Genomic DNA, 230,686 nt, shown 5'->3' on the forward strand with positions numbered 1-230,686 from the left:
GGAGAAAGGCGGGGCGTAGCCCAGGTCCAGGGCTGTCATCTGCTCGACCGTCATGCCTGCCGTCAGGGCCACGGCGGCGATGTCGACGCGCTTGCCCGCGCCCTCCCGGCCGACGATCTGGACGCCGAGGAGGCGGCCCGTGCGGCGTTCGGCGAGCATCTTGACCGTCATGGGGGCGGCACCCGGGTAGTAGCCGGCGCGGCTGGTGGACTCGATGGTGACGGCGACGTACTGGAGGCCCGCGCGGTGGGCGTCCTTCTCGCGCAGGCCGGTGCGGGCGATCTCCAGGTCGCAGACCTTGCTGACGGCGGTGCCGACGACGCCGGGGAAGGTGGCGTAGCCGCCGCCGACGTTCGCGCCGATGACCTGCCCGTGCTTGTTGGCGTGGGTGCCCAGCGGGATGTGGCGCTCACGGCCGGAGACCAGGTCGAGTACCTCCACGCAGTCGCCGCCCGCCCAGATGTCCTCGTGGCCGCGGACCCGCATCGACAGGTCGGTCAGCAGGCCGCCACGGTCACCCAGGGGAAGACCTGCCGCCCTCGCCAGCTCCGTCTCGGGGCGCACCCCGATACCGAGGACCACCACGTCCGCCGGGTACTCGGCGTCGTCCGTGGCGACCGCGCGGACCCTGCCGTCGTCGCCGGTGAGGAACTTGGTTACCTCGGCGTCGTCGACCATGGTGATGCCCATGCCCTCCATGGCCCGGTGCACCAGGCGGCCCATGTCCGGATCCAGCGTCGTCATCGGCTGCTTGCCGCGGTTGACGACCGTGACCTCGTACCCCCGGTTGATGAGGGCCTCGGCCATCTCCACGCCGATGTAGCCGGCCCCCACGACCACCGCGCGGCGGCCCTCGACGGCGGCCAGCGTGTCGAGGAGGGCCTGGCCGTCGTCCAGGTTCTGCACACCGTGCACCCCGGGGGCGTCGACGCCGGGCAGGCCGGGGCGGATCGGGCGGGCGCCGGTCGCGATCACGAGCTTGTCGTACGACGTCCAGTACTCCTCGCCGGTGTCGAGCCCACGCGCGCGCACGCGCCTGTCCTCGACATCGATCTCCACGACCTCCGTGCGCATCCGGAGCTCGATGTCCCGGGCCCGGTGCTCCTCGGGCGACCGGGCGATGAGCCGGTCCCGTTCGGGGACGTCGCCGCCGACCCAGTACGGGATGCCGCACGCCGAGTACGAGGTGAAGTGGCCCCGCTCGAACGCCACGATCTCCAACTCGCCGGGCCCTCGCAACCTGCGCGCCTGCGACGCGGCGGACATGCCCGCCGCGTCGCCCCCGACGACCACCAGGCGTTCCCTCGAACGTTCCGTACGGCTCATGTTCATGGGAACACGCTACGACCGCCCCGCATTTCAGCTCTCCTCGCCGCCTTCCGGCTCGGCGGCCGGGGCGGGGCGCCGCGAACGGCCGAAGAAGCGGAACCACAGCAGCAGGACGAGGGCCGTGGCCGCCGCGAACGGCAGGACCGCGGCGAGGGCCATGCCCAGCCAGCGGAACACCGCGACGAACGCGTTCCAGCCGCCCGCCAGCGCATCCACGAATCCCGCCTCGTCGTCCTTGTCGGCCTTCTTCACCGCGGTCTCAGACAGCGACAGCGTGATGGTGGCGAGGCTGGTGCGGTCCTTCAGGGACTTCTGCCGGGCGAGCAGCGACTCCAGGTCCGCCTGACGGGTGCTCAACTCGCCCTCCAGCGCGACCACATCGCTGATCTTGGTCGCCCGGTCCATCAACTCGCGGATACGGGCCACACTCGCCCGCTGCGTCATGATGCGGCTCTCCACATCCACGACCTGGTCGGTGACGTCCTCCGCCTTGGCCTTGCGCTCGACCAGCTTGCCGGTGCCCTCCAGCGTGGTGAGGACCTCCTCGTGCTTCTCGGTGGGCACCCGCAGCACGACCCGGGTGCGCTCGCGGCCCTCGCCGTCGCGGGTCGTGGACTCGTCGCCCACGAACCCGCCCGCGTTCTCGGTGGCCGTCCGGGCCTCCTCCAGTGCCTTCGGTACGTCCTTCACCCGCACGGTGAGGGTGGCGGTGCGGATGATGTGGCTGGGCCCGAGCTTCGGCGGCGTGTCGGCCGACTGGTTCCTCTTCGAGCCGCCGACCCTGTCGCCGTTCAGCGCCCCTTCCTGGTCGACCGACACGTCTGCCTTGCTGTCGGAGGCCGCCTCGCCGCCCGAGGCGTCGTCGCCGGCACCACAGCCGGTGAGCGCCAGGGCGGCGGCGAGGAACAGGGCGGCGAGGGCCCCTGCGGGCCGTCGGGACCGTCGTCCATGTGTGTGGGCCATTGCGGCTTACCCCCGAGAGTCGTGTCCGGCTTGTTCGGTGCCGCTCCTTCGACGCCGGAGCGGGCCGGAACGTTGGCGGGATCCGGTCCCGATGCGGTCACGGTCAGGACTCGGTGGGGCCACACGGCCCTAGCTGCACCCTCAACGCCATCTGAGAGGGTGGACGCATGAGCGGATCACGTCCGGACACCGGACATGTCGTCGTCATCGGGGCCGGTATCGCGGGGCTGGCCGCCGCGCACACCCTGCTGGACCGGGGTGCCGGTGTCACCGTCCTGGAGGCCTCGGACCGGGTCGGCGGCAAACTGCTGCCCGGCGAGATCGCGGGCGCGCGGGTCGACCTCGGCGCCGAGTCCCTGCTGGCGCGCCGCCCCGAGGCGGTCGACCTCGCGCGGCAGGTCGGACTCGCCGACCGGCTCCAGCCGCCCGCCACCGCCACGGCCTCGCTGTGGACCCGGGGTGCTCTGCGGCCCATGCCGAAGGGACATGTCATGGGCGTCCCCGGCACCGCGTCCGCCCTCCTGGGAGTGCTGTCCGACGAGGGCCTCGCCCGCATCGAGCGCGACGCCGACCTGCCCCGCACGGAGGTCGGCGACGACGTGGCGGTGGGGGAGTACGTGGCGGCCCGCCTCGGCAGGGAGGTCGTGGACCGCCTCGTGGAGCCGCTGCTCGGCGGCGTCTACGCGGGCGACGCGTACCGCATCTCGATGCGCTCGGCCGTCCCTCAGCTCTTCCAGGTCGCCCGCACGCACACCTCCCTCACCGAGGGCGTCCGGGAGATCCAGGCCCGCGCGGCCGCCGCCCAGCAGACCGGCCCCGTCTTCATGGGCATCGAGGGCGGAGTGGGCCGACTGCCGCTCGCGGTGGCCGAGTCGGTGCGGGCACGCGGCGCCGAGGTCCTCACCCGCACCCCCGTCACCGAGCTGCGCCGCGAGGCCACCGGAGGCTGGCGCGTCACCGCCGGGGACCGGGTGCTGCATGCCGACGCCGTCGTCGTCGCCGTCCCCGCCCCGGTCGCCGCCGACCTGCTGCGCGCCGAGGCCCCCGGGGCCGCCGCCGAACTCGCCGGGGTCGAGTACGCGTCCATGGCCCTCGTCACGCTCGCCTACCGCCGCGCCGACGTCAGCCTCCCCGAGGGCAGCGGTTTCCTGGTGCCGCCGGTCGACGGGCGCACCATCAAGGCGTCCACCTTCGCCTCCCAGAAGTGGGGCTGGATCGCCGACCAGAACCCCGGCCTGCTCGTCCTGCGCACCTCCGTCGGCCGCTACGGCGAGACGGAGATCCTGGAGCACGACGACACCCATCTCGTCGACGTCTCCCGCCACGACCTGCGTGAGGCCACCGGCCTGACCGCCACCCCCGTCGAGACCCGCGTCACCCGCTGGGACGACGGCCTGCCCCAGTACCCGGTCGGCCACCACGCGCGTGTGGCCCGCGTCCGTGAGCACCTCGGCAAGCTGCCCGGCCTCGCCGTCTGCGGGGCGGCGTACGACGGCGTCGGCATCCCCGCCTGCATCGCGAGCGCGGTCGCCGCCGTCGACCAGATCCACGGTGACCTGCGCGCTGTGCAGCACCTCACGGCCAACCCGGTGCAGAGCCTGCACGGCGGAGCGGGAGAATGAGTTCCATGAGCGACGACGCCCCCACCACCGAGCCCGGCCGTGTCCCGAACAAGGGCAAGCTGGCCAAGGACCTCAACGAGGTCATCCGCTACACGCTGTGGTCCGTCTTCAAGCTGAAGGACGTGCTCCCGGAGGACCGCACCGGTTACGCCGACGAGGTCCAGGAGCTGTTCGACCAGCTCGCCGCGAAGGACGTGACCGTGCGGGGCACGTACGACGTGTCGGGCCTGCGCGCCGACGCCGACCTCATGATCTGGTGGCACGCCGAGACCAGCGACCAGCTCCAGGAGGCGTACAACCTCTTCCGCCGCACCCGGCTGGGCCGCGCGCTCACACCGGTGTGGTCGAACATGGCGCTGCACCGCCCCGCCGAGTTCAACCGCTCGCACATCCCGGCGTTCCTCGCCGACGAGACGCCCCGCGACTACATCAGCGTCTACCCCTTCGTGCGCTCCTACGACTGGTACCTGCTGCCCGACGAGGACCGTCGCCGGATGCTCGCCGACCACGGCAAGATGGCCCGCGGCTTCCCCGACGTCCGCGCCAACACGGTCGCCTCGTTCTCGCTGGGCGACTACGAGTGGATCCTGGCGTTCGAGGCCAACGAGCTGTACCGCATCGTCGACCTCATGCGCCACCTGCGGGCCTCCGAGGCCCGGATGCACGTCCGGGAGGAGATCCCGTTCTACACCGGCCGCCGGAAGTCGGTCGCGGAACTGGTCGAGGGCCTGGCCTGAGGACCCCTAAGGGCGGTCCCGTAGTCCGCGGCGCCCGCCTGGGATTTCGGGAAAGCCCCCAGGGGCTGTTGTGAAAGTCCCGCACAGCACCCGCGGCGCCTGGCACGCACCCTCGGCGCACCGGACACCGCGGGCACCGCACAGGACTTTCACAACAGCCCCTAGCCGGGCTCCCCGCGCCCCGCGAGGGGCGCGGGGAACCGCACGGCCGGACCCGCCTCGGCCGGCCGGCCGGCCGACAGGGCGGTCGCGGATCGCGCGGAGCCGGGCTTCGGGTCCGCCCGCCCCGCACAGGCCGCCCGTCCCACGGGCACCCGGCCCCTCAGCAGGTACGCCTCCAGGTGCGCGTGGACGCACGTGTTGGGCCCGCCCGTGACGCCATGGCTCCCGGCGTCCCGCTCGGTCACCAGGGCCGATCCCCAGAGCCGCCGATGCAATGCGATCGCCCCCTCGTACGGGGCGGCCGCGTCCAGCTCGGCCGCGAGAATCAGCGTCGGAGGCAGCTCACCGGGCCCCGTGCGCACGTCCAGGGGACGCTGCCGAGGCCCCGGCCAGTACGCGCACGGCAGGTTCGTCCACACGTTGCCCCAGGTCTGGAAGGGCGCCGTCCGGGCGAGCCTGGTGTTGTCGCGGTCCCAGACGCGGAAGTCCGTCGGCCAGGACGCGTCGTTGCACGTGACGGCCGTGTGCACCGCCTTCGCGTTCTCCTCCTCGACGGCCGCCTCCGGGTACGGCCCGGCCAGCTGGATCAGTGGCTTCGCGTCCCCCCGCAGATAGGCGGAGAGGGCGAGCGCGCGTTGCGGCCAGTAGTCGTCGTAGTGGGCGGCCTGCAGGAACGTGCTCTGCAACTGCCCCGGTCCCACCTTGCCGCCGGCCGGCCGGGCGGCCAGACGCGCCGCCGCCCGCTCGTAGCTGTGCAGCACCTTCTCCGGGGTGTTCCCCAGCCGGTACACCTTGTGGTGCTTGGCGATCCACCTCCTCAGGTCCGCCCAGCGCGCCTCGAACGCCGCCGACTGGTCGAGGGTGTCGCGGTACCAGATCCGCTCGGGGGCCGGGTTCAGCGCCGAGTCGAAGACCATGCGGCGTACCCGTGAGGGGAACAGCGTCGCGTACAGCGCCCCGAAGTAGCTGCCGTACGACACCCCCATGAAGGTCAGCCGGGGCTCGCCCAGCGCAGCGCGCAGCACGTCGAGGTCGCGGGCGTTGTTGAGCGAGTGGTAGTGCCGCAGCGCGTACCCGGCCCGCTGCGCGCACTGGCGCGCGTATGCCTTCGCCCGCGCGATCCGCTGCTCCTTGTACGCCGCCGCGGGAGGCGTCGGCTCGGGGGAGGGGCCCTGGTGCAGTCGCTTCGGGTCCTGGCAGGACAGCGGCGCCGACCGCCCGACGCCGCGCGGGGCGTACCCGACGAGGTCGTACGCGGCCGCGATCCGCTTCCACTGCGGCAGGAATCCCATGAGCGGGAAGTACATGCCGGAGCCGCCGGGCCCGCCGGGGTTGAACACGAGCGCCCCCTGGCGGCGGACCTTGCCCTTGGCCGCGACCCGGCTGACCGTGAGGGAGATCTGCTTGCCGTAGGGCCGGGCATAGTCGAGCGGCACCTTGACCGTCCCGCACCGCATCCCGTCCGGCAGCCCCTCCTTCGCCGGACACCTTCCGAACCGGATGCCCTCCTCCGCCGCCCGCCTGGCCGCGACGCTCACCCCCAGGACCCCGGTCGTCTCGCCCCCCGCCGGCGCGGCGGCGACACCGCTCAGCAACACCGCCCCGACCGTCCCGTAGAGCACGGCAGCCCGCATCGCGTATCCCTCCGCTGTGCAAATAGCAATAAAAGGGATGTTTCGTTCGGGAGGGGTGAATGTAAAGCACCGGCCGCCGGTGTCGCCGTATCGCGGCGGCTCAGTCCTCAGCCGTCGCCGTCCGCGCGCGGCCCCGTCGCCGCCGGTGGGAGGGAGTAGCGCTGCGAGGGTGACGTCGTCGGGGAAGGGGTCACCGGGATGGGTGAGCCGGGGTCGTCCAGGGGGCCAGGCGGGGCGGGGGAGTTGGTGAGGGGCGGGGCGCTCGCGGAGGCCGCGTCCCGCGCGATCGCGTCGTAGTCGACGAGCCCGGTGGCCTCCAGGACCTTGATGTGGTCGAGGACGGTGGTGTTGGCGTCGTCGGCGAGATCGCGGACCAGCGAGTTGCGGGTGGTGGCGCGGACCTGGGCGACGACGGAGAACACCTTGCCGTGGGCCGTCCGCAGGATGTTCGCGAACTCCCGGTCGTACTGGTCGCCCTGTGCCGCGTCGAGCGTGCCGAGCCAGGCCTTCTGCTGGTCGTTCGGCTGGTTGGGCAGGGCCAGCCCGAGCCGGGCGGCGACATTGCGGACCCGGGCGTCGAGGAAGGTGTGCCCCTCGACGAGGTGCTCGCCGGCCGTCCGGACGGCCTTGGTGGTGCCCTTCGCCTGGGCCTGCTGTCCGGCGGGGAGTTCCCACAGGCCCGCCAGTCTGACCTTCGTGATGAACTCCCGGTCCAGCGCGGACAGCGCACCGTACTGCGTCGTCACCGTGGACGCGTTCAGTGTGTCGACGCCGGTGCCCGAGCGGTCCGTGTACGACCAGATCGGGAAGATCAGTGCCAGGAGCGTCGCCGTGAGTCCGGCGACGATGAGTCCTGTCCCATTGAGCAGTCCTCTGCTGCGTTTGTCGGATCGCATGGTGCCTCCTGCTTGCGGCACCGCACGCTAGTGCGCTTCGGGTGCGGGTTGGCCTTCGATCCGGCATGTTACTGCCCGGTCTACGCCAACTTCCGTACGAGGAGGAAGGGTTGCGGATGGTACAAATCGCTCCGGATGGGGTGTCCGGAGCGGTGGACAGGTCAGGTGAAAGCGGAGTGAACAGGGCGTGAAACCCGTGTGTGGGCACGGGTTTGTTAATCGCAGCACATCTCGGGCGCGCGGGAAGCCGCCGCGCCCACGGGCGGGCGGGACGGGGCGCGCCCGGCGCTCAGCGGCGCAGCAGCACCCTGCGGGTCGCGCGGGCCAGCCGCGCGGTCGGACGCCGGGAGAGAGGCGCCGGGCCGGAGCGCTCCAGCCACCACTCACGCAGCGCACGCCGGGTGCCCGCGTCCTCGACACGGTCGCCGAGCAGCACATGCTCGGCGAAGGACAGCGCGTCGCGCCGGTAGCCGTCGGTCATCGGGTGGCCCTGCGCGTAGGCCAGGAACGCCGGCCGGTACGACGTGCCCAGGATCTCCGGCAGCTCCGGTGCCACCTTGCCCACGACGTCCGCCCGCTTGGCCGCGAGCGCCCGGGCCTGCACGCTCAGCCGGACCCGGTCGAACCCCTCGGGCACCGGTGTCCCCGCGACCAGTGCCGACAACAGCGCGGCCTGGGCGAGCCCGAGCCGCTGCCGGGCCTCGGGCTCGCCATCGGCACCCGGCGCCTCTTCGGCGGACGCGGCCGGTTCGATCGTCGTGGCCGGTTCGATCGTCGTGGCCGGAGCCGTCGTCGCGGCCGGCGTGGTCGACCCGCGCGGCGCAGCGGTTTCGCCCTGCGCCCTGGCGGTCCTCAGCACGCCCCGGATCGCACCCAGCTCCCGCTCCAGCTCGGCCGGCTCGGGGAAGTTCTCGTCGCGCTCCAGGAGGACGCCGGGCGGGGTGACGCGGGAGGCGAGGTCGGCGAGGACGTCGAGGACCTGCCGGGGGACGGGGTGGGCGTGGCTGTCGTGCCAGACGCCGTCCCGCTCGAAACCACCCGCCACATGGACGTACGCGATGGCCTCGACCGGCAGTTCGTCCAGCGCCTTCGCCGGGTCCTCGCCCCGGTTGACGTGGTTGGTGTGGAGGTTCGCCACGTCGATGAGGAGCCGGACCCCGGTGCGGTCGACGAGGTCGTACAGGAACTGCCCCTCCGTCATCTCCTCGCCCGGCCAGTTGATCAGGGCCGCGATGTTCTCCAGGGCCAGCGGCACGGGCAGCGCGTCCTGGGCGACGCGCACGTTTTCGCACAGCACGTCCAGCGCGTCGCGGGTGCGCGGCACCGGCAGCAGATGCCCGGCCTCCAGCTGCGGCGACGCGGTGAGGGTGCCCCCCGCGCGCACGAACGCGATGTGCTCGGTGACGAGAGGCGCCCCGAGGGCCTCCGCGCGCTCCGCGAGGTTGCGCAGCCGCTGCTCGTCGGGGCGGTCGGCGCCGCCGAGGCCGAGCGAGACGCCGTGCGGCACGACCGTGACGCCCCGCTCGCGCAGCCGCAGCAGCGACTCGGGGATGTGGCCGGGGCAGACGTTCTCGGCGACGACCTCGACCCAGTCGACGCCGCCGGCCGACCCGGCCATGCGCTCGACGGCGTCCGCGATCTCCGGACGCCATCCGATCCCCGTACCCAGCTGCCTGATCCGCTCCATCGTCCCCTCCTCGGTCACGGCTGCACCCAGACCCTGTGTGCGTCTCCTTACGGCGGACCTGTGTTCCGGCGTGACGGAGTCATGGCCCCGCCGCCCGGAGCCGAACCCCGAGAAGGGGACCTTCAGAGCAACATTTGAGCTTTCGGCGGCTACTGGACCTGCGGTTCGCCCTGGTCCTTGTTCAGCTCCTCCGGGTCGGGGCGGCCGGTGGGGACGAGGCCGGGCGTGGTCGGCGACGGCTTCGACCGCACATCGGGGTTGGTCGACGGCTCCGCGGCGGGCGCGGGCTGCACGATCTGCCCCGGCACCGGCGGCGGCGGGCCGGTCGGGCTCGCCGTGCCGCTGACCGAGTTGTCGGCGATCTGGGCGAAGTCGATCTCCCCGGTCGCCTCCAGGATCGTGATGTGGTCTAGCACGGTCTGGTTGGCGTCGGAGGCCAGCTGGCGGACCAGGGTGTTGCGGGTCTGGTTCCGCACGGCGGCGATGGCCGGGAAGATCTTGCCGTGCGCGGCCCGCAGCAGGTTCGCCCAGGTCTTGTTGTACTCGGCCTCGGTCTTGGCGGCGGTCATCTCGTCCAGCCAGCCCTGCTGCTGGGCGTTGGGCTGGTTCGGCAGCTCGACGCCCAGCTTCGCCGCGATGATCCGGGACCGCTTGTCCAGGTCGGTGTGACCCTTGATCAGGTGGTCCGCGGCCTCCCTGACGGACTTGCTGCCGCTGCGCTCCAGGGCCTGCTGGCCGGCCGGCAGCTCCCACAGGCCGGCGAGCCGCACCCGGATGATGAGGTCGCGGTCGGTGGGGGTGAGCGGACCCCACTGCGTGGTCACCGTGTCACCGGTGGGCACGGCCGCGGCGGCGGCCGCGTTGCGGTTGGGGTACGAGTAGAACACGGGGTAGGCGACCGCACTGACTGTGCCGACGATCGCCACGGCGACGAGGACAGAGCCCTTGGAGCGTCGCAAAGGTGCCTCCCGGAGGAAACCAACTGGTCGTTGGGGACTGAAGTGTTGCTGGGCGTGGAATGGGGGTGCGGGCCGTCCGGACCCCGCCGCTCGGGCGGCGGGCCGACGGCCACGTACGTACCGCGGGCGTCAGATCGTGCCGTTGGCGATGGCGTCGAAGTCGACCTGGCCGGTCTTCTCCAGCATCGTGATGTGGTCGAGCACGGTCTGGTTGGTGTCCGAGGCCAGCTGGCGCACCAGCGTGTTCTCGGTCATGTTCCGCACCGTGCCGATGGCCGGGAAGATCTTGCCGTGGGCCGAGCGCAGCAGATTCGCCCAGACGCGGTCGTACTGGTCGTCGGTGGCGTTGGACATCTGCTGGAGGAAGCCCTGCTGCTGGGCGTTCGGCTGGTTCGGCAGTTCGACGTTCAGCTGCTCCGCCACGGCCCGCACCCGCTGGTCGAGGTCCTTGTGACCCACGATCAGATGGTCCGCGGCCTCCTTGACGGCCGGGCTCTTCGACCGCTGCATCGCCTGCTCGGCGGCCGGCAGCTCCCACAGCCCCGCCAGCCGCACCCTGATGATCAGGTCACGGTCGGCGGCCGTCAGCGGCCCCCACTGGGTGTTGACCGTGCCGGCCGCCATGTTGGCCTGAGCAGTGCCCGAGCGGTCGGCGTAGGACCAGACGGGGAACGCAAGCGCTCCGACGGTGACGACGAGCGCCAGGCTGGCGATGACCGAGCCATTGATACGCCGCAAAATGAGCCTCCCGGGTAATGCCAACTGGTCGTTGGGGCAGTTGCTTGGCCAGTGCCGGGAGATACGTACGCGATCGTCAGGCTGTTCAACGACGCCGCACAGTCACCGAAAAGCACCTCCGGCCGCTTCTTCGGATGTCTGTCCGAGGACGGGGGCTGATCGGTCGGTGCGGGGAACGCCGGCCGGTCGGCCGGAGGGCGGGGAAGGGCTCCGGCTGGTCGTCCGGGGCGTCCGGTATGCGGGGGTCAGCCGCGCAGGGCCGGGTGGTCCGCGACCACCGTGCAGGAGCCCGGTGCGATCTCCGTGAAGCCCGCGTCACGGACGAGGGGGAGGCCGGAGGTGGTCAGGGCGTGCCATCGGGCGGGGTCCGCGGTGCGGACGGCGAAGGGGAACCCGGCGTCACGCCAGGCGGTGCGGTCCTCCTCGGAGAGGTCCCACCAGGCGAGTTGTGCGCCGTGCCCCGCCTGAGCCATGGCCTTGCCCGCCGACATCTGGACCTCGGGGTTCAGCCACAGCACCGGGGCGGCGGGACCGGCGTCGACCGGCGGCTCCGGGTCGTCGAGGTCCGTGCCGGACACCTGCAGACGGGCCAGCTCCTTGGGCCAGCCGTCCAGCGGGACGGGCGGGAAGACGCGCACCTCGGCCGCCTTGCCCGTCACCGTGATCCCGGGCAGCGCCTCCGCCCGCCGCCACTCCGCGCCGCGCGCCCGCCGCACCACCTTGCGGATACGGGCGTCCTGCCAGCTACGCATCGCCTCGGCCCACTCTCCCTCGCCGGCCGACCGCTCGTCGCTCAGCATGACCAGCACGGCGCGCGCCGCCGTCTCCAGCGCGTCCGTGCGCGCCGGGGGCTCGGCCCGCTCGATCCGCACGACCAGCGGCAGCACGAACTGCGGTGCCTCGTCACGAGCGGTCCGCTCGTGCCGGAAGGGGCTGTCCTGCGCCGGGGCGTACGACTGAGGGGCTGCCGGGTCCGTGCTCAGGCCCCCGGCGGGGACGGACGCCGGGGCCGGGGGCGAGGCGGGGGCCGGAGCCGGGACGGAAGCCGGGTCAGGGGTGGAGGACGGGTCACTGGTGGTCACGTCCCCAGTCTGCCAGCGGCTGCGCAGCGCCGGCCGCCCGCATCGGAGCAGGCGGATCGGGGCACGCCGGCTGAGGCTCGCGCACCGAGACGTGCGGGGCGTCCGTGGCCGCTCGTGCAGTCACCCGTCCCCTTACGGCACGGCCCCTGCTCGCCGACGCCGCCTCGGTCAACTACCGCTTCTCTTCGGCCGGATCGCAGACCGGCCCTTCCTCCCATGAGCTCGGAGGCATGTATGAGGATGGTCCGCATGGAACGTGAGTCACCGCTGAGCCCGGAGGGTGCGGGCCCCCTGCTGAGCCTGGAGGGCGTCGGGCGCCGTTACGGGTTCCGTGGCCAGTGGGTCCTGCGCGGCGTCGATCTGACGGTCACCCGGGGCACACTGATCCGGGTGCAGGGCGCGAACGGCACCGGCAAGTCGACGCTGCTCCGCGTGCTCGCCGGGATCGACACCCCCACCGAGGGCCGGATCACGGGACGCCCGCGTACGGCCTACGTCCCGGAGCGCTTCCCGGCGGCGATGCCGTTCACGGCCGCCGAGTACCTCACCCACCTCGGTGCCGTGCACGGCCTGGACCGCCCGGCCGCCGCTCGCGCCGCCGACGAGTGGCTGGAGCGCTTCGGTGCCGCCGAGTACGCCCGTACGCCGATGGCCCAGCTCTCCAAGGGCAGCAGCCAGAAGGTCGCGGTCGCCCAGGCCCTCCTCGCGGACCCGGAGCTGCTCGTTCTGGACGAGGCGTGGACCGGCCTCGACGCCGATGCCCGCGACGAGTTGGAGCGCGTGGTCGTGGAGCACACGACCGCCGGGTCCGCCGTGGTGTTCGTCGACCACGACCCGCGGCGCCTGGCGGGAGTGCCGGACGCGACGTACGCGGTGGCCGGGGGCGCCCTGGAACTCCGTACGGGGCGGGGAGCCGGGGCGGAGGTCGCTGCCGGCCCTTGCGTACTCATCGAGGCGCGCGGGCGTGTCGGTGTCCAAGTGCCGCAGGAGGTACTGAAGTTGACGGTCTCCGTCGAGGAAACCGTGTCGGGCGCACACCGGTTCACCGTTCCCGGGCCCCGGTCGGACGCGCTGTTGCGGGCGTTGCTGGGGGCGCGGCCGCCCTGGCACGTGATCGGCGTGGGGCACGCGGACGAACCGGCGGGGACGCGGCGACCGGAGGTGGGCGCCGGCCGGGAGACAGCGCCGGACGCGGACGACGTACGGGGCGAGCTGGAAGTGGAGAGTTCCTGATGACCGCGCTTGTCCGTTACCAGGCCGCGCTCCTCCTCCGCTCCCAGCGCTGGCTGCCGCCGGTCATCCTGTACGCGGCGTTCCTGGCCGTCGGCGTGCAGAGCGGACAACCGGTGCTCGACTCGCTCGGCTACACGGCGGCCGCGCTCCTGCCCGTCGCCGCCTGGCTGGTGCGGATCTGCGTGACCAACGAGCCCCCTGCCGCCCGCAGTTGTACGGGCGCGGCGGTCGGGCCCGGGCGCGCGCACCTGGCCTGCGTCCTGGTCGCGCTCGCGGCGGCCGGTCTCCTCGGCACGGCGGCCACGGTGATCGTCACGATCATCAGCGCCCCCACCAGCACGTCTCACGACACACGCGTCGAACCGCTTCCCGCAGGCGCCGCCGGTCTCCTCGCGATCCTCGCCTGCGCTCTCCTCGGCACGGCCGTCGGCGCCCTCACGAACTGGCCCCTGCTCCGCTCACCGGGCCGAGCCGTACCCGCCCTGCTCCTCGCCGCGCTCCTGTCCCTGGTGGTCGCGGGGTCCCCGGCGCGAGCGGCGATCACGGCTCTGGTGGACGGCTCCCGACGCGGCGCGATCCCGGTCCCCGCCCTGCCGGTCCTCGCGGCGGCCCTGTGCGCGGCGGCAGCGACGGCGGTGGCGTGCGCGTTGACGACACGGCGCACGCCGTGAGCGGGAGGGGCGGGCGCCCCTCAGCCCGAGCAAGCCGTGCGCTCGGCCTCCCGCCACTCGCACACGGGGCACAGGGTGATCCCCTTGTACGACTCGGGATACTCGGTCGGTTCCTGGCACAGGACGCAGGCGGCGAAGGGCGGACCGGCGGCGACAGGGGTCTGCCCCGCCGTCCCGGTGGCCGACCTGGGCGCGGGAGTCGAAGCCGGACCCGCGGTCGTCGTCTCGGTGCCGCAGTAGTCGCTCATATGTCCAGCGTAGGACGACGGAGGGCGCAGGGGCGGAGGGGAAAGCCCTGGGCAGCCGCCGTGCGGAGGACTCACGGCGTGGTGGCGGCCGTCGCCGCGACCAGCTCCGACACCCGCACGAGCCGGAAACCCCGCTCCCGCAGCGCGGGCACGATCATCCGCACCGCCCGCTCCGTGACGGGCGCGGCACTCCTCACGCAGTGCATCACGACGACGGACCCGGGCCGGACACGGTCCAGCACGCGCCGTGCGACCGCCGCCGGATCCGTGGCCTCGGCGTCCCCGCCCGCCACGTCCCACTGCACGGCCGTCACCCCGGACGAGCTGAGTTCCCGCAGGGCGCGGCGGTCGTAGCACCCGCCCGGGAACCGGAAGTACGGCATCGGGTTCATCACCCCCGCTTCGCGGAAGGCGGTGTAGGCCCGCTCGACGTCCGCCGCGACGCGGCCCGCCTCGAGGGAGGGCAGGCCGTGGCAGTCGGCGGTGAAGGCGTGGTGACCGTACGAGTGGTTCGCCACTTCGAAGAGGGGGTCCCGGCCGATCGACCGGGCCTGGATCGGGTACTCCTCGGCCCACCGCCCCGTCATGAACACGGTCGCCGGTACCTTCAGCCGCCGTAGCGTCGCGATGAGCCGCGGATTGTCGAACCGCTCGCCCGCGGCGGCCCGGGCCCCTTGCTCCGCGGTCATGTCCGCGTCGAAGGTGAGCGCGACCGTCCTGTCGCCCCGGCTGCGCGGCCCGTGCTCGAACACGGGCGCCAAGCCGGCCGGCCCCGGAGCGAGCGTGGGCGGCCGGGACGCCACGACCGCGTGATGAGCCGCCCCCGTGGCCGTGGCGGTGACCACTCGGGACGACGGCCGCAGCCCCCCACAGGCGGTCAGGGCGACCCCGAGCGCCCCGACCGCACAGAGCACCCTGACACCTCGCACAGGAACGATCACGCCATGAACGTAAACGGCCGACCCTCCCGACTCGTCCGATCACCTGCTCATCCACCCGGAATCCGCCCCGAAGTCACCCGCCCGGCCGACCGGGGCGGAACCATGAGCGGAGGGACGCACGCTGTCGCTGTGCGTCGGGTCGGCCGCGGGAGAGGACTGTCGTGGCCATGCGAGAGAGGGCGGACGCCCGCGGGTGTCCGCCCTCTCTTCCGTCCGTCGCAGCGGCCTGTCACGTCACGTACGGCGCCACGGCCCCGTCACCGCGAAGGTCGTTCCCGGTGTGTAGCAGTTGACGTACATCGTGCGGCCGTCGGGGGAGAACGTGACGCCCGCGAACTCGCCCCACTCGGGTTCCGTGGGCGTGCCGATGTTCTGGGCGTTGCGGGCCATGGCATAGACCTCGCCGCGGCGGGTGACGCCGTAGACGTGCTGGGCGCCGTTGCCGTCCTCGCAGACCATGAGGCCGCCGCTCGGGGCGAGGCAGATGTTGTCGGGGGACTCGCCGGGGAGCTGGATGTCGGTGTCAGGGCCGAAGACGATCACCAGGGTGAGGGTGCGGTGGTCGGGGTCGTAGCGCCAGATCTGGCCGTAGTGGTCGGCGGCGGAGCCGTCCGCGCTGCGGGCGAAGGACGAGACGAAGTAGACGCAGCGGCCGCCCCAGTAGCAGCCCTCCAGCTTCTGGGCGTGGGTGATGCCCTGGGGGCCGAAGTCCTGGTGGCGGATGGCCGTCGTGGTGGCCAGGGGGTCCGGGACGTCCACCCATTCGATCTTCTCGAAGCAGGCGCCCGTCTCCTGGATGGAGGACAGGTCGGGGACGCCGGGCACCCGCATCGCCTGCAGACGGCCGCCCGCGCGCAGGGAACCCGGGCCGCCCTTCGGCCGGTCGGGGAGGAAGCGGTAGAACAGGCCGAAGGGCCGCTCGAAGGCGTCCTCCGTCTCGTAGACGACGCCGCGCCCCGGGTCGACCGCGATCGCCTCGTGCTGGAAACGGCCCATCGCGGTGAGCGGCACGGCGCCGGAGCGGTGCGGGTCGGCCGGGTCGACCTCGAAGATGAAGCCGTGGTCCTTGGTGTAGCCGTTGGTGCCGGCCTTGTTCTCGGTCTCCTCGCAGGTCAGCCAGGTGCCCCACGGGGTCGGACCCCCCGCGCAGTTGACGGCGGTGCCGGCGATGGCGACGCGTTCGGCGAGGACGTTGCCGCGGGCGTCCAGCGTCAGGGCCGTACAGCCGCCCTTGCCGGCCGGGTCGTAGGTGAGACCCTCGATGGTGGGGACCGGGATACGGCCGGTGTGGCGGTTCTCGTGGTTGCGGACCAGATGGACGCGGCCGTGTCTGCCGGCGAAGGCGGACATGCCGTCGTGGTTGCTGGGGACGAGGCCCTCGCCGGAACGGAGCGGGTCGCCCTCGCGGGAGAGCACCCGATAGCGGAAACCTTTCGGCAGGTCGAGCAGGCCGTTCGGGTCGGGAATCAGCGGGCCGTAGCCGGTGTGGCCGAGGTCGCTCTGCGCGGCCGCAGTGCCCGCGAAGAGTTCGGACAGGGCTCCGGAGAACGCGATGCCTGCTCCCAGCGCACCGGTACGGGCCAGGGCCTGACGTCGAGTCACTGACACGGGACAACCTTCCTGTTGGCGGACAGGATGTGACCCGCCTGTGTGTATCACGGGGGTACGGCTGCGTGAACCACGCGCGTAGAAGGTGTTCCGCACGTATCACCCTGGCGGCGTGGGGTTGTCGGGTGTGACGGGTGGGAGATCGGGGGCGACCGGTGGGGTGTCCGGGGTCCGGTGGGGCGGGAGAGCGGCGGTGGACCCGGGCGGGCCCTGGAGTTCGGCAGGGGTTGCTGATCCTGGTGGCCCCTGGAGTTCCGTGGGGGTGGCCGATTCTGGTGGGCTCTGGGCAGGGGCGGCTGACTCCGATGGGCGCCGGGCCTCGGGACCCTCCTGTTCGGGGTGGCCGCGCTCCAGGAAGCGCAGGAGCTCCACCGGGATGGGGAGGACCAGGGTCGAGTTCTTCTCCGCGGCCACCGCCATCACCGTCTGGAGCAGGCGCAGCTGGAGGGCGGAGGGCGCCTCGGCCATCTGGTGGGCCGCTTCCGCCAGCTTCTTCGACGCCTGCAGCTCGGCGTCCGCGTTGATGATGCGGGCCCGGCGTTCCCGGTCGGCCTCGGCCTGGCGGGCCATCGACCGCTTCATCGTGTCGGGGAGGGAGACGTCCTTGATCTCGACGCGGTCGATGGTGACGCCCCACTCCACGGCGGGGCTGTCGATCATCAGCTCCAGGCCCTGGTTGAGCTTCTCGCGGTTGGACAGCAGATCGTCGAGGTCGCTCTTGCCGATGATCGAGCGCAGGGAGGTCTGCGCCATCTGGGAGACGGCGAAGCGGTAGTCCTCGACCCGGACGACCGCGCCGGCCGGGTCGACGACCTTGAAGTACACGACCGCGTCCACGCGGACCGTCACGTTGTCGCGGGTGATGCCCTCCTGGGCCGGCACGGGCATCGTCACGATCTGCATGTTCACCTTGCGGATGCGGTCGATGCCGGGGACGACCATGGTGAACCCGGGCGGCCTGGGGGTGCCGAGGAGACGGCCGAGGCGGAAGACGACGCCGCGTTCGTACTGCTTGATGACGCGGGCCGCCGCCGCGACGTAGACGGCAGCGCCGGCCGCGAGGGCCGCGGCTGCCGCGATGAGTGCTTCGCCCATGACGACCGCCCCTTCGAGTCGACCGTGACGACCGCCCCCCGGCCCCGCTCAGCCGTCGTCCATCTGAAGTCGGCGCATATCCACGCGAATACCACGATATGCCTTCGGGTGAGGGCTTGGGCGACTGTCGTTCGCCGGGGGCCGGACACGGGTGGCGCCCCGGTCGCGGGGACCGGGGCCCCGGGACGGGGACGGCCTGCGAGGACCGCCGCCCGCCTGGTGGGACCGGAGGGTCAGGGCGCCGCCGAGGCGACCTTCTGCGGCTCCGGGCCCGTCATCCTCACCGGTTCGGTGCCGGTCGCGCTGTGCCGTTCCGCCCAGTTCTCCAGGGCGGTGCGGCAGGCGTGGTCGAGGTGGTGCAGACCGGAGAGGTGGAGCTCGACGGGGCGGTCCTGGGGCAGCGACTCCAGGCTGTCGAGGATCTTCGGCAGGCGCAGGAAGGTGGCGTTGCCGGACAGGTAGGCCTGGACGGGGCCGGCGCCCTTGTCGATGACCTCCAGCTTGATGTGCGAGGCCTCCCACGCCGTCTTGACGACCGCGAGGGCCAGACCGATCAGGACGCCCTCGAACATGTTCACCGCGACGATCGACACGGCCGTCGTCACCAGGATCAGCGCCTCGCCCCGGTGGCCCCGCCACAGCGAGACCACCGCGCGGAACGGGATCAGTTTCCAGCCCGCGTGGACGAGGATGCCGGCCAGGGCCGGCAGCGGGATCAGCGCGAGGGCCCCCGGCAGCAGCGCGGCGAAGAGCAGCAGCCAGACGCCGTGCAGGACCCGGGACGCCTTGGTCCTGGCACCGGCGTGCACATTGGCGGAGCTGCGCACGATGACCGCGGTCATCGGCAGCGCGCCCAGCAGACCGCACACCGTGTTGCCGGCGCCCTGGGCCATCAGCTCCTTGTCGTACTCGGTGCGTGGCCCGTCGTGCAGCCGGTCCACCGCCGCCGCGCTGAACAGGCTCTCGGCGGAGGCGATGAGCGTGAAGGCGAGGATCGTGCCGATCAGCGCCACATCGGCCAGCCCGCCGAAGGCGTCGAGTCCGGGCGGCTGGACGGAGTCCAGCAGACCCTTCACCTCGACCTTGGCGACCGGCAGGCCGAAGGCCAGGGTCACGACGGTGGCGAGGACGACCGCCGCCAGCGCGCCGGGCACGACCTGGACCTTCTTGGGCAGCCGCTGCCACAGCACCATCACGGCGATGGTGCCCGCGCCGAGCGCGAGGGAGGCGAGGGCGGTGGTGCTGCCCACGGCCTCGACGAAGGCCCCGGGCAGGCCCGTGATCTTGTCGAGGCCGGAGGCCGGGGCCTTGAGACCCGCCGCCGCGTACAGCTGGCCGGCGATGATCACGAGACCGATACCGGCCAGCATGCCCTCGACCACGGACACGGATATCGCGCGGAACCAGCGGCCCAGCTTCAGCGCGCCCATGGCGAGCTGGAGCAGGCCGGCGGCGAGCACGATCACGCCGAGCGCGGGGAGGCCGAACTGGCGCACCGCCTCGAAGACCAGCACGGTCAGGCCGGCCGCCGGGCCGGAGACCTGCAGACTGCTGCCGGGCATCAGACCGGCGACGATGCCGCCCACGATGCCGGTGATCAGGCCGAGCTCGGCCGGCACCCCGGAGGCGACGGCCACGCCCACGCACAGCGGCAGGGCGACCAGGAAGACGACCAGCGAGGCACCGAAGTCCTGGCGTATGTAGGGGAACTTGGAGGTGGGGGAGGTCGAGGAGTTCATCGAAGACACCGGCCCGCCGCTCACAGCGTCTCGAACGTGTCGGTGTCCGCGCGGTGTTCGCGCACGGCTCCGGTGTGGACCTCGTAGTACCAGCCGCGCAGCCGCAGCCGGCCGTCGGCGAGGCGCTTTTCCACGCAAGGGTAGGAGCGCAGCCGCAGCAGCTGGCTCAGGACGTGGTTCTGCACGCCGTCGGCGACGGTGGGGTCCTCGACCGCGCCCTCGGGGCGCGGGGTGGCGTGGGTGAGCCAGTCGCGTACGGCGGGGACGGCGTCGAGGTCGTCCCCGCGCACCAGCGCGCCGACGGCGCCGCAGTGCGAGTGGCCGCAGACCACGATGTCGCTGACGCCGAGCACCTCCACGGCGTACTCGATGGTGGCCGTCTCACCGCTGGGGCGGTCCGACGTGTACGGGGGGACGATGTTGCCGGCGGTCCGCAGTTCGAAGAGCTCGCCGGGGCGGGCGCCCGTGATCAGGGCCGGGACGACCCGCGAGTCGGAGCAGGTGATGAACAGGACCTCGGGGGACTGGCCCTCGGCCAGCCTGGCGAACTCCTCAGGGCGCTGTCCGAAGGTACGGGCGTTGTCGATGAGGGGCTGCATGATGTGGTGACTCCTCCTGGCGCGCCACGGCGGCGCGTCGGGCTTGCACGACAGATGTGGGGGGAAGCGGGCTCCGTGCACTCAGCAGCGGAAGACCTGGAGGGCGGCCGGGGTGTGGGCCGTGCGGGATCTCGACTGTCGGTGGTGCCGGGCCGAGGGCTGTCCGGGTTCGCCGGCGGCCGTCGGGTTCTCCCCCGACAGCGGGCGTATGGGCGCTCCGGGAGCGGCGTGGGCGGTGGCGCGGTGCCGGTCACGGGTGCGGAAGGGACCGGTCGGGTCCTCGGGGTGACCGCACGCGCGGTGGGTGACGGCCGGGTCACGTACGGGTTCGGCCTTGAGGGCCTTTCCGGGCACGGTTTTGGCCTTGACGTGACCGAATGTGTGCGCGGATGCGAAGGAAGCGGTGGGAGTGAAGAACTGCAGGGCGAGCAGGACGGCGGCTAGGGCCGTGATGACGGTCCGGGGCGTCGTACCTCGCAACATGAGCCTCCCCACTGCCAGTTCGTCATGTCTCCCGTGCGCCAGCAGTTGTACGACTTGGTCAACCAATGGTCAACCGCTGGTCAAGAAACACGTTAACCCTGCAAAGTTGTTTGCAGGGTTAACTTAACGTTTCGAGCTGAAGAGAGCCTGAAAAGCGTGGGCAGGATGGCCGGAAAAGCCCCTTGACCTGGGGGAGTTCCTCCCGGTGAGGGGTGGGGGCGTGCTGCTGGGGCTCAGTGCCCGGCGAGTCGTCCCGCGTCGCGGGCGAGGGCGGTGAGCCGGGAGATGGCTCGGAAGTACTTCTTCCGGTAGCCGCCCTTCAGCATCTCCTCGCTGAACAGCCGGTCGAAGGGCTGCCCCGAGGCGAGCACGGGGACCTCGCGGTCGTACAGCCGGTCGGCCAGCACCACGAGCCGCAGGGCGGTCGACTGGTCCGGGACGGGCTGAACGTCTGTCAGGCACACCGCCGTCAGGCCGTCCGTGAGAGCGCCGTACCGGCTGGGGTGCACACGCGCGAGGTGCTCCAGCAGATGCGGGAAGTCGTCGAGCGAGGCGCCCTCGGTGGCGTACGCCGTCTTCGTGACCTGCTCGTCGGAGAACGGAGGCGGCGCCTCGGGCAGACCGCGGTGGCGGTAGTCCTCGCCGTCGATGCGCAGGGCGCGGAAGTGGGCGGACAGGCCCTGGATCTCCCGGAGGAAGTCGGCCGCCGCGAACCGGCCCTCACCGAGCTTGCCCGGAAGGGTGTTCGACGTGGCGGCCAGGGCGACGCCCGCGTCCACCAGCTTGCCGAGCAGGGTCGACACGAGGACGGTGTCGCCCGGATCGTCCAGTTCGAACTCGTCGATGCACAGCAGGCGGTGCCCGGAGAGGGTCTGGACCGTCTTCTGGAAGCCGAGCGCGCCGACCAGGTTGGTCAGCTCCACGAACGTGCCGAACGCCTTGAGCGCGGGTTCGGCCGGGGTCGCGTGCCACAGGGAGGCCAGCAGATGGGTCTTGCCGACGCCGTAGCCGCCGTCCAGGTAGACACCGCGCGGGCCCGAGGGGGCCTTCGGGGCCTTCGCCCTGCCGAGGCCGAAGAGGCCCCGCTTGCCGGCGCCGGTCGCGTGGGCGCCGCCGAGACCGGCCGCGAAGCCGCTGAGGACCTGGACGGCCTCGGTCTGGCTGGGCTGGTTCGGGTCGGGGATGTACGTGTCGAAGCGCACCGAGTCGAAGCGCGGCGGCGGCACCATCTCGGCGACGAGCCGGTCGGCGGGGACATGGGGCTCGCGGGCGCACAGGGACAGCGGAGCCGTATCGGCTATGGGGCCGGGGGCGGACACGGCGGCGGAGGACGACGACACGGTTACCGAGTCTAAAGGCCGTGCCACACTGCACGACATGCGACGCCTGTTCCCTGTGACCGAAGAGACAGCGGCCCCGACCCCGGACGAGGCCGGTGAGAGCGCGGCGGCGGCCGCAGGCCGGGCGCCGGGCGGCGGCTCCGTCGACCGGGAGTGGAGCCTGGAGGAGCTGGCGGCGGCGTACGCCTATCCCGCGCCGGGGCCGGCCGGCCCCGAGCCGTGGCTGCGGGCCAACATGGTCTCGACGCTGGACGGGGCCGCCCAGCACGGCGGGCGTTCGCAGCCGATCTCCAGCGACGCCGACATGCGGATCTTCGGCACTTTGCGGGGGCTCGCGGACGTGGTGATCGTCGGCGCCGAAACGGTACGCCTGGAGGGCTACCGTCCGGCACGCGCGCGCGAGGCGTTCGCCGAGGCCCGGCGGGCGGCCGGACAGACCCCGGCCCCGGCCGTCGCGGTGGTCAGCGCCGGACTGGACCTCGACTTCTCGCTCCCCCTGTTCACCTCGCCGCTCACCCCCACCCTCCTGCTGACCGGGGCCGCCGCCCCGCCCGACCGGGTGGCCGCCGCCGAGAAGGCGGGCGTACGGGTGGTGATCGCCGGGGACGGCATGGGCGTCGACCCCGCGCGCGCCGTCCGGGCCCTCGCCGACCTGGGGCTGACCCGGCTGCTCACCGAGGGCGGACCGCGCGTCCTCGGGCAGCTGATCGCGGCCGGCGTCCTCGACGAGCTGTGCCTCACCGTGTCGCCGATGCTCACCGCGGGGGACGCCCAGCGGATCGCCGGCGGCCCCTCGGTGGCGGTGCCCAAGCGGTTCGAGCTGGTGTCGTTGCTGGAAGAGGCCGGGTTCCTGTTCGGTCGTTACCGTCGTACGTGAGAGCGGGCGGAACCACCCGTTCCGTTTAGTTCTCGCCGGGCACACTAGATCCCTGAGGAGCGAGGGCCGCCAGGTCCTCCCGGAAGAAGGGCGCCTGTGGTGTCGTTCACGAGCGTTTTGATGATTGAGAAGGCTCTGACGTCCGCGGACGTGGAGTTCGTCACGACCCTCCACGGCGACGAGCCGGCCTCTTTCCACGTGCTGCTCCAGCCGCGGGGCAACCAGGCCGACCGGTTGCTGCGGGCCATCGACGACCTCGCCCTCGGCGAGCTGGACGAGGCGGCACGCGAGGGGGAGACCCCGGAGGGGGAACAGGCCCTCGACGAGGGGGAACGGGCTCTGGAGGTGTCCCTGCAGGCGCTGCGGGGGGCGGGGAGCGAGGCGCAGGGGCGGCTGATCGAGGACCACCCGCTGGACGCGCTGAAGTCCCTGGTGGAGGAGGTCGAGGCCGATGAGGTGCTGGTACTGACCGACCCGCACTACGTGGAGGAGTTCTTCCACCGCGACTGGGCGTCCCGGGCGCGGCACAAGGTGGGGGTGCCGGTGCTGAAGCTGTTCTCCCACAGCCGGGCGTAGGGGCGTGTCCGGTGGTCCCTGGCGTTCGCGGGGGCGTATGGGCATAGGGTTGCCCTGGACCTTTGCCGTACCAGTACTGGGAGAACACACATGGCACCCGGCCTTCCTACCGCCATGGACCGACCGCACTTCATCGGGATCGGCGGGGCCGGGATGTCGGGGATCGCGAAGATCCTGGCCCAGCGCGGCGCCAAGGTGGCGGGGAGCGACGCCAAGGAGTCGGAGACGGCGCAGGCGCTGCGGGCGCTGGGCGCGACCGTGCACATCGGCCACGCGGCTGAGCACCTCGCCGACGACGCGACGTGCGTGGTCGTGTCCTCGGCGATCCGCGCGGACAACCCGGAGCTGGCCCGCGCGGCCGAGCTGGGCATCCCGGTCGTCCACCGGTCGGACGCGCTCGCCCGGCTGATGGACGGGCTGCGCCCGATCGCGGTGGCCGGCACCCATGGCAAGACCACCACCACCTCCATGCTCGCCGTGTCGCTGACCGAGCTGGGCCTGAACCCGTCGTACGCCATCGGCGGCGACCTCGACGCGCCCGGCTCCAACGCCCTGCACGGCGACGGCGACATCTTCGTGGCCGAGGCGGACGAAAGCGACCGCAGCTTCCACAAGTACGCCCCCGAGGTCGCGATCGTCCTCAACGTGGAGCTGGACCACCACGCCAACTACGCGTCCATGGACGAGATCTACGAGTCCTTCGAGACGTTCGCCGGCCGTATCGTGCCGGGCGGCACGCTGGTGATCTCGGCGGACCACGAGGGCGCGCGGGAGCTGACCCGCCGGGTCGAGGGCGTCCGTGTCGTCACGTACGGCGAGAGCGAGGACGCCGACGTCCGTGTCCTCGCCGTCGTGCCCCAGGGACTCAAGAGCGAGGTCACCGTCCTGCTGGACGGGCAGGAGCTCACCTTCACGGTGTCGGTGCCCGGACGGCACTACGCGCACAACGCGGTCGCCGCCCTGGCCGCGGGCGTAGCGCTGGGTGTCCCGGCGGACGGGCTGGCGCCCGCGCTGGCGGCGTACACCGGCGTGAAGCGGCGGTTGCAGCTGAAGGGCGAGGCAGCCGGGGTGCAGGTCATCGACTCCTACGCGCACCACCCGACGGAGATGACGGCGGACCTGGAGGCGATGCGGGCCGCCGCCGGCGACGCGCGCATCCTCGTCCTCTTCCAGCCCCATCTGTTCTCCCGGACGCAGGAGCTGGGCACCGAGATGGGGCAGTCGCTCGCCCTCGCGGACGCGTCCGTCGTGCTCGACATCTACCCGGCCCGTGAGGACCCGATCCCGGGCGTCACCAGCGAGCTGATCATCGCCGCGGCGCGGGCGGCGGGCGCGGAGGTCACGGCCGTCCACGACAAGGCGCAGGCGCCCGCGGTGATCGCGGGAATGGCGAAGCCCGGTGATCTCGTTCTCACCATGGGCGCGGGTGACGTGACCGACCTGGGCCCGAGGATCCTGGACCGTCTTTCGCAGTGAGGGGCTGAGACTCATGCCGTACGACGTCGACAAGCCGGACGAGCAGTGGCGCGCGGAGCTGACCCCGGCGGAGTACGCGGTGCTGCGTCAGGCCGGTACGGAGCCGGCGTTCACCGGGGAGTACACCGACACGAAGACGAAGGGGGTGTACTCGTGCCGGGCCTGCGGCGCGGAGCTGTTCACCTCCGACACCAAGTTCGCGTCGCACTGCGGATGGCCGTCCTTCTACGACCCGAAGGACAGCGACGCGGTGGAACTGATCGAGGACCGCTCGTACGGGATGGTGCGGACCGAGGTCCGCTGCGCCCGATGCGGATCGCACCTCGGGCACGTGTTCGAGGGGGAGGGGTATCCCACCCCCACGGATCAGCGGTACTGCATCAACAGCATCTCGCTGCGGCTGGCGCCCGAGGACGAGTGACGGCCTGAGCCCGGTGGCACGTGTGCCCCGCGCCCCTGACAGGGGTGCGGGGCACACGTCGTTCAGCTGGTGAGGTGTACCGCGTCGCGGATGACCGCCGCCACGTCCTTCGGGCGGGAGACCGCCACCGCGTGGGAGGCCCCCTCCAGTTCGGTGACGGTGGAGCCCGCGCGCTTCGCCGCGAAGCGCTGGACCTCGGGGTTGATCGCCTCGTCGGCCGCCGCGACCACGGCCCAGGACGGCCGGGTCTTCCAGGCGGCGACCGGCGGGATCTCGGTGAACGCGGCGGTCGCCAGCGGACGCTGCGACACCGCGAGGATCCGGGTCGCCTCGGCGGGGACGTCCGCGGCGAAGATGCCGGGGAAGGCGTCCGGCGCGATGGTGACCTCGACGCCGGGCTCCCCGCCCTCGACGGGGTAGGTCCGCTCGACCAGGTTGGCGACGAGCGGGGCCAGCGGGAAGCGCCCCTGCAACTCGCCGAGGCTCTCGCCCTCCTCCGGGATGTACGCCGCCACGTAGACCAGGCCGACGACGTTCTCGGCCGCGCCCGCCACGGTGATGAGCGCGCCGCCGTAGGAGTGGCCGACGAGGACGACGGGGCCGTCGATCTGGGCGGCCGCGGAGGCGATGTACGCGGCGTCGGAGGCCAGACCCCGCAGCGGGTTCGGTACGGCGACGACGGGGATGTCGTGGCTCTGGAGGTCCTCGACGACGCCGGCCCAACTGGACGCGTCGGCGAAGGCCCCGTGCACGAGGAGGGCGGTGGGTGTGGTGGACATGAGGGTCCTCTCTCTGGGTGCGGGTCGGTCAGCCGGCGTGCAGCGCGGTGCGCAGGGTGCCGGTGGCCAGCGTGATCGCGGCCTCGGCGGCATGGGTGCCGCGCAGCGCGTTGAGCATCACGAAGTCGTGGATGATGCCCTGGAAACGGACGGCGGTGACCGGGACGCCGGCCTCGCGGAGCTTGGCCGCGTACGCCTCGCCCTCGTCACGCAGGACGTCGGCCTCACCGGTGATGACCAGCGCCGGAGGGAGCCCGGCCAGCTGCTCGGTGGTGGCGCGCAGCGGGGACGCGGTGATCCGGGCGCGCTCGGCCTCGTCGGTCGTGTACTGGTCCCAGAACCACCGCATGCCGTCGCGGCGCAGGAAGTAGCCCTCGGCGAACCGGCGGTAGGAGCCGGTGTCGAAGTTCGCGTCGGTCACCGGGTAGAAGAGGACCTGCTGGACCAGGGGCACATCCCCGCGCTCCTTGGCCATCAGGGTCAGGGCGGCGGTCATGTTGCCGCCGACCGAGTCACCGGCCACGGCCAGCCGGGTGCCGTCCAGGTCCTTCGACGCGCCCTGTTCCACGACCCACTTGGCGACGGCGTAGTTCTGCTCGATGGCGACGGGGTAGCGGGCCTCGGGGGAGAGGTCGTACTCCGGGAAGACCACGGCGGCGCCCGCGCCGACGGCCAGTTCGCGGACCAGGCGGTCGTGGGTGTGGGCGTTGCCGAACACCCAGCCGGCGCCGTGGATGTAGAGGATCACCGGCAGGGTGCCCCCGGCGCCGGCGGGCTTCACGATCCGTGCCCTGACGCTGCCCGTCGGGCCGCCCGAGACGGTGATCCACTCCTCGTCGATCTCCGGCTTCTCGATCTCGCCGGACTGCACCTCGTCGACCGCCTTGCGGCCCTCCGCGGGCGGCAGTTCGAAGAGGAAGGGGCGATTGGCCGTCGCCTCGGCGAAGGCGGCGGCCGCCGGTTCCAGGACCGGCCGTACCGGTTCGACGGTGTCGGACATGCATGTCTCCCGATGGTGTTGTGCGCGTGGTGCGGGTACGTCGCCCTGCACGCTAGGACCGGGAATGGGGCGGGAATTGCCCATGAGCGCACCGGGACCTATCCCACAGCGCACGGGAAGGGGAAGCGGGCAACGGACAGTGCGCTGTGAGTACGAATTCCGTGCACTGCCGGGTCACCTGGGGGCGGTGGGGCGAAATAGCTTGAGAGCGGACGCCGTTCATGCGCTCCCGCCCCATTTCCCCAGGAGGTCGAACCCGTTGTCCACGATGCCGGTCGGTGGGCTGGTGCCCCGTGCCGTCGACGACGCGGCGGACCTCGTCGTCCGCAACGCGAGGATCCACACCGGAGACCGGAGCCGCCCGGTGGCCGAGGCGCTCGCCGTGCGCGCCGGGGTCGTCACGGCCGTCGGCGACGACCGCGACGTGGCGCCCCACATCGGCCCGGGGACCCGGGTCGTCGACGCCCTCGGTCGCCGCGCCGTCCCCGGCCTCAACGACTCCCATCTGCATGTCATCCGGGGCGGCCTCAGCTATGTCCTGGAGCTGCGCTGGGACGGCGTCCCCACCCTGCGCCAGGGCCTCGCCATGCTGCGCGAACAGGCGGCCCGCACCCCCAAGGGCCAGTGGGTACGGGTGGTGGGCGGCTGGTCGGCCGAGCAGTTCGCCGAGCGCAGGCTGCCCACCGTCGCCGAACTGAACGATGCCGCGCCCGACACCCCGGTGTTCGTCCTGCACCTGTACCAGTCGGCGATCCTCAACCGCGCGGCGCTGAAGGCCGCCGGATACACCCGCGACACTCCCGACCCCAGGGGCGGCCAGATCGTCCGCGGCCGGGACGGCGCGCCCACGGGCATGCTGCTCGCCGCGCCCAGCGCCCTGATCCTCTACTCGACGCTCGCCAGGGCACCTGCCCTGGAGGATGAGGACAGGAAGACCTCCACCCGGCACTTCCTCAAGGAACTCAACCGGTTCGGACTCACCTCCGCCATCGACGCCGCCGGCGGATTCCAGAACTTCCCCGACGACTACCGGACCGTCGTAGAACTCGCCGAGGCCGGACAACTGTCCCTGCGTATCGCCTATCACCTCTTTCCGCAGACCCCCGGCCAGGAAACGGCCGATCTGGCCCGCTGGACCGAGACGGTCCGCCCCGAGGACGGCGACGCCTGGCTCCGCCTCAACGGGGCCGGCGAGAATCTCACCTGGGCCGCCGCCGATTTCGAGAACTTCACCCAGCCGCGCCCGGAACTCACCGCGGACTACGAGACGGAATTCGAGCAGGCCGTACGTCTCCTGATGGAGAACGGCTGGGGATTCAGGCTCCACGCCACCTATGACGAGACCATTCGACGGGATCTCGCCGTGTTCGAGAAACTCGCCGCCGAAGGGCTCTTCCCCGCCGGAAACAGATGGTTGTTCGACCACGCGGAGACCGTCTCCGGCCGCAGCCTGGACCGGATCGCCGCCCTCGGCGGAGCCCTGTCCGTGCAGAACCGGCTGTCCTTCCAGGGTGAGGCGTTCCTGCGCCGCTACGGCCCCGAGGCCGCCGCGACCGCCCCGCCGGTCCGCGCCATGCTGGATCGCGGCCTCACCGTCGGCGCCGGCACCGACGCCACCCGGGTGTCCACCTACAACCCGTGGGTCGCCCTGCACTGGCTGGTCAGCGGCCGCACCGTCGGCGACCTGGCCCTGCGCCCGCCCGCCAACCGGGTCGACCGCGCCACCGCGCTCGCGATGTTCACGACGGCGGGCGCCGCGCTCACCGGTGAGGAGCACCTCAAGGGGGTGCTGCGCACCGGGTACTTCGGCGACCTCGCGCTGCTGACCGAGGACTACTTCACCGTGCCCGAGAAGGACATCGCGCACATCGAGTCCGTCCTGACCGTCGTCGGCGGGCGGATCGTGCACGCCGCCGCCGAGTACGAGGGCCTCGACGAGGAACTCCCGCCGGTCAGCCCCGCCTGGAGCCCGGTGGCCCACCACGGTGGCTACCAGGCCACCGGCGGCACCGGCCGGTCGGGCGCCCGCCAGGCCGAACTGCTGGGCGAGGCCGCCGCCGAGTCCGCACTGCACCGGCAGTGGCGCGCCGCGCGAGGACTCGCGCCCGGGACCGGCGACGGCCCGGCTCTCGACCCCTGTTTCTCCCTCTGACAGAAAGGCACCCCCCATGGTCGACATCGACGAGGTCACCGCGGCTCCCGGCCCGGACCTCCTCACGCCCGACAACTGCGCGGTCCTCTTCGTGGACCACCAGCCGCAGATGTTCTTCGGCACCGGCAGCGGCGACCGCACCGCGATCATCAACGCGACCGTCGGTCTGGCCAAGGCGGCCAGGGTCTTCGACGTACCTGTGGTACTGAGCACGGTGGCCGCCGAGTCCTTCTCGGGTCCCCTCCTGCCGCAGCTCGCCGACGTCTTCCCCGACCACAAGATCGTCGACCGTACGACGATGAACGCCTGGGAGGACGTCGCCTTCGTCGAGGCGGTCAAGGCCACCGGCCGCAAGAAGCTCGTCATCGCCGGTCTGTGGACCGAGGTGTGCGTCGTCCTGCCCGCGCTGTCCGCGCTCGCCCAGGGCTACGAGGTCTACGTCGTCACCGACGCCTCGGGCGGGGTCAGCCCGCAGGCCCACGAGCACGCCGTCCAGCGCATGATCCAGGCCGGCGCCGTACCCGTGACCTGGGTGCAGGTGCTGCTGGAGCTCCAGCGGGACTGGGCACGCGAGGAGACGTACGGGCCCACCACGGAGGTCGTGAAGGAGCACGCCGGCGCGTACGGCCTCGGCATCGTCTACGCGCAGGCCGTCATCGGCGCCCACGCGGCCGGCTGAGAAGCACGAGGGACGTCGGGAACGGGCGGGAACGTGATGGACACCGGACTGTTGCTCCTGCGTCTGGTGGTCGGGCTCCTCATCGCCGGCCACGGGGTGCAGAAGGTCAGTTTCCTGCTGGGCGGGAGCGGGCTGGCCGGCGGAGCCGAGGAGTTCCGCCGCGACGGCTTCCGCGGCGGCCGGCTCACCGCGCTCGCCGCGGGCGGCGGCCAGCTCGGCGCCGGTCTGTTCCTGGCGGCCGGACTGCTCACCCCCCTGGCGGCGACGACCGTGATGGGGGTCATGACGGTCGCGAGCACCGTCAAGTGGCGCAACGGGCTGTGGGTGCAGAACGACGGGTACGAGTACCCGCTCGTCCTCGTGCTCATGGGCGCCGTGTCGGCGCTCACCGGCCCCGGCCGCTGGGCGGCCGACCACCTGCTCGGGCTCGGCCCGTGGCCGCTGTGGGTCTCCGTTGCCGCGGTCCTGCTCGGCCCGGCCGCCGGGCTCGCCACCCGGGCGGCGCTGCACCGCCCGGTCCCCTCGGCGGAGCCGGAGGGGGTGCGGGGCCGTGCGTGAGCTGTTGACCGACGCGGCCCGCACGCTCGTCCCGCCGCGGGGGGACCGGCACGGGCCGCTGCCGCCGCTCCTGCTGGCCCTCACGGTGGTGACCGGCGTGGTCGACGCGGTCAGCTATCTGGCGCTCGGCCATGTCTTCGTCGCCAACATGACCGGCAACGTGGTCTTCCTGGGGTTCGCCCTGGCGGGCGCCGAGGGGCTGTCCGCGCTCGCGTCCGTCGTCGCCATGGCCGCGTTCCTCGTCGGCGCGCTGGCCGGGGGCCAGGTCGCCGCCCGGTTCGCGGCCCACCGCGGGAGGGTGACGGCCGTCGCCGTGGCGGCGCAGACGGTCCTCGCCGCCGCGTCCGTCCTCGCATCCGCCCTCTCCGACGGTGACCGGGCCGGCGGCCCGCCGCGCTACACCCTGATCGTGCTGCTCGGGCTCGCGATGGGGCTTCAGAACGCGGTCGTACGGCGCCTCGCCGTCCCCGACCTCACCACGACCGTGCTGACCCTCACCCTGACGGGACTGGCGGCCGACTCCACCTCCGCCGGAGGGGTGGCGCCCCGGCCCGGGCGGCGGATCCTGTCCGTCCTCGCGATGTTCCTCGGCGCCCTCGCCGGAGCCCTGCTGCTGCGGTGCACCGGACTCACCCCCACCCTGGGCGTGATCCTGCTCCTGCTCGTGCCGACCTGCGCCGCCGCCCTCCGCCTGGCGGCCTCCGACGCCGGGTGGACCCGCCCGCCGTCCTGACGGCCGTGCCCGCAGGCGGTGGTTCCCGACCCTGGGCCGCCGCCCACCGCCGCTACCGGGAGAGGGGCCGCTACCGGGAGAGGGCCCGCCCGCCCCGGCCTGTGCCGTCCCGCCACTCGCTCGGGGACATCCCGTACGCCGCCCGGAACACCCGGCTGAAGTGCGTGGCGCTGAGAAAGCCCCAACGGCCCGCCACCGAGGCGATCGTGCGGCGCCCGCGGACCCCGAGCTCCAGTTCGCGCCGGCACTCCTCCAGCCGGCGGCGCTGGATCCACCGGCCCACCGTCGTGCCCTCGTCCTGGAACAGCTTGTGCAGATAGCGCACCGAGATGTGATGCGCCCCGGCGATCATCTCGGGTGACAGATCCGCGTCGGCCAGATGCTCGTCGATGAACCGCAGGATCCGTGTCACCAGCGGCGACCGCCCGCCGGGCCGCCCGCCCGCCTCCCGGCCCAACTGCTCCGTGGCCAGGGTGGCCAGCAGGTTCACCGCGTTCCGGGTGAGCATCTCGGTGACCAGCGGCCGGGCGGAGACCGCCGAGTCGGCCAGCTCGGACAGGAACGGCGACAGCAGCGAACCCAGCCGGGAGGCGCGGGCCACCGGTGCCGCCGTAACCCGCCGCACATCGCGCTCCTCCAGCCCCATCGCCTCGCGCGGTAGGAGGAACACCTTCAGCCGGAAGCGGTCCGGGAACTCCAGTGACGGCGGATCGTCGGCGTCGTAGAAGCAGATGTCGCCGGGCCCCAGGGCGAGGTCCGGCAGGCGCTTGGCGGGGCGGGCGCCGGTCCCGCACACCCCCACGAACAGATACTCGCCACCGGTCCGCGCGGTCAGCCTGTAGGGCTCCGCGCGGGGCGGTTCCTGACCCGGCAGCCGGGCCGGCGCCTCGTCGAGGACGGCGATACGCAGGGCCGGGGCCCCGAGAGCGCTGGTGTCGGAGATCATCTGTGGCTGCCTCCCGGGCCGCTCGAACACACCGTCGGTCACTGCCCCCGGAGCGTAGGAAGGAGGAGGTGCAAAAAAAGTGACGGCGAAGTGACGGCGCCCGCAGGGGGCTTGCCGAGGGTGCCGCCAACCGGTGCCGAGTGACCGGTGGCCGGTCGCCGACGGCTGGTCACCTGGCTGGTGACCAAGGGCTGTCCCGTAATCCCCGGCGTCGTGCGCCCGCCGGGGATCATGGGAAAGCCCCTCAGGGACGGTCGCCCTGCGACATGTGGGGGCCGAGGCGGTGGAGGGCGGCGCGGCGTTCCGTGGGGGAGTCGTACCTCTCGGTCAGCTCGGCGGCGAAGAGACGCAGCAGGTCGTGCTGGACGTAGCGGCCGGGCGCGTGTTCCGTGACGAGGTGGGCGTCGGCGAGTTCGTCGAGCAGCAGCCGGGTGCGGCGGGGCGGGAGGCCGGCCAGCGCGGCGGCGGTGCCGGGGGTGAGGTCAGGGCCGGGGCGCAGCGACAGCAGCCGGAACAGTCGGGCGTTCTCCGGGGGCAGCCGGCGGTAGGAGGAGTCGAAGGCGCCGCGGATGCCGGGCGCCCCTCCCGTGCCGGCGAAGGCGTCGAGCCGGTCCCCCGGGTGCCGGAGTTCGGCGGCGATCGCCGAGAGCGGGAAGTCCGGACGGCCGACGGCGCGGGCGGCGACCACGGCCAGCGCCAACGGCAGCCGTCCGCACCGCGCGACGATCTCGGCGGCGGCCCCCGGTTCGGCGGCCACCCGTCCCCGGCCCACGCGGCGTGCGAGGGCGGCACGCGCGTCCGCCGCCGACGGCAGGTCCAGGGGCAGCGGACGGGCGCCCGACGCGGTCAGTCCGGACAGGGCGAGACGGCTGGTGACCAGGGTGAGGCTGCCCGGGCAGGCGGGCAGCAGCGGCCGTACCTGCTCGGTGTCCGCAGCGTCGTCGAGCAGCACGAGCACCCGCCGCCCGACCAGCGTGCTGCGGTAGAGCCCGGCCAGCGAGTCCGGCCCGTCCGGCATCCGCGCGACGGGCACCCCGAGCGCGGCGAGCATCCCGCGCAGCGCCACCGCGGGCTCCAGCGGGGGCCGCGTCCTGTCGAACCCCCGTAGCGCCACGTGGAGTTGACCGTCCGGGAACCGGTGGGAGACCCGGTGCGCCCAGTGCACCGCGAGGGTGGTCTTGCCGATGCCGGGCATCCCACTGACCAGGACGGTCGTGGGCGCCCCGGCGGCGGCCGAGTCGGTGACCCGCAGCAGCGTGTCGAGTTCCGCCCGTCGGCCGACGAAGGCCGTCAGGTCGGGCGGCAGTTGGGCGGGGCGGACGGGGACGGACGGCGATTCCGGGACGGCCCCGGGGACGGTGTCCGACGTGGGTGTGCGGTCACCGGAGGGCGGGGCGGCGACGGGGGCGTCGCGGAGGGGAACGGGCGGCCGGAGCGGCTGTCCTGGTGCGGTCGGCCGGAGTGTCTGTCCTGGTGCGGTCGGCCGGAGTGGCCCCCACTCCTGGCGGAGCACCCGGGTGTGGGCGGCAGTCAGCTCCGGGCCGGGGGCGATGCCCAACTCCCCGGCGAGCAGCCGCCGTACGTGCTCGTACGCCGTCAGCGCCTCCGCCTGGAGACCGGACGCGGCCAGGGCCATGATGAGACCCGCCTGGGACGACTCGTCCAGGGGGTCGAGTTCGACGGCCCGCCGCAGATGCGGCAGGACCAGCTCGGAGCCGCCGCACAGCAGCGCGGCATCGGCGGCCATCCGCGCCGTGCGGGCCAACTCTCGTTCCAACGAGGCGAATTCGGTGTGCTCGCGGACCGGCGTGGGGATACCCATCGCCACCGGGCCGTGCCAGTCGCCCAGGGCGTCCACGAAGTGCCGTAGCGCCGCCTCGGACCGCCCGGTGGCCGCCGCCCGCTTGCCGCGCTTGGTGAGCGCGCGGAACCGCAGCAGGTCCACCTCGTCCTCGGTGGCCTCCAGCAGGTAACCGCCGGCGCGGCGCAGCACGCGGCGCCCGGGTGCGCGGGGCGGCAGATCCGGTTCGAGGAGCCGCCGCAGCGCTCCGGCGTACCGCCGTACGACGTTCATCGCGCTGGCCGGCGGTCGCCCGGGCCAGAGCACGTCGACGATCTCGCCCGCGGGCACCGGGCGGCCCGCCCGCACCACCAGCAGGGCGAGCAGGGCACGCTGCTGGGGGAAACCGAGGTCCAGCTCCTCGTCGCCCCGGCACACCCGCAGGGGCCCCAACACCTCGAACCGCATCGCTTCCCGCACCCCGACACCCCCCGACCGCCCACACCCCGCCCCATGGACCGGCGACCCCGTCGGGCCGTCCCACCCGTCCCCGAGTTCAGGGAACCGAGCCGCCGCGCCCCCGGTCAACGGGCCCTCCTCGGCCACACGCACGGCCACTCGGCGCACACCGGCGGACGGTGACGCGGCCGGTGCGGTGGACGTCTCGGGTGTCCCGCCGGTCACACACATCGGTCACCGACCGCGAGCAGGGCCCTGACCGCGTCGGCGTCGGGGTGGCCGAGGGTGATGAGGATGGTGAGCGCCTGCTGCCAGACCTCCTGGGCGTCGTCGTGGTTGCTCATCGCGCGATGGGTGTCGCCGATGTGGACGAGGGTGCTCGCCTCCAGATAGGGCACGCCCAGCTCCTGGTAGAAGGCGAGCGCGTTGCCGTAGCCGAGGAGGGCCTGACGGTGGCGGCCGAGATGGTGGTAGGCGTAGGCGATGCTGTGCCAGGTCGCCGCCTGGCCGTAGCGGTCACCGAGATCCTGGAGCAGGGGCAGGGCCTGGAAGCAGTGGCTCAGCGCCTCCCGGTACTCGCCGAGCAGCGCGTGGTACCAGCCGACCGAGTTGAGGACGCTGGCGTGCGCGGCCGGGCGGCCGCTGTCCCGGAAGAGTTCCAGGGCGATCCGGTTGTGGCGCAGCGCGCCGGGCAGATCGCCCTCCTGGTCGCAGGTCCAGCCGAGGCTGCGGTGGGTGTCGGCCCGCCCGATGTCGTCGCCCAGCCCGGTGAAGAGCTCCAGGGCGCGGTCGAGCCGGGGCCGGGCCAGGTCGTGCAGGCACAGGCGCCCCTCGGCGCGGGCCAGCGCACGCAGCCCCCTGGCCTCCCACTCGGGGGCGCCCAGCCGGAGGGCGGCGTCGAGTGCCGTCCGCTGGGTGGCCGCCCAGTCGTGCCAGTGGCCCCGCCGGTCGAAGTACGGCTCCAGTGACCAGGCCAGCAGACAGGCGAGCCGGTCCCGACCGGAGCGGACCGCCGCCTCGGTCACGGCCAGGAGCACCGGGTACTCGGTGGTCAGCCATTCCAGGGCCTGCTCGTGATCGCCGAACGACTCGACCCGCACCCCCTCCGGGACCGGCCCCGGCGCCAACGGATCCTCCTGCGGGGCGAGCAGCCGCTGGCCGGCGTGGGCGGCATGCAGGTGGTACGCGTACAGCCGCCCGACGGCCGCCTCGTGCCCCGCGGCCGCCTCGTGCCCCGCGGTCGTGTCGCTCCCGGTGGGCGTGCCGCCGTCCGGCTCGGGTCCGGCTTCCCGAAGCAGTCCGGTCGCGTGGGCACGCAGGAGGTCGTGGAGGGTGTAGCGGCCGGGGGCCTGCTCGTGGATGAGCTGGACGTCGGCGAGCTCGGTCAGCAGCGACCGGGCCCGGCGCACCGGGAGCCCGGCCAACGCGGCCGTCGCCGGCGCGGAGAAGTGAGGGCCGGGGTGCAGTGCGAGGAGCGGGAAGAGGCGTGCCGCGTCGGGGGAGACGGCACTGAGGGACCACGAGAACACGGCGCCGACGTTCGCGGAGGAGTCGCTCCGGCTGAACGCGTCGAGGCTGCCGTGCGCCTCCCGCAGTTCGGCCGCGATCGCCGACAGCGGGAAACGCGGATGCGCGGCGGCACGGGCCGCCACGCACGCCAGGGCCAGCGGCAGCCCCGCGCACAGCGCGGTGATCTCGGCCACCGCCCGCGACTCGCCCACGAGCCGGTCCGCACCCAGCCGCCGTTCGAGGAACGCCCGCGCCTGTTCGGTGTCCAGTGGCCGCAGGGTCAGCGCGTGGGCGCCGTGCGCGGACACCAGCCCGGTCAGTTGGTTGCGGCTGGTGACGATGGCCAGGCATCCGGGCGCCCCCGGCAGCAGCGGCCGTACCTGTTCGGTGTCGCGCGCGTTGTCCAGCAGTACCAGGAACCGTCGTCCGGCCAGCAGGCTGCGGTAGAGCGCGGCGCGGGCGTCCACGCCGTGCGGAACCCGCTCCGGCGGCACGCCCAGCGCGTCGAGGAACACCCGTACCGCCTCGTCCGCGCCCATCACCGCGCCCGAGGAGGCGAAGCCCCGCAGATCGACGTACAGCTGCCCGTCCGGGAACCGGTCGGCGACCCGGTGCGCCCAGTGCACGGCGAGCGTGGTCTTGCCGATGCCGGCCATACCACCGATGGCGCTGATGACGACGGTGCCGGGGGCGGCGGTGTCCAGGAGAGCCAGTACCCGCTCCAGCTCCGCCCCGCGGCCGGTGAACGTCCGCAGATCGTGCGGGAGTTGGGCTGGGATGGGTGTGGGTGTGGGTGTGGGTGTGGGGGATGGTGTGGTTGCGGTCGTTGAGCGGCTCGGGGCGGGGGAAGGAGTCGCGGCCCCCGGCGACGCGTCGGCGCTGCGGGGTGCCGCATCGCGCAGTACCGCCCGGTGCGCTTCCCGCAGCTCCCGCCCCGGATCGATCCCCAGCTCGTCGGCGAGTCGTGTGCGGGCCGCCCGGTAGGTGCTCAGTGCCTCGGCCGCTCGTCCGGTGGCCGCCAGGGTGAGGATGAGCCTGGACAGCAGGGGTTCGTCCAACGGGTCGCCGAGCGCGGCCTCGTGGAGTACCGGCAGCACCGCGTCGGGTATGCCGGCGCGCAGGGCCTGGTCGGCCGCGTCCCGTACGGCCGCCAGGCGCTCTCGGTCGAGCTGGCCGAACCCCGCCCGCTCCCGGAGCTCGGCGGGGAGGCCGGTGCCGACCGGGCCGCGCCACAGCTCCAGGGCCTCGGTGAGGATGTCCACGGCCCGCGCGGACGGTGCGTCCGGGTCGGCGGCGGTCCGCCGCGCCTCGTCCCGCAGCCGACGGAAGCGGAGCAGATCCAGACAGTCGTCGTCGGCCAGGAGCCGGTACCCGCCCGCATCGCGGACGAGCCACCGCCCGACGGCACGGTTGGGCAGTCCTGGCTCCAACCATCGCCGCAGGGAACCGACATGACGCCGTATCACATTGATGGCACTGTCCGGTGGGCGTCGCCCCCACAGCACGTCGACGATCTCGCCCACCGCGACCGGCCGCCCCGCCCGTGCCAGGAGCAGCGCCAGCAGCGCCTGTTCCTGGGGACGCCCCGGGGGCAGTTCCACCCCCGCCCGCCGCACCCGGACCGACCCCAGAACCGCGAACCACACCGGCTCCAGTGCCAATGAGGCCCCCTTGTATCTCGTATCTCGTATCTTCTGTGACCCCATGACGATACGTGGCATCGCGAGTTACCTAGAGTTACGTGCGGGAGGGTGGCGATGGACGGCGGCAGGCGTCGGTGCGCCGCCGGGTGGTCCGCCGGGGCGCGGTGATACTGGTGTCCGTCGGCAGGGAATCTCCGGAAGAGGGGGCACGTTCGGTGAACTCGGTTCGCGCAGAGGGTGGTTGGGGATCGACGGAATCGGGCGGCTCGGCCGGTCGGCACGCGGTCGTGGTCGGGGGCAGTCTCGCGGGGCTGCTCGCCGCACACGTCCTCGCCGGGCACGCGGAGCGGGTGACGATCGTGGAACGGGACCGCTTCCCCGCCGACGACGCCGGGAGCACCCCGGCAGGTACGGCGCCCCGGCCCGGCGTACCGCAGAGCCGGCATCCGCACGTCCTGCTGGAGGGCGGTCAACTCGCCCTGGAGGCGCTGCTGCCGGGGTTCATGGAGGAGCTGCGGGCGGCGGGCGCGCCGCGCGTCGGGATGCCGGAGGACATCGTGCAGTGGCAGAGCGGCCGTTGGCTCCGGCGGGTTCCTGCCTCGACCCACATCCACACCGGCTCGCGGGCGCAGATCGAGCGGCTGATCCGGCGCCGGGTGCTGGCCGATCCCTCCGTCACGCTCGTCGAGGGGACAGAGACCGTGGGACTCCTCGGCGACGCCTCCCGTGTACGCGGTGTACTGCTCCGCGAGCGCGGCGACGGCCCCCGGGGCGAGCAGCGGGAACTCGCGGCCGACCTGGTCGTCGACGCCTCGGGGCGCGGGACCAGGGCCCCGCGCTGGCTGACGGCCGTCGGGGCCGAGGCGCCGCACGAGGAGACCATCGACACCGGCCTGGCGTACGCGTCCCGCGTCTACCGCGACACGACCGGAACGCTCGGCGCCGATCCGACCGCCGCGGCACTCGGGTTCTATGTCGTCCCCAACCCCGCCCAGCCGTACGGCGTCGTCGTGCTGCCCCTGGAGGACGGTACGCATCTGGCCACCTTCTCCGGGCTGCGCGGCGACGAACCGCCCACGGACGAGGAGGAGTTCGAAACGTATGCCAAGCGACTCCCGCATCCGGTGGTGCATCGCTGGATGCGGGATGCCGAGCCGCTCTCGCCGGTGTCCGGCTTCCGGCGGACCGCCAACGTCCGGCGCCGCTACGATCTGCCCGGCCGCCGTCCCGCGGGGTTCCTCGCGACCGGCGACGCGCTGTGCACGTTCAACCCGATCTACGGGCAGGGCATGGCCGTCGCCGCGCTGAGCGCCGTGGCGCTGCGTGACGCTCTCGCCGACCCGCGCCGTACGCCCAGCACCCGCCGCGTGCAGAAGGCGCTGCTCGCCGCGTCCCGGCAGGCCTGGGACATCTCGGCCGGGGCGGACAAGAAGATGCCCGGAGCGATCGGCAACGCCGCGGCGGCGCGGCCCGCCGACCGGGTCGCCGGCTGGTATCTGCGCCGGGTCCAGGAGCGCACGCCGGGCGACCCCGTCGTGGGCCGCGCCTTCCGCTCCGCCCTCACCCTCAAGGAGCCGCTGACAGCACTCTTCGCCCCGAAGGTGGCCCGGGCGGTCCTCTTCGGCCCGGCCCACCCGACCCCCGAGGAGCCGCCGATGACGCGAGAGGACGCGGACGCCTGAGGGGGCGCCGAGCGGAGGGCGCGGCGAGGGGGGTGTGCCGCCGGCTCAGTTCAGTGATCACTCAGGCATGCTGCTCGGCCGAGTGCCGGCCGAAGGCCCGTCGGCACAGGTCATCGTCGTCGTCGGATGGAAGAAAGCCCCTGCACGTGCAGAGATTGCGGTACCGAAGGCCGCCGGGATCGTAGTCCGCGTCACGCAGTCGACCAGTGCCCTTCAGGAAGAGGGGATAAATCACCTCAAAGGTGTGTGAACAACAACAAAAAAGTCACTCGCCTACACAACGCGCTCAAAGTTACGTGACCGTGTGAGGAGGAGTGGCTGATGAGCGAGGCAGAACAGGGCAACTCGACGAGGTTGCGGCAGACCGGTGAGACGGCCAAGGCCGAGGCGTCGGCCACCGCCGATCGCGCCAAGCAGGCCGCGGGGCAGGTCGGGGGCACCGCCGTGGAGCAGGCCCAGGCCGTGGTGGGGGAGGCGCGTCAGCAGGCCGGCGCGGTCGTCCGCGATCTGCGGAGCCGGGCGATGAACGAGGTGGAGGAACAGGCCAGGCGGGCCGCCGACTCGATGCGCCACTGGGCGGACGACCTGGCGGGGCTGGCGGAGAACGCGCCGAGCGACTCCCCCGCCCGCGGCCTCGCCGCTCAGGCGGCCGACGGCGGGCACAAGGCGGCCGACTATCTCGACCGGGCGGGGGTGGACGGCGTCCTCACCGATGTGCAGGACTTCGCCCGTCGACGCCCCGGCATGTTCCTGGGTGGCGCGCTGCTGGCGGGGCTGGCCGTCGGGCGGCTGGTGAAGGTGGCGGCGAAGGCCGACGGGTCCGACGGGCAGGGACAGCGGTCCACGGCCCCGGCCGAGGGTCGCCCCACTGCGCTGCCCTCCGCGCCGCGGCCGGAACTGCAGCCGGAACTGCAGCCGGAGCTGCAGCCGGAGCTGCAGCCGTCCGTCGGCATGCCCCCGGGCGGTGCGGCGGCCCGTGCCCATCCGGAGGTGTGAGCGATGTCCTCGATCCCGTCCCGTCACCTGGAGACCCGGGCTGAGGACACCTCGGTGGGCGAACTGCTGTCCGCCGTGACCTCCGACGTCCAGACCTTGTTCCGGCAGGAGGTCCAACTGGCCAGGACCGAGGTCAAGCAGGAGGCGACCAAGGCGGGCAAGGCGGCCGGCATGTACGGCGGCGCCGGATTCGCCGGCTACATGGTCCTGCTGTTCCTGTCCGTGGCCGCGCTGCTGGGCCTGGCCAACGTGATGGACGGCGGCTGGGCCGCCCTCATCGTCACCGCGGTGTGGGCCGTGGTCGCGGCGGTGCTGTACCAACGGGGCCGCACCCGGATGCGCACCGTGTCGCCGAAGCCCGAGCACACAGTCGAGACACTGAAGGAGGACGCGCAATGGGCACGTCACCCGACCAGATGAGGGCCGAGATCACCGCCACCCGGGACCGGTTGTCCGCCGACGTGAACCGGCTCGCGGACCGTGCAAGCCCTCGGAAGATGGCCCGTCGTCGCACGCGCAGGATGCGCGGTGCCGTCTCGGGCATGCGGGAACGGGTCATGGGATCCGCCTCCCAGGCCGCCCACGAGGTCGGCGGCGGAGCGCAGTCGATGGCCGGATCGCTGCAGGAGGGCGGTCGGCAGGCGGTCGACACCGCCCGCCAGGCGGCCGACCAGGCCGGCGAAGCCGTACGGCAGGCTCCGGACCAGGCGATGCGCCAGACGCAGGGGAACCCGCTGGCCGCCGGTCTGATCGCCTTCGGCGTCGGCATGCTGGCCGCCTCGATGGTGCCCGCCTCCCAGGTGGAGCGGGAGAAGGCCGGCGATCTGATGCAGCGCGGCGGCGAAGCGCTGGAACCGGTGAAGCAGGCCGCCCTCGACTCCGCGCAGACCCTGAAGGAGGAGGCCAAGGAGAGCGTCCAGAGCGCGGCGCAGGAGGTCAAGGACACCGCCGCGGAGGCCGCACGCACCACGCAGGGCGAGGCCCGGGACCAGGCCACCCAGGTGGCCGATCAGGCTCGCGACTCCGGACAGCAGGTCACCGACGAGGCCCGGCGGCAGTCCGGCCCCGGCTGAGCACCGCACAGCCGACGGGATCCGCCGCAGCCCGCGCCCCCGCCGACGGGCAGGACCGGCCGCACGCCGTCCGTGTCCTTGCCCGTCGGCACACCCATGCGCGGTCCGAAACCGGGTCGCGGTCGGCCACCCGACTCCGGTGCTCGGGTGAACGGCGTCTTGACGGGCACAATGTTACCGGTAACACTGCGAGGGTCCCCGCCGCGACGAGGTGGAGCCCGCGTGCCCGACATACCGACCGCACAAGACGTGAACCACCCCCAAGTGATCAAGGAAGCAAGGGTTTTCAGCCCTGCCGCCGTGGTCGCCTCCTGTGCGGGGTTCGTGCTCATCGGCGCCCTCCAGGCGCTGTACGGGCCCGCCATCCCCGCCTTCCGTGACGAGTTCGGGCTGTCCCCGTCGGCCGCCGGGCTCGGCCTGAGCGCCCACTTCGTCGGCGGCGTCGCCGGTGTCCTGCTCTTCGACCGGCTCTACGGACGGATGGGCAACCGGACCATCCTCGGCGCCTCGTACCTGCTGATGGCCCTCGGCGCGGCGGGCTTCGCGCTCGCCCCGAACTGGCCCCTCGGCCTTGCCGCCGCCCTGCTCGCCGGTCTCGGCTTCGGCGGTATCGACTACGGCCTCAACCAGCTCTTCGCCGTCGGCTTCGGCCGGCGCTCGACGGCCATGCTGAACATCCTCAACGCCCACTTCGGCATCGGCGCGATCCTCGGCCCCGCCCTGATCGGCGCGGTCGGCGCCGAGCACTACCCGGCGGTCTTCCTCGCCTTCGCCGCCGCCAACCTGCCGCTGCTGCTGTGCCTGCGCGGCGTACGCGACCGAGCGCCCCTGACAGCCGCCCCGGAGAAGGACGCCGAGGGGGCCGGCGGGTCCGCCCTCAGCCGCGGTCTGGCCTCGGTGCTCGGTGTGTTCGTCGCCCTCTACGTCCTGCACGTGGGCATCGAGGCCGGCGTAGGCGGCTGGGAGCCCACCCACCTGGAGACCGTCGGCTACGGCGCCGGGGCCGCCGCCACCGCGACCTCCGTGTACTGGCTGATGCTGACCGTCGGCCGCTTTCTGGTGGTCCCCATCGCCCTGCGGTACTCCCCTCAGACGATCATCGCCGTCTCCTGCGCGGGCATGACCGTCTGTCTGCTGCTCGCCGTCGTCCCGTGGCTCGCCCCGTTCGCGTACGCCGGCGTCGGCCTCTTCATGGCACCGATCTTCCCCACCGGCCTGCCCTGGCTGAACGCCGCAGCGCCGCGTGCCCGCAGCGCCGGAGCGCTGGTCATCGCCGCCTCCATGGTCGGGGGAGTGGCCGCCGGGCCCGTGCTCGGCAAGGCCATCGAATGGTCCGGCGTCCGCGCGGTGCCGCTCCTGCTGTGCGGGGTCTCCGCCCTGTGCCTGCTGGCCACGGTGTGGCTGATCCGCGCCACCCGCGCCGACGCCCCGTCCGTCTGAGCCGAGTCCGTCCTCCGAGTCACCCGCACATCCCAGCCGAAGGGAAACAGCCTTGCGCCCGCCCGCCCTCACCACCTCCTCCGACGGTTTCCTCCTCCACGGCGAGCCGTTCCGGATCATCTCCGGCGCGATGCACTACTTCCGCGTCCACCCCGACCTGTGGGCAGACCGGCTGCGCAAGGCCCGGCTGATGGGCCTGAACACGGTGGAGACCTACGTCCCCTGGAACCTCCACCAGCCCGACCCCGACAGCCCCCTGGTCCTCGACGGCCTGCTCGACCTGCCCCGCTATCTCAGCCTGGCCCGCGCCGAGGGCCTGCACGTGCTGCTGCGCCCCGGCCCGTACATCTGCGCCGAGTGGGACGGCGGCGGTCTGCCCTCCTGGCTCACCACGGACCCCGACATCCGGCTGCGCACCAGCGACCCCCGGTTCACGGACGCCCTCGACCGCTACCTCGACATCCTGCTGCCCCCGCTGCTGCCGCACATGGCGGCCCATGGCGGACCCGTCATCGCCGTCCAGGTCGAGAACGAGTACGGGGCCTACGGCGACGACACCGCGTACCTCAAGCACGTGCACAACGCGCTGCGCTCACGGGGCGTCGAGGAGCTGCTGTTCACCTGTGACCAGGCGGGCTCCACCCACCACCTGGCCGCCGGAAGCCTGCCCGGCGTGCTGTCCACCGGCACCTTCGGCGGCAGGATCGAGGAGTCGCTGCGCAAACTCCGCGAGCACCAGCCCGAAGGGCCGCTGATGTGCTCGGAGTTCTGGATCGGCTGGTTCGACCACTGGGGCGAGGAGCACCACGTCCGGGACGGCGCCGACGCCGCCGCCGACCTCGACCGGCTGCTCGCCGCGGGCGCCTCCGTCAACATCTACATGTTCCACGGCGGCACCAACTTCGGCTTCACCAACGGCGCCAACCACGACCAGTGCTACGCCCCGATCGTCACCTCCTACGACTACGACGCCGCCCTCACCGAGTCCGGCGACCCCGGCCCCAAGTACCACGCCTTCCGCGAGGTGATCGCCCGCCACGCCCCGGTCCCGGCCGAGCCCGCCCCGGCCCCGTCCCCCAAACTCTCCGGCATCGCCGTCGAGCTGGACCGCACAGCGCCCCTCCTGCCGTGGGCCACCGCCCAGAGCACGCCCGTCACATGCACCGACGACCCGGCCACCATGGAGGAGCTGGGCCAGCGCTCCGGCTACGTCCTCTACCGCAGCGCCTTCCCCGAGCCGGGCGACGGCCTGCTGCACTTCACCGGCGGGGTCGGCGACCGCGCCCAGGTCTTCGTGGACGGCGCCCCCGTCGGCGTACTGGAGCGCGAACGCCACGACGAGACCCTCCCGCTGCGTGTGCCCCGCGCCGGCGCCAGGCTGGAGGTGCTGGTCGAGAACATGGGCGGGGTGAACTACGGGCCCCGCATCGGCGCCCCCAAGGGCCTGCTCGGCCCCGTCACCTTCAACGGCACACCCCTGCACGGCTGGGACGTCCACCGGCTGCCCCTGACCGACCTGTCCACGGTCCCCTTCGTCCCGGCCGACGCGACGATGCCCGCCACCGTCCCCGCCTTCCACCACGGCACCTTCGACGTCGACACCCCCGCCGACACCTTCCTCTCCCTGCCCGGCTGGACCAAGGGCCAGGCCTGGGTCAACGGCTTCCACCTCGGCCGCTACTGGAACCGGGGCCCGCAGCGCACCCTCTACGTCCCCGCCCCCGTCCTGCGCGCCGGCACCAACGACCTGGTCCTGCTGGAGCTCAACGCGACCACCGCCGCCCGAGCGCACTTCACCGACACGCCCGACCTGGGACCGGTGAAGCCCTGATGACGGCCCCCCACCAGCTGCGCCTCCCGGCCCACCCCCCGCCCCCGCTGCGTGGGCATCTGCCCTTCGCGGACGTCCCCGGCGCGAGCGACCCCATCGAGGTCAACAGCCGCTGGCTCACCCGCGGCGGCCGCCCCTGGTTCCCCGTCTCCGGCGAGTTCCACTTCACCCGCTGTCCCGCGGGGGAGTGGGAGGAGGAGCTGCTGAAGATGAAGGCGGGCGGGGTGACGGTCGTCGCCGCGTACGTCATCTGGATCCACCACGAGGAGACCGAGGGCGACCTCCGCTTCGACGGCGACCGCGACCTGCGGCGCTTCGCCGAGCTCTGCGCCCGGCACGGTCTGGACTTCATCCCCCGGATCGGCCCCTGGGTGCACGCGGAGGTACGGGGCGGGGGCCTGCCCGACTGGGTCCTCGCCCGCACCGACGCGCCCCGCACCGACGACCCGGCCTATCTCGCCCCCGTCCGCCGCTGGTACGCGGCCGTCGCCGAGCAGCTCCGCGGCCTCGACCGGGGCAACGCCGGCCCCGTCGTGGCCATCCAGATCGAGAACGAGCTGTACGACCAGCCGGGCCATCTGCTGACCCTGAAGCGGACGGCACAGGAAGCCGGACTCGCCGCCCCGCTGTGGACGTCGACCGCCTGGGGCGGCGTCCAGCTGCCCCCGGACGAACTCCTGCCCCTCTACGGCGGCTACACCGAGACCTTCTGGACCGAGGCGGACGCCGGCTGGCCCGACACCTGCCGCACACACTTCTTCTTCACCCACCAGCGCGACGACGAGGGCATCGGCGCCGACCTGCGCCCCACGACGGTCCGCGGCGGCGATCCGGACGCGCCGGCGGACCGCTTCCCCTGGGCGACCTGCGAGCTGGGCGGCGGCATGGCCGTGGCCTACCACCGCAGGCCGCGCGTCGACGCCGCCGACATCGGCGCCCTCGGCCTCACCAAGATCGGGTGCGGATCGGTGTGGCAGGGCTACTACATGTTCCACGGCGGCACGAACCCCCGGGGGAGCACCGCCTCCCTCCAGGAGTCCCACGCCACCGGCAGCCCCAACGACCTGCCCCTGCTCACCTACGACTTCCAGGCCCCGCTCGGCGAGTACGGCCAGTACCGCCCCTCCTACGACGAACTCCGCCTCCAGCACCTGCTGCTGGCCGACTTCGGGCAGCTCATCGCCCCCATGACGTCGGTCCTGCCCGACCGGCGGCCGACAGGGCAGGACGACCGGGAGACCCTGCGCTGGGCGGTGCGCGGGGACGGGCGGTCCGGCTTCCTCTTCGTCAACAACCACCAGCCGCACGAGCCGCTGCCGGACCACACGGACGTCTCCTTCACGGTCGACTTCCCCGACGCGCCGCCCCTCACCCTGCCGTCCGCGCCGGTCACGGTCCGCCGGGGCGCGTACTTCTGCTGGCCGCTGCGGCTCGACCTGGGCGCACTGCGGCTGGAGTGGGCCACGGCGCAGGCGGTGTGCGTGGTGGGCGGCGCGGGCGAGGGCGCCGGAGGAAGCGGCCACCCGGTGCTGGTGCTGGCCGCCATCGACGGCATCACCCCCGAACTCGCCCTGGACGCACGGTCGGTGAAGGCGGTGCGGGCGCCCTCCGGTGACCTGACGACCGTCGGGGGCCGCCTTCTCGTCACCGGACTGCGGCCCGGCACGGACGCGCTGGTCGAGGTGGACACCGCCGACGGCGGCCGCGTCGACCTCCTGGTCCTGGACGCGGCGACGGCCCGTACCGCCTACCGGGGCCGCGCCTGGGGCGCCGAGCGGCTGCTCCTCGGCGACGGCGGCGTCGTCTTCGACACCCACCGGGACGAGGTACGGGTGCACGGCCCGTCCCCGGAGCCGTCGCTCGCGGTGCTGCCCGCGCCACGGGCGGCACCCGTGATCGCCGGGGGCACGGTCAAGGAGACGGCGGACGGGGTCTTCGCCCGCTACACGGTGGTCACGGCGGCGGCCGAGGCACGGGGCGGCGCGGACGGCAGGAGCGGGGCGGACGGCAGGAGCGGGGCGGGCCGGACCCTGCCCGTCGTCCTCGTGCGGCCGGCGGGCGAGGCACCGCCCACCGCGTTCGGCGTGCTCGGGCGGGCCAGTGCGCCCGCGGACGAGCACTACGACGCCGTCGCCGCCGAGTACCACGTGCCGGTGCCGGACGATCTGCCGCCCGGCACCCTGCTCCGTGTGCACTGGACCGGCGACGTCGGCCGCGCCTACGTCGGGGACCGGCTCGTCGCCGACCAGTACTACTCCGGGCGCGTCTGGGACCTCGCCGTGGACCGGCTGCGGACGCAAGGGGAGCTGCGTACGGCGGGCCTGCGGCTGAAGATCCTGCCGCTGCCCGCCGGGGCGCCGGTGTACATTCCGGGCCGGACCAGCGACTCCCCGCTGCCGGCGGAGATCGACCGGGTGGAGTGGCTCACCGTCCACACCCTGCCGTTCCGCGCGGGCTGACCGCGAGGCCGGGGCAGAGGCCCGCGCCCCTGCTTCTCATCGGCTCCCCGGCACCCCGGGAGCCGCACCTATTCTGTGAACCCCGGCGGGACGCCGTCCCGCCACCGGTCGAAGAAGGAAGCGCCGCATGCCCCGAAGCACCACGGACGGCACCGCGGCCGGGGGCGCCGGTGCGGCCGGCGGCCCCAGACCCACCGGCAGCCGCAGCAGACGGAACTTCGCCGGCGCCCGGCCGGTGATGGAGGACGTGGCCCGGCTCGCCGGCGTCTCCAAGCAGACCGTCTCCCGCGTCCTCAACGACAACCCGGCGGTACGCCCGGAGACCCGCGAGGCCGTGCGCGCCGCGATGCGCACCCTCGGATACCGTCCGAGCCGCAGCGCGCGATCCCTGGCCAGCGGCCGTACCCGCATGCTCGGAGTGATCTCGTTCGACGCGGCGCGCTACGGCCCCGCCTCCACGCTCACCGCCATCAACACGGCGGCCCAGCAGGCCGGCTACCTGGTCAGTTCCATCGCGCTGGACACGGCGGACCGCGACACGGTCGTCCAGGCGGTGGACCGGCTGTCGGCCGAGGGCGCGGACGGGATCATCGCCATCGCCCCCCAGCGTCCGGTGGCGACGGCGTTGGCCGGGGCCCGCCCCGACACCCCGCTGGTGATGCTCGACAACGGCCTCGGCGACGGCACGCCCGTGGTGTCGTCCGACTTCCGGTCCGGCGCGCGGCTGGCCACCGAGCATCTGCTGGGCCTCGGCCACGCCACGGTCTGGCACATCGCGGGGCCCACCGGCTGGACGTCCGCCGACCGGCGTGCCGCGAGCTGGCGCGAGACCCTCACCGGGGCCGGCGTCCCCGTGCACGAACCGCTCGTCGGTGACTGGAGCGCCGACTCCGGCTACGCACTGGGGCGGCGGCTCGCGGACAGCCCGGACGTCACCGCCGTCTTCGTCTCCAACGACCAGATGGCCCTCGGTCTGCTGCGGGCCCTGCACGAGGCGGGCCGCCGCGTCCCGGACGACGTGAGCGTGGTCGGCTACGACGACATCCCGGAGGCCGCGCATCTGCTGCCTCCGCTGACGACCGTCCGCACCGACTTCTCCGAGATCGGCACCCGGTCACTGCGGCTGCTCCTGACCCAGCTGGACGAGCCCGACGACGCCGAGGAGCCCTCGGAGACCGAACAGGTCGTCCCGGTCGAGCTCATCGTCCGCCGCAGCACCGGCCCGGCACCGCGCTGACCCGGCCGCCGCGAGGGCCACCCGGGCTCCGCGGCGGCCGGACGGCGCGGTACCGGCGGGACGGCGCCGGGAGAGCGCCGCCCACGATTACGGCTTGCGGGCTATCGCCCCGTACATCGCGATGTCCTCGTCGCGGATGTTCTGCTCGCCGGTGCCGTCCGGGTGCCACTTGTGGACCTGGACGATGCCGGGCTCCACGAGCTCCAGGCCCTCGAAGAACTCATGAGCCTCGTCGATGGTGCGCAGCCGCATCGGCATGTCGCGGGCCGCGTACTCGCGGGCGACCCGGCCCACCTCCTCCGGCGCGAACTCGGCGGTGCCGATGGTCATCGCGAGGTAGCTGCCGGAGGGGAGGGGTTCGAGGAGCCGGCGGACGATGCCCACCGCGTCGTCCTCGTCCAGGACGAAGTGGACGATCGCGATCACGGTGAGCGCGACCGGCTCGGTGAGGTCGAGGGTCTCCCGGAACTCGTCGGAGCCGAGGACGGCGTCCGGGTCCTGGAAGTCGGCCTCGATGTACGCGGTCCTGCCCTCCGGGGTACTGGACAGCAGACCCTGGGACAGGGTGAGGACGATGGGGTCGTTGTCCACGTAGACCACCCGCGACTCGGGGGCCACCGACTGGGCGATCTCGTGGAGGTTGGGGGAGGTGGGGATGCCGGTTCCGATGTCGAGGAACTGGCGCATGCCGGCCTCCTCGGCGAGCCAGCGCACCGCCCGGTTCATCCAGTCGCGGTTGGCGCGCATATGGACCGGCAGGGCCGGCCACTCGCGCGCCATCGCGTCACCGGCCTCCTTGTCGGCCGGGTAGTAGTCCTTCCCGCCGAGGATGTAGTCGTAGATGCGCGCGGAATGCGCGTGCTCGGTGTCGATCCGGTCGGCCGGCCATCCGTTTTCGGGCAACGCCGCCCCTCCCATCAGGTCGTTCGGTCCAGGTGCACGGTCGGGCAAAGCCCGGGGTCCGGCGTGCGCCGAACCCCGGTTCAGCAAGTGGTGCGTCAACACAGCGTGGCAGCAAGGGGGTTCACAGCAGGAAGTCGGCCTCGCCCGCCTTCACCGCGGCCAGGAACGTGGTCATCTCCCGAGGGGTGAAGACCAGCGCCGGGCCGTCCGGATCGGTCGACTGGCGGACGGCGACCCGCCCGTCGGCCAGCTTCTTCACCTCCACGCAGGCGCCGCCCGCGTCGTCGCTCCAGGGCCGGCGCCAGTCGTGGGCGCCGAGCTCGCGGGCCGGCATGCCGTTGCGTACATCGCGAATGTCACGTATCGAGTGGCGCACTTCCTGGGATATGTCGTGGTGCACGTCAGAGCTCCTTGCGTAGGGCGCCGAGGAGGGCCTCGGTCTTGCGGGGAGGCGCGGACTGCGCGCCCAACCGGTCCATGGCCTCGCGGTAGACGACCACGTCGCCCCCCTTGTCGAGGTACACCGCACCCACCAGACCGTTGAGATAGACGATGTCCGGCAGTTCGGGTGCCCTGAACCGGAAGAGATGGAACGCACCGGCCCGCATCGCCGGATGCGGGCCGTTCCGGAACGGCATCAGCTGCACCGTCACATGCGGCAGCCGACTGAGCTCGATCAGATGGTCGATCTGGGCGCGCATCACGTCCGGTCCGCCCACCGGCCATCTGAGCACCGTCTCATCCATCACCACCCACAGCCGAGGCGGCTGCTCCCGGGTGAGCAGTTCCTGGCGGCGCATCCGCAGCGCCACCCGGCGCTCGGTCGCCTCGGTCGCCGCGTGCGGATTGCCGGCGCCCAGCAGGGCCCGCGCGTACGCCTCGGTCTGCAGCAGCCCGTGCACGAACTGCGCCTCGTACGCGCGGATCTGGAGCGCCGCCTGTTCCAGGCTCAGATAGGCGGCGAACCAGTCGGGCAGGACATCCCGGTAGGTGTGCCACCAGCCGCGCTTGTTGGCCTCGCGGACCGATTTGAGGAAGGTCTCGATCTCCTGCTGGTCGCTCACCCCGTAGACCCGGAGCAGTTTCTCGACATCCGCGAGACGCAGCCGGGCGACCTTGGCGGCCTCCATCCGGCGGATCGTCGAGTGACTCACCCCGATCGCCTCACCGGCCTGCTCGAACGTGAGCCCGGCGCGGGTGCGCAGCTCCTCCAGCTGTCGGCCGAGGATCATGCGCAGTACGGAGGGGGCCCCGCCCCAGTCGGTCTCCGCAGTCACACCCACCTCCCGGCCTCGCTGACGCAGTCTGGCACGATCTTGGCTCGAACGGCGGCAACCTGCGATCGGCGAATTGCAAATTTCAACTTGCTGGTTGCGAGGTGTTGTTCACGGATGCCAGAGTGGGACCACCGTCACGGCTTCGGTGAACGCTGGGGCTGAGCGGCCAGGTTGGGGGAGATGTGGCCGCAACTCAGCGCAGTGCGCCGCGAGTTGCACGACCCTTGCGGCGGATGGCGAGGCCGGCCGTGGCACCGGCACCACTGACGGTGCGAAGAGCCCACGAAAGGCATACGGCGATGGCTCCGCCCCTCCTCCCCCAGTCGTCGGACCGGTTACCGCCGACCATGTGTCCACCCACCCACAGAGCCACCTATGAACCCCACCGAGCGGGCGTGTTCGGACTGCCTGCGGTGCCCGCCTCGGTGGGTGAGGCACGCAGAACCGTCCGCGAACTGCTCGAAGAGTGGGGAGTGACTCCGGACACCCGCGAGGACGCCCTCCTCATCACCTCCGAACTTGTCACCAACGCGCTGACCCACACCACGAGCGAGTGGATCGCGTGTCGGCTGCACCTCACCGGGCAGCGGCTCCGCATCGAGGTCGAGGACCAGAACAGCGGCCACGCCCTGCCCGCCCGACGCCGACCGGGACCCGACGACCAGAACGGACGCGGGCTCATGCTGGTCGGCATGCTCAGCAGCGACTGGGGGGTCAACGAAACCCCACAACGGTCCGGTCGCGTCGTCTGGGCAGAACTGCCGTCGGAGGGCCGGGAAACCGCCGAGCCCGCCCCTCCGACGGCGTGACCTTCCACCGGGACGGCACGGCCCGGTCTACGCTTCCCTCTCCGTACGGCGAGTGGGAAGCATGGTGGGTAGCCAGTGCGAGATCGATGTCCTGGTGCTGGACGGGTAAGGGGCGCCAGAGGCCGCGCCGTCGGCCCCGCCCCGGGATCCGGGCCGTCAGAGCTGTCCGCTCGCCGCCAGTCGGGCCTCCGCCTGCGCGCGGGCCGCTTCGAGCACCGCAAGCAGGACCGTCTTGCTGGACTGGCGCTCCCGTACGTCGCACAGGACGACCGGCGTCGACGGGTCGAGGTCGAGGGCCTGTCGGACCTGCTCGGCGGTCGCATCGCGGCGGCCGTCGAAGCAGTTGACACCCACGGCGAACGGGATGTCGCGGGACTCGAAGAAGTCGATCGAGGCGAACGACGCGTCCAGACGGCGGGTGTCGGCGAGGACCACGGCGCCCAGCGCCCCTGTCGACAGGTCGTCCCACATGAACCAGAAGCGGTCCTGGCCCGGCGTACCGAAGAGGTAGAGCACCAGCTCGGGCGAGATGGTGATACGGCCGAAGTCCATGGCGACCGTGGTCGAGGTCTTCTTCTCGACGCCTGCCAGGTCGTCCACGCCCACGCTCGCCGTGGTGATGCGCTCCTCGGTCTCCAGCGGGTCGACCTCACTCACCGAGCCCACCATGGTGGTCTTGCCGACGCCGAAACCTCCCGCGATGAGGATCTTCAAGGCGGTGGGGAGGATCGGCTCAGAGCTGACGGATACCATCCATCACCCTTTCGATGAGATCCACGCTCGGCTGCTCGGTCAGCGCGGGCGGGGCCTGGACAATGATCAGCTCGGCGTTGAGGAGGTCGCCACAGAGCACCTTCACCACACTCACCGGCAGATCCAGGGTCCCCGCGATCTCGGCCACGGCGACGGCACGTTCGCGGCACAGCGCGAGGATCGCCATGGCCTCCGGCTCTAAGTGGTCCTGCTCCGACTCATGGGTGAACCGGGAGACCACCAGCGTGATCAGCGTGAAGTGATGTCTGCTGTGGCGGGTACGGCCACCGGTGATGGCGTACGGCCGGACATGGCGTCCGGCCTGCTCATCGTCGAGCCATCGCGGTTCACGCATCCTGGACGTAACCGGACGGGGCCTCCACGCGTGGTGCCGCACTCAGGTACTTGCCGACCTGCTTGACCAGAGTGCCCATCTCGAACGCCATCATGCCGACGTCCACCTCCTCCGAGGCGATCGCGGCCAGCCGCGCACCCCGGCCGGCGGCCGTGACGAAGAGGAACGCCCGCTCCATCTGGATGACGGTCTGCTGCACCTCGCCGCCGTGGAAGTGGCGTGCCACACCCCGCGCGAGGCTGTGCATGCCGGAACCGACGGCGGACAGGTGCTCGGCGTCGTCCCGCCGGATGTCCCTCGACTTTCCGATGAGAAGGCCGTCCCCGGACAGCACGACGGCGCAACGGATCTCCGGAATCCGCTCGACGAGTCCGTCCAGGAGCCAGTCCAGCTGGGGACCGGGTTGTACCTGCTCAGTCATTGCTGAATGTTCCTCACAGTTAGTCGGCGCCAGGGGAAGCGCCGGTCAGGTGGCGCCATTGGGGGGTGCGCCGAGTGGTGGGGCGCCAGGGGAAGCGCCCGTCAGGTGGCGCCGGGGCCGCGCGGTGGTGACTGCCGGTCGTGGGTGCCGTCCGGCTCGCCCGGCTCGGAGAGCCGGGCCCGCTTCAACCCCTGCTGTATCGCGATCATGGCGCGGGCCGAGGCGTCGGGGGAGAGCCCCGCCTCGGTGTCGCCCTCCCGCAGCCCGTCCGCGGCTTCCTTGCGGAGCTGCTGTGCGAGGCTCGCTCCCCGGGTCCGCTGGGGCAGGACCTGGGGGGTGGTCAGGGGTCCGGAGGAGGTGTCCCGGCCGGAGGCGGCGGGGGAGGGGCGCCCGGTCAAGGCACCCGACCCCGTGGCGGTGGGCCCGAGCCCGGCACCGCCTCCGCTTCCGTACCGGGGTCCGCCTCCGGTCCCGTACTCCGTTCCGGCGCTCATCCGGGTGCCGGAACCGTACTCGGATCCGCCGCCGTACCCGGCGCCCGGACCCTGGTGCGCCGCCCCGGCCGTGCCGACACCACTGGTCATGGTGGTGTGCGGCGCTGTGGTCTGCCCGGCGGGCGGCGTGTGGTGCGTGGCGGGCTCCTGCGGGGGAGCCCAGTCGGTCGTTCCCGCGGACCGGGCCGTCGGGGGTGCCGATTCGGGTGGCAGCAGACCGGCACCTCCGTAGTCGGGGAACCCGCTGTGGTCCGGCATCCGGGTGTCCGTCAGCAGGTTCCCGGGAGCAGCCAGGGGGCCGGGGCCGCCGGAGGCGGCACCGGCGCCCACACCCGCGAGCACTCCCGCGGTCAGTGGCTCGGACACGTCGGAGGCGGGGCGCCCACCCCCGCCGAGCCCGGTCCGCTCACTGCCACCGGAGGAGACCGCCGCCATGTTCGACGCGGCGGCGGCCGACGTGAGCTGGTCGAGGACCGGCGAGTCCACCTCCTCCAGGAGGTCCGCCGGCAGCAGCACGACGACGAGCGTGCCGCCGTACACCGACTCGCGCAGCTCCACCTTGATGTTGTTGCGTGCGGCGAGCCGCGCCACCACGAAGTGCCCGAGGCGGGGGTCCTCGCCGAGGGCGGTCATGTCGAGCTTGGGCGGGTGGGCGAGGAGGTGGTTCGCCTTGTGCCGCAGCTCCTCCGGCACACCCAGGCCGTGGTCCTCGACATGGATGGCCAGGCCCTTGGCGACCTTGGTGGCGCTGACGAACACCTGGGTGTCCGGCGGCGAGAAGCTGGTGCCGTTCTCGATGAGTTCCGCGAGCAGATGCGTCACGTCCGACACGGCCCGCCCGGTCAGGGCCAGCCGCCGGTCAGCCGGCTGGTTCTTGATCTTGACGCGGGTGTACGCCTCGGTCTCCGCGACCGCGCTGCGCATCACGTCGGTGATGGAGACGGGCGCGGTCATCCGGCGGGTGGGCGGCGAACCGGAGAGGATCACCAGGTTCTCCGCGTGCCGGCGGACACGCGTGGCGAGGTGGTCGACCTTGAAGATGTCCTTCAGCAGGTCGGAGTCCTCGTGCTTGCGCTCCAGGTCGTCCAGGAGCGAGATGAGGCGGTGGATCAGGATCTGCGTCCGGCGGATCAGCTGGGCGAAGACCTTCTCGGAGCCCTCCCGGCCGAGGTTCTGGCGTACCGCGCTCTCCGCGGCGACCCGCCCCAGGTGGTCGATGGCGCCGGCGAGCCGCTCCATCTCGTTCGCCGAGGGGTGCCGCCCGGTGGCCAGGGACTCGGGCTCTATTCGCTCGCCCCGCTCGATCCTGGCCAGCAACTGAGGCAGCCAGACGTCCGACAACTCCTCGGTCCTGCGCTGGAGATCGGTGATCCGGCGCAGCGTGGAGCGCCTGCCGCGGGAGGCCAGCAGCGCCCCGGCCGTCAGCGCGGCCAGGGTGGCGGCGGAACCCAGCAGGGTGGCCAGGAGCAGATCGTCGGCGCGGTCCGCACCGGCGTCGGCGACGCCCCGCACGGACTCCGCGCCCAGCGACTGGAGATCACGGATGACCACGTCCCCGGCCCCGGGCCAGGTCGGTGCCTGCCGGGGCAGGGCGGTGCCCTCGCCGTTGGCCATGGCGTCCTCGACGACGCCGATGGTGGTCCACTGCGCGCTGTCGGTGATCTCCCCGTAGGAGGCGGCGCCCCCGGCGGGCAGATCACGGGCGTTGAGGGCCGCGCGGATCTCCTGCTGAATCGCCAGGTACTGGGAGAACCGGGTGCGCGCCTGCGCGGTCAGCTTGCGCGAGGGCAGCGCACCGGAGATCAGCGCGTCCTCGCGGGAGAGCATCTCGGTGAGCCGTACGACCGCCGTGGTGGCCTCGGCGGAGTGTGCGTGGCCTCCGTCGTCGCTGCTCATGGCCGCGCCGAACAGGTTCACCCCGGCCTGCACGGCGCCGGTGAAGTACTGGAAGGCGCCGTCGCCGTCGAGTTCCCGGTCGTCGATCGCCGAACGCCGGTCCGACAGGTCGTCCAGCGCCTCGTCGAGTTCTTCCGCCAGGTCCCGCAGCCGTGGCGTGTCGAGCGTGGACATGGACGCCTTGCGGTACGAGGTGACCGCGGCGTCCGTCTTCTCGCGGGCCACGTCCAGCTTCGAGCGGTCCGACCCGGCGCGGCTCGTCTGCCACACGGCCGTGAGCCGGCGCTCCTCCTGGAGCCGGGACAGCACGGTCTGCGTGGGCGCGGCGACGGAGGTGGCACGGTCCGACTCGGCCCACAACCGGATCTGTTCGTCGACCAGCCCGGCCGCCGTGTAGCCCCAGATTCCCGTGGCGAGGACCGCGGGCACGACGAACGGCACGACGAACGAGTACCGGAGGGATGTGCGAGAGGCGGACCGATGACGTGTTCGCCGGTCGCGGTTGCCTGGCATCTGATTCCTCGTACGACAGCGAAAATCCGATGGCGGTCAGGGATGGCGCGCGTTGCCCGACATCCCCCCTGTGCGCCGACTTGACACGCTGTCGGCAAATGTCAGCGGCCGTGTGGAACCGTATCAGGCCCCGTGCCTGACCGTCAGCATCCACTTGACAGCAACCACACGCCCAGGGGTGGGAGTTGACGAAGATCACAAGAGGGCCAGCAGCTTGGGGGTGTACAGTGCGCTCGCCGTGCCGATGCCGGCCACCGTGTCGAAGTAGATGGACGTCAGTTCGGGGTCCTGCCGGACGGCCCGCAACAGGGACAACCGTTGCTCGTGGGGCTCCAGTCGGGCAACCCCCAAGGTCGCCTCGTACCCCGGAGTGAGAGCGGCGTCACGTTCCTCGCCGTAGGCGTCGAGGGCCGCGTCGAGGGCCGCCGGATCGCCGCCGAGGCGGGGACCCGCGTGCTTCGCCAGGGATTCCGCTTGTTGAAACGCGTCAGTGATTCCACGCGCGGTGATCGAGTCCTTGTGGTGCCCGGAGTCCCCGACCAGCGCCCAACCGGGCCCCGCTGCCTGCCGGAAGAAGTTCTGCTGGTCGCCGGTCCCGCGCAGCCGCTCCAGCGGCTCGCGGCCCGCGATACGTTCGTGGAGGGCGGGCGCGGTGGTGCGGACCTGCTCCAGGTACGCCGCGGAGGCGTCGGAGCGGATCTCGTCGAAGCGGGCCTGGGGGAAGTAGGCGAGGACGAGGGTGGCCCCGTCGTTGGTCGCGACGGCCGCCACCCAGGACCCGGGGCTCTCGTAGAGCTCCAACGTGGCCGGGACGTCCGTGTAGTAGGCGTAGTACGCGCAGGTCAGCCGTTCGTCCTCGACGGTGAACGGCGCCTTCGCGAGATCGGCGACGGTGGAGCGCATGCCGTCGGCGCCGACGACGAGGTGGGCGCGTTCGCTGAAGGGCCGTCCGTCGTGTCTGCCCTCCACCCCGACGACCCGGCCCGAGGTGTCGTGCAGCAGAGCGGTGACCACGCACTTCTCGCGGTACTCCACTCCGGCGGCGACCGCCGCCTCCACCAGGACCGGGTCGAGGACCCGGCGCCGGGGCGCGTACGCGGCGCGCTGCCCCTCCACCCCGCGGGCGCAGCCCTCCAGCCGTATGTCCGCCACCTCGTACGTCACCTGGTCGAGCGGCGGGCAGCCGGTGGCGCGCACGGCGTCGAGGAGGCCCCAGCGGGCGAGGGCGGCGACCCCCGGCTGATGGATGAGGTGGGTGGACAGGGTGTCCGAGCCGAAGACCCCCTTGTCGAGCAGGAGGACGCGGTGGCCGGCGCGGGCCAGCAGCATGGCGGTCGGGGCTCCGGCGCAGCGCGCCCCTACCACGATGGCGTCGAACATGTGGGCCTCACTACATAGGTGAATGTCGGAAGGGGAGCGGACGCGCCGGCGGGAGAGGTGGGGGCACCGGCGAGGGGTGCGGGGACCGGCACGCCGGGCGCGGCCGGTCCCTCCGGGGACGCGAGAACCCCCGAGAAGCGCGTGCGGACGCCCCCGGGCTGCGCGCGTACACCCCGGAGGAGGAGGCGGTTCGCGGCGGGTGGAGGAATCGAGCGTCTTCGGGGGTTCATGGGTGACGGGATCGGAGAATCGGGGGGCCAGGGGGCGCGCCGGCCGGGGGTCGGGTGCTCGGCTTCGAGCAGTCGTGGTGGGCGGGGGGCGAGTGGGCGGGGACGGGGCTTGGTCGGGGCGGGACGGGGAGCGTCCTCTTCATCGCTCCCCATGGTCGTGGGCGGTCGCTCTGGGTGGAGGTGAGGATTCCGGGGAGGGCGGGGAGATGTCGGCGGGGCGGGGGAAAGGTCAGCGGGGACGGGTGAGTTCGGTGAGGAGGGCCCGGCGGTCGATCTTGCCGTTGGGATTGAGCGGCAGTTCGTCGAGGACGGTGATCCGGCGCGGCAGCATATAAGGGGGCAGCCGGGAGCCGAGCCCGGCGAACAGCCGGCCGGAGTCGCAGCCGGTGCCGCTGACGGCGGCTTCCAGCTCCGGCTCGCCGTCGGCGGCCGGCACCGCGAGCACGACCGCCTCGCGCACACCGTGCTGCTCCCGCAGCATCGCCTCGATCTCCCCGAGCTCGATGCGATGGCCCCGGATCTTCACCTGGTGGTCGGTGCGCCCGAGGTGGATCAACTGCCCGTCCCGCAGGGCGACCCGGTCGCCGGTGCGGTACCAGTCGGTCTCGTTGACCGTGCCGGGGCCGCCGTCGGCGCGGACGAAACGGCCCGCGTCGTTCGCCGGGTCCAGATAGCCGGGGAAGCGCTGCGGGCCGCGCACGCACAGCTCACCGGTGTCGGCGGGCTCACCGTCCTCGTCCAGGAGCAGGAAGTCCAGGGTGGGGAAGAATCTGCCGATGGGTGCCGTGCCGTTCGGTGTCTGCGGCCAGTCGGCCAGGTTCGCCGGGAAGCGGTAGCGGGTGCAGGAGATGGTCAGCTCCGTCGGCCCGTACAGCACTTCGAGCTCGCTGTTCGGCGCGGCCTCCCGCCACTCGCGGGCGGCGCCGAGCGGCAGGGGTTCACCGCCGAAGATCGTCCACCGCAGGGTGGGCATGCTGCCCGGCTTCAAGGTGCCGAGACGGGAGGCGAAGGCGATGAGCGAGGGCACCGAGAACCAGTGGGTCAGCCGCAGCCTGTTGACGGTCTTCACCGGCGACAGCAACTGGCTGCGGGCCGGCACCACCAGGGTCGCCCCGCCCGCCCAGGCCACGAACAGATCGTGCACCGAGCCGTCGAAGGTCAGCTCGAACGTCTGCGACATCCGGCTGCCGGGCCCCACTCCGTAGCGGGGCGCCACATGTCCGAGGTTGGCGGAGATGTTCCGGTGGGTGATCGGCACGCCCTTGGGTGCCCCGGTCGAACCGGAGGTGAAGATGATGTACGCCAGATCGTCCGGGCCCACCCGGGGCCACTCGGCGTCCGGGCGGGGCTCCGAGGCCATCTCCGCCAGCCCCGGCTCGTCCAGGACGAGCCGGGGCGCCTCCGTGGTGGTGTCCGCGGTGTCCGTGAGGACCAGGTCCAGCTCGGCCGACCGGACGATCTCGGCGGTACGGCCGGCCGGGTGCTCCGGGTTGAGGGTGACGACGGTGGCCCCCGCCCGCTGGATCGCGAGGTACCCCGCGTACGCCGCGACCGACCTGCTCGCCAGCAGTCCGATCCGCCGGGGCCGGTCACCTCCCGCGGCGGTGAGCAACCGGGCGGCGATCCCCTCGGCGAGCCGTCGCAGCTCGGCGTACGTCAGCCGCTGGTCCCCGACCTCCAGTGCGACCTCGTCCGCGAACTCCTCGGCGGAGCGGGCGAACCAGCCGTACAGGGTCTGCGGGTCGGTGCCCTGGCCGGGCGTCACCGGGCCGGGTCTGTTCGGATCGGGCGTGCCGACCCCGGGGCGGGAGCTCATCGGGCCGCGGCCTCCAACTCACGGGTCCACTCGCGCAGTTCGCCGACCGTGCGCAGACGGCCGAACTCCTCCGGATCGACTTCCTGGCCCGACCGCCTGGTCAGCTCCACCACGATACGGAGCCGGGCGAGCGAGTCGATGCCGATCTCGGTGAGGGTGGAGCCGTCGTCGAAGCCGGTGCGGGCGTGCTCCCGCAGCAGCCAGGAGGACAGGTCGCCCTCCAGGTCCCCGCCGCCGCAGGCGCTCTCACCGGGCCAGTACCGCTTGGTCTGCCACGGGTAGTGGGGGAGCGGTACGAAGCGGGCGCCCTTCTTGAACTCCTTGAACTCCTTCTCCCAGTCCACCTCCTCGCCCGCGCGATAGCGGTCGGCGACCTCGGAGGTGCCGGGCGCGCCCGATGTCCCGGTGAGCGCGGCCACCAGTTCCGCGTGCGTGGCGCCGGACACCGCCATCCGGTGCTCGTGGTGGCTGCGGCGCAGCGCGGCGCTGAAGCAGATGTCCCGCACCGGGTACCCGGCACCCGCTCCTGCGTCGCCGAGGTACTCCGCGTACGACCGGGCCAGCGCGTCCAGCGCGGCGGGCGTCCGGGCGGAGAGCGGAAGCACATACGTGGTGATCGACAGCACCGCCCTGAGCCTCTCCGTGAAGGTCTCCTTGGCGGGCTCGGCCTGACGCAGAACCACATGGGCGTTGAGGGCGGAAGAACCTTGACCGGATATGCCCATGACAGCCGGACGCCCGTGGTCGCCCAGGGGACGCGACGAGCGGGGTATCTCCAGGGGCAGTTCGTCCCAGGCGACCGCGGGGTTGGGGGTCTCCACATGGAGGCTGGCCGGGATCTCGCCGTGCTCCAGGCAGAGCACCGCCTTGATCAGCCCGGCCAGTCCGCCCGCCGCCTCCGCGTGACCGATGTTCGACTTCACCGAGCCGACCAGCAGCGGCCGCTCCGCCGGGCGCCCCTCGCCCAGCACCTTGCCGAGCGCGGTCAGCTCCAGCGGGTCGAACACGGGGGAGCCGGAGCCGTGCGCCTCGACGTAGTCGACGTCGGCGGGGTCGATCCCGGCGTCCTCGTACGCCCAGCGCAGCACGTCGAGCTGGCCGGTGAGGGAGGGGATGAGCACCGAGTCGCTGGTGCCGCCGTCGTTGCCGACGGCGCTGCCCTGGATGACGGCGCGGATCCGGTCCCCGTCGGTGACCGCGTCGGCGAGGGGCTTCAGCACGACGACGGCGACGGCGTCGCTGGGCGCGTGCCCGTCGGCGCTCGCGTCACCGAACCTGCTGCGCCCGTCCGCGGACATGCCCCCGGCCGCGGTCATCACCTGGCCCTCGTCGGGGCGGAGTTTGAGGTTCACGCCGGCGACCACGGCCAGCGGGATCTCCTTGGCACGCAGGCTCTGCACGGCGCTGTGCACGGCGGTGAGCGAGGACGAGCACGCCGTGTCCACGACCATGCTGGGGCCGCGGAGGTCGAAGAAGTGGGAGAGCCGGGCCGGCAGCAGCGAGCGGAAGTTGTGCAGCTGGGCGGCGGTCGCCCCGTCGGGGCCGAGCCGCAGGGCGCGCTCCAGGTAGTCGGCGCGGGCGTTGCCCACGAAGACCCCGGTACGGCTGCCCGCCAGGGCGTCCGGCCGCTGGCCCGCGTCCTCCAGCGCCTCCCAGGTGGTCATCAGCAACAGGCGCTGCTGCGGGTCGAGTTCCACCGCCTCGGTGGCGGACAGTCCGAAGAACTCGGCGTCGAACTCCGCCGCCTCCACATATCCGGCCCGCCTGCTGGCCAACTTGCCGGGGCCCGGCCGGGGTTCGTGCAGGGCGTCCACGTCGTAACGTTCCGGTGGGGTCTCGCTGGTGGCGTCCACGCCGTCGCGCAGCAGCTTCCACAGTTCGTCGGTCCCGGCGGCCCCCGGGAGTCGGCAGGCCATGCCGATCACTGCCACGGACCGTGCGTCCACGTCCGACTTCTTCAACGGACCTCTCCTTCGCAGTTGCGTCGATGTGCCTGTGTGATGGCGCGCTCGACCTCCACGTGTCCCCGGGGGCGCCGAGTCCGGCGGATGGTGAGCATGTTTCAGGTTCACGAGTCTGAAGTGGCCACCCGGACGTCCTCGTACCGGGTCCCCCGTGGAACAGCGGGGCAGGGCGCCCTCACTCAGGCCTGTCGACGACAGGCCCCGGGACCTGTCGTCGACAGGTCCCTAACCGGAACGGTGGCCGACCGTCCCGGATGCTGTACTGCGGCGCTGTGCGCTCAGTGGATCTTGGCGCGAAAACGTCTTGGGCGGAAGCGTGTTCCAGCCCACATGTGAGACCGGGGGTCCGCAGCCCGAACCGCACTCGCCCCACCGCTCGACACCCTCTCGTTCAGCCGGAAGCGCACGCACGACCGTCGAAAACCGGACCATCGCACGATTGTCGTACGCAAAATCGTTTCCGCTTGATTGTCGTTCAAGGTTTGGCGGGAAGTGATCGCCGAAGGTTGAAACTCGGAGAAATTTGGACAGGCTCCCGGGTTGGCCGGCAGGGCGGGGCCCGTGAGGCAGGGGGTCCGTCAGGGCCGTCCGTGGCACTGTCCATCAGGTCAGCCTAGAGGGACCACCGTTGTCTGTGAGGCATCCGGGACAGAAATTAACGGCCGTGGTGAACCGCGGAGTCCTGGATTCTGCTTTCATCTGCGGTATGGATCCCCTGACCTCATCCGACCAGGCACTCCGCGCGAGCGAACAGCGCAGGCTACGGCTGCAGGTGCTCGGCCTCAACAGCGTGGAAGCGGAAGCCACCTTCGACCGGGTGGCCCGGCTCGCCGCGAGCTTCACCCGCTCGCCCCTGGCCATGGTGAACTTCATCAACGACGAGCGGCAGATGTTCCGCGGCATGTACATCCCGCCCTCGTCCCCCGGTGAGAAGGTCGGCCCGGACAGCCCGGCCATCCCCTTCGACCTGAGCGAACTGTCCCGTGAGGCGCCCGGCGACTACGGCTTCTGCCCCCATGTGGTCGCCCAGGGGTCCCAGCTCGCCCTGGACGACGTCTTCGACTACCCCAGGTTCAAGGGCAACCCCCTCGTCAACGACCTGGGCGTCCGTTCGTACCTCGGCACCCCCCTGCGCGACAACACCGGCATGATCCTCGGCACCCTCTGTGTCGCCGACTTCGAGCCCCGCCAGTGGGACCGCCGGATACGCGAGGCCATGCAGGAGCTCTCCGAGACCCTGCTCGCCGACTTCAAACTGCGCGACAGCCTGCTCGCCCAGCAGCAGGAACTGTTCGCGGTCTTCGACGGGGCCCCCTTCCCCATCATGCTCACCGAGGGCCCCAACCACCTGCTGCGCTACGCCAACGGCAAGCAGGGGCAGGCCTTCGGCATGGTCCCGCAGTTCAGCCCGGGCCGCCTCGCCCTGCCTCATCTGGACGCGGTCGGCGTCTTCAACGCCATGGACGACGCCTTCCACAGCGGCCGTGCCGCAACCCTCTCCCGCGCGCACCTCGGCACGTACGACTACCCTCAGCCCCAGGAGTTCGACTTCCTGTGCACCCCCGTGCGTACCTCGCCCGGCGCGCCCATCAGCGGTGTGCTGACGGTCGCCATGAACGTCACCGGGCAGGCCTTCGCCGGCCCCGAGCAGCAGGCCTTCGCCGCCAACGTCCAGGAGCGCTTCGAGCGGCTCGGCGCGGGCGCGTTCCCGGGGCAGCCGCAGTAGATGACGGGCCGGGCGCCGCTCGGGCCGGGCACCCGCCGACGGACCGGGCGCGTGATGAGACGTAAATCACGTGACCCGGTCCGGCCTCAATCGGGACAACCCTCTGATGTGGCAACCACTTGCGGATAATCTCGGCCAAGTTCCGCATCCTAGGAATCGAGACATCTGACGGGAGACGTCCGACATCCGGCGCATTCCGTGCCCCCGCCGTGTGGCTTGTGAGCGACGTGTCGACGGATGGCCGGAAAACCTCCAAAGGGAAGAGCTGCAAGGGGTCGCCGCACGGTCCTCTCGCCGGGTGCCTGCGTGCCGGCCGGTCAGCGCGGACTCTGCCGCATCTCCCTCGGGCTCACCCCGTAGCGCCGCCGGAAGGCCGTGCTGAGAGCACTCGCCGAGGAGAACCCCGCGGCATAGGCCAGGTCGGTGATCGAGACGTGCTCGCACTCGCCGCACAGCAGCCGGTCCCGCACCAGCCGCAGCCGCTCCTCGCGGATCAGCTCGCGGGGCGTGGTGCCCGCCTGCTGCAACGCGAGCTGTATCTGCCGCAGCGACCAGCCGAGGGCACGCGCCACCGTCGTCCCCGTGAGGTTCGGGTCGGCCACATGCTCGCGCACATAGCGGCGGACCATCGCCTCCACCTCGCCCAGCTGCCCCGGCACATCGGGGCGGTCGTCCCCGGCGGCCAGCATGCACACCAGCTCCACGACCCGGTCGGAAACGGCGTCGAACTCAGGGTCGGTGAGATGCTCCCGCTCCTCGTGCAGACCGGTAAGCATCGAACCCACGATCCGGCCGAGGCCCCTGCTCAGGTCCAGCCCGGCCGCCACCGGCGACCGGCAGCCCAGCCGGCCGTTCACCTCGCGGGCCGGAATGGTGAGGATGAACGCGTCGACGGCGTCGCTCTGCACGCACTGGAACGGCGAGGCGAAGGAGACCAGCGCCCCCGTCCCCGGCGTCAGCCGCGCCTCCTCACCGTCCTGCCGCAACACGATCTCCCCGCCCAGGGGCAGCAGCAGTCGGTAGTCCTCGTCCGGGTCCTGCCGCACCTGGTGCCGGGTCCGGCTGTACTCGATCTCGTCCGAGCGGTACTTCACCAGTTGATACGTGTCGGTGCGCTGCCGGACCGTCCACCCCAGGAAGTTCTCCGCGCGGGCGTATCTGAAGCCCATCCGGGAGTGGTAAGAGCCGATGTGCTCGGTCCAGAAGTCGGCCCGCTCCCGCGGATCGAGCTCCTCGGTGTTCAGCGCGTCGACGGCATAGCTACCCGCGGGCAACGCCACTCCTCCCGGTCATCGGTCCCGACGGCTTCCTTGCGGTCTCATACGATCCCTGACGGAAAAAGCTTCAACTGGTGCATGATCAAGCACGATTGGAGTCCGATCGGCCGTGGGGGCACCCTAGCGCGGCAAGCGACTGCCGTGCCGGGCGGTCGGTCCGGCTTTCCCGGAGGGAAGATCGACCGGTCCGTCCCGGCCCCTTGCGCCACTCATGCGCCCTGTGACAACTTCCCTGCGCGTCAAGGGAAGACCCGCCGGAGCCGCCTCACTATCGTCGGGCGCTCCGTCAACCCGCGTTCACCGTCCGGGACCTGAGAACGTTCCGGGACTTGAGGACGTAAGGACACGTGGACTTTCATGACCGATCAGATACCGCAGGCGGTGACCTGGGGCCTGGCCGCGGCCCTGCTCGCCACCGCCGTGCTCCTGCTGCGCCAGCACGGGATCACCGCGCGGCACCGCAGACGCCACGCCGACCTGGTCCGCGAGGTCCGGGCGCGTGAGGAGGAGCTGCGCCACCTGGTCTCGGTCCGGCTGCCGGCCCTCGCCGACCACCCCGGCCAGGACGTCTCCGGCATCGGACCGCGCGACGCGCGGATCGCCGCCACCGAGTTCGGCAAGCATGTGGAGCAGGTCCTCGCCCTCTTCTCCCTCGCCGTCGACCACGCCCGGTCCCGCGCCGACCGGTCCGCGAAGGCCGCCCTGCAGGCGTCGATGCGCTCCCTCCAGGCCCTCGCCAACGAACAGCAGGTCTCCATCGCCGAGATGCAGGACCGGCACGACGACCCCGATGTCCTGCGCGACCTGCTGGAGGTCGACCACACCAACGCCCAGTTCGGCCGCCGCGCCCAGGCCGTCGCCGTCCTGTGCGGATCCTGGCCGGGCCGCCAGCACGCCACCTCCCCGCTGATCGACGTCGTCCGCGGCGCCACCTCCCGCATCCGCGACTACCGGCGCATCCGGGTCAACGGCCAGGTCGACATCGCTGTCGAGAGCCGCGCCGTGGAACCGGTCGTCCTCGCGATCGCCGAACTGCTCGACAACGCCGCCCGCCACTCGCAGCCCGACACCACCGTCGAGGTCACCGTGCAGTCCGTGCACAACGGCGCCTGCGTCATCATCGACGACGCCGGCGTCGGCATGGACGCACAGGCCGTCGAGAGCGCCGGCCGGCTGCTCGGCGGACGCCGGGCCCTGGACGTCACCCGCCTCGGCGACCCGCCCCGGTTCGGCTTCGCCGTCATCGGAGTGCTCGCCCAGCGGTACGGGTTCAGCGTCTCCGTCGACACCCGCTCCCCCTACGGCGGCGTCCGCGCCGTGGCGCTCCTGCCGGCCGCGCTGCTCACCCACCTGGAGCCCGCCGCCCCCGAGGCCCCGCCCCGCCCGGCGCCCACGCCCGAGGCCCCGCCCCGCCCGGCGGTCACCGAGGGCACCACCGAGGGCGGTCTCCCCAAACGCCGCCGCCGCACCCCCAGCCGCCGGATGGCCCTGGAGCCGGAACCCTTCGAGTCCGAGGAGCCGCCCGGCCGTTCACCCGAGGAGAACGCCCGCATCATGGGCGCCTTCGCCCGCGGCACCCGCTTCGGCCGGGCCGCCGGGCGCATCCTCGACGACGACCTCGTCGCCCCCGGACCGTCCACCCCCCACGACAACGAAGGGACCCCCCACGCATGAGCGAGCCCACGACCAACGAGCTGGGCTGGATGCTCGACGACGTACTGAAGGTGCCCGAGGCGCGGCACGCGATCCTGCTCTCTGCCGACGGCATGCTCCGCGCCCACTCCGCCGGTATCGACCGCGACGACGCCGAACGCCTCGCCGCCGGCCTCTCCGGCCTCCAGTCGATCAGCCGCAGCACCGCCGAGTTCTGCGGCCCGTCCACCAGCCCCTGGCGGCAGACCCTCATCGAGTTCGGGCACGGCTACGTCTTCCTCGTCGCGGCCGGCGAGGGCGCCCACCTCGCCGTCTCCACCGGCGTCGAGGTGGACATGGAGTCCGTGACCTACCGCATGCACAAACTCGTCGACCGGCTCGGCAAGGAGCTGTCCACCCCGGCCAGGCCGACCACGGGCAGCCGGACATGACGCCCCGCCCCCGGCCCGGCGGGCGTCTGGTGCGGTCCTACGTCGTCACCGACGGCCGCGCCCGCCCCACCCGCAACACCCTGGATCTGATCACGCTGCTGTCCGCCGCCGCCGATCTGCCGCTCACCGGGCTGAACCCGGAGAAACGCCGGGTGATGGAGCTGTGCCGGCCCGGCGCGCTCTCCCTGGGCGAGGTCGCGGGGCACCTCGGGCTGCCGGTCAGCGTCACCAAGGTGCTGGTCGCCGACCTCATGGACAGCGGCCACATCGTCACCCGCGCGCCGTCCCCCGGTTTCCAGAACCCCTTCGAGCAGGGTGAACGCCCCTCGGCCGTCCGGCGGTTCGATGCCGGCATCCTCCAGGAGGTCCTCGATGGGCTTCGTGCCCGCCTCTGACGACGTGTATCTGCGGCCGACCGTGCAGCGCGCGCTCAAACTGCTCGTCGTCGGGCACTTCGCGGTCGGCAAGACCACGTTCGTCGGCACGCTCTCCGAGATACGGCCGCTGCGCACCGAGGAGGTCCTGACCCGGGCCGGCGCCCTCGTCGACGATCTCGCCGGCACCCGCGACAAGACCACCACCACCGTCGCGCTGGACTTCGGCCGCCTCACCCTCAACCCGTCCCTGGTCCTCTACCTGTTCGGCACCCCGGGACAGCAGCGCTTCGCCCGGCTCTGGGAGGAGACGACCCGCGGCGCCCTCGGCGCGCTGGTCCTCGCCGACACCCGCCGGCTGTCCCACTCCTTCGACGTGATGGGCACCCTGGAGGATCTGGGCCTGCCGTACGCAGTCGCCGTCAACGACTTCGACGGCGCCCCCGTGCACGACCTCACCGAGGTGCGCGAGGCCCTCGACCTGCTGCCCGAGACCCCGCTCGTCCGCTGCGACGCCCGCGATCCCGACTCCTCCACCCGGGCGCTGATCGCGCTCGTGGAGTACCTGCTGAGCCGAGACGCCGAACTGGAGCACGCGTGACCCCCGAGACGCCGTCCGGCCCGCCCCCGGGCTGCCCGGCCCACGAACCCCTCTACGGCCCCGCCTTCGCCGCCGACCCGGCCGCCGTCTACCGGCGACTGCGCGCACACGGGCCCACCGCACCCGTCGAGCTCGCCCCCGGGGTCCGCGCCACCCTCGTCACCTCGTACGACGCCGCACTGCACGTGCTGCGCAGCACCGAGACCTTCTCCAAGGACCCACGCCGCTGGAACGACCTCGCCGACGGCACCGTCCCCATGGAAAGCCCCGTCGTGCCGATGATGATGTACCGGCCCAACGCCCTGTTCACCGACGGCGAGGAGCACCGGCGGCTGCGGGGTGCCATCACGGACAGCCTCGCCCGCGTCGAGCCCCACACCCTGCGCGGCTACGTCGAGAGCAGCGCCGACACCCTCGTCGACCGGTTCGCGCCCACCGGCAAGGCCGATCTGCTCGGCGAGTACGCGCAGGTCATCCCCCTGCTCGTCTTCAACCACCTCTTCGGCTGCCCCACCGGCCACGGGCTGAAGCTGGTCGAGGGCATGTCCGGGATCTTCGACGGCGTGGACGCCGAGCGGGCCAACGAACTGCTCACCACCACCCTGTTCGACCTGGTCCGGCTCAAGCGGCGCACACCCGGCCCCGATGTCACCTCCTGGCTGGCGGCGCACCCGGCGGCGCTCACCGACGAGGAGATGGTCCACAGCATGGTCGTCCTGATGGGCGGCGGCACCGAGCCGCAGCAGAACCTGATCGCCGGCGCTCTGCGGCTGCTGCTGTCCGACGACCGCTTCGCGGGCGAGTTGTCCGTCGGCAGCCTGCCCGTCGAGGACGCGCTCGACGAGGTGCTGTGGACCGACCCGCCGATGGCCAACTACGCGGTGCACTACCCGGTCAGGGACGTGGTGTACGAGGGTGCGCCGCTGCGGGCCGGCGACCCCGTCGTGGTCTCGCTGGCCGCCGCCAACACCGACCCGGCACTGACGAGCGAGCGTCGGGCGGGCAACCGGGCCCATCTGGCGTGGAGTGCGGGCCCGCACAACTGCCCCGCCCAGAGCGAGGCCCGACTGATCGCCTCGGTGGCGGTGGAGAAGCTCCTCGACCGCCTGCCCGACATAGAACTGGCGGTCCCCGTCGACCAGTTGGAGTGGCGTCCCGGGCCGTTCCACCGTGCGCTCACCGCCCTGCCGGTGACGTTCCCGCCGGCGGCTGCGCCGGGGCCGGAGCCGCGCCCCGCCGCGCCCGCCGTGCAGCCGGAGGCGGCGGCGACGGAGGGCGAGCGTGCGGGGCGGCCGAGGAACGGGTGGGCGCGGCTGTTGTCCTGGTGGCGGGGGGAGTAGGGGGCGCATGGTGGCTCGGCGGCGCGGGGTGCGGTGGCGGCTGCGGGTCCGTCGCGGTTTCTCGCGCAGTTCCCGCGCCCCCGAAAGGCGACCGGGGCTGCGCCCGTGCCTTTCGGCGGAAGGGGCGGGCCGCAGGCCCAGCCCTTCCGGGGGAGGACTGGCCGCAGGCCCGTTCCCTCAGGGGCGCGGGGAACTGTGCGACCAGCCCCCACTCACCCGCAGACGCCCACGCACCCCCACCCGCACACACGAACCGCGGCGGCCCTCACCCCAGCCGCACCGGCAACCGCCGATGTCCATTGGAGATGAACGACTCCACATACCCCAGTTCGTCCCCCGCCGCCCCCAACCGCAGCGAGGGGAACCGCTCGAACAGCGCCGGAAGCGCGATACGGGCCTCCATCCGCCCCAGCGGAGCGCCCAGGCAGAGGTGCGCACCGTGCCCGAACGCGAGGTGCTCCTTGTCGACGCGGGTGACGTCGAAGACGTCCGCGTCCTTCCCGTGCCGCTCGGGATCGCGTCCGGCGGCGGCGTACGCGGCGAGGATCGCCTCGCCCTTGCCGATCACCACACCCTCCGGTCCGCCGAACGCGGCGAGGTCCAGGTCCTCCACCGCGTACCGCAGCGGCAGGCTCGCCACCGGCGCCTCGAACCGCAGGGTCTCCTCCACCACGTCGTCCCAGGTCGCCCGGCCCTGACGGACATGGGCGAGCTGCTCGGCGTGGGTGAGCAGCGAGTACACGGCCTGGTCGAGGAGGTTCACCGTGGTCTCGTGTCCGGCGCTGATCATCAGCACCAGGGTGTCCAGCAGCTCCTGCTCGCTCAGCCGGGCGTCGTCCTCGTCGCGGGCCGAGATCAGCCCGGTGGTCAGGTCGTCGCCGGGCGTGGCCCGCTTCGCGGCGACGAGTTCGCCGAGGACGCCGTAGAGCCGCTCGTAGGCCGCGGTCATCTCACCGGGGTCGGCGGAGGTGTCGAAGATCCGGTCCACCAGCTCCCGCAGCTCCGGCGCCCGTTCCTCGGGCAGCCCGAACAGCTCGCTGATCACGCGGATCGGCAGGGGATAGCAGTACTCCTCCCGCAGATCGACCGTCTCGCCGCGCCGGAAGCCCTCCTCGACGCGGTCGAGCAGCTCCTTGGTGATCTCCTCGATACGCGGCCGCATCGCGGCGGTACGGCGCGCGGTGAACGCCTTGGCGACAAGGGTCCGCAGCCGTTTGTGGTCGCCGCCGTACGCGGTGAACATGTTCTGCACGGCGACCCAGGTGAACAGCGGCCACTCCGGGGTGATCTCGCCGGCCGCGAACCTGGGCCAGTGGCGCCGCGCGTCCTTCGACACCCGGGGATCGGTGAGCAGCCGCTTGAGCAGTTCGGGGCTGCTGACCGCCCACGCCTCGACGGTGGGCGGCCCCGGAAGCACCACGCGGGTGGCCGGACCGTGCGCGCGGATCCGGGCGGCCTCACCGTGGATGTCACGGCCGGACGCGTCAATCACTAACGGGCTGGGGTTGCCCATCGGGCCCTCCTGCGGTCGGGAACACTGCCACGGCACACCGTGGAAACCCGGTCACGCTACGGCTCCACGGCGTCGCGGGGCGAGTTCGCGGGAGGCGCGCTGCGTACCCGGGCAACTTCCCTGCGCGTACTCGCAAGTCGGGTGCGGGACCGGCTCCTAGGATCGGGCCCACCCCCCCATGAAGAGCCGGTGAGAGCCATGACTGTCAGCTGGGCCCCGCGCTGGATGTGCTCGTACAGCCCCGAGGTGCGTACCGTGCCCGCCGGGCGCTGGTGGAACGCCGTGCGGGTGCCGGTCGCCCTCGGCGCGCCGGCGCTGAAGGCCCTCGGGGACGCCACGGGAGCCGTCATCAAGGACGGCTTCGGCGGGATCATGTACTGGCTCGTGCCGCCCGGCGACGCGACCGACTGGCGGATGACGGGCGTCCAGGTCCTCGGACCTGGCTGCCATGTGGCGGTCCCGCCCCTGCGTCGTACGTCGGGCCCCGGCCTCTACTGGCGCGTCCCGCTCTCCCCCGACCGCTACTGGACCGACACGGAACGGCTGCGCTCGGCGCTGGCCGCCGTCGCGCCGTTCCCCGCGCCCCTCTAAGGGGTCCTTTCCCTATGAGCGACCCGGGCGGGCATAGGGAAAGGACCCCTCATGGCCGGGCGGGCAACGTGCGCCCCGTCGCACAAGACGTCGCCTGCCGGGCACCCGGGAGCGCGGGGCCGTCGTACCACGCGTACTAGGGGTGTTGGAAAGTCCCGCACAGCACCCGCGGTGTCCGGCACGCACCCTCGCCGCACCGGCCAAAGACCCACGTAGCGCCGCTACGAGGGCCTTCGTCCGGCACGCCGAGGCCACGCACCGGACACCGCGGGCACCGCACTGGACTTTCACAACACCCCCTACGCCTCGGCGGGCTGCTCCTGCTGGTGCAGCTTCGCGGCCCGCTCACGGGCGCGGTCCCCGCGGGTGCGCCGGGGCTCCTGGTCCGGCAGCCACCCGAAGGCGAGCGTGCTGCCGACCGCGCCCATCAGCAGGCCCACGATGAACCCGCCCATGTTGGACGTGAGCCAGCTGCCCAGGGAGAGCAGGATCCCGAGGATGGAGTAGAACAGGCGCTGGGACGGGTTGAAAACGATCAGCAGCCCGCACACGATCATCAGCGAGGGCAGCAGATAACCCGCCAGGCCCTGCATTCCGATCTTCAGGATGACGGGGAGCGGTGCCTTCATGGTCACCAGGATCTCCGCGCCGCCCAGGAACAGCAGCAGCCCGCCCGCGAAGGGCCGGCGTCCTCTCCACTCCCGGAACTCGTTCACTTCGGGCAGCCCTCGCTCTGGAATCGCATGTGCAGGTCGGGCAGCTTGAAGACGGCCGCGGTGGCGGCGTAGTTGTGCTGGTACAGGTCGGTGATGGTGACCTTGTCGGCCTGCTGGCCGTAGACACCGGGAGGACCCTGCTGTCCGACCTTGTCGAACGTGCTGGAGTCACGGCCGATCTCGATGTTGTTGAACGAGGCGTCGCCGCTGATGTCGTCGGAGTCGATCGCCAGGTTCTTCACGCTCACCGGTGTGGACTTGTCGCCCGCGGTGAGGACGAGCTGGATGCCGCCGAGGTCGACGCTCTGGCAGAGGTTGGTCAGCTTGCCGTTCTTGACGACCGAGGTCACGACGAGCACCTGGCCGCCTGTGTCGCCCTCGTTGGGGCTGCCCTCGATCATGTGGTCCAGCGCGCCGAACTGGGCGAAGCCCTCACCTTCGAGCTTGTCGGCGGTGACGACGAACGGCATGCCGGAGATGGCGAACTGGACACCCAGGGCGCCCTGCGCGGTGAGGATCATCAGACCGGCGGCGACCGCGGTGGCCGGCACCGCCATCACGGCGGCGCGCTTGAGGCGGACCCGCCCGTGTCTGCCGGATGTTTCGGAACCCTCGGGTCTTTCGTTGGTGGACGCCGTGGCGTCCGAGGACGAGGCCATGTGTGCTCCCTGGACCTTTAAGTCATTGCAGATGGGGCTTCGACGGCACGTTGTCCTGGCGCGGACAGCGGTTGCGGCGCATGCCTGAGCACACCTCCCGAGGGTGCAAGGGCTTACTTGCTACGCCGCAGTAGCCAATCCGGAAGTTACCGGTGGTTACATTCAAGGGTCAAGGTGCTTGTGGCAAAAGGATGTTGGTTGTGCCGCCCCTGTGAAAGATGAACATCTCTCACCTTTGGTTTTGTCCTTCCCCGATCCTCCGCGCCGCATGTCACGCGGCGTTTCACCGCACCCAACTTCCTTACGATCCCTTGACGTTGACTCTCGCTCAGGTCTACAACTCTCCCGGGTTTCCCCCAACGGATCCGTGGCGCCGGATCCGACGCGCAGCGCCCGTCACCGTCCCGAGCTCCCGTCGCCGACGGGCGCGGGTGACACAGAAAGCGCTGCGCGGCCCGACGCGGTACCACCCCTCGCCGGTGCCGGGCACGGTCGCCTTCCCCTCCACTGGGCCGTGCCCGGATCCCCGGACCCGTCGCTGTCGATCCGTCACGTACGGAGAAGGCGTGTCACGGATCGGCAGCGACCGAACGGCGCCGAGCGGCATCGCCGCGTTCCCCCGCGCGAACGGTGTCCACCCGCGCGCACCCACCCGCAGTTCTCATCTTCCTGAGAAGAGGCACTCCCCATGCGTACGCGATCCCTCCTTGCCCTCGTCGGAAGCACCGCCGCCCTGATGGTCGCGGCCGTCAGCCCCGCCTCCGCCGCCGACACCGTGCTGACCACCGGCGGTCTCGCCGGTGACGCGGTCGCGGTCGGCGACGTCCTCAACGCCACCCTCGCCTCCGGCACGGCCGCCACGTTCCGCTCCAGCGCCACCGGCACGAGCGGTATCTCCTGTTCCCAGTCGGCCTTCAACGCCACTGTCGCCGACAACCCGGCGGCGCCCGGCACGGCCACCGAGTCCGTCACCGCGCACACCTTCGGCGGATGCACCAGCAACGTCTTCGGTGTGACCGGCGTCAACGGCATCACGGTCAACAACCTGCCCTACACGACGACCGTGACCTCGGACGGTGTCGTCACCGTCAGCCCGCAGGCCGGCTCGGTCATCCAGACCACCGTCGTCCTGCGCACCCTGCTGGGCACCATCAACTGCGTGTACCAGGCGCCCAGCATCAGCGGCACGGCCAGCAACGACGACAACAGCATCAACTTCACCGCCCAGCCGTTCACCCGGACCTCCGGCTCGTCGCTGTGCTTCAGCACCGGCTACTTCACCGCGAAGTACTCGCCCGTCACCGACGGCAACCAGGGCGGCGCCACGGTCTTCGTCAACTGACGCCGACCGGCGAGCACGCACCCCTGACCGGACCGGCCCGCTGAGTACTCACTGATCCGGCCGGCCAACCGAGTACTCATCGGCCGACACCGTCACCGTCAGCGGCGCCTGCGTCCGCGGAGGAAGAGGGTGGCGCCCGCGGCGAGCACCATCGCCGCGGCGCCCCCCGCCACCAGCGGAACCCAGGCGCCGCTGTCGTCCGTCGTGGACGCCACGGGGCTGCCGGGAACCTCCGCGCCGCCGGCCGCGGGCTCCTCGGGCGTCGAGGACGGCTCCCGGGAGGGTGTGGGCGTGGGGGTGCGATCCCCGGTCTTCGGCTTCCTGCTCGGCGTGGGCTTCCCCGCCGCGGCCGGCGTCCGCTCCGTACTCTTCCCACCGGCGTCCTGGTCGGCCTTCGCCGCCGCCGGGAACACCACGTCCGAACACGAGTAGTACGTGTCCACCGTGCTCGTGTTCTGCCAGATCGTGTACAGCACATGGTGCCCGGAGCGGTCGGCCGGCAGCTTCGCCGAGAAGCGGTAGGAGCCCTCCCGCAACGGCGGGTCGGTGACCGAGGCGAACGGCCGCTCCGGCAGGTCGGACCACTTCAGCGGCTTCGTCGGGTCGTACCCCGGCTTGGTCAGGAACAGCTTGAACGTCCCGGTGTGCGGGATCGTCGACCGGTACGTCAGATTGAGCGTGCCGCCGGGGGTGAGGCTCGTCGAGGGCCAGTCCGCGCGGGCCAGATCCAGCCCCCGGTAGGCGGCGAGCCCCCCGCTGCACAGCTTCCCGTCCGGGACGACCTGCCGGTCACGGCCGTTCACCCCGGCGATCCGGAGGTTGTCCCACGCCGTGAAGGGCGCCCCGTTGGCCGCGATCGCCGCCCGGCACGCCGCCGACCCGGCCCGGCCGCCGCCCTCGGGCGAGCACGCCGACACCCGGCTCACCGGATCGGTCGGCGCGCCGTGGGCGGACGCGGGGGTGACGGCCGTCGCCGTCACGAGCAGTGGGGCCGCCACGAGCAGCGCGGCGGTGCGGCGGCCGGCGGTGCGGAGGGCGGGGGTGCCGTGGCCGGCGGAACGAGGGCCGGCGGTGCGGTGGGCGGACAAGCGGTACATCCGGTACGTCCGATCCATGGGGTTCGAGGGTGGGCGGTCCACCGTGTCGTACGGGACCCGGCGAGACCGCGTTCAACGGAACCCGACGCTGTTCGACCGGCCGGATCCAGCCACCCGCCGGTCGTCGGACGGTGCGTCGGCAAACCTGACGAAGCGGCACATCCGGGCCGACTCCCTTGCGCGATAGGGGAGTTCCTCAGGGGGGTCGAGGGTTTTCCCCGTATCCCCATGACCAGCGCTTTGCCTAATGTGCTCGCACAGCTGAACCGCAGGTAACCCCTGATGAACAGCTTGCGCCTGGCCGGCCTCAGCGCCACACCCCTTTCTGGACCCCCTGCCGCTTCGACGACGAAGCGGCTCACCGCCGCTCCTCCCCTGACATGAGCAGGCCACGAAAGGCGAAGCCCTTGCGTACCTCCACCCCACGTACCGCCGGACGGAAACTCATCTCCGTCGCCGCGGTATCGGTCGCCCTGGTGGCCGGCACGACCACCTCGGTGGCCGTCGCCCAGGCCCCCTCCGGCAAGGCCGACCCCGCCCCCGCCGCCGCCACCGAGGCCGCCCCCGGCACCGTCGCCGAGCGCCTCATCGTCGGCTACAAGTCCGGTGCGGCCGAGGCCAAGTCGAACAAGGCCGCCTCCGCCGACGCCGAGGCCAAGGGCAAGGAAGCCGGCGAGAACCTCGACTTCCAGCGCCGCCTCGGAACCGGTGCCGCCCTCGTCGACCTGGGCGAGGACCTCACCCGGACGGACGTCGCCGACGTCATCGCCGAGTACCGGTCCGACCCGCAGGTCGCGTATGTCGTCCCGGACCGCCTGAACAAGCCCAAGGCCGACCCGAACGACACCGAGTACAGCAAGCAGTGGGACCTCTTCGAGTCCACCGCGGGCATGCGCGTGCCGGGCGCCTGGGACGTCACCACCGGATCCGGCGTGACCGTCGCCGTCATCGACACCGGCTACGTCGCCCACTCCGACCTCGCCGCGAACATCGTCGGCGGCTACGACTTCATCGCCGACACGGCCGTGTCCGTCGACGGCAACGGCCGCGACAGCAACCCGGCCGACCCGGGCGACTGGTACAACGCGGGCGACTGCGGCACCGGCATCCCGGCCGGCGACTCCTCCTGGCACGGCACGCACGTCGCGGGCACCATCGCCGCGGTCACCAACAACAGCAAGGGCATCGCCGGCATCGCCCACGGGGCGAAGATCTCGCCGGTGCGCGTCCTCGGCAAGTGCGGTGGCTACGACTCGGACATCATCGACGCCATCACCTGGGCCTCCGGCGGCACCGTCTCCGGCGTCCCGGCCAACACCAACGTCGCCAAGGTCATCAACATGAGCCTCGGTGGCGACGGCGCCTGCTCCACGGCGACCCAGAGCGCCATCACCGCCGCCGTGAACCGCGGTACCACCGTCGTTGTGGCCGCCGGCAACGAGAACGACAACGTGGCGAACCACTCGCCGGGCAACTGCAACAACGTCATCTCGGTCGCCGCGACCAACCGTTCGGGCGCCAAGGCCTCGTACTCCAACTACGGCTCCCTCGTGGACATCTCGGCGCCCGGCGGCCAGACCAGCACCGGCACCGCCAACGGCATCCTGTCCACGCTGAACGCGGGCGCCAAGACCCCCACCTCGGAGTCGTACGAGTACTACCAGGGCACCAGCATGGCCACCCCGCACATCGCGGGCCTCGCCGCGCTGATGAAGTCGGCGAACTCCTCGCTGACCCCGGCCCAGATCGAGTCCGCGATCAAGGCCAACGCCCGTGCGCTGCCCGGCTCCTGCTCCGGCGGCTGCGGTGCGGGTCTGGCCGACGCGGCCAAGACGGTGCAGGCGGTGTCCGGCGGCTCCGGCGGGGGCTCCACGGGGGGCACCACCTTCACCAACACCACGGCCGTCTCCATCCCGGACAACGGTGCGGCGATCGAGTCCTCGATCTCCGTCACCGGCCGCACCGGCAACGCGCCCTCGACCCTCCAGGTCGGCGTGGACATCACCCACACCTACCGCGGTGACCTGGTCCTGGACCTGGTGGCTCCGGACGGCTCGACCTACCGTCTGAAGTCCTCCAGCTCCTCCGACTCCGCCGACAACGTGAACACCACCTACACGGTGGACGCGTCCAGCGAGGTCGCCAACGGCACCTGGAAGCTGCGTGTCCAGGACGTGGCTTCCGCGGACACCGGCCGGCTGAACAGCTGGAAGCTGACCTTCTGAGCCGGCCCCACTGACCGCCACCCCCCACTGCCGGCGGCCGACCGATGCGAGCGGGCATCGGCCGGCCGCCGGCCCCTTTCGCGGGCCGTTAGCGTAGGCGCATGTCGACGAAGAAGACCGAGAAGACCGAGAAGACCGACGGGGCCCCGTCACCGGTCACGGCGGTGTGCCCCGGCTGCGGCGGTTCGGGCCCGACCGTCCGCACGGTCGCCGAGGCGTGCGCCGATCCGGAGTCCCGGAGCGGGGGACTGACCGACCGTCTGGCACGGTCCCCGGGCGTCCCGTCCCGCTCCGACACCGTCCTGCACTTCATCGAGGGCATGATCCTCGTCGCCATGGGCGCCTATCTCGCCCGCAGCGGCATCCAGAACGACCGGCCCGTCCACACGATCGGCGGCTGTCTGCTCGCCGCGGCGCTGTTCGTCGGCACCCTCGTCGTGGTCCGGGGCGAGCTGCGCGAGCGGAGGACGGTGATGGCGGGCGAACCCCGCGCCGGACTCCTGTGGCGGCCGGCCCACCACTGCTCCGGCTGCGACGCGGTGTTCTACCCGTCCGGTACGCCGTGGCGGGGCGTCCTGACCCCCGAGCAGTTCCAGAAGTACGTGTGGACCGAGGCCGGTTACGGCGGGCAGCTCGACCGGAAGGTCAAGGACGTCGCCCTGCCGCCCACGGCACCCACCGGCACCGGAGGGACTCCCGACCGTGCCTGACGCCCCCCTGATCCACGGCACGGACCCGGCCTCCTTCCCGCACGCCGTCCTCGCCGAACGACACCCCGCCCTCATCCGCAAGGTCCTCGACGCCACCCCGTACGGCCCCGGACAGCGCCGAGCGCTGGAAGCGCTGCTGCACGACGCGACCGAGGGCGTCCTCGCACCCCCGGAAGACGACCCCTGGTGGGACACCTGGGACGTACGCCGCCACGCCGGCCGCTCCTGGTTCGACCTGCCCTTCCTCGTCGCCGAGAGCTGCTTCTACCGCCAACTGCTGCACGCGGTGGGCTACTTCGGGCCCGGCCCCTGGCAGGGCGTCGACCCGTTCCGCCCCTTCAAGCTCGCCGAACTCGACACCCCCGAGGCGGCGGCCGAACTCACCGCCGCCGACACCCTCGCCGAGCGCCCCCCGCACGAACGGCTGTCGGCCCTGCTGCACGGCTCGCTCTGGGGCAACCGGGCCGACCTCGGCTTCCGCATCCAGGCCGCCACCGAGTCCGCGGCGGACTCCCGGCTTGTCGCGGACGACAGCGAGGCGCTGCTGTCCCTGCTCTCCGGCAGAGGAACGCTCTGCCTGGTCGCCGACAACGCGGGCCGCGAACTCATCCCCGACCTCCTCCTCGTCGACCATCTCCTCGCCCACGGTCACATCGAGCGCGCCCTTCTGCATCTGAAGCCGTACCCGTACTTCGTCTCCGACGCCACCACCGCCGACGCCCTCGACGCGGTACGCCACCTCGTCGCCGCGAAGAGCGCCGCCGGTCAGCGGCTGTGGTCCGCCCTCGCCGACGGCCGTCTCGTGCTGCGGGCCCACCCCTTCTCCTGCGCCCCGCTGCCGTACGCGGACATGCCGGACGACCTGCGCGAGGAATTCGCCTCCGCCGACCTGACCCTCCTCAAGGGCGATCTCAACTACCGCCGCCTGGTGGGTGACCGGCTCTGGCCGCCGACCACGCCCTTCGCCTCGGTCACCGCGTACTTCCCCGGCCCGGTGGCCGCCCTGCGCACGCTGAAGTCCGATGTGATCGTGGGACTGGACGCCCCGACCGAGGCCGCGCTCGTGGCCGCGGAGGGTCAGCGGTGGCGCACCGGCGGAGCCCACGCGGTGATCCAGGTGAACGCCGGCAGGAGGTGACAAGTCCGGGCGGCCGCGACGAAAGCGCCCGGATTCACGCGATGGTGTGATCATGTTCCGCCGCCCGGATGCCGGGCGGAGGCCACGGGTAGTGCCCGGCCATGACGCAGCCGTTCCAACTCCCGCACTTCTATCTGCCGTATCCCGCACGGCTGAACCCCCACCTCGAGGAGGCCCGTGCCCACTCCACCGCGTGGGCACGGGAGATGGGCATGCTGGAGGGCTCCGGCGTCTGGGAACAGGCGGATCTGGACGCGCACGACTACGGGTTGCTGTGCGCGTACACCCACCCCGACTGCGACGGCCCGGCACTCTCGCTCATCACCGACTGGTACGTGTGGGTGTTCTTCTTCGACGACCACTTCCTGGAGCTCTTCAAGCGCTCCCAGGACCGTCCGGGCGGCAAGGCCCACCTCGACCGGCTCCCGCTGTTCATGCCGCTGGACCTGGCGACGCCCGTCCCCGAGCCGCGGAACCCGGTGGAGGCCGGTCTCGCCGACCTCTGGGCGCGCACGGTGCCTTCGATGTCCCTGGACTGGCGCCGCCGCTTCGCCGTGGCGACCGAGCATCTGCTCAACGAGTCCCTGTGGGAGCTGTCCAACATCAACGAGGGCCGGATCGCCAACCCCGTCGAGTACATCGAGATGCGCCGCAAGGTCGGCGGCGCCCCCTGGTCGGCCGGCCTCGTCGAGTACGCCACCGCGGAGGTTCCCGCGTCCGTCGCCGATTCGCGCCCCCTACGGGTGCTGATGGAGACCTTCTCGGACGCCGTCCACCTGCGCAACGACCTGTTCTCCTACCAGCGGGAGGTCGAGGACGAGGGGGAGAACAGCAACGGCGTGCTCGTCCTGGAGACGTTCTTCGGCTGCGACACGCAACAGGCCGCGGACACCGTCAACGACATCCTCACCTCACGGCTCCACCAGTTCGAGGACACCGCACTCACCGAAGTGCCCGCACTGGCCCTGGAGAAGGGGCTCACCCCGCCCGAGGCCGCCGCCGTCGCCGCGTACACCAAGGGCCTCCAGGACTGGCAGGCCGGCGGTCACGAGTGGCACATGCGGTCCAGCCGCTACATGAACGACGGGGCGACCTCCTCGCGCGGCCCGCTCGACCTCGGCGGCGCCATCCTCTCCGGCCCGGCCCTGGTGACCGGGACAGGGTTCGGCACGTCCGCCGCCGACGTGGGGGCGCTGTTCGCCTCCGCCGCCGCGGAACGGCTGCGCACCCGCGCACACCTGCCGTACCAGAAGGTCGGCCCGTCCCTGATCCCCGACTTCCACATGCCGTTCCAGGTGGAACTCTGCCCGCACCTGGACGCCGCCCGCCCCCGTCTCACCGCCTGGTCGCACGCCATGGGCATCCTCAGCGAGGGCGTCTGGGACGAGGAGCGGCTCGCCGCCGCCGACCTGCCCCTGTGCGCGGCCGGCCTCGACCCGGACGCCACCCCCGAGGAACTGGACCTGAGCTCGCAGTGGCTCGCCTGGGGCACCTACGGCGACGACTACTACCCCCTGGTCTTCGGCCACCGCCGTGATGTGGCCGCCGCACGCCTCACGACGGCCCGGCTCTCCGACTGCATGCCCGTCGAGGGTGAGGCGGTCCCCGTCCCGGCGAACGGGATGGAACGGGGCCTGATCGACCTGTGGTCGCGGACCACTGCGGGGATGACCCCCGACCAGCGGCGCACCCTGAAGGCGTCCGTCGACAGGATGACCGAGAGCTGGGTGTGGGAGGTCTTCAACCAGCTCCAGAACCGGGTCCCCGACCCGGTCGACTACCTGGAGATGCGGCGCGCCACCTTCGGCTCCGACCTCACCCTGAGCCTGTGCCGGATGGGCCACGGACCGCGGATCCCGCCCGAGGTCTACCTCAGCGGCCCCGTCCGCTCCCTGGAGAACGCGGCCATCGACTACGCGTGCCTCGTCAACGACGTGTTCTCGTACCAGAAGGAGATCGAGTACGAGGGCGAGGTCCACAACGCGATCCTGGTCGTGCAGAACTTCTTCGGCTGCGACTACCCGACCGGGCTCGGTGTGGTCCACGACCTGATGACCCAGCGCATGCGGCAGTTCGAGCATGTCGTCGCCCACGAACTCCCCGTCGTCTACGACGACTTCGAGCTGTCGACCGAGGCGCGCGACATCATGGACCGTTACGTGGACGACCTGCGGAACTGGCTCGCCGGCATCCTGAACTGGCACCGGCAGGTCGACCGCTACAAGCCCGCGTTCCTGGCCCGCCGCGCCCACGGCTTCGTCCCGGGCCGGGCGCCGACCCCGCTGTTCACCGTGGGCCGGGCCGGCTGACGCGCCACACGGCCCACCCGGGGAGGTGTGCCGCCCGGGTCGCGTGCTCGACCGCGGCCGGGGCCGGCCGCGCACCAACGGGTGCGGTGGGCGGGGGAGGGCGGCCGGGGCACGCAGTGACGTACCGGGCGCACGACGGCGCTGACACGGCACGCGAACGGCAGCCGCCGGCAGCTGGTGGCCGTACCGGGTGTGGTCACCTGACACCCGGTCGGCTCCCCTGTCCGCTACGGGGCCACACGGAAGTGGCTCGTCAGCCGGCCCTCGTCGTCCAGCAGGTGGAACGCCAGCCCGGGCGGTGCCTCCCGGTCGGCGCTCCGGTCGCCCTCCCAGGGCAGCCGGAGCGTCCACGTCACCCCCGGCCCGACGGCCAGCGGCCGCCCCGCGAACGTCGTCGCGGCGGGCGTGTGGGCGTGTCCGGTGATGATCCCCGCGATCTCCGTCCGGCGCTCCAGCAGCCGGGCCAGTGCGGCGGGCCGGCCCAGCCGGTACTTGTCCGGCAGGGGGTGGTGCAGCGTGACCGGCGGATGGTGGAAGGCGAGCAGCGCCGGCCGGTCCCCGTCGAGATCGTCGAGGGTCTCCTCGATCCAGGCGTACGTCTGCGCGTCCAGTTCGCCCTCGTCCCGCCCCGGAACACTGGAGTCGCACATCAGCACCGCCGCGTCGTCGAAGAGGTGCACGCTGTTGACCGGGCCCTCGGCGGGCTGCTCGCCGAGCAGCGCCTTGCGGTAGGGCGCCCGGCTGTCGTGATTGCCCGGGCAGGTGAGCACCGGGAACGGCGCGTCCCCGTCCCGCAGGCCGAGCAGGCGCGCCGCCTCCTCGTACTCGGCCTCCGTGCCGTGGTCCGCGATGTCCCCGGTCACCAGCAGCGCGTCCACCCGGCCCGGCAGGCCCCACAACAGGTCCCGCACCCGCTCGACCCGGTGGGTGGCCCGGTCCGTCCCGTCCAGATGCAGATCACTGATGTGCGCGAGTACGAGCATCGCCGTACGCCTCCCTGGGGCCCACTGCTCTTAATGGAACGAGGGAATCTAAGCATTAGTGCTAACGGATGGGCAATGAGCAACCATTAAGGGAGGTCTCCGTCGGCCGCCCACCGAAACGGGCTGGCCGGATGTCCGGCGCGAGGGGCACGATGGCGGGATGCTGAGCACCCTCCTCGCCTTCCTCGGGGCGTGCACCCTGATCGCCGCCTCGCCGGGCCCCAGCACCGTGCTGATCATCAAGGAGTCGCTGCGGAGCCGGCGCGCCGGCTTCCTGACCGTGCTCGGCAACGAGACCGGCGTCTTCGTCTGGGGCGTCGTCGCCGCGCTCGGCCTGACCGCGCTGCTGGCCGCGTCGGAGCGGGCCTACGACGCCATGCGGATCGCCGGCGCGGTGGTCCTCGTCGTCTTCGGCGTACAGACCCTGTGGCAGGCGCGCCGGGCGAAGGGCGCGTCCGCACCGAGTCTGGGGGAGGCGGCCGGGAAGAGCGGCTGGGCCTCGTACCGGGGCGGGCTGCTGCTCAACCTCGCCAACCCCAAGGCGGCGATCTTCGCGATGTCGTTCCTGCCGCAGTTCGTGCCCGAGGGCGCGCCCCAACTGCCCGCCGTGATCGGCCTCGCCGCGCTGTGGGCGGTCTACGAGATCGGCTACTACGGCGTCTATGTGTGGTGCGTCGGCCGGATGCGGACCGTCCTGTCCCGCGCGGGCGTACGACGGCGCTTGGAGCAGGTCTCCGGCGGCGTCCTGCTGCTCCTCGGAGCCCGGCTCGCCCTGGAGAGCTGACGGCGGGACCCGGCTTCGCGCGCGCCGCGGCGCACGAGCACCGACACCCTGCGGCAATGGGCTCGCGTGCGCTGCCGCGGACGGGCAGGATGCTGCCCGTGGGGCGCGTCGCGCCCTGACCCAGGGAACTCCGAGCACACGGAGGCATGGATGACCGGCACGTCTGGCCAAGGGGCCGCGCCCCTGACCGCCGGCGACTCGCCCGCCCCCTTGGCGCCCTTCACCGTCGACGACTACCGCGACCGGATGCGGCGGGCGGCGCACGCCGCGGCCGACGCGGGCCTGGACGGGCTGCTTGTGGCGCCCGGCCCCGACCTGATGTGGCTGACCGGGTACCGGCCGCCGGAGACCGAGCGGCTCACCATGCTCGTGCTGCGGGCCGGCGAGGACCCGGTGCTGATCGTGCCCGCCCTGGAGGCCCCGGACGCCGAGGAGGCCCCCGGCGGCCCCGCGCTGGGCCTGCGTGACTGGGTGGACGGCAAGGACCCCTACGACGCGGCCGTGCCCCTTCTCGGCCCGCGCGGTCGTTTCGCCGTCAGCGACAACACCTGGGCGCTGCACCTGCTGGGCCTGCAGGGACGGCTGCCGGACACGGCGTACGTCGGACTGTCCGAGGCCCTGCCCATGCTGCGGGCCGTCAAGGACGCGGCGGAGCTTGAGCGGATGGCGGCGGCGGGCGCGGCCGCCGACCGGGCGTACGAGGAGATCAGGCAGGTCCGGTTCGCCGGGCGCCGGGAGAGCGAGGTCGCCGCCGACCTCGCCGATCTGCTGCGGCGGTTCGGGCACTCCCAGGTCGACTTCACGATCGTCGCCTCCGGACCGAACGGCGCCAACCCGCACCACGAGGCCGGCGACCGCGTCATCGCGGACGGCGACATGGTCGTCCTCGACTTCGGCGGACTCAAGGACGGCTACGGCTCCGACACCTCCCGCACGGTCCACGTCGGCGAGCCCGACGCCGAGGAACGCGAGGTGCACGACCTCGTGCGCGCCGCCCAGGAGGCCGGATTCCGCGCGGTCCGGCCCGGCGTCGCCTGCCAGGAGGTCGACCGCGCGGCCCGCGCCGTCATCGCCGGCGCCGGGTACGGCGACCGCTTCATCCACCGCACCGGGCACGGCATCGGCGTCACCACCCACGAGCCGCCGTACATGGTCGAGGGCGAGGAACGCCCCCTCGTGCCCGGCATGTGCTTCTCCGTCGAACCCGGCGTGTATCTACCGGGCCGCTTCGGGGTGCGGATCGAGGACATCGTGACGGTGACCGAGCACGGCGGGCGACGCCTCAACGTCACCCCCCGCGACATGGCGATAGTCGGCTGACACGTTAGGAGCCCGACCCCCTTCCCCTCCGGATGACAACGGCGCGACCATGACCAAGGCACCGACACCCACCGCGGACACCGTCCGCCGACTGGTCCGTTCCCTGATGAAGAACGGCGACGGGAAGACCGGCGGCAAGGGCGACCACGGCCCCGACGTACGGCCCGTCAACGAGGAGAGCGGGCTGTGCGCCTGGTGGGTCGGGACCCGCCATGTGCTGCGCCTCGCCCCGGACCGGCACGCCGTCGTACGGCAGCGCCGCGAGCTGCGGCTGCGGGACCTGGTCCGTCCGCACGTCGGCGTCGCCGTCCCGGTGAGCGTCGCGCAGGGCGAGTGGTCCGGCGCCCTCACCTACACGCTCGACACGCGGATCGCCGGCTCCACCGCCCCGGTGCACGACGTGTCCGCCATGGGCGAGGACGACCTGGCCGGGCTTCTCACCGGGCTGCGCGAGGTGCCCTTGCGGCAGGCGGACGCGCTCGGGGTGCCCCGGCTGCCGGCGCGCTCCCTGGAGACCCTGCGGACCGCGGCCGGGCGGGCCGCCCGCCAGCTCGCCCAGGCCGAGGAGTTCGATCCGGCCCGGCTGGGGCAGCTCACCGCCCCCAACGCCGCGCAGCTCACCGCCCCCGCGGCTGTCCTCGTCCACCACGCGCTGACGGGCGAGCACCTCCTCGTCAGCGCCGACGGGCGGGTGCGCGGGGTTCTGGACTGGAGTGACGCGGCGGTCGGCGACCCCGCCGAGGACATCGCCTCCCTCGCGACGGCGGTCGGCGCGCCCGCCGCGGTCCGCGCGGCGACCCTCGCGGGGTACGGCGCCCGGCCCTGTCTTCGTGGGCTCTGGCTGGCCCGCTGCGACACGGTGGTCGCTCTGGCGGCGGCCGCCCAGGAGCGGGGCGCCGCCGCGCCGCTCCCGGTGCTGCGTGAACGGCTGCGGCGGGCGTGGGAGCCGATTCTGCTGGAGAGGGTGACCGATCTGAGGGTGGAGGAATGAGGCTCGCCTGCCGTGACGTGCTCGCCTTCGGCGCGGGGCCCGTGCGGCAGGGCGGGGATCGCCTCACAGCTCGGGGGCGGGCGTAGTTCGGCGACTGCGGCGGGGTTCGTGGTCGCTCGCGCGGTTCCCCGCGCCCCCGCCGCAGCCCCCCGGCCGTGCCCGCCGTCAGCCGTCCCCACCGCCGGCCGCCCGCGGCCGGCGGCCGGGTCACGGCACCGTCAGCACCACACACGACTCGCCGGGCAGGTTCAGCAGTCCGTCCGTCCCCGGGGCCTCCACCGGGTCCCACGCGGCCAGGACGCGGGCGTTCGCCACGCCCAGGGGGATCGCGGCCGGCTCCTTGCCCAGGTTGAGGGCCACCCGGACATCGCCCCGGCGGAAGCCGAACCACCGGGCGGTCTCGTCGTAGGCGACCTTGACGTCGGAGAGGTCCGGGTCGGAGAGGTCGGCGTGGGTGTGGCGCAGGGTGATCAGGTCGCGATACCAGGCCAGCATCCGCGCGTGCGGCTCGACCGACGGCTCGGACCAGTCCAGGCACGAGCGGTCGCGGGTCGCCGGGTCCTGCGGGTCCGGCACGTCCTCCTCCGCCCAGCCGTGCTCCGCGAACTCCCGCCGCCGCCCCCGCCGCACCGCCTCGGCCAGCTCCGGATCGGTGTGGTCGGTGAAGAACTGCCAGGGCGTTGCCGCGGCCCACTCCTCGCCCATGAAGAGCATCGGAGTGAACGGCCCCGTGAGCATCAGCGCCGCCGCGCAGGCCAGCAGCCCGGGGGAGAGCGTGGCGGACAGCCGGTCTCCCTGGGCGCGGTTGCCGACCTGGTCGTGGGTCTGGGTGTAGCCGAGCAGTCGGTGCGCCGAGACCCGCGTACGGTCCAGGGGGCGGCCGTGGGACCGGCCGCGGAACGACGAGTACGTACCGTCGTGGAAGTACCCGCCGGTGAGGGTCTTCGCCAGCCCGGCCAGCCCCGCCCGCGCGAAGTCCGCGTAGTAGCCCTGCGATTCACCGGTCAGGGTCGTGTGCAGCGTGTGGTGGAAGTCGTCGTTCCACTGCGCGTGCAGCCCGATCCCGCCCTCCGGACGCGGGGTGACGAGCCGGGGGTCGTTCAGATCCGACTCGGCGATCAGGAACAGCGGCCGCCCCACCTCGGCGCCGAGCGCGTCCACGGCGGTCGACAGCTCCTCCAGGAAGTGGCACGCGCGCGTGTCCCGCAACGCGTGCACAGCGTCCAGACGCAGCCCGTCGAGGCGGTAGTCCCGCAGCCACGCCAGCGCGCTGCCGAGGAAGTACGCCCGCACCTCGTCCGAGCCGGGCGCATCCAGGTTGACCGCTGCGCCCCACGGCGTGTGATGCCGCTCGGTGAAGTAGGGGCCGAAGACCGGCAGGTAGTTGCCGGACGGTCCCAGGTGGTTGTGCACCACGTCGAGCACGACCCCGAGGCCCAGCCCGTGCGCCGCGTCCACGAACCGCTTGAGGGCCTCAGGACCGCCGTACGGCTCGTGCACGGCCCACAGCGAGACCCCCTCGTACCCCCACCCGTGCGTCCCCGGGAACGGGCACAGCGGCATCAACTCGACGTGTGTGACACCCAGTTCGGCGAGATGCCCGAGCCGCTCGGCGGCCGCGTCGAGCGTGCCCTCCGTGGTGTACGTGCCCACGTGCAGCTCGTACAGCACGGCGCCCGGCAGTCCGCGCCCCGCCCACGGCGCCCGCCACGCGTACCGCCCGTGGTCGACGACCGCGCTCAGCCCGTCCGGGCCGTCCGGCTGACGGCGCGAGCGCGGGTCGGGCCGGACGGGTCCGTCGTCCACGGCGAACCCGTAGCGCGTGCCGTCCGCCGCCTCCGCGTCCGCCCTCCACCAGCCCGGCCGCTCCGGATCACGCTCCATCGTGTGCGTGGCGCCCGCGCAGTGGAGCGTCATCCGGTCGGCTTGCGGTGCCCACACCTCGAACTGCACGGAACGGTTCTCCCTCGGCTGCCGGTCGTGATGGTCGGGGGACGGTCGGAGTCGTCCTGGAGCCTTCCCGTCCATCGTGCGACAAACGAGATCAAGGCGCCCCCGGATCCGTGCGTTTGCCGTGCGCGTCGTACTCTCCCCCGCCATGTCCGAGGATCGTCACCGTTCACGCGTTTTCTGGACACCCCGGCTTCACTGACCGACAATCACACGCGTGACGTCGTCTTTCGAGTTCCACACGTACCCCGCGCGGCTGTCGGACGCCGAGCGCGACCGCGCGCTGAGGGTGCTCCGTGACGGCGTCGCCCTGGGCCGTCTCTCCCACGACACGTTCATCCGGCGCATGGAGCTGGCGCTCACCGCCCGCCGCTCCGACGAGCTGGCCGCGCTCACCGCCGACCTGCCCGTCGAGAGCCGCTGGTCCCGGCTGGTCCTCGGCACCGTCGGGGCGGTCTCCGGCTTCGGGGTGAAGCTGCGCCGGGCCTGGCAGGCCGAGCGGCTGCCCAAGCTCCAGCTGCCGCACCCGGCGAGCGGCCACGGCCTGCGCATCGGCCGCGACCCCGCCAACGGGCTCCGGCTCAGCCATGAGACGGTCTCCCGGGTGCACGCCGAGCTGACCCGGCAGGGCGGTATGTGGATCCTGCGTGACCTCGGCTCCACCAACGGCACCACCGTCAACGGGCGGCGGGTCATCGGCGCGGCCGTCGTCCGCGACGGCGACCAGGTCGGTTTCGGCCGCATGACGTTCCGCCTCTCCTCCGAATGAGCCCCCGCCTCCACAGCCCCGCAAAGCTCTGGCCTGGGATTTACGCAGTGAGTTTCCCAACGTGCCTTCCACTCCGAGGTGTTGACGTACGTTCTCGGCCATGACTCACTGTGCGTACACCATGCACACCAGGTGATCCGACGGCACCACACTCCGGGGAGGTGTGCCCTGCCGCCACTCCTCCGCTACCCGACCGTGGACGAACTGGCCGCCCGCGCCGCGACCCTCGTGACCCGGTATCCGCACCGCGCCCGGCTGCGCCGGGTGGGCACCTCACGGGCGGGCACGCCGATGTGGCTGCTGTCCGTCGGACTTGGCAACCGCCAGGCACTCGTCGTCGCCGGCCCGCACTCCAACGAACCCGTCGGCGGTGCCACGGTCCTCCGGCTCGCCGAACGGGCCCTGACGGACCCCCGGTTCACCGAGGAAGCCGACACCTGCTGGAACATGCTGCTCTGCCTCGACCCCGACGGCTCCCGGCGCAACGAGGGCTGGCTGTCCGGCCCTTACACCCTCGGGCACTACTTCCGCCACTTCTTCCGCCCCGGGTTCCTCGAACAACCCGAGTGGCTGCCCGACGGCGCGGCCGCCGCCGTCCTGCCGGAGACCCGCGCCCTGCTCGACCTCCAGGACGAGCTGCGCCCCTTCTTCCAGTGCTCGCTGCACGGCGTCGACGTCGGCGGCGGCTTCGTCGAGCTGACCCGGGACCTGCCCGGCCTCGGCGAGCGGGTCGCCCGGATCGCCGGCCGTCTCGGCGTACCCCGCGAGCTGAGCCCGTACGACACCCTGTACTGGCCGCGCCTCGGCCCCGCCGTGTACCGCATCCCGCCGCCGCGCCGCGGCGACCTGGCCGCCGCCATCACCGAGGCCGCCGTCGAGTCCACCTGGTACCACCCGCACCGCTACGGCACCTTCACCGCCGTCGTCGAGGCGCCCATGTGGGGTGTGGCCGCCGTCGAGGACGGCTCGCCCTCTCCCGACGCCCACGCGGTCCTGCGCACCGTCAGCCGGGCGCTGCGCCGCGACACCCGGCTGCTGGAGGGCATCCTCGCCCGCGTCCGCCCCTCGGTGAGCCGCGCCCCGGACGCCGCCCCGCTCCTCGCCCCCGTCGACGACTACTTACTGGTCGGTCCCGGCCTGGCCGACGCCTGGGACCCCGACGTCCACGACGGCACCGGCCGTCCGCTGCCCCCGCTCGACACCGCCCGGCTCACCACCCTCGCGCTCTCCGGCCGCCGGGTCGCCCTGCGCACCGCCGGGCTGCTGCACCAGCTGGTGGTACGCGCCGGACACGACCCGGGGGACGCCGCGCCGGAGCTGAACCGGCTCCTCGACGAGGGGTGCGCCGACTACCGCTACGGCCACGGTGCCCGCTGGATCCCGGTGGCCCGCCAGACGGAGTACCAGACGCGTGTCGTCCTCGCCGCGTTCGAGCTGGCCGTCCGGCGGGCGGGCGGCGCACCCGCCCCGGTGGAGCCGCACACCGACTCCCTTTCGGGTGAGTCGCAATGGAGTTCCGAGCCCGCCGTGCCGATGCACCGGGAATGACGAACACCACACTCCACACCGTGCGAGGCGGTCTGCTGGCGGCCCTCGCCCTCCTCACCCTCGGCGCCTCCACCCCCGCCCAGGCCGCCTCCCCGGGCAACTGGCTCTACCTCACCGTCACCAAGGGCAACGCCCGTTCCGGCGACATCCACGCCACCCTGCTCTTCTGCGACCCGCCCCAGGGCCACGCCCGGGCCGCCGAGGCCTGCGCGGAACTGACCGGGGCGGGCGGCGACATCGCCCGCCTCCCCCTCGTGAACGGCATGTGCACGCAGGTCTACGCGCCCGTCCGCGCCACCGCGATCGGCGAGTGGGACGGCCGGCCGATCGAGTACGACCACACCTTCGCGAACGGCTGTGTGATGGCGGCCCGCACGGGATCGGTGTTCGCCCTGTCCGGCTGACGGCGCCCGAAGGGGGCGGGAGGTGCCGACCTGCGGGCTCCGCCGCGTGCGCGCGATCAGCCACATCGCCGCCGCGGCCGCCCGACGGCGTCGAGCGACACCCGCCGGGGCGCTCAGGACCCCCCGTCCCCTCGTGCGTGGGAGGCCGCCGCCAGCACCGTCCGCACCTGGTGCTCCACCTGGTCCCGCACCGGCACCCACCGCGCGCGGAACCGGTCGGCGAACGAGTCGCACCACTCGCCGACGAGCTGTTCCAGCAACGCCGCCCCCGGGTCGCCGGCGTCCACGAGGACGCGCCGCAGCATCGCCGCCGCCCGCAGCGGGAGCCGTCGCCCGAAGGCGTCCACACTGCCCACATACGCCCTCGACCCATCCGGCGGTGGCCCCGCCACCCAGTCCCGGGCCAGCCCCGGCACCAGCGCCAGCGCCCACCGGGCGGCCCGCAGCAGCGGCCCCTCGGGGCCCGGCAGCCGCGGCAGCGCCTCGTCGAGGATCCGCTCCACCTCCCCCGCCTCGTCGAGCAGCCGCCGGGCCAGCCCTTGCAGGGCCTGGGCCGGAGCCGGGTGCGGCGCGGTGTCGTCCACCAGGTCGCTCGCCCACATCGGCACCTCGACGACCGCGGTGAGCCCGCCGTACCGGTGGGCGTGGTACCAGGTGCTGTGGCGCGCGTCGTCCGGCAGACTCGGGAACGCCGCGGGACCGGCGCCCGGCATCACGAAGACCCCCGGTCCGGAGGCGGGCCAGCCCGCCGCATCGGACGCGCCCCTCTCCACCGGTATGCCGAGCTCCGCCGCCGACTTGGCGAACGGCTCGGCCAGCCCCGGCACGTCCTTCGTCAGCTGCACCCAGCTGCCCCCGAGATCCGTGCCGTGCAGGGTCACCTGGAGGTACGGCCGCAGCTCGTCCAGCACCGTCAGCAGCGCCCGTGTCTCGGGCGGCAGCCGGTGCGGGGGCAGCACCGACGGCGACCACTCGGGCTGCTCGGGCCCGGCCGGCCGGAAGAACCCCAGGTGGTAGTCGAGCAGGGTGCGCGGCGCCGGCGTCGTGTGCAGGCTCGCCCCGTCCGGGTCCGCGCACAGCACGAAGTGCCAGGAGACCCCCGTCCGCAGCTCCCGGTCCCGCGCCACGCGCTCGGCGAGCGCCAGCACCGTCGAGCCGCCCGTCGGCTCGTTCGCGTGGGCGCCCGCCACGACGAGGACGGCGCGTCTCGCATGGCCGACGGACAGCAGCCGCAGCGGCCGGCCCGCCCGCGAGACACCGATTCTCCTGAGGGCGCACACGTTCGGCCGGCGAACCACCAACTCCCTGGCGCGTGCGTCCAGTTCCGCCACCGTGTGATAACCGGGCTCCAACAGCGGACCCACCCCCCGTCCAGTCCACCAGCACAGGCATCCCCGTACCCGAAGGATCGAGTGCGGGGATGCCTGCAGTGTCCGTCGGCGCGCGGGGCGCCTCCCAGGGGCGCCCAGGGGCATTCACGGCGACCCGGTCCGGGATCCGCCGCTACCCTGCGCCGACCCGCTCCAGCAGCGCCACCGGCAGCCCCTCGAACAGCTCGGCCACCGGCACCTCACCCGTGAACTCCCGCTCCCCGTTGAGGACGTCGGCCCACCGCCCGTCCGGCAGGGCCAGCCGCGTGCCGGCCCAGCCCCCGGCCTGCGCGAGCCGCATCGACAGCCGCGTGACGGCCGTGAGCACCGCGCCGGACCGCGCGAACGCCACGCAGTGCCCGGCCGCCGGCCCGTCCGCCGTCAGGCGCGCGTACGTCGCCGCGTCCCCGAACACCTCCGGCCGCCGCTGCCGCAGCCGCAGCGCGGCCACGGTGACCCGGAACTTGTCCGAGCCCCCGTCCCGCTGGGCGAACGGCGCCCGGTTGTCCGGGTCCACCAGCGCCCGGTACTCGCCCTCCGTGCCCTGGTAGACGTCCGGCACGCCCGGCATGGTCAGCTGCACCAGGGCCGCACCGAGAGCGTTCGCGCGGATGTACGGCTCCAGCTCGGACCGCAGCCCCTCGGTGACCCGCGTGTCCACCGCCGGGCCCCGTGCCACGAATGCGGCCACCGTCCGCTCGTACTCCGGGTTCTGCTCGGTCCAGGAGGTGTGCAGCCCCGCCTCCCGCACATGCTTGAGCAGCGCCCCCTCCAGTCGTGACGCCTCGGCGGGCCCGAGCCCGAACGCCGTCTGCCACGCGGCCCACGCCAGCTGCGCGTCCGGCACTCCCGCGCCGTCCCCTGCCACCTCCGCCAGCGCGTCGGCCCACCGCTCAGGGCACTCGCCGAGCACCGCGATCGCCGCCCGGACGTCCGCGCTGCGCTTGGTGTCGTGCGTCGACAGCACCGTCCCGGTGACCGGCCAGTCCCGCTGCACCCGCGCGCAGTAGGCGTGGAAGTCCTCCGGGCAGACGGCGGGGCTCCCGGGATTCCCGCCCACCTCGTTCGCGGACAGCAGCGGCACATAGCGGTAGAACGCCGTGTCCTCCACCGACTTGGCCCGCAACGCCGACGAGGTCTGCGCGAACCGCGTCCGGAACTCCACCTGCTCCGGCCCGTCCCCGAACCGTCCCAGCACCAGATCCCGTACGACATCCACCGCCCGCGCCTCCTCGGGCACCACGAACGCCGCCCGCGCCTCGGCGGCGGCCTCCTCCGTGACGGCCAGGGACGCGTCCTGGGAGGCGTACGGCCGATAGACCTCCATCCGGACGAGCAGCTCGCACAGCGCGGTGCGCAGCGCCCACGGCGCGCGGTCGCGCAGCACCAGCTCGGGGGAGCGTTCACACAGCCCGTGCGCCACCCGGGTGAGCCGGTCAACCTCCGCGGCCAGCTCGTGCGTGAGCACCTGGTACGCGGCCCGCCGCGCGGTCGCCGCCCAGTCGCCTCCGCGGTCCGGCTGGGCCGCCGTGAACCGGCGGTACCGGTCAAGCAGCTCGCCCGCCCCCGCCGGGTCCGTGAACAGCCCGTCGACGTGCCGCAGCGCGTCGTACCCCGTGGTCCCCGCGACCGGCCACGCCGTCGGCAGCGCCTCGCCGTCCGCCAGGATCTTCTCGACGACGGTCCACCGGCCGCCGGTGGCCTCGTGCAACCGCCGCAGATAGGCGTCGGGATCGGCGAGCCCGTCGGGATGGTCCACCCGCAGCCCGTCGACGACGCCCTCGTGGAGCAGTTGCAGGATCTTCGCGTGGGTCGCCGTGAACACCTCCGGCTCCTCCACGCGCACCCCGATCAGCTCCGAGATGCTGAAGAACCGCCGGTAGTTCAGCTCCGTGCGGGCCAGCCGCCACCACACCGGCCGGTACCACTGCGCGTCCAGCAGCTGCGGCAGCGGCAGCTTCTCGGTGCCCTCCCGCAGCGGCAGGACATGGTCGTAGTACCGCAGCTCCTGTCCGTCGACGACGAACTGCTCGATCTCGTCACCCAGCGGCCCCCCGAGCACCGGCAGCAGCACCTGCCCGCCCCGCGCCTCCCAGTCGATGTCGAACCACCGCGCGTACGCCGAGCCCGGCCCCTCCCGCAGCACCTCCCACAGCGGCCGGTTGTACCGGGGGGCCATCGCCATGTGGTTCGGCACGATGTCCACGACCAGCCCCAGCCCGTGTTCCCGGGCGACCCGGGCCAGCTCCCGCAGCCCCTCCTCACCTCCCAGTTCCCCCCGCACCCGCCCGTGATCGACCACGTCGTACCCGTGCCCCGACCCCGGCACCGCCTCCAGCACCGGAGACAGATGCAGATGCGACACCCCGAGCGAGGCGACGTACGGCACGGTGGCCGCCGCGGCCGCGAAAGGGAAGGAGGGCTGCAGCTGAAGCCGGTAAGTGGCGGAAGGCACGACAGACGTCATAGAGACCTACGTACCCGCCCCTGAAGGATTGGAGCGCCCTGACACGCGAGGGGGTGCGTTTTTCCCGCGCCTACGCCGGCCGCCGCAGCACCGCCAGGCTCCGGTCCACCAACGTCACCCGCTCCCCGGCCCCCAGCTTCGGACCGTCCTCGGGGACCGCGTCGTCCCGCCCCGTGTCCACCACCACCTGCCACTGCCACCCGTGGTTGACCGGCACCACGAACTCCAACGGCTGCGCCGAGGCGTTGACCATCAGCAGGAACGAGTCGTCGGTGATCCGCTCCCCGCGCGCACCCGGCTCGGAGATCGCGTTCCCGTTGAGGAACACGGTGAGCGCACCGGCCTGGGCCGAGTCCCAGTCCCGCTGGGTCATCTCCCGGCCCTCCGGTGTGAACCAGGCGATGTCCGAGAGCTCGTCGTGCGTGCCTTCCACGGGCCGCCCGTGGAAGAACCGCCGCCGCCGGAAGACGGGATGGTCCTTGCGCAGCCAGACCATCGCGCGGGTGAAGGCGGGCAGATCCCGGAACACATCGGTGCCGTCGCCGCCGCCCTCCCCGTCGCCGTCGGACGGCCACGGCACCCACGACAACTCGTTGTCCTGGCAGTAGGCGTTGTTGTTGCCCCGCTGCGTGCGGGCGAACTCGTCGCCGTGGCTGAGCATTGGTACGCCCTGCGACAGCATCAGCGTGGCGATGAAGTTCCGCATCTGCCGGACCCGCAGCCCGAGCACCTCGGGATCGTCGGTCTCGCCCTCGGCCCCGCAGTTCCATGACCGGTTGTGGCTCTCGCCGTCCCGGTTGTCCTCGCCGTTCGCGTCGTTGTGCTTGTGGTTGTAGGACACGAGGTCCCGCATCGTGAAGCCGTCGTGGCACGTCACGAAGTTGATGGAGGCCAGCGGCCGCCGCCCGTCGTCCTGGTACAGGTCGGACGAGCCGGTGAGCCGCGACGCGAACTCGGCGAGGGTGCGCGGCTCGCCCCGCCACAGGTCCCGCACGGTGTCCCGGTACTTGCCGTTCCACTCCGTCCACAGCGGCGGGAAGTTCCCGACCTGGTAGCCGCCCTCGCCCACGTCCCAGGGCTCGGCGATCAGCTTCACCTGGGAGACCACGGGGTCCTGCTGGACGAGGTCGAAGAACGACGACAGCCGGTCCACCTCGTGGAACTGCCGGGCCAGCGTGGCGGCCAGGTCGAAGCGGAACCCGTCCACATGCATCTCGGTGACCCAGTACCGCAGCGAGTCCATGATCAGCTGAAGGACGTGCGGCGACCGCATCAGCAGCGAGTTCCCGGTCCCCGTCGTGTCCATGTAGTAGCGGGGGTCGTCCGTCAGCCGGTAGTACGACGGATTGTCGAGGCCCCGGAACGACAGGGTCGGACCCAGGTGGTTGCCCTCGGCCGTGTGGTTGTAGACCACGTCCAGGATCACCTCGATCCCGGCCTCGTGCAGCGCCCGCACCGCCGACTTGAACTCCAGCACCTGCTGCCCCCGGTCGCCCCAGGAGGCGTACGCGTTGTGCGGGGCGAAGAAGCCGATCGTGTTGTAGCCCCAGTAGTTGCTGAGGCCCATGTCGACCAACCGGTGGTCGTTCACGAACTGGTGGACGGGCATCAGTTCCAGCGCCGTCACCCCCAGCTCCGTCAGGTGCTCGATGACCGCCGGGTGGGCCAGCGCCGCGTACGTACCGCGCAGCTCCTCGGGGAGCCCCGGGTGCCGCATGGTGAGGCCCTTGACGTGGGCCTCGTAGATCACCGTGTGGTGGTACTCGGTGCGGGGACGCCGGTCGTCGCCCCAGTCGAAGTAGGGGTTGACCACGACCGACGTCATCATGTGCGGGGCCGAGTCGAGGTCGTTGCGCCGGTCGGGCGCCCCGAAGTGGTAGCCGTACACCTCCTCCCCCCAGCTGACGGAGCCGCTGATCGCACGCGCGTACGGGTCGAGGAGCAGCTTCGCGGAGTTGCAGCGCAGCCCGCGCTCCGGTGCGTACGGGCCGTGCACACGGAACCCGTACCGCTGCCCGGGCATGACGCCCGGCAGATACGCGTGCCGTACGAACGCGTCCGTCTCGCGCAGTTCCACCGCCGTTTCGGAGCCGTCGTCGTGCAGCAGACACAGCTCGACTCGGTCCGCGGCCTCCGAGAAGACCGCGAAGTTGGTGCCGGCGCCGTCGTATGTGGCACCGAGCGGATACGCCTGTCCAGGCCAGACCTGCATGGATACCACTCTTCCCGTTGTCGCGCGCCGCCGTGGCGACTGTCGAAGGGAGTCTCCCCCAAACCGGGGAACCATCGACGGCATATGTCTTTCTTGCCGCGACACCGGACTTCACCCCCCGCCGGGGCGAGGATATGAATCGGCTCACTCCCCGCCCGCCCCGGAAGCGGAACCCCAGTACGACATGCGGTGGTTGAGAAACGACCTGTCCATCCGGCTGCACCGCCGCCCGCTCCCGGAGTACCCTTCCTTGATCGTTGAGTAGGGGTGAGCTCGGGGGAGCGGAAGGCGGTGCGTGGGTGGGCTCGGGAGGGCTGGAGTTGCCTCCTGGTGACGAGGGTCACGAGGGGAACTCCACAGATGTCCCACCCGGCGCGGTGTCCCTGGCACGGCCGATGGAGACGGGATCCATCGGCCCGGAACTGGACTGGAACGCCGACGCCTGGCTCGAAGTGCGTACGCGCGCCCAGCGGGCCGGCCGCGCCTACATCTGGCTGAACCTCGTCGAACAGCGGCTGCGCGCCGTCGTGGCCGCCGTGCTGCGCCCCGTCTACGAACCGGTCCACGGCGACGACTGGGTGGTGGCGGCCGCCGGACCCGCCGGACAGGAATGGGTGCAGCGTGCGGTCGCCGTGCGCGAGGTGAGCCGCCGCAAGGGCTATCTGCTGGACCCGGCCGACGACAACGTCCTCAGCTTCCTCACGCTGCCCCAGCTGCGCGAGCTGATGGTCCAGCACTGGCCCTGCTTCGAGCCGTACCTCGACGAGCGGCGCGATGTGGAACTGGCCCTCGACGAGCTGGAGGTCACCCGGAACGTGGTCTCCCGCAACCGGGCCCTGTCCGAGGCCGTCCTCGCCCAGGCCGAACGGGCCTCGGCGAAGCTGCTGGAGATACTGGGCGCGGGCAGCGACGTCCCCTCGGCGCGCCGGCTGCCCGTCGACGCGGTGGAGGACCTGATCGGGGACCGGTACGCGGACGTCGTCGCCGTCCACCCCGACCGGGTGCGGCTGCTGCGGCAGTTCCCCGCCGAGGACCTCTTCGGCGGTGCCCGCCGCCTCGATGCCATCGGCATAGGGCTCAATCTGCTGGTGCAGAACTTCTCCGGGCGCCGGCTGGTCCGGCTCGCCGAGTCCGGATGCCGTGTGCGGCTGCTGTTCCTCAACCCGGCCTCGAGCGCGGTCAAGCGCCGGGAGCGCGAACTCGGCATCAAACGGGGCGAACTCAGCCGGGCAGTCGAGATGAACATCCTGCACATGCGCCGGGTCCGCTCCCGGCTGCGTGACCCCGGGGCCTTCGAGATCCAGGTCTTCGACGAGACGCCCCGCTTCACCGCCTATCTCGTGGACGGCGACGGATCGGACGGCGTCGCCGTCGTCCAGACGTATCTGCGCCGCACCCGCGGCATGGAGGCGCCGGTGCTGGTACTGCGCGGCGGCAACCGGGTGCTCAAGGCGGATGAGAACGGCGAAGCCGGGCTTTTCGATACGTACCGCGAGGAGTTCGAAGTGGCCTGGGCCGACTCGCGCCCGGTGTCATGACCCGCGCCGCGCCCCCGGACCGGCCCCCGGAGCGTCGGCCGGGCGGCGGCAAGCGGAACGCGGTCCTCGGATTGTCAGTGGCGCATGCGATGGTGGTGGCCACTGGGGGAAAGCACCACCAAGAAGGGGGGCCAGCATGGGTTGGCACCGGCAGCTGCTGATCGGCTTCGACCTGGAGACGACCGGGACGGACCCGCGCGAGGCGCGCATCGTCACCGGGGCGGTGATCGAGGTCACGGACGGGGAGCCGGTCGGCCACCGGGAGTGGCTCGCCGACCCGGGCATGGAGATCCCGGAGGAGGCGGTGGCGGTGCACGGCATCACCAACGCCCGCGCGACGGCCGAGGGCAGACCCGCCGACCAGGTCGCCGACGCCATCGCCGACGTCCTCGTCTCCTACTGGAAGACCGGCGTCCCGGTCGTGGCGTACAACGCGGCCTTCGACCTCACCCTGCTCTCCGCGGAGCTGCGCCGCCACGGCCTGCCGTCCCTGCGGGACCGCCTGGGCGGCCTGGACCCCGCCCCGGTCATCGACCCGTACACCATCGACCGCTCGGTGGACCGCTACCGCCGGGGCAAACGCAACCTCGAAGCGGTCTGCGCCGAGTACGGCGTCCCCCTCGACGCCGCGCACGACGCCTCCGCCGACGCCCTGGCCGCCGCCCGGCTCGCCCGGGCGATAGCCGACCGCCACCCCAAGGTGGCCGCCCTCGGCCCCGCCGAGCTGCACCGCCGCCAGATCGAGTGGTACGCCGAATGGGCGGCCGACTTCCAGGACTTCCTCCGCCGCAAGGGCAACGCGGACGCGGTGGTGGACGCGACATGGCCGCTGCGTGAGCCGGCGGACGAAACGGTCCGATAGACCGACCACCCTGACCGGCCCGCCCCGCACCGACCGAGGGAGTGAGCAGCCCGGATGATTGCTCTGCGTGAGACACAGGACAGCGACCTGCCCCACTTCTGGGCACACCAGTCCGACCCGGTCGCACAGCACGCCGCCGCCTTCACCGGCAAGTACCACTACGACCGGGCGGAGTTCGACGCCCACTGGGCGAGGATCAGCGCCGACCCCGGCATCGTGCAGCGCACGATCCTGGCCGACGACGAGGTGGTCGGCCTCATCGCGGTCTTCGGCCCGCCGGACGAACGCGAGGTCACCTACTGGATCGACCGCGCCCACTGGGGCCGGGGCATCGCCACCGCGGCCCTGACCGCCTTCCTGGACCTCGTCCCGGACCGGCCGCTGTACGCCCACGCCGCCGCCGACAACAACGGCTCGGTCCGCGTCCTTCGCAAGTGCGGGTTCGTCGTCACCGGCCATGACCGCGGCTTCGCCCTGGCCAGGGCGGCCGAGATCGACGAAGTGGCCCTCACCCTGACCTGACCCCCGCGGTCAGAAGGGATACCAGCGCACGGTCTCGTCCCCGTCCCGCAGCGAGGCGACCCGGCGTTCGAACTCGGCCAGTGCCCCGGGGTTGCTCGGCGCGTGCTGGGCGACCCAGGCACAGCTGGCCGTCTCGCGGGCACCGCGCAGCACGGAGCAGCCCTCCCAGGCGCGGACGTCCCAGCCGTAGGCGGCGGTGAAGGCGTCGTACTCCTCGGCCGGCAGCCCGTAGCGGTCGTGGGAGAGCGCCATGACGACGAGGTCGTGCTCGCGCAGATCGCCGGAGAAGGTCTCCAGGTCGACCAGGAGCGGCCCGTCGGGCCCGACATGGACGTTGCGGGGCAGGGCGTCACCATGGATGGGCCCCGGCGGCAGATGGGGCACGAGCGCTGCCGCGGCCGCCGTGAAGCCGTCCCGGCGTTCCCGTAGATATGCCGCGTCGGCCGGGTCGATGGCGTCGCCCGCGAGACGCAGCCAGCGCTCGACACCACCCAGCAGCTCCCGGCGCGGGAGGTCGACCTCGGGGGAGGGCAGTGCGTGGACCAGCCGCAGCAGTTCGGCCAAATCGCGGGCGCCCGCGGGCCGTACGGAGTCGGGCAGCCGGTGCCACACCGTCACCGGGTGACCGTCCACGAGCAGCGCCTCGGCCTCGGCGGCCCGCACCGCGGGTACGCCCGCTTCGGCGAGCCAGGCCGCGATCCGAAGCTCACGCCGGGCCCGGTCGAGGAGCTCGGCGTCGCGGCCCACCTTGACCACCAGGTCACCGGCGGCGAACACCGCGTTCTCACCCAGCGCGAGCAGCCGCGCGTCCCCGGCCGTGCCGGGCAGCACGCCCGACGCCACCAGGACGTCCCGCGCCCGTGCCTCGTCCATCCGTCCGCCTCCGTCTCCGGCCCTGTCCGTGGGGCGACGCTCCCTCGCGGGCGTCAGGTTCACGCCATTCCGGGGTCAGTCTCGCATTCGCACAGGTCGGACCGTGTGCGCGGTGCCTTGACGGCCTGTCATGCCCTCAGCACCATGACGGGCATGACCGTGGCGACCGCGACGCCGAAGCGTCCGCGACCGGCGAGGCGGCGCACATCGGCGGCGGACCGGGAGCGGCGCCCCCTGGACCACGGCGCCTGGTTCCTGGTGCTGCCCGCCCTGATCCCGATCCTGGTGCTGAGCGTCGGACCGCTGCTGTACGGGATCGCGCTGGCGTTCACCGACGCCCAGTCGGGCCGCACGGAGCCCACCGAGTGGATCGGCACCCTGAACTTCCAGGACCTGCTGCACGACGCGCTGTTCTGGGAGTCGTTCCGGATCGGGCTGCTGTGGGCGGTCGGGGTGACCGTGCCGCAGTTCCTGCTCGCCCTGGGGCTGGCCCTGCTGCTCAACGAGCGGTTACGGCTGCGCCGGCTGGCACGTGCCCTCGCGATCATCCCCTGGGCGATGCCCGAGGTGGTCGTCGGCATCATGTGGCGGCTGGTCTACAACCCCGACGCGGGCATCCTCAACGAGACGCTCCGCGACCTCGGTCTCGGCGACGGCCGCGACTGGCTGAGCGGACTGGCCACCGCCCTGCCCGCCGTCATCGTGGTCGGCGTCTGGGCGGGCATGCCCCAGACGACGGTCGCCCTGCTCGCCGGCCTGCAGAACACGCCCCGGGAACTCCATGAGGCCGCCGCGATGGACGGCGCGGGCGCCTGGCGCCGCTTCCGTGCGGTCACCTGGCCCGCCATCAGACCCGTCGCCCTCGCGATCACCGCCCTCAATCTCATCTGGAACTTCAACTCCTTCGCCCTGGTGTACGTCCTCACCAGTGGCGGGCCCGGCGGTCGGACCCGGCTGCCGATGCTCTTCGCCTACGAGGAGGCATTCCGCTACGGGCAGTTCGGGTACGCGGCGGCCATGGGCTGTGTGATGGTCGCGCTGATCTCGATCGTCCTCGCGTTCCATCTGGTGGGCCGGCTGCGGCGGGGTGGTGAGGCATGAGGACCGGCAGGGCGGCCCGCACGGGCCAGTACGCGGCGCTCCTCGCCTATCTCGTCTTCCTCGCGTTCCCCTTCCTCTGGCTGGTCTCCACCGCCTTCAAACCGGCCCGGGAACTGGGCAGCCTCCACCCGACGTGGATCCCCGACGACCCGACCCTCGGCAACTTCCGGCAGGCCTTCGACGAACAGCCGCTGCTGGACGCCGCGCTCAACTCGCTGGTCGCGGCGCTCGGCGCGGCCGTCGTCGCCGTCCTGGTCGCGACTCCCATGGCATACGTCATGGCCCGGCACCGCACCACGCTGGCGCGGATGGCGACCGGCTGGGTGGTGGTCAGCCAGGCGTTCCCGTTCGTGCTGGTGATCATTCCGCTGTTCCTGGTGCTGAAGAACCTCCGGCTGATCAACTCCGTGCCGGGACTGATCATGGTGTACGTGGTGTGGGCGCTGCCGTTCGCGCTGTGGATGCTCGTCGGCCACGTCAGGGCCGTGCCCGTCGAGCTGGAGGAGGCGGCGGCGGTCGACGGGGCCGGGAGGCTGCGGACCCTGGTGTCGGTGACGGCTCCGCTGCTGGCGCCCGGCATCGCGGCGACGGCGCTGTTCGCGTTCATCACCGCGTGGAACGAGTTCTTCTTCGCGCTGGTGCTGCTCAAGACCCCGGAGAAGCAGACCCTCCCGGTGGTCCTCACCCATTTCATCGGCGCCGAGGGCGTCGCCGATCTCGGCCCGCTGGCCGCCGCCGCGTTCCTCGCGACGCTGCCCTCGCTGGTCGTGTTCGCGCTCATCCAGCGACGGATCACGGGCGGCATGCTCGCAGGGGCGGTGAAGAGCTGATGCGCGGTCCCCGATGGCTCACGGCGGTGCTGCTGCTGTGTCTGCTCGCCGCCGGCTGCACGGCGGACGGCGGCGACGGCTCCGACGACGGCCGGGTCACCCTCCGCTTCCAGTCCCTGGCGTGGCAGGAGGAGTCCGTCGCCGTCAACAAGGAGCTGGTCCGGGAATGGAACGCCACGCATCCCGATGTCCGGATCGAGTACGTGCAGGGCAGTTGGGACAGCGTCCACGACCAGCTGCTCACCTCCTTCGAGGGCGGTGAGGCGCCGGACATCATCCACGACGCCTCCGACGACCTCGCGGACTTCGCCCACGGCGGCCATCTGGCCGATCTGCGGGGGCTGTTGTCCGAGCGGCTCAGTGCGGACATCCCGCGGCACAGCTGGGAGACGACGACCTTCGGGGACGGGATCTACGGGGTGCCGTTCCTCCAGGAGCCGAGGGTCCTGATCGCCAACGCGACCTGGCTCCGTGAGTCCGGCGTGCGCGTTCCGACCCCCGAGGACCCGTGGAGCTGGTCGGAGTTCCGGTCGGTCGCCGATGAGTTGAGCGGCGACGGGAAGTACGGCGTCGCCTGGCCGCTGAAGGACCCGGTGTCGGCCACGCTCAATCTGTCGCTGTCGGCGGGCGGACAGCTGTTCCATCGGGGTGCCGACGGGAAGGTCGAGGTCCGTTTCGAGGCGGCCGACGCGGTCATGCCGAGGACCGTGCACTACGGGGTGAACACTGACCGGAGCGCGTCGGCCACCACGCTCGGCATGGGCGGCTCCGACACCCTGCCCGGCTTCTTCGCGGGCAGGTACGCGATGGTCCCGCTCGGCTTCTCCTACCGTCAGCAGATCGTCCAGCAGGCGCCCGAGGGGTTCGACTGGCAGGTGCTGCCCGCCCCCGCCGGCGCCGCGGGCCTCGCCCAGGGCGTCAGTCCGCAGACCCTCTCCGTCGCCGAGGACAGCCCCCACAAGAAGGAGGCCGCCGCCTTCGTCGACTTCCTCCTCCGGCCGCCGAACATGGTCCGCCTCGCCCTCGGTGACTGGATGCTGCCGACCGGCACCGAGGCCCTGAAGGACCCGGCCCTGCACACCACCGAGCACGACTGGGCCACCGGCACGGCCCTCGCCGCGCACCTCCGTTCCGCGCCCGCCCAGTCCGTGCGCGGCTACCCGGAGTGGAAGGACAAGGTGGCCACGCCCGCCTTCCAGGAGTACTACAGCGGCGCCATCGACCTCGGCGAACTGCGCTCCCGCCTGGAGGAGGACGGAAACCTGGTCCTGGCCCGCTACCAGCGCTGAGCGCCGAAAATAAAGTTGCACGAGACGTATCGTCTCGCCTAGGGTCCTCGTATGACCTCCCACATCGCCATGTTCTCCATCGCCGCCCACGGCCACGTGAACCCGAGCCTCGACGTGATCCGGGAGCTGGTCGCACGCGGGCACCGCGTCACGTACGCGATCCCGCCGGCGTTCGCCGAGAAGGTGACCGCCACCGGCGCCGAACCCAAGCTGTGGCACTCGACGCTGCCCGGCCCCGACGCCGACCCCTCGGCCTGGGGGAGCGAACTGCTCGACAACGTGGAGCCCTTCCTCGACGACGCGATCCAGGCCCTGCCGCAGCTCGCCGCGGCGTACGAGGGCGACGAACCCGACCTCGTGCTGCACGACATCACCGCCTACCCGGCGCCCGTCCTCGCCCACCGCTGGGGCGTCGAGGCGATCTCGCTCTCCCCGAACCTGGTCGCCTGGGACGGCTACGAGGAGGAGGTCGCCGAGCCGATGTGGGCCGAGCCGAAGAAGACCGAGCGCGGCAAGGCGTACTACGCCCGCTTCCGGGCCTGGCTGGACGAGAACGGGATCACCGCACACCCGGACGACTTCGTCGGCCGCCCCGCCCGCTCCCTGGTCCTCATCCCGAAGGCGCTCCAGCCACACGCGGACCGGGTCGACGAGAGCCGGTACACCTTCGTCGGCGCCTGTCAGGGCGACCGCTCCGCGCAGGGCGACTGGCAGCGGCCCCCCGGTGCCGAGAAGGTGCTCCTCGTGTCACTCGGTTCGGCCTTCACCAAGCAGCCCGACTTCTACCGCGAGTGCGTCGGGGCCTTCGGCGACCTGCCGGGCTGGCACCTGGTGCTCCAGGTCGGACGCCATGTCGACCCGGCCGAACTGGGCGAGATCCCGGCCAACGTCGAGGTCCGGGACTGGGTGCCGCAACTGGCGGTCCTGGAGCAGGCCGACGCCTTCATCACCCACGCGGGCGCGGGCGGCAGTCAGGAGGGGCTCGCCACCGCCACGCCCATGGTCGCCGTACCGCAGGCCGTCGACCAGTTCGGCAACGCCGACATGCTCCAGTCCCTCGGTGTCGCCCGCCACCTCCCCATGGAGGAGGTGACGGCCGCGACCCTGCGTGAGGCGGTGCTCGCCCTCGTCGACGACCCCGACGTGGCGCGCAGGCTCAAGGAGGTGCGGGAGGAGATGGCGCGGGAGGGCGGCACCCGGCGGGCCGCCGATCTCATCGAGGCCGCGCTCAGGGCCCGGCCATAGTGAGACGATGCAGGAAAAAGCAGGACGGTTGCGTCTCTACCGTGAAGTCTCGGCGCAATTCAGGTAACGATCCGGTCGCTTCATAACGCTCGGGTAACGCCCGTCCTGCGGGGTGAGCGCACTGACCCTGTTGCCGAGTACGACCGTTACCCCTTCCGAAAGGTTGCACTCGGCACATCTTGTACCTCGGGTGAACGGCTTCCAAGCTGGCCTTGAACTCACTTCGAACGCCAGGGAAGTTGACCCATGCGCCGAGACATACCCGACCTCGCAGAGGTGCGCCGCGTCACGCAGAAGAAGCGTGACGCCTGGTGGACCGTGCTTCTCGTCGACCCGGTCGCCACACCGCTGGTACGGCTCACGGCGAAATACACGAGGATCACGCCCAACCAGCTGACCTGGGGCGCCTTCCTGCTCGGCCTGGTGTCCGCGGCCTTCTTCGCCCTCGGCGACTGGCGCTGGCTGATCGCCGGCGCCGTCGTCTACCACCTGAGCTTCATCCTCGACTGCATGGACGGCAAGGTCGCCCGGCTCACCGGCCAGGGCTCCGTGTTCGGCGCCTGGCTCGACTTCGTCTTCGACCGCATCCGGGTGGCGGCGTGTGCGGTGGCCCTGATGGCCGGGCAGTACCACCGCACGGGCGACACCCTCTACATCTGGCTCGCCGCCGCCATCATCGGCTGCGACGCGCTGCGCTACATCAACTCCCTGGAGACCTTCAAGGTCCGCCACACCATGCGCAAGCAGATCAAGGCCCGGCTCCGCGAGGCCCGCCGCGCCGAGAACGAGCGCGAACTCGCCTTCATGGAGGACCTGCTCCGCGAGAACCCCGAGGCCGACATCGAGCAGGACCTGCGCACGGTGACCGCCGAGGCCGTCCAGACCGCGCCCCAGGCCCAGGTCGTCGACCTCCACCAGGAGTTCCGCCGCCGCTTCCCGGCCTATCTGCGCGTACGGTCCTTCCTGCTGCGCCACCGCGTCCGTCCCCATCTGATCAGCGGTATCGAGTTCCAGATGGGGGTCTTCATGGTCGGCCCGCTGGTCGACTCGGTGCTGTCGGCGACCATCGTCTCCGGCGTCCTGCTCCTCGTCTTCGAGCTGGCCATCATCTACAAACTGCTGCTCTCGACCCGGGACTTCACCCGCACGATCGACTCCTTCGACCGCGAGAACGTCACCGAGACGATCACCAGGGCGGCCTGACCGCCGAACGGCGCGGAACGGGCCGGGGTGCGCACCGCACCCCGGCCCCCGTGCACGGGACGGCCCGTCAGACCCGTACCGTGTCGTCCTCCCGGGACACCGGGACCGGCTCCGGCGACTCGTCGTGGGTGAGGTCCGGGAGGCGGTGCAGCCACTTCGGCAGGTACCAGTTGCGTTCGCCGAGCAGGGCCATCACCGCCGGGAGGAGCACACCCCGGATGATGGTCGCGTCGATGAGCACGGCGGCCGCGAGGCCCACGCCCATCTGCTTCATGGACTGCATGGACAGCGTCCCGAAGATCGCGAAGACGGCGACCATGATGACGGCGGCGCTGGTCACGACCCCCGCCGTGGTCACCACACCGTGCTGGATCGCGTCCTTCGTCGTACGGCCCCTCAGCCGCGCCTCCCGGATCCGCGAAACAACGAACACGTGGTAGTCCATCGACAGACCGAAAAGGATCACGAAGAGGAACAGCGGCAGCCAGGTGATGATGGCGCCCACACCCTCCGCGCCCACCAGCGAGGCGCCCCAGCCGTGCTGGAAGACCGCGACGAGGATGCCGTACGCGGCACCCACCGACAGCAGGTTCAGCACGATCGACGTGACCGCGACGGTCAGCGAGCGGAACGACAGCAGCATCAGGCCGAAGGCGAAGACCACCACGAACCCGAAGACCGGAACGACCGCCCCGCCCAGCTGGTCGTTGAAGTCCTTCGAACCGGCGACCTGCCCGGTGATCGGCGCCTCGACGCCGTCCACCTTCCCGAGCGTGGCCGGCCGCACCTCGTCCCGCAGCTTGTCCAGGCTCTCGCCCGCCTTGTCGAGGTCGGAGCCGCCGACCAGCGGGACGTACACGAAGGCGACGTTCTGCTCGTCGTGCAGTTTGATGTCGACCGGGCCGCGCGAGGCACCCGAACTGACCGCACGCTCACGGAAGTCGGCCAGCGCCGCCTTCACCTCGGCGGAGTTGATGTCGTTCGCCTTGACGACCACCTCGGCCGGCTCGGAGCCGCCCGGGAACGCCTCGTTGACCCGGTTGTACGTCTGCACGATGGGCAGCGAGTCGCCGAACTCCTGGTCCAGCGTGAGGTTCTGCGTCTTCATGCCGACGGCGGGAGCCGCGACGGCGAGCAGGGCGCCGGCCGCGACGACGGTCGATATGACCGGCCGCGCCAGCACTCCCTTGAGGACGGCCGTCCAGAACCGGCTCTCGCGGTTCACGCCGCCCCGGTTGCGGCGGAGCTTGCTCTGCGGGTGCAGGAAGGGGATCTTGCCCTTCTCGACCCGCTCGCCCAGCAGCGACAGCAGCGCGGGCAGCACGGTCACCGACCCGACCATGGCGACCGCCACCACCATCAGCGAGGCCAGGCCCATCGCCTCGAACTCGGCGAGACCGGTGAACAGCATGCCCGCCATCGCCACACACACCGTGACACCGGAGACGATGATCGCGCGACCACTGGTGGCGGCGGCGACCCTGAGGGCGGTCTGCGCGTCGCGGCCGGCCTCGCGCTCCTCGCGCTCGCGCCGCAGATAGAACAGGCAGTAGTCGACGCCGACGGCCAGACCCACCAGCAGCATCACCGAGTTGGCGGTGTCGCTCATCGGCATCGCATGGCTGACGATGGCCATCAGGCCCATCGTCGCCATGATCGCGGTGATCGCCAGCGCGACCGGCAGCAGGGCCGCCACGACCGCGCCGAAGGCGATCAGCAGGATGCCGAGGGCGACGGGCACGGCGGAGTACTCGGCCTTCTGGAAGTCGTCCCCGAACGCGTCGTCGAACGTCTTCATCATGCTGGCGCCGCCGATCTCCTCGACCCGCACCTGCCCGTGCTCCTTCTGCACCCCCTCGACGGCCTTCAGCACCGGCTCGATGCGCTCACCGGCGGTCTCCGAGTCGCCCTTCACATCGAACTGCACGAGCGCGCTGCGCCCGTCCTTCGAAATGGTCCCCGTGTCGTAGGGCGAGGTGATGCCGCCGGCCTGACCGGTACCGTCGACGGCCTTGATCACCGCGTCCACGGCGGCCCGGAACTCCGCGTCCGTGGCCTTGAGCCCCTTGTCCTTCGCCTGGATCAGGACCGACTCGCTCGCCGGTTCCTCGATCCCCGCCTCCTCGACGATGTGGGCGGCCGTACTGGTCTCGCCCTTGAGCTGGTCGCTGTCCCGGACGTCGACCCGGCCCGCCGCCGAGCCGATCCCCATCGCCAGGACGACGAACAGCAGCCAGATCCCCACGGCCGCCCATCGGTGCCGGGCGCTCCAGCCACCGGCCCGGGCGGCGATTCCCCGCACCCGTATGTCTCCGTTCCCCATGACGGGCAAGCCCCCTCGTGAGCGGTGGCGACCCCCTGCCGCCACCTTCCGTCTCGAAGGTATGGGCCACATAAACCCATCTCGTCGTGCTGTTCGGTGAACCCGGGCCCCGGAGCCTCCACCCCTCGGACCCCGTCGCCTCCCCACCAGGGAGGACGGTGACCCCTTACACCTATCCCGCGCTCTCGGGGCCTCGCATCAGGGGCGCACCCACCTCGGCAGGGCGTACGACCGGCGTCGACGTGCCTATCGTGAGTCCATGACGACGTACGCCGCGCTGCTGCGCGGAATCAACGTGGGCGGCAGCAAGAAGGTCCCGATGGCCGACCTCCGCACGCTGCTGACGGGCCTCGGGCACGACGCGGTGGCCACCTATCTCCAGAGCGGCAACGCGGTCTTCACCAGCGACCACGGCGACGAGGACTCCCTCGCCGCCGAGATCGCCGCCGCCATCGAGAAGCACTTCGGCTTCACCGTGGACGTCCTGGTGCGCGACCACGCCTATCTGGAGGCGGTACGGGCCGCCTGCCCGTTCCCGGCGGCCGAGCTGGAGGGCAAGCAGCTGCACGTGACCTACTTCTCCGAGCAGGTGGGGGAGGACCGCTTCGCCGGACTCGACCGGTCCGCCTTTCTGCCCGAGGAGTTCAGGCTCGGCGACCGGTCGCTGTACCTGTACACCCCCGAGGGCCTCGGCCGCTCCAAGCTGGCGGAAGCGCTGTCGAAGCCGCGCCTGCTGAAGGGTCTGATCGCGACCACGCGCAACTGGAACACCGTCGTGAAGATGGCCGAGCTGACCTCGACCGGGAGCTGACCATGCGTTACCTCGTCATCGGAGCCGGCGCGGTGGGCGGCGCGATAGGCGGGCGCCTGGCCCAGGCCGGCCATGAGGTCGTGCTCGTCGCCCGCGGCGTCCAGTACACGGCCCTGCGCGAACGCGGCCTCCGTCTCAGGACCCCGGACGGCGACCACACCTATCCCCTCCCCACGGTGGACGGGCCCGCCGCACTCGGCGAGCTCCGTCCCGACGACGTCCTCCTCCTCGCCGTGAAGACCCAGGACACCGAGGCGGCCCTCGCGGCCTGGGGGCCCGCGCCAGTGGCCGACGGCGGCACGGCGGCCGAGCGTCTTCCCCTGGTCTGCGCCCAGAACGGCGTGGAGAGCGGACGGCTCGCCCTGCGCCGCTTCCGGCGCGTGTACGGCGTCTGCGTATGGCTGCCCGCCACCTTCGTGGAGCCGGGCGTCGTGTCGGCAGCAGGCACCCCGCTCACCGGCATGCTCCACCTGGGCCGCCACCCCCACGGCACCGACGAGACCGCCCACCTCATCGCCGCCGACCTGGAGACGTCCCGGTTCGAGGCCCCCGTCGTACCGGACGTCCAGCGTTGGCAGTACGCCAAACTGCTGGGGAACCTGGGCAACGCCCTCGAGGCCCTGAGCGGCCCCGTCGAGGGCGAGGAGGCCAGGGCACTGTTCACCCGGGTGCGCGCCGAGGGCGAACGAGTGCTCGACGCCGCGGGGATCGTGTACACGAGCGTCGAGGAACAGCGGAGGGTCAGGGGCGACAAGATCACCCTGGTGCCGCTGGACGGCGCCCCGCGTGGCGGCGGCTCCTCCTGGCAGTCCCTCACCCGGGGCACCGGCACCATCGAGGCCGACCACCTCAACGGCGAGATCGTCCTGCTCGGCCGGCTGCACGGCGTACCGACCCCGCTGAACGAACTGCTGCAGCGCCTCGCGAACACCTTCGCCCGCGAGCGCAGGGCCGCCGGTTCGATGCCGGTGGCGGAACTGGTGCGGTTGGCGGACGAGGCGGAGCGGACGGTCCGGGCGGAGGGGACGGTTCGCGCGGAGGGGACGGAGAAGGCCGACCGGGACGGCCGCGTGTCGCGCGACGGGGGCAGGGAAGGGACGTAGAGCGGGAGGCGGGTCCCCGCCGTCGTGCCATCACGGTGGGGCGCCGGGCGCGTCGAAACGGTGTCAGCGCATCGGCCTCCGCTGCCGGCGGGAGGGACCGAGGCTGTGGGCTACCTGGTCTTGAACCGGTTCGGACGCATGAACTCCAGGCCTTCCATGGTCTGTTTGCCCAGTGCCTCGTGTGCGGCGATGTGGCCATAGGCGGTGGCCATTTTGAAGCCCTTTCCGGAGAATCCGGTGGCGCAGTAGATCCTGCTGTTCTCGTCCGCCCGGCCGAGGAGGGGGTGCCTGTCCTCGGTGAAGAGGTCGGGGAAGGCGTCGGAGCGCACGATGGTGGGGATCAGGCCGGGGAAGAACTCCGTGACGATGTCGGTGACCTTTTCGATTTCTTCCCGGGTGAGTTCTCGGGGCACGGAGTCCGGGTCGGGGGTTGCCCTTGCGCGCCCGGCCAGCGGTCCGTCCACCGATGCCTTGACCGTCACACCGTCGACGGCGGGTGCGCCGTACAGGGAGCGATCGTCGTACAGCCGGCTGAAGACGGGGAAGTTCTCCGGCGAGAACTGTGTGCCGTCCTGGGCGATGAACCAGGTCAGGACGAGCCGGTGGGTTTCCGTGACGGCCTTGAGGTGGTCGGGCATGAGCCGTCGGGACCAGCCGCCCGAGGCGACGATGACCTTCTCGAAGGTCCAGGTTCTGTCGCCGGAGGTGACGACCACGCCGTGGTCGGTTTCGGTGATGCTGTCCACGGGTGTGTTCTGCAGGACGGTGGCGCCGCCTGCCTGGGCCGCCGCGACGGCGGCGCTGACGGCGCGGTCGGTGCGCAGGACGCCGGCACGAGGGTCATGGACGGCGCAGTCGTCGGGGCGGAGGTTGTGCTGGGGGTAGCGTTCCGCCATCTCCTCCCGGCTGAGGACGCGGTGCTCGGCTCCGGTGGTACGCGTTGCTTCGAGGAGGCTGTTGATGAAGCTGCCGTTCGCCGTCCCGATGGACAGCCCTCCGGTAGGTATGAGGATGTCCTGCCCGGTTTCCGCTTCGAGCTCGGCCCACAGGCCGCGGGAGCGTTCGATGATGGGGTAGTAGTCGGGTCTGCCGAGGTAGACCATGCGGAACAGGCGGGTGTCCCCGCCCACGGCACTGCGGCCGTGGGCCGGGGTGGCAGCGTCGAAGCCCACTACCGAGTCGGAGAGCCGGGAGGCCTGCCACAGCGCCATGCTTCCGATGCTGCCCAGGCCGATGACAGCGAGTTGTGCGTCCATGTGAGCAGTTCCTTTGCGTTTACTCGTGAAGTCCGGCGAGCCGGCTGCCGAATCTGGCCAGCAGTGAGGTCTTGCTGGAACCCCTGCGCTCTTCCCACTGGTCGGCAATACCGAAGAGCCGGTACATGGCGTGAACGCCCAGCCAGCGGATGGGTTCCGGTTCCCACTTCCGTGCCCGGTAGCCGACCCAGGGCAGGATGGTCCGTTCGGTTTCCTTCTCGAAGGCGAGCTCCACGAGAGTCCTGCCGCCGACATAGGCTGCCGTGACACCGTGTCCCGCGTAGCCGGAGGACGACCCGATCCCCGCCGCCGGGTCCCAGAGCACGCCGCCGTTCCAGTCCCGCGTGACGCCCAGGACTCCCGACCAGGCGTGGTCCACCTCGAAGGGGATGCCCGGGAAGAAGGAACCGAGCTTGTGCGAGATCAGGTCGATGGTGGACTGGGCGGTCGCACCGGCTCCTCCCGTGCCGGACCGGAAGCGGTAGGGGACACCACGGCCCCCCATGGCGATACGGCCGTCCGACGTCCGCTGGGCGTAGATGAACGTGTGCGCGGAGTCGTTGAGGCACTGGGGCCCGTCCCAGCCGATCTGCTGCCACGCCTCCTCCGGCAGGGGCTTGGTCACGATCATCGAGGAATTGACCGGGATCAGGGTCCGGCTGCCGAGCAACTGTCCCGAATAGCCTTCGGTGCAGATGAACGTCTTCGCCGCGGTGACGCGTCCGTTCCCCAGGGTGAGCGTCTTGCTCTCGACACTGTCCACGCGGCTGCCCTCGTAGATGCTGACCCCCATGGAGGTCAGGGTGTCGGCGAGGCCGTGGACGAGTTTCGCTGGGTGGATCCGCGCGCAGTGCTTGTAGAAGAGCCCGCCGTGGACGGTGGAGATGTTGATCCGGCTACGGAACTCGTCCCGGTCGAGCAGGTGGACCTCGTCGTCGGTCAACCCGTACTTCAGGTCGGCATCACGCCTGGTGACAAGCCGGCCCAGCCCCGCCCTGGTGTGGGCGGCGACGAGCGCGCCGCCCTTGTGCTGATCGGCATCGATGCCCTCGTCCTGGAGGATGTCCAGGACGGAGTCGACACCGGCGACGAACTCCTGCTGCAGCGCCCGGCTCGCCTCCAGCCCTCCGCCGGCGCGGGCGAAGGTGGCACGGTTTCCCGGCGGCATGGCCGAGAGCCAGCCACCGTTGCGTCCTGACGCGCCGTAGCCGACCTGCTCGGCCTCGAAGACGGCGACCGAGAGCGACGGTTCGAGCTTCTTGGCGAAGTACGCCGCCCACAGACCGGTGTAGCCGCCGCCGACGATGGCCACGTCAACGAAGTCCTGGCCGGTGAAGCGGGGGAACGACGGCCTCCTCTCAGCCAGTTGGGCCACCCAGAAGCCGAGCTCTCCGTTTCGGGGTGGTGCCGCAAGCGCGTTCATGTGCGTCCTTCTCATGTGTCTGGGAACCGTGTGACCGGTGCTGGAAGGCGGTGCAGCCGCCGTTGCCGGGGCGAGTGCCCCCCCGTGAAGTACGAGGACTCAGACGATGCGAGGAAGAGCACGGCGTCGGCGATCTCCTCGGGGCCGGACCTGCAGCTCGAAGGGGGTTCCGAGGAGCGGAGTCGCGATGAGGCCCGGAGCGACGACGTGGACCTGGATGTTCCAGGGAGCCCATGCGATCGCCGCTCCCTTGCGAGCATGCGTCAGGGACGCGGGAGGCCGAAGAGAACCGGGAGGTCGGCGATGTCGGTGATCCGCTCGTAGCCGAGCCAGTGCTCGTCGTACTCGAATCCGCGGTCGACGTACACCTTGTTCTCGATGCCCATGACGGCTGCGGAGCGATGGTCGTACATCGGGCTCGCGGAGACGTGCACGATCTCGTCGGGTGTCACGCCGAGCTTGTCAAACATGTACTCGAACGCGCGAAGCCGTGGCTTGTAGACGCCCATCTCCTCGGCGCTGATGACGACCTCGAAGGGTGCCTTGAGGTTCTCCGCGAGGCGCACGGCGTGCTCGGTGTCGCTGTTCGTGATGATGACCAGCGGGACAGCCTCGGCCAGGCGGTTCAGCGCCTCGGTGACACCGGGGTACGGGCCCCAGGTGGGGATGCGCTCGTACACCGCCCGCGCCTCGTCCTCGCGGTACTCGAGACCGACGCTGCGCGAGGCGCGTTCCATGGAACGCGCGACGACCTGGTGGAACGGCTGGTACGCGCCCGTGCACTCGTCGATCCGGTACGCCTTGCAGATCCGCAGGTAATCATCGGCGACCTCGGCCGGCAGCCGGTCGCCCAGGACCTCACGCATCGTGTCGTTGATGCTGAACTTGATCAGCGTTCCATTCATGTCGAACGTCACGAACTTGGGCTTGAGATCGAATCCCACTGGTCCTCCTAGGGCTTCAGCGTGGCCGCTCTGTCGATTGTCGACCATTCGGTTGGTCGATTGTCGACCAAATGGGATGGGCTGTCAACGGCTTCAGGGGGACGCGGACGCCGCGACCTGTGAGCCGGAAGGTGCTGAGGGTCAGAGGATCTCCGTGCTGGACAACCGACTTCAGGTGTGGACGCAAAACCGGCGGAGGTATAGTCGACAAACGACCAAGTGGTCGGTAAGTACCGAGGGAGGCGGCGGGTGGGCCACAAGTTCGAGTGGCAGGAGCAGCGGACGACGACGCCGGAGGGCGTCTACCGGACACTGCGTGCCGCCATCCTCGACGGGACCGTACCTCCTGGTGGCCAGCTGCGCGAGGCGCACATCGCCGGGGATCTCGGCATCAGCCGGTCTCCGCTGCGCGAGGCGCTGACCAAGCTGGAGGAGGAAGGGCTCGTCGTCAAGATCCCCTACCGGGGGGCGTTCGTCGTAGAGGTGAGTGCTCGGGAGGTCGCCGAGATCGACTCGGTCCGGCTACGTGTCGAACCGTACGCCGCCGAGCTCTCGGCCGAAGCGCTGCGCGGCCCTGAGCGGCCCCAGCTGCTGCAAACCGTCGAGGATCTCCGCCGGGCAATGGAGAAGGACGACATCCCGGCCAGCATCGACGCGCACCTTCGCTTCCACCGGCTCTTCTACGACCTCTCGGGGCACGGCGTCCTGCAGAGTCTCTGGAACGGCTGGGAGACCAAGCTGCGCCTCCACCTCAGCGTCGATCACCGCACCTACAGCGACAACCCGCATCAACTGGTCGTCGAGCACGAGAGGTTGGCGACGGTCGCCCTGGAAGGCGACATCGACGCCTTCCGCCAGGAACTGGCTGCCCATTTCCCCATGGGGCTCCGAGCCCAGCCGGGAGATGCGGGGGAACGCCCGCCCAGGCATGGGTGAGGCCGTGCCGTCTGCGTGAGGTGTCCGAGCCGCTCGGCACCGTGACGGCGTAGACGAATGCGGAAGGTCAGGATCAAGCCGCCCGCACGGTCATCGCGGTTGTAGCCGATCTTGAGTGCCGGGTGCCGGGTGCCGGGTGCCGGGTGCCGGGTGCCGGGTGCCGGGCGCCGTGGGACGGGTAGGGGCGGCGAGGCGTTTACGACGGGGGGCTGTGCGGGCTGATCCGCTCTTCCGGCAGAGGGCGGCGCGGTCGGCTGGGGCCTCGCCCTGAGAACCCCCGCCAACCGGGTGTCATCGGCAGGCGAGGGTCTCCGGCTGCATGCCGTACGTGCGGCGTGAGTGCAGGAGCCGGCCCGCATGGCGCTGCCTGGCGGCCATGTCGCGCCGGGGCCCCTCCCTCGAGCAATCTCCCCACCCCCGCGCATACCGGACCGCCGTCTCCCGGGCGGCAGAGGCCCTCATCCGGCGAGCCGGAGCGCGGCGTCGGCCGTCGCTTCCAGCGGCGGCGAGTCGGGCCGCACGTGGTGTTCTGAGGTCGACCTCGAGGTTGAAGTCTGTATTGACAGTGCTCGACGGGCCCCCATATGGTCGACAAACGACAATGAGATGGCGGTTTTAAGCCGCAATACGCTGCTTTGTCGCCCCTGCTGCTCGAGGGAATGACCGAGTGCAGATGATCAAGATTCGTACCAAGTGGGTTCCCATGGCGAACTGCGTGGGTTTGTGCCCTGTTCCGTTCCAGGAGGTGGCCGAATGAGCCAGTCCGTGGCTCCGACGGCGAACACCGGCTCGGCTTCCGGTCGGCTTCAGGCCCTGGGTCTGGCCCTTCCCGAGCTCCGTGACAACCCGTACTACGTGCACCACCGGACGGTGGGCTCCAGCATTTACATCTCGGGCCAACTGCCTTACAAGGACGGCTGGTTGCTGGGTCAGGGGGTCGTCGGCCGGGACGTCGAGCTGGAGACGGCGCGGTCACTCGCCCGTCATGCCGTGCTCAACTGTCTGGCCGCCGCTGTGCTGGCAGTAGGAGATCTGGACCGGGTTCGGATCGTGCAGATGCTGGTCTTCGTGGCCAGTACGCCGGACTTCGGTGAGCAGTCGAACGTCGCCAGTGCGGCCAGTGAACTGCTCATCGAGGTGCTGGGCGAGAACGGACGACACGCTCGCACCGCGATCGGTGTCGCCGGGTTGCCGCTCAACAGTCCGGTCGAGATCCAGATGGTCTGCACCGCTGAGTAGACCGGGCCACACGGGGGGGCGTACGCAAGCGCGCGATGTCGCGGGCCGCGCGCGTTCGGCATCCAGGGGGAGACAGCACCCACGCCCCCGACCGTTCCAGGCAGAACCACAAGGAGGGCACCGTGAACCGGCTGCAACGAGCACTCGACGCTCTGATCGAGCGGATCGACACCCCCGCACCGATCGTGCTGGTCGACGTCATGCAGGGCAACATCGACCGCATACAGGGCTTCGCCGACCAGCACAACCTCATGGTCAGACCGCATGTCAAGACACACAAGTGCGTGGAGATCGGGCGACGCCAGATCGAGGCCGGCGCGGTCGGGATCACCGCGGGAAACGTCGGTGAGGCCGAGGTCTTCGCCGCGGCCGGATTCGACGACATCTTCCTCGCCTACCCGGTCTGGGCCGCGGGAACGAAGGGGCCCCGGATCCGCCGGCTCGCCGAGTCCGCCCGGCTGCGGGTCGGTGTCGACAACGTCGCGGCGATCGAGGCCCTCGCCGACGCGATGGGAGACGAACCGGACCGGCTGCAGGTCGTGGTCGAGGTCGACTGTGGCGCCCGTCGTTCCGGGGCGCCGCCCGAGGCCGCGGGCGATCTCGCGCTAGCGGCCCGCAAGCGCGGTCTGGTGCCGGTGGGAGTCTTCACCTATCCCGGTCACGGTGGCGTGGGTCGGGACGCTCGCCGACGCGCAGCCGAGGACCAGGAGGCCGCGCTCACCACCGCGGTACGCAGCCTCGACGGCGTCGGGGTCAGCGCTGAGGTGGTCAGCGCCGGCTCCACTCCCACCCTGGAGTTCTCCACCAGCAGCGTGATCACCGAGATCCGTCCCGGCGAGTATGTCTTCGGCGATCTGAACAACGCCCGGCTGGGCTCCTGCACCGAGGACCAGATCGCACTGTTCGTCGCCGGCACCGTGGTCAGCGACTGGGTCCCCGGCCAGGTCATCGTCGATGTGGGCAACAAGGCCCTCAGCAAAGAAGGCAGCCCCGAGATCGGCTACGGCGGCATCGCCGGCACGAAGGCGGTCCTGTCCAAGGTCAACGAGTATCACGGGTTCCTCCCGCTGCCGGACGGTGAGTTCCGCCCCAGCGTCGGCAGCGTCGTACCGGTCGTGCCGAACCACGTATGCCCGGTCGTCCTCGGTTTCGAGGAGCTGATCGTCACCGACAGCGCGGGCACGTCGCTGCAGCGGTGGCCGGTCGACGCCCGCGGATTCCTCAACTGACCGGCCCCGGGGACAAGACCCCGTGGCCGAACCCGCAACCCGACCGACCTCCCCCGCAATGGAGTGCCTGACATGAGACTCAACAACGTCACAGCCCTGGTGACCGGCGCCAGCAGTGGCATAGGGCAGGCGGTGAGTTCCCACTTCCGCCGCGAGGGAGCGCGGCTGCTGCTCACCGGCCGCAGGGAGCGACTCGACAGCGCTCAGCCCGACGACCTGTACGTTCCCGGAGACCTCAACGACGAGGCGTTCGTCGAGAGCCTGGCCAAGCAGGCCGCGGAGTCCTTCGGCAGCGTCGATGTCGTCGTCCTCAACCACGGCCTGCAGGCCGACGGTCCGCTCACCGAGATGACCTGCGACGATGCGAAGAGCGTGCTGGAGGGCAACCTGCTCAGCGCGTTCCTGGTGATGAAGCACTTCGCGCCGCTGATGCCCGAGGCAGGGGGTTCTTTCGTCTGCGTCAGTTCACGGCTGGGCATGGTCGGCATGGCTGGGCAGGTCTTGTATTCCGCCGCCAAGGGGGGCCTCATCATGCTCGCCAAGGGCGCGGCGATCGAATGGGCCCCGCGCAACATCCGTGTCAACGTCGTCGCTCCGGGCCTGACCGCCACCCCGATCATCGAAGCGGCGTTCCAGCGCAGGCCCGACCCCGAGGCCTACCGCCGCCAGCGCGAGAGCACGATCCCGCTCCGACGCCTCGCCACCCCCGAAGAAGTCGCTGACGCGGTGCTCTTCTTCGCATCGTCGGAGTCGTCATACGTGACCGGATCGGTCCTGACCGTTGACGGCGGGTACACCGCCTTCTGAACGCCTTGCTGGGCATCATGCGCAGCAACGGGCCGAACGACCTGCCGTCCATCTCGCCTTCCGACTTGGGCGATCGCCGATAGCAGCGTGATCGATCGACCACGAGTCGAGCGCTTGCCCCGATCGCCGCATTCGCATCGCGCCACCCACAGTGCACCCGGGCCGAGCACCGCATCCGTGCTCGCCGGCGTCTGCCCCGCGACACGCGCCCAAAGCGGCGCCGGCAACCAAAGCGGAACAACGCTTCCGTCCGCGTTCGCCACTCTGCACGCCCCCCGCACCTGCGAGGTAAAGCCCCGCACAGCTGGTCCCACGCGTCCCCAGATGAGGAGTATTGCCATGAGTGATGCCCACGGGCCGGGCCACTATGCCGCCCCGACCGTGCTGGACCACGTCCCCGCCGACGCCGCGATCATGCACGAGGAGGTCTTCGGACCCGTCGCCGCCATCCACCGGTTCTCCACCGAAGCCGAGGCGGTAGCGGTGGCCAACACCACCGAACACGGCCTCGCGTCGTACCTGATGACGTCCCACATCGACCGCGCCCGCCGGGTCGCCTCCCGTCTGCAGGCCGGCATGGTCGGCATCAACCGCGGCCTGGTCTCCGAGGTCGCGGCACCCTTCGGCGGGATCAAGCAGTCGGGCCTGGGCCGCGAAGGGGGGCCGGAGGGTCTCCACGAGTACCAGCAGCTCAAGTACCTGTCGCTGCCCGGCTTTCACACCTGAGCAAGCCGACATGAGTGCAGGGCTCACCACGTCCTGGCCGGGGCCGGATGATCGAGAAACGGGTGAACGGCGTCAATAGCTCGCGCACATGCGCAAGCCGAGACATTCGCGGGCTGATGGCATGCGGGTTCAAGTGGGTCGCGCCGGCCCGTGCCACTCACGCGTCGGGCGGTGTCGCGTTTGTTCAAGAGCGGTGAGCGCGCCGTCCCTAGCGTGGGGCGCATGAAGAGCCACGACTCGTATCCGTACATGGTCGAATGCGCCGCCGAGGCGGCCCGTGTCGCACGGGGCGTCACGGCGGCGCAACTCGCCCTGCCCACGCACTGCCCCGACTGGGACGCCCGCACCCTGGTGAACCACTGGGTCCTCTACACCTCGCACGGCCTGGAACACCGCGCCCGGCGCACCCCGCTCCCCGAGGAACTGACGCAGCGCGACTTCACCGCGGACGGGGACTGGGCCGACGCGTACGCCGCCCAGCTGGACCGGGCGGTCGCGGCCTGGGCCGACCCGGCGCTCTGGGACGGCGACATCGACCTCGGCATGGGCCCGGTGCCGGCAGCCGACCTCGCCGGCATGATCATCAAGGAAATGGCCGTCCACGGCTGGGACGTCGCCACCGTCACCGGCCAGGAGTTCCACATCTCGCAGGAGGCGGCCCGCTTCGTCCTCGACGTCGTCGAGGCCCACGGCGAGCTCTACCGCCGGTACGACGGCTTCGCGGCCCCGGTGCCCGTACCGTCCGGCGCCCCGGCGTTCCACAGGGCGCTGGCTTCGAGCGGCCGTGACCCGAGGGGTGGCGCACCGGTCAGCACCGTCGCGGGACTCGACGGAAAACCGATGGACGGCCCGACCGGAGACGACGTACTGTCAGGTTCCACGCCCTGAGACGGACGGAAGGAGGCGAGTGCCGTGCGGTTCACACCTTTCCAGCGCTCCCTGCCTCGCTGTCCCGGCGTGCTCGACGAGGTCTGACCGGGAGCGCTCCAAGCAGCCTGCATCCCGGAGGAAACCCCATGACCGATACGGTCATCCGCGCGCTCACCGCGAGCGACGCCTCTCTCTTCGACGCACACCCCGACCCGCTGGGCGCCCGTGAGGGTCACCGGCGTACCCGGTTCCGCCCCGACTGGCAGCGCGTCGCCCTGCGCGACGGCGAGGTCGTCGCTCGCGGCGCCTGGTGGGGCGGGCCCGACGACGCGGAACCCGTCAACATCAACTGGTTCGACGTCGCCGAGGGCGAGGAGGAGGCAGGCGCCGAACTCCTGCGCTCCGCCCCCTGGCAGGTCGAACTGGAGATGAACCTGCCCGGCGGCTGGCGGGACGACCCCGCCCTGAGCGCCGCCGCCGAGGCCCGTTTCGCCGCGGCACGAGCCGCCGGGTACGAACTCCTGGTGGAACGTTTCCTGTACCGCTGGACCCCCGAACGGGGTCTGCCCGAGCGGCCCGGACGTCTGCGGTTCAGCCCCGAACCCGACGACGAGGTGTTCCGCGACGCGTTGCGCCGTATCCACTCCGTCACCCTGGACGTCCACGCGCTCCGGGCCATCGAGGAGGGCGGCCTCGACCGGGCCGCGCAGGAGGAACTCGACTTCTTCCACTGGTGCCCCTCCCCGCGTGAGTGGTGGCAGGTCGCGCACACCCCGGACGGTGACCTCGCCGGCATCCACATTCCGGCGCACAACCCCTCCGGCCCGACCATCGGCTTCATCGGGGTCCTCCCGGACCACCGGGGTCACGGCTACGCCTACGACCTCCTCGCGGAGTGCACGCACTTCCTCGTCGAGCAGGGCGCGGAGAGCGTCAGCGGAGCGACGGACCAGGGCAACTTCCCCATGGCCGCGAACTTCGAGAAGGCCGGCTTCCCCGTGGTGCGGGAACGCATCAACTTCCATCCGGCGGGCGGCCGTACGGCCTGACCGGCGCGGGCGCGGGGCGAGCGGTCCGAGCCGGGAACGGGCCGGACCGCTCGCCCTTCCCGGCCGCCCTGATGACATCGGCCGTTCGGCGCCCTCCACCGAGGCCCGCCCGGTCCCGGCTCAGGCCGGCTCACCCCGCCGTCCCCCGTCCCGTCCCTTCATCGACGGCACCCTGCCACCGGTACCGCACCACCTCGCTCGCAGTCGTGCCACCATAGCCGGGAACCCGGCCCCGGCACGGCCGTTCCCCACGCCCGGGTACGCCTCCTCGGCCGACCGCGGGCCCGGTTGCTCCTGCTGCTTGCCGCACCGTCCGCCACCACGGAACTCGCCCACCGCCCAGACGTCACCCCGGGCACGGGCAGCCGGCACCTCGCCGTTCTCCATGACGCCGGCCGGTTGTCCCGCCCCCGCAGCGGCCGCGTGATCCGCTACGCGCGGACGCGGCTCGGGGACGGGCTGTGCCGACGGGGAGACGCCTGCGCGGGCACCTCATCCGTCCCCGGCGTCCCCGGCCTCCCACCGCAGCAGGTCGCCCGGCTGGCAGTCGAGCGCTTCGCAGAGCGCGGCGAGCGTCGCGAAGCGCACCGCCTTGGCGCGGCCGTTCTTGAGGACGGCAAGGTTGGCGGGTGTGATCCCCACCCGGTCGGCGAGTTCGCCCACGGACATCTTCCGCCGGGCCAGCATCACGTCGATGTCAACGGCGATCGGCATCAGATCACCTCGTCCAGCTCGGCCCGCATCCGCGTCGCCTCGACGTCGCGTGCGACGGCCTGGGCGAGCAGCATCCGCAGGACGAGCACGATGAGCGCGACGCCCAGGATCGCCACGCCGATGCCGCCCATGATGACGGTGACGCCCGGGTCCTCCCGCTGGCCGGGCGCGTTGATGGCGGTGACCGCGAACCACACGAGGGCGGCCGCCGTGATCGCGCCGATCACGCCGTCCACGTAGCGGAAGGCGGCGTGGGAGAAGACGGTCCCGCGCCGCACCATCGTCACCAGCCGCCCCACGCAGACCAGGGCGACCTGGACCGCCACCATGCCCAGGATCGTGATCAGGCGCAGCGGGGTCAGCGGGAGCGATCCGTCCTCGGGGTCGGTCCCGGATGTCAGCGCCCACACCATCGACGCCTGCACGAACACGGTGCCGGCGACCATCACCACGAGCACGACACGCAACGCAAGCACGGTCAGCTTTCCCATGACCGATCCTCCCATCGAATCGCGATGGGAATCTATCGAATCTCGATAGATGGGGCAAGGGCTTCTGCTCTGGTCGCTGGGTGATGAACGCCTTGACGACCTCGACGGACGACACCCGCTTGACCATCGGCCGAGGCGCGGGGGCTCGCCAGGACCGCGGCAGGGGAAGGCGGCACGGGCCGTACCGGCCGCCGCGGTGGTCTGGAAAGCGCGGTGCTCCGATCGCCGGGGGTCAGGCCGCGACGAGCCGCCCCTCGCGCACGGCTGCGGTGTAGCGGCGCAGCAGCAGTTCGGCCAGCTCGGGGGAGGGCCCGAGGACCTCGGCGAGGACGTCGGCCCCCGCCTCGCGGGCACCTCCGGCGATGCGGTCCGGCAGTCGGCCGGGCGCGATGACGTACGGCGCCACGGCCACCCGCCGGACCGCAACGCCGGGGGTCAGGCCGCGACGAGCCGTCCCTCGCGCACGGCTGCGGTGTAGCGGCGCAGCAGCAGTTCGGCCAGCTCGGGGGAGGGGCCGAGGACCTCGGCGAGGACGTCGGCCCCCGCCTCGCGGGCACCCCCGGCGATGCGGTCCGGCAGCCGGCCGGGCGCGATGACGTACGGCGCCACGGCCACCCGCCGGCAGCCGAGCGCCCGCAGCTCCCGTACGGCGTCCTCCGTACGGGGCAGCGACGCGGAGGCGAACGCGGGTCGCACGGCGCACCAACCGGTGTGCCGCCACTCCCGCGCGATTGCTGCGATCACCGCGATCGCCTCCGGGTCCGTGGACCCCGCCGAGGCCAGCACGACCCCGGTCGAGGACTTGTCGGCGGGGCTCAGGCCCGCCTCGTACAGACGGCGTTCGAGGCCCGCCAGCAGCAGCGGCGACGGGCCGAGCACCTCCGCCTGGCGGACCCGCAGCCGGGGCGGCGCGTCGCGCAGCACCGCCGGGATGTCCGCCTTGGCGTGGAACGCCCGGGTCAGCAGGAGCGGCAGCGCCACCACGTCCTGGACGCCCTCCGCCGCCAGTGACTCCAGAACCCCCTGCACCGAAGGGATGTTGAAGTCGAGGAAGCCCGTCTCCACACGCAGCCCGGGCCGCATCGCCCGCACCCGCCGAACGAGGGCGTGCACGGTCGCGGCGTGCCGCGGGTCGCGGCTGCCGTGGGCGACGATCAGGAGGACGGGACTGCGGCTCATCGGGGGCGGCTCCCTCAGCTTCTCTCTAGCGGCTCGTTGGTCGGTGTCAGCGGCGCTCGGGCCGGTGTCAGCGGCTCACGAGCAGACCACGGCTGCGCAGCACCCACCGCTCCAGCGGGCTGAAGATCAGCAGGTCGATGGCGATACCGACGATCAGGATGAGGAAGATGGCGAGGAAGACCTGCGACATGCTGCTGTTGGTGCGGCCCGCCTCCAGCAGCTGGCCGAGCCCCGAGCCGATGTCGGGCGCCTGCGCGATGATCTCGGCGGCCATCAGCGAGCGCCACGAGAACGCCCAGCCCTGCTTGAGACCGGCCACGAAACCGGGCAGCGCGGCGGGCATCACGATGTGCCAGGTGCCCTTCATCCCGGTCGCGCCCAGCGTGCGGCCGGCTCGCAGGAACAGCGGGGGCACCTGGTCGATGCCGGACACCAGGCCGTTGGCGATCGACGGCACCGCACCCAGCAGGATCACCGTGTACATCACCGACGGTTGGAGGCCCAGCCACACCACCGCGGGCGGCACCCAGGCCACGGACGGAAGGGACTGCAGACCGGAGAGGATCGGGCCGATCGCCGCGCGGACGATCCGGACCCTGGCCACCAGCAGACCCAGCGGGGTCCCGATGGCCAGGGCCGCGAGGAAGCCGAGCAGACCACGGGAGACGCTCGTCCAGATGTAGTCGAGGAGCGTCCCCTGCAGCCAGGCGTTCTCCACCTCAGCCCACACCGCCCCCGGAGAGGGCAGCTTGTACGGCGGAGCGACCTCGGCCCACACCAGCAGCTGCCAGACCGCAAGGGTCAGGGCGATCGCGATGACCGGGGGCAGCACCTTGTGGACAAGGACCTGGCTGAGCGGCGGACGCCCGGTCTGCACCGAGTCCAGAGCGTCGAGACCCGCCTCCAGTCCGGCGAGGTCGTCGGTGTCCTTGACGCCCTTGACGCCCTTGACGTCCTTGCCGGAGGCGTCGCTCGTGGTCTCAGTGCTGGCCATGGCGGCGGATCTCCCTACGCAGTTCTTCGGTGATCTCGACGGACAGCTCCGCCACGGCGGTGTCCTCGATACGGCGCGGCTGCGCGATGCCCACCGTCCACTCCCGGGCCACCCGGCCGGGACGCGAGGACAGCAGCACGACTCGCTCGGCGAGCCGCACCGCCTCGCGCACGTTGTGCGTCACGAACAGCACCGACAGCCCGGTCTCGCTCCAGATGCGGGTCAGCTCGTCGTGCAGCACATCCCGGGTGATGGCGTCGAGCGCGGCGAACGGCTCGTCCATCAGCAGCAGCTTGCTCTCCTGCGCCAGCGCGCGTGCCAGAGCCACCCGCTGACGCATACCGCCGGACAGCTCGTGCACACGCTTGCCGTGCGCGCCCTTCAGCCGGACCAGGCCGAGGAGGTCCTCGGCCCGCTCGCGACGCTCGGTCTTGGGGACGCCCCTGAGCTTCAGGGCGAGTTCGATGTTCTTGCCCGCGGTCAGCCACGGGAACAGCGCGTGCTCCTGGAACATCAGGGCCGGTCGCCCGTCCGTCGTGATGCTGCCCGCGGTCGGGGCGTCCAGCCCGGCGACCAGGTTGAGCAGCGTCGACTTGCCGCAGCCGGAGGCCCCCAGGAGGGTGACGAACTCACCCGGCGCGACATCGAGCGTGATGTCGTCGAGGACGAGCTGCTGCCCTCCCGGCCCGGGGAAGGACTTCGAGACGTGCTCGATGCGGGCGGCGTACTCGACCGTCTGGACGCCGTCGGCGGCCTTGGCGAGTGCAGTGGCCATGGTCGTCACCTCCTGGGAACTCTTCGGACTACGGGGTTACTCGGCGCCGAGCCCGGCGTCGTCGACCTCGGGTTCGCCCGCGGCCTTGAGGACCTTGTTCAGCAACGTCAGGTCGTAGATGCCGTCCAGCTTCGGCTTCTCCAGCAGGCCCGCCTTGACCGCGTGCTGCGCCTCGGTGTTGAGGGTGGACGCCAGCGGGTCGTCGATGAACTGGATGGACTTCCACGCCGGGTCGAGGACGCTCTCCGGCAGCTCCTTGCCGGAGTCCGCCTTGAGCTGGGCGTTCGCCGCGGCCTTCGCCTCGTCCGGGTTGGCGCGGATGTACGCGTTGGACTTGACCGAGCCGCGCAGCACGGCCTCGACCACGTCCGGGTGCTCCTTCAGGAACTCCTGCCGCACGATGATGTTCGTGATGACGAACTGCTTGTCCGGCCACAGGTCGGCCTCGTCCAGCAGCACCTTCGCGCCCTCGGCGACCAGCTTGGACGCGGTCGGCTCCGGCACCCAGGCACCGTCGATGGCCCCGGACTTGTAGGCGTCCGGCGCGACGGTGTTGTCCGTGCGGACGACGGACACATCGCCCTTGCCGCTCTGCGCTTCGACCTTCCAGCCCTGCTCGGCGATCCAGTTGAGGAACGCCACGTCCTGGGTGTTGCCGAGCTGCGGGGTGGCGATCTTCTTGCCCTTGACGTCCTTCAGGGACTTGATCTTGTCCGGGTTGACGACGAGCTTCACACCGCCGGAGGCGGAGCCGCCGATGATGCGCAGGTTGGCGCCGTCGGCCTTGGTGTAGCCGTTGATGGCGGGGGAGGGGCCGATCCAGCCGATGTCGATGGAGCCGCCGTTGAGGGCCTCGATCTCGGAGGGGCCGGCGTTGAACGTCGTGTACTTCGCCTGGGTTCCGCCGAGTTCCTTCTGGAAGAGACCCTTCTGGATGCCGACGAGGGCGGTGCCGTGGGTGAGGTTGCCGAAGTAGCCGATGTTGACGGTGTCGAGTCCGCCGATCTTCTTGGCTCCGGCGGCCGCCTGAGCGGCGTCGTCCTCGGTCGCCTGGGAGCCGTAGCCGCAGGCGGCGAGGGTGAGGAGCGGGAGCGTTGCGATGGCCGCGAAAGCGCGCCGAACGGCGGTCGATCGGGAGGCAGGCACGGGAGGTGTTCCTCTCGTCGGCCCGGCGGTCACGGCCTTACGGGCGTTGCCGGGGGTCAGGAAAAGGGTCTTCGTCGCAGCGGGGACGTCCGGTGGGGGGCCGGGGCGCGCAAGCGGTGCGCGTACGTCAGCACACACATCGGGCGACTCCGCCCTGCCCGCTGCCGAGGGCGCCGCTGCCGACGCGGCCGCCCTCCTTCGCGAACGTCGCGTAGTAGTCCACGGCGGTCATGTCAGAAGTCCCACCCGTCGTCCTCGGCCTCGTCCTTGACGGGCTCCGGTGAGGCGAACGACTCGCCGACCATGCCGGCGGTCAGCGTCGTGCCGTCGGACGGGTCGATCAGGATGAACGAACCGGTGCGGCGGGAGTCGGCGTAGGAGTCGACCGGCAGCGCCTCCGCCGTACGGACCTTCACCCGGCCGATGTCGTTGGCGACGAGCTGTCCCGGGTGCGGGTGCAGGGACAGGTCGTCGAGCGTGAGCCGGGACGGGATGTCCTTGACGATCGCCTTCACCGTGCGGGTGCCGTGCTTGAGCAGCACCCGGTGGCCGACCGTCAGGGGCTGGTCGGCGACATGGCAGACGGTCGCCTCGATGTCCTGCGTCGTCGCGGGCGCGTCCTTGCTCGGCACGATCAGGTCGCCGCGCGAGATGTCGATGTCGTCCTCCAGCAGGAGCGTCACCGACTGCGGGGTGTAGGCGACGTCGACCGGCTTGCCCAGCAGGTCGATGCCGGCGACCTTCGTCGCACGCCCGGACGGCAGCACCGTCACCGGGTCGCCGACCCGGAACGTACCGGCGGCGATCTGACCGGCGTACCCCCGGTAGTCGGGGTGCTCGGCGGTCTGCGGGCGGATCACGTACTGCACGGGCAGCCGGGCGTGGCAGTGCGCCAGGTCGTGGCTGACCGGCACCGTCTCCAGGTGCTCCAGGACCGTCGGGCCGCCGTACCAGTCCATGTGCGCGGACGGCTCCACCACGTTGTCCCCGGCCAGCGCCGAGATCGGGATCGCGGTGACGTCGGGGACGCCCAGCTCGGTCGCGTACGCCGTGAACTCCTCGGCGATGGCGGCGAAGACCTTCTCCTCGTACGCGACGAGGTCCATCTTGTTGACGGCGAGCACCACGTGCGGGACGCGCAGCAGCGCGGCGATCGCGGCGTGCCGGCGGGTCTGCTCGACGACACCGTTGCGGGCGTCGACCAGGATCACCGTCAGCTCGGCGGTGGAGGCACCCGTCACCATGTTGCGGGTGTACTGCACATGGCCGGGCGTGTCGGCGAGGATGAACCGGCGCTTGGCCGTGGCGAAGTAGCGGTACGCCACGTCGATGGTGATGCCCTGCTCCCGTTCGGCCCGCAGACCGTCGGTGAGCAGCGCGAGGTCCGGGCCCTCCTGGCCGCGGCTCGCCGAGGCGCGCTCCACGGCCTCCAACTGGTCGGTGAGGACCGACTTGGAGTCGTGCAGCAGCCGGCCGACGAGGGTGGACTTGCCGTCGTCGACGGAGCCCGCGGTGGCGAACCTGAGGAGTGTGGTGGCGGAGAGTTCCGCGGTCGTCGTCATGCTTAGAAGTACCCCTCGCGCTTGCGGTCTTCCATCGCGGCCTCGGACAGCTTGTCGTCGGCGCGGGTGGCGCCCCGCTCGGTGAGCCGGGACGCGGCGATCTCGGTGATGACCTGCTCCAGCGTCACGGCGTCGGAGTCGACGGCGCCGGTGCAGGACATGTCACCCACGGTCCGGTAGCGGATGAGCCGCTTCTCGACGGTCTCGCCCTCCTTCGGGCCGCCCCACTCGCCGGCGGTCAGCCACATGCCGGCCCGCTGGAACACCTCACGCTCGTGCGCGAAGTAGATCTCGGGCAGTTCGATGCCCTCGCGGGCGATGTACTGCCAGACGTCCAGCTCGGTCCAGTTGGACAGCGGGAAGACCCGGACGTGCTCGCCGGGCGCGTGGCGGCCGTTGTAGAGCTGCCACAGCTCGGGGCGCTGGCGGCGCGGGTCCCACTGGGAGAACTCGTCGCGCAGTGAGAACACCCGCTCCTTCGCGCGCGCCTTCTCCTCGTCGCGACGGCCGCCGCCGAAGACCGCGTCGAACTTCTCCGACTGGATCTTCTCGGTCAGCGGCACCGTCTGCAGCGGGTTGCGGGTGCCGTCGGGGCGCTCCTTGAGTACCCCGCGGTCGATGTAGTCCTGCACCGACGCCACGTGCAGCCGCAGGTTGTGCTTCGCCACCGTGCGGTCCCGGTACTCGATGACCTCGGGGAAGTTGTGCCCGGTGTCGACGTGCAGCAGGGAGAAGGGGATCGTCGCGGGGGCGAACGCCTTCAGCGCCAGGTGCAGCATGACGATGGAGTCCTTGCCGCCGGAGAACAGGATCACCGGCCGCTCGAACTCGCCCGCCACCTCGCGGAAGATGTGGACGGCCTCGGACTCCAGCGCGTCCAGATGGGAGAGGGTGTAGGGCGTGCCGGTGCCCTCGGACACGGCCTTGACGGTCGTCGTCATGCCAGACCCCTCTCGATGAGCAGCTTGTGGACCAGCGCCGCGGACTCCTGGACCGTCTGGTCCTGCGACTCGATGCGCAGGTCCGGGTTCGCGGGCGCCTCGTACGGGTCGTCGACACCGGTCAGCCCGGAGATCTCGCCCGCCGCCTGCTTGGCGTACAGCCCCTTCACATCGCGTTCGGAGCACACCTCGACCGGGGTGGCCACATGCACCTCCACGTACGCGGCCCCGCTCGCCGCGTGGCGCTCGCGCACCGCCGCGCGGCTGTCGGCGTACGGCGCGATGACCGGGACCAGGGCCTTGACGCCGTTACGGGCGAGCAGGTCGGCGAGGAAGCCGATGCGCTGCACGTTGGTGTGCCGGTCGGCGCGGCTGAAGCCGAGGTCGGCGGTGAGGAACTCGCGGATCTCGTCGCCGTCGAGCACCTCGACGAGGTGGCCCTCCTCGCGCAGCCGGTTCGCCAGCTCGTACGCGATGGTGGTCTTGCCGGCGCTCGGCAGACCCGTGAGCCAGACGGTGGCTCCGGTCGTCACTTGGTTCTCCTGGTTCGTCACGGGCACGGTCGCGGTCACAGGTGCAGCCCGCACTCGGTCTTGGCGCTGCCGGCCCAGCGGCCGGCGCGCGCGTCCTCGCCCGGGGCGACGCGGCGGGTGCAGGGGGCACAGCCCACGGAGGCGTAACCGTCCATGAGCAGGGGGTTGGTGAGCACCCCGTGCTCGGCGACGTAGGCGTCCACGTCGTCCTGTGTCCAGCGGGCGATCGGGGCGATCTTGACCTTGCCCCGCTTCTCGTCCCAGGCGACGACCGGGGTGTTCGCCCGGGTCGGGGACTCGTCGCGGCGCAGGCCCGTCGCCCACGCGTCGAAGCCGGCGAGGCCCTCTTCGAGCGGCTTGACCTTGCGCAGGAAGCAGCACAGGTCCGGGTCGCGGTCGTGGAGCTTCGGGCCGTACTCGGCGTCCTGTTCGGCGACCGACTGGCGCGGGGTGATCGTGATGACGTTGACGTCCATCACGGCCTCCACCGCGTCCCGGGTGCCGATGGTCTCCGGGAAGTGGTAGCCGGTGTCGAGGAACACCACGTCCACACCGGGCCGGGCCCGGGAGGCGAGATGCGCGACCACGGCGTCCTCCATGGAGGAGGTCACGCAGAAACGCTTGCCGAAGGTGTCCACGGCCCACTGGAGGATCTCCAGGGCCGAGGCGTCCTCCAGGTCACGGCCGGCCTGCTCGGCGAGCGCCTTGAGTTCGGCGCGCCGGGCGTCCTCGGGGCCGGCCGGGGTGTCGTCGTCGCTCAGCGACGCGGATGTGTCGCCATCCGCCTGAACGGTCGTCATATGTGATCCCCTCCGCTGTCGGCTCGCTGCAGCCCCCGGGCCAGCAGCCCGAGGAACTTCAACTGGAAGGCTCGGTTGCAGGCCCCGCATTCCCACGCGCCGTGGCCCTCTTCGTTCGGGCGCAGGTCCTCGTCACCGCAGTAGGGGCAGTAGAACGGCGCGGCTCGCTCGCTCATGACAGGGACTCCTCGCCGGCCCGGGCCACCCAGGTGGCGAACCGCTCGCCGTCCTCGCGCTCCTCCTGGAAGCGCCGCAGGACCCGCTCGACGTAGTCGGGCAGTTCCTCGGAGGTGACCTTCAGACCGCGCACCTTGCGGCCGAATCCGGCCTCCAGGCCGAGCGCGCCGCCCAGGTGCACCTGGAAGCCCTCGACCTGCTCGCCCTGCTCGTTGAGGACGAGTTGTCCCTTGAGACCGATGTCCGCCACCTGGATACGCGCGCAGGCGTTCGGGCAGCCGTTGATGTTGATGGTGAGCGGCTCGTCGAAGTCCGGGAGGCGGCGCTCCAGTTCGTCGATCAGGGAGGACCCGCGGGCCTTGGTCTCGACGATGGCGAGCTTGCAGTACTCGATGCCGGTGCAGGCCATCGTGCCGCGGCGGAACGGCGACGGGTTCACCGTGAGGTCCAGCGCCTCCAGCCCCGCGACGAGTGAGTCGACCTGGTCCTCGGTGACGTCGAGCACGATCATCTTCTGCTCGACGGTGGTGCTGACCCGGCCGGAGCCATGGGCCTCGGCGAGGTCGGCGATCTTCGTCAGGGTGGTGCCGTCGACCCGGCCGACGCGCGGGGCGAACCCGACGTAGTAGCGGCCGTCGTTCTGCGGGTGCACCCCTACGTGGTCGCGCCAGCGCTCCACGGGCTGGTCGGGGGCGGGCCCGTCGATCAGCTTCCGCTTGAGGTACTCGTCCTCCAGGACCTGGCGGAACTTCTCGGTGCCCCAGTCCGCGAGCAGGAACTTCAGCCGGGCGCGGGTGCGCAGCCGGCGGTAGCCGTAGTCGCGGAAGATCGAGATGACGCCCTCGTACACGTCCGGGACCTCGTCCAGCGGCACCCACGTGCCGAGCCGCTGCCCGATCTTGGGGTTGGTGGACAGACCGCCGCCGACCCACAGGTCGAAACCGGGGCCGTGCTCCGGGTGGCGGACGCCGACGAAGGCGATGTCGTTGATCTCGTGCGCCACGTCCAGCAGCGGCGAACCGGAGATCGCGGACTTGAACTTGCGCGGCAGGTTGGAGAAGGCCTTGTTGCCGATGATCCGCCGCTGGATCTCCTCCATGGCGGGCGTGCCGTCGATGATCTCGTCCGCGGCGATACCTGCGACGGGCGAGCCGATGATCACACGCGGGGTGTCACCGCACGCCTCGGTCGTGGACAGCCCGACGGCCTCCAGCCGCTCCCAGATCTCGGGCACGTCCTCCACCCGGATCCAGTGGTACTGCACGTTCTGCCGGTCGGTGATGTCCGCGGTGCCCCGCGCGAACTCCTGCGAGATCTCACCGATCACCCGCAGCTGCTGCGTGGTGAGACGGCCGCCGTCGATGCGGACCCGCAGCATGAAGTACTTGTCGTCCAGCTCCTCCGGCTCCAGGATCGCGGTCTTGCCGCCGTCGATCCCGGGCTTGCGCTGGGTGTAGAGACCCCACCAGCGCATCCGGCCGCGCAGGTCGTTCGGGTCGATCGAGTCGAAGCCGCGCTTGGAGTAGATCGTCTCAATGCGTGTCCGCACATTGAGACCGTCGTCGTCCTTCTTGAACTGCTCGTTGCCGTTGAGAGGGGTGAAATGTCCGGCGGCCCACTGTCCTTCGCCACGGTGACGGCTCACCTTGCGGCGGGGCGTGGCGGAGTTCTGCGGGGTGGCGGCCATGGTTTTTACGTCCTTCGGCAGGCAATGTGAAGGGGTCGGCGCGTGCGCCGTCGGTGAGGGGTGGCGATCGTGTGGCGGGTGGGAGGCTCTGACCTGCGCGTACGCGCACATGCGGGCACACCGGCAGGGGTGTGCGGCGCCTGCGCGTCCTTGCGCCGGCTCAAGCAGGGGAGGGTGTGCGGCGCTGTCGCCCGGGGTCGTCTCGACCCCTCGCGGTCGGGGCGTCAGCTCACCGGACAGATGGCGCTGGACATGCGGCCGAGGTCGACGTGCCGCCGACTCACCAAGGCAATTCCAGTTCCAGACATGACGGAAGCGTGTCACGCTTCTTTAGACCGAGTCCACCTTCATCCATATGTCGGACAGGGATGTCTCGCATGGCGAGACGATGTGATGTGGGTCATGGTGTGCGGGTCAGGGCTCCCGGCCAGGGGCCCGGCGCCGGTACGTCCGCCTCCTCCGTCACCTCGGTGCCGAACAGCTTGAACCCGCGCCGCTGGTAGTTCGCCATCGCGTGCTCACCGTCCCGGCTGCACGTGTGCAGCCACACCCGCTTGGTCGGCGGCAGCGTCGGCCACCGCTCGGCGAGGTCCCAGGCGCGGGCCGCGCCGTACGACAGGAGGTGCCCGCCGATGCGCCGGCCCCGGAAGGCCGGGATCAGCCCGAAGTACACGATCTCCACGGCCCCGCCGTCCTGCGGCTCCAGCTCGACGTACCCCGCGGGCGTGCCGCGGTCGTAGGCGACCCAGGTCTCCACCCCGGGCCGCTGAAGGTGCTCCTGCCACTGGGCGTACGACCATGACAGCCGGTCGATCCACAGGATGTCGCCGCCGACGGACGCGTACAGGAAGCGGCTGAACTCGGGGGAGGGCACCTCAGCGCGGACGACGCGGACGTCGTCGCCCTCCGGGGCGGCGGCGGGCAGGAGGTCGCTCGGGGACGTCTGCTCCAGGGACCAGGTGGTGACGGTGCTGCGGCTGCTCATACGGTCAGAGAATCACGGGGGTCGGTCCGCGGCCAAGGCCGGTCTCGACCACCGGGCGGCGAGGACCGGCCGGCCGCGCGGGTCATGACGCCGTCGACTGTGGGTCCGGTGCGGTCGGTGGCGCGGGATCGGCGGTGGACGGCCCGGCGCGGACGACGGCCTGGTCCCCTCGTGGACCGAACAGGTGCAGGATCTCCACGGTGTTCGAGTCCGCGGGCCCGAACCAGTGGGGCTCGGTGGTGTCGAACTCGGCCACCTCGCCGGGCCGCAGCGTGAACTCCCGTTCGCCGAGGATGACATGGAGCCGACCGGCGAGGACGTAGAGCCATTCGTAGCCCTCGTGGGTGACCAGTTCCGGCCGGCGGGGTGCCAGCACCTGCTTGAAGACCTGCACACGGCCCGGGTACTGCGTCAGCGGCACGAGGACGCTTCCGCGTCCCTTCTGCAGGGGCCGGAGGTGCACCCGGGGGTCACCGCTGGCCGGCGCCGCCACCAACTGGTCGAGAGTGACGTGGTGGGCCTGCGCCAGCGGGATGAGCAGGTCCAGTGTCGGGCGCCTCCTGCCTGATTCCACCCGGGACAGGGTGCTGACGGAGATCCCGGTCGTGGCCGCGAGTGCCTCAAGTGTCAGCCCACGGTCCCGGCGCAGTCTGCGCAGCCGTGGCCCGATGCCGTCGAGGATCTGCTCCACCCGTGTCTCACCGGGGCCTGTGCTGTTCATGGACCCGAGTTTTGCAGTGTTCGCAAAAACGCTGGGCCGTGGCCGCTGCTCGGGCCGAGCCTTGCCGGGCACTGTTCCCGGACCTCGGAGGTAGCCCGTGACCGCGACGACCCAACCCGTTCCACCCGCGCTCAGTGCGCGCAGACGCTGGACGGTACTCGCCGTCTGCTGTCTGAGCATGTTCCTGGTCGGCCTCGACACCACCATCGTCAATGTGGGTCTGCCGGCCATCGGGCGCGGCCTGGACGCCGACACCCGCGGTCTCGAGTGGATCGTGGACGCCTACACCCTCGTCCTGGCCAGTCTCCTGATCTCCTCCGGCGCAATGGCGGACCGCTTCGGACGCCGCCGGGTGTTCCAGAGCGGACTGGCCGTGTTCGGCGCGGCCTCCCTGGTCTGCGCGCTCGCCCCGTCGGCCGGCGTACTCATCGCGGCCCGCGCCCTCCAGGGCGTCGGCGCCTCCATGCTCAGCCCCGTGGCGCTCGCGATCGTGGTGAACGCGATGCCCGACCCGAAGGAACGGGCGCAGGCGATCGGAGTCTGGGCGTCGGTGTTCGGGTTGAGCATGGCCGCCGGACCCGTGACGGGCGGCGCGCTGCTCGCCTGGCTCGACTGGCGAGCGCTGTTCTGGGTCAACGCCCCCGTCATCGCGGCCGCCCTGCTGCTCAGCGCCGTGTTCGTGCCGGAGTCCCGGGCATCACGGGCGCGTCGGCTCGACCTGCCCGGCCAGGTCCTGCTGACCGTGGTCCTCGCCGTGGTCGTCGGCGTCCTGATCGAAGGGCCGCGCATCGGCTGGACGTCGCCGGCGGCGGTGGCGGGCTACGCGTGCGGTGCCGTGGCCACAGCCGCCTTCGTGTGGGTCGAGGCCCGCCGACGTGAGCCGCTCATGGACCTGCGGCTCTTCCGTCGCCCGGTGTTCAGCGGTGCCGTCGTCGGCGCGGTCGCGGTCTTCGTCGCGCTGAGCACGACGCTGCTGCTGAACACCCTCTACCTGCAGCACACCCGTGGGTGGACGCCGCTGGCCGCCGGTATCGCGACCTTGCCCCTGGCCGTCGGAGCGACCGTCTGCGCCCCTTGGGCCGGCCGCATGGTCGGCCGCACGGGACCCCGGCCGCCGCTGCTGTTGGCCGGCGGATTCATCACGGCCGGCGGGCTCTGCCTGGTCCGGCTCACCCCGCACACGAGTGTGCTCCTGCTGCTGACCGCATACGCGCTCATCGGCATCGGGTTCGGCTTCGCCAACGCTCCGATCACCAACACCGCGGTCAACGGACTGCCACCCGCTCGTGCCGGTGTGGCCGGGGCGATCACCTCCACCGCACGGCAACTCGGCTCCGCCCTTGGCATCGCCCTCGCCGGCGGCCTGGTCACCGGCGCCGGCCCGGCGGGACTCGCACACGCCGCCCGCCCGGGCTGGATCCTGGTCGCCACCTGCGGAGTACTGCTCCTCCTCGTCGCCCACACGTCACGGCCGAAGGAGGCGGCCGAGGGCCCGGCCTCCCGTCCCGCTAGTCCAGGGCGCGGTCGACGTCCGACAGCTTCACCGCGTACAGCACACGTTCGGGGACGGGATCGGTGAGCGTCCACAGCTCGCCGGTCTCGGGGGAGTAGGAGAGGGACCCGCCGTGCAGCCCCCAGCAGGCGTGCGACCGGTGCTCCGAGGTGCCGTCCGTGCAGGTGGCGGCACGCGCCTGCTCCTCGTCCTGCCGCCACACCGTGCCGCGCTGCCCCCGCTTCGCGGCGGTCTGGCCGATGTACCAGCTCCCGTCGTGGGAGAGGACGCCCCGGACACCGGTGGCCTTCGTCTCGTACGCCTCGTCGGCTTCGACCTCGCCCTGCCGTCCGGTGGCGCCGAGCAGCCCTGTCCGGTCGGAGACGGTGTCGAGGTCGTACCGCCACACGCGGGCCGCTGTCCCGCTGCCCGTGCCGAACGATTCGTGCGCGACGATGCTGGGCGGCGACGACGTCCGGTCGAGCGAGACGGAGGCGAGACAGGGCACCCCGTCGTTGCGGCTTGCGTCGCAGGCGTCGCCCGAGGCCGGGCTGTAGGAGGCGACCGCGGGCAGCACATACCGGTAGTGGTGGGCGGAGAAGCCCTGGTCGACCTTGCCGATCGCGTCGCTGTCGGTGACGTCGGCGCGGAGGAAGCGGTCGAGGTCGAAGACGTAGAGGGAGTCGTCGCGGTATCCGCTGTTCTGCGGGTTCCGGGCGGTCACGATCAGCTTGTTCTCGTACCAGGCCATGCCGCCGAGCCGGGAGCGCACCGCCTTCAGCCCCTTGCCGTCGGCCTGCGGCACGACGAGCAGCACCCAGCGGTACTTCAGGTCCGCCGGGTCGCTCGCGTCGACGAAGGCGACCCGGGCGAGCCCCTCCTCGCCGGCCGTCGTGCCGGCGTGGGTCCAGCCGGACACGATGACCTCGTTGTCGCGGGACGTGGTGACCGACTGGGGCCGCCATCTGTCGTCGACCGCGTCCCCGGGCTCCCAGCAGTACGCCCGCGCCGCCGTCGGCGCGACCGGCAGGACGCCCTTCTCGGTGACGAAGCAGTCGCCCTCGTTCCGCATGGTGTGGTTGGCGCTGCGCAGCACCTCGTCGACGCCGACCCGGCCCCCCATCTCACCGGTGAGGGTCTCCAGGGCGGTCCGGGCGGTCAGGTTCTCCTGCAGCCGCAGGCCGCGCAGTTCAGCCGCCGAACCGGCCGACGACAACCCGCCCGGCGTCTTCCCGCCCGCCGCCTGGGATGTGCTGATCAGCGTCGCCGCCGCCGTGAGCGCCAGCGCGGTGCCTGCGAGGGACGCGCGCAGCGCACGCCCCCTTCTGCGCCGTCGGTGCCTACCGCGATGCTTCATCACAACCTCCCGGGCGGCCAACTGCTCCCTGTGATCAGGACCTTGACGGAGGGACAGGTGGGGTGGCCTGGAAGCGATGCTACGGCAGTGGGACACGTGTCACGCCGAGGACGCCGGAATTACAGGGAGATCCCTCACTCGGGGCCCATGATCCGTTCATCGGAGAGGTGTTGCGGGGGAGACGGGGCCCGGTGGACGAGCAGCCCGAGGCTGTCGGTGAACACCAACTCGCCCGAACCGGGACCCTGCCCCCTCCGCAACACCCCCTAGAAGGCTCATGAAGATCTTGGGTTCTGGCCCTGCCGCGTCAGCGGCAGGGCCAGACTCGTCTTGTGGCGATGGGTGAGTGGGTCGGCGAGACCGTCGGGCCGGACGTGCGGGAGACCTGCCCGGGAACTGATCCCGGCCGGGAGTGTGTTCGTGTTCCTGGCCGAGCACCGCGGCGAGCTGTTCCCGGCGGCGATGCCACACCCGTGGCACCTGGCACCTCACACCGGCCGGTACATGACCACAGGGGCGGTCCGGCCTGACGGCCGAACAGCCCCTCACCAAGATCTTCATCGACCTTCTAGGCGTGTCCCCCGTGCTCCAGCGGCCCTTCCTCCCGTACCTGCCCGACCGGCGCCGCCGCCGCTCTCGCCCGCACCACCCCCGGCGCCACCGAATGCGGCAGCAGGTCGAGGGGGCTGTCCGGGAGGACCACCTCGACGTCGGCCCGTTCGGTGAAGCGGTACGGCCGGTGGTCGAGGTAGGCGCCCAGGTAGCGGCGCACGCGGGACATCTCGGCGCGGACGGTGACCGTGCGGGCGGGATCGCCGAACATGTCGTCGGCGAGGGCGGAGGCGCTGCGGCCGCCGCGGTGGAGGGCGAGGAGGTACAGGAGTTCGGCGTGGCGGGGGCTGAGCTCGTGGGTCCAGGAGCCGGCGCCGCCGGAGACGGTGACGGTCCAGCGGCGCGGGTGGGAGACGTCGACGCTGATGCGGGTGGCCGTCGGGGCGGGCCCGGGGTCCGCGGTGGGCCGTATCAGCCAGCCCGCGGAGAGCGGCTCGACCGTGCACAGTCCCAGGGCGGGCAGCCGGCAGCGGCCGGGGGAGAGGGACTTGGGCAGGGCGAGGCGATTGGAGTACGGCATGCCCGTGACCGCGGCCGTCCAGCCGTCCCGGTCCACGGCGACCGCCGGGCCGTCGATCCGGGCCAGCACCGGAGCCGCCACCGCCCGCAACTGCTCCAGCGAGGCGAGGTGGAGGTCGCGCAGCCGGGCCTGAGCCAGTTTGGCGACCGAGTCCACCAGCGCCAGCGTGGCGGGATGCAGCGTCTCCAGGGGGCCGCTGATGTCGACCGAGCCGAGAAGCCGGCCGTCGCGCGGGTCGGTGATCGGGGCGCCGGTGCAGGTCCATGAGTGCAGGACCCGCACGAAGTGCTCGGAGGAGAACACCTGGACAGGCCGGCGGACCACCAGGGGCGTGCCCACCCCGTTGGTGCCGACGGTCTCCTCCCGCAGGTCCGCGCCGAGCCCGAGACCCTGTCCGTCGGCCTTGCGGAGCACCGCCGTACTGCCCTCCCGCCACAGCACCCGGGCGTCCGCGTCGGCGACCATCATGATGTGCTGCGCGGTGTCCGCCAGGGACAGCAACCCCTCGCGCAGCACCGGCAGTACATGCCGCAGGGGTGAGGTCTGGCGGCGGCGCTCCACCTCGTCCCGGCTCAGCAGGTCGGCCCGGAGGTCGTGGTCGGGATCCATCCCGCTGCGCAGCATGCGGCTCCAGGACTCCCGGATCACCGGGCGGGGGGCGGGGTTCGGACGCCGCCCGGCGAGCGCGGAGGCACGGACCTCGCCGAGCACCCGTGCCGCCCGGGCGGCGTCCGTGGCGGTGAGCCGCGTGACTTCCATCGGCGAGTGCGCCACTCGTTCCTCCCCGGCAGGCCGCCTCCCCGCCCGGGAGGGCCGAGGGAGTCCGGGCCTGCGCGACCGGCGTTGACTACGGGGTTCATAGTCTGCCGTTCCTCGGCCACGGAAGGACTCACTCCGGCCCCAGAGCGCGGACGAGTTGCAACCCCTTGCAACTCTGGCGGACGGCCGGGGCCTGCCTGAAACTTGTTCGACGCCGCCCGGTGCGGCGCGTGTGCTCCGCTCACAGGGGCTCGGCTGCGGAGGTGGTGCCGTGTCGGCGCAGCACCACCTCCGCGCCACTCGAAAGGGGTGGCACCCGCCGGCGGGGCTCAGCTCACCGGCCGGGCCCGCTCCACCACCGAGGCCAGGTCCAGGGTGTGCGGCAGGGTTCCGAAGGCCGTGCCCCAGTCGCCGCCCAGACGGGACGCGCAGAACGCGTCCGCGACCGCCGGGGGAGCGTAGCGGACCAGGAGGGCGCCCTGGAGGACGAGGGCGAGGCGCTCCACGAGCCGGCGGCCGCGGGCCTCGACGCCGTCGAGGTCGGCGAGTTCGGTCAGCAGGTTCTTGATCGCCCCGTCGAGACGGTGGTCGGCGCCACGGGCCCGGCCCACCTCCCGCAGGTACGCGTCGAGCGCCCGGGGTTCCCGCTGCAGGGCGCGCAGCACGTCCAGCGCCTGGACGTTCCCGGCGCCCTCCCAGATCGAGTTGAGCGGCGACTCCCGCAGCAGCCGGGGCATCCCCGACTCCTCGACATAGCCGTTGCCGCCGAGGCATTCCGAGGCCTCCGCCACAAGGGCCGTACAGCGCTTGGTCACCCAGTACTTGGCGGCCGGCACCGCCAGCCGCAGGAACGCGCGCTCGTTCTCGTCGCCGTCCGCTCCCTCCGCCGCGTCGTACGCCGCGGCCAGCCGCAGCGCCAGCGTCGTCGCCGCCTCCGACTCCAGCGCCAGATCGGCGAGAACGTTCCGCATCAGCGGCTTGTCGACGAGCTTCCCGCCGAACGCCTCCCGGTACGTGCAGTGGTGCACCGCCTGCGCCACCGCCTGCCGCATCAGCGAGGCCGCGCCCAGCGCGCAGTCCAGCCGGGTGACGGCCACCATCTCGATGATCGTGCGCACGCCCCGGCCCTCGTCCCCGACCCGGCGGGCCCACGTCCCGTCGAACTCGACCTCGCCGGAGGCGTTCGACCGGTTGCCCAGCTTGTCCTTCAGACGCTGGATGCGGAACACGTTCCGGGTGCCGTCCGGCAGTACCCGCGGCACCAGGAAGCAGGTCAGCCCGCCCGGAGCCTGGGCCAGCACCAGGAACCCGTCCGACATCGGCGCCGAGCAGAACCACTTGTGGCCCCGCAGCTCGTACGTCCCGTCCTCGGCCAGGGGCCGGGCCTCGGTCGTGTTGGCGCGTACGTCGCTGCCGCCCTGTTTCTCGGTCATGCCCATCCCGAAGAGCACACCGGCCTTCCGGTCGGCGGGCCGCAGGTCCCAGTCGTAGATCGTGGACGTCAGCCGGGGCTCCCACTCGGCGGCCAGCTCCGGGTCCGTGCGCAGGGCCGGCACCGCGGCGTGCGTCATCGACAGGGGACAGCCCGTGCCGGCCTCGACCTGCGTCCAGACGACGAAGCCGGCGGCCCGCCGGACATGGCCGGCGGGCCGCGTCCAGGCGGCCGTCAGCCCCGCCGAGACGCCCTTGCCGAGCAGCCGGTGCCAGGACGGGTGGAACTCGACCTCGTCGATCCGGTTGCCGTAGCGGTCGTGCGTGCGCAGCTTCGGCGGGTGCTCGTTGGCGAGCCTGCCCCACTCCTGGACCTGCTCCGACCCCGCCGTGCGGCCGAGCCCCGACAGTTCGCCGCGGACCTCGTCGAGCGCGTCCGGGGCCACATGCCGTTCGACGGCCTCCGTCAGGACCCGGTCGGCGGCGAAGACGTCATAGCCCACCAGGGGCGGAACCTGATTGGTCACTGCGTGCGTGGCTGCCATGCCAGGAAACCTACCCCCCGGTACGGCGACGGTCACCCGCATCCGGGGGACGGCTCCCCGAGGCCGCCCCGGCTCGGACCACCGGGGCCGCTAGTTCCCCCCCGTGCCCGGTTCGTCGGTGGTTCAGCCACTCGCCGGCGCCACTGACGACCGCGCCGGTGGAGCCCCCGAACCCGGATTTTCCGCCACCCGGCCTGCCGGACCTTGCCCGGCCGCAGGCTTCGGCATCCGTCCCGTGACGGGGCCGGAGGGAAGCGGGCGGCCCACGCGGAACCGGACGCGGCCCGCCGCCCCGTGAGGTGAGGCCGGCACGCGCAGACGGATACCTTTAGGGCGTGCAGCCAGCAAGTCAGTCACCCCCCCGATCCGAGAGCCCGCACGGGCGTCTCCACCGCGCGCGTGCCCTCTACCGGAACGTCTCCAAGCGCAGGACCGCCTGGCTGCTCCTCAAGGACACCGTCAACTCCTGCATCGAGTACCGCATCCTCGGCCTCGCCGCGGAGGCGGCGTTCTTCACCCTGCTCTCGGTGCCGCCGCTGCTGCTCAGCATGATCGGCCTCCTCGGCTACGTCGACGACTGGACCGGCGCCGACACCATCGCCAGCCTGGAACTCAACCTCCTGGAGGCCTCCCGCACCGTCCTGTCCGACAAGGGCGTCCGGGAGATCGCGCAGCCCATCCTGGACGACGTGATGAAGGGCGGCCGCCCCGACGTCATCTCCATCGGCTTCCTGATCGCCCTGTGGTCCGGCTCCCGCGCGGTGAACGTCTTCATCGACACCATCACCGTCATGTACGGCCTCGACGGCGTCCGCGGCATCGTCAAGACCCGTCTGATGGCGTTCCTGCTGTTCATCGTGGCCCTGCTCATCGGCTCCGTCGCGCTGCCGCTGATGGTCGCGGGTCCCGACGCGGTGGTCCGGATCGTGCCGTGGTCGACCACCGTCGTCCAGGTCCTCTACTGGCCGGTCGTGATCGTCCTGTCCATCGTCTTCCTCACGACGCTCTACCACGTGTCGGTGCCGGTGCGCTCACCGTGGGTGGAGGACGTGCCGGGCTCGCTCGTCGCCCTGGGCATGTGGGTCCTCGGCAGTTTCCTGCTGCGCATCTACCTCGCCAACACGGTCGAGGGAGCGACGATCTACGGCTCCCTCGCCGCCGCGGTCGCCGTCCTGCTCTGGATCGGTGTGAGCGCCTTCGCGGTCCTGGTCGGCGCGGCCGTCAACGCCGCCATCGACCGCGTCTGGCCGGCCGCCGCCACCGCAGCCGCCCGCGCCGCCAACGAGCGCCTGCGTGAGGAGCAGGCCGCCGAGTACGTCGCCCGCGCCGCCGCCGCCCGCTCCCACGACCCCGAGGACCCCGACATGCCCTCCGAGTTCCCGGAGCGCTGGTCCCGCTTCCTGCCCCCGGAGGACGTGACCTCGCGCCTGCGGTCACCCGCGAAGAAGGGCGACGAGTAGGGGGCGCCCCCGGCCGGGGCGGGCGAACCCCGGCCGCCCGGTCACCCCTTCCAGGCGCCCGCGGCGGCGGCCTCCCGGACGAACTCCGAGAACCCTCGCGGCTCTCGGCCCAGCACACCGCGCACCCCGTCGGCCGTGCTCGCGTTGCGTCCGTCCAGCAGTGCCTCGAACGTCTCCACCAGGGCCCCACCTCCCCGGCGGGCACCCCGAACCCCAGCAGCGCCTCCCCGTAGTCCCGAGCGGACACCGGCACATAGACGAACTCCCGGCCCACGACCCGCGCGATCTCCGCGACCGCCGCCCGGAAACTCAGCAGCCGCGCCCCGGTCACCTCCACGGTCCGCCCGGCATACGCCGCCGCCCCGCCGGAGCCGAGCACCGCGACGACCACGTCCGCGATGTCCCGCACATCCACGAACGGCTCCGCCACCTCACCACCGGGGAACACCAGCTCCCCCTGGCGCAGCCCCTCCACCAGCGGCCCCTCGCTGAAGTTCTGCATGAACCACGCAGCCCGCACGATCGTCCAGTCCGCCCCCGACGCCCGCACGGCCTCCTCCGCCGGCAGGGCGAGGTCCTGCCCCCGCGCCGACAGCAGCACGAGCCGGCGGACACCCCGCGCGACCGCCTCCCGGGCGAACCCGCCGAGTGCCTCGGCGGCGCCCGGCGCACCGATGTCCGAGGGGTGCACCAGATACGCCGCGTCCACCCCTTTGAGCGCCGGAGCCCACGTGGACCGGTCCATCCAGTCGAAGCCGCTCGCGCGGGACGCCGCCCGCACCGTGAGACCGGCGGCCCGCGCCGCCGCCCGTCGGGGTAGCCGCACTCGGCGCCCGGCAGGATGACCGCCTGGGGCGGGGTCGCCCTGGACCGTGACGGCACTCGCCGCGAAGGCGGGCGCGTCCAGGGCGGCACTCGCCCGGCGGTTCCACGAACTGGTCGGGGAGCCGCCGATGACCTACCTCACGCGGTGGCGGCTCGCCCTGGCCGCGGACCGGCTCCGGGACACCGACGACACCCTGGAGGCGATCGCCCGGCGGGTCGGCTGCGGGAGCGCGTTCTCCCTGTCGAACGCGTTCAAGAGGGTGTACGGGGTGAGCCCGCAGGAGCATCGGGGGCGCGTGGCCCAGGGGCGTTGATCAGGTGTGTCGCCGACACCGGCCGGGGCGCGAGCGGGGTCGCCCGACGTGCCGCCGGTCGGCCGTGGCCGCTCGCCGGTCCCACGTCCCCGACCGGCGCGGCAGGCCCGCCCGTGCCCGCGGGCGTAGCCTTGCCCCCGTGTACACGGAGCGGGCGTCTCGGCTGGACGGGGCCGTCGTGTGGACGAGGAGTCCCGGCGGTCCGGGCGAGCCCGGCTCGGGCCGGGTTCTGCCCGACGGCTGTATGGATCTGCTCTGGAACGACGGACGGCTGCTGGTCGCCGGGCCCGACACCCACGCGTACGTCACCGAAGGCGCCCGCGGCACCTGGGCCGGGGTCCGGTTCCACCCCGGCACCGCGCCCACCTTCCTGGGCGTGCCCGCGCATGAACTGCGCGACCGGCGCGTGGAGTTGGACGACATCTGGCCAACCGCCCTGGTACGCAGGCTCACCGCCCGGGTGAATGCGGCCGGCGATCCGGCGAGCGGTCTCGAAGAGGTGGCCCTGGAGCGGGCTGCCGAGGCCGAGCGGCCGGATCCGCTGCTGCGGCGGGTGGTCGTCGCACTGGAGGCGGGGCGGCCGGTGTCTGCCACCGCCGACGAACTCGGGCTCGGTGCACGGCAGTTGCACCGCCGATCCCTCGTCGCGTTCGGATACGGGCCCAAGACGCTGGCCCGGGTGCTGCGGTTGCAGCGGGCGCTCGCCCTGGCCCGTGACGGGGTGTCGTACGCCGAGACCGCGGCCCGGACCGGTTACGCCGACCAGGCCCATCTGGCACGTGAGGTGAGGGAGTTGGCCGGGCTTCCGCTCGGTGAACTGCTGGGCGGACGGTGACGTGCCCGCCCGGCGTCGTGCCCTGCTGATCCCTGGCCGGGAAGCCGCCGCGACGCCCGCTACCCGGCTGACGCCAGCGGTGCGAACAGGTCGACGCCGTTGCCGTCCGGGTCGAGGACCACGGCGTACCGCTGGCCCCACACCGCGTCCCACGGCTTGAGTTCGCCCTGATGGCCGGCGGCGACCAACTCCTCGTACACCGCGTCGACTTCGGCCGGACTGTCGCACAGCAGGGCCAGTCCGGCGCCGCCGCCCCGGCCCCGCCGCCACTCGGGGTGGAACGACCGCACGGTCTCCTCGGTGTCGAGCATCAGCCGCAGCCCACCGGGCAGCGTGGCCTCGGCGTGCGGCTGCTCCTCGGAGCCCTCGGGGAAGTCGAAGCCGAGACGGCGGTAGAAGGTGACGGAGGCGGCCATGTCCGAGGCCACCATCCCGATCGCGTCGAGTCGTGGAGTCATACGGCCACCGTAGGTGGGCCACGGGGGGCCGGTCTTGAAGGAATCGGACACGAGGCGGCGACCGTCGGGGGACCGTGACGGCGGGGAGCAAGCGCTTCCACCCAACCGGCCCTTTGACCCGCCTGTGGAACAACTGTGCGGCAGGATGGGAGACATGTTCCGTACCGCGCGCACTCTGCTGCCCCTGGCGTTGCTGCCGCTGCTGCTCGCGAGCTGCGGGAGCGAGAAGATCGTGGCGGTGCCCCGCGAACCCCTGACGCCGACCCCCGACCGGGCCCAGCTCCACGCCCGCGCCGAGGCACTCGGTCTTGCCCCGGAACTCGTCTACGTCACCGAGTCCCCCGGGTTCGAGCTCGCCCGGCAGTCGGTCGGTGTGTACGGCGACGACGGTTTCTCCGCCGCCTACTGGTCCCGGCGGAACAGCGCCCAGCTCCTGCTCCTTGTCGACCGCGGCGCGATGACCGCCGAGAGCTGCCCCGAGCAGCCCCTCGGACAGGGCACCGGCGCGGCCGTCAGCTGTGCGCGCGACGGCGACGCCTGGTACCGCACATCGGCGGGACAGCATGAGTACGCCCTCCAACGCGCGGACCACGTCGTCCGGATCAGCGCCGCCACGGCCGCGGTCGACCGCGACGTCCTGCGCGCCGCCGCCCGGGCCGCGCACCGCCCGAGCGACGCCGAACTGGCCTGCCTCCTCCCGCCCCCGCGGCACACGACGGTGCCCTCCGGAGAGAAGACGCCACCCCCGACCGACGGGACGCCGGTCGAACGGGGCGACCTCCCCCCGGTCGGCGACGGAGCACCGGACAACGAGGTGGGCACGTCCGGCTGAGCCCTCGGACACGACCCGGGCGCCCTTAGGACGTACCGCCCGACTGCGGGCCGAACGCCGTCATGAACTGGTCGCGGAACTTGTCCATGCGCCAGACCGGGGTGTCCGAGGCGGGCTTGAGGCCGTCCGCCCAGCCCCAGTCGGCGATCTTCTCCAGCACCTTCGGGTCCTGGGCGACGACCGAGACCGGCACGTCGTGGCTCGGATTGTCGCCGGTGACCGTCTTGTTGGGCTGGTGGTCGCCGAGGAAGATCAGGACGGTGTCCTTCGAGCCGTACTTCGCGACGAAGTCGACGATGCTGCTCACCGAGTACTGGATGGTCTTGCGGTACTCGTCACGGACGGCGAGGGGGTCCTTCCAGACCTCCTTGGGGTCCTTGCCCTCGGCCTTCTGCAGGGCGTGGTAGACCGAGCCGTCGCCGATCTCCTCCTCCGGGATCGTCCGGGGGATGGGCGCCCACGGGTTGTGGCTGGAGGTCAGGATGATCTCCGCCATCATCGGCTTGCGGCCCTCCTTGCCGTACTCCAGCTCCCTGAACGCCTTCAGCGTGTACTGGTCCGGCATGGTCGACCAGCTGAACTTCGGCCCCTGGTAGCCCAGTTGGTCGGAGTCGTAGATGTGGTCGAGACCGAAGTACTTGCCCTCCGGCCAGGCCTTCTGCGTGCCCGGCACGATACCGACCGTGCGCCAGGCGCCGGTGCGGCGGAACGCCTCGGTGAGGGTGAGGCGGTCGCTCGCGACGAGGTGGTTGTAGCGTGACTGGTTCTTGATCCACAATCCGGACAGGAACGTGGAGTGGCCCAGCCAGCTGCCGGCGCCCGTGATGGGCGAGCGCAGCCAGCCGCTGCGCGACGCGTACCCTGCGTCCTTCAGCTCCTGCGTCTTCTGCGCGAGCGTCTCGCTCAGCGGCTCGCCCATCTGCGGGTTGTCGATCGCGGAGCGGCCGTAGCTCTCGATGAACGTGATCAGCACGTCCTTGCCGCGCAGCCCGGTCAGCAACTGGTCCGGCGGTACGTCGGCGAAGGCGTCGACCGCCGCCGCCTTCTCGAACGCCTCGCCGTCCTTCAGCCCGTCGCGCACCGCCTCGATCCGGTTCTCCACGAGCGTGGCCGCACTGTGCGAGGCCAGCGGTACGTCCGCGACCTCCAGAGTCAGCGTCGAGCAGGTGATCCAGACGGTGCCGAGGACGAGGAGGGTACGGCTCGCGGTGTGCCGGTCGCGCTCCATCAGCCGGCTGATCCGCCTGACCGCCAGCGTCATCAGGACCGGGAGGGCGAGCACCAGCGCGATCACACCGAACGTCGCGGCCTGCACCGCCGTGTCACCGAGCGAGTCCTTCATGAACGACCGGGCGTTGTCCAGCAGCATCCAGTCCAGCACCAGGTCGAACGGCCGGTCGAGGGTCCAGTACGACCCCATGTCCAGCACCTTGACGATCATCAGCAGGCCGAGCACCGCCCCGATGACCACCACCGCCACGCGCCGTGCCTTCGGCGGCACCACCAGCAGCAGCGCCGCCCCGAGGATGCCTTCCGCCGGGATCCGCAGCAGCCGGCCCACCTCGAACTTCGTCATGTCGTTCGGCACGAGCAACGCGAACATGACGAGGGCCATGGCCAACCCGGTCCCGGCCCACGCCAGGATGCGGGCCTGCCGGGGGTACCGGGCACGCCAGCCCCGGCGTGCGGGAGTCCGCCCGGACGCGGAGTCGGGTTCCGGCCGGGCCTCGGCCGCCCGCGCAGTCCCGGCCGCCGGTTCGGTCTCGGACGTGGCCTTGCCACCGGCGTCGGGAGCAGGCGTGGAGTCGGCAGCGGGGTCTGACTCGGCATCGGTCTCGGCCATGGGCTCGATCGCGCGCTCGGCCTCGGCTGCGGGCTCCTGATCGGCCTGGACCTCGTCCGCGGGCTCCGGCTTCGCATCGGTCTCGGCCGCGGGCTCCGACGCGGGCGAGGACTCCTGCTCGGTCTCCGCCGCGAGCTCCGACTCCGAACCACCCTCGGGCTGCGGCTCGGGCGTGCGGGCCGGCCGCGACCCGCCCTCCGGCTCCGACCGCTCGTCCGGCTCGGACCGCCCTTCCGGCTCCGACCCCGCCCTGGGCCCGGACACGGCCTCGGCCCCGGACGCGGCCTCCGGCATGTGTTCGGTCTCCGCCGCGGCGGCGGACACCACCCCGGGCTTTCGTTTCGCCTCTGCGGCCTCTGCGGCCTCTGCGGTGTTCTCGGGAGCGGTGTCGTCGTCCGGTGCTGGTGCCGGGCCCGGAAGCTGCGGAGAGCGTGTGTGCGACAACCCGAAGGTCCTTCCCTGTGGAACATGCTGGAGCTCTGTGCTGGTGGACGGAGAGAGCCGAGGAGCGGGACCCGCCTTCGCACCCGTACGCCCATCACTATGCGTACGGTGCGGCGACGCCCACCGTTCACCCGCTTTCAGGCCGTCCGCAACCCCTTCACGTGAACTCCGACACCCTCCCACCCCGCGGTCAGGCCGAGCGCGGCGCCCCCGTGCTCGCCCGCTCCACCAGCCGGGTCGACAACTCCGTGCGCGTGCCCTCCGGTCGGTCGCCCTCCATCATCCGGACGAGCAGCCGCAGCGCCGTGGAGGCCATCTCGGACAGGGGCTGGCGGACGGTCGTCAGGCCCGGAGTCGCCCAGCGCGCCTCCGGCAGATCGTCGAAACCCACCACACTGATGTCGTCGGGGATCCGCAACCCCCGCTCGGACAGCGCCTGGTAGACACCGAGCGCCATCTTGTCCGAGCAGACGAACACCGCGGTCGGCGGTTCGGGAAGGTCCAGCAGCTGGAGCATACGGTGGTGGGCGGTGGTCTCCATGAAGTTGCCGTAGCGGACGTACTCCGACCGGTAGGGAACGCCCGCGGCCATCAGTGCCGAGCGGTAGCCGGCGACCCGCGCGCTGCTGCACATCTTGCGCCGGAACCCGGCGATCACGGCGACCCGCTCGTGCCCGAGGCTCAGCAGATGCTCGGTGGCGGTCATACCGCCCTGCCAGTTGGCCGCGCCCACCGACACCACGCCGGGCGGCGGTTCGAGGACCGGGTCGATCAGAACGAACGGAACCCGGTGCTGGGCGAGCCAGGAGTACTGGGCGGGGGACAGCTCGGCCAGATTGAACAGCACCCCCGCCGAGCCCCGGGCTGTCAGCTTGTCGAACCAGCCGCGCTCGGGGCGCTCGCCCCGGGTCCGGGTGAGGCCCGCCGAAACGACCACCTCCAGGCCCGCGTCGTGCGCCGCCTGCTCCACGCCGTGCAGCACCGCTCCCGACCAGGAACTCTCCAGCGAGTGCACCACCAGGTCGACCATGCGCGGCGGCTTCGACGCCTCGAACCTGGGTCTGCGGACATAACCGAGCCGGTCCAGCGCCTCGGTGACCCGGCGTCGGGTCTCGGGGGCCACGTCCTCCCGGCCGTTGACCACCTTCGAGGCCGTCGGCACGGACACCCCGGCCTCACGCGCCACCACCGCCAGCGTCGGCCCGGCCGTCGCGCTCCCGCCACGCACCATCGCGACTCCACCTCTCAGGCCCCGTCCCGAGGGCCGGTGAACTTTTCGAGTAGCAAGCGCTCTCTACCGTAAGGCCAACTCAACACGGCGGGAAGGAGAGGAGATTCGGAGTGCCACCCATGGCGTACCGCGGGAACCGGGCTCGGGACAGTTGGGCTCGCATGTTGGGGTGCCGCGTATTCAGGACGGGATGCGGGACTCCGTCACTCTGCGTCGACCACCCATGCGGTTTCCCTGGGTCCGCGTTGAAGGCGACGGTGGCATGATCCGGGCCATGGATCGTAGCGGCGTAATCCTCGGTCATGGCCCACTTCAGCACTTCCCAACGCGTGGGTTCGTCGGTGCCGTACGTGCTGCGGCTACACCGGCTCGCCGTTGCCCCTACTGGGAGTAAGTGACCAGGATGCCGTCACTGTTATCGGCATGTGACCGGATAGGTGGTTGGTTGGCTTGGCTCGGTCGGCTCTGTGGCGGCTGCCGGGACCCTGTACCGCCCCTGAGGGCCTGGTGATCGTCAATCTGGGCTCAGCGCAAGGCGCCGGCGAGGTAAGCGTTGCGGGTTCTGATGAGGCGGGGCATGTACCAGCTCAGGACAGTGCGGTCGGCGACACGTCCGAGGAATCCGAACGGCGAGGCAAAGTCGATGACGTCCCTCATAACGGTGCCGCCAGTGCCGTCCGGCTCGAAGTGATGACTGTGATGCCATCGCTTGAAGGGGCCGGCATCCTGCTCGTCCACGAAGCGCTGGGGCGGGTCATACGCCGTAATGCGGGCGGTGAGTCGCCAGGTCAGGCCGAAGTGGCGGGCCTGGAAGGTCACCGTGTCGCCGAGTGAGAGTCCGCCTCGGGTCCTGCCGCCGACCGCCCGCTCCGACGAATCGGCCATCGACCGCGTGTGTGCTTCCACGTCGAGGCATGCCTCGAACACCCGGTCCGGGGGTGCGGCGACGGCTGTCACGATCTCGAAGTGCGGCACCGCGCCATCCTAGAAGGGCGTGCTTGATCGCCGGTCGGTGGGGTCGGCGTGGTCAAGTGGTGGCGGGCATCCAGGGGCTGCCTCGCGTGGCCTGCACGAGGACGTCGAGCATGGGCTGGTCCTGGCGGGCCGCGGTGGCGAGGTGGATGCGGATCGCGGCGAAGTCCGCGCCTTGCAGGGTCCGCAGACATCCGGGGACTCGATCCGCGCTTTTCCTATCCTGATCGTCTGTTCGGCGGGGTTGTTGTCGAACGGCAGCCGCAGGTCGTGGACCCAGCGCAGGTAGTCCTCCCGGCGCCGGTGCAGGCGCTTGAACAGGGCGTGGTGCTTGGCCTCGGTCTTCGACGCTCGGGCGGCGGTGGCTGCCAGCCCGTCGTCGGCCGCGGTGCGCAGGGCCTTGAGTTCCCCCGTCCTGACCGCGTCGGCGATCTGCCCGACCTCGGCTGTCCGGGCCGCATCCGCGGCCTTCTTCACCCACCGAACCCGGCACCAAGATCAACCCACCGCGGTGAACCACCTATCCAGTTACATCGGCATGACTGTGACACTGCGGGAGCGACTCGGCCCGTGCGAGCGGGCAGTGAAGATGCGTCAGCCTCCGTTGGTGAGCGGACAGCGGTAGACGAGGGGACGGGGGCCCGGAGGTGCCTCCGGGCCCCCGTCCCCTACTTGGGGAGTTGAGTCGGTCGGCCGGCTGGACCGCGCCGACGCGGACCATGCCGGTCCGGACGGCGCCGGTGCGGGTGTCCTCGACGCCCCAGCCGCTGCGGAGCTTGATGATGCGGTAACGAGTGGACACCGGGTCCTCCTGAAGGGGTGGGGCGGGTCGTCCTGACGGGCCTTGGTCCGAGCACGGGTTCTCGGAGATGTCCAAGACTCGCCGTAGGCGATCGCGTAGCGGCTCGGCCTTGGACAACCCCCCGGGGTTCCGTGCTTGCCTCCGGCGGCAGTTCCCGGGGACGAGGGGAACCGCCTGAACGGGCCCCACCACCGTGCCTGTTGGTGCCACGGAGATCACAACGTCGTACGCTCAGCTGCGATGCTGGGCAGATGAGCAAGCTGTGGCAAGGACACGTCATCGAGGGCACGCGCTTCGTGGTCCCGGCGTCCGGTGTGACGCCGAGGCATGTGCTGTGCGCGGTCGGCGTGGGCCTGGATCCCGATGTCATCAGCCGGGTGGTCGAGGAGGCGGGCGCGGGGGACTTCACGCTCGACGAGTTCCAGCGGGAGCCTGACCCCCGGATGCGTGAGGCGTTCGACTCCGCGCTCGACTCCCGCCGGGTCACCGGCGACGGCGAGTTCGGCGACGACGACTGGGCCGCGGTGGACGCACACGACTCGGTCGTCTATGTCCTGTCGCCGCCGATCTCCCAGGCCACCGGTCTCGACGTGTCCCGCCGGGCGCTGGCCGTGACCGCGGCCCTGCTGGCCAACGGGGCCACCGCGGTGAAGAACGAGTCCAGCGGGTTGACCTGCGGTCGGGAGCGGTGGCTGGCCCTGGCGGGCGAGGCGGCGGCCGCCGAGACCGCGGACGACCTGGTCGGCGCCCTCGTCCGGGCGTGGGTCGTGCCGGTGATCCACGACGGGGAGGTCTACTACAGCTGCGGCATGCACCTGCTGGGCGAGGCCGACGTGGAGCTGGCCCCCGGAACCACCGGGGTGCCCGAACCGGGGCTGCTGCTCGACTGGATGACCACCATGGAGATCGCGTCGTACTACCTGCTGACGGAACAGCCGGAGCACGGAGTCCAGAACGGCGAGGGCTTCCGCATCGCCCAGGACGCCCCGCGCTGGATCATGAACCGTGTGGAGTGCGAACGGTTCGAGGACGACGACTTCTTCCACAACCCGTACGGATACTGGCGCCTGACCCCGGCTGCCCGCGACCCACGCAGGCGGGCGAGGCTCAAGAGGCGCAACCCCCGCACGACCCTTGGAACGCGACGGAAGAGGTGAGAGCGGGGAAGGCGTGGAGATCTCCGGACCACGGGCCGAACGCCGCGCCCTTCTCCGGCGTCTCCGTCACCGATCGCGGTCCCGCCCACCCGGGCGACCGCACATGGGGCGAAGAACCGGAGGGACGCATGGCCGAGCGAACACCCGCCAGACCCGGCGCGATCTGTGCGACACCGAGAAACCCGCCCCGCTGCGGCCCGCCGTCCCCGGCGGCTTCACCCTCGACGACTTCGCCATCGACACCCGGGCCGCCGTCGTGACCTGCCCGGCCGGACACGCCGTGGCCCTGTCCGACCCCGGCGGGCAGCACCACCAGCGCAAAGCCTTCTTCGGGGACTTATGCGCCGGATGCCATCTGCGCGAACGGTGCACCAAAGCCAGGGCCGGACGCATCCTGACCATCCGGCCTCACCACGATCTCCAGACCGCCGCCCGCCCCCAGGCCGCGACCGACCCCGGCTGGCAGGCCGACTACCGCCGCTGGAGCCACCCGTCGAACGTGCCGTCGCCTGGCTCGTCCACCACGGCAACCGGCGCCTGCGCTACCGCGGCACCATCACGAACGACACATGGCTCCACACCCGAGCCGCCGCCCTCAACCTCCGCCGACTGATCAACCTCGGACTCACCCACACCGGTGGCACCTGGCACCTCACACCGGCCGGTACATGACCACAGGGGCGGTCCGGCCCGACGGCCGAACAGCCCCTCACCAAGATCTTCATCGACCTTCCAGGCCTGTGGTGGTGCGGCCGCAGAGGCCCTCGGCCGGCCAAGACAGTCCGGACTGCCTATGCGTGTGAGGTGCTGAGCCAGCTGTACTCCAGTTCAGGCAGCTCAAAGCCCTGATCGAACCGGCAGATACGCTCATCGGTACGGACGGCCCCATGCCGCTCGTAGAACGCGACCGCACGGGTATTGGCGCGGAGCACTTCCAGGTAGACCGCCTTGCTCGGGTGCTCATCAGCTGCCCATGCCAGCGCATGTGCCAGCAACCGGCCACCGATCCCTGCCCCCGTGCGCCCCGGTCTGGCATGCAGGTTGTCCAGCAGCACACGGCCATCTGATTTCGGCACCAAATAGGCGAAACCGTCGATTCCAGTCGCCGTCTCCGCCACGAACAGAGCCGCCCCCGGCACAGGATTGTCCAGGCGGTCGAGCCAGAGCATCAAACGATCTTCCAGGAGAGGGCCGCCCAAGAAGTCATCGGGCATGATGCCCGCGTATGCCGTGCGCCAACTCGCTGCATGCAGCGCCGCAACATCGCCAGCGTCATACCGGCAGCCCAGTCTGATCTCCATGAGGGCCAGCCTCACCTACGACCAGGCGAAAACACCACATCCGGGCAGGTGAAACGGCTGACAACGAGCTCTTTGAAGACGGGCTCAGACCGCCCCGGACCATGCAACGACACGCACGCTTCAGAAGCGGTTTCTCATCGCAGACGCGGCATCGACATCAACCAGCTACGCCACGGCGATCCGTCGGCGCCGTGACTCACCCACGATCAATCTCAGCGCCAACGGCTGTACCCACGTTCCCCAAGGCCGTGGGGGCCCGCGAGTTCGCGAAAACTGAAGGCACTTCGGTGGGAACTCAAGGGTCTGTCGCCCTGATGTCAGGGGTGGGCCCGTGGGTTCTCGGTGAAGTCGCGGGGTCGGGCTTGGTGAATGCTTGTCGGCTGTGCACGAGCAGTTCCCGCATCCCCGGGCTGTACGTGTTCTTCCAGATCAGGGCGAGCAATGCGGGTGTATCGACATCATCGATGGTGCGGGCGGTGAGCCGGTCGCGATAGCTCGCGGCCATGGAGTCGCTGAGGACGGCGACGGCGAGCCCGCGGGCGGCGAGGTCGGCAATGGCGTCCGCGGCGCTGGCCTGCAGATTGATCGCGGGTTGGAGGCTCTGCGCGGCGCAGGCCTGGTCGAATACCGTGCGCAGGCCGGTGCCGGGCGGCATGCACACGATCGGGTAGGCGGTCAGGTCGCGCAGGGTGACCCGCCGCTGTTCCGCCAAAGGGTGCCCGGCCGGGACTGCCGCGACGAGCCGCTCGCTGATGATGGTCAGCGCGTCCAGTCCGTCGGGTGTGGCGGTTGCTGCCCCGATGAGTGCCAGGTCGACGGTGCCGGTGCGCACCCCCTCGATGAGCCGGTCGGAGCTGTCCTCCAGCAGCGAGATCTCCACACCGGGATGTGCCTGGTGGAACGCGGCGAGGGCGTCGAACAGCGGGGTGAGGGTGCAGCCGATGACCATCCCGACGGTGAGGTGCCCCCGGATCAGGTCGGTCACCTCGCCCACTGCCTGGCCGACTGCCCCAGCGGCGGCTAGTGCGGCGCGGGCGTGTTCGAGGGCGGCCTTTCCCGCGACGGTGAGGGTGATGGTGCGGGCCGACCGGTCGAACAGCTCGGCTCCGAGTTCCCGTTCCAGCTGGCGGATCTGGGCGCTGACGCCGGACTGGCTGATGTGCACCCGCTCGGCTGCCCGGGTGAAGTTCTGCTCCTCGGCGACCGCGATGAAGTACTCCAGCTGCCTCAGCTCCATGACTGCAGATTCTAGTTTCCAGAAGATTCATCTGTTGGATTTCTGGCCAGTCGGCGGCCACGCTGGGAAGCGTCTCGAAGCCCGACGCCAGGAGGAATTCATGCCGGAGTACGAGAAGGCCATGCGGCCCGAGGACATCACCCGCTTGTTCGTCGAACGATCCAATGCCGGTGACGCGGCCGGGGTCGCCGCCCTTTACGAAGAGGGTGCGGTGATGGCCTACCCACCCGGCGACCAGACGGTGGGCCGGGAGGCGATTCGTGCGCTGTGGGAGAAGGTGCTGGCCAACCGTCCCCGTTTCGAGCAGGAACAACCGCTGCCGACGCTGATCAGTGGCGACATCGCCCTCACCTCGACTCCTCCGAAGGACGGGGCCGGTGCCCGGGCGCAGGTCGTCCGGCGCCAGCCTGATGGAAGCTGGCTGCGCCTGCTCGACCAGCCCGAGTTCGTCCCACCCACCCGCTGATCCCTCGCCTCCGTGAGTTCGCGGAACCGAAGGCTGTTGGGTGTGGCCCCGGGAGGTCGGTGCCCCCAGTGTCAAGGAGTTGACCAGTGGGTTCGTGGTGAAGTTGCGGGGTCGGATTCCAGGGGCCGTTCCATGAGAGCGCGAGCGGAGCTCGCGTGGCGGATCGCAGTCCTCTCGTCGAGGCCGAAGACCTCCGCGAGGTGGAGAGGGCCGGGGCCTTTGACCATGGCCTCTTCGAGTTGGCGGTCGACGCGGAGCTGCTCCGGGGTCGCGTCCTGTCCGCGCATCGGAGCGCTGATCCAGTGGTTGCTGGCGCGGCCGGTCGTGTTGGCGGTCTGGTTGTTACCTCCTGGATCGCGATCAAGTCCAGCCCGTTTCCGTAGAGTTGGGACGCGCAGAAATGCCGCAGGACGTGCGGTGCCAACCTGTCCGTCCAGCTCGGCAGATGAGCCTGGACCGCGTTGCCGAGCCCGTTGCGCAGGGCGTCGTCGCCGACCCGGCGCCCGGAGCCGTCGGTGTTCCTGCGCTCGGAGGGGAACAGCGGGGCTCCAGGGCGAGTGTGATCGTCGTCGAACCGGCCCCACACGTCCGAGGAGTGCCGACGGGCTACTCCCCGACGCCCGGCAGATCCCAGCGGGCCAGGTCCCGCAGCCAGGCCGCCGCCGAACTGTCCGACGGCGCCCGCCAGTCACCGCGCGGCGACAGCGAACCGCCGGCCAGGACCTTCGGCCCGTTCGGCATGGCCGAGCGCTTGAACTGGGCGAACGCGAAGAAACGTCGGCAGAAGTACTCCAGCCAGTGCCAGATCTCCGGCAGCTCGTACGCCACCCGCTCGCCCTCCGGGAACCCGGGCGGCCAGGCGCCCGCCTCCGCGTCCCGCCAGGCGTGCCATGCCAGGAAACCGATCTTCGACGGCCGGTAGCCGTAGCGCAGCACGTGGAACAGCGTGAAGTCGTGCAGCGCGTACGGGCCGATCTTGGACTCCGTGGACTGGAGCTCCTCCCCGGGCACCAGCTCCGGGCTGATCTCCGTGTCCAGGATCGCCGCCAGCGTGTCGTTGGTGTCCTCGTCGAACTGGCCGCTGCTGATGACCCAGCGGATCAGATGCTGGATCAGCGTCTTCGGCACACCGGAGTTGACGTTGTAGTGGCTCATCTGGTCGCCGACGCCGTACGTGCACCAGCCGAGCGCCAGCTCCGACAGGTCGCCGGTGCCGAGGACGATGCCGCCGCGTTGGTTGGCCAGCCGGAACAGATAGTCGGTGCGCAGCCCGGCCTGCACGTTCTCGAAGGTGATGTCGTAGACGGGCTCGCCCGACGAGAACGGGTGGCCCATCTCCTTCAGCATCAGCCGGGCCGTGGGCGTGATGTCCAGCTCCGCGGCGGTGACCCCGAGGGAACGCATCAGTTTGTGCGCGTTGCCCTTGGTGTGCTCGCCGGTCGCGAACCCGGGCAGCGTGAAAGCGAGGATGTCGCTGCGCGGGCGGCCCGCCCGGTCCATCGCCCGCGCGGCGACGATCAGCGCGTGCGTGGAGTCCAGACCGCCCGACACCCCGATCACGATCTTGGGGCCGCCGATCGAGGCCATGCGCTGCTGGAGGCCCGCGACCTGGATGTTGTAGGCCTCGTAGCAGTCCTGGGCGAGCCGGGCGGGGTCCGACGGCACGAACGGGAACCGCTCGACCCGGCGCCGCAGCCCGAGGTCGGTGGTCGGCGGGTCGAGCCGGAACACCACCTCACGGAACGCGCCGGTGCGCCCGGACAGCGCGCGGCGGTTGTCGTCGAACGTGCCCATCCGGTGCCGGGACTGCCGCAGCTGGTCGAGGTCGACGTCGGCCACCGCGTACTGGTCGCCCGCGGGGAACCGGTCGGTCTCGGCCAGCAGGGTGCCGCTCTCGTAGATCATGGTCTGGCCGTCCCAGGACAGGTCGGTGGTCGACTCGCCCTGCCCGGCCGCCGCGTACACGTACGCGGCGAGGCAGCGCGCCGACGCCGAACGGCACAGCAGCCGCCGGTCCTCGGCCCGGCCGACCGTGATGGGGCTGCCCGACAGGTTGACCAGGACGGTCGCGCCGGCCAGCGCCGCCTCCGCGCTCGGCGGCACCGGCACCCACATGTCCTCGCACACCTCGGCGTGCACCACCAGGCCGGGGACGTCCTCGGCCGCGAACAGCAGGTCGGGGCCGAACGGCACCTCCGTGCCGGCGACCCGGATCGTCCCGCCCCGCTCGTCGTCGCCCGCGGCGATCTGGCGCTTCTCGTAGAACTCACGGTAGTTCGGCAGATACGACTTCGGTGCGATCCCGAGGATCCGCCCGCGGTGCACGACCACCGCGCAGTTGTAGATCCGGTGCCGGTGCCGCAGCGGGGCGCCGAGGACGAGCACCGGCAGCAGTTCCGCCGAACCGGCGACCACCGTCCCGAGCGCCGCCTCGACCTCGTCGAGCAGCGCGTCCTGGAGCAGCAGGTCCTCGATCGAGTAGCCCGACAGGCACAGTTCGGGGAAGACGGCGACGGCGACCCCGTCCTCCGCGCAGCGGCGCGCCTGCCGCAGCACCGCCTCCGCGTTGGCGGGCGGGTCGGCGATCGCCGCGTGACCGGTGCACGCGGCGACCCGCGCGAAGCCGTGCTGATAGAGCGACCAGAAGTTCACGATGTGCAGACCGGCCTTTCGAAGAACGTCTCCAGCACCACGGTCGTCCGTGCGCCGCTCACACCCTCGATGGCGTAGAGCCGCCGCAGGACGTCCCGCAGCTGCTCCGTGGTGTCCGTGCGCACCTTGACGAGGACGGAGGCGGTGCCCGCGACGACGTGGGCCTCCTGAATCTCGGGGATGGCGGCGAAGGCCTCGGTCGCTCCGCCCATCCAGACCGACGAGTCGACCATGACGAACGCGAGCACCCCCCGCCCGAGGGCGGCCGGGTCGACGTCCACGGTGGTGTGGCGGATGACCCCGCGCTCCCGCAGTTTCCGCACCCGGTCGTGCGCGGCCCCGGCCGACAGTCCCACCGCCCTGCCGAGGGCCGCGTACGCCTGCGTGGCGTCGCGCTGCAACTCCGCGATCAACGCCCGGTCGATGTCGTCGACGATCCCGTTGCCCGTCCCCATACGTTCACCATATCGGGTTCGGTCAGGGCGCGATCATCGCGAATGGCGTTCGGTGTCAACTGGCCTGGAGTGGAGGGCATTTGGTTTGGCCAGGTGTCCTCGCTGCGGACCACGCTGCGGCGCCTTCGGTCTCGGCGTTCCTTGTTCTTTCTGAGTGAAGGGACCGTGCTCTTTCTGAGTGAAGGAACCGTATCCCGCCCTTCCCGGCGTGCTTCCGCCGGCGGCGCGGCCCTCGCGACCGGGATCCTGTGCGACGACGGCGCCAAGTCCAGCCAGGCGGTCACCTACTTCAAGAACGGCGCGGGCAACAGCGCGCGCGCTCCGCAACGCCGTCCCGCTCCTGTACGACAGCCAGGGCCTCGCCCCAGTGGCAGGGGTCCGGACGCGACCAGGCCCACGGTGTCATGGGCATCGGCTGCACGGCTACGACGGCAACCGGTTTCATGAAGGCCTCCGGGACATCCTCCGCTACCACCACGCAGGGCGACGTGGCCTGTCCGTTCCGTACATCACTCGCATGGCCGAGATGGGCCGTCCGGAAGGCGGCGGTCGGTGACCACGGCGCCACCAGCGGCGGGTACGACCACCTCGGCTTCGGCGCCCTCCTGTACGCCACACAGCCGTCAAGGAACCGGCAGGACCGGAATACGGAGAGGGGGATGTGGTGCTCTGATGTGAACGACGGTCCACGAGCGAGCGGGCGTGAGGAGCGGGTGAGCACATGACGGCAGACCGGCAGGCCCCCGTGGTCACCACACCGTACGGGGACGTACGCGGCAGGTACGTGTACGGGGAGGGGTACGAGCAGGGGATCGCGGTCTTCCGCGGCATCCCCTACGCGGCCCCGCCCTTCGGTCCTCGCCGGTTCCGCCCGCCCGTCCCGCCCGAGCCCTGGGACGGCGTCCGTGACGCGGGCGCCTTCGGGCCGACCTCGCCGAAACCGGCGTACTCGGAGGCGTTCGCCCGCTATCTGTCCGACCCCGTCGTCGCGGGCGACGACTGCCTCAACCTGAACGTGTGGACGCCGGAGCCGGGCCCCGGGGCACGGCTCCCCGTCATGGTCTGGATCCACGGCGGCGCGCTGACCCGGGGCTCGTCGGCGATCCCGGTCTACGACGGCAGCGCCTTCGCCCGCGACGGCGTGGTCCTCGTGTCCCTCAACTACCGTCTCGGCGTCGAGGGGTACGGCCTCTTCCCGGACGCCCCGCCCAATGCCGGACTCCGTGACCAGATCGCCGCCCTGGAATGGGTCCGGGACTCGATCACCGAGTTCGGCGGCGATCCGGACCGGGTGACCGTCTTCGGCCAGTCGGCGGGCGCCATCAGTATCGGCGCTCTGCTCACGGCCCCTCGCGCCCGGGGGCTGTTCCGCCGGGCCGTGCTGCAGAGCGGGCCGCCCGAGGCCGCGAACCGGGACAAGGTGCGCCGCATGGTGCGCCGGATGGCCGCCCGGCTGAAGGTCCCCGCCACCGCCGCGGCCTTCGCCGGCGTGGACCGTTCCACGCTCGCCGAGGCACAGGCCGAGGTCGGCCGCCTCAGCAGCCCCGTCCTGGGCGGACCCGCCTTCGGCATCGTCGTCGACGGCGAGCTGGTGCCGCGCGACCCGCTCAAGGCACTCGTGGAGGACGGTGCCGCCCAGGATGTCGGCCTCCTCATGGGCTGGACCCGCGACGAGCACCGCCTGTGGCTGGTCCCCGGCGGCCTCAAGGAGCGCGTCGACCGTCTCGGCGCGGTCGCGCTGGCCGGTGCCCGCGCCCGCTGCCACTGCGGACCCGAGGTCCCGCGCGGCTACCGTGAGCTCCACCCCGACATGGGCCCCGCCGACCTGGCCGGCCAACTCGTCACCGACCATCTCCTGCGCGTCCCTCTGCACCGTGTGGCGGACGCCCGCCCCGCTCACGCGCCGGCCTACGTCTACGAGTTCGCCTGGCCGTCGAACCTCCCGGGCCTCGGTTCCTGCCACGCCCTGGAGCTCGGCTTCGTCTTCGACACCGGTGACACCCCCGCCTCCGCGAAACTCGCCGGCGAGCACACGCCGCGCGCCCTGGCCACCACCCTGCACGACGCCTGGGTCCGTTTCGCGACCCACGGCGACCCCGGCTGGACACCGTGGGACGCCGACCACCCCGTGCGGGTCTTCGAGGACCCGGACGAGCGACGGATCGTCCTCGGCCCCTACGACCGTGAGCTGGCCCTCTGGGAAGCGGACGCGCAACGCCCCCGCAGGGCCCAGGACACCGGTACGTTCACCTCCTCCGGCGGAGCCCCGCTACCGGCCCTCCGGCGCTTCCGCCGGGCTCCTTGAACCGGCCCGCGGGCCACCTTTCGGCCGACGTGGCAGCCCGGGCCGAGCCTTCGGCGGGCTGGCGACGCGACCGGGGGTGGCGCCCTGGCCTCCGGCGCCCGGCGGCCATTGACCGGCGCGTCCGCCGGGACCGCCCGGTAGCTTGGGCCCCGCCCACGTGGGCCGGTGGGGGCCGGCGCGGTCGGCGAACGGGATGACCGGCGTCGACGCGGCCGCCGGGGCCCCGAGGGACGTAACGGGTGACGGAAAGGGCGGGGCACCGGGATGCCTGACGCATGGCAGTGGGACAGCACCCTGTTCCAGGGCAGCGCGGCCCACTACGAGCGAGGGCGGCTTCCCTACGCCCCGGGCTTCGCCGAAGCCCTGGCCGAGGCCCTCGGGCTGGACGGCACCGGCCGGCTCCTCGACGTCGGCTGCGGTCCGGGCATCGTGCTGCTTCCCCTTGCCCGGTACGTCGCCGAGGCGGTCGGCGTCGACCCGGACGCGGACATGCTCGCCGAGGCGGAGCGGCAGGCCGGGCGCCGGGGCGTGACCAACGCCCGCTGGCTGGCCGCCCGCGCCGAGGACCTGCCCGCCGGGCTGGGTGAGTTCCGGGTGGTGGTGTTCGCCCAGTCCTTCCACTGGACGGAGCGCGACCGCGTCGCCGCCGCCGTGCGGGAGATGCTGGGGCCGGGCGGAGTGTTCGTCCACGTGAGCGAACTCAAGAACCCGCCCCCGGCTCCGCCGCCGCCCCCGGCGGTCCCGCCCCCGTACGACCGGATCGTCGGCCTCGTGCGCGGCCACCTCGGCCCGGTGCGCCGCGCGGGACAAGGGCTCCTCGTCGACGGCACCCCGGGCGGCGAGGACGTCATCCTGGAGCGGGCCGGTCTCACGCAGGTCCGGCGCCTCGTCGTCCCCGCCGGGCAGGTGGTCGAGCGCACCACCGACGACCTCGTCGCCTGGGCCTTCTCCCGCTCCGACTCCGCGCCCCACCTCTTCGGCGACGGACTGGCCGACTTCGAACGGGACCTGCGCGCGCTGCTGCACGAGGCATCCCCCGACGACCGCTTCGCGGAGCGCCTCCCCGCCACCGAGATCATGATCTGGGGCGCATCTCGGGACGGCTCGGGGCGATGACGCGGAAGGTGCCCGAGCCACCCCTGCGCCGCGACGACGACGTGCCCGGACGGGGGCCGCTGGGGCCGGTACCCACTCGCCTCCGGCGGGCCTGAGCGAGGTCGGTCGGCTCGTCGGGGACCAGGTGACGCGTCATGCTTCACCTCCCCTCGTGCCGGCCGGAGCGGTGGGGGCGGGCGGACGGGGAAGAGGGGACCGCCGACCGGGCCGCTCGGTGTTCCCCCTCGCGTCGTCGCGCACCGGGGCGACAGCCGGTCGCCGCTCGGTCATGGTCTCCTCTGCCTCGGGCACGGACGGCAGGGTAGGCAGGGGCACCGGGCCACGGGCTCGTTCCGTGGCGGTGACCGGGACCGCGGTCAGCACCAGGTTCCGCTGGTAGCCGCCTCGTGCGTCGTCGGAAGGAGGCGCGCCGGTGATCATCGTGAGGGCCGGTGCGCCGGTCCTGGTGAAGGCCGAGCCGGGCAACCGGTCCTTCTCCACCCGGGTGCGGGCGACGACCCGGTAGACGACCGGAGGTGCGGCGGCCCGCCACACGGTCACCTCGTCGCCCGCGTGGACGTCGAAGAGTGCGGCGAAGGCCCCGAGGCCACCCGTGCGGGAGTCCACGTGTCCCACCATGACGGCGGAGCCGGAGGGGTCACCCGGAGCGGGGCCGAAACGGTACCAGCCGATCTTCTCCGGGTCCTCGGGAATCCAGACGCTGCCGTCCGGGGCGACCCCACCGGGCTCGATCGCGGCGCTCAGACCGACGCGCTCGATGTCGAGCCGCCTCGGGGCGGCGGCGGGGGGCGAGCGCGCACACCCCGAGGGAAGCCGCTGCGGCGACAGGGGTCCGGGAGATCATCGCTGGCTGTCCCTTCGATCGGCCCACTCCCTGTGAGTGAGTGCACCAGGTTTTCGGCGCGCGCCGCGGCGGAGGATGCAGATTCCTTCGCGGGCGGTCGGGACATGTGCCTGGGCGCGCACCCCGGGCCATTTCGATGCGCTAACGCTGCACGTTGCGGTGCTGCATCGTTCCGACGGACGGTCGTCGCCTCGTAGTCCTTCGACCTCGGAGCTCCCGATGGCCACCGCACGGCCCGACGCCCACCTGAGCGCCGACGCGGAGCGCACATGTCCGCGCCACCCCGATCCCTGCCGGACGACCGTTCCGCTACCGCCGCGCGAGGAGACCGATGACGACACCGAACTCGCCCGGCGGTTCCACGCCGGGGACGAGCAGGCGATCGCCCTCGCGTACCGGCGGTGGGGCGCCCTCGTCCACACGCTCGCCCGGCGCTCCCTGAACGATCCTAGGGACGCCGAGGACGTCACCCAGCAGGTCTTCCTGGCCGCCTGGCGGGGACGTGAGCGGTATCGGCCGGAGCGCGGGGCACTGGGCGGCTGGCTCGTCGGGATCACTCGCCACGCGATCGCCGACGCCCATGCGGCGCGGGCCCGCCGGGCCGACATCGAGAGCGCGTCCGCGGCGCAGCAGGAGGAGGCGGTACGGCACTGGGGCGTCGACGAGAGCCAGGCCGCCGTCGACCGCGTCCTCGTCCTGCAGAAGCTCCAGCGCCTGACGCCGGTGCAACGGCGTCTGCTGGGCATGGCCGTCTACGGCGACATGACCCAGGCGCAGATCGCCGAGCGGACGGGACTGCCCCTGGGCACGGTGAAGAGCCACATCCGCCGGGCCCTGCACTCGCTGCGCCGGGTCTTGGAAGCCTCCGTCTGACACGTTCGCGGCGTTCTCCGGGGTTCTCCGGGTCCTCGTGGCGCGCGGGCGGAGGAGCGGCGAAGGCGCACGGTGCCGGCGTCGGCGCATCGCCGCGTCATCGCAGCGCATCGGTACGCCCGCCGGACGGCGCATACCTCTGACGCCCGAGGCCCGGGACATCGGCTACGGCGGTGGAGGCACAGCATGGACGCGCACGGGGAACCCGGCGCCGGGGCCGGTGTGACGACCGGGGCGCTCGCGCGCAGGCTCGGCATCTCGCCCACCACACTGCGTTCGTGGGGCCGCCCTTACGGCCTGGGCACCGGCTGCCAGGCTCCAGGGACGCCACCGGCGACGGACGGCCGAGGACGTGGCGATGGTGCGCGAGGTGTGCCGCCTGACCGCGGAGGGCCTCCCCCGGCGGAGGCCGCCAGGACCGCCAGGGCCCTGGCGGCCCGGAGCGGTACCGCACGAGCCCTGGGCGCCGACACGCCCCGGCCGGTCCGCCTCCCCGCCTCCTCGCACCGGCCGGCGAACCGCGGTCCCCGGTCGAGAACGCCGCCCGGGCGGACCCCTGCCTGCCGCGGACTCCCGCCGGCTGTGCCGGGGACTCGCCCGGGCGGAGGTCCGCATGGACGCCGAGGCCGTGCAGAAGCAGATAACGGCGTGGAAGTTCGTCGCGAAGCCTCATGGCACGTCCTCTCTCCCGTGCCCGGACGCGCCCGGCCCCGTGAGAGGGCCGACACCCTGTCTGCTTTCATCACCTTTTCCGGCGATGTGGGGCACACGGTTGCACCGTCTTCTCGGACGCGTCCGGGCCACCGGGGCCCCGTGGGGCGTCGATCGGCAGGAGGACGGCCGCCCCGTCGTCGTGGGAAACACGGTCGCCCGGCCGTCGGAGAACGGGGCCCCTCGGCCCTTGAGGTAGGGGCGCAGGAGCTGTCGCTTCGCCCGCGGCTCACGTCCGTGGTGCGATGGAACCGGGGGCGGAAAGGAGAGCGATCATGCCCGCAGCGAAGCGTACGAGTGTCGCCGCCCCGGTGTCGGTCCGCCCACTGGCTGAACCGGACCTGGATCGGGCCGACGAGATCTTCAGGGTGGCCTTCGGGACCTTCCTCGGGATCCCTGAGCCGGAGACGTTCTTCGGGACCGCCGACTACGTCCGCACCCGCTGGGCGGCGGATCCACACGCGGCCTTCGCAGCGACCGTCGAGGGCGAGGTCGTCGGGTCGAACTTCGCCGCCAACTGGGGCAGCGTCGGGTTCTTCGGCCCGCTGAGCGTGCGGCCGGACCTGTGGGACCAGGGCATCGGCAGGCGGCTCATGGAACCGGTCTTGGCCTGCTTCGACACCTGGGAGAACCGCCACCTCGGCCTGTTCACCTTCTCGCACAGTCCCAAGCACCTGGAGCTCTACCGCCGGTACGGTTTCTGGCCCCGATTCCTTACCGCCATCATGAGGAAACAGGTCGCCGTCAGTGCCGCGGTCCCCGGCCGACTCCTGTACGGCGAGCTGACCGCCGCTGAGCGGCCCCACGCACTGAGCCTCACTCGCGCACTGACGGGGGCCGTGTACGAGGGACTGAGCCTGGAGCGCGAGATCATGACCGCACAGGCGCAGGGGCTCGGTGACACCGTCCTCCTCGAGGGCGCCGACTCCGGCCTCGACGGTCTGGCTGTCTGCCACTGCGGAGCGGGGTCGGAGGCCGGTGACGACGTGTGCTTCATCAAGTTCGGCGCCGTACGCCCTGGCCCGGACGCCGCCGACCGCTTCGAACGACTGCTGAATGCGTGCGAGCAGCTGGCCGCCGAGAAGGGACTGGGGCAACTGGACGCCGGAATGAACCTGGCCCGCCATGACGCCTACCGGCGCATGGTCGACCGCGGTTTCCGTACCTGGCTGCAAGGCGTGACCATGCACAAGCCCAACGAACCCGGTTACAGCCACCCGCACGCCTACGTGATCGACGACTGGCGCTGAGTCCACCGCCGTACGCGGCTCCGGGGAAGACCCGTTGCCGTCAGGAGACGACTGACACCAGGACTCCCGCCGAATGTTCCCAAGAGCCCAAGAGCCCAAGAGCCCAAGAGCCCAAGAGCCCAAGAGCCCAAGAGCCCAAGAGCCCAAGAGCCGGGCCTGCCGGGCCGCCGAACTCCTCGGCGCGCTGAGCAGCAGTCGGCCGCCCGGGCGCAGCACGCGCCGCATCTGTGTCAGGGCCGTACGGACATCCTGCTCGGGCGCAGGGGGCGCGGGGAAACGCCCTGCCGAAGTCAGCCCAGCACCTCAGCGATCGCCGCGATCGCGCCAGGACCCACCCGGCAGCACCCCCCGATGAGCCGGGCCCCGCCGGCCCGCCAGCCCTCGACCTCCGCCGCGGTGAACCGGGAGCGTCCGGTCCACTCCCGCGCGGACGCGTCCCACGCCTCGCCGCTGTTCGGATACACCACCACCGGCTTGCCGGTGACCCGCGCCGCCGTCTCCACTGCCGCGTCGACGTCCTCAGGGGCGCAGCAGTTCACGCCCACCGCGACGACCTCCTCGGCCTCGGCGGCCAGGGCGAACGCCTCCGTCAGCGGCTGCCCGGCCCGCGTCCGCTCCCCGGCCACGGTGTACGACAGCCACGCCGGCACCCCGAGCCCGCGCACGGCCCGCAGCAGCGCCTCGGCCTCGTCGGCGTCGGGCACCGTCTCCAGGGCGAGAACGTCGGGCGCGGCGGCGGCCAGCACCTCCAGCCGCGGCCGGTGGAACCGCTCCAGCTCGGCGACGCTCAGCCCGTACCGCCCCCGGTACTCGGAGCCGTCCGCGAGCATCGCCCCGTACGGGCCGACCGAGGCCGCCACCCACAGGGGTCGCCCGACGTCCTTCGCCCGGGCCTGCCGGGTCGCCTCACGGGCCAACTCCACGCTGAGGCCGAGGAGTTCGGTGGCCCGGGCGGAGTCGATGCCGCGCTTGGCGAAGCCCTCGAAGGTGGCCTGGTAGCTGGAGGTGATCGCCACGTCGGCGCCCGCCTCGAAGTAGGCGAGGTGGGCCTCGGTGATCGCCTCCGGCCGCTCGGCGAGCAGCCGGGCCGACCACAGCTCGTCGCTCAGATCGTGTCCGGCTGATTCGAGCTGGTTGGACATGCCGCCGTCGAGGACGAGCGGGCCGGCGGCGAGCGCCTCGACGAGCGCGGGGGAGGCGGCGGGGGAGGGGGAGGTGGTCCCCGAGGCATTGCTGGTCATGCGACGACGGTAATCGAGCCAGGGCCGTGGACCCGAACCGATTGTGTCCACCTTATGAACAGATTGACCACCATGTGGAACGCCGGGATACGATCACGCTCCTCCCCGTCCCGCCCTCCCCTTCCCCGGAACCGCCATGACCACCACCAGCACTCCCGAATCCGCCGAGCCCGAGCCGTCCCCGGCCGCCGTGTCCGACAGCTCCCGGACGGCCGAGCGCGGCTCCGCACCTGCCGCCGAGTCCGGCTCCGCACCTGCCGCCGCCGTACCCCCCGGCCGTAAGTTCGGTCTCGCCGCGGCCACCGCCCTCGTCATGGGCAACATCATCGGCGGCGGCATCTTCACGCTCCCCGCCGCCGTCGCCCCGTACGGCACGGTGAGCCTGGTCGCGTTCGTCGTTCTCTCCGTGGCCGCCGTCCTGTTGGCGCTGCTCTTCGGGAAGCTGGCGAGGCGCAGCCCGGTCACCGGCGGTCTCTATGTCTATCCGCGCGACGCCTTCGGCCCCTTCGCGGGCTTCCTGTCGGCGTGGTCGTACTGGACGATGTGCTGGGTCAGCATCGCCGCCCTCGCCGTGGGCGTAGTCGGCTACGTCGACGTGCTGATACCCCTGGGTGACGGCAAGGTCGTCCTCGCGGTGGTGGCCCTGGCCGCCCTGTGGCTGCCGGCCGCCGCGAACTTCGCGGGCACCCGCTACGTCGGCGCGGTGCAGATCGTCTCGACGGTCCTGAAGTTCGTGCCGCTGCTGCTGGTCGCCACCGTCGGCCTGTTCTTCGTCGACTTCGACAACTACGGCCCGTTCAACGCCTCCGGGGAGAGCGTCCCCGGCGCGATCGCCGCCTCCGCCGCCCTCCTCCTCTACAGCTTTCTCGGCGTCGAGTCGGCCGCCGTGAGCGCCGGCGAGGTCCGCGATCCGGAGCGCACCGTGGGCCGCGCCGGCATCCTCGGCACGGTCGCCTCGGCACTGGTCTACATCCTCGGCACGGTCGCCGTCTTCGGCCTCGTCCCGCACAAGGAACTCGTCGAGTCGGGAGCGCCGTTCGCCGACGCGGTGAACTCGATCGCCGGGGGCGGCTGGGGCGGCACGGTGATCGCGCTGGTCGCCGTCGCCTCGATCGTCGGCTGCCTCAACGGCTGGATCCTGCTGAGCGCCCAGATGCCGTACGCGGCCGCCCGCGACGGCCTCTTCCCGAAGCCGTTCGCCCGTCTCGGCAAGGGCGGCGTCCCCGGTTTCGGTGTCCTCGCCACTGCGGTCCTCGGCACGATCCTCATCGTCGTGAACTACGCGGACGACCCGGACACGGCGTTCCGCGTCCTCGTCCTCATCACCACGTTCACCGGCTGCGTCCCGTACCTGCTCTCGGCGGCCGCCCAGCTGTACTGGCTGGCCCGCGGCACCCGCGAGCTCCCCCACTCTCGGCTTCGCTCGAGCGGGAGGGGCCCCCATCGCCCCGCCGGCCTGGTCCGTGATCTGATCGTCGCCGGCCTCTCCTTCGCCTTCTCCTTCTGGCTGATCGCCGGCGCCGGCTACGCGGCCGTCTACCAGGGCGCCCTGTTCCTCTTCGCGGGCATCCCGGTCTACGTGTGGCTGCGCGGCCGGCAGGAGCGGCCCGAGGACACGGACGTCCAGAGCGGGAACACGTCCGGGACCGGCATCGAGACGGCGCCCTGAGCCGCTCGCGGGGCCAGGTGCGCAGCGGACTCCACACGGGTGCCGACGGCCGCCGCACGGCGATGTGCCCGGTGTGACGCAAGGCATACGTGTTCTGCGGCATACGCCCTCATCATCCGTTATGGGTAGCTTGGGGTGCTTGCCCCGTCCGCAGTGCCGCGTCATCGGGTGCACCGCCTGTCGATCCCTCGCTCTCCGGGAGACCCATGCGCCTCCGAATAGCCTCCGTGCCGCCTCTTGCCCTGACGGGTGGTGTGCTGACTGTCGGTGTCGGCGGTCTGTATCTGGCCGCGCTGCTCGTCGCGGGTGGTGAGATCGAGACGGGTACGACGGTGCGGGGGGTGGACATCGGCGGCCTCAGCCGTGCGGAGGCCATCCGCAAGCTGGACGATCACCTGGCGGCGGCCGGTTCGCGGGAGCTGGCCGTGAAGGTCGGTGACCGTACCGGCAGCGTCGACCCGCGGCAGGCCGGGCTCGGCTTCGACGCCGAGGAGACAGTCGACCGGGCGGTGCGCACGGGGTCCGATCCGATCAGCCTGCTCGGGGGGTTCTTCCGCTCCGGGGGTGACATCGAGCCGGTCGTACGCCTCGACGAGGGCAGGGCCCGCACCGCCCTCGGAACGCTGGCGAAGGCGCTCGACCAGAAGGTCCGCGACGGCTCCGTCACGTTCGAGGACGGCCGGGTCGAGCAGGTCGCCGCGCGCACTGGTCACGCCCTGGACGTGGACGCCGCGGTCAGCACCCTGCGGGCGGCCTTCCTGCGCGGCGCGGCGCACACCGTCACGGCCCTTCCGACGAAGGAGACCAAGCCGCGGGTGGCGACGGACGAGGTACGGCGGGCCGTGCGTGACTTCGCGCAGCCGGCCATGTCGGCGCCCGTCACGCTCACCGCGGGCGGCAGACGGTTCACGGTAGGCCAGGCCGTCCTGGGCGAGTACCTGACGCTGCGGCCGGACGCATCCGGCCGGCTGGTGCCGAGGCTGGACGTGAAGGGCCTGCGCTCCGCCCCGGCGGTCTCCGGCCCGCTGGCCGCCGTCACCGCCACGCCCGAGAACGCCGTACTGCGGCTGGACGGCGACCAGGTGGTGGTGGCGGACGACGCCCGGACCGGCGTACAGGTCACCGACAAGGCGCTCGGCCAGGCGGTGCTGCCGCTGCTCACCAAAGCGGGCGCCGCCCGGACCGGGGACGTGGCCACGCGACGGATCGAGCCGGAGGTGACCCGCGAGAACGCGGCGCGGCTCGGGCTGACGCAGAAGATGTCCTCCTTCACCGTGCACTTCGAACCGGCTCCCTACCGCACGAAGAACATCGGGCGGGCCGCGCAGCTCATCAACGGCTCGGTCGTCTCGCCGGGCGAGACCTGGAGCTTCAACCGGACCGTGGGCCAGCGCACCGAGGCCAACGGTTTCGCCGAGGGCATCATGATCCTCGACGACCAGTTCACCAAGGCGTCCGGCGGTGGTGTCTCCGCCGTGGCCACGACCGTGTTCAACGCGTTGTACTTCGCCGGCGTCAAGCCCGTGGAACACGGTGCGCACTCGTTCTACATCGAGCGTTATCCGGAAGGCCGTGAGGCGACCGTCGCCTGGGGAAGCCTCGATCTCAGGTTCACCAACGACTCCGGCCACGCCCTCTACATCCAGGCCGAGTCCACCGACACCTCGGTGACCGTCTCCTTCATCGGCACCAAGGCCTACGACGACATCAGGTCGGTGAAGGGGCCCCGCACCCATGTGACGCCGCCGGAGCGGAAGGTGAGCGTCGACGAGAAGTGCGTACCGCAGACCCCGCTGGAGGGCTTCGACGTCACCGTCGAACGCGTCTTCTACGACGACGGCAGGGTGGTGAAGCGGGAGCCGTACCGTACGCACTACACCCCGCGTGACGAGATCATCTGCGAAGCCCCTGAAGGATCGGACGGCGGCGGGCCCGACGCCGGCTAGGGTCTTTCGCCCGGATCATGCCGACTTCGGGCCACGGTGCCCCGACCCTGCCGGTTGAGCGGGGCGTGGTGCGTGCGGCGCAAGGCGGAGGAGGGGGTCAACGCGCCGGGGGTCCCCACGCCGGGTTCTCGTGCTCCGGGTTCACCCCGTGGCCGTGTGTCGGCCGCCTCCTCGCCGCTTGCCCTTGCCGCGGCGTCTGCTCATCGGTACGGCGAGGCCGCAGAGCAGGCCGAGGGTCAGGGCGTACGGCCACCAGCCGAGGCCGGTGTCGGCCGAGGCATGGGTGTTCAGGGTGTCGGGGCCCCGGACGTCGCTGTCGGCGCCCGCGGCGGCACCGGCCTTCGGTGACGCGCTCGCCTTCCCGGCCGTCAGGACGACGTCGTTGCCGTCGCCGCCCCGGTAGCTGATCCGGTACGTGTTGTCGGCCAGTTTCACCGTCGCGCCCTCGCGCAGACCGGTGAACGTGCCGGTGGTGGTGCCCCTGCCGGTGTGGTCGATCACGGTGACCTCGTCGCCGGGGCCGCCGACGGCGCCGAGGGCCGCGAAGTCCAGCCCGCCGGCCAGCCGTACCGCCCCGGAAACCTTCAACGGCTTCTCGCGCAGCACCAGTTGGCCCCGCCCTGTCTGGGTGTAGGCGCCGGTCACCGTGAGGCCGGCCACGACCACACCGGCGTTGGTCACCGAGCCCCGCACCGTGCCCTTGCCGGACAGGGAGCGGCTCACCCGCAGCCCGGCCGTGCCGACGTCGAGCTTCGCCCCGGCGGTGGTCAGCCGGATCCCCTTGCTGTGCGCCAGGGTCGCGCCCGAGCGGAGCGCGAGCGTCCCCTTGGTGACGGTCGTCCGTCCGGTGTAGGTGATCCCGCTGCCCGTCAGCGTCGTCGTCGCGGCGCCGGACTGGGTGAGGGAGCCGCTGCCGCCGATCCTGGACAGCGACACGGGCTTGGCGACGTTGCGGACGACCAGCGCACCGTTGTTGACGACCTTGTAGAGGTCGCCCTTGGTGTACAGCCCGCCGTCACCGCCCCGCTTGCCGCTGCCCAGCCGCAGCACCGCGTTCTTCTGGATCGTCGTCGAGCCGTTGTAGTACTGGACGGCCGCGAAGGTGACGTCATTGCCCTTCGTACCCTTGATGACGATGTCCCCGGCGCCGGGCGCGGACAGCGTGTCGTGGAACCTGCCGCCGCCGATGGGGGCGCCCAGGGTGACCGGGCCGTTGTAGTCGAAGGTGAGCCGTGAACGGGACCGTGCGGCGAGGAGGTTGATGTAGACCGTCTCGGCGGTGCCCGGCATGAAGATCTTGTTCGTGGTGCCGTCGCCCCACTGGACGTTCGCGCCCTTGATGTTGGTGCCGCGCTTGTTGACGTTCTTCCGGGCGGGCGTCCAGTTGAGGGCGGGGTCGCTGAGCGAGGGGTCGGTGTCGCCGCCCCGGTCCGACCAGCTGTACTGGCCGGTGAGGATCACCTTGCTGCCGGGCCGGGACTGGACGTTGATGTCGCTGCCGTACTCGCGCTGGTAGAAGTCCATGCCCTGGGTGACGGTCTGCCCCAGGGGTGTGTCCACGGTCCAGGTGCCCTGGTTGAGGATCTTGCGCACCCCGGGCAGCGAGGTCGCGTACTCCGGCGCGCCCGCGTTGAGCTGCGTCCCGTTATCGATGACACCGGTGAACGGGTGGGTGCCCGACAGGTCCCAGGTGGCCCAGAGGAACCTCGGCTGGCTGACCAGTCCCGAGCCGCTGATGGTGCCCAGGTTGTACTGGACGTCCTTCAGCGCCAGCCGCAGGGTGCCGTCGACCCTGATGTTGTCCTGGTTGAGCCGGAACGCCGGGGTGTCGTAAGGGAAGTGGCCGATCAGTCCGGTCCCGCCGCCGTTCCCGTACTGGAGGGTCGCGCCCTTCGCGACGGTCACGGCCGGCGGGTCCGGGTTCGTCACGGTGACGTACGGGTGGTTGCCGCCGAGCGTCCTCACGACCTGCCGCTGCCGGGACGTGGGCAGGGTGAAGTCGCTGTTCCTGGTGAGGATCAGCGTGCCGGTGCCCCGCACGGTGAGTGTCCCGGTGCCGCTGAAGGTGCCGTCGTACGTCGTCGTCCCGGGCGGCACGGTCACCACCGTGTCGCCGTCGAGCCGGATGTTCCGGCCCGCCAGCACCTCGGCGGTCACATCGCGGGGGCCGGCGGCGGTCGCGGTCGGGGCACCGAGCATCAGGGCGGTGACCGCCAGGGCTCCGGCGGCCGCCGCTGTCTTGTGGATATGGCTGCGCACGACCTCGGAGACGGCCGGGACGTCACCCGATAACAGAAAATCGGCGACGGTCCCGCTGCCGACCGCTTCGCGGCGAGGTCAGCCGCTGAGCGGGAAGACGCGGAAGGGGGTGTCCCCGGTCCACGCGAACTCGCCCGCGGGCAGGCAGTTCTCCTCACGGTCGCGCCCGAGACCGTCGCAGTGCTCGGCGCTCAGCCTGAGGAAGGTGGCGACGGTGTGCCCGCCGACGCTGAGCGGGGCGAACGGGGGAGAGGCCGGGACGGAGAAGGGCCGGCCGTCCGGTCCGGTGAACCCGCTCCGCAGCACCTCGCGGCCGAAGACGAAGTGCCTCTCCTGGGCCGTGCCCCGGTCCAGGACATAGCGGGCCCCGAGGACCTTCGCGTCGAAGTCGTCGATCGGGTCCGCCTCCTGGGGGCGGTAGCCCCGGGGGTAGACGGGGCGCTCGTCGTCGGCCGCCGTGACCCAGCTCGGCCCGACCCGCACCCACCGCTCTCCGGCGAACGCCTCGCGGCACGGCGGAGGCCCGATGATCCGCTCGTCGATCCCGAGCAGCTCGTTCTGGTTCGTCCCCTCCCACAGGCAGACGTGCTCCAGAGGCGGAACGGCGGCCTCGGCGGCCGTCGCTCCGGCCAGGGTCGCCGCCAACGCGGCGGACACCACGGCCGCAAGGAACCGGGCTGGTCTCATGGGCTGTCACCTCTCGGCTTTCCAGGTACGGGACTTGGTCCCAGCCGACCATGCACGGCCCCCTCGCGCCCCCGCACACGGTCGTTCGAGTGAGTGAACGATGGAAAGCGCTCTCTTCCATCGCGTCAGACCCGTTGACCTCCCGAGAGCGCGCCCTTACCTTTTCGCCGTTCGGAGTGACTGATCTTGTGCGAAATGCCGAACGATTCTGTTCCTTTTTGTGTCGCCTCGCACGCTCCGACGCCCCCACGACCCCCACACGCAGAACCTTCAGAGAGGCAGACCGCATGAGCCGCGACCACGCCTTGCCCCTACCCCCCGACCGCAGGCTGCTGCTGAAGGGCGCCCTGGCCGCCGGCACCCTCACCGCGCTGCCCGGCGTCGCCCACGCGGCGACCGGCGGACCGGCCGCTTCCCCGGCGGAACCGGGTGCAGCCGCCCCTTACGTCAACCCCCTGGTCCGCAACCGTGCCGACCCGCACATCCACCGCCACCGCGACGGCTTCTACTACTTCACGGCCACCGCACCCGAGTACGACCGGATCATCCTGCGCAGATCCCGCACCCTGCGCGGGCTGTCGACCGCGTCCGAGTCCGTGATCTGGCGCAAGCACGCCACCGGTGTCATGGGCGCCCACATCTGGGCGCCGGAGATCCACCACATCGACGGCAAGTGGTACATCTACTTCGCCTCCGCGCCCGCCGAGGACATCTGGGCCATCCGGATCTGGGTCCTGGAGAACGCGCACCCCAACCCGTTCAAGGGCGCCTGGGTCGAGCGCGGCCAGCTGAAGACCGCCTGGGAGACCTTCTCCCTCGACGCCACCACCTTCACCCACCGCGGCACCCGCTACCTGGCCTGGGCGCAGCACGAGCCCGGAATGGACAACAACACCGCGCTCTGGCTGTCGAGGATGGCCGACCCACTGACCCTGACCGGGCCGCAGGTCCGGCTCTCCACCCCGGAGCTGCCCTGGGAGGTCATCGGCTTCAAGGTCAACGAGGGCCCGTCCGTCATCCGGCGCAACGGCCGCCTGTTCATGTCGTACTCGGCGAGCGCCACCGACTTCCACTACTGCATGGGTCTGCTGACGGTCGACGAGGACGCCGACCTGATGAACCCCGCGAACTGGTCGAAGTCCCCGACACCGGTCTTCACCAGCAACGACACCACCAAGCAGTACGGGCCCGGCCACAACAGCTTCACCGTCGCCGAGGACGGCCGCACGGATGTCCTCGTCTACCACGCCCGCCAGTACAAGGACATCGTCGGCGACCCCCTGAACGACCCCAACCGCCACACCCGCGTCCAGCGCCTCGGCTGGAAGCCCGACGGAACCCCCGACTTCGGCGTCCCCGTCGCCGACACCCCCACCTCGGGCGCCCGGAAGGAGAGCTGAGATGAGACGTGCCTACGCGGTACTCCTCGCGCTCTGTCTGGCGCTGGCCGGTGCCCTCGTCACCGCGGGCCCGGCCCAGGCGGCACCCCGGACGGTCCCCAACGGCATCCGGTTCACCGACAGCGGCGGCAACCCCGTGCACGCGCACGGCGGCGGGGTCATCAAGGTCGGCTCGTACTACTACTGGTTCGGCGAGCACCGGAACCCCGACAACACCTTCAAGTACGTGTCCGCGTACCGGTCGGCGGACCTGAAGAACTGGGAGTTCCGTAACAACGTCCTGACCCAGGCCACCGACCCGGAGCTCGCGACCGCCAACATCGAGCGACCGAAGGTCATGTACAACGCGTCCACCGGCAAGTTCGTGATGTGGATGCACAAGGAGAACGGCGTCGACTACAGCGAGGCCCGCGCCGCCGTCGCCGTCTCCGACACCGTCGACGGCAACTACACCTGGCGGGGCAGCTTCCGTCCGCTCGGCCAGCACATGTCCCGTGACATCACCACCTTCGTGGACACCGACGGCACCGGCTACATGATCTCGGCGGCCCGCGAGAACTACGACCTCCAGATCTACCGGCTCACGGCCGACTACACGCAGATCGCCGCCCTCGTCGCCGACCCCTGGCACGGCGGCCACCGCGAGGCCCCGGCCCTGTTCAAGCGGGGCGGCGTCTACTTCATGCTCACATCGGGCGCCACCGGCTGGAACCCCAACCAGCAGCAGTACGCCACCGCCACCAGCATCGCCGGCCCCTGGACGGCCATGGCGAACATCGCAGACTCCACGACGTTCGGGTCGCAGACCGCGTACGTCCTGCCCGTGCAGGGCACGTCGACCACCTCGTACCTGTACATGGGCGACCGCTGGGGCAACTCCTTCGGCGGCACGGTCAACGACTCCCGCTACGTGTGGCTGCCGCTGACCTTCCCGACCTCGACCACGATGTCCCTGTCCTGGTCGCCGGAGATCACGATCGACACCTCCACCGGCACCGTCAGCGGCACCAGCGCCACGTACAACACGCTGGTCGCGCGCCACTCCTCCCGGTGCGCGGATGTCACGAGTCAGTCGCTGTGGGCGGGCGCCCAGATCAAGCAGTACGCCTGCAACGGCGGCAACAACCAGAGGTACTGGTTCAAGTCCGTCGGCGGTGGCTACTACCAGCTGGTGACCCGCCACAGCTCCCTGTGCCTGCGGGAGAACGCGAACACGGTGACCCAGGAGAACTGCGACTCCTCGGCGACGAACCAGCAGTGGTCCCTGACCACCACCGGCTCCTACGTGAACGTCACGTCCCGGGCGACCGGTGAGTGCCTGGACGTGAACGGCGCGTCCACCGCCGACTCGGCCGCGATCATCACGTACACGTGCAACGGCGGAACCAACCAGCAGTGGACGCGCGGAACATGACTGGACGTCAGTTTAGCAGGTCGATCGCGTCGATCGCCGTCCCGGCACTCAGATAGGAGGTCGTCCCCGACCCGCTCACCACGTTGATCCTCAGCACGTTGTACTGACTCGGGTCCGTCAGCCAGGCGGACGCCGGGACGCTGTAGGTGAACGTGTGGTTGTTGCCCCGGTAGGACCCGTTGGTCAGGGACCGCGTGTTCGGCTGGGTGGGCGGGGAGGGGATCGCCGACGTCCATCTGTCGTTGACGACGACCTGCGGACGGCCGTTGGCATAGGCCGTCGTCACCCCGATGCGCAGGGTGTGGGCGGCGGCGGCCTGCGCGGCGGTCAGCCTGAAGTACACGAGGATGCCGCTGTTGACGTCCTTCCACAGGTAGCAGGGGAAGGCGGACGTCTCGGTGCCGCTGCCGATGACGACGTTGCCCGTCCAGGCGGCCGCCCGGACGTCCGACGGATGCGCGTACGTCATCAGGTCGGCGTTCTTGAAGCCGCTGGGCGTGCCGTTCCAGTCGTTGATCCGCCAGACCGCGCTCGCCCTGGACGGGTCGTTCGACGACGGGATCGCGATCGAGTTGAGCGTCGTCGTACCGCCCGCCGTGACCGACACCGAGGTGGTGTACACCGCCAGCTCGCCCTTGAAGACGGTCAGGGTGTACGTCCCCGGGAGCACCCCCGAGAGGGAGAACCAGCCGTCCGACGACCGAGCCGAACCCCAGTACTGGGCCGAGGAGTTGGCGAGCCCCACGGTGTACGCGTACGCCGTGTCGCGCCCGGTGATGCCGACGCCCGCGACCCGGCCCCGGCCGCCCGCGCCGACGTACCCGGCGATGCCGAGCGAATCCGCCCACGGGGTGGTCAGCGTGCCGGGGAACAGCGACGAGGAGGGCGCCCCGCCGTCCGTGAACGCGATGACATACGGGCCCTGGAGGCCGAACCGCTGCTCCTCGGTCTGGTTCTGCCCGTAGTACAGGATCTCGTACAGCCCGCCGCCGTCCGCGCTCTGGTGGCGCAGCAGCGAGCGGTAGAACGGGCCGCCGGAGGCCTTCTCGTGGTTGGAGCGCACGATCCACAGGCCGACGCCGTTCGCGGACCAGCCGACGTAGTCGTAGTCGATCACCCGCAGCCTGGAGAAGTGCTTCGAGCGGGTCTGGCCGTCGGCCTTCCTGAACACGTCCGAGGCCTCGATGGTGGTGGGCGCGTACGTGTAGGAGTCGGGCTCGTCGTTGCGGAACAGGCCCGCCCTCACGCGCAGGATGAAGCGGGTCGCCGAGACCGAGGTGTCGGCCTTGTTGGTCCACATGTAGATGTTGTTCTCGCCGCTGCGGGCCGCGTAGTAGTGCCGGAGCGTGCCGTGGGTGACGGAGACCAGGATCGTCGAGCCCGACTGCCGGATCGTCACCGTGGAGCTGCCGAGGCCGGATTCGATGTGCGAGTTCATGCCGCCGTAGCCCTGGTACTCCGTGCCCCGGTGGACGAGCGACGCCAGGTCGCCGTTGCTCTTCCTGACCTTGAACACGAGGTTCGCGCCGGTGTCGACGACATAGTGGGTGCCGTCGTCGCTCCAGCCGAACGCGGCGGCGCGGGCGGTGCCGGCGAGCGGCCCGGCGAGTGCCGCGCCGGCCGCGGTGGCGGCCGTGCCGAGGACGAAGCCGCGGCGGCCGAGCGCCGGTCTGTCGGTGGCCTGGGGCATGGGGGTGCCTCCTCGGGAGGTGGGGGAGTGCGGGTGCTTCGGAGGGTGACAGTTGAATCGATTTCGCGAAAGGGCTTTCGCATCAGTGGAGTTGGCAACCCTGTGAATATTCCCAGTCGTCTAGAAAGCGCTTGTCGAACGGGGTACGGTCCAGCCGCCGGGTCTTGTCATCCTCCCGAGGAGCCGCAATGAGACGTTTCACCGTCGCCGCGCTGACAGCGGCGGCCCTGGGTATCGTCCTGTCGGCCGTACCGGCCCGGGCACACCACGGCCGACCCGCCCTGGGTCCGGTGAACTGCGCCGGGACCGCCTGCCACTTCGACATCCCCGCCGGTACGTACGACGTGACCGTCCGCCTCGGCGGCGAGAGCGCCGCGAGCACGCGGATCACCGGCGAGACGCGCCGCGCCCTCCTGCCCGAGACGGCGACGGCGGCCGGCGAGCCCGTGTTCCGCAGCTTCACCGTGAACGTCCGCACCCCCGAGGGCGAACCCACCGGCGCCGACGGCACCCCCGGTCTCGACCTCGTCATCGGCGGCTCCGCGCCCGCGCTGGCCGACATCCGGGTGACCCCCGCCGAGCGGGCCCGGCAGATCCTCCTCGTCGGTGACTCCACGGTCTGCGACCAGCCCGGTGACCCGTACTCCGGCTGGGGCCAGCAGCTCCCGCAGTACCTGCGCAAGGGCCTCTCCGTCGCCAACCACGCCGACTCCGGCGAGAGCACGGTGTCCTACCTCGCCGACACGCGGCTGTGGGCGACCGTCCAGCCGCGGATCCGCCACGGCGACCTGGTGCTGATCCAGCTCGCCCACAACGACAAGCAGACCGACGAGGCCACCTACCGCGCAAACCTGGAGACCCTGGTCGCGGGCGTCCGCGAGAAGGGAGGCAAGCCGGTCCTGGTCACCCCGATCGTGCGCCGCTGGTTCAACGCGGACGGCACCCTCAACAACAACACGGCCCTCCTCGTCAACGGCCTCGGTGTCGACCACCCGGCAGTCGCCCGCTCCGTCGCGGCCGCTCACGACGTGCCCCTGATCGACCTCACCGCGAAGACGAAGGCCCTGGTGGAGTCCCTGGGCACCGAAGCCTCGAAGGCGCTCTACCTCTCCGACGAGAAGCGCGACAACACCCACACCTCCGTCCACGGCGCCACCGTGTACGCCGGCCTCGTCCGCGACGAACTCGTCGCCCGGGGGCTGGTGCCCGCCGGGCGGACCAGGGTGGGATGAGCCCCTGGGGCGCCCCGACCGGAACCGGGGCGCCCCAGGTTCCAACCGACGGCGACGACCCAGGAAAGCGTGCCCACATGCCCTCCCAGCCCGACGAGGACCGCAGCCTCAGCCCGTACACCGGCTACACCCGAGCCCACTGGGAGGCCGCCGCCGACGCGCTGCTGGCCGCCGTGGAGCCGTACGCGACCGCCGACGGCGCCCTGTACGACCTGCCCGGCGACCGCACGAGCTGGTCGGGCCGCCTCTCGGACGGGCTGGAGGGTTACGCCCGTACGCTGCTCCTCGCCGCGTTCCGCAAGGACGACAAGGCCCTCGCGCGCTACGGTGACGGACTCGCGGCCGGTGTCTCCGGGGTGTGGCCGCGTATCGAGGACCGTGGTCAGCCGCTCGTGGAGGCGGCGTCGATCGCCCTCGCGCTCCGTCTGACCCGGCCGCTGCTGTGGGACCGCCTCGACGACGGTGTGCGCCAGCGCGCGGCGGCCTGGCTCGGCGACGCGCTCACCGCCGAACCCTGGCCGTGCAACTGGGAGTTGTTCCCGGTGGCCGTCGGCGGGTTCCTTGCGGAGATCGGCCACGAGCCGGAACGGTCCCGCCGGGTGATCGAGGAGCGGCTCGACCGCATCGAGCAGTGGTACCTCGGCGACGGCTGGTACACCGACGGCGACGGCCGCAAGTTCGACTACTACAACGGCTGGGCGATGCATCTCTACCCGGTTCTGCACGCCTGGCTCGCCGGCGACGAGCGCCTGCTGGACCTGTACGGCGGCCGCCTGTCGACCCATCTCGCCGACTACTCCCGCCTGTTCGGGGGCGACGGCGCCCCGATGCACCAGGGCCGCTCCCTCACGTACCGCTTCGCCACCACCGTCCCGCTCTGGCTCGGCGCGCTGACGGGCCGTACGCCGCTGGGCCCGGGTGAGACACGACGGCTGGCGTCCGGCGCCCTGAAGTACTTCCTCGACCGGGGCGCGGTCGACGACCGGGGCCTGCTGTCGCTGGGCTGGCACGGCCCCGACCCGGCCGTCCTCCAGGGCTACTCGGGCCCCGCCTCCCCGTACTGGGCGAGCAAGGGTTTCCTCGGTCTGCTGCTGCCGCCCGACCACCCGGTGTGGACGGCGCCCGAGGAGCCGGCGCCCGTGGAACGGGCCGACGAACTGCGACCGCTCGGCCCGCCCAACTGGCTGCTCCAGTCGACCCGTTCGGACGGCCTGGTCCGCCTCCACAACCACGGCAGCGAGGACGTCCGCTACGACCCGTACTACACCCGTCTGGCGTACTCCACCGTGACGGCGCCCGTGCCCCTCGCGGAGCCCCCGGCGTCGTACGACAACAGCGTGATCGTCGACGGCGACGCGAGCCGGACGGACATCGAACCGCTCGGTGTCGGCGAGGGGTGGGCGGCGTCCCGCCACACGGCCGGCGGGGGAGCGCGGGTGACGAGCCTCGTTCTCGTCCGTGGGGCGGTGGAGGTGCGGGCCCACCTCGTGGCGGGGGCGGCGCCCGGAACGCCGGTGCGCCTGACCGGCTGGGCGGCGGCCGACGGCGTCCGCGCCGAGCTCCGGCCGGCCGTCGGCCTCACCCGTGCCGCCGGTGAACACGACGGCGGGACGGGTCCGGGCTCCCTCACCGGAGCGACGGCCGACGGCGCCACGCTCTTCGTCGCCCTGGCCCGGCTGACGGCCGAGCCGGATCCGGCGCCGCTGGTGGACACGGTGTCCGTGCGGCTCGGTGAGGCGGGGGACCTGCGCGTCCGCTGGGCCGACGGGCCGGAGGTCCGGGCCCGTGTGGCGGACGGATCGGTCGTCCCCGTGGACCTGGTGCCGGTCAGGGCGCACCGCGCGGAGGCGGCCGGGTGACCGCGACGAACGCCGCGGGGCCCACCACGCACACGCGGTGCGGCCTCCAGGGCGCGGTAGGACGGGCCGACCGAGCCGCACCGCGTCCACAGCCCGACGAGCGACGCGCCCCGTTGTCGGAGGAGCACCTGGGCATCGAGGGCGTGGAACTGATCCTCATGGACGCCGATGTCGCCGGCCCGGTGCGGAGGGCGCTGACGGCGGCGGGCTCGACGACGATGACATCGGCGAGCGCTGAAGTGCCGTCCTTCGTCGGCCGGCGCAGTGACGGTGGCCTGCCGGCGCCCCGTCAGGGCGGTGGCGGAGCCGAGCCGTTCGGGCGGCAGTTCGTCGCGCACGATGCTGATGCCGAGCGCGACGACACCGGCCGCGAGGCCTTGGGGTGCGCGGCCTGTGATCAGCGGGGCCAGGCAGTCGCTGAGGGCGGCGACCATGGAGTCGGCCGCCGGCATGGTCAGGCTGAGCAGGAGCATGCGGCGCTTGGCGATCATGTCGCTGAGGCGGCCCGGGCAGCGGCGACGGCGTCCCCAGCGGTGTGGCGGTGACCGCCCAGGAGGGGTTTAGGGCGGAGGCGTCCAGGATGTGGGGCAGCTCCGGGACCTACAGGCTCCGGCGGAACAGGTCCAGCGGCGCGGTCCAGTGTCGTTCGGCGGCCCCGGCGTCGTACGCCTCGGTGTCGGCCGTGAGCGCCGGTCCGGACCCAGGGGCAGGGGGTGTTGTGAAAGTCCAGTGCGGTGCCCGCGGTGTCCGGTGCGTGGCCTCGGCGTGCCGGACGAAGGCCCTCGTTGCGGCGCTACGTGGGTCTTTGGCCGGTGCGGCGGGGGTGCGTGCCGGGCGCCGCGGGTGCTGTGCGGGACCTTCACAACACCCTAGGACATCAAGGGTAATCTGCCTACTTCAAACGCCCTCTCAGAGGGCGCCCACCTGGAAGGCATAGGACACGGCGTGTACCCGGTTGCGAAGGCCGTGTCGCTGGACGATCCGGCGTAGAACGTTCTTGACGGTGCGTTCGGAGCATTGGAGGCGGATGGCGGCTTCGGCGGTGTCCAGTCCCTCGGCCAGCAGTCGCAGGACCTCCACCTCGCGCTCCTCCAGCTGCTCGCCCTTGGCCCTGCTCAGCTCGGAGCGGTTACCGAGTGAGCGCCGTAGCTGCTCGATCAGCAGCGGGGAGACGGAACCGGGGAAACCCGCGTCCCCGTCGGCGAGGATGAACGCGGTCTCCACGATCTTCGTCAGGGTTGCCTGCGAACGGGAGAGAACACCGGCCAGGCCGTAACGGACGGCACGAGCCAACTGCGCCTGGGTGAGGTGGTCGGTCACCAGGAGGATGCGTGGGGCGGACGACTCCGCGTCCTGCGTGGCCCGCTTCATCCAGCGGATCGTGTCGTCGGTGACGGTGTGCACCAGGACGATGAGCAGTCCGGCCACACCCGGCGTGTCCGGGGAGACGCAGCCGATACCGTCCACGGACCTCAGGTAGGCGGTCAGTGCTTCCTCGAGCAGGGGGTCGTCGGTGACGACGGAAATACTGACCGGACGCACTCCAAAACTCCTGCACTCGAGCGGAATCGGGTTCACTGGTCGCCGACGTGATGGTCACGCCGGCAACGTCCCGGCGTAGGGGTCCTGCCTACGCCCCGCCAAGGCCGTACAGCCGAGGTTGCCGTGGATGTCCAGGACGGCGGCGGGCCGGTTGAGGGTGATGTAGTGGAGGCCGGGCGCACCTTCGGCGAGCAGTTTCGCGGCCATCTCCGTGGCGTGATCGACACCGATACGGTGGCCGGCCGCCGCGTTTCCCCTGGCCGCCTCCAGCCGAGCGGCCAGGTCCTCGGGAAACGTCGCGTTGCTCAACTCGGCGAAGCGGCGGATCTGGTCGGCGCTGGTGGCCGGCATGATCTCGGGGATGATCGGAGTGGTGCACCCGCAGGCTTCGACCCTGTCGCGGAACCGCAGGTAGTCCTCGACCCGGAAGAACATCTGGGTGACGGCGTAGTCGGCGCCGGCTCGGCACTTGCTGACGAAGTGCCGGATGTCGCTCTCCTCGTCGGGTGAGCGCGGATGGCGCTCGGGGAACGCGGCCACGCCGATGCTGAAGTCACCCAAGTCCTGGACCAGGGACACCAGTTCGGAGGCGTGGGTGAGGCCCTGCGGATGTGCCCGCCACGGCCCTCGCGGATCGCCGGGAGGATCGCCGCGCAGCGCGAGGACGTCCCGGACGCCCGCGTCCGCGTACTGGCCGATGATGCGGCGCAGTTCCGCGACCGAGTGGCCGACCGCGGTGAGGTGGGCGACCGGACGCAACGTGGTCTCGGTCAGGATGCGTCCGGTCAGCGCGACCGTGCGGTCCCGGGACGACCCACCGGCGCCGTAGGTGACCGAGACGAACGTCGGCGACACCGCCTCGATCCGGCGCAGCGCCTGCCACAGCAGGCGCTCACCCCTGTCGGTCCTCGGCGGGAAGAACTCGAAGGAGAAGGAGGGGCGACCCGTGGCGAGGGCCGTGCGCAGGGTGTCTCTGCGGTGCCGGCGATTCCGGCGCCCGGATCGGTCGTTCCTCAGCACACGCGATCCAGGTGCGGCGCCAGAAGATCGAAGGACGCGGCGGGGTACGCCCGCTCCAGCCGGGCCAGCAGGGCCGTGGACGTCACGTCGTACCCTTGCGGGCCGGTTGTCGTCAGTGCCGTGGAAGCGAGGACGCATCCGAGTCGGGCCGCTGTCTCCAGCGGCACACCCCAGCCGACCGCCGCGAGATACCCGGCCCGGAAGGCGTCCCCGGCGCCGGTGGGCTCCGTCACGGTCTCGACCGGAACCGCGGACACCTTGATCGTTTCCTGGCCGGAGCGCTCGATCGACACCCCGTCCTTGCCCAGCGTGACAACCCACGTCCCCACCCGGCCCAGTACGTCCTCGACCGACCAACCGGTCCTGCGCAGGAGCAGGGCGCGTTCGTAGGCGTTGGTGAACAGATGGTCCGCCCCGGTGACCAGTTCCCTGATCTCATCGCCCTCCAGACGGGCGAGCTGCTGGGAGGGGTCGGCCGCGAAGGGGTAGCCGCGGTCACGGCACTCGCGGGTGTGGACGAGCATCGCCTTCGGATCGTTGGCCCCGATCAGGACCAGGTCCAGCCCTCCGATCCGGTGGGCGATCGGCGCGAGTCCGATGGTGTGCGCCTCGCTCATGGCGCCGGGGTAGAACGAGGCGAGCTGGTTGTCGGCCTTGTCGGTGGTGCAGACGAAACGAGCGGTGTGCTGGTCGCCGCTGACATGGACGGAGTCGATGTCCACCCCCCGTTCGCGCAGTCGTTCGCCGTACGACGACGTGAAGTCCGCGCCGACCGCGCCGACGAGGACGGGCCGTTCACCGAGAGTGGCCAGGCCGTAGGCGATGTTGGCGGCGACACCGCCCTCCCGGACGTCGAGGGTGTCGACCAGAAAGGAGAGCGAGACCGTGGAGAGCTGGTCGGCGATCAACTGATCCGTGATCAGGCCGGGGAAGGACATCAGGTGGTCGGTGGCGATGGAGCCGGTGACGGCCATGCGCATCGTCAGGCCCCCGCAGCCTTGCGCAGGGCGTCCACGCGGTCCGTGCGCTCCCAGGTGAAGTCGGGGAGCTCGCGGCCGAAGTGGCCGTACGCGGCGGTCTGGCCGTAGATCGGGCGGAGCAGGTCGAGGTCGCGGATGATCGCGGCGGGGCGGAGGTCGAAGACCTCGTCGATGGCCTTCTCGATCCTGTCCGTGCCGATCTTGGCGGTGCCGAAGGTCTCGACGAAGAGACCGACGGGCTCGGCCTTGCCGATGGCGTAGGCGACCTGGACCTCGCAGCGGGAGGCGAGGCCCGCGGCGACCACGTTCTTGGCGACCCAGCGCATCGCGTATGCGGCGGAACGGTCGACCTTGGACGGGTCCTTGCCGGAGAAGGCGCCGCCGCCGTGGCGGGCCATGCCGCCGTAGGTGTCGATGATGATCTTGCGGCCGGTGAGGCCGGCGTCGCCCATCGGGCCACCGATCTCGAAGCGGCCGGTCGGGTTGACCAGGAGGCGGTAGCCCTCGGTGTCCAGCTTGATGCCGTCGTCGAGGAGGGCCTTCAGCTCCGGCTCGACCACGAACTCGCGGATGTCGGGGGCGAGCAGGGACTCCAGGTCGATGTCGCCGGCGTGCTGGGAGGAGACGACGACCGTGTCGAGGCGGACCGCCTTGTCGCCGTCGTACTCGATGGTGACCTGGGTCTTGCCGTCGGGACGCAGGTAGGGGATGGTGCCGTTCTTGCGGACCTCGGACAGGCGCTTGGACAGACGGTGCGCCAGGAAGATCGGCAGCGGCATCAGCGTCGGCGTCTCGTCCGTCGCGTAGCCGAACATCAGGCCCTGGTCACCGGCGCCCTGGCGGTCCAGCTCGTCTCCCTCGCCCCTCCGGGAGGACCCCTCGATCCTGGACTCGTAGGCCGTGTCGACGCCCTGCGCGATGTCCGGGGACTGCGAGCCGATCGACACCGACACACCACAGGACGCTCCGTCGAAGCCCTTCGTCGACGAGTCGTAGCCGATGGCCAGGATCGTGTCCCGTACGAGCTGAGGTATCGGCGCGTAGGCCTTGGTCGTGACCTCGCCGGCCACGTGCACCAGGCCGGTCGTGATCAGGGTCTCGACGGCGACACGGGAGTTCGGGTCCTCGCGCAGCAGCGCGTCGAGGACGGCGTCGCTGATCTGGTCAGCGATCTTGTCGGGGTGACCTTCCGTCACGGACTCGGAAGTGAACAGGCGGCGGGCCATCGTGTAGTGCTTTCTCCAGTGAGTTCGGCATGGAAGCGGTGCGCGTGGTACGGAACGACCGCCGGACCGGCCCGGTCCCGGGAGATCCGGAGCGTGCGGGTGCGCGTGGTGGCGGAGGGAGGCTGGGCCGGGTTCCGGTGGTGGTCCGCTGGGCGACGACTCAGACGGGCAGGCCGGTGGGCGCCCCCTGCCCCTGCGCCAGCCATTGCTTGCGGATGAGCGGCTTGTCCGCCTTGCCGACGACCGTGCGGGGTATGGACGAGACGGTACGGACGACGGCGGTGAGGCCGTGCCGCTCGGCGAGCTCCTCGACGGCCGCCGTCGCGGCCGCGGCCGCGACTCCCGTCGTCGGCTCCACCACCACAAGGACGTCGGGGGCGTATGCGTCGGGCTGTGCGGGAAGGCTGACCGAGCCCGCCACCTCGGCACACATGTCGGCGATCAGGGCGTCGAAAGCGGGTGCGGGCAACGGCCCGGCCGACGACGCCAGGACGTCGGTGACACGGCCCAGGATGCGGTACGAGCCGTCGGCGCAGCGCTGGGCGACGTCTCCGGTCCAGAACTCCCCGCCCCGGAAGGTGACGGCGTTGGCCTCGTCGTCGTCGAGGTACCCCTCGCTGGTGCAGTCCGAGATCAGCACCAGGATGCCCAGGTCGGAAGGGGCGTCCTCGTTCAGGGGGGCGAGCCGGGCCTTCACTCCCCGCACCGGGATCATGCCGGCTTCGCTCTGCACGATGTCGGACATGTTGCCCAGGCCGAGACCGAATTCGGTCGATCCGTAGACCTGCCGGATATGGATGCCCAGGGTCTCGGCGGCTGCCCGCATCAGCGCCGGGCTGACGTACGAACCGCCGCACAAGGGCCGCCTCATGGCGGACAGGTCGGCGCCGCCCGACGAAGCGGCCGCCGCCACCAGGTCCTCGTAGTGGTTGGGCAGCATGCTCGACAGGGTGACCCGGTGCTCCTCCAACTGACGCAGCAGTACGGAGGCGGGGGCGTGCGGGTCCGCCAGTACCAGGCGCGCGCCGGCCAGCAGGGAGGCGAAGACGTGGAGATCGGTGGCGTGGGCCACGTCCAGAGTGTGCCGGCAGAAGACCACGTCACGATCGGTGATGTCGAGGTCGGCCACCCAGCGAAGCCGCTCCCGTACGAAGGGCCCCTGGAGCCACTGCACCAGCTTGGGCAGTTTGGTCGACCCCGAGGTCCACAGCCTGCGCCAGATCCGGTCCTGGTGTCCGAGTCCGGCGGGAGGCGTGTCCGTCGCGGTGGCTTCCAGGTCGTCGAGTTCCCACCGGGGGACCGGCGGTTCGCCGACGCAGTTCGGATGGGCGGAACCCACCCAGAGAACCGGCTTGGTGAGGTCAAACGCGCGATCGACGGCCGCCTGGTCGAAGTCCTGAAGAAGCGGCGTGTAACTGGCCCGGATCGAGGCGACGGCCAGGATGAAGGCCACATAGCCAGGAGAGTTGGGCAGCCCGCAGCAGATCACGGTGTCGCCGGCCCGTACGCCCTGCGCAGTGAGCCCCGCAGCCAGTCGGCGCGCCCGCTCCAGCAACTCCTCGTAGGTGCACCGCTCTCCGAGAGTGGTCTCCACGGCGATGGCGTCCGCCCGGTCGGCTGCGATGCCGCGTATGGTCTCGAACAACATGGCGTGCGTCTCCAATGAGTCGGTCACGGAGTTCAGGAGGCGACCCAGGCCGCGTAGGTCGCGAAACGCCAGTCCTTCGCCAGGCAGTCGACCTCCGCGAAACCGGCCTCACGCAGCCATCCGAGCTGTGCGTCGAGGTTGATGGGGATGTCGTACTTCATGCGCTCACGGCCCGCCGCCCACTCGTGCTCCGGGGTGCCGGACTCGGTCACGTGGAGCTCATGCTGAATGTCGTACATCTCTTCGAGTCGCTGCGTGCTGCCGAGCAGCTGCTCGACGTTGACGAACACGCCCCCGGGGTTCAGCGCGGCGTGGATTCGGGAGAACAGGTCCTGCTTCTGCTCGTGCGTGAGGTGGTGGATGGCGAGGCCGGAGACCACCGCGTCGAATCGGCCCTCCGGGAGGGGGTCGAGCAGGTCACCGGTTCGCACACTGATGCGCTCCTGGTCCGCGAACCGGGACCTGGCCTGCGAGAGCATGAGCTCCGAGCGGTCGACCAGGGTCAGGTCCGCGCCGGGAACAGCCTTCAGCACCGCCGCACTGAGCAGTCCGGTGCCGGCACCGAGGTCGAGGACGCGGGGAGCGTCGCCGACCGTCAGCGCCACCGCTCGTACCGCGCTCCCGTAGAGCAGGTCGAAGGACGGAATGAGCTGACGGCGCAGAGCGTCGAACGTGGTCGGGTCCCAGAGGTCGTTTCCCTGGATCTCGAAAGTGCTGCTCATTTACATTACCGTTTCGTTCTGGGGTGCCATGAGAAGGCATCCTGGCGGTGTCTCGGCATATCCCGTCGTGCCGCGCGGGAGTATCGGCAGCCATGGGCAAGTCCGAGAAGTGTTTCGGTGGGATCCCCTGAGGGGAGCCGGCCGGCCGGAGTGGCGGCGTGACGCTACCGAACGGCGATCACAGGTAAACCGTGCGGCAGAACTGGATGAAGTGTCAAGCATCCCAAGTTGAATGGCGTGATCTTGACCGTGAGAACTCATTCCATGACGAAGCCTTCTCGTGCCGAGTCACCATGAAGCGCTCTTGACCAGGTCAGATGCCCGATCGGGCACATCGTCTCCGCCTTTTCTCCGGTGATTGACTGCCCTCGGCGGCGCCGTCTCGCGTGATTCTGATATTGGCGGTCGTTCGCATCGATCCATCGGGTAAGTGCTATCGATTAAACAAGGAAGGGTAATCTGCCCATTTAGGGCGAACCCACGGTGTGGGTGTATGGGGAATCAAGTCAAACTCGCCGGGAGCTATTGATGCTCTTCGAGGCGGGCCTCAATCTGATGGCTGCAGGCGGCGCGTCACATCCCTCGAAGCGTTTGCCTCCCCTTTCGCGACCTGCGAGGCGATCCCGGGCCAAGTCGCGAAAGGAACCTCGGGGCCGTCCGTGGACCCTTCGGCCACCATCTCCTGTTCTCTTTCTCGCGGAGTTCCGTAACCGCTTCCCGCCGTCATGGCTCCGAGAACACATGCCACATGACCCGTGGCCCGGCGGGGGCCGGTGTGCGGGACTCCGACTGCCTCACCGCCCGCCGGGGCCGGCCCGGGGACCACGGCGCGTACGGCCCCGGCGCGTGTGCGGCCCGGACGTCCGCCGCATCGGTCCTCCGGGTTGTTCGCGACGGTGTCGACGTGCGCCGCGCGTCCCCGGAACCAGGGTTCCGATGGTCGGCCGGCCCGTGAGTGACCCGGTTCAGAATCCAAACTTCGAAAGGTGGTCCGCACATGAAAGGAAGCCGGGAGGCTCTCGCGTCCGGTGAGTCCCGTGTCACGCCCCCCGGATGGGGCGTGTGGAACACACAGCGTCCCAGCGGCATGCCTGTCCATCGCTACAGGCCCTACGCCGACGAGGTCGAGCGGATCAGTCTGCCGGACCGGACCTGGCCCGACACGGCCATCACGACGGCCCCGATGTGGTGTGCGGTGGATCTGCGGGACGGCAACCAGGCCTTGCCCCATCCGATGTCGCCGGCCCAGAAGCGGCGCATGTTCGATCTGCTGGTGCGGATGGGCTACAAGGAGATCGAGGTGGGGTTTCCCGCTGCGAGCGCCACCGACCTCGCGTTCGTCCGGTCGATCATCGAGGAGGACGCCATACCGGACGACGTCCGCATCCAGGTGCTCGCCCCGTGCAGGGAGGAGCTCATCGACCGCACCGTCGACGCGGTGGCCGGCGCGGCCAAGGTCACTCTCCACATCTACAACTCGACCTCCGTTCTGCAACGCCGGGTGGTGTTCGGGCAGGATCGTGCGGCCATCAAGGCGCTGGCGGTGACGGGCGCCAGGCGCGTGGCCGAGCGAGCCGCGCTCCTGACGGACACGGATGTCCGGTTCGAGTACTCGCCCGAGTCCTACACCGGGACCGAGCTCTCCTACGCCGCAGAGGTCTGCAACGCGGTCATCAGCGTCTGGGAGCCCACGGTCGACCGGCCCGTCGTGGTAAACCTGCCTGCCACGGTCGAGATGACCACGCCCGACGTCTACGCCGACTCCGTCGAATGGATGAGCCGCAACCTCGACCGCCGCGAGTCCGTGATCCTCTCGTTGCACCCCCACAACGACCGGGGAACCGGGGTGGCCGCTGCGGAGCTCGGGTACCAGGCAGGCGCGGACCGCATCGAGGGCTGCCTCTTCGGCAACGGTGAACGGACCGGAAACGTCTGCCTGGTGACGCTGGGCATGAACCTCCTGAGCCGCGGCGTGGATCCGCAGATCGACTTCTCCGACATGGACGGCATCCGCCGCACGGCTGAATCGTGTACCGGGCTGGAGGTGCACGAACGGCACCCCTATTCGGGGGACTTGGTGTTCACCGCCTTCTCCGGCAGCCACCAGGACGCGGTCAACAAGGGTTTGAAGGCCATGACCGCCGAGTCCGAGCGATCCGGTGTCCCGGTCGGCGACCTCCTCTGGCAGGTGCCCTATCTGCCGATCGACCCGAAAGACGTGGGCCGTGACTACCGGGCCGTGGTCAGGATCAACTCGCAGTCGGGCAAGGGCGGCATGGAGTACGTCATGCGCAGTGTGCATTCCCTGCAGCTGCCGCGCGGCCTGCAACAGGAGTTCGCCAAGCACGTCCAGCGGGTCACCGACGAGGAGGGAACCGAGGTCGCTCCGGACCGGCTGTGGCAGTTGTTCGTCGACGAGTACCTGTCGTCGACACAACCACTGGAGGTGGTGCGGTGCCCCTTCGGTGAGGCGTCCGAGAACGCGCGCGCCTTCACCATAGGCATCGACGGCGTGGTGAAGGAGCTGGTCGGGACGGGTGACACCTTGCCGGATTCCTTCGCCGACTCCCTGAACGACATCGGCATCCACCTGAATCCGGTCACTGTCACCCATCACCAGATGCGTCGGCCGGCCGGACGGTACGCGGCGTACGTGGAAGCACACGTGGCCTCGGACCGGTTGCGTGGTGGGGGGCCGGCACGGGTGTGGGGCGCGGGCGTGTCCAGCGATGTCGGGGCCGCGACGGTGGAGGCGATGGCCTCCGCCGTCAACCGGGCGCACCGGCGTTCCTGAACGCACGGGCGAACCGCGGACCCCGCGGACGCGGGCGCGCGACGCCCCGCGCGTGCCGGTGACAGGCGGCGCCGCTGCGGCGGGAACCCACGCCGGTCACCCCCGCGCGGGTCCCGTCCCGACCTCCCTCAGAGGGGTACCTGCGGGGTGTGTCCGGTCCGGTGCCGCCCCGACGGGGGCTGGTCGTCCCCCCGCAGGCAGGCCGCTATCACCTCCGCGATCTCCTTCACATGGTCGTCGAGATAGAAGTGCCCGCCGGGAAAGACCCGCAGCCGGGAACCGCCTGTCGTGTGGTCGCTCCAGCGGCCGGCTTCCGAGAGGGAGACATGAGGGTCGCGGTCGCCGGTGAGGATGGTGAGAGGGCAGGTCAGACGAAGGGTGGGGTCGGGACGGTGCGTTGCGACGGCCGTGTAGTCGCTGCGGAGCACGGGCAGGATCAGCTCCAGCATCTCCTCGTTCTCCAGGAGCGCGGGCGCGGTGCCGCCGAGTTGGCGGATCCTGGCCTTGAGACCCTCCTCGTCCAACAGGTGTGCGTCCTCGGTCCGATGGCAGGAGGGTGCTCGGCGGCCCGACACGAAGAGGTGAGCGACGGAGCCGGGACCCGCCGTCCGCTCCAGACGCGCGGCCACCTCCCAGGCGAGCAGCGCGCCCATGCTGTGCCCGAAGAGGGCTACCGGAAGGTCCAGTTGGCCTCGGATGACGGTGAAGAGGTCGTCGGCGAGCCGGGCGAGGTCCTCCACGCACGGCTCGTGGCGGCGGTCCTGGTGGCCGGGGAGTTGGACGGCCAGGGTGTCGACGGCCGGTGCCAGGGCCTGGGACAGCGGAAAGTACTGGGTGGCCGAACCGCCGGCGTGCGGAATGCACACGAGCGGGGGGCCGTCCGGGCCCGCCGGGTTGTACCGCCGGAGCCAGAGCTCCTCCGCGCGCGGGCCGGGGCGAACTGCCATGGTCTGTTCGTTCCCTTCTCGGGAGTCTCTCGGGAGGTTCTCGGTCTGCTTCGCCGGTAGCCCCGGCGCCGGGCCACGGTGGTCCAGTGCCCTCGCGGCCTCCGGGCCCCCTCAACGGGCTTGGAGGGTGTGCAGCAGAACACGGAACGCCTCCCGTGCGTGGTCTTCCGGAAGCCGGGCCCGTTCCCAGACCAGACGGATCAGCAGATCCTCGCCGTGCGACGCGGCGATCCCGATGGGCGCCGCGTAGCGCAACGGCACCGCCAGGTGGGTCTCCCGGCCGGTCACGCCGGCCAGGGACAGGGACGGCCGGCGGCCGAGGTCTTCGAAGGTGAGGATGGCGTGCAGGGCTCCCGACCATGTACTGCCGGCCAGCCGGGCGGCCCGCACCACTTCGTCGTAAGGGGTCCCGGCGTGGTCCAGGTCGTCCCACCACGCGGCGGTGACGTCGTCGAGGTGGGCGGAGCCGGCGGCGGGGTGGACGAGCGTATTGATGAAGCAGCCCATGACCTCCGGTGTGCCGGCCGGCCGGCCGCCCCAGGGATAGCCGACCGCCATCGGTCCGCGGCCGAGCCTGTCGTGCAGGGCGGCCGAGACGGCGCCCAGGAGGGCAGGGAACAGGGTTCCGCGACTGCGCGGGGGGACCGCGGGCAGTCGGTGGGTGAGCATGCCCTTCTCCAGCCCCTCGTCGTCGTCGCGATCGGCCGGCGCCGGCTCGGCCGAGCCGCGCGAACCGGGGGAACCGTCGTCGGGACCGCTCAGTGCGCTCAACCGTCCTCCCCAGTACGCCAAGGACGCCTCACGGGATGCCTCGCGCTCGGCTGCGAGCTGCGATTCGACCGTCTCCCGGTAGGCGATGCCGTCCTGCGCCGCCTTCCACGGCTCGGTGGTCAGCTCCGCCTGTTCGTATGCCTCCGTCAGGCCCGCGGTGACGGCACCGAGCGACTGCTCGTCGCAGACGAGGTGGTCGAGCGCGAGGGCCAGGAGCTCGTGTTCCTCCCCTTCACCGCGTGCCAGCAGCAGGCGCAGGGACGGACCGCGCGGGTTCCAGGCACGCAGTTCCCGGCGTACGGCCTCCCGGGCGGTCCCGCCGGTCGGCACCGGCACCCGCCGGACGTCCACGGAGGGCTCACCGGCCTGCAGCACGGGTGTGCCCTTGAGCAGAACCACACGGCCGCACAGCACGGTGTGACGCCCGGCGAAGGCGATCGCGGCGCGCCGTAGCCGCGGTACGTCGACGGCGCCCTGCGGGAAGTGGAAGAACAGCGGCACGATGTCCGGCCGTCGGAGCGGGTCGAGGTCGCGGGAGAGCAGGAACCTTCGCTGTGCCCCGCTCAGCGGGAAGACGGCCGCCGGATCGGCGGCGGACCGCGTGACGGCCCGATACCCCGCCAGATAGCTGTCGGTGATGCTGTCTCTCATGCGGGTCGTCCCTCTCCGTGCGCGGGATCCTGGGCCGTCGGCGTCCCGGCGGGGGCTCCCGGGGGAACGTGGGTCCGCTCCTCTGCCGACAGGCTCGTCCGGCTCCGGAGCGGCGACAGCAGGAGCAGGGGCGGCAGGGAGAGGAATCCGGCCGCGCAGACCCACAGCGCCCCTCTCGGCCCCCACGCGGAGGCGAGGGTGCCGCCCACGAGAGCCCCCAGTGGCATGACGCCCAGGGCCACGAACCGCATCGTGGCGTTCATCCGGCCCAGCAACTCGTTCGGGCAGACCAACTGCCGGAAGGTGAGTTGGGCGACGTTGTACACGACCGCGCCGAACCAGACCACCGCGAGGCCCAGCGCGAACATGTAGGGAGCCAGGGGGCCGGAGGACAGCGGCCACAGGACCGCGAACGGCGACGTCGTCGCGACCGAGAGCAGGATCAGCGGCACCTGCCCGAACCGGCGGGCCAGCCGCTGGGCGACGAGCGCTCCGGCCAGACCGCCCACGGCCGAGGCGGACAGCACCAGACCGATCGCCAGCGGCGACAGTCGCAACTCCGTCGTCCAGAAGGCGATCTGGACGGCGAGCAGGAAGGCGGTGAAGAGGTTGGACACCCCTGTCGTGATCGCGATCACACGCAATTGGCGATGGCCGAAGACGAAGCGGATGCCCTGGGCGACGTCCCGGCCGAGCGAGCGATCCGCAGCCGGCGTCGGTACCACCTCGCGGAAGCGGATCCCCAGCAGCAGGAGCGCGGACACCAGGTAGCTGATCGCGTCGGCGAGCAGCGCCAGCGAGGCGCCCATGGCCTGGACGAGCCCGCCGCCGATCCCGGGTCCCACCACTTCCGCGGAGGACTGCACGGTCGCCACCGCCCCGTTGCCGGCGATCAACCGGTCGCGTGGCAGCAGGGTGGGCAGGAACGACTGACTCGCGATGTCGGAGACGACCGTCGCGGCTCCCGTGACGGCCGCCGCCAGGTAGAGGTGGGCGAGCGTCAGCCGGTCCACCATCGCCGCCACCGGCAGGGAACCGATCACGACGCATCTCAGCACGTCGGTCTGGATGAGCAGCGGCAGCCGCCGTACCTTGTCCACCCGGACGCCCGCCGGTAACCCGGCGATCAGCATCGCCCCGGTCTCCACCGCCGTGATCAGTCCGAGATGGAAGGGGGACGCGTCCAGTTCGAGCGCGGCGACCAGCGGCAGCGCCAGCAGCGTCACCTGGCTGCCGGTCTTGTTCGCGGCGAAACCCATGAGGAACAGGCGGAAGTTCCGATGGCCCATGAGTGTGCCGCGGAAGGTACCCCGGGGCAGGACCACGGTCATCACCCCGCTGCCGCGAGGGAGACGGGCCGGGCGCCGAACGGGTGCGGGTCGGTGTCGTCGTGGAGGACAGCCTGCATCAACGCGCGCAGCTCCCGGCCCGGTTCGATGCCCAGGTCCGACACGAGGACGGCACGCGCTCGGTGGAAGGCCTCCAGGGCCTCGCCCCGCCGGCCGGACCGGTGGAGCGCGAGCATGTACTGACCGAGCAGGCGCTCCCGGTAGGGGAAGCGTTCCACGAGCGGCCTCAGGCGCACCGTCAGGGGCAGCCATCTTCCGAGCGCCAGCTGGGCTTCCGCCAGCCCCTCGACGGCGGCCAGCCCCATGTCCTCCAGCCAGGGGCCGTGCAGGCGGTCCAGCAGCGGCGATCCCGTACGGCAGGTGAAGGGGTCCTGCCACAGGGCGAGTGCCGCGGTGAACCCGGCCTCGGCCGACTCGTGATCACCGACGGAGAGCAGCGCACGCGCCTGATTCGTCTCGCTCTCGAAGACGTGCAGGTCGAGTTCCGCCCGGCCGACGCGCAGGACGTAGCCGCCCGGTTCCGTCAGGAGGCCGGCGCCGGCCTGTCCCATCCGCTTGCGCAGCTGGTGCACGTAGAGGCGGACGAGACCGTGCGCGCTCTTCGGCTGTTCGTGGTCCCACAGGGCCTCGGCCAGGAGGTCGACGGACTGGAAGGCGTTCGCGCCGAGAAGCAGCGCGGCGAGCAGGGCCCGGGGCTTGGCTCCGCCGATGTCCACCTTCTTCGTGTCGCTCACTTCGACGCGTCCGAGCACTCGATACTTCACCGGAAGACACCTCACTGTCGTGCTGACGGCGCGACGACGGACCGGGCGCCGACCAACTCCGCCACACTGCGCAGATCGGGCTGTCGCAGAAGTTCGTGAGCGCGCAGCCGTACACCGCATTCCTGTTCCAGCGCGGTGATCAGACGCGCGCCGCCCAGCGAATTCCCCCCTGCGTTCAGGAAGTTGTCGTTCAGGTCGACTCCGGAGTCGCCGAGGATCTCCCGGCACAGGCTCAGCACCATCGCCTCCGTGGGCGAAAGGCCCTCGGCCGCGCCCTCCGAGTCCACGACGGGGCGCCCCTCCCACTGCGCGAGCAGCGCCGCACGGTCGATCTTTCCGTTGGCGTTGAGCGGGAAGCCCTCCACGGACTCGAAAGCCACCGGGCAGGCCTGCTCGGGCAGCCATGCCCGCGCGTGCTCACGCAGTTCGGCCGGGGCCGGCGCCTCGGTGCCGGCGGCCGCCTCGACGAAGGCCACGAGTGAGGCCGTGCCGCTCGGGTCCCGGCGGACCGTCACGACGGCTCGCTGCACACGCGGCTCACGCTCCAACGCCCGCTCCACCTCGGCGAGTTCCGTCCTGACGCCGCCGACCTTGACCTGGTCGTCGAGGCGTCCGAGGAAGTCCAGCACGCCGTCGGGGCGCATCACCACCCGGTCTCCGGTGCGGTACACCCGGCCGGTCGCTCCGGAAGGGTCGGGGACGAACCGGTGCCCGGTCAGCTCCTCGTCGAGGTATCCCAGCGCCAGGCAGTGCCCGCCGATCCGGAGCTCGCCCGGCACACCACGGGGTACCGGCTGCCCGTCCTCGTCCGTGACCAGGACGGTGGCCCCCGGAACCGGCAGACCGATGGGCGGATCACCGAGGGCCTCGTTCCCGCGAAGCCCTCCCGGCTCCAGCGGGTACGCGCTCGTGACGACTGTGGCCTCGGCCGGCCCGTACGCGTTGTACACCCGCGCCGTGACGTCCGCGCCGGGCCACCGCCGCAGGCGGTCGCCGCCGATGCCCAGGTGGCGCAGCGGCAGGTCCGCGGGCCAGGGCCGATCGAGTACCGGCTCGGCCAGCGGCGTGGGCAGGAAGCCGACCGTGATGCCGGCGGTGCGCCACCAGCCGGTGAGCGCGTGGACGTCCCAGCGGACGTCCTGCGGGCTGACGCTCAGCGCGGCGCCCGAGGTGAGCGTCGCCCACATCTCCATGACATGGGCGTCGAAGGCCACTCCCATCAGGAAGCTGTGGCGGTCGCCGGGGGCCAGGTCCGTCTGCCGCCGGTACCAGTGGAGCAGCGAGGCGAGTGACTCCTTGCCCACCGCGACCGCTTTCGGCTCGCCGGTCGAACCCGAGGTGAGAACCGTGTAGTAGGTCCCCTCGGGCGCCCCGAAGGAGACGGTGCCGGGCGTCAGCACCGCCGCGACCACGCCGGCGGATCCCTCGGTTCCGGCGGCGGGGACCGGCAGCGGCAGCTGCTCCGAGCGGTGGGCCTCCGGCAACCGCTCGGGCATGCCGACGAGGCACCGCATCCGCAGGGACCGGGCGACCGCCATGAGCCGCTGCTCACCGGCCTCGGGACCGAGGGGAAGGTAGACCGCGCCCAGCCGGGCCACGGCCAGGGCCACGGCGGCAAGGGCCGGCGAGCGGTCCAGACACACGCCGACGAGGTCGCCCGGGCGGACCCGTTCGGCGAGGACCGCCGCCGTCTGGCCGGCCAGTCCGTCGAGTTCGGCATAGCTCCAGCGGAGTTCCCCGTCGATCACCGCGGGCGCGTCCGGGGTGCGGTCCGCCCAGTGGTGGAACAGCTCGTGGACCCGACCGTCCTGGGCCGCCTCGTCGGCGGGGGTGCTGAGAAGCGAGAGGGAGGAAGCAGATGAAGTCACGTCAACTCCGTGCGATCGCATAGGTCAGTGCAGGCCCATGGCCTTGGCGACGATCACCTTCTGGACCTCCGAGGTCCCTTCGATGATCGTCATCATGCGGACGTGGCGGTACAGGAACTCCAGGGGATGGCCGCGCACCCAGCCCGTTGCCCCGTGGATCTGCAGCGCGCGGTCCACCGCCCGGACGGCGGTCTGGGAGGCGGTCAGCTTGGCGAGTGCCGCGTTCTCCGGCGCTTCCCGGCCCGCGTCCAGCAGTTGGGCCGAGGCGAGGGTGAGCAGTTTCGAACACTCGACCTCGGCATGGCTGCTGACGAGGTGCTCCTGAATGTGCTGGTAGGTGCCGATCCGCTCCCCGAACGCCTCACGTTCGCGGGCGTACTCCAGGCCCAGCCGCACCGCGTGTTCGGCGATGCCGTTGCACATGGCGGCGACGATCAGTCGGCCGCGGGACAGGCTGTCGATCGCGAGGGCCGTGGCCGCCCCGACGCCGCGGTCACCGCCGATGACGGCGTCCGGGGGGAGCCGCACGTCGTCGAGCAGCAGCTCGAACATGGGCTCGCCCGACATGCCCTCGTACCGCTGGCCGATCCGCAGCCCAGGCTGGTCCATGGGGACGACGAACGCGGTGGAGCCCGTCGGCCGGTCGTCCCCGAGGTCCGTGGCAGTCACGATCAACGCGATGTCGGCGCGGTCGGCGTTGCTGACGAAGGTCTTCCTGCCGTTCAGCACCCAGCCGTCGGTGTCCCGGACCGCCACCGTCGTCAGCCGGAAGGCGTCCGAACCGGCGTGCGGTTCGGTCAGCGCGAGGCAACGCGTCATCTCGCCCCGGACCAGCGGCACCAGATAGCGCTGGATCTGCTGCTCCGTGCCGTTGCGCAGCAGCGGGCTGGGCCCGTCGGAGCCGCCCAGCGCGTACGGCGCCAGCGCGCAGCCGCTGCGACCTGCCGCGTGGTGCAACTGGACGACCGCCGTCAACGGCATGTCGGAGCCGCCCAGTTCCTCCGGGTACTCGCCGGCGTAGAAGCCCAGCGCGGCGGAGCGCTTGCGGACGTACGACCGCAGGTCCGCGGGGGGCAGCGCGCCGGTCTCCGGCATGTCGGCGGCCAGGGGTACCAGTTCGCGCCGGATGAAGGTCTCGAAGGAGTCCACCAGGTCGGCGTGGCCGCCTTCGAGGATGCTGGAGGGTGCGGCGCCGCTCGCTGTGATCGTCACCGCCGGCCCGCCTCGGCGCCGGAGGCGAGGGCCAGGGCATCGGCCTGGTCCGCCAGTACGGGGTGCTGGAAGAAGGTGCGCAGCTGGGGTCGGCTGTCCAGGTGCGGTTCCAGCCAGGCGGCGAGCTGCGCGGCCAGCAGGGAGTGCCCTCCGACCTCGAAGAAGTGCGAGTCGGCGGCGAACCGGTCGTGGCCGAGGACCTCTCGCCAGGCCCGGGCCAGCAGGGCCTGTCCCGCGTCGGTGAAGTCGGCGGCGCTGTGCGAGGGCTCCGCCTCGGCCGCGCCGAGTTCCGTCGCGATCCGGGTGAGGGCGGCACGGTCCGGCTTGCCGCTGGCCATGGTGGGGATCTCCGCCAGGCCGAACCACCGGCTGGGAAGCAGGGAGCCCGGCAGGGTCCGGGTCAACGCGGCCGTCAGCGTGCTCTGGTCGGGCTGTTCGGCGCCCTGCACGAAACCGATCAGGCGGGGGCCGTTGCCGCCGTTCTGATCGAGGATCACCGAGCAGGGAAGACCGCCGAGTTCGGCCGAGGCGGCGGCCTCGATCTCCTCCAGTTCGATGCGGTGGCCGCGCAGCTTGATCTGGTTGTCCCTGCGGCCGAGGAAGAACAGCCGGCCCTCGACGTCCCGGTAGCCCCAGTCGCCGGTGAGGTAGACCCGCTGCCCGCCGAGCGCGGGCGGACTGACGAACCGGGCCTCGGTGAGGTCGTCCTGGTCGAGGTATCCGTCGGCCAACGAGGCGCCCGCGACGGCGAGTTCACCTACGGCGCCCGGTGGCAGCGGCTGCCCTGCGTCGTCCAGTACGTGCACCTGCACACAGGGCAGTTCGACGCCGAGCGGGATGTCGCCCGCGGTGGCCAGATCCTCGTCGAGGATCTCGTGCACCGTGGAGGAGACGGTGGCCTCGGTGACGCCGTAGGCGTTGAGCACCGTGGCCCCGGTGTCGGCCTTCAGGCCCCGCAGGCTCCGGGCCGGCAGCCGTTCCCCGCCGAGCACGATCAGCCGGGGCGTCCAGCGGCCGTCGCGCAGGGCCTCGCGCAGGGCCTCCTGGGAGGCGAGGAAGTAGTTGGTGGGCAGGTTGGCCACGGTGACCCCGCGCAGGGCGAGGACCGCGGCGAGTTCGGCCCCGGTGGGTATTTCGCGCTGAGGAATGACCAGGGCGCTTCCCGCCGCCAGGGCGGGCAGCACCTCTTCGAGCGCGACGTCGAAGGAGGGCTGTGCGAACATCAGCACCTTGTCCCGCGCCGTCAGCGCGTAGCGCCGGCCGATCGCGCCGGTGTAGTGGGCCAGTGCCGTCCGGCCGACCACGACGCCCTTGGGCACTCCGGTCGAGCCGGAGGTGTGGATGACGTAGGCGGCGTCCTTCAGCGGGGTGGCCGGCGCGGCCGGGGGGAAGGCGGGCCCGTCCAGCAGGGCGGGAGCGCAGTCGGCCGGCAGTGCGAGGGAGCTTTCCCGCGTGGCGAGCACCAGGGCGGGCCGCAGACGTTCCAGGAGCGTGCCGAGCCGGGCGGCGGGGTCCCGGGGCGAGAGCGGCGCGTACACCGCGCCGGACCGCAGACAGGCCAGCAGGGCGACGACGCTGTCGACACCCCGCGGCAGCACGGCGGCCACGGGCTGCCCGGTGACCACCCCGGCGTCGTGCATCCGCTCGACGAGTTCCGACACCCGGCGGTCGAGCTCGCCGTAGGTCAGCCGGCCGTCACCGGTGATCAGCGCGGGGGAGGAGGGGTCGTGCGCGCCGAGCGGGTCGAGCGCCTCCGGGGCGATCGGGCCGTCGGTGAGCACCGGCGGCGAGCCGGGCGGCGGAACCGCGAGGGCGGTCAACGCCGTGTCGGGCGCGGCCAGATAGGCGCGCAGGAGTTCCATGAACCGCTCCGCGAGCAGATCCGCGGCGGCAGGGGTGAACAGGTCGGCGTCGTGGTCCCAGATCAGGATCATCCCGCTGGGGCCGCTGCGGGGGCCGACGGCCCTGCGGTCGTCGGGAAGGAGCACGACGTCGAGGTCGAAGCGGGTGGTGCCGGTGTTGAACCCCTCGAAGAGGGAGACGTCCAGGCCGGGGGTGTCGAGCTCGGGCAGCGCCGCGTCGTGTGCGCTGAACATGACGTTGAACAGCGGGTTGTCCGCGCCGCTGGTGTGCAGTCCGAGCGCTCGGGTGAGTTCCTGGACGGGCACCTCCTGGTGCGGGAGCGCCCGCAGCAGGGAGTCGGTGACGTCGTCGACGGCTGTCGTCCCGGTCGCGTCCGGTCGCAGCGTCACCCTGAGCGGCAGTGTGTTCACGAACATGCCGATGGACCGCTCCGCGCCCGCCGGCCGGTTGCCGACGGCGGTGCCGACGACCAGCTCGCGCTGTCCGCTGTGGCGGCGCAGCAACTCGCCGAAGAGGGTGAGCAGTGTGCTGAACGGCGTGTGCCCGCTCGCGCGGGAGCGCTCCCGCAGGCGCTCGGCCAGCTCGGCCGGAATGCGCTGCCGGAACTGCCGGCCGTGGTGGCGGCGCGCCGCGCCGGGTGTGGTGAGGCCGGGCAGGGCGGTGCTGAAGGGGACGTCGCGCAGCTGCTCCTGCCAGTAGGCCAGGCTCCGCTTCCGTTCGTCCGCCCTGTCAGCGGACGCCGCGCGAACGAAGTCCTCGTAGGAGCGGGTGGGGAGCAATTGCGGGCGCTCTCCCCGGACGTGTGCTTGATAGGAGGTGAACACGTCGTGCAGCAGAATGGCGAAGGACCGGCCGTCGTGCGTCAGATGGTGTTCGACCTGGATGAGGCGGTGAAATGATTCTTCCTGTTTCACCAGATGCCATCGGAGCATCGGCGCGCGGTCGGTCTCCAGAGGCTTCTCGGCCTCTTGGGACAGCAGGCTCAGGAAGGCGGCCTCCGGGTCGGATTCGCCGGTCAGGTCTGTGATCTGGATACGCGGTTCGGCGTCCTCCCGGACGCGCTGGGCGGGCAGTTCGCCGACCCTGTTCACCAATTCGAGGCGCAGCCCCGGGTGGTGGGCCATGACCTCCGCCAGGGAGTTCGTGAGGGCCGTCACATCGAGTGTGCCTCGCAGATCCAGTACCGCGGTGAAGTTGTAGCTGCGGCTGCCGGGGAGCATCTGCTCGTGCAGCCAGACGATTTCTTGGGAGGTGGAAAGATTGAACACTCGGTCACTCCGTTTTCGGTGCGTGGGGGGAGTCAGGCGGTTCAGCCTCCCCAGCCGCTGTCCTCCAGATCGGCGCCGTTGGAGAGAAGGACATCCGCGGCGGTGGGGGAAAGGGGGCAACGGTAAGAATTCACGGGACACCTCGGGGGGGAAAGTGGACCTTGAGCTTTCAACAATCACTCTCCCCCGAGAGGGGACGGTTACCTGCGAGTAGAACCCTTCATCTTGCTGCACGACAGCTAGGTGAGGGGCTCGAGCGCGCGATCAGAACGGCGCGGGCAGGCCCTTGCGGTCGACCTTGCCGTTCGACGTCAGGGGCAGCCTCGGCAGCACCCGCCAGACGCTCGGAACCATGTGCCCGGGAAGCTGGTCCCGCAGCCAGGAGCGCAGGTCGGACAGTGCCGTCTCCGGGGCGGGCGCGGTCGCGGGGTCGAGCACCGGGTAGCCGACGAGCAGCCGGCTCTCCGCGCTCTCGCCGTGCGCGGCCACGGCCACGTCCCGGACTGCGGGATGACATCTGACCGTGGCCTCGATCTCGCCCAGTTCGACCCGGAAGCCCCGCACCTTGACCTGACGGTCGATCCGGTCCAGGTACTCGATGGCGCCGTCGGTCCTGCGGACGCAGATGTCCCCGGTCGCGTACAGCCTGCTCCCGCTCCCGTCTCCGTACGGGTCGGGGACGAACCGCTCGGCGGTGAGGGCGGGCCGGTTCAGATAACCGCGCGCCAGGCCGGCGCCGCCGATGAACAGCTGCCCGGACTCGCCGTCGGCGACGGCCTGAAGACGGTCGTCCAGGATGCGCAGTACCGTGCCCTCCACGGCCCTGCCGATCGGGACCGACCTGCCGGTTCCCGAGGGCGAGTCGACCGTGTGGGTGGCCGCGAAGATCGTCGCCTCGGTGGGCCCGTAGCCGTTGACGAAGCGCATGCCGGGGTGGGCGGTCAGTGCCTTGCGTACGTGCACGGCCGACGGGGCCTCGCCTCCGGCGAGGAGCTGTGTCACCCCTCCCAGCGCCTCGACGTCCTCGTCGGCCACCGTGTGGAAGAGCCCGGCGGTGAGCCACATGGTGGTGACACCGTGGTCGCGGACGACCCGGCCGAGGGCACGCAGCGAGGTCGTCGCGCCGGGTTCCACGACCAGGCACCCGCCGTTGAGCAGCGCCCCCCAGATCTCGAACATCGAGACGTCGAAGCAGATCGACGTCAGCAGGGGGATGACCTCGTCCGGTCCCAGCCGGACCCATCCCGGCTCCCGTACGAGCCGCACCACACCGCGGTGGCCGACCATGACTCCCTTGGGGCGTCCGCTCGACCCCGAGGTGTGCACCACGTACGCCAGGTCGTCGGGGTCTGCGGGCAGGTCCGGGTTGCTGTCGTCCGTGACCGCGAACAGCGCCGGCTCGTCGTCGAGCAGGACGGTACGGACCTCATGGCCGGCCAGCCGCGGCAGCAGCTCGCGGCGGGTGATGACCACCGTGGCTCGGGTGTCGTCGAGGATCGCCGTCAGCCGGGCGGCCGGATACCCGCTGTCGAGGGGTACGTAGCAGCCCCCGGCCTTCAGCACGGCCAGTACGGCGATCACATAGTCGGCGGACGGCTCCAGCAGCAGGGCGACGCGTTGTTCGCCGCCCACGCCGAGGCCGCGCAGGTAGTGGGCCATGCGGTTGGCCCGTGCGTTGGCCTCGGCGTAGCCGATCCTCGTGTCGGCGGTGGCGAGCGCCGTTGCGTCCGGGCTCCTGAGCACCTGTTCCTCGAAGGCCTGATGGATCACCATCGGCTCGGTGCGCGTGGCGGTCACGTGTCACCCCCGCTGTTCGCCGGAGAGCGCCGACAGCTCCTGCTCACGGATCTCGGCCTCCACGGCCACCGTGAACGCGGCGAGCGTGGGGTGCCGGAAGAGCACGGCCATGGGCAGATCGATGTCGAGCGCCTCGCCGACCTCGGCCGTTATCCGCATGGCCAGCAGCGAATGGCCCCCCAGCTGGAGAAAGTCGTCGTCGGATCCGATTTCCTCCAGGCCCAGCGCTTCGGCCCAGATGGCGTGCAGCACTTGGGGAATCGGCGTTTCGGAGGCAGAGTCTTGTTCCGGGGTGTGTATCACGGGGGTCAAAATAACGGCGGTGTCTTCAGTTTCCGCAGAGAAAAGGTTGAAGAGAGATTTATGCCGTATTCCTTGACACCGGGCGGCCGTGGGCAAGATGCTTTGCGGAAAATGCACGACAAGGGGAGGCATCGTGCCGGAAACGCGTGCGGGTGTTCGGCGAGGCAGTCGCCACTCCATTCCCGTCTTCGATCGCTCTTCACCCGCCAGGTTATCCTTTGCGCAACAGCAGCTCTGGTTCCTCGAACGGCTCTATCCGGGCAGCTCCGCCTACAATTTCGACGTGACGCTCCGTCTGTTCGGAGAGCTTCGGAAAGACGACCTGCACCGCGCCGTGCAGCGCATCGTGGCACGTCACGAAGGACTCCGCACGGTGTTCTTCACCCTTCCCGACGGAACCCCTCGGCAGTGCGTACGCGAGGATCTGGAAATCCCGCTGGATTTCGTCGACCTGACGTCGCTGCCCGCCGATGCCCGCCCATCCACCGCACATTCCATGCTGAGGGAATGGGTGAGGATTCCGTTCGATCTGGAGCAGGGCCCGCTGCTTCGCGTTCGGCTGGTACGCGTCGACCCCCTGGAGCACCTGCTGTGCCTCTCGCTCCACCACGCCGTGTGCGACGGCTGGTCGGTCGAGGTGCTCTACAGGGAGCTGGAGCATCACTACACGCCGGCGGGGGAGACCTCCCCGCTGCCCGAACTCGCCGTACAGTACGCCGACTACGCCGACTGGCAGCGCCGACGGCTCTCCGGCGCGTATCTGGAGCGCCGGCTCGCCTGGTGGCGCGACCACCTCGACGGCGTGCCCACCCTGCTCGACCTGCCGGAGCGCGAAGGCGCCGAGGACCTCGCGTCCGCACAGGGCGCCCAGGCGGTGTCCGCACTGCCGTCGGCGACCGCGGACGCGGTCGCGGAGCTGGCCCGGGCCACCTCGGCCACCCCGTTCACCGTGCTGCTCTCGGCGTACGCGCTGCTGCTCGCGCGCCACACCGGGATGCGGAGTCTGCTGATCGGGACCCAGGTCGCCGGGCGTCCGCGGCCCGAACTGCACGACCTCATCGGCCTCTTCGTCAACACCGTACCCATCAGGGTGGACCTCGATCAGGCCCGTACGTTCACCGAACTGGTCGCCCACGTCCGGGAGTCGGCGTGGGACACCTTCATCCATGACCAGGTGCCCCTCGAAACGATCGTCGAGGCGGTCCGGCCGCGCCGGGCGGTGGGCCGCACCCCGCTGGTCCAGGCGGTGTTCGCCGCCCCGGCGACGCCCCTGGCACCGCCCGCGCTCCCCGGCCTGACGGCGGAGCCCCTCACTCTGGCCCCGACGACCTCCAAGTTCGACCTGGGCATGGAGGTCGGGCCGGGGCCCGGAGGCGAGCACTCGCTGTCCCTCACCTACAGCACCCGGGTCCTCGACGACGAGTCGGCCCAGCGACTGGTCCGCCGTTACCGGGAGTTGCTGGCGGCGGTCCTCGAAGCCCCCGGCGCCGACCTCGCGACCGTGCTTCCCGACCGGCCCGGGCCCGCCCCGGCTGAGACGGCCCCGGCCGAGATGACCCCGGCCGAGGCGGCACCGGCCGGGGCGGAGGCACCGGCAACGGCCGGCGCGCCGTTGCGTTCGGAACTGGAGCGCCTGCTGACCGACCTGTGGCGGGAGGTGCTCCACAACGAACACATCACCGTCCACGACAACTTCTTCGACGTCGGCGGACAGTCCCTGGCCCTCGCCCGCATCCACGCGCGCCTGGAGCGCCGACTGGACCGCGAGCTTCCGATGGTGGCGTTCTACGAGCACCCCACCATCACCGCCCTGGCGGCCCATCTGGCGGGAGACACCGACCAGGCGTCCGCCGACCCCGACCCCGCCCCCGACACGGCCTCCGACCTGCGAACGGCACGGCTGCGAGCGGAACGCGCCCGCTCCCTGCAGCGGCGCCGCGCGGCGACCTGAGACACATTCCCCCGGCAGGGCGACCGACCGCCGAGCACCCGCGGGCTCGGGGACACGACAACACACCGGACGAGTCAGGAGAAGAAGAACCATGCCGTTCGAGAGCTGCGAGGACTTCGTCGTCGTACGCAACCACGAGGACCAGTACTCGATCTGGCCCGCCGAGCTCTCCCTGCCGCCGGGCTGGACCGCGGAGCGGGTGCGCGGACCCCGCGCGGACTGCCTGGAGCACATCGACCGCGTCTGGACCGACATGCGCCCCCGGGGCCTGAGGCAGGCGACCGACCGGGCCGCAGGCTGACCGCCCCGCATCCGGCGGCCCCTCCCGCACCCCACGAAAGGCAGTCATGAGCGACACGCTCTCTCCCGGCGACGACAGCGCGGTCGCCATCATCGCCATGGCCGGGCGTTATCCCGGCACGGCGGACACGGACGACTTCTGGGATCACCTCCTGGCCGGGGACGAGCTGATCACCCGCTTCCCCGAAGCCGGGGACGGCCGGGCCGTGCCCGCCTACGGCATCGTCCCCGACGCTGAGTGGTTCGACAGCGCGTACTTCGGCTACTCCCCGGCGGAGGCACTGCTGATCGACCCGCAGCAGCGCGTCTTCCTCGAATGCTGCGCCGAGGCACTGGAACGGGCCGGCTGCGTCCCGGCCACCTATCGCGACCCGATCGGGGTGTACGCGGGCTCGGGCGCGTCCTCGTACGTGGACCAGCTCCGCGCGGACCCCTCCGTGAAGGGCGTGGTGCCCGACTGGCATCTCCAACTCGCCACGGGCCCGGACTTCCTGACCAGCCGGGTCTCCTACAAGCTCGGACTGACCGGCCCGGCCATCACGGTTCAGACCGCCTGCTCCACCTCCCTCGTCGCCGTGCACGTCGCCGTGCAGGCGTTGCTCACCGGCGAATGCGGTCTCGCGCTGGCCGGCGGCGTCAGCATCCGCACACCCCACCCGGTGGTCGTCCCGCCTGAGGGAAGCATCTTCTCCCCGGACGGCCACTGCCGCCCCTTCGACGCGGCGGCCCAGGGCACCGTGGGAGCGGACGGCGCGGGCGTCGTCGTACTCAAACGGCTCTCCGACGCGCGCGCCGACGGCGATCACATCCACGCGGTCATCCGCGGCTCGGCCGTCAACAACGACGGCCTCGACAAAGTCGGTTTCACCGCCCCCGGCGTCACCGGCCAGACCACCGCCATCCGTACGGCCTACGCGGTGGCGGGCATCGACATGGGCACGGTGGGCTACGTGGAGACCCACGGCACCGGTACCCCCATGGGCGATCCGATCGAGATCACTGCCCTCACCAAGGCCTTCCGGGCCGACACCGACCGCGTCGGCTACTGCCGGATCGGGTCCGTGAAGTCCAACATCGGGCACACCGACACGGCCTCCGGCGTCATCGGCCTGATCAAGGCGGCGCTCGCCGTGGAGCACGGCCGGATCCCCGCCACCCTGCACTTCGTGTCGCCCGGCAAGGAGCTCGACCTCGACTCCAGCCCCTTCGTGGTGAACGCCGAGGTGACCCCGTGGCCCGACGATGACGGCCCACGACGGGCGGGTGTCAACTCGCTCGGCATCGGCGGGACCAACGCCCACGTCGTCCTGGAGCAGGCCCCGCCGCCCGCCCCGCCCCGGCAGCGGGACACCGACACGGGCCCGCAGCTGCTGCCCCTGTCCGCGCCGACCCGTGAGGGGCTGGCAGCGTCCGCCGCGCGGCTGGCCGACCATCTGACGAAGCACCCCGGGACCCCGCTCGCCGACGTGGCCCGGACCCTGCAGACCGGCAGACGCGAACACCCCCACCGGCTGCACGCGGTCGGAGCGGACCACACGACCGCCGCCCGGCTGCTGCGCACGGCGGCCGGCCGGGCCCGGCGCCGCTCCGACACCACGCGGCTCACCTTCCTCTTCCCCGGGCAGGGCGGCCAGCACCCGGGCATGGGAAGGGAGTTGTACGCGTGGTCCCCGGCCTTCCGGGAACGGGTCGACCTCTGCGTCGACCTCCTCGGCCCGGACCTCGGAGCAGCCGTACGCGCCGCGCTGCTCGCCGACCCGGACCAGCCCGAGGAGTTCGCGGCCGCACGCGAGAGCCTGGTCCCGATGCGGGTGGCCCAACCGGTGCTGTTCACCCTGCAGCACGCGCTGGCCGGGCTGTGGCAGTCCCTCGGAACGGCTCCGACGAGCGTGCTCGGCCACAGCCTCGGGGCCTACGCCGCCGCGTGCACCGCCGGGGTCCTCTCGGTGGCGGACGCGCTGACCCTGGTCGTCGAGCGCGGCCGGCTGCTCGGCGCCCTGCCCGCCGGAGCCATGCTGGCGGTCTCCCTCTCGCCCGCCGAACTCGACCCCCTGCTGACCGACGGACTGTCGCTCGCGGCCGTCAACGGCGCCGCGCAGTGCGTGGTGTCCGGCCCCGCCGAGGCGATCGCGAGGTTCCAGGAGGTCCTCACCGAACGGGACACCGACTCCCGGCGGCTGCACATCTCCAGCGCGGCCCACTCCCACCTGGTCGACGCCGTCCTGGACGAGTTCACCGACATCCTGGGCACCGTGGAACTGCGGGAACCCGTCATCCCCTGGATCTCCGACACCCACGGGCGGGCGGTGACCGCGGACGAGGTCCGAGATCCCCGGTACTGGGCCGCACATCTGCGGCACACCGTCCGGTTCGACGACGCGCTGTCCACGGCGCTCGACGGCGGCAGCGGCGTCCTGCTCGAAGTGGGGCCGGGACACACCCTGTCCACCCTGACCCGTCGTCACCGGGCCCTGTCGGACGACCACGTCGTGCTCTCCAGCCTGCCGCACGCGGCCGAGGGGACCTCCGCGCGCGCGGCGGTGCTGGACACCGCCGGCGGCCTCTGGTCCCACGGCCTGCCCCTCACCTGGGACCCGCTGCACCAGACCGACCGGCGCGGGGCCGTGCTGCCGGCGTATCCCTTCCAAAGGCGGCGCTACGCCCCCACCCCGGCCGAGCAGCCCGGGCGGCCCCCCACGGCCGGGGCACCGCGGACACAGCCGGCCCACTCGGCGGCCGGGACAGCTCACCAGGACGTGGCCCCGGTGACCGAGGCGACGACGGCGTCCCGCGACGGCGACCTGGCCGAACGGCTGGCAGAGGCGTTCTGCGAGGTCCTCGGGCTGCCCGAGATCGACGCCGACGACAACTTCTTCGAGGCCGGTGGCGACTCCCTGATCGCGGTCAGGCTGGCGTCGCTGATCGGCCTGGAGTTCGGCGTGAAGGTCACCGTACGCACGATCCTCCTCGCGCCGAGCGTCGCCCAGCTGCTGCCGCACCTCACCCCCGAGGAGCCGCAAGCGTGAACGGAGTCCCGACGCACCGCCGAGCATCCCCCTGGCTGCTGCGCCGCAAGCCGCACGCGGCGGCCGGGCTACGGCTGTACTGCTTCCCGCACAGCGGCGCCGCCCCCAGCGAGTACATGAGGTGGACCGGCCGGCTGCCAGGAGTCGAGGTGCTCGGCGTGCAGGCGCCGGGCCGGGGCAGCCGCCTCGACGAACCGCCGTACACCACGATGGACCGCCTGGTCGACGCGCTGGTGTCCGAGGTCGAGTTCGACGCGCCGTTCGCATTCTTCGGCCACAGTCTCGGCGCCCTCACCGCGTACGAGGCGACGAGGGCCCTGCGGGAGCGCGGGCGCGCGCAGCCGGTCGCGCTGTTCGTGTCCGCCATGGGTGCCCCCCACCTCCAGCCCCACGAGCCGCCCACGCACCATCTGGACGACGAGCTCTTCCTGCGCACGGTCGAAGCCGCCGGGCCCCTGCCCGCCGTCGTGCGCGAGGACCCGGAACTACGGGACATCGTGCTGCGGTCCCTGCGCGGGGACGCCGGCGTCCTGGACACCTACCAGTACACACCGGGGCTCCCCCTGGACCTCCCCGTCATCCTCCTGGGCGGTGCCGAGGACCCGGAGACCGAACTTCTCCAGTTCTGGGAGCGCTACAGCACCCGCCCGCCGCGCACCCATGTGCTGCCCGGTGACCACTTCTACCTGAGGGAACACAGTGAGGAACTCCTCGGCATCATCCTCGACACCGTCCGCCGGCACCTCGGAGCCGGGACCGAGCCTGTCCAATGAGCTCTTCCTCGGCCTGCTGCGCTGGGATCTGCTCGTCCCCTTCCCGGAGCAGGACGACGACGACCGGCGCGTGGGAGACGAGGCCGTGGCGGACTTCACCCGGTTCCTGCGCGAGAAGGTCGACCCCACCGAGGTGGACGCCTCCCGCGACCTGCCCAAGGACGTGATCGAGGAACTGCGCACCCGGGGCTGCCTGCGACTGATGGCCGCGCAGGAGGACGGCGGCCGGGGGCTGTCGGCGTTCAACACCTACCGGCTGATCGAGGCCGCGGCGAGCTGGTCGCTGCCCGTCGCGAACATGATGGGCATCGGCAACGGCTTCGGCGCGGGCGCCTATCTGAACATGCTCGACGACGGACCCCTGCGCGAGACGATCCGCGCCCACGTCGCGCAGGGCAACTTCTCCGGCAGGGCCGACACCGAGCCCGCCGGAGCGGGCAACCGCCTCCAGACGACGACCGCGACCCCGGTGGACGACGGCAGCGCGTACGTCCTGAACGGCGAGAAGGTGTACATCGGCAACGGCGCGGTCGCCGACCTCCTCGACGTCACCGCCACCGTGGTCGACGACGACGGTGTGGCGCGCAGCGCGTCGTTCTTCGTCGACGCCACCACACCCGGACTCGAGGTCGTCGAACGCCAGGACTTCATGGGCATGAACGGCGCCCCCATCGCCAACCTGAAGCTCACCGACGTCAAGGTGCCCGCCTCGCGCATGCTGGGCGGCACGGAGGTCGAACGTCTGGCGCGGGAGATGAAGGAGTTCATCTATCTGGCCCGCACCCTGAGCATCGTCCCCCCGTCCCTGGCCATCGCCCGCCTCTGTCTTCAGTGGTCACGGCGGTTCACCGTCCGCAGGACCATCGACGGCCGCCCACTGGGCTCCCTCCCGGAGGTCCAGCGCGTCATCGCCCTCTCCGTGGCGGACACGTACGCCATCGAGAGCCTGGTCCGCTGGACCATGCTGGGCCGTGGAGCGGACGTCCTGCACGAGCACGCGGCGCTGAAGAACGTGGCGTCCGTGACCTGCTGGCGGATCGTCGAGCGCACCATGGGGCTGCTCGGCGGAGAGGGATACGAGACCGCGGCCAGCAAGGCCCGCCGCGGCGCCGAGCCCCTCCCCGTCGAGCGCTTCCACCGGGACGCCCGAGGGCTGCGCATCTCCGGCGGCGTCGACTACCTGGTGGACTTCCTGGCAGGACAGATCCGCCTCACCGACTGCTACTACGACGGGAACTACCACCGGACACCCGCCGGGGACGGCGCCGACGCCACCGAGCGCGTCGTGAAGGCGCTCACCGGCCCCTGCGCCGAACACGCCGAGTACGTCACCGACCAGGCGGCCCGGCTGGCCGCGACCTGCCGGGAGCTGACCGCACGCCACCAGGACCGTACGGAGCTGTTCGGCCGCCAGCACACGGTCCTCACCCTGAACCGGGTGGCCAACGAACTGCTCACCATGGGCGCCGTCCTCGCCCGCACGGCCACCGACGACGCCGACGGGTCGTCCGGGGCGCGGGAGCTGGCCCATGTGTACTGCTCCTCGGCACGGCGGCGGCTGGCCGGGCTCTGGACGGAGCTCGACGAGGCGTGCGCCGGCGACTACGCGAACGTCACCGCCGACTGGCTGGGCGGCCTGCGGTACGAGGCGCTGCTCGGGGATACCCTCACCACCGTTCCGCGGGCCGGGCACGGGTCTCACGGCGACCGGGGAGACGCCGAATGACCGACCCGCGATCGCACGGCCCCGGCGCCGTGGCCCTGCCCGCCGACCGGCCGCGCCCGGAGACCCGCTCCACCGAGCGGCACCGGGTGGCGTTCGGGCTCCCGCCCGCGGACACCGCCGCCCTCGAAGCGCTGGCTTCCGTGTCCGGGACCTGCCTCCACGCCGCCCTCCTGATGGGCTTCACAGCGGAACTGGCCCGGTGGTCGGGCCAGCCGGACTTCGTTGTCCATGTGTCCCCGGCGGACGGCTGGCCCGTCCTCGCGTCGGCGCCCGGCACTTCCCCGGCGCCTCTGCTGCCCCTGAGCGCCCACGTCTCGCCCACCGCGTCCTTCAGGAGCCTGCTGGACACGACCTCGCGGCACGCCGTCCTCGACCGGGCCGCGTCGGCGCCCGAGGCCGCCGCACCCCGGGGCCCGGCACAGGTGACCTTCACCCGGAACGAGCCGGTACGAGCGAGCGGGGACGGTCCGCCGGCGGCACACGGCGACACCGTCGGCCAGGACCTCGCGCTCGACTACGCCCGGCGGGGCGACGGCGGCCTGGCCTTCCATGTGCACTGCTCCGTCGACCTGTTCGAGCGGTCGACGGCCGAGGCGCTGGCCCGGCGCTACTCCCTGCTCCTGCGCTCCGGGCCGGCGCGCCCCGACACCCCGCTGCACCGGCTGCCCCTGCAGGAGGAGCGGGACGAGGCGGAGGTGGCCGGTCGGGGTGTGGGTGCAGCGCCGACGCGGACTCCGGTGGGCGTGCTGGACCGCTTCGCCGAAGCGGTGGAGGAGCGGCCGGACGCGGCGGCGGTCGTCGAGGGGAAGACCGTTCTGTCCTTCGCGGAACTCGACCTGCGGGCACGGTCCGTCGCCCGGCGGCTCGCCGCGCGGGGGGCCGGGGCCGAGACGGTCGTCGCCGTCTGCCTGCCCCGCTCGGCGGACCTCCTCGCGACGATCCTCGGCGTCCTGCGCACGGGCGCGGCCTACCTTCCCCTGGACCCGGCCTACCCGGCGGACCGGCTGGCGTACATGGTCGGCGACAGTGGCACGAAGCTGCTGGTGACCAGGGGTGACCTCCTCCCCGGCGAGGTCTGCGGCGGGGACGTCGACGTCATCCGGCTGGAGAAGGACGCGTACGAGTGCGCGTACGACTCCGCGGACGACCACGGGCGGGCTGAGCCCGGCGCCCCCGCCCACCCGGACAACTGCGCCTATGTCATCTACACCTCCGGGTCCACGGGTCGCCCCAAGGGTGTGCAGGTCAGCCATCGGTCCCTGGCCGGGCTGCTGGCCGGGCTGGAGGAGTCGGGCGCGATCCGCGCGGGCGCCGGACGCGTGGGCTGGAACGCGAGCCCCTCCTTCGACGCCTCGGTCCAGCAGTGGATCCGCATCTGCCGGGGCGACACCCTCGTGCTGTTCGACGACACCGTACGGCTCGACCCGAAGGGCCTCGCCCTGGCGCTGGCCGAGGAGCGGCTGACGGACTTCGACATCACGCCGTCCCACCTGGAGTACGTCCTCCCGCACCTCGGTCGCCTGCTCGGCGACGGCAGCGGGCTGCGGCTGTGGGTGGGGGGCGAGACCCTCTCGCCCAAGCTGCACCGGCGCATCGCCTCGCTGGCGGGCCGGCTCGACGCCGTGAACGTGTACGGGACCACGGAGACGACCGTCGACACCACCGCGGCGTTGGTCCGGGGCGACCAGGCCCCGCACCTCGGCAGCACGCTCCCGGGCCAGACCGTCCGGGTGCTGGACGACTGGCTCCGGCATGTCCCGGTCGGGACCACCGGGGAGATCTACATCAGCGGGACGCAGGTCGCCCGGGGCTATCTCGGCCGGCCGGGCCTCACCGCGGAGAACTTCCTGCCGGATCCGTGGGCCGGCGACGGCTCGCGCATGTACCGCACCGGCGACCGGGCGCGCTGGACGCCCGACGGCCGTCTGGAGTTCCATGGCCGCGCGGACCTCCAGGTGAAGATCCGCGGCTACCGGGTGGAGCTGGGCGAGATCGAGGCGGTACTGGCCGAGCACCCCGAGGTCCTGGAGTGCGCGGTGGTCCGGCGCCGCAGGGGCGACGGTTCGCTTCTCGACGCCTATGTGCGGATGACGGCCACCGGGACGGCCCGACAGGTCCGCGAACGGGCCGAGCGACTGCTGCCGCAGTGGATGCGTCCCGCGAGTTACACCCTGCTCTCGGCCATGCCGCGCACGGCGGGAGGAAAGCTCGACCGTGCGGCCCTGGCCGAGGGCCGGACCTGTTCGGCCATCTGACCGGAAACCCGATCTTCCCTTCCGCAGTGAGACCTGCCCGAGACAAAGGAGGGCTCGTGTGAATGGCCGGCCGGAATTCAGCCTCACACAGCTGCTCTATTTCGTCACCATCGCCGAGACCGAGAACATCTCCGAAGCCGCGACCCGACTGCACGCGTCCCAGTCGGCGGTGTCCTCCGCCATGCAGCGGCTGGAACGCCAGCTCGGTGTCCAGTTGCTGCTGCGCCGGCGCACCAAGGGGGTCACCCTCACCTCGGACGGACGGCAGCTCCTCGACGACGCGCGAAAGATCCTCCGACAGGCACGCGAGTTGAAGGACCACAGCAGCCGGCTCCAGGGAAGCGGCACAGGCCATCTGGACGTCGGGTCGTGCTGTACGCTCACCCCCTTCCTGATCCCGCGAACCCTGACCGGGCTCGCCCGGTCGCACCCCGGGCTGAAGGTAAGCGTCCATGACACCCGGTCCCCGGACGATCTGCTGCGCGACGGAGTCTGCGAACTGGTCGTGACCTACGATTTCGCCGCCACGGAGGAGACCAGGTTCACGGAGGTGGCCAAGTTCACGGAGGAGACCAGGTTCACGGAGGTGGCCACACCGTCGCTGTACGCGCTCGTCGACGAGAGGCATCCTCTGGCCACCTCGAAATACGCTTCCCTGGAAGATTTCGCGGATCAACCGCTCCTGCTGCTCGACCTGCCCGGCACGAGCGGACATCACCGCTATGTCCAGGCCGTCTTCCGGCAGAACAGGGTGTCCATGCCGCCGGTGATCCGTGTGACGGGCATGGAGTCGATGCACAGTCTGGCCAGTGCCGGAGTGGGGTTCACGTTCACTCATCATCCTCATTCGGTACAGACCTCGGGCGGTGGGCGAGTCGCCCCCGTCGAGATCATCGGAGACCGTCCGCACCTCGCGATAGGAGTGAAGAACCTGGCGGACGCACGGCTGAGCGAACGGGCGATCACGTTCGTGGAATCCCTCCGCGAGGCGGCCCAGCAGGTGTACGCACCGGTCGAGGGCTCCCCGGTCCGCTCATGGATCCCTGACGTGTGCCGCATCAACGGCGGCATATGAGGGCGGCCACGCTCACCGAGCGGCCGGTGGGTGTCGTCGCTCGCGCGTCAGCCCAGTTCCCCGTAGAACCGAGCCGCCAAAGCACCGGCCTGGAAACGGCTTTCGGCACCAAGGTGTTTCATGATGTCGGCGATGTGACGGCGCGTGGTCCGCAGGGACATTCCAAGCCGCCGAGCGATTGTCTCGTCCTTCAGACCCGCTCTCAGCAGTTCGACGATGGTCTGATCGAGTTCCTTGGCGACCTGTTCGAAGTCGGTCGGTGTGGAGCTGACGGGTGTCGCCCGCGCCCAGACCGTCTCGAAGAGACCCCGCAGATAAGCGACGATTGACGGTTCGTGGATGATGACCGCCCCGTCCTCGTTGTCCTGCATGGGTATGAAGGCGAGCTTGCAGCGGTCGAAGACGATGAGACGTCCGAAGAGTTCATGGGCGGTGCGGTATTCGGCGCCGAGAGCGGTGGCTTCAGCGATGTAGGCGAGGCTGGGACCGTTGAAGCGGGCGGTGTGATGGTAGATGGTGCGCATCGTTATGCCGCGGGACAGCAGGTCGTGGTCTCGCTGCCAGGCCTCTTGGAGCGCTTCGGGCTGACGGTTTCCGCCGGGCTGTATGGAGAGCATCTCTTCGCGGCAGTCCACCGAGGCCCTGGTGAGCGCGGCACGTACTTCGTCAAGGTTGGGGACGACCGTGACGTGCTTCTCCTCGACGTGCCGAGGGCGCAGGAAGGTGTCCCGCAGTCGGTTGAAGTCGGCTGTCAGCCGGTCCAGTTTCTCCTGCTCGCTGCGTATCGTGTCGCGCAGGGGCATGGTGTGGCGCAGCGCCACCGCGTCGGGGTCGACGGCTCGGGCGCGCAGACTGTTGTGCGGGTCCACGCGCACCAACCCGAGTACGACCAGGCGCTGGAAGGCGGCGCTGATCTGATCCGGTGCCAGCCCCAGACCCTCCGCGGCGTTCTGCGGGTCGAAGTGGTCCCGTTCCAGAATCCACTCATACAACCCGAACATGTACTCGTCGAACGCCATGGCCGTGTCGGGTGCTGTCGTCGGCCTGTTCATCATCGCTGCCTCGTTCCGTCCCCGTCTTCGGCTCCAACATGTGCATCTCGGGCGACTCGTCCGCCCACTGGGAGCCTCCCGGTCCGGGCCTCGGGTGCGGAGACCGGCAGGGCGGTGCGGCGGCGACCGACGGTGCGGCGATGCCGACTGTGCGAGAAAGGAGGTGACGCAGAACACGAGGCCCACTTCAAGGGAAAAATTCTGTTCAAACCTTGAGCGGTCATACTCGCTTCGGATTTCACGAAACGTTGAAGCGGCGCACCGGGTATTCCGGCACCGGACGACGCCATCGCACAGCAGCCGGTGTGCTCTGTGTTGGCTTGATCACGACGCCTGTTCGAACCGAAGGCGCTCCGGGATAACGAGTGGAATCGAGCCGAACTCATTCGCAATGGGATGCCGAGGGGTTCACGGCCTTCGGTAATCGGGCCTGTGTGTCGCTCTCTGCCAAGCTGCGTCGCTTTCCCGGTTGCGTGCATGCCACATGGGTCACAGGACATGATGACTCCCCAAAAAGCCTCAGGCGGGCAGCAGAAGCATAGATCGAAAACGTGAAGCGTGAGGAGGCCGCCCCACGGTGACCCCGCACAGTTGGCGGGTTTTGTCGCGTAGGTGGAGGGTGAAGCCATCAGGGCCCCCAGGGCTCTGCCGATTGTCAACTCCCTGTTTCCGGGCTTTGTCGGCCCGGAGGATCAGGTGTGCTGGAGCGGGCGAGGCGGAGCCGGCGGAGGCGTTCGACGCTGTCGCTGTCGCACCCGGACGAGCGACGGCCGACGCTTGGGGCCGCCGCCCGCGTACGAACGTACGGCGGGAATTCGCCTGGCGGCCGGTGCTGTGTGAGTGGTGAACTTCACGGTGCCGGGTGAGGGCGGCCGATCCGTGGAGACGCACGGGGAGGGAGTGGTGGCCCTGACGACGACGGAGCGATGATCAGCTGGTGAGCGGCGCGCTCGTGCGTCTCGACGCGAAGCCATGGGCGGGAGGCCGGCCTGATTCCTTCATCGCGCGCTTTCAGCGCTGTCTCGCCGGGGTGAGTACGGCTTGGGTGATGACGGCTCGGCCAGGGCCCCGGTCGACGGTGCGCCGGGCGAGGGCGAGTTCGCCGCCGGGTGCGGCCCGGCCCGGGCCGACGGGAACACGCTGTGACGTCGAACACCTCTCGACGTCGGCCCGGTCGAGGCGGCGACCAGCGCGAGGGCAAGGACGGCGACCGCACCCCGAAGGCGGCCAGTGCCGCCGAGGCCGCGTTCTTGATGATCGGCCCCGGCGCCGCGAGCTGGGTGGTGGAGGCCGCCACTGCCGGCACCCGCCGGATCAAGGCCAAGATGCCCGAGGCCATCACCTTGTCAAAGCCGAACTGCCCGGAGGCAGTTGACGGCGCGCTGGGCACCGCCGCGGTCAACGGTCGCTTGGCCGAGAAGGACCTGCTGTCCATTCTCGGCTGCCAGGCCGGCCGCGACGCCGCCGAGCCGACCCGCGCGAGTGAGACCCACAGCCTGCAGCCCGGCACTTCCGCCTGGGCCGGCTTCGGCACCACCGCGACCCCTGTGTCCAGCACCGAAGAAGAGGACGGCGTCCACTTAGCTCGGTCACAGGCTCGGCCGTGGGGCGTCGCGTGGATTTCCGGTCTCCCGAGCCGGCGCCTCACGAGGCCAGTTCTCCAGGGCCACGTGCAGGGCCTCGATCGCCCGGTCCCAGGACGCCCGGACGTCGCGGACCGCGCCGAAGCCGCCGCCGGCCTCCAGGGCGCAGTAGCCGTGGAAGGTGCTGCGCAGCAGGCGTACGGCGTCGGTGAGATCGGGTTCTTCGAGGCCGTAGGCGCGGAGCATGCCGTAGGTGATCTCGGCGGTGCGGCGGAAGGTGGGCGAGGCGGTCAGCAGGTCCTGGTCGATGCGTGCCTGGGTGGCCGCGTACCGCCCCGGCCGCTCCAGCGCGTACGCCCGGTAGGCCCCCGCGAACGCGGCCAGTGCGTCCTTCCCGGCCCGCCCCGCCACCGCCTCCGCGATTCGCTCGATCATCTCGCCGCCGGCCAGCAACGTGACGCGGGTCCGCAGATCGTGGAGGTTCCTGACATGGGAGTACAGGCTCGCGTCCTTCACCCCGAACCGCCGCGCGAGCGCCGACAGCGTGACATTCTCGAACCCGACCTCGTCCGCGAGATCGGCCGCGGCCGCGACCAACCGCTCGGTCGTGAGGCCGGTTCTGGGCATGGGCGACCACCTCGTGTTCTGTGCGCCTGCGCTGTGCGGGCGACAGCCTAAGGGGTCCTTGAGGGCTGTGGCCCGAAGGGTTCTCCGGCTCGCCTTTCCGGTCACCGCACCAGGCGGTCCCGCCCGCCGCGTGTGGCGGGACTTCGCGGACACGACCCGGTGCAGGGAGGCAGGCATTGTTCGACTTCGGCGTTCCGGGCTACCGCCCCCGGTGGCTGAACGGACGCGACGAGACCGACCGCGAACACGGCCGACGGCTGCGCGGCCTCATCGGGCGCACCCTGACCGCGAGCCTGCTGGTGTGGGACCTGCGGGACGACGAGTGGTTCCCGGACTGTCCGGTGCTGTTCGACTTCGAGGGCGTACAGGTGGAGGTCAACCACTGGAAGCTCGATGACCTGTCGCTGACGTGGAACACGATCGACACCGCCCGGCCGGTTCGTTGGCCGGGCTTCGACCTCGGGTGGCGCCGCGAGCCGCTGCCCGCACTGCGGGCCCTGCGCGGGGCGGTGCTCCGGGGCGTCGAACTCCGCGCGTGGGAGGGAGCGGACGACCTCGCCCTCGGCGGTGTCGACGTTCGTCTCGTCTTCGACGCGGCCACCGTGACCGTCTTCAACGCCCTGGACGAGAACGGGTTGGGCTTCGACTGAGACCGGGCCCGTCGGGTACGGGACCTGGCGCGGACGGACGGTGCCGGCCAGGTCCCCGTGCGCCACGGTCAGCGGATCGGTGCGTACAGGACGCCCAGTTTGTCGATCTCGGTGCCCGAGCGGCCGGTGAAGCCGACGATCTGCCGGCCTGCCGGAGCGGTGAAGGTCCGGGTGTCGCCGGTGGGCGTGCCGGAGGCGAGGGTGCGGCCCTGGTCGGTGGTGAAGGCGGCGGAGAAGATCCGGGTGTGTCCGTCCTTCTTGCCCTGGGTGAGCTTCACCGAGGTCAGGTGCTCGCCGGGCGCCAGGGTCAGCGAGGCGGCCGTGCCGCCGGCGCCGCCGTGGGTGAGCGTCGTACCGCCGTCGTGCGTGAGCGACACCGCGTCGAGACGGGACGCGCCGCGCAGGGTGAGCGTGCGGGGCGAGACCGTCGACGGGAGGTCGTCCGCGTCGTTGAACGCCGTGCCGTGCGGGCCGCCGAAGAAGTCGCTCGCCCCGAGCCGGGAGTTGACGGCCCAGGAGAAGTCGACGGTGTGCGGGAAGTGGTCGGAGAGGTTCTTCCCGGCCGCGTCGAGGAACGTCGCCCACTCGTTGTGGTAGCGCGTGGCGGTCAGGTCCACGACGGCGCTGTCCCGGTAGAGGACCTTGTCGACGACCTCGCAGTCCTGGGCCGGGGCCGTGGTGGCGCAGACCAGGGCGTCACTGCCCTGGGCCGGCGGCGTACCGCCCTTGACGAGGTCGACCCACGGGTCGCGCAGCCCGTTGTCCGACAGCAGCGTGCGGATGTTGTCGCCCGAGCGCGTGTAGCGGGTGTTGGTGTCGCCCATGACGATCACCGCGTTGCCCGCCGAGTTCGCCTTGATGAAGTCGGAGAGTTGCGTGATGTTGGCCCGGCGGGCGGCCATGGCCGCGTCGTCGGAGTCGGCGTTGGTGTGCACGTTGTAGAGGTCGACGAACACGCCCTCGGCGAGCCTCACCCGGGCCAGTGAGAAGCCCTTGGGGGTAAGGCAGTTGGTGCCGGTGCACTTGTTCCACTTGACCCGCTCGAAGTCCTCGAAGGGCAGGTCCGAGAGGGTGTTGAGGCCGTCCCCGAAGGGCACTCCGCCGCTGGTCGCCGTGCGGTACGGGTGGTCGTCGCCCGCGTACAGCGCGGCGTGGTAGTTGAAGTCCTCCTGGACGTTGACGATGTCGTACGCCCCGAGGCGCGGAGAGATCAGTGGGGTGTTCGTCGCCGGTTTGCCGGAGCTCAGTCCCTCCGGGAGGCCCGCGACGTTGTACGTGAGCACGTTGAACGTGCCGGTGGTGGCGGCTGCGGCAGGGGCCGCGCCGGTGGTCGCGAGGCCGGTGACGGCGAGTGCGGCGGCCGCGAGGGTGCCGATCAGTCTTCTCATGGGGGACTCTCCGGGGGCGGGGCAGGGATGAGGGGAAGATGAACGCTGTTCAGGTTCAGTGTCAACTAGTGTGACGTGCAAGGTAAGTTGGGGAAACAGTGGAGGGCGTGGCGATCCGCCGCACCCAGTGAACCCGACAGTAACTTCCTGATCGTTCAACGTTCATGTTTCGCCTCGATCCTCCACAGGCGGCGCCGTCGCGTCGCGGAAGGCAGTCGCAGAAGGCAGCGGCATCCAGGAGGCGTTTCATGGGACACGGGCACGCGCACGGCCACGGGCATCACCACCACGGGCACGACCACGAGCACGAGCACGGGGCGGCGGCTGCCCTCCCCGCCGCCTTCGACACCTCCGTGCCCGACGAGGCGCTGACCCCCGAGCAGCAGTCCCGACGTGGCCTCCTTCGCCGCGCCGGTCTCCTCGGCGCGGGCCTGACCGCCGCGAGCGTCCTCGGCCAGGCGGCGGCCGCCCCCGCCTACGCCACCACGAACAGCCGTAAGCGCGGCGGGTTCCTGTGGCTGGCCGGTGACCACCACATCCACACCCAGTACAGCAACGACGGCAAGTACCGCGTCGTCGACCAGGTCCGCCAGGGCGCAAGGCACGGCATGGACTGGATGGTCATCACCGACCACGGCAACGAGACCCACGCCAAGATCGGCGTCGAGAAGGTCAACCCGGACATCAAGCAGGCCCGGGCCGCGTACGAGGACACCCTCGTCTTCCAGGGCCTGGAGTGGAACATCCCGGCCGCCGAGCACGGCACCGTCTTCGTGCACCCCGGCAGGAACGAGGTCTCCGTCCTCAAGCAGTTCGAGACCGACTACGACGGCGGTGTGAAGAAGGCGACCGACTCGACGCCCGCCAACGAGGCCCTCGCCATCGCGGGCCTCAACTTCCTTGCGGAGCAGGTCCGGCGACGCAAGGTCAAGGACATCCTGATGCTCGCCAACCACCCCGCGCGCAAGGGCATCGACTCACCGCACGAGATCCGCGCCTGGCGCGACGCCACGTCCGCGCCCCACCGGATCGCCGTCGGCATGGAGGGCGCGCCCGGCCACCAGGCCGCCGGCATCGAGAAGTCCGTCGGCATGGGCCGCTCCCGCGGTCTCTACGACGGCAGCCCGGGAGCCAACTCCTTCGCCGGTTACCCCCTGGAGAGCTACCGCACCTGGGGCGGCTTCGACTGGATGACCGCCACCGTCGGCGGCCTGTGGGACAGCCTCCTCGCCGAGGGCAAGCCCTGGTGGATCACCGCCAACTCCGACTCCCACAACGTCTACACGGACACAGTCAAGCGCGGCGGCCCCGACAGCGACTACACCGCCAACGGCAAGCACACCGATCCCGTCTACAGCGGCAGGATCGACCTCACCGAGGGCGACTACTGGCCCGGCCAGTACAGCCGCACCCACGTCGGCGCCGACGGCTTCACCTACGCCGCCGTCATGGAGGGCATCCGCGCCGGCCGCGTCTGGGTCGACCACGGCCAGCTCATCAGTGGCCTAGACGTCCGCGTCCTGGGCGGCAGCCGCTGGGCCACCCTCGGCGGCGCCCTGCACGTCAAGAAGGGCACCAAGGTCACGCTGAGCGTCGACGTGGCGCTCGCCGGCGGCCCCAACTGGGCCGGTTTCGTCCCCGAACTGGCTCGCGTCGACGTCATCCAGGGCGATGTGACGGGCGAGGCCGCCGACAAGGACACCTTCACCGCGTCGACCGCGAAGGTCGTGAAGTCGTACGAGGTGAACAAGTCCACCGGCAGGGTCCGGCTCACCTACGAACTCGGCCGGGTCGACCGCCCGCTCTACGTCCGCCTGCGCGGCAGCGACGGCAACCGCTCCGCCGTGGGCGCGATGGGAGCGGCCGTCGACCCCGCGGGCCCCGCCATCGACGTCGTCGGCGACGCAGACCCGTGGCGCGACCTGTGGTTCTACTCCAACCCGGTGTGGGTCCTGCCCTCGTGAACGCGATCGAGACGAGGGACGCCCTCACCGTGGACACCGGAGTCAGGGACCTGCGCGCGGCCGACCACCTGCTCCACACGCTGGCCGCGGAACTCGCCCTCCCCGAGGACGTGTTCGGCTGCACGCACCTGGTGCGCGGGGATCGGCCCCGCGTCGCCCTGTCCCTCGCACTCCCGTCGGAGCCGCTCCTGCGCACCGCCCGGGAGCGGCTCACGGCCCGGGGGTACGAGGTGACACCCGGCATCCCCGACCCGATGGGCCGCGCGGTGCTCTACCCGGGCGTCTCCTCCCTCACCGGCACGCTGACGATCGCGGAGTTGCTCTCCCGCTCCGCGATCGCCCGCGTGACCGTCCTGGGCTCGCCCGGCCAACCCGCCCCGGACACCGAACTGGTGACACGGGATCACGTGCGCCCGCGCTGGCACGACGGTGAACTCGTCCTCACCGCGATGCCCGCCGTCGGCGGCACCGTCGTCCCGTTCGAGGTACCGGACCCGACACCGTGCTGCGCGGACCACTGAGACCCCGTCTCCGGGCGGGGAATGCGCATAAAGGGGTGCCCGAAGGTCGACGGGAGAACTGTGCAACCATTCTCTCCCTTGTGATCCATGTAAGGACAGGGGTGCTTTTGTGCCTGCCTCCATGGCTTTCATTCCGGTTCAGGTGTTTTTCGGAGTGTTTGAATTGATGACCTTTGACAAGAGCAGGCGTGTGCGCCGGAGTGCGGGCGCACGAAGATCCGGTGCGATGACGCTGCGCAAGGCCGCGGCGATCGCCGTGACCGCGGGTACCGTGCTGCTGGCCACGCCCATGGCCTCGCCCGCCCAGGCGGTGACCGCGCCCACGGTCAGCGCCAAGGGCGCCTACCTGCTGGACAACGCGACCGGCACCAAGCTGTTCAGCAAGTACGCCGACACGCAGCGGCCGATGGCCAGCACCACCAAGATCATGACCGCGCGGGTGGTCCTCAGCCAGACCGGTCTCGACCTCGACCGCAAGGTCACCATCAGGCAGGCGTACCGCGACTACGTGACGGCCAAGGGCGCGAGCACCGCCGACCTGAGGACGGGCGACCTTGTGACGGTCAGGCAACTGCTGTACGCGATGATGCTGCCCTCGGGCTGCGACGCCGCGTACGCCCTCGCCGACACCTTCGGCACCGGTGACACCCGTTCCGCGCGGGTGAAGTCGTTCATCGGCAAGATGAACAAGAAGGCCGCCGACCTCGGTCTGACCAACACGCACTTCGACTCGTTCGACGGCATCTCGACGACCGGCGAGAACTACACCACCCCGCGGGACCTGGCGAAGCTGGCCCGGAGTGCGATGAAGTACTCGACCTTCCGCGCCGTCGTCAAATCGACGAAGACCGTGCGCTACGTGACCACGAGCACCGGCGGCACCCGTACCTACACCTGGTACAACACCAACCAGCTGCTCGGCTCCTACAGCGGCGCCAACGGCATCAAGACGGGCACCAGCACCCCCGCGGGACCGTGTCTGGTCTTCTCCGCCACCCGCGGCGACAAGACCGTCATCGGTGTCGTGCTCAACGCCACCAGCCGCTACAGCGACGCCGCGAAGATGCTGGACTACGGCTTCGGCACCAGCACCGCGTCGACCATGCAGCTGCGTCAGTTGCCCGCGGGCGCACAGCGGGACTGACCGGCGGGAGCGACCGGAGCGACCGACCGGGGGCCCGGGAACGGCATGCCGTTCCCGGGCCCCCGTCGTCCGGCCATCCGGGCTCTGCCGTCAAACGGCTCGCCCGGGAAGCCCCGGAATCAGTCGCGGGTCTCCGAGAACACGAACGAGAACTCCGTCGGCTCCGCCCGCAGGTGGTACGGGGGCAGGGCACCCGGACCGCAGGACTGGGAGCCGATGCCCATCTGACCGTGGTCGAGGTTGACCCACACCGTGTCACCGGCCCGCAGGTCGGTGAGGTGCTCGGCGGCGTCGAGCTGTTCGCTCGTCCAGCGCCGCGCGGTGAACCAGAACTCCGGGTCGCCGTCGATCCGCAGACCGCCCAGCTCCGCCCAGCGGACGTCGGGGCGGGCCCCGTTCTCCTGGGGACGGACGTACGGGGTCTGGAGCTCGTCGACCGTGGAGTGCCAGCGGTACAGCATGGACGCGGACTTGGTGTCGGGGTAGCCCTCGCCGGGGCCGCCGCCGTACCACCGCACGGCGTCCGCCGAGGACAGCCCGAAGCGGATGCCGAGGCGGGGGAGCGGGACCGTCCAGTCGCCCTCCGGGTCCACCGACACGGTCAGCTTCAGCCGCGTCCCGTCCGACGTCCACCGGTACGTCGTGCGCAGCCCGATCTCCCACGCCGCCGGCGCCACCCGGGTCCGTACGGTCAGCGCGTCCTCGCCGACCTCGACGGCGTCCAGGCGGTGGCGCATGCGGTGGAGGCCGAACTTGCGCCAGAGCAGGCCGTACTGCGGGTCCGGCTGCCAGTCCGCCCCGGCGTCGTTGTCGGTCGGCGCCCGCCAGACGTCCAGGCGCAGCCCGGTCACGTCGACGCCGCCGATGGTCTTCAGCGCGCCGGTGCGGACGTCGAAGGAGGCCGGGCCGAGGTGGATCAGCTTCTCGCTCGCCGTGGGGCGGTCGGCCGGCACCACGACCGGCGACGGCCGCTCCACGACCGGCAGCTGGGCCCACGCCACCTGGTGGTCCTTGCGGCCCCACGCGGTGTCCTCGGCCAGCAGCGCCCGTACGGTCCACAGCGCCTCGCCCGCCGACCCGCCGGACGGCGGCTGTGGCAGCTTCACCTCGGCCGACTCGCCGGGCTTCAGGGAGGGCACCGCCAGCGCGCCCGCCTCCAGCGTCTTCCCGTCGACCTGGTAGGACCACTCGAAGGCCAGCTCCGACAGGTCCGCGAAGTCGTACGCGTTGCGCACCCGGACCGTGCCGGCGGTGCCGTCGCCGTCGATGCGGACCGGCTCGATCACCTTCTTGAACTCGACCAGGCCCGGGGAGGGCGTCCGGTCCGGGAAGACCAGGCCGTCGCAGACGAAGTTGCCGTCGTGCAGCTCCTCGCCGAAGTCGCCGCCGTAGGCGTAGCCCAGCTCGGGGTGGGTGATGCCGTGGTCGATCCACTCCCAGATGAAGCCGCCCTGGAGGCGCTCGTGCGCCTCGAAGATCCGCTGGTAGTCGGCGAGGCCGCCGGGGCCGTTGCCCATGGCGTGGCCGTACTCGCACTGGATGAAGGGCAGACCGCGACGCTTGTGGGTGCCGCCGTCCAGGCCCCGGCCGATGCGCTCGACCTCGGCGTGGTCGGCGTACATCCGGGAGTAGACATCGGTGTCACGGCAGTCCCAGTCGCCCTCGTAATGCACGAGTCGGGAGCCGTCGCGGCCGTGGATCCACTCGGCCATGGCGGTGAGACCGCGACCGGTGCCGCACTCGTTGCCGAGCGACCACATCACGACCGACGGGTGGTTCTTGTCACGCTCGACCATCCGGGCCGCCCGGTCCAGCAGGGCGGGGGTCCAGCGGTCGTCGTCGACGGGGTTGTCCCGCCAGTTCTGCTCGGTGAAGCCGTGCGTCTCCAGATCGCACTCGTCGATCACCCACAGTCCGTACTCGTCGCAGAGGTCGAGGAAGGCGGGGTGCGGCGGGTAGTGCGAGGTGCGCACGGCGTTGATGTTGTGCCGCTTCATCAGCAGCACGTCCGCGCGCATCGTGTCCAGGTCGAGCGCGCGGCCCCTCTCCGGGTGCCACTCGTGGCGGTTGACGCCCTTGAAGAGGATCGCGCGGCCGTTGACCTTGATCAGGCCGTCCTCCAGCACGACCGTGCGGAAGCCGATCCGCAGCGGGACGCGCTCGCCCTCCGTCACCAGCTCGCCGTCGTACAGGCGGGGGGTCTCCGCGGTCCACGGCTCGACCGGGACGGTCACCGGCTCGCCCGTCGCGACATCGATGTCCAGGGCGGGCACGAGGACCCGGCCGTCGACGTCGGAGTCGACGCGCAGCGTCCCGGTGCCGCCCACGTGGTCGTAGGAGGCGTGCACGAAGAAGTCGAGGACGGAGCCCGCCGGGCGGTGCAGCAGGGTGACGTCGCGGAAGATACCGGGCAGCCACCACTGGTCCTGGTCCTCCAGGTACGAGCCCGCCGACCACTGGTGGACCCGCACCGCCAGCACGTTGCCCGTGGGCTTCAGCAGATGCCCGACCGCGAACTCGTGGGCGAGCCGCGAGCCCTTGAACTCGCCGATGTCCCTGCCGTTCAGCCAGACCCGGGCGCAGGACTCCACACCGTCGAAGCGGAGCACGGCACCGCCGTCCGCGGGCCACCCGTCGGGCAGGTCGAAGTACCGCAGATGGTCGCCGGTCGGGTTCTCCGTCGGCACCCGGGGCGGGTCCACCGGGAAGGGGTACAGGTGGTTGGTGTAGATCGGCGCCCCGAAGGCGCCGTCGCCCTGCAGTACCCAGTGCCCCGGCACGGACACCCGGGCCCAGCCCCCGGCGTCGTACCCCTCCGCGGCGAACGAGTCGTCCTCGGCGTCGGCGGTCGGCGACAGCCGGAAACGCCAGTCACCGTTGAGGGACAGGGACCGGGCGTCGGAGGACGCGTACCAGGCGCGGGGCGGCAGGGCCCCGCTGCCCGGCGACACGTCCTCGACGTAGTCGACGGATGTGGTGGTACCGGTGGTGCGGAAAGACATCGGTCTCCTTGCTGGTTCCTAGCCCTTGATGCCAGTCTGCGCGATGCCCTGCACCAGCCAGCGCTGGAGGAAGAGGAACACGAACACCAGGGGCAGGATGGAAATGGCCGTCGCCATGAAGATCAGATGGAAGTTGACGGTCTGGCCGGTCGTGTAGTTCGAGAGCGCGACCTGGACGGTCCACGCGCTCGGGTCCTGGCCGATGACCAGGGGCCACAGGAAGGAGTTCCACCCGCTGATGAACGTGATCGTCGCCATCGCGGCGAAGAAGTTCAGCGAGTTGGGAACGACGACCCGCCAGTACGCGCCCAGGTAACCGAGCCCGTCCATCCGCGCCGCCTCCTCCAGCTCCTTGGGGAACCCCAGGAAGTACTGCCGGAACAGGAAGCACGTGAAACCACTGAAGAGCCCCGGAATGATGAGACCCCGGTAGGTGTCGATCCAGCCTAGGGAGGACACCAGCACGAAGCTGGGCACGAACGTCACGGCCGTCGGGACCATCAGGGTGCCGAGGACGACGTAGAAGACCTTGTTGGCGTGCTTGTACGGGATGCGCGCCAGACCGTAGCCGGCCAGTGAGCAGACCAGCAGGGTGCCGAGGGTGTGCAGGACGCCCACGACCGCCGAGTTCCACAGCGAGCGCGCGAAGTCGACCGACGGGTCGTCGAACGGCTCGTTGACGTTCCCCCACTGGATGTCGGTGGGGAACCACTTCCACTCCTCGCCCGTGATCTCCGGATCCGTCATCAGCGCGTTGCGGACGATCAGATAGAAGGGGATGAGGAAGAGGACGGCGGCGATGCCCGTGGCGAGGTAGAGACCGGTCGAGCCGATCACATTGCCGCTGCGGACCTTGCGCGGCCTGGCCGGTGCCTCGACCACCCGCTCCGCCGGAGGTGTCGTCGTGGTGGTCACTTGGACTCCTCACCCCTTCCGAATCCCATGATCTTGCCCTGGAGCAGGGTGACGAGGCAGATCAGCACGGTGAGGATCAGAGCCCCCGCGCTGCCCGCGCCGTAGTCCTGGTTGTCGCCGAGGGCCTTGTAGTACAGCTCCATCAGCGGCGGTCTGCCCCAGGTGGTCTTCGCCAGCAGGTTGAAGAACTCGTCGAACGCCTGGTAGGCGGCCACGAGGAGCAGCAGGATCACGGCGGTGGAGGTCGCCCGCAGCTGGGGCAGAGTGATGTGCCAGAACGTCTGCCAGCCGGGCTTCGCGCCGTCGATCGCGGCGGCCTCGTACATCTCCTGCGGGATGTTCTGCAGGGCCGCGATGAAGAGGATCATGTAGAAGCCGGCCTGGAGCCAGAGGCGTACGGTCACGATGACCAGCCAGTACCACGGCGGGTCGGGGCTGGCGAGCCACGCGGTGTTGTCGATGCCGAACATGCCCAGGAAGGTGTTCATCAGGCCGAAGCGGACACCGTTGAAGATGGACATCTTCCAGATCAGCGAGGCGGCCACGTAGCTGACCGCCGTCGGCAGGAAGAACACCGAGCGGAAGAACGCCCGCATGAACCGCAGCCGGTTCACCAGCAGCGCGAGCCCGAGCGAGGTCGCCCAGGTCAGCGGCACGATGATCGCGGCGAAGACGGTGAAGGTGCCGAGCGACCCCACGAAGTCCTCGTCGGTGAGCATCACGACGTAGTTCTCGAGGCCGACGAACTTGTCGGGGGTGACGGTGAAGCGGGCCTCGAAGAACGAGAGCCACAGGCTCCACAGGATCGGCGCGTAGACGAAGACCGCCAGGCCGATCAGGAACGGCCCGGTGAAGAGCCAGAAGTTGAGCGTGGGGGAGCCCCGCAGCCCCCGCCGCGGCTTGGCCGGAGCGGCCTTCGCCGGGGCGGGGCTGGAGACGCCGTCCTTGGTGATGGTCGACATGTCGTGGGTACCTGTCCCCAGGCCTATCCGAACAGCTTCTTCAGCTCACGGTTGACCTTGGCGTCGGCCTTGGTGAGCTCCTTGTCCGGGTCGCCGCCCTTGCGCACGCAGTTGGCCATGACGTCCTCCATGGCGGTCCGGCTCGCCTGGGTCCAGCCGATGTTGTCGAAGTTGCCGTACTCGTTGAAGAGCTTGACGCCCTCAGCGGGCAGACCCGACTTCAGCTTGTCGGCGGACTCGGCGATCGACTTGCGCGGCGGGATGTGGAAGCCGTAGGAGAGCGCCCAGTCCTCCTGGTACTCCTTCTGGTCGATCCACAGCCACTTCACGTATTCCTTGGTCTCGTCGACGTTCTTGCCCTTGGCGTTGACGAACATCGACCAGCCGCCGTTGTAGACCGAGAGCTTGCCCGCGTCGCCGACCTTCGGGAACGGGAAGATGCCGAGGTCGTCGCCGAGCGCCTCCTGCATCTGCGGCATCGCCCACATACCGCACCACTGCATCGCGGTCAGGCCCTGGTTGAGCGCGGACGGGTCCCAGAAGTCGGTGGGGGCGTCGAGCAGCAGGTCACCGCTGGTGAAGAGCTTGCGCAGCTGCTTGAAGCCGTCGACGACCGCGTCCGTGTGGTAGGCGATCTGGTTCTTGTCGTCGAGGTGCTGGGCACCGGCCGACCAGATCAGCGGGTCGATGATGGAGTGCAGGGTGTTGCCGAGGTAGGCGCCCTTGACCTTGCTCGTGGTCAGCTTGGCGGCGGCCGCGATCAGCTCGTCGAGCGTCTGGGGGACCTCGACACCGGCCTTCTCGAACATCGACTTGCGGTAGAAGAAGAACTGCGGGTCGTCGATCATCCGGATGCCGTATATCTTCCCGTCGACCGTGTGCGACTGGATGTCGGCCGGGTTGAAGTCGTCCTTCACCGGGTTGATGAGGTCGCTCAGGTCCGCCACCTGACCGCTCTCGATCAGCTGCAGCTGCGGGTGGAACTCGAAGCAGTCGGGGGCCTTGTCGGTGAGCAGGGACGCGAACAGCTTGCTCTCGAAGTTGGAGCCGGTGATCCACTGCGTGGTGACGTTGCCGCCCTTGTAGGCCTTCGCGTACCGCTTGATGGCCTGCTCGGTGCCGGCCTCGCCGTACGCGTGGAAGTACTGCGTCAGGGCCTTGCCGGACCCGGAACCGCCGCCTCGGCCGTTGTTGCTGCCGCACGCGGCGAGACCGCCCGCGGCGGCCAGACCCAGCGCGGCCCGCAGTGCGGTGCGGCGGTCGAAGTTCCTGTTGCTCATTGCCGACATGCTGACGTCCTTGTCTCGAGTACGGCTCCCGGCGCTGTGCCGGTGCATGGCTCTGCGGCTCAGTGCCCGTGGCTCAAAGAGGCTTGCGGAGCGGGACGTTAACCTTCGGCTAAGGCTTCGGCAAGGGGTTGAACGAAGTCTGTTCGAAGCGTTGTATTCGGTTCGGGGGCCCGAACGTGGGTGTTCCGGGGTGGAGTTGAGACGGGTACGAGGGCCGCCGGGTCAGGGTCCGACGGCCCTCTGCTCAGTGGGATGTCACCGCCGTGGCCAGGCCCGATGCCGGGCCGGCGCGGTGGGCACCCCGCGCCTTCACGACGCCGACGCGGTACGGCTCCTCGCGGGGGCGCCGCGCCTGGTGGGCCGCTGGCTGAAGGACGACAGCGCCCCTTCGAGGGCGAAGGTCGCGGCGCCCAGGCACACCGGGTCGGTCGGGATGGGGGACAGGACGATCTCGGCGGCGTCCAGCGGACGGCGCAACGAGTGCCGGGCAACGGCCTCCCGCACCTCGGCCAGGAGCGGTTCGCCGAGGGTGGCCGCCACCCAGCTGCTGAGCACGACCACTTCCGGGTTGAGCAGGTTGACCAGGTCGGCGATGCCGGCACCGAGGTAACGGGCGGTGTCCCGGACGACCTTGAGCGCGACGGGGTCCCCGTCGGCGACACCCCGGGCGAGGGCGTCGATGGTCGCGGTCTGGTCCTCGGGGTGCAGCAGGGTGCTCTGCGGGCTCAGCTCCCGCAGATGCAGCATGATGCCGGGCGCCCCGACATAGGTCTCGACGCAGCCGTGGTTGCCGCAGTGGCACAGCCGTCCGTCGAGCACCAGCGTCGTGTGCCCCCACTCCCCGGCGCTGTTGCTGACGCCCCGGTGCAGTCCGCCGCCCAGCACCAGCCCGGCGCCGACGCCCGTACCGAGGTTCACCACGACGGCGTCCCCGCGGCCCCGGGCCGCACCGAACCACAGCTCGGCGACCGCGCAGGCCCGCAGCGGATTGTCCAGGTGGAGCGGGTAGGCGATGTGCTCCGCGAGCAGGTCGAGCAGCGGGACGTCGTGCCAGTCCCAGTTCGGGGCGTACTCCGACACCCCGCCCTCCCGGTCCACCTGCCCCGGCACGCTCACCCCGACGCCGAGCACGCGCGCGCCCTCGACCCCGGCCTGCGTGACCACCGAGCCGACGGCCGCCGCGACATGGCCGACGACCTGCTCCGGCCGGCTCTCCCCGGGCCGCATGTCCTCGTCCGCGCGGGCCAGCACGTTCAGCGCCAGGTCGAACAGCTCGACCCGGACGTAGGTCTCCGCGATGTCGACGCCGATCAGCGCGCCGCCCGCGGTGTTGACGGCGACGAGCCCCCGGGGGCGCCCGCCCGCCGAGTCCTCGAAGCCCACCTCCGTGATCAGCCGCAGATCGAGCAGCTCCCCGACCAGCGTCGCGACCGTGGCGAGGCTCAGCCCGGTGGCCGCCGCCAGCTCCTGCCGCGACGTGGGAGACTCGGCGATGATCTGGCGCAGCACCTCGTAGCGGTTCGCGGTGCGAATGTCGCGAGACGTGCGCTTCACCGACGACATGTTCTCCTCGATCCCTCCAGGCCATGGCGGGGCCCGTGGCCCCGGCGCGGCGCAAGGCTATGACTAGGAGAGACTTTCGACAAGGGGTTAGGAAAGGGGGTTTACAAAGTCTGCCGTAGGGCGGACGGCCATGGCCGGAGAGCGACGCGACGCCTCAGGCCCAGGTGGGAGACCCGCCCGCCGGTCCCGCTGGGTCGCCGAGCACCTCCCGGACGAAGGCGTTGCGGAACGTGCCCGCCGGGTCCAGCGCGTCGGCCAGCACCCCGAATTCACCCAGCCGGGGGTACAGCGCCCGCAGCGCGGCCGCCGGAACCGTGAACACCTTGCCCCAGTGCGGCCGGGCCCCGAACGGCGCCAGCGCCTCCTCGACCCGCCCCACCACCGGCAGTACGGCCGCCGCGTCCGCGATCCAGGTGAAGTGCAGCGCGACCGTGTCCCGGCCGTGGGAGGGGCTGAGCCACTGCTCGTCGGCTGCCACCGTACGGACCTCGCACACCTGAAGCACCGGTGCCACCGCCTCCCGCAGCCCGTCCAGCGCGCGCAGCGCCTCCCCGGCGTCCGCGCGTGGCAGCAGATACTCCGACTGCAGCTCCTCCCCGCTGCTCGGCGTGAACTCCGCCCGGAAATGCGGCAGCCGCTCGTGCCACGGCCCCGGCACCCCCAGCTGCTCGGTGCAGTTCACCGCAGGCATCCCCGGCACCGGGTGCGTCGGCCCGGCCGCCGGCGCCGCCCACGGGAACTCCCGGTACGGCTGATCGGTGCGCCGCTTGACCCAGACCTGGTCGAAGCCGGAGTGCCGCCAGCGGGTGAACAGGCTCACGCTGTACGCCGCCGCGGAGACGGCCGCGAGGTCCAGCCCGGCCAGGGGAAGCGGGCCGTACACGGTCTGGCTCACCTCGAAGGCCGGCTCCAGATCGAAGGTGAGCGCCGCGACCACACCCAGTGCGCCGAGCGACGTCACCGCCCCGCCGAAACGCTCGTCGCCACGCCCCAGGGTCAGCGTCGAGCCGTCCGCGACGACCAGATCGACCTCGCGGACGGCCGCCGCGAGCGGTCCGTTGCCGTTCCCCGAGCCGTGGGTGCCGGTGGCCACCGACCCGGCCACGGAGATGTGCGGCAGGGAGGCCATGTTGTGCAGGGCGAGCCCGTGGGCGTGCACCGCGCGGGCCAGCTCCGCGTACCGGACTCCGCCACCGACCCGGACCGTACGGGCCGCCGAGTCCACCTCGATCACCGGCGGCAGCGCGGACAGCGACAGCAGCACACCGTCCGGGCCGGGCTCGGCGATCTCGTTGAAGGAGTGTCCGCTGCCCAGCACCCGCACCCGTTCGCTGCCCGCGACCAGGGCCCGCAGCGCCTCGACCGAGTGCGGCCGGTGCAGTTCCCTCGCGCTGTACGTGATGTTCCGCGCCCAGTTGGTCAGGGTCTCGGT

The 230,686-nt window shown here is 71.5% G+C and carries 188 protein-coding genes and 4 pseudogenes (1 of these 192 cut by a window edge); 88 read left to right on the forward strand and 104 right to left on the reverse strand.

Annotation, left to right across the window (positions count from 1 at the left end; translation table 11 throughout):
- Both ACZ43N_RS01195 and ACZ43N_RS01200 read right to left on the reverse strand, forming a co-directional pair.
- Positions 1 to 1,332: FAD-dependent oxidoreductase (locus ACZ43N_RS01195; RefSeq protein WP_468094248.1), on the reverse strand; the 1,332-nt coding region annotated here is incomplete at its 3' end.
- Positions 1,333 to 1,359: 27 nt separating this feature from the next.
- A complete protein-coding gene (locus tag ACZ43N_RS01200) occupies positions 1,360 to 2,292 on the reverse strand; it encodes a DUF4349 domain-containing protein (RefSeq protein WP_468094249.1) in 933 nt (310 codons plus the stop codon).
- A gap of 167 nt (positions 2,293 to 2,459) precedes the next feature.
- Between ACZ43N_RS01200 and hemG the strand changes: the two genes are divergently transcribed.
- Complete coding sequence (gene hemG / locus ACZ43N_RS01205) at positions 2,460 to 3,914, forward strand: protoporphyrinogen oxidase (protein WP_468094250.1); 1,455 nt, start codon at positions 2,460 to 2,462, stop codon at positions 3,912 to 3,914.
- A gap of 5 nt (positions 3,915 to 3,919) precedes the next feature.
- Entirely contained in the window at positions 3,920 to 4,651 is a 732-nt protein-coding gene (gene hemQ, locus ACZ43N_RS01210) for a hydrogen peroxide-dependent heme synthase (RefSeq protein WP_468094251.1), read from the forward strand.
- Between the two features lie 161 nt (positions 4,652 to 4,812).
- On the opposite strand, the gene ACZ43N_RS01215 is transcribed toward hemQ, so the two are convergent.
- The 6 genes from ACZ43N_RS01215 to ACZ43N_RS01240 form a co-directional block, all read right to left on the reverse strand.
- Positions 4,813 to 6,447 (reverse strand): alpha/beta hydrolase, encoded by a 1,635-nt coding sequence (locus tag ACZ43N_RS01215; RefSeq protein ID WP_468094252.1) that lies wholly within the window; start codon positions 6,445 to 6,447, stop codon positions 4,813 to 4,815.
- A gap of 107 nt (positions 6,448 to 6,554) precedes the next feature.
- A complete protein-coding gene (locus ACZ43N_RS01220) occupies positions 6,555 to 7,343 on the reverse strand; it encodes a DUF4142 domain-containing protein (protein WP_468094253.1) in 789 nt (262 codons plus the stop codon).
- 289 nt (positions 7,344 to 7,632) lie between these two features.
- Entirely contained in the window at positions 7,633 to 9,030 is a 1,398-nt protein-coding gene (locus ACZ43N_RS01225) for an MbnB/TglH/ChrH family RiPP precursor modification enzyme (RefSeq protein WP_468094254.1), read from the reverse strand.
- 149 nt (positions 9,031 to 9,179) lie between these two features.
- Positions 9,180 to 9,989: a DUF4142 domain-containing protein gene (locus ACZ43N_RS01230; protein ID WP_468094255.1), complete on the reverse strand. Its 810-nt coding sequence runs from the start codon at positions 9,987 to 9,989 to the stop codon at positions 9,180 to 9,182.
- 129 nt (positions 9,990 to 10,118) lie between these two features.
- Positions 10,119 to 10,727 carry a DUF4142 domain-containing protein gene (locus ACZ43N_RS01235; protein ID WP_468073269.1) on the reverse strand — a complete coding sequence of 203 codons (609 nt, stop codon included), beginning with the start codon at positions 10,725 to 10,727 and terminating at the stop codon, positions 10,119 to 10,121.
- Between the two features lie 245 nt (positions 10,728 to 10,972).
- The gene (locus ACZ43N_RS01240; protein ID WP_468094670.1) at positions 10,973 to 11,710 is read right to left on the reverse strand and encodes a peptidyl-tRNA hydrolase; all 738 of its coding nucleotides are present in this window, start codon (positions 11,708 to 11,710) and stop codon (positions 10,973 to 10,975) included.
- A 348-nt stretch (positions 11,711 to 12,058) separates the two neighbouring features.
- Between ACZ43N_RS01240 and ACZ43N_RS01245 the strand changes: the two genes are divergently transcribed.
- Both ACZ43N_RS01245 and ACZ43N_RS01250 read left to right on the forward strand, forming a co-directional pair.
- Positions 12,059 to 13,042: an ABC transporter ATP-binding protein gene (locus ACZ43N_RS01245; RefSeq protein ID WP_468094256.1), complete on the forward strand. Its 984-nt coding sequence runs from the start codon at positions 12,059 to 12,061 to the stop codon at positions 13,040 to 13,042.
- Positions 13,042 to 13,713, forward strand: a complete 672-nt coding sequence (locus ACZ43N_RS01250; RefSeq protein WP_468094257.1) for an ABC transporter — start codon at positions 13,042 to 13,044, stop codon at positions 13,711 to 13,713. The genes ACZ43N_RS01245 and ACZ43N_RS01250 overlap by 1 nt, the downstream gene beginning before the upstream one ends.
- Before the next feature lie 20 nt (positions 13,714 to 13,733).
- Here ACZ43N_RS01250 and ACZ43N_RS01255 read toward each other — a convergent pair whose 3' ends face one another.
- From ACZ43N_RS01255 to zapE, 8 genes are all read right to left on the reverse strand, one after another.
- On the reverse strand, positions 13,734 to 13,961 hold the full coding sequence (locus ACZ43N_RS01255; RefSeq protein ID WP_468094258.1) for a hypothetical protein: 228 nt from the start codon (positions 13,959 to 13,961) through the stop codon (positions 13,734 to 13,736).
- 71 nt (positions 13,962 to 14,032) lie between these two features.
- Positions 14,033 to 14,902 carry a polysaccharide deacetylase family protein gene (locus ACZ43N_RS01260; RefSeq protein WP_468094259.1) on the reverse strand — a complete coding sequence of 290 codons (870 nt, stop codon included), beginning with the start codon at positions 14,900 to 14,902 and terminating at the stop codon, positions 14,033 to 14,035.
- A gap of 234 nt (positions 14,903 to 15,136) precedes the next feature.
- Positions 15,137 to 16,504, reverse strand: coding sequence for a PhoX family protein (locus ACZ43N_RS01265; protein WP_468094260.1), 1,368 nt, complete (start codon positions 16,502 to 16,504; stop codon positions 15,137 to 15,139).
- 105 nt (positions 16,505 to 16,609) lie between these two features.
- A complete protein-coding gene (locus ACZ43N_RS01270; RefSeq protein WP_468094261.1) occupies positions 16,610 to 17,605 on the reverse strand; it encodes a slipin family protein in 996 nt (331 codons plus the stop codon).
- 233 nt (positions 17,606 to 17,838) lie between these two features.
- Positions 17,839 to 19,344 carry a SulP family inorganic anion transporter gene (locus ACZ43N_RS01275; protein WP_468094262.1) on the reverse strand — a complete coding sequence of 502 codons (1,506 nt, stop codon included), beginning with the start codon at positions 19,342 to 19,344 and terminating at the stop codon, positions 17,839 to 17,841.
- A gap of 20 nt (positions 19,345 to 19,364) precedes the next feature.
- Positions 19,365 to 19,943 carry a carbonic anhydrase gene (locus ACZ43N_RS01280; RefSeq protein WP_468094263.1) on the reverse strand — a complete coding sequence of 193 codons (579 nt, stop codon included), beginning with the start codon at positions 19,941 to 19,943 and terminating at the stop codon, positions 19,365 to 19,367.
- An 81-nt stretch (positions 19,944 to 20,024) separates the two neighbouring features.
- Positions 20,025 to 20,426, reverse strand: coding sequence for a hypothetical protein (locus ACZ43N_RS01285; protein WP_468094264.1), 402 nt, complete (start codon positions 20,424 to 20,426; stop codon positions 20,025 to 20,027).
- Between the two features lie 233 nt (positions 20,427 to 20,659).
- On the reverse strand, positions 20,660 to 21,805 hold the full coding sequence (zapE, locus tag ACZ43N_RS01290; protein WP_468094265.1) for a cell division protein ZapE: 1,146 nt from the start codon (positions 21,803 to 21,805) through the stop codon (positions 20,660 to 20,662).
- Here zapE and ACZ43N_RS01295 point away from each other — a divergent pair.
- From ACZ43N_RS01295 to msrB, 4 genes are all read left to right on the forward strand, one after another.
- A complete protein-coding gene (locus ACZ43N_RS01295) occupies positions 21,804 to 22,643 on the forward strand; it encodes a pyrimidine reductase family protein (protein WP_468094266.1) in 840 nt (279 codons plus the stop codon). The two genes, zapE and ACZ43N_RS01295, sit on opposite strands and share 2 nt — an antisense overlap.
- A 120-nt stretch (positions 22,644 to 22,763) precedes the next feature.
- Positions 22,764 to 23,219, forward strand: coding sequence for an indole-3-glycerol phosphate synthase (locus ACZ43N_RS01300; protein ID WP_468094267.1), 456 nt, complete (start codon positions 22,764 to 22,766; stop codon positions 23,217 to 23,219).
- 90 nt (positions 23,220 to 23,309) lie between these two features.
- A complete protein-coding gene (gene murC / locus ACZ43N_RS01305; RefSeq protein ID WP_468094268.1) occupies positions 23,310 to 24,695 on the forward strand; it encodes a UDP-N-acetylmuramate--L-alanine ligase in 1,386 nt (461 codons plus the stop codon).
- Between the two features lie 13 nt (positions 24,696 to 24,708).
- Positions 24,709 to 25,116 (forward strand): peptide-methionine (R)-S-oxide reductase MsrB, encoded by a 408-nt coding sequence (gene msrB / locus ACZ43N_RS01310; RefSeq protein WP_468094269.1) that lies wholly within the window; start codon positions 24,709 to 24,711, stop codon positions 25,114 to 25,116.
- A 62-nt stretch (positions 25,117 to 25,178) separates the two neighbouring features.
- Here the strand turns inward: msrB and ACZ43N_RS01315 are convergent, their stop codons facing one another.
- Positions 25,179 to 25,895: an alpha/beta fold hydrolase gene (locus tag ACZ43N_RS01315; protein ID WP_468094270.1), complete on the reverse strand. Its 717-nt coding sequence runs from the start codon at positions 25,893 to 25,895 to the stop codon at positions 25,179 to 25,181.
- A 28-nt stretch (positions 25,896 to 25,923) separates the two neighbouring features.
- The gene (locus ACZ43N_RS01320; protein WP_468094271.1) at positions 25,924 to 26,895 is read right to left on the reverse strand and encodes an alpha/beta hydrolase; all 972 of its coding nucleotides are present in this window, start codon (positions 26,893 to 26,895) and stop codon (positions 25,924 to 25,926) included.
- Between the two features lie 268 nt (positions 26,896 to 27,163).
- On the opposite strand from ACZ43N_RS01320, the gene ACZ43N_RS01325 reads away from it, so the two are divergent.
- The 4 genes from ACZ43N_RS01325 to ACZ43N_RS01340 are packed head-to-tail and all read left to right on the forward strand — an operon-like array spanning position 27,164 to position 31,017.
- Positions 27,164 to 29,047, forward strand: coding sequence for an amidohydrolase (locus ACZ43N_RS01325; RefSeq protein ID WP_468094671.1), 1,884 nt, complete (start codon positions 27,164 to 27,166; stop codon positions 29,045 to 29,047).
- A 16-nt stretch (positions 29,048 to 29,063) separates the two neighbouring features.
- On the forward strand, positions 29,064 to 29,726 hold the full coding sequence (locus tag ACZ43N_RS01330) for a hydrolase (RefSeq protein ID WP_468094272.1): 663 nt from the start codon (positions 29,064 to 29,066) through the stop codon (positions 29,724 to 29,726).
- 36 nt (positions 29,727 to 29,762) lie between these two features.
- Positions 29,763 to 30,284, forward strand: coding sequence for a DoxX family protein (locus tag ACZ43N_RS01335; protein WP_468094273.1), 522 nt, complete (start codon positions 29,763 to 29,765; stop codon positions 30,282 to 30,284).
- Positions 30,277 to 31,017 (forward strand): YoaK family protein, encoded by a 741-nt coding sequence (locus ACZ43N_RS01340; protein WP_468094274.1) that lies wholly within the window; start codon positions 30,277 to 30,279, stop codon positions 31,015 to 31,017. The genes ACZ43N_RS01335 and ACZ43N_RS01340 overlap by 8 nt, the downstream gene beginning before the upstream one ends.
- Before the next feature lie 70 nt (positions 31,018 to 31,087).
- On the opposite strand, the gene ACZ43N_RS01345 is transcribed toward ACZ43N_RS01340, so the two are convergent.
- The 3 genes from ACZ43N_RS01345 to ACZ43N_RS01355 form a co-directional block, all read right to left on the reverse strand.
- Entirely contained in the window at positions 31,088 to 31,963 is an 876-nt protein-coding gene (locus ACZ43N_RS01345) for a helix-turn-helix domain-containing protein (RefSeq protein ID WP_468094275.1), read from the reverse strand.
- 244 nt (positions 31,964 to 32,207) lie between these two features.
- Complete coding sequence (locus tag ACZ43N_RS01350; RefSeq protein WP_468094276.1) at positions 32,208 to 34,211, reverse strand: AfsR/SARP family transcriptional regulator; 2,004 nt, start codon at positions 34,209 to 34,211, stop codon at positions 32,208 to 32,210.
- A 212-nt stretch (positions 34,212 to 34,423) separates the two neighbouring features.
- Positions 34,424 to 37,372, reverse strand: a complete 2,949-nt coding sequence (locus ACZ43N_RS01355) for an AfsR/SARP family transcriptional regulator (protein ID WP_468094277.1) — start codon at positions 37,370 to 37,372, stop codon at positions 34,424 to 34,426.
- A 269-nt stretch (positions 37,373 to 37,641) separates the two neighbouring features.
- Here ACZ43N_RS01355 and ACZ43N_RS01360 point away from each other — a divergent pair, with 269 nt between their 5' ends.
- The 8 genes from ACZ43N_RS01360 to ACZ43N_RS01395 all read left to right on the forward strand — a co-directional run bounded on the left by ACZ43N_RS01360 (position 37,642) and on the right by ACZ43N_RS01395 (position 48,072).
- Complete coding sequence (locus tag ACZ43N_RS01360) at positions 37,642 to 39,036, forward strand: FAD-dependent oxidoreductase (RefSeq protein WP_468094278.1); 1,395 nt, start codon at positions 37,642 to 37,644, stop codon at positions 39,034 to 39,036.
- A gap of 321 nt (positions 39,037 to 39,357) precedes the next feature.
- On the forward strand, positions 39,358 to 40,032 hold the full coding sequence (locus ACZ43N_RS01365; RefSeq protein ID WP_468094279.1) for an ATP synthase subunit B family protein: 675 nt from the start codon (positions 39,358 to 39,360) through the stop codon (positions 40,030 to 40,032).
- A 3-nt stretch (positions 40,033 to 40,035) separates the two neighbouring features.
- On the forward strand, positions 40,036 to 40,452 hold the full coding sequence (locus ACZ43N_RS01370) for a phage holin family protein (protein ID WP_468094280.1): 417 nt from the start codon (positions 40,036 to 40,038) through the stop codon (positions 40,450 to 40,452).
- Positions 40,428 to 41,105, forward strand: a complete 678-nt coding sequence (locus ACZ43N_RS01375) for a DUF3618 domain-containing protein (protein ID WP_468094281.1) — start codon at positions 40,428 to 40,430, stop codon at positions 41,103 to 41,105. Before ACZ43N_RS01370 ends, ACZ43N_RS01375 begins: the two co-directional genes overlap by 25 nt.
- Positions 41,106 to 41,327: 222 nt before the next feature.
- On the forward strand, positions 41,328 to 42,545 hold the full coding sequence (locus ACZ43N_RS01380; RefSeq protein WP_468094282.1) for an MFS transporter: 1,218 nt from the start codon (positions 41,328 to 41,330) through the stop codon (positions 42,543 to 42,545).
- 52 nt (positions 42,546 to 42,597) lie between these two features.
- On the forward strand, positions 42,598 to 44,376 hold the full coding sequence (locus ACZ43N_RS01385; protein ID WP_468094283.1) for a glycoside hydrolase family 35 protein: 1,779 nt from the start codon (positions 42,598 to 42,600) through the stop codon (positions 44,374 to 44,376).
- Positions 44,376 to 46,835: a beta-galactosidase gene (locus tag ACZ43N_RS01390; protein WP_468094284.1), complete on the forward strand. Its 2,460-nt coding sequence runs from the start codon at positions 44,376 to 44,378 to the stop codon at positions 46,833 to 46,835. The genes ACZ43N_RS01385 and ACZ43N_RS01390 overlap by 1 nt, the downstream gene beginning before the upstream one ends.
- 127 nt (positions 46,836 to 46,962) lie before the next feature.
- The gene (locus ACZ43N_RS01395; RefSeq protein WP_468094285.1) at positions 46,963 to 48,072 is read left to right on the forward strand and encodes a LacI family DNA-binding transcriptional regulator; all 1,110 of its coding nucleotides are present in this window, start codon (positions 46,963 to 46,965) and stop codon (positions 48,070 to 48,072) included.
- 87 nt (positions 48,073 to 48,159) lie between these two features.
- Here the strand turns inward: ACZ43N_RS01395 and ACZ43N_RS01400 are convergent, their stop codons facing one another.
- The 3 genes from ACZ43N_RS01400 to ACZ43N_RS01410 form a co-directional block, all read right to left on the reverse strand.
- Complete coding sequence (locus ACZ43N_RS01400) at positions 48,160 to 48,975, reverse strand: SAM-dependent methyltransferase (RefSeq protein ID WP_468094286.1); 816 nt, start codon at positions 48,973 to 48,975, stop codon at positions 48,160 to 48,162.
- 121 nt (positions 48,976 to 49,096) lie between these two features.
- On the reverse strand, positions 49,097 to 49,309 hold the full coding sequence (locus tag ACZ43N_RS01405; protein ID WP_468094672.1) for a DUF397 domain-containing protein: 213 nt from the start codon (positions 49,307 to 49,309) through the stop codon (positions 49,097 to 49,099).
- 67 nt (positions 49,310 to 49,376) lie between these two features.
- Positions 49,377 to 50,252, reverse strand: a complete 876-nt coding sequence (locus ACZ43N_RS01410) for a helix-turn-helix domain-containing protein (RefSeq protein WP_468094287.1) — start codon at positions 50,250 to 50,252, stop codon at positions 49,377 to 49,379.
- A gap of 395 nt (positions 50,253 to 50,647) precedes the next feature.
- Here ACZ43N_RS01410 and ACZ43N_RS01415 point away from each other — a divergent pair, with 395 nt between their 5' ends.
- On the forward strand, positions 50,648 to 51,061 hold the full coding sequence (locus ACZ43N_RS01415; protein WP_468094288.1) for an ATP-binding protein: 414 nt from the start codon (positions 50,648 to 50,650) through the stop codon (positions 51,059 to 51,061).
- Between the two features lie 156 nt (positions 51,062 to 51,217).
- Here ACZ43N_RS01415 and ACZ43N_RS01420 read toward each other — a convergent pair whose 3' ends face one another.
- From ACZ43N_RS01420 to ACZ43N_RS01450, 7 genes are all read right to left on the reverse strand, one after another.
- Positions 51,218 to 51,814, reverse strand: a complete 597-nt coding sequence (locus tag ACZ43N_RS01420) for a GTP-binding protein (protein WP_468094289.1) — start codon at positions 51,812 to 51,814, stop codon at positions 51,218 to 51,220.
- Positions 51,795 to 52,169: a DUF742 domain-containing protein gene (locus tag ACZ43N_RS01425; protein WP_249828106.1), complete on the reverse strand. Its 375-nt coding sequence runs from the start codon at positions 52,167 to 52,169 to the stop codon at positions 51,795 to 51,797. The genes ACZ43N_RS01420 and ACZ43N_RS01425 overlap by 20 nt, the downstream gene beginning before the upstream one ends.
- Positions 52,162 to 52,590: a roadblock/LC7 domain-containing protein gene (locus tag ACZ43N_RS01430; protein ID WP_159774189.1), complete on the reverse strand. Its 429-nt coding sequence runs from the start codon at positions 52,588 to 52,590 to the stop codon at positions 52,162 to 52,164. The genes ACZ43N_RS01425 and ACZ43N_RS01430 overlap by 8 nt, the downstream gene beginning before the upstream one ends.
- Positions 52,591 to 52,691: 101 nt before the next feature.
- The gene (locus tag ACZ43N_RS01435; RefSeq protein WP_468094290.1) at positions 52,692 to 55,421 is read right to left on the reverse strand and encodes a sensor histidine kinase; all 2,730 of its coding nucleotides are present in this window, start codon (positions 55,419 to 55,421) and stop codon (positions 52,692 to 52,694) included.
- Positions 55,422 to 55,688: 267 nt separating this feature from the next.
- Positions 55,689 to 56,873 carry an NAD(P)/FAD-dependent oxidoreductase gene (locus tag ACZ43N_RS01440; protein WP_468094291.1) on the reverse strand — a complete coding sequence of 395 codons (1,185 nt, stop codon included), beginning with the start codon at positions 56,871 to 56,873 and terminating at the stop codon, positions 55,689 to 55,691.
- Between the two features lie 459 nt (positions 56,874 to 57,332).
- A complete protein-coding gene (locus ACZ43N_RS01445) occupies positions 57,333 to 58,919 on the reverse strand; it encodes an amino acid adenylation domain-containing protein (protein WP_468094292.1) in 1,587 nt (528 codons plus the stop codon).
- On the reverse strand, positions 58,916 to 60,880 hold the full coding sequence (locus ACZ43N_RS01450) for a beta-ketoacyl synthase N-terminal-like domain-containing protein (RefSeq protein ID WP_468094293.1): 1,965 nt from the start codon (positions 60,878 to 60,880) through the stop codon (positions 58,916 to 58,918). Before ACZ43N_RS01450 ends, ACZ43N_RS01445 begins: the two co-directional genes overlap by 4 nt.
- A gap of 709 nt (positions 60,881 to 61,589) precedes the next feature.
- Between ACZ43N_RS01450 and ACZ43N_RS01455 the strand changes: the two genes are divergently transcribed.
- Complete coding sequence (locus ACZ43N_RS01455; RefSeq protein WP_468094294.1) at positions 61,590 to 62,609, forward strand: GAF domain-containing protein; 1,020 nt, start codon at positions 61,590 to 61,592, stop codon at positions 62,607 to 62,609.
- A gap of 317 nt (positions 62,610 to 62,926) precedes the next feature.
- On the opposite strand, the gene ACZ43N_RS01460 is transcribed toward ACZ43N_RS01455, so the two are convergent.
- Positions 62,927 to 63,889 carry a helix-turn-helix domain-containing protein gene (locus tag ACZ43N_RS01460; RefSeq protein WP_468094295.1) on the reverse strand — a complete coding sequence of 321 codons (963 nt, stop codon included), beginning with the start codon at positions 63,887 to 63,889 and terminating at the stop codon, positions 62,927 to 62,929.
- A 354-nt stretch (positions 63,890 to 64,243) separates the two neighbouring features.
- On the opposite strand from ACZ43N_RS01460, the gene ACZ43N_RS01465 reads away from it, so the two are divergent.
- From ACZ43N_RS01465 to ACZ43N_RS01485, 5 genes are read left to right on the forward strand one after another with little or no spacing between them, the layout of a single operon-like run.
- Positions 64,244 to 65,560: an ATP-binding protein gene (locus tag ACZ43N_RS01465; protein WP_468094296.1), complete on the forward strand. Its 1,317-nt coding sequence runs from the start codon at positions 64,244 to 64,246 to the stop codon at positions 65,558 to 65,560.
- Entirely contained in the window at positions 65,557 to 65,970 is a 414-nt protein-coding gene (locus ACZ43N_RS01470) for a roadblock/LC7 domain-containing protein (RefSeq protein ID WP_468094297.1), read from the forward strand. Before ACZ43N_RS01465 ends, ACZ43N_RS01470 begins: the two co-directional genes overlap by 4 nt.
- Positions 65,967 to 66,365, forward strand: coding sequence for a DUF742 domain-containing protein (locus ACZ43N_RS01475; protein ID WP_468094298.1), 399 nt, complete (start codon positions 65,967 to 65,969; stop codon positions 66,363 to 66,365). Before ACZ43N_RS01470 ends, ACZ43N_RS01475 begins: the two co-directional genes overlap by 4 nt.
- Positions 66,343 to 66,945 carry a GTP-binding protein gene (locus tag ACZ43N_RS01480; RefSeq protein WP_468094299.1) on the forward strand — a complete coding sequence of 201 codons (603 nt, stop codon included), beginning with the start codon at positions 66,343 to 66,345 and terminating at the stop codon, positions 66,943 to 66,945. Before ACZ43N_RS01475 ends, ACZ43N_RS01480 begins: the two co-directional genes overlap by 23 nt.
- A complete protein-coding gene (locus ACZ43N_RS01485; protein WP_468094300.1) occupies positions 66,942 to 68,285 on the forward strand; it encodes a cytochrome P450 in 1,344 nt (447 codons plus the stop codon). The genes ACZ43N_RS01480 and ACZ43N_RS01485 overlap by 4 nt, the downstream gene beginning before the upstream one ends.
- A 265-nt stretch (positions 68,286 to 68,550) precedes the next feature.
- On the opposite strand, the gene ACZ43N_RS01490 is transcribed toward ACZ43N_RS01485, so the two are convergent.
- Positions 68,551 to 69,798, reverse strand: coding sequence for a cytochrome P450 family protein (locus ACZ43N_RS01490; RefSeq protein WP_468094301.1), 1,248 nt, complete (start codon positions 69,796 to 69,798; stop codon positions 68,551 to 68,553).
- A gap of 198 nt (positions 69,799 to 69,996) precedes the next feature.
- Between ACZ43N_RS01490 and ACZ43N_RS01495 the strand changes: the two genes are divergently transcribed.
- The gene (locus ACZ43N_RS01495; RefSeq protein WP_468094302.1) at positions 69,997 to 70,389 is read left to right on the forward strand and encodes a hypothetical protein; all 393 of its coding nucleotides are present in this window, start codon (positions 69,997 to 69,999) and stop codon (positions 70,387 to 70,389) included.
- A 299-nt stretch (positions 70,390 to 70,688) separates the two neighbouring features.
- On the opposite strand, the gene ACZ43N_RS01500 is transcribed toward ACZ43N_RS01495, so the two are convergent.
- On the reverse strand, positions 70,689 to 71,105 hold the full coding sequence (locus ACZ43N_RS01500; RefSeq protein WP_468094303.1) for a DUF6114 domain-containing protein: 417 nt from the start codon (positions 71,103 to 71,105) through the stop codon (positions 70,689 to 70,691).
- Positions 71,102 to 71,764 carry a DUF6230 family protein gene (locus ACZ43N_RS01505; protein WP_468094304.1) on the reverse strand — a complete coding sequence of 221 codons (663 nt, stop codon included), beginning with the start codon at positions 71,762 to 71,764 and terminating at the stop codon, positions 71,102 to 71,104. The genes ACZ43N_RS01500 and ACZ43N_RS01505 overlap by 4 nt, the downstream gene beginning before the upstream one ends.
- A gap of 688 nt (positions 71,765 to 72,452) precedes the next feature.
- Between ACZ43N_RS01505 and ACZ43N_RS01510 the strand changes: the two genes are divergently transcribed.
- Positions 72,453 to 73,106 carry a Tat pathway signal sequence domain protein gene (locus tag ACZ43N_RS01510; RefSeq protein WP_468094305.1) on the forward strand — a complete coding sequence of 218 codons (654 nt, stop codon included), beginning with the start codon at positions 72,453 to 72,455 and terminating at the stop codon, positions 73,104 to 73,106.
- 98 nt (positions 73,107 to 73,204) lie between these two features.
- Here the strand turns inward: ACZ43N_RS01510 and ACZ43N_RS01515 are convergent, their stop codons facing one another.
- Complete coding sequence (locus ACZ43N_RS01515; protein WP_468094306.1) at positions 73,205 to 74,221, reverse strand: lytic polysaccharide monooxygenase auxiliary activity family 9 protein; 1,017 nt, start codon at positions 74,219 to 74,221, stop codon at positions 73,205 to 73,207.
- Between the two features lie 362 nt (positions 74,222 to 74,583).
- Here ACZ43N_RS01515 and ACZ43N_RS01520 point away from each other — a divergent pair, with 362 nt between their 5' ends.
- The 4 genes from ACZ43N_RS01520 (at position 74,584) to cyc2 (ending at position 80,585) form a co-directional block, all read left to right on the forward strand.
- A complete protein-coding gene (locus ACZ43N_RS01520; RefSeq protein ID WP_468094307.1) occupies positions 74,584 to 76,428 on the forward strand; it encodes a S8 family peptidase in 1,845 nt (614 codons plus the stop codon).
- A gap of 101 nt (positions 76,429 to 76,529) precedes the next feature.
- Entirely contained in the window at positions 76,530 to 77,138 is a 609-nt protein-coding gene (locus ACZ43N_RS01525; RefSeq protein WP_468094308.1) for a hypothetical protein, read from the forward strand.
- The gene (locus ACZ43N_RS01530; protein WP_468094309.1) at positions 77,131 to 78,276 is read left to right on the forward strand and encodes a damage-control phosphatase ARMT1 family protein; all 1,146 of its coding nucleotides are present in this window, start codon (positions 77,131 to 77,133) and stop codon (positions 78,274 to 78,276) included. Before ACZ43N_RS01525 ends, ACZ43N_RS01530 begins: the two co-directional genes overlap by 8 nt.
- 101 nt (positions 78,277 to 78,377) lie before the next feature.
- Complete coding sequence (gene cyc2 / locus ACZ43N_RS01535; RefSeq protein WP_468094310.1) at positions 78,378 to 80,585, forward strand: germacradienol/geosmin synthase Cyc2; 2,208 nt, start codon at positions 78,378 to 78,380, stop codon at positions 80,583 to 80,585.
- A 227-nt stretch (positions 80,586 to 80,812) separates the two neighbouring features.
- Here cyc2 and ACZ43N_RS01540 read toward each other — a convergent pair whose 3' ends face one another.
- Positions 80,813 to 81,568: a metallophosphoesterase gene (locus tag ACZ43N_RS01540; protein ID WP_468094311.1), complete on the reverse strand. Its 756-nt coding sequence runs from the start codon at positions 81,566 to 81,568 to the stop codon at positions 80,813 to 80,815.
- A 160-nt stretch (positions 81,569 to 81,728) separates the two neighbouring features.
- On the opposite strand from ACZ43N_RS01540, the gene ACZ43N_RS01545 reads away from it, so the two are divergent.
- From ACZ43N_RS01545 to ACZ43N_RS01555, 3 genes are all read left to right on the forward strand, one after another.
- Complete coding sequence (locus ACZ43N_RS01545) at positions 81,729 to 82,352, forward strand: LysE family translocator (protein WP_468094312.1); 624 nt, start codon at positions 81,729 to 81,731, stop codon at positions 82,350 to 82,352.
- A 246-nt stretch (positions 82,353 to 82,598) separates the two neighbouring features.
- Positions 82,599 to 83,672, forward strand: coding sequence for a M24 family metallopeptidase (locus ACZ43N_RS01550; protein ID WP_468094673.1), 1,074 nt, complete (start codon positions 82,599 to 82,601; stop codon positions 83,670 to 83,672).
- A 49-nt stretch (positions 83,673 to 83,721) separates the two neighbouring features.
- Entirely contained in the window at positions 83,722 to 84,663 is a 942-nt protein-coding gene (locus tag ACZ43N_RS01555; protein WP_468094313.1) for an aminoglycoside phosphotransferase family protein, read from the forward strand.
- Positions 84,664 to 84,870: 207 nt separating this feature from the next.
- Here the strand turns inward: ACZ43N_RS01555 and treZ are convergent, their stop codons facing one another.
- Positions 84,871 to 86,616, reverse strand: a complete 1,746-nt coding sequence (treZ, locus tag ACZ43N_RS01560; protein ID WP_468094314.1) for a malto-oligosyltrehalose trehalohydrolase — start codon at positions 86,614 to 86,616, stop codon at positions 84,871 to 84,873.
- A 214-nt stretch (positions 86,617 to 86,830) separates the two neighbouring features.
- Here treZ and ACZ43N_RS01565 point away from each other — a divergent pair, with 214 nt between their 5' ends.
- The 3 genes from ACZ43N_RS01565 (at position 86,831) to ACZ43N_RS01575 (ending at position 89,334) form a co-directional block, all read left to right on the forward strand.
- Complete coding sequence (locus tag ACZ43N_RS01565) at positions 86,831 to 87,382, forward strand: FHA domain-containing protein (RefSeq protein WP_468094315.1); 552 nt, start codon at positions 86,831 to 86,833, stop codon at positions 87,380 to 87,382.
- Positions 87,383 to 87,577: 195 nt separating this feature from the next.
- Positions 87,578 to 88,930 (forward strand): M14 family zinc carboxypeptidase, encoded by a 1,353-nt coding sequence (locus ACZ43N_RS01570; RefSeq protein WP_468094316.1) that lies wholly within the window; start codon positions 87,578 to 87,580, stop codon positions 88,928 to 88,930.
- Entirely contained in the window at positions 88,927 to 89,334 is a 408-nt protein-coding gene (locus tag ACZ43N_RS01575) for an SSI family serine proteinase inhibitor (RefSeq protein WP_468094317.1), read from the forward strand. Before ACZ43N_RS01570 ends, ACZ43N_RS01575 begins: the two co-directional genes overlap by 4 nt.
- Positions 89,335 to 89,447: 113 nt before the next feature.
- Here the strand turns inward: ACZ43N_RS01575 and ACZ43N_RS01580 are convergent, their stop codons facing one another.
- From ACZ43N_RS01580 to glgX, 3 genes are all read right to left on the reverse strand, one after another.
- Complete coding sequence (locus ACZ43N_RS01580; RefSeq protein WP_468094318.1) at positions 89,448 to 90,698, reverse strand: M14 family zinc carboxypeptidase; 1,251 nt, start codon at positions 90,696 to 90,698, stop codon at positions 89,448 to 89,450.
- A gap of 139 nt (positions 90,699 to 90,837) precedes the next feature.
- Complete coding sequence (gene treY / locus ACZ43N_RS01585; protein WP_468094319.1) at positions 90,838 to 93,171, reverse strand: malto-oligosyltrehalose synthase; 2,334 nt, start codon at positions 93,169 to 93,171, stop codon at positions 90,838 to 90,840.
- Between the two features lie 70 nt (positions 93,172 to 93,241).
- Positions 93,242 to 95,383: a glycogen debranching protein GlgX gene (gene glgX, locus ACZ43N_RS01590; RefSeq protein WP_468094320.1), complete on the reverse strand. Its 2,142-nt coding sequence runs from the start codon at positions 95,381 to 95,383 to the stop codon at positions 93,242 to 93,244.
- A gap of 299 nt (positions 95,384 to 95,682) precedes the next feature.
- Here glgX and ACZ43N_RS01595 point away from each other — a divergent pair, with 299 nt between their 5' ends.
- From ACZ43N_RS01595 to ACZ43N_RS01605, 3 genes are all read left to right on the forward strand, one after another.
- Positions 95,683 to 96,921 (forward strand): SAV2148 family HEPN domain-containing protein, encoded by a 1,239-nt coding sequence (locus ACZ43N_RS01595; RefSeq protein WP_468094321.1) that lies wholly within the window; start codon positions 95,683 to 95,685, stop codon positions 96,919 to 96,921.
- A 136-nt stretch (positions 96,922 to 97,057) separates the two neighbouring features.
- Positions 97,058 to 97,783, forward strand: coding sequence for an exonuclease domain-containing protein (locus ACZ43N_RS01600; protein WP_468094322.1), 726 nt, complete (start codon positions 97,058 to 97,060; stop codon positions 97,781 to 97,783).
- A 54-nt stretch (positions 97,784 to 97,837) separates the two neighbouring features.
- Positions 97,838 to 98,305: a GNAT family N-acetyltransferase gene (locus tag ACZ43N_RS01605; RefSeq protein WP_468094323.1), complete on the forward strand. Its 468-nt coding sequence runs from the start codon at positions 97,838 to 97,840 to the stop codon at positions 98,303 to 98,305.
- 9 nt (positions 98,306 to 98,314) lie between these two features.
- Here the strand turns inward: ACZ43N_RS01605 and ACZ43N_RS01610 are convergent, their stop codons facing one another.
- Positions 98,315 to 99,178 carry a phosphotransferase enzyme family protein gene (locus tag ACZ43N_RS01610; protein WP_468094324.1) on the reverse strand — a complete coding sequence of 288 codons (864 nt, stop codon included), beginning with the start codon at positions 99,176 to 99,178 and terminating at the stop codon, positions 98,315 to 98,317.
- 153 nt (positions 99,179 to 99,331) lie between these two features.
- Between ACZ43N_RS01610 and ACZ43N_RS01615 the strand changes: the two genes are divergently transcribed.
- The 5 genes from ACZ43N_RS01615 to ACZ43N_RS01635 all read left to right on the forward strand — a co-directional run bounded on the left by ACZ43N_RS01615 (position 99,332) and on the right by ACZ43N_RS01635 (position 104,846).
- Positions 99,332 to 100,279 carry a carbohydrate ABC transporter permease gene (locus ACZ43N_RS01615; RefSeq protein ID WP_468094325.1) on the forward strand — a complete coding sequence of 316 codons (948 nt, stop codon included), beginning with the start codon at positions 99,332 to 99,334 and terminating at the stop codon, positions 100,277 to 100,279.
- Entirely contained in the window at positions 100,276 to 101,109 is an 834-nt protein-coding gene (locus ACZ43N_RS01620) for a carbohydrate ABC transporter permease (RefSeq protein WP_468094326.1), read from the forward strand. The genes ACZ43N_RS01615 and ACZ43N_RS01620 overlap by 4 nt, the downstream gene beginning before the upstream one ends.
- Positions 101,109 to 102,398: an ABC transporter substrate-binding protein gene (locus ACZ43N_RS01625; protein WP_468094327.1), complete on the forward strand. Its 1,290-nt coding sequence runs from the start codon at positions 101,109 to 101,111 to the stop codon at positions 102,396 to 102,398. Before ACZ43N_RS01620 ends, ACZ43N_RS01625 begins: the two co-directional genes overlap by 1 nt.
- A 51-nt stretch (positions 102,399 to 102,449) precedes the next feature.
- The gene (locus ACZ43N_RS01630) at positions 102,450 to 103,643 is read left to right on the forward strand and encodes a glycosyltransferase (protein WP_468094328.1); all 1,194 of its coding nucleotides are present in this window, start codon (positions 102,450 to 102,452) and stop codon (positions 103,641 to 103,643) included.
- 246 nt (positions 103,644 to 103,889) lie between these two features.
- Positions 103,890 to 104,846, forward strand: coding sequence for a CDP-alcohol phosphatidyltransferase family protein (locus ACZ43N_RS01635; RefSeq protein ID WP_468094329.1), 957 nt, complete (start codon positions 103,890 to 103,892; stop codon positions 104,844 to 104,846).
- A 67-nt stretch (positions 104,847 to 104,913) separates the two neighbouring features.
- Here ACZ43N_RS01635 and ACZ43N_RS01640 read toward each other — a convergent pair whose 3' ends face one another.
- Positions 104,914 to 107,169 carry an MMPL family transporter gene (locus ACZ43N_RS01640; protein WP_468094330.1) on the reverse strand — a complete coding sequence of 752 codons (2,256 nt, stop codon included), beginning with the start codon at positions 107,167 to 107,169 and terminating at the stop codon, positions 104,914 to 104,916.
- A gap of 259 nt (positions 107,170 to 107,428) precedes the next feature.
- Here ACZ43N_RS01640 and ACZ43N_RS01645 point away from each other — a divergent pair, with 259 nt between their 5' ends.
- The gene (locus ACZ43N_RS01645; RefSeq protein ID WP_468094331.1) at positions 107,429 to 107,980 is read left to right on the forward strand and encodes a DUF1697 domain-containing protein; all 552 of its coding nucleotides are present in this window, start codon (positions 107,429 to 107,431) and stop codon (positions 107,978 to 107,980) included.
- Between the two features lie 2 nt (positions 107,981 to 107,982).
- Positions 107,983 to 109,083 (forward strand): ketopantoate reductase family protein, encoded by a 1,101-nt coding sequence (locus ACZ43N_RS01650; protein WP_468094332.1) that lies wholly within the window; start codon positions 107,983 to 107,985, stop codon positions 109,081 to 109,083.
- 110 nt (positions 109,084 to 109,193) lie between these two features.
- Here the strand turns inward: ACZ43N_RS01650 and solA are convergent, their stop codons facing one another.
- The 3 genes from solA to ACZ43N_RS01665 all read right to left on the reverse strand — a co-directional run bounded on the left by solA (position 109,194) and on the right by ACZ43N_RS01665 (position 112,706).
- Positions 109,194 to 110,339 (reverse strand): N-methyl-L-tryptophan oxidase, encoded by a 1,146-nt coding sequence (gene solA, locus ACZ43N_RS01655; protein WP_468094333.1) that lies wholly within the window; start codon positions 110,337 to 110,339, stop codon positions 109,194 to 109,196.
- A 19-nt stretch (positions 110,340 to 110,358) separates the two neighbouring features.
- On the reverse strand, positions 110,359 to 111,762 hold the full coding sequence (locus ACZ43N_RS01660) for an NAD(P)/FAD-dependent oxidoreductase (RefSeq protein ID WP_468094334.1): 1,404 nt from the start codon (positions 111,760 to 111,762) through the stop codon (positions 110,359 to 110,361).
- Positions 111,763 to 112,025: 263 nt separating this feature from the next.
- A complete protein-coding gene (locus ACZ43N_RS01665; protein WP_468094335.1) occupies positions 112,026 to 112,706 on the reverse strand; it encodes a haloacid dehalogenase type II in 681 nt (226 codons plus the stop codon).
- A gap of 249 nt (positions 112,707 to 112,955) precedes the next feature.
- Here ACZ43N_RS01665 and ACZ43N_RS01670 point away from each other — a divergent pair, with 249 nt between their 5' ends.
- From ACZ43N_RS01670 to ACZ43N_RS01700, 7 genes are all read left to right on the forward strand, one after another.
- Positions 112,956 to 113,642, forward strand: coding sequence for a GntR family transcriptional regulator (locus tag ACZ43N_RS01670; protein ID WP_468094336.1), 687 nt, complete (start codon positions 112,956 to 112,958; stop codon positions 113,640 to 113,642).
- A gap of 753 nt (positions 113,643 to 114,395) precedes the next feature.
- Positions 114,396 to 114,881, forward strand: a complete 486-nt coding sequence (locus tag ACZ43N_RS01675; RefSeq protein WP_468094337.1) for a RidA family protein — start codon at positions 114,396 to 114,398, stop codon at positions 114,879 to 114,881.
- A gap of 122 nt (positions 114,882 to 115,003) precedes the next feature.
- Positions 115,004 to 116,110, forward strand: coding sequence for an alanine racemase (locus ACZ43N_RS01680; protein ID WP_468094338.1), 1,107 nt, complete (start codon positions 115,004 to 115,006; stop codon positions 116,108 to 116,110).
- A gap of 72 nt (positions 116,111 to 116,182) precedes the next feature.
- A complete protein-coding gene (locus tag ACZ43N_RS01685; protein ID WP_468094339.1) occupies positions 116,183 to 116,917 on the forward strand; it encodes an SDR family NAD(P)-dependent oxidoreductase in 735 nt (244 codons plus the stop codon).
- Between the two features lie 339 nt (positions 116,918 to 117,256).
- On the forward strand, positions 117,257 to 117,643 hold the full coding sequence (locus ACZ43N_RS01690) for an aldehyde dehydrogenase family protein (protein ID WP_468094340.1): 387 nt from the start codon (positions 117,257 to 117,259) through the stop codon (positions 117,641 to 117,643).
- A 222-nt stretch (positions 117,644 to 117,865) separates the two neighbouring features.
- Positions 117,866 to 118,531 (forward strand): TIGR03086 family metal-binding protein, encoded by a 666-nt coding sequence (locus tag ACZ43N_RS01695; protein WP_468094341.1) that lies wholly within the window; start codon positions 117,866 to 117,868, stop codon positions 118,529 to 118,531.
- A 128-nt stretch (positions 118,532 to 118,659) separates the two neighbouring features.
- Entirely contained in the window at positions 118,660 to 119,562 is a 903-nt protein-coding gene (locus ACZ43N_RS01700) for a GNAT family N-acetyltransferase (RefSeq protein WP_468094342.1), read from the forward strand.
- A gap of 492 nt (positions 119,563 to 120,054) precedes the next feature.
- On the opposite strand, the gene ACZ43N_RS01705 is transcribed toward ACZ43N_RS01700, so the two are convergent.
- The 16 genes and pseudogenes from ACZ43N_RS01705 to ACZ43N_RS01780 all read right to left on the reverse strand — a co-directional run bounded on the left by ACZ43N_RS01705 (position 120,055) and on the right by ACZ43N_RS01780 (position 132,267).
- Entirely contained in the window at positions 120,055 to 120,276 is a 222-nt protein-coding gene (locus ACZ43N_RS01705; RefSeq protein ID WP_468094343.1) for a helix-turn-helix domain-containing protein, read from the reverse strand.
- On the reverse strand, positions 120,276 to 120,767 hold the full coding sequence (locus tag ACZ43N_RS01710) for a DUF2975 domain-containing protein (protein WP_468094344.1): 492 nt from the start codon (positions 120,765 to 120,767) through the stop codon (positions 120,276 to 120,278). Before ACZ43N_RS01710 ends, ACZ43N_RS01705 begins: the two co-directional genes overlap by 1 nt.
- A gap of 232 nt (positions 120,768 to 120,999) precedes the next feature.
- A pseudogene (locus tag ACZ43N_RS01715) lies at positions 121,000 to 121,182 on the reverse strand (sirohydrochlorin chelatase); the annotation flags it as partial.
- A gap of 20 nt (positions 121,183 to 121,202) precedes the next feature.
- Positions 121,203 to 121,946, reverse strand: coding sequence for a sirohydrochlorin chelatase (locus tag ACZ43N_RS01720; RefSeq protein WP_468094345.1), 744 nt, complete (start codon positions 121,944 to 121,946; stop codon positions 121,203 to 121,205).
- Between the two features lie 67 nt (positions 121,947 to 122,013).
- The gene (locus tag ACZ43N_RS01725; RefSeq protein WP_468094346.1) at positions 122,014 to 122,940 is read right to left on the reverse strand and encodes an ABC transporter permease; all 927 of its coding nucleotides are present in this window, start codon (positions 122,938 to 122,940) and stop codon (positions 122,014 to 122,016) included.
- The gene (locus tag ACZ43N_RS01730) at positions 122,927 to 123,715 is read right to left on the reverse strand and encodes an ABC transporter ATP-binding protein (RefSeq protein WP_468094347.1); all 789 of its coding nucleotides are present in this window, start codon (positions 123,713 to 123,715) and stop codon (positions 122,927 to 122,929) included. The genes ACZ43N_RS01725 and ACZ43N_RS01730 overlap by 14 nt, the downstream gene beginning before the upstream one ends.
- Before the next feature lie 36 nt (positions 123,716 to 123,751).
- Positions 123,752 to 124,861 (reverse strand): aliphatic sulfonate ABC transporter substrate-binding protein, encoded by a 1,110-nt coding sequence (locus ACZ43N_RS01735; protein ID WP_468094348.1) that lies wholly within the window; start codon positions 124,859 to 124,861, stop codon positions 123,752 to 123,754.
- 233 nt (positions 124,862 to 125,094) lie between these two features.
- Positions 125,095 to 126,423 carry a sulfate adenylyltransferase subunit 1 gene (locus ACZ43N_RS01740; RefSeq protein ID WP_468094349.1) on the reverse strand — a complete coding sequence of 443 codons (1,329 nt, stop codon included), beginning with the start codon at positions 126,421 to 126,423 and terminating at the stop codon, positions 125,095 to 125,097.
- A 2-nt stretch (positions 126,424 to 126,425) separates the two neighbouring features.
- Positions 126,426 to 127,364, reverse strand: a complete 939-nt coding sequence (gene cysD, locus ACZ43N_RS01745) for a sulfate adenylyltransferase subunit CysD (protein ID WP_468094350.1) — start codon at positions 127,362 to 127,364, stop codon at positions 126,426 to 126,428.
- On the reverse strand, positions 127,361 to 127,897 hold the full coding sequence (cysC, locus tag ACZ43N_RS01750; protein WP_468094351.1) for an adenylyl-sulfate kinase: 537 nt from the start codon (positions 127,895 to 127,897) through the stop codon (positions 127,361 to 127,363). Before cysC ends, cysD begins: the two co-directional genes overlap by 4 nt.
- 35 nt (positions 127,898 to 127,932) lie before the next feature.
- Positions 127,933 to 128,697, reverse strand: a complete 765-nt coding sequence (locus ACZ43N_RS01755) for a phosphoadenylyl-sulfate reductase (protein WP_468094352.1) — start codon at positions 128,695 to 128,697, stop codon at positions 127,933 to 127,935.
- Positions 128,694 to 128,873 (reverse strand): hypothetical protein, encoded by a 180-nt coding sequence (locus ACZ43N_RS01760; RefSeq protein WP_055540327.1) that lies wholly within the window; start codon positions 128,871 to 128,873, stop codon positions 128,694 to 128,696. The genes ACZ43N_RS01755 and ACZ43N_RS01760 overlap by 4 nt, the downstream gene beginning before the upstream one ends.
- Positions 128,870 to 130,561, reverse strand: coding sequence for a nitrite/sulfite reductase (locus ACZ43N_RS01765; RefSeq protein ID WP_468094353.1), 1,692 nt, complete (start codon positions 130,559 to 130,561; stop codon positions 128,870 to 128,872). Before ACZ43N_RS01765 ends, ACZ43N_RS01760 begins: the two co-directional genes overlap by 4 nt.
- A gap of 224 nt (positions 130,562 to 130,785) precedes the next feature.
- Entirely contained in the window at positions 130,786 to 130,869 is an 84-nt protein-coding gene (locus ACZ43N_RS01770; RefSeq protein WP_309474722.1) for a putative leader peptide, read from the reverse strand.
- Between the two features lie 92 nt (positions 130,870 to 130,961).
- Complete coding sequence (locus ACZ43N_RS01775) at positions 130,962 to 131,546, reverse strand: GNAT family N-acetyltransferase (protein WP_468094354.1); 585 nt, start codon at positions 131,544 to 131,546, stop codon at positions 130,962 to 130,964.
- An 82-nt stretch (positions 131,547 to 131,628) separates the two neighbouring features.
- Positions 131,629 to 132,267, reverse strand: a complete 639-nt coding sequence (locus ACZ43N_RS01780) for an XRE family transcriptional regulator (protein WP_468094355.1) — start codon at positions 132,265 to 132,267, stop codon at positions 131,629 to 131,631.
- A gap of 97 nt (positions 132,268 to 132,364) precedes the next feature.
- Between ACZ43N_RS01780 and ACZ43N_RS01785 the strand changes: the two genes are divergently transcribed.
- On the forward strand, positions 132,365 to 133,846 hold the full coding sequence (locus ACZ43N_RS01785) for an MFS transporter (RefSeq protein WP_468094356.1): 1,482 nt from the start codon (positions 132,365 to 132,367) through the stop codon (positions 133,844 to 133,846).
- Here ACZ43N_RS01785 and ACZ43N_RS01790 read toward each other — a convergent pair.
- The 3 genes from ACZ43N_RS01790 to ACZ43N_RS01800 all read right to left on the reverse strand — a co-directional run bounded on the left by ACZ43N_RS01790 (position 133,776) and on the right by ACZ43N_RS01800 (position 138,983).
- Positions 133,776 to 135,116 (reverse strand): hypothetical protein, encoded by a 1,341-nt coding sequence (locus ACZ43N_RS01790; protein ID WP_468094357.1) that lies wholly within the window; start codon positions 135,114 to 135,116, stop codon positions 133,776 to 133,778. The two genes, ACZ43N_RS01785 and ACZ43N_RS01790, sit on opposite strands and share 71 nt — an antisense overlap.
- Before the next feature lie 568 nt (positions 135,117 to 135,684).
- On the reverse strand, positions 135,685 to 137,007 hold the full coding sequence (locus tag ACZ43N_RS01795) for a helix-turn-helix domain-containing protein (protein WP_468094674.1): 1,323 nt from the start codon (positions 137,005 to 137,007) through the stop codon (positions 135,685 to 135,687).
- A 329-nt stretch (positions 137,008 to 137,336) separates the two neighbouring features.
- Positions 137,337 to 138,983, reverse strand: a complete 1,647-nt coding sequence (locus ACZ43N_RS01800; RefSeq protein ID WP_468094358.1) for an acyl-CoA dehydrogenase family protein — start codon at positions 138,981 to 138,983, stop codon at positions 137,337 to 137,339.
- Between the two features lie 335 nt (positions 138,984 to 139,318).
- On the opposite strand from ACZ43N_RS01800, the gene ACZ43N_RS01805 reads away from it, so the two are divergent.
- Complete coding sequence (locus tag ACZ43N_RS01805) at positions 139,319 to 140,443, forward strand: YihY/virulence factor BrkB family protein (RefSeq protein ID WP_468094359.1); 1,125 nt, start codon at positions 139,319 to 139,321, stop codon at positions 140,441 to 140,443.
- A gap of 41 nt (positions 140,444 to 140,484) precedes the next feature.
- Here ACZ43N_RS01805 and ACZ43N_RS01810 read toward each other — a convergent pair.
- Positions 140,485 to 141,269 (reverse strand): annotated as a pseudogene (locus ACZ43N_RS01810) (NAD(P)H-binding protein).
- Positions 141,270 to 141,306: 37 nt separating this feature from the next.
- Between ACZ43N_RS01810 and ACZ43N_RS01815 the strand changes: the two are divergent.
- Both ACZ43N_RS01815 and ACZ43N_RS01820 read left to right on the forward strand, forming a co-directional pair.
- Positions 141,307 to 141,582, forward strand: a pseudogene (locus ACZ43N_RS01815) (helix-turn-helix transcriptional regulator); the annotation flags it as partial.
- 139 nt (positions 141,583 to 141,721) lie between these two features.
- The gene (locus ACZ43N_RS01820) at positions 141,722 to 142,417 is read left to right on the forward strand and encodes a DUF6597 domain-containing transcriptional factor (RefSeq protein ID WP_468094360.1); all 696 of its coding nucleotides are present in this window, start codon (positions 141,722 to 141,724) and stop codon (positions 142,415 to 142,417) included.
- Positions 142,418 to 142,476: 59 nt separating this feature from the next.
- On the opposite strand, the gene ACZ43N_RS01825 is transcribed toward ACZ43N_RS01820, so the two are convergent.
- The gene (locus ACZ43N_RS01825; RefSeq protein WP_468094361.1) at positions 142,477 to 142,875 is read right to left on the reverse strand and encodes a VOC family protein; all 399 of its coding nucleotides are present in this window, start codon (positions 142,873 to 142,875) and stop codon (positions 142,477 to 142,479) included.
- A 154-nt stretch (positions 142,876 to 143,029) separates the two neighbouring features.
- Between ACZ43N_RS01825 and ACZ43N_RS01830 the strand changes: the two genes are divergently transcribed.
- Positions 143,030 to 143,707 carry a hypothetical protein gene (locus ACZ43N_RS01830; protein ID WP_468094362.1) on the forward strand — a complete coding sequence of 226 codons (678 nt, stop codon included), beginning with the start codon at positions 143,030 to 143,032 and terminating at the stop codon, positions 143,705 to 143,707.
- A 25-nt stretch (positions 143,708 to 143,732) separates the two neighbouring features.
- Here the strand turns inward: ACZ43N_RS01830 and ACZ43N_RS01835 are convergent, their stop codons facing one another.
- The 4 genes from ACZ43N_RS01835 to ACZ43N_RS01850 form a co-directional block, all read right to left on the reverse strand.
- Positions 143,733 to 145,322, reverse strand: a complete 1,590-nt coding sequence (locus ACZ43N_RS01835) for an alkaline phosphatase family protein (protein ID WP_468094675.1) — start codon at positions 145,320 to 145,322, stop codon at positions 143,733 to 143,735.
- An 862-nt stretch (positions 145,323 to 146,184) separates the two neighbouring features.
- On the reverse strand, positions 146,185 to 147,225 hold the full coding sequence (locus ACZ43N_RS01840) for a LacI family DNA-binding transcriptional regulator (protein ID WP_468094363.1): 1,041 nt from the start codon (positions 147,223 to 147,225) through the stop codon (positions 146,185 to 146,187).
- Positions 147,226 to 147,750: 525 nt separating this feature from the next.
- On the reverse strand, positions 147,751 to 148,200 hold the full coding sequence (locus ACZ43N_RS01845) for an SRPBCC family protein (protein WP_468094364.1): 450 nt from the start codon (positions 148,198 to 148,200) through the stop codon (positions 147,751 to 147,753).
- Between the two features lie 9 nt (positions 148,201 to 148,209).
- Positions 148,210 to 148,674 (reverse strand): IS66 family transposase, encoded by a 465-nt coding sequence (locus ACZ43N_RS01850; protein ID WP_468094365.1) that lies wholly within the window; start codon positions 148,672 to 148,674, stop codon positions 148,210 to 148,212.
- 576 nt (positions 148,675 to 149,250) lie between these two features.
- On the opposite strand from ACZ43N_RS01850, the gene ACZ43N_RS01855 reads away from it, so the two are divergent.
- From ACZ43N_RS01855 to ACZ43N_RS01865, 3 genes and pseudogenes are all read left to right on the forward strand, one after another.
- Positions 149,251 to 150,156 (forward strand): hypothetical protein, encoded by a 906-nt coding sequence (locus ACZ43N_RS01855; protein ID WP_468094366.1) that lies wholly within the window; start codon positions 149,251 to 149,253, stop codon positions 150,154 to 150,156.
- A gap of 103 nt (positions 150,157 to 150,259) precedes the next feature.
- A pseudogene (locus ACZ43N_RS01860) lies at positions 150,260 to 150,631 on the forward strand (transposase); the annotation flags it as partial.
- Positions 150,523 to 150,828: a transposase gene (locus ACZ43N_RS01865; RefSeq protein ID WP_468094676.1), complete on the forward strand. Its 306-nt coding sequence runs from the start codon at positions 150,523 to 150,525 to the stop codon at positions 150,826 to 150,828. The pseudogene ACZ43N_RS01860 and the gene ACZ43N_RS01865, both read left to right, overlap by 109 nt.
- A 119-nt stretch (positions 150,829 to 150,947) precedes the next feature.
- Here ACZ43N_RS01865 and ACZ43N_RS01870 read toward each other — a convergent pair whose 3' ends face one another.
- Entirely contained in the window at positions 150,948 to 151,457 is a 510-nt protein-coding gene (locus ACZ43N_RS01870; protein ID WP_468094367.1) for a GNAT family N-acetyltransferase, read from the reverse strand.
- Positions 151,458 to 151,752: 295 nt separating this feature from the next.
- On the reverse strand, positions 151,753 to 152,694 hold the full coding sequence (locus ACZ43N_RS01875; RefSeq protein WP_468094368.1) for a LysR family transcriptional regulator: 942 nt from the start codon (positions 152,692 to 152,694) through the stop codon (positions 151,753 to 151,755).
- Between the two features lie 100 nt (positions 152,695 to 152,794).
- Here ACZ43N_RS01875 and ACZ43N_RS01880 point away from each other — a divergent pair, with 100 nt between their 5' ends.
- Positions 152,795 to 153,160: a YybH family protein gene (locus tag ACZ43N_RS01880; protein WP_053711987.1), complete on the forward strand. Its 366-nt coding sequence runs from the start codon at positions 152,795 to 152,797 to the stop codon at positions 153,158 to 153,160.
- A gap of 606 nt (positions 153,161 to 153,766) precedes the next feature.
- Here the strand turns inward: ACZ43N_RS01880 and ACZ43N_RS01885 are convergent.
- Both ACZ43N_RS01885 and ACZ43N_RS01890 read right to left on the reverse strand, forming a co-directional pair.
- The gene (locus ACZ43N_RS01885) at positions 153,767 to 155,812 is read right to left on the reverse strand and encodes an NAD(+) synthase (RefSeq protein ID WP_468094369.1); all 2,046 of its coding nucleotides are present in this window, start codon (positions 155,810 to 155,812) and stop codon (positions 153,767 to 153,769) included.
- A complete protein-coding gene (locus ACZ43N_RS01890; RefSeq protein ID WP_468094370.1) occupies positions 155,809 to 156,267 on the reverse strand; it encodes an Lrp/AsnC family transcriptional regulator in 459 nt (152 codons plus the stop codon). Before ACZ43N_RS01890 ends, ACZ43N_RS01885 begins: the two co-directional genes overlap by 4 nt.
- 721 nt (positions 156,268 to 156,988) lie before the next feature.
- Between ACZ43N_RS01890 and ACZ43N_RS01895 the strand changes: the two genes are divergently transcribed.
- Together ACZ43N_RS01895 and ACZ43N_RS01900 are read left to right on the forward strand one after the other, a co-directional pair.
- Complete coding sequence (locus tag ACZ43N_RS01895) at positions 156,989 to 158,572, forward strand: carboxylesterase/lipase family protein (protein ID WP_468094371.1); 1,584 nt, start codon at positions 156,989 to 156,991, stop codon at positions 158,570 to 158,572.
- Positions 158,573 to 158,836: 264 nt separating this feature from the next.
- Complete coding sequence (locus ACZ43N_RS01900; protein ID WP_468094372.1) at positions 158,837 to 159,688, forward strand: class I SAM-dependent methyltransferase; 852 nt, start codon at positions 158,837 to 158,839, stop codon at positions 159,686 to 159,688.
- Positions 159,689 to 159,820: 132 nt separating this feature from the next.
- Here the strand turns inward: ACZ43N_RS01900 and ACZ43N_RS01905 are convergent, their stop codons facing one another.
- Positions 159,821 to 160,516, reverse strand: coding sequence for a class F sortase (locus ACZ43N_RS01905; RefSeq protein ID WP_468094677.1), 696 nt, complete (start codon positions 160,514 to 160,516; stop codon positions 159,821 to 159,823).
- A 235-nt stretch (positions 160,517 to 160,751) separates the two neighbouring features.
- Between ACZ43N_RS01905 and ACZ43N_RS01910 the strand changes: the two genes are divergently transcribed.
- Positions 160,752 to 161,405 carry an RNA polymerase sigma factor gene (locus ACZ43N_RS01910; RefSeq protein WP_468094373.1) on the forward strand — a complete coding sequence of 218 codons (654 nt, stop codon included), beginning with the start codon at positions 160,752 to 160,754 and terminating at the stop codon, positions 161,403 to 161,405.
- Between the two features lie 986 nt (positions 161,406 to 162,391).
- Positions 162,392 to 163,366: a GNAT family N-acetyltransferase gene (locus ACZ43N_RS01915; RefSeq protein ID WP_468094374.1), complete on the forward strand. Its 975-nt coding sequence runs from the start codon at positions 162,392 to 162,394 to the stop codon at positions 163,364 to 163,366.
- A gap of 290 nt (positions 163,367 to 163,656) precedes the next feature.
- Here ACZ43N_RS01915 and mmuM read toward each other — a convergent pair whose 3' ends face one another.
- A complete protein-coding gene (mmuM, locus tag ACZ43N_RS01920) occupies positions 163,657 to 164,607 on the reverse strand; it encodes a homocysteine S-methyltransferase (RefSeq protein ID WP_468094375.1) in 951 nt (316 codons plus the stop codon).
- Between the two features lie 136 nt (positions 164,608 to 164,743).
- Between mmuM and ACZ43N_RS01925 the strand changes: the two genes are divergently transcribed.
- Entirely contained in the window at positions 164,744 to 166,276 is a 1,533-nt protein-coding gene (locus ACZ43N_RS01925; RefSeq protein ID WP_468094376.1) for an APC family permease, read from the forward strand.
- A gap of 206 nt (positions 166,277 to 166,482) precedes the next feature.
- Positions 166,483 to 168,222 (forward strand): VanW family protein, encoded by a 1,740-nt coding sequence (locus ACZ43N_RS01930; protein WP_468094377.1) that lies wholly within the window; start codon positions 166,483 to 166,485, stop codon positions 168,220 to 168,222.
- Between the two features lie 141 nt (positions 168,223 to 168,363).
- On the opposite strand, the gene ACZ43N_RS01935 is transcribed toward ACZ43N_RS01930, so the two are convergent.
- Positions 168,364 to 170,481 (reverse strand): autotransporter, encoded by a 2,118-nt coding sequence (locus ACZ43N_RS01935; protein WP_468094378.1) that lies wholly within the window; start codon positions 170,479 to 170,481, stop codon positions 168,364 to 168,366.
- Between the two features lie 78 nt (positions 170,482 to 170,559).
- Positions 170,560 to 171,168, reverse strand: coding sequence for a hypothetical protein (locus ACZ43N_RS01940; RefSeq protein ID WP_468094379.1), 609 nt, complete (start codon positions 171,166 to 171,168; stop codon positions 170,560 to 170,562).
- A 287-nt stretch (positions 171,169 to 171,455) separates the two neighbouring features.
- On the opposite strand from ACZ43N_RS01940, the gene ACZ43N_RS01945 reads away from it, so the two are divergent.
- Positions 171,456 to 172,568 carry a glycoside hydrolase family 43 protein gene (locus tag ACZ43N_RS01945; protein WP_468094380.1) on the forward strand — a complete coding sequence of 371 codons (1,113 nt, stop codon included), beginning with the start codon at positions 171,456 to 171,458 and terminating at the stop codon, positions 172,566 to 172,568.
- A 1-nt stretch (position 172,569) separates the two neighbouring features.
- Positions 172,570 to 173,982, forward strand: coding sequence for an RICIN domain-containing protein (locus ACZ43N_RS01950; protein WP_468094381.1), 1,413 nt, complete (start codon positions 172,570 to 172,572; stop codon positions 173,980 to 173,982).
- Positions 173,983 to 173,989: 7 nt separating this feature from the next.
- Here ACZ43N_RS01950 and ACZ43N_RS01955 read toward each other — a convergent pair whose 3' ends face one another.
- A complete protein-coding gene (locus ACZ43N_RS01955) occupies positions 173,990 to 175,672 on the reverse strand; it encodes a rhamnogalacturonan lyase B N-terminal domain-containing protein (RefSeq protein WP_468094382.1) in 1,683 nt (560 codons plus the stop codon).
- 188 nt (positions 175,673 to 175,860) lie between these two features.
- Here ACZ43N_RS01955 and ACZ43N_RS01960 point away from each other — a divergent pair, with 188 nt between their 5' ends.
- The 3 genes from ACZ43N_RS01960 (at position 175,861) to ACZ43N_RS01970 (ending at position 179,308) form a co-directional block, all read left to right on the forward strand.
- Positions 175,861 to 176,904, forward strand: coding sequence for a rhamnogalacturonan acetylesterase (locus ACZ43N_RS01960; RefSeq protein WP_468094383.1), 1,044 nt, complete (start codon positions 175,861 to 175,863; stop codon positions 176,902 to 176,904).
- 77 nt (positions 176,905 to 176,981) lie between these two features.
- Entirely contained in the window at positions 176,982 to 178,763 is a 1,782-nt protein-coding gene (locus tag ACZ43N_RS01965; protein WP_468094384.1) for a DUF2264 domain-containing protein, read from the forward strand.
- Between the two features lie 143 nt (positions 178,764 to 178,906).
- Positions 178,907 to 179,308 carry a hypothetical protein gene (locus ACZ43N_RS01970; protein ID WP_468094385.1) on the forward strand — a complete coding sequence of 134 codons (402 nt, stop codon included), beginning with the start codon at positions 178,907 to 178,909 and terminating at the stop codon, positions 179,306 to 179,308.
- Between the two features lie 364 nt (positions 179,309 to 179,672).
- Here ACZ43N_RS01970 and ACZ43N_RS01975 read toward each other — a convergent pair whose 3' ends face one another.
- The 6 genes from ACZ43N_RS01975 to ACZ43N_RS02000 all read right to left on the reverse strand — a co-directional run bounded on the left by ACZ43N_RS01975 (position 179,673) and on the right by ACZ43N_RS02000 (position 185,901).
- Entirely contained in the window at positions 179,673 to 180,305 is a 633-nt protein-coding gene (locus ACZ43N_RS01975) for a response regulator transcription factor (protein WP_468094386.1), read from the reverse strand.
- Between the two features lie 54 nt (positions 180,306 to 180,359).
- Positions 180,360 to 181,271, reverse strand: a complete 912-nt coding sequence (gene metF / locus ACZ43N_RS01980; protein WP_468094678.1) for a methylenetetrahydrofolate reductase [NAD(P)H] — start codon at positions 181,269 to 181,271, stop codon at positions 180,360 to 180,362.
- 47 nt (positions 181,272 to 181,318) lie between these two features.
- Positions 181,319 to 182,305: a carbohydrate kinase family protein gene (locus ACZ43N_RS01985; protein ID WP_468094387.1), complete on the reverse strand. Its 987-nt coding sequence runs from the start codon at positions 182,303 to 182,305 to the stop codon at positions 181,319 to 181,321.
- Between the two features lie 2 nt (positions 182,306 to 182,307).
- Entirely contained in the window at positions 182,308 to 183,531 is a 1,224-nt protein-coding gene (gene metK, locus ACZ43N_RS01990) for a methionine adenosyltransferase (protein ID WP_468094388.1), read from the reverse strand.
- Between the two features lie 160 nt (positions 183,532 to 183,691).
- A complete protein-coding gene (locus ACZ43N_RS01995; protein WP_468094389.1) occupies positions 183,692 to 185,206 on the reverse strand; it encodes a class I adenylate-forming enzyme family protein in 1,515 nt (504 codons plus the stop codon).
- A gap of 5 nt (positions 185,207 to 185,211) precedes the next feature.
- Complete coding sequence (locus ACZ43N_RS02000; RefSeq protein WP_468094390.1) at positions 185,212 to 185,901, reverse strand: class I SAM-dependent methyltransferase; 690 nt, start codon at positions 185,899 to 185,901, stop codon at positions 185,212 to 185,214.
- 1,087 nt (positions 185,902 to 186,988) lie between these two features.
- Between ACZ43N_RS02000 and leuA the strand changes: the two genes are divergently transcribed.
- On the forward strand, positions 186,989 to 188,695 hold the full coding sequence (gene leuA, locus ACZ43N_RS02005) for a 2-isopropylmalate synthase (protein ID WP_468094391.1): 1,707 nt from the start codon (positions 186,989 to 186,991) through the stop codon (positions 188,693 to 188,695).
- Between the two features lie 128 nt (positions 188,696 to 188,823).
- Here the strand turns inward: leuA and ACZ43N_RS02010 are convergent, their stop codons facing one another.
- The 9 genes from ACZ43N_RS02010 to ACZ43N_RS02050 all read right to left on the reverse strand — a co-directional run bounded on the left by ACZ43N_RS02010 (position 188,824) and on the right by ACZ43N_RS02050 (position 201,437).
- On the reverse strand, positions 188,824 to 189,642 hold the full coding sequence (locus ACZ43N_RS02010; protein WP_468094392.1) for a thioesterase II family protein: 819 nt from the start codon (positions 189,640 to 189,642) through the stop codon (positions 188,824 to 188,826).
- Positions 189,643 to 189,753: 111 nt separating this feature from the next.
- A complete protein-coding gene (locus tag ACZ43N_RS02015; RefSeq protein ID WP_468094393.1) occupies positions 189,754 to 191,064 on the reverse strand; it encodes a condensation domain-containing protein in 1,311 nt (436 codons plus the stop codon).
- Positions 191,061 to 192,353: an MFS transporter gene (locus ACZ43N_RS02020; protein WP_468094394.1), complete on the reverse strand. Its 1,293-nt coding sequence runs from the start codon at positions 192,351 to 192,353 to the stop codon at positions 191,061 to 191,063. Before ACZ43N_RS02020 ends, ACZ43N_RS02015 begins: the two co-directional genes overlap by 4 nt.
- A 41-nt stretch (positions 192,354 to 192,394) precedes the next feature.
- Complete coding sequence (locus ACZ43N_RS02025; RefSeq protein ID WP_468094395.1) at positions 192,395 to 193,177, reverse strand: AfsR/SARP family transcriptional regulator; 783 nt, start codon at positions 193,175 to 193,177, stop codon at positions 192,395 to 192,397.
- A gap of 11 nt (positions 193,178 to 193,188) precedes the next feature.
- On the reverse strand, positions 193,189 to 195,045 hold the full coding sequence (locus tag ACZ43N_RS02030) for a non-ribosomal peptide synthetase (protein WP_468094396.1): 1,857 nt from the start codon (positions 195,043 to 195,045) through the stop codon (positions 193,189 to 193,191).
- A gap of 24 nt (positions 195,046 to 195,069) precedes the next feature.
- On the reverse strand, positions 195,070 to 196,257 hold the full coding sequence (locus ACZ43N_RS02035) for an acyl-CoA dehydrogenase family protein (protein WP_468094397.1): 1,188 nt from the start codon (positions 196,255 to 196,257) through the stop codon (positions 195,070 to 195,072).
- Entirely contained in the window at positions 196,254 to 199,388 is a 3,135-nt protein-coding gene (locus tag ACZ43N_RS02040; protein ID WP_468094398.1) for a non-ribosomal peptide synthetase, read from the reverse strand. The genes ACZ43N_RS02035 and ACZ43N_RS02040 overlap by 4 nt, the downstream gene beginning before the upstream one ends.
- A 264-nt stretch (positions 199,389 to 199,652) precedes the next feature.
- A complete protein-coding gene (locus ACZ43N_RS02045) occupies positions 199,653 to 201,185 on the reverse strand; it encodes an amino acid adenylation domain-containing protein (RefSeq protein WP_468094399.1) in 1,533 nt (510 codons plus the stop codon).
- 3 nt (positions 201,186 to 201,188) lie between these two features.
- Positions 201,189 to 201,437 (reverse strand): phosphopantetheine-binding protein, encoded by a 249-nt coding sequence (locus ACZ43N_RS02050; protein ID WP_468094400.1) that lies wholly within the window; start codon positions 201,435 to 201,437, stop codon positions 201,189 to 201,191.
- 148 nt (positions 201,438 to 201,585) lie between these two features.
- On the opposite strand from ACZ43N_RS02050, the gene ACZ43N_RS02055 reads away from it, so the two are divergent.
- From ACZ43N_RS02055 to ACZ43N_RS02085, 7 genes are all read left to right on the forward strand, one after another.
- Positions 201,586 to 203,439: a condensation domain-containing protein gene (locus ACZ43N_RS02055; protein ID WP_468094679.1), complete on the forward strand. Its 1,854-nt coding sequence runs from the start codon at positions 201,586 to 201,588 to the stop codon at positions 203,437 to 203,439.
- Between the two features lie 91 nt (positions 203,440 to 203,530).
- Positions 203,531 to 203,740, forward strand: a complete 210-nt coding sequence (locus ACZ43N_RS02060; protein WP_468094401.1) for an MbtH family protein — start codon at positions 203,531 to 203,533, stop codon at positions 203,738 to 203,740.
- A 46-nt stretch (positions 203,741 to 203,786) separates the two neighbouring features.
- Entirely contained in the window at positions 203,787 to 206,765 is a 2,979-nt protein-coding gene (locus ACZ43N_RS02065; protein WP_468094402.1) for a type I polyketide synthase, read from the forward strand.
- Positions 206,762 to 207,538 (forward strand): thioesterase II family protein, encoded by a 777-nt coding sequence (locus tag ACZ43N_RS02070; RefSeq protein WP_468094403.1) that lies wholly within the window; start codon positions 206,762 to 206,764, stop codon positions 207,536 to 207,538. The genes ACZ43N_RS02065 and ACZ43N_RS02070 overlap by 4 nt, the downstream gene beginning before the upstream one ends.
- On the forward strand, positions 207,465 to 209,264 hold the full coding sequence (locus ACZ43N_RS02075) for an acyl-CoA dehydrogenase family protein (protein ID WP_468094404.1): 1,800 nt from the start codon (positions 207,465 to 207,467) through the stop codon (positions 209,262 to 209,264). The genes ACZ43N_RS02070 and ACZ43N_RS02075 overlap by 74 nt, the downstream gene beginning before the upstream one ends.
- Positions 209,261 to 211,519, forward strand: a complete 2,259-nt coding sequence (locus tag ACZ43N_RS02080) for a non-ribosomal peptide synthetase (RefSeq protein WP_468094405.1) — start codon at positions 209,261 to 209,263, stop codon at positions 211,517 to 211,519. The genes ACZ43N_RS02075 and ACZ43N_RS02080 overlap by 4 nt, the downstream gene beginning before the upstream one ends.
- 58 nt (positions 211,520 to 211,577) lie before the next feature.
- Positions 211,578 to 212,594, forward strand: a complete 1,017-nt coding sequence (locus tag ACZ43N_RS02085; RefSeq protein ID WP_468094406.1) for a LysR family transcriptional regulator — start codon at positions 211,578 to 211,580, stop codon at positions 212,592 to 212,594.
- A 47-nt stretch (positions 212,595 to 212,641) separates the two neighbouring features.
- On the opposite strand, the gene ACZ43N_RS02090 is transcribed toward ACZ43N_RS02085, so the two are convergent.
- Complete coding sequence (locus tag ACZ43N_RS02090) at positions 212,642 to 213,613, reverse strand: LuxR C-terminal-related transcriptional regulator (protein ID WP_468094407.1); 972 nt, start codon at positions 213,611 to 213,613, stop codon at positions 212,642 to 212,644.
- Between the two features lie 1,622 nt (positions 213,614 to 215,235).
- Positions 215,236 to 215,856, reverse strand: a complete 621-nt coding sequence (locus ACZ43N_RS02095) for a TetR-like C-terminal domain-containing protein (protein ID WP_468094408.1) — start codon at positions 215,854 to 215,856, stop codon at positions 215,236 to 215,238.
- A gap of 176 nt (positions 215,857 to 216,032) precedes the next feature.
- On the opposite strand from ACZ43N_RS02095, the gene ACZ43N_RS02100 reads away from it, so the two are divergent.
- Complete coding sequence (locus tag ACZ43N_RS02100; protein WP_468094409.1) at positions 216,033 to 216,506, forward strand: hypothetical protein; 474 nt, start codon at positions 216,033 to 216,035, stop codon at positions 216,504 to 216,506.
- Positions 216,507 to 216,574: 68 nt separating this feature from the next.
- On the opposite strand, the gene ACZ43N_RS02105 is transcribed toward ACZ43N_RS02100, so the two are convergent.
- The gene (locus ACZ43N_RS02105) at positions 216,575 to 217,894 is read right to left on the reverse strand and encodes a jacalin-like lectin (RefSeq protein ID WP_468094410.1); all 1,320 of its coding nucleotides are present in this window, start codon (positions 217,892 to 217,894) and stop codon (positions 216,575 to 216,577) included.
- 248 nt (positions 217,895 to 218,142) lie between these two features.
- Here ACZ43N_RS02105 and ACZ43N_RS02110 point away from each other — a divergent pair, with 248 nt between their 5' ends.
- The 3 genes from ACZ43N_RS02110 to ACZ43N_RS02120 all read left to right on the forward strand — a co-directional run bounded on the left by ACZ43N_RS02110 (position 218,143) and on the right by ACZ43N_RS02120 (position 221,523).
- A complete protein-coding gene (locus ACZ43N_RS02110) occupies positions 218,143 to 219,858 on the forward strand; it encodes a PHP domain-containing protein (protein ID WP_468094411.1) in 1,716 nt (571 codons plus the stop codon).
- Positions 219,855 to 220,379, forward strand: a complete 525-nt coding sequence (locus tag ACZ43N_RS02115; protein ID WP_468094412.1) for a hypothetical protein — start codon at positions 219,855 to 219,857, stop codon at positions 220,377 to 220,379. Before ACZ43N_RS02110 ends, ACZ43N_RS02115 begins: the two co-directional genes overlap by 4 nt.
- A 226-nt stretch (positions 220,380 to 220,605) precedes the next feature.
- On the forward strand, positions 220,606 to 221,523 hold the full coding sequence (locus ACZ43N_RS02120; protein WP_468094413.1) for a D-alanyl-D-alanine carboxypeptidase family protein: 918 nt from the start codon (positions 220,606 to 220,608) through the stop codon (positions 221,521 to 221,523).
- Between the two features lie 119 nt (positions 221,524 to 221,642).
- Here the strand turns inward: ACZ43N_RS02120 and ACZ43N_RS02125 are convergent, their stop codons facing one another.
- The 6 genes from ACZ43N_RS02125 to ACZ43N_RS02150 form a co-directional block, all read right to left on the reverse strand.
- On the reverse strand, positions 221,643 to 224,525 hold the full coding sequence (locus tag ACZ43N_RS02125; RefSeq protein ID WP_468094414.1) for a glycoside hydrolase family 2 TIM barrel-domain containing protein: 2,883 nt from the start codon (positions 224,523 to 224,525) through the stop codon (positions 221,643 to 221,645).
- A gap of 18 nt (positions 224,526 to 224,543) precedes the next feature.
- On the reverse strand, positions 224,544 to 225,440 hold the full coding sequence (locus ACZ43N_RS02130) for a carbohydrate ABC transporter permease (RefSeq protein ID WP_468094415.1): 897 nt from the start codon (positions 225,438 to 225,440) through the stop codon (positions 224,544 to 224,546).
- Positions 225,437 to 226,402: a carbohydrate ABC transporter permease gene (locus tag ACZ43N_RS02135; protein WP_468094416.1), complete on the reverse strand. Its 966-nt coding sequence runs from the start codon at positions 226,400 to 226,402 to the stop codon at positions 225,437 to 225,439. Before ACZ43N_RS02135 ends, ACZ43N_RS02130 begins: the two co-directional genes overlap by 4 nt.
- 23 nt (positions 226,403 to 226,425) lie before the next feature.
- Positions 226,426 to 227,691 (reverse strand): ABC transporter substrate-binding protein, encoded by a 1,266-nt coding sequence (locus tag ACZ43N_RS02140; RefSeq protein ID WP_468094417.1) that lies wholly within the window; start codon positions 227,689 to 227,691, stop codon positions 226,426 to 226,428.
- A gap of 309 nt (positions 227,692 to 228,000) precedes the next feature.
- Positions 228,001 to 229,254 (reverse strand): ROK family transcriptional regulator, encoded by a 1,254-nt coding sequence (locus tag ACZ43N_RS02145; RefSeq protein WP_468094418.1) that lies wholly within the window; start codon positions 229,252 to 229,254, stop codon positions 228,001 to 228,003.
- Between the two features lie 154 nt (positions 229,255 to 229,408).
- Positions 229,409 to 230,686, reverse strand: partial view of an FAD-binding protein gene (locus tag ACZ43N_RS02150; RefSeq protein ID WP_468094419.1) — the 3' portion only. 6 nt of this gene lie beyond the right edge of the window; only the last 1,278 of its 1,284 coding nucleotides appear in the window; its start codon lies beyond the right edge, outside the window; its stop codon occupies positions 229,409 to 229,411.

This window comes from Streptomyces sp. NPDC030814, from assembly GCF_055572155.1.

Coding starts and splice junctions, on each gene's coding strand:
- ACZ43N_RS01200 (WP_468094249.1), bottom strand. CDS start 2,292: ATGGCCCACACACATGGACGACGGTCCCGACGGCCCGCAGGGGCCCTC.
- hemG (WP_468094250.1), top strand. CDS start 2,460: ATGAGCGGATCACGTCCGGACACCGGACATGTCGTCGTCATCGGGGCC.
- hemQ (WP_468094251.1), top strand. CDS start 3,920: ATGAGCGACGACGCCCCCACCACCGAGCCCGGCCGTGTCCCGAACAAG.
- ACZ43N_RS01215 (WP_468094252.1), bottom strand. CDS start 6,447: ATGCGGGCTGCCGTGCTCTACGGGACGGTCGGGGCGGTGTTGCTGAGC.
- ACZ43N_RS01220 (WP_468094253.1), bottom strand. CDS start 7,343: ATGCGATCCGACAAACGCAGCAGAGGACTGCTCAATGGGACAGGACTC.
- ACZ43N_RS01225 (WP_468094254.1), bottom strand. CDS start 9,030: ATGGAGCGGATCAGGCAGCTGGGTACGGGGATCGGATGGCGTCCGGAG.
- ACZ43N_RS01245 (WP_468094256.1), top strand. CDS start 12,059: ATGGAACGTGAGTCACCGCTGAGCCCGGAGGGTGCGGGCCCCCTGCTG.
- ACZ43N_RS01250 (WP_468094257.1), top strand. CDS start 13,042: ATGACCGCGCTTGTCCGTTACCAGGCCGCGCTCCTCCTCCGCTCCCAG.
- ACZ43N_RS01255 (WP_468094258.1), bottom strand. CDS start 13,961: ATGAGCGACTACTGCGGCACCGAGACGACGACCGCGGGTCCGGCTTCG.
- ACZ43N_RS01270 (WP_468094261.1), bottom strand. CDS start 17,605: ATGGGCGAAGCACTCATCGCGGCAGCCGCGGCCCTCGCGGCCGGCGCT.
- ACZ43N_RS01275 (WP_468094262.1), bottom strand. CDS start 19,344: ATGAACTCCTCGACCTCCCCCACCTCCAAGTTCCCCTACATACGCCAG.
- ACZ43N_RS01280 (WP_468094263.1), bottom strand. CDS start 19,943: ATGCAGCCCCTCATCGACAACGCCCGTACCTTCGGACAGCGCCCTGAG.
- ACZ43N_RS01285 (WP_468094264.1), bottom strand. CDS start 20,426: ATGTTGCGAGGTACGACGCCCCGGACCGTCATCACGGCCCTAGCCGCC.
- ACZ43N_RS01295 (WP_468094266.1), top strand. CDS start 21,804: ATGCGACGCCTGTTCCCTGTGACCGAAGAGACAGCGGCCCCGACCCCG.
- zapE (WP_468094265.1), bottom strand. CDS start 21,805: ATGTCGTGCAGTGTGGCACGGCCTTTAGACTCGGTAACCGTGTCGTCG.
- ACZ43N_RS01300 (WP_468094267.1), top strand. CDS start 22,764: ATGATTGAGAAGGCTCTGACGTCCGCGGACGTGGAGTTCGTCACGACC.
- murC (WP_468094268.1), top strand. CDS start 23,310: ATGGCACCCGGCCTTCCTACCGCCATGGACCGACCGCACTTCATCGGG.
- msrB (WP_468094269.1), top strand. CDS start 24,709: ATGCCGTACGACGTCGACAAGCCGGACGAGCAGTGGCGCGCGGAGCTG.
- ACZ43N_RS01315 (WP_468094270.1), bottom strand. CDS start 25,895: ATGTCCACCACACCCACCGCCCTCCTCGTGCACGGGGCCTTCGCCGAC.
- ACZ43N_RS01320 (WP_468094271.1), bottom strand. CDS start 26,895: ATGTCCGACACCGTCGAACCGGTACGGCCGGTCCTGGAACCGGCGGCC.
- ACZ43N_RS01325 (WP_468094671.1), top strand. CDS start 27,164: ATGCCGGTCGGTGGGCTGGTGCCCCGTGCCGTCGACGACGCGGCGGAC.
- ACZ43N_RS01330 (WP_468094272.1), top strand. CDS start 29,064: ATGGTCGACATCGACGAGGTCACCGCGGCTCCCGGCCCGGACCTCCTC.
- ACZ43N_RS01335 (WP_468094273.1), top strand. CDS start 29,763: ATGGACACCGGACTGTTGCTCCTGCGTCTGGTGGTCGGGCTCCTCATC.
- ACZ43N_RS01345 (WP_468094275.1), bottom strand. CDS start 31,963: ATGATCTCCGACACCAGCGCTCTCGGGGCCCCGGCCCTGCGTATCGCC.
- ACZ43N_RS01350 (WP_468094276.1), bottom strand. CDS start 34,211: ATGCGGTTCGAGGTGTTGGGGCCCCTGCGGGTGTGCCGGGGCGACGAG.
- ACZ43N_RS01365 (WP_468094279.1), top strand. CDS start 39,358: ATGAGCGAGGCAGAACAGGGCAACTCGACGAGGTTGCGGCAGACCGGT.
- ACZ43N_RS01370 (WP_468094280.1), top strand. CDS start 40,036: ATGTCCTCGATCCCGTCCCGTCACCTGGAGACCCGGGCTGAGGACACC.
- ACZ43N_RS01375 (WP_468094281.1), top strand. CDS start 40,428: ATGGGCACGTCACCCGACCAGATGAGGGCCGAGATCACCGCCACCCGG.
- ACZ43N_RS01390 (WP_468094284.1), top strand. CDS start 44,376: ATGACGGCCCCCCACCAGCTGCGCCTCCCGGCCCACCCCCCGCCCCCG.
- ACZ43N_RS01395 (WP_468094285.1), top strand. CDS start 46,963: ATGCCCCGAAGCACCACGGACGGCACCGCGGCCGGGGGCGCCGGTGCG.
- ACZ43N_RS01405 (WP_468094672.1), bottom strand. CDS start 49,309: ATGCCGGCCCGCGAGCTCGGCGCCCACGACTGGCGCCGGCCCTGGAGC.
- ACZ43N_RS01420 (WP_468094289.1), bottom strand. CDS start 51,814: ATGGTATCCGTCAGCTCTGAGCCGATCCTCCCCACCGCCTTGAAGATC.
- ACZ43N_RS01425 (WP_249828106.1), bottom strand. CDS start 52,169: ATGCGTGAACCGCGATGGCTCGACGATGAGCAGGCCGGACGCCATGTC.
- ACZ43N_RS01430 (WP_159774189.1), bottom strand. CDS start 52,590: ATGACTGAGCAGGTACAACCCGGTCCCCAGCTGGACTGGCTCCTGGAC.
- ACZ43N_RS01440 (WP_468094291.1), bottom strand. CDS start 56,873: ATGTTCGACGCCATCGTGGTAGGGGCGCGCTGCGCCGGAGCCCCGACC.
- ACZ43N_RS01445 (WP_468094292.1), bottom strand. CDS start 58,919: ATGAGCTCCCGCCCCGGGGTCGGCACGCCCGATCCGAACAGACCCGGC.
- ACZ43N_RS01455 (WP_468094294.1), top strand. CDS start 61,590: ATGGATCCCCTGACCTCATCCGACCAGGCACTCCGCGCGAGCGAACAG.
- ACZ43N_RS01465 (WP_468094296.1), top strand. CDS start 64,244: ATGACCGATCAGATACCGCAGGCGGTGACCTGGGGCCTGGCCGCGGCC.
- ACZ43N_RS01470 (WP_468094297.1), top strand. CDS start 65,557: ATGAGCGAGCCCACGACCAACGAGCTGGGCTGGATGCTCGACGACGTA.
- ACZ43N_RS01475 (WP_468094298.1), top strand. CDS start 65,967: ATGACGCCCCGCCCCCGGCCCGGCGGGCGTCTGGTGCGGTCCTACGTC.
- ACZ43N_RS01480 (WP_468094299.1), top strand. CDS start 66,343: ATGGGCTTCGTGCCCGCCTCTGACGACGTGTATCTGCGGCCGACCGTG.
- ACZ43N_RS01490 (WP_468094301.1), bottom strand. CDS start 69,798: ATGGGCAACCCCAGCCCGTTAGTGATTGACGCGTCCGGCCGTGACATC.
- ACZ43N_RS01495 (WP_468094302.1), top strand. CDS start 69,997: ATGACTGTCAGCTGGGCCCCGCGCTGGATGTGCTCGTACAGCCCCGAG.
- ACZ43N_RS01505 (WP_468094304.1), bottom strand. CDS start 71,764: ATGGCCTCGTCCTCGGACGCCACGGCGTCCACCAACGAAAGACCCGAG.
- ACZ43N_RS01510 (WP_468094305.1), top strand. CDS start 72,453: ATGCGTACGCGATCCCTCCTTGCCCTCGTCGGAAGCACCGCCGCCCTG.
- ACZ43N_RS01515 (WP_468094306.1), bottom strand. CDS start 74,221: ATGGATCGGACGTACCGGATGTACCGCTTGTCCGCCCACCGCACCGCC.
- ACZ43N_RS01520 (WP_468094307.1), top strand. CDS start 74,584: ATGAGCAGGCCACGAAAGGCGAAGCCCTTGCGTACCTCCACCCCACGT.
- ACZ43N_RS01525 (WP_468094308.1), top strand. CDS start 76,530: ATGTCGACGAAGAAGACCGAGAAGACCGAGAAGACCGACGGGGCCCCG.
- cyc2 (WP_468094310.1), top strand. CDS start 78,378: ATGACGCAGCCGTTCCAACTCCCGCACTTCTATCTGCCGTATCCCGCA.
- ACZ43N_RS01540 (WP_468094311.1), bottom strand. CDS start 81,568: ATGCTCGTACTCGCGCACATCAGTGATCTGCATCTGGACGGGACGGAC.
- ACZ43N_RS01545 (WP_468094312.1), top strand. CDS start 81,729: ATGCTGAGCACCCTCCTCGCCTTCCTCGGGGCGTGCACCCTGATCGCC.
- ACZ43N_RS01550 (WP_468094673.1), top strand. CDS start 82,599: ATGCGGCGGGCGGCGCACGCCGCGGCCGACGCGGGCCTGGACGGGCTG.
- ACZ43N_RS01555 (WP_468094313.1), top strand. CDS start 83,722: ATGACCAAGGCACCGACACCCACCGCGGACACCGTCCGCCGACTGGTC.
- ACZ43N_RS01575 (WP_468094317.1), top strand. CDS start 88,927: ATGACGAACACCACACTCCACACCGTGCGAGGCGGTCTGCTGGCGGCC.
- treY (WP_468094319.1), bottom strand. CDS start 93,171: ATGACGTCTGTCGTGCCTTCCGCCACTTACCGGCTTCAGCTGCAGCCC.
- glgX (WP_468094320.1), bottom strand. CDS start 95,383: ATGCAGGTCTGGCCTGGACAGGCGTATCCGCTCGGTGCCACATACGAC.
- ACZ43N_RS01600 (WP_468094322.1), top strand. CDS start 97,058: ATGGGTTGGCACCGGCAGCTGCTGATCGGCTTCGACCTGGAGACGACC.
- ACZ43N_RS01605 (WP_468094323.1), top strand. CDS start 97,838: ATGATTGCTCTGCGTGAGACACAGGACAGCGACCTGCCCCACTTCTGG.
- ACZ43N_RS01610 (WP_468094324.1), bottom strand. CDS start 99,178: ATGGACGAGGCACGGGCGCGGGACGTCCTGGTGGCGTCGGGCGTGCTG.
- ACZ43N_RS01615 (WP_468094325.1), top strand. CDS start 99,332: ATGACCGTGGCGACCGCGACGCCGAAGCGTCCGCGACCGGCGAGGCGG.
- ACZ43N_RS01620 (WP_468094326.1), top strand. CDS start 100,276: ATGAGGACCGGCAGGGCGGCCCGCACGGGCCAGTACGCGGCGCTCCTC.
- ACZ43N_RS01625 (WP_468094327.1), top strand. CDS start 101,109: ATGCGCGGTCCCCGATGGCTCACGGCGGTGCTGCTGCTGTGTCTGCTC.
- ACZ43N_RS01630 (WP_468094328.1), top strand. CDS start 102,450: ATGACCTCCCACATCGCCATGTTCTCCATCGCCGCCCACGGCCACGTG.
- ACZ43N_RS01635 (WP_468094329.1), top strand. CDS start 103,890: ATGCGCCGAGACATACCCGACCTCGCAGAGGTGCGCCGCGTCACGCAG.
- ACZ43N_RS01640 (WP_468094330.1), bottom strand. CDS start 107,169: ATGGGGAACGGAGACATACGGGTGCGGGGAATCGCCGCCCGGGCCGGT.
- ACZ43N_RS01645 (WP_468094331.1), top strand. CDS start 107,429: ATGACGACGTACGCCGCGCTGCTGCGCGGAATCAACGTGGGCGGCAGC.
- ACZ43N_RS01650 (WP_468094332.1), top strand. CDS start 107,983: ATGCGTTACCTCGTCATCGGAGCCGGCGCGGTGGGCGGCGCGATAGGC.
- solA (WP_468094333.1), bottom strand. CDS start 110,339: ATGGACGCACAACTCGCTGTCATCGGCCTGGGCAGCATCGGAAGCATG.
- ACZ43N_RS01660 (WP_468094334.1), bottom strand. CDS start 111,762: ATGAACGCGCTTGCGGCACCACCCCGAAACGGAGAGCTCGGCTTCTGG.
- ACZ43N_RS01675 (WP_468094337.1), top strand. CDS start 114,396: ATGAGCCAGTCCGTGGCTCCGACGGCGAACACCGGCTCGGCTTCCGGT.
- ACZ43N_RS01685 (WP_468094339.1), top strand. CDS start 116,183: ATGAGACTCAACAACGTCACAGCCCTGGTGACCGGCGCCAGCAGTGGC.
- ACZ43N_RS01690 (WP_468094340.1), top strand. CDS start 117,257: ATGAGTGATGCCCACGGGCCGGGCCACTATGCCGCCCCGACCGTGCTG.
- ACZ43N_RS01695 (WP_468094341.1), top strand. CDS start 117,866: ATGAAGAGCCACGACTCGTATCCGTACATGGTCGAATGCGCCGCCGAG.
- ACZ43N_RS01700 (WP_468094342.1), top strand. CDS start 118,660: ATGACCGATACGGTCATCCGCGCGCTCACCGCGAGCGACGCCTCTCTC.
- ACZ43N_RS01705 (WP_468094343.1), bottom strand. CDS start 120,276: ATGCCGATCGCCGTTGACATCGACGTGATGCTGGCCCGGCGGAAGATG.
- ACZ43N_RS01710 (WP_468094344.1), bottom strand. CDS start 120,767: ATGGGAAAGCTGACCGTGCTTGCGTTGCGTGTCGTGCTCGTGGTGATG.
- ACZ43N_RS01720 (WP_468094345.1), bottom strand. CDS start 121,946: ATGAGCCGCAGTCCCGTCCTCCTGATCGTCGCCCACGGCAGCCGCGAC.
- ACZ43N_RS01725 (WP_468094346.1), bottom strand. CDS start 122,940: ATGGCCAGCACTGAGACCACGAGCGACGCCTCCGGCAAGGACGTCAAG.
- ACZ43N_RS01730 (WP_468094347.1), bottom strand. CDS start 123,715: ATGGCCACTGCACTCGCCAAGGCCGCCGACGGCGTCCAGACGGTCGAG.
- ACZ43N_RS01740 (WP_468094349.1), bottom strand. CDS start 126,423: ATGACGACGACCGCGGAACTCTCCGCCACCACACTCCTCAGGTTCGCC.
- cysD (WP_468094350.1), bottom strand. CDS start 127,364: ATGACGACGACCGTCAAGGCCGTGTCCGAGGGCACCGGCACGCCCTAC.
- ACZ43N_RS01755 (WP_468094352.1), bottom strand. CDS start 128,697: ATGACGACCGTTCAGGCGGATGGCGACACATCCGCGTCGCTGAGCGAC.
- ACZ43N_RS01760 (WP_055540327.1), bottom strand. CDS start 128,873: ATGAGCGAGCGAGCCGCGCCGTTCTACTGCCCCTACTGCGGTGACGAG.
- ACZ43N_RS01765 (WP_468094353.1), bottom strand. CDS start 130,561: ATGGCCGCCACCCCGCAGAACTCCGCCACGCCCCGCCGCAAGGTGAGC.
- ACZ43N_RS01770 (WP_309474722.1), bottom strand. CDS start 130,869: ATGTCTGGAACTGGAATTGCCTTGGTGAGTCGGCGGCACGTCGACCTC.
- ACZ43N_RS01775 (WP_468094354.1), bottom strand. CDS start 131,546: ATGAGCAGCCGCAGCACCGTCACCACCTGGTCCCTGGAGCAGACGTCC.
- ACZ43N_RS01780 (WP_468094355.1), bottom strand. CDS start 132,267: ATGAACAGCACAGGCCCCGGTGAGACACGGGTGGAGCAGATCCTCGAC.
- ACZ43N_RS01790 (WP_468094357.1), bottom strand. CDS start 135,116: ATGAAGCATCGCGGTAGGCACCGACGGCGCAGAAGGGGGCGTGCGCTG.
- ACZ43N_RS01795 (WP_468094674.1), bottom strand. CDS start 137,007: ATGGAAGTCACGCGGCTCACCGCCACGGACGCCGCCCGGGCGGCACGG.
- ACZ43N_RS01800 (WP_468094358.1), bottom strand. CDS start 138,983: ATGGCAGCCACGCACGCAGTGACCAATCAGGTTCCGCCCCTGGTGGGC.
- ACZ43N_RS01825 (WP_468094361.1), bottom strand. CDS start 142,875: ATGACTCCACGACTCGACGCGATCGGGATGGTGGCCTCGGACATGGCC.
- ACZ43N_RS01830 (WP_468094362.1), top strand. CDS start 143,030: ATGTTCCGTACCGCGCGCACTCTGCTGCCCCTGGCGTTGCTGCCGCTG.
- ACZ43N_RS01835 (WP_468094675.1), bottom strand. CDS start 145,322: ATGGCCCTCGTCATGTTCGCGTTGCTCGTGCCGAACGACATGACGAAG.
- ACZ43N_RS01840 (WP_468094363.1), bottom strand. CDS start 147,225: ATGGTGCGTGGCGGGAGCGCGACGGCCGGGCCGACGCTGGCGGTGGTG.
- ACZ43N_RS01855 (WP_468094366.1), top strand. CDS start 149,251: ATGAGCAAGCTGTGGCAAGGACACGTCATCGAGGGCACGCGCTTCGTG.
- ACZ43N_RS01870 (WP_468094367.1), bottom strand. CDS start 151,457: ATGGAGATCAGACTGGGCTGCCGGTATGACGCTGGCGATGTTGCGGCG.
- ACZ43N_RS01875 (WP_468094368.1), bottom strand. CDS start 152,694: ATGGAGCTGAGGCAGCTGGAGTACTTCATCGCGGTCGCCGAGGAGCAG.
- ACZ43N_RS01880 (WP_053711987.1), top strand. CDS start 152,795: ATGCCGGAGTACGAGAAGGCCATGCGGCCCGAGGACATCACCCGCTTG.
- ACZ43N_RS01890 (WP_468094370.1), bottom strand. CDS start 156,267: ATGGGGACGGGCAACGGGATCGTCGACGACATCGACCGGGCGTTGATC.
- ACZ43N_RS01895 (WP_468094371.1), top strand. CDS start 156,989: ATGACGGCAGACCGGCAGGCCCCCGTGGTCACCACACCGTACGGGGAC.
- ACZ43N_RS01900 (WP_468094372.1), top strand. CDS start 158,837: ATGCCTGACGCATGGCAGTGGGACAGCACCCTGTTCCAGGGCAGCGCG.
- ACZ43N_RS01910 (WP_468094373.1), top strand. CDS start 160,752: ATGGCCACCGCACGGCCCGACGCCCACCTGAGCGCCGACGCGGAGCGC.
- ACZ43N_RS01915 (WP_468094374.1), top strand. CDS start 162,392: ATGCCCGCAGCGAAGCGTACGAGTGTCGCCGCCCCGGTGTCGGTCCGC.
- mmuM (WP_468094375.1), bottom strand. CDS start 164,607: ATGACCAGCAATGCCTCGGGGACCACCTCCCCCTCCCCCGCCGCCTCC.
- ACZ43N_RS01925 (WP_468094376.1), top strand. CDS start 164,744: ATGACCACCACCAGCACTCCCGAATCCGCCGAGCCCGAGCCGTCCCCG.
- ACZ43N_RS01930 (WP_468094377.1), top strand. CDS start 166,483: ATGCGCCTCCGAATAGCCTCCGTGCCGCCTCTTGCCCTGACGGGTGGT.
- ACZ43N_RS01940 (WP_468094379.1), bottom strand. CDS start 171,168: ATGAGACCAGCCCGGTTCCTTGCGGCCGTGGTGTCCGCCGCGTTGGCG.
- ACZ43N_RS01945 (WP_468094380.1), top strand. CDS start 171,456: ATGAGCCGCGACCACGCCTTGCCCCTACCCCCCGACCGCAGGCTGCTG.
- ACZ43N_RS01950 (WP_468094381.1), top strand. CDS start 172,570: ATGAGACGTGCCTACGCGGTACTCCTCGCGCTCTGTCTGGCGCTGGCC.
- ACZ43N_RS01955 (WP_468094382.1), bottom strand. CDS start 175,672: ATGCCCCAGGCCACCGACAGACCGGCGCTCGGCCGCCGCGGCTTCGTC.
- ACZ43N_RS01960 (WP_468094383.1), top strand. CDS start 175,861: ATGAGACGTTTCACCGTCGCCGCGCTGACAGCGGCGGCCCTGGGTATC.
- ACZ43N_RS01965 (WP_468094384.1), top strand. CDS start 176,982: ATGCCCTCCCAGCCCGACGAGGACCGCAGCCTCAGCCCGTACACCGGC.
- ACZ43N_RS01985 (WP_468094387.1), bottom strand. CDS start 182,305: ATGCGCATGGCCGTCACCGGCTCCATCGCCACCGACCACCTGATGTCC.
- metK (WP_468094388.1), bottom strand. CDS start 183,531: ATGGCCCGCCGCCTGTTCACTTCCGAGTCCGTGACGGAAGGTCACCCC.
- ACZ43N_RS02000 (WP_468094390.1), bottom strand. CDS start 185,901: ATGAGCAGCACTTTCGAGATCCAGGGAAACGACCTCTGGGACCCGACC.
- leuA (WP_468094391.1), top strand. CDS start 186,989: ATGCCTGTCCATCGCTACAGGCCCTACGCCGACGAGGTCGAGCGGATC.
- ACZ43N_RS02010 (WP_468094392.1), bottom strand. CDS start 189,642: ATGGCAGTTCGCCCCGGCCCGCGCGCGGAGGAGCTCTGGCTCCGGCGG.
- ACZ43N_RS02015 (WP_468094393.1), bottom strand. CDS start 191,064: ATGAGAGACAGCATCACCGACAGCTATCTGGCGGGGTATCGGGCCGTC.
- ACZ43N_RS02020 (WP_468094394.1), bottom strand. CDS start 192,353: ATGGGCCATCGGAACTTCCGCCTGTTCCTCATGGGTTTCGCCGCGAAC.
- ACZ43N_RS02055 (WP_468094679.1), top strand. CDS start 201,586: ATGCTTTGCGGAAAATGCACGACAAGGGGAGGCATCGTGCCGGAAACG.
- ACZ43N_RS02060 (WP_468094401.1), top strand. CDS start 203,531: ATGCCGTTCGAGAGCTGCGAGGACTTCGTCGTCGTACGCAACCACGAG.
- ACZ43N_RS02065 (WP_468094402.1), top strand. CDS start 203,787: ATGAGCGACACGCTCTCTCCCGGCGACGACAGCGCGGTCGCCATCATC.
- ACZ43N_RS02080 (WP_468094405.1), top strand. CDS start 209,261: ATGACCGACCCGCGATCGCACGGCCCCGGCGCCGTGGCCCTGCCCGCC.
- ACZ43N_RS02090 (WP_468094407.1), bottom strand. CDS start 213,613: ATGGCGTTCGACGAGTACATGTTCGGGTTGTATGAGTGGATTCTGGAA.
- ACZ43N_RS02095 (WP_468094408.1), bottom strand. CDS start 215,856: ATGCCCAGAACCGGCCTCACGACCGAGCGGTTGGTCGCGGCCGCGGCC.
- ACZ43N_RS02105 (WP_468094410.1), bottom strand. CDS start 217,894: ATGAGAAGACTGATCGGCACCCTCGCGGCCGCCGCACTCGCCGTCACC.
- ACZ43N_RS02110 (WP_468094411.1), top strand. CDS start 218,143: ATGGGACACGGGCACGCGCACGGCCACGGGCATCACCACCACGGGCAC.
- ACZ43N_RS02120 (WP_468094413.1), top strand. CDS start 220,606: ATGACGCTGCGCAAGGCCGCGGCGATCGCCGTGACCGCGGGTACCGTG.
- ACZ43N_RS02125 (WP_468094414.1), bottom strand. CDS start 224,525: ATGTCTTTCCGCACCACCGGTACCACCACATCCGTCGACTACGTCGAG.
- ACZ43N_RS02135 (WP_468094416.1), bottom strand. CDS start 226,402: ATGTCGACCATCACCAAGGACGGCGTCTCCAGCCCCGCCCCGGCGAAG.
- ACZ43N_RS02140 (WP_468094417.1), bottom strand. CDS start 227,691: ATGTCGGCAATGAGCAACAGGAACTTCGACCGCCGCACCGCACTGCGG.
- ACZ43N_RS02145 (WP_468094418.1), bottom strand. CDS start 229,254: ATGTCGTCGGTGAAGCGCACGTCTCGCGACATTCGCACCGCGAACCGC.